This window comes from Brevundimonas sp., assembly GCF_041919755.1.
Taxonomy (GTDB): domain Bacteria; phylum Pseudomonadota; class Alphaproteobacteria; order Caulobacterales; family Caulobacteraceae; genus Brevundimonas.
Genome location: NZ_JAYRTD010000003.1, coordinates 1 through 225636 on the forward strand (window position 1 = coordinate 1; position 225636 = coordinate 225636).

Consider the following 225636-nt stretch of genomic DNA (forward strand, 5'->3'; position numbering starts at 1 on the left):
CGCAACAGGCCGACCCGCTGCGCAGGATGAAAGCTGCGCGGCCCGGCCTGTTGCTCACCCCACGCTGCGAGGCGTAACTAACCCAAGGACTCTGGTCGCCGCTGGATGAAAACTCAGGGGCACGTCATCGGCACCACATCGTCGGTGCGGTTGCGCATGACCGGCTCGCCCGTGACGATCACCTCGTCGAGGGCCGTGACCGGACCGTACTGCGGATCGACGGCAGGACCAGACTGGGCCAGCGCCGAACCGGCGAAGGCGAGCGGAGCCAGGGCGGCCCCCAGCAGAAGCGCGAATTTCATTGATGGCATCCCCGAAAGACCGGCGGCCATGGGGCCCCGGTGTTCGGAAATCGCAGCTAAGCGGTGCCGACGACGCCTCTAAGACGATTTTGCGAACCCGCCATGCCGGTTTTCGGAAGCAAGCGTGACGACTGTTCCCGATACGGAGCGGTTGTCATATCGCTGTTCCATAACCGTCACAGGGCCTTGCTTGACCCGGCGCGCGCGTGCGTGGTCTGCGCGGTCACGCTGGAATCCCCTGCTATCGAGAGGCCGCCATGTCGATCCGCACCCTGACCACACTGGTCGCGTCCGCCGCCCTGCTGGCCGCCTGCGCCACGGCCGAGCGGGAAATCCCCCAGGGCGTTCTGGCGGCGGGCGATCCGGCCAAGCCCGTCGTCGCGGCGGTCGAGACCGTGGTCACCACTGACCCGACCGTGGATGCAGACGATCCCGCCTTCTGGGCCGATCCGCGAGATCCGTCGCGGGCGGTGATGTTCGGGACCGACAAGTCCGACGGCCTGTATGTCCACAATCTGGACGGCACCGTGCGTCAGTTCTTCCCGGACGGCCCGATGAACAATGTCGATGTCCGCTCCGGCTTCATGGTCGACGGCAAGGCGATGGTGCTGATCGCCGCGGCCGAGCGCGACCGGTTCGGCATCATGACCTGGCTGATGGATCCGGCGACCCTGGAAGTCCGGCGCTGGGGCTTCATACCGACTAATATGGGCGAGCCGTACGGCTTCTGCATGGGCCAGCGAGGCGACGCCTATTATCTCGTGCCCAACAACAAGGCCGGCCTGATCCAGCAGATTCGCGTCACCGCCGGACCGAACGGCCCCGTCGGCGTGGTCGAAAAGTCGATGCAGTTGGGCAGCCAGACCGAGGGCTGCGTCGTGGATGACGCCGCCGACCTGCTGTACGTCGGCGAAGAGGATGTCGGCATCTGGCGTTTCGACTTCGACCCGGCCGGCTCCAACGCGCCGACCGAGATCCATCCCATCGACCGCATCCGCCTGACCGACGACGTCGAGGGCCTGACCATCATGCGCGACGGCGCGAACAAATATCTGATCGCCTCCAGCCAGGGCGACAGCACCTATCCGGTGTGGCGTGTCACCGGAACAGGAGCTCAGACGGCCTATGCCTACGTCGGGCGGTTCACCATCGTCGACGGTGTCGCCACCACCAGCGGGCAGGCTGTGGACGCCGTGACCTTCACGGATGGTCTGGACGCCTGGAGCGGCCCGATCGGTCCGTGGCCGCAGGGCGCGCTGGCCTTCCACGACCACGCCGACGCCCCCCATCGCGGCCAGCAGAACTACAAGATCGTCGACTGGCGCGAGATCAAGCGGGCGCTGGGCATCACCTAGTTACTGACGTCGGAATGATACTGAGAGGCCGCTCTCTCGCGGGGCGGCCTTTTCGTTGTCTGAACGCCAGATACGACAAAGGCCCGCCGTTTCCGACAGGCCTTGTGCGTTTCGACTGGAGCGGGCGAAGAGATTCGAACTCTCGACCCCAACCTTGGCAAGGTTACGCTGGCGCTCGCGCCATTCTGGCCTTATCGTGTCCATACTAGCCCATAAGGCCCGCGCTGCGGGACCATGGGGGTGACACGTTTAGGCCATTCGACCCCGATTTACCCGATACACGGACTCTCCGTGATGACCATCTGATGACCAGAGGGAGCCATGAGCACCGCCGACCGCAAGAAGTTGACCAAACGGGTGGTCGATGCCACGCTGCCGGACGCTGCTGGCGATGTGATCGTCTGGGACACTGAGGTGGCGGGTTTCAGGCTGCGAGTTCGGCCCAGCGGCAGGAAGGCCTATGAGCTGCGCTATCGGGCGCGAGGCTCCACCACACAGCGGCAGATCAGCATCGGCCGTCACGGGAGCCCTTGGACCGTTGAGGAAGCTCGAGAGCGGGCGAAGACGATCCTTCATGAGGCGGGAGGCGGGGTCGATCCGCTGGCGACCAGGCAGGAGGCCCGATTGGCGTTGACCGTCGCGGAGCTGGCGGATGCCTATCTGCTCCAAGGCCCGGCGCACAAGCCCAACAAGCGGGCGACGTCCTGGGCGGTCGATACCTACAACTTCTCGCACCACCTCAAGCCCCTGCTCGGGCAACGTGTCGCCCGCGACCTGACGTCCGCACATCTTGCCGAGTGGCAGTCGAAGGTTGCGGCCGGCGCGACGGCGAAGCGTGAAAAGTCCGGCAAACTGCGTGGTGTGACGCACGTGCGTGGCGGACCCGGAGCGGCAGCCAGAGCGATGCGGTCGGTGGCAGCTATGCTGGCCTGGGCCCGCACGCAGCAACTGATCCCTGCCAACCCAGCTGATAACGTCGAGAAGATTCCTGACGGTCAACGCGAGCGGTATCTCAGCGACGAGGAGGGTGCCAGCATCTGGGCAGCGATCGACACGCTGTCGGACATTGGCAAACTCACAGACCGCCAAGTGGCCTATTTCAGGCTGCTCATGCTGACCGGTGCCCGCCGCGGCGAAATCCTTGGCCTTCGGTGGGCCGAGATCGATTTCCGGCGCAGCATGCTTCTGCTTGCCCCATCAAGGCACAAGTCCGGTGGGCGAGCCCGGGCCAAGACGCTTCACCTATCAGCGGCCGCCCTCGACATTCTCACTCGCCTGAAAGCCACGCGCGACGGGTTCACCCATGTGTTTCCTGCCCTCGCGGCACCCGCCAAAGCTGGAAACAAGGACGGCGAAAAACGCCCGGCCATCTACAGGGACCAGCCGATGGCACCGCCCAAGGCCGCATGGGACAGAGTCCTGAAGGCTGCGGGCGTCAGCGACGCCAGCTTTCATGTGCTGCGGCACACGTTCGCCTCGCAGATCGTTGCTGACGGCACGGGGCTGTACACCCTCTCGCGCATGCTCGGTCACGCCAGGGCATCGACCACAGAGCGCTACGCACACCTTCGCGCCGATGCAGGCGCAGCAGCCGCGCAGACGGTTGCCGACCGCTATCGCAAGCCGAAGCCTGCCGAAACGCAGGACGTTGAGGAAGTGGCGTGAGCGCCGATCCTGACCTCCTGTCGCGGCAGGCCTATGCAGAGTATCGACGTCGCGGAAGCTTCGTCGCGCTTATGCTCAGCTCTTCGCTGCTATCGTGGCCTGAAGGCGAGGCATTGCCGCAGATCGGTGGGCCGCTCCGCAGCAATGACGACGCCGAGCGTGATAGGTTCATGGCATCGATCCTGGCCGACATGTCCGAAATCCTGCCTGACGACACCGGCCTGAGGGGACGCCTCCAGTTGGCCCAAGCGGTCGCTGGTCTGCCCAATGGTCACGAAGTGCTTGAGACAGCCAGGATCGCTTTCACCGTCGGCATGTCGTCTGGTGCAATGCCTGCCGAATATCAGGCGCGGGCGCATGTCGCTGAACGTGATCAGGCTCTTTCAACTGCGAACCTCCAGCGAGCCGGAGACGCTGCAGACCGGTATGCTGACCTGGCCGATTTCGCGAACGAGCGCAGGCAGAAAGACCCGACGATCTTCGCCTCTGAGATCGCCATCGCCTATGTGAAGGCACGCCAGCGTGCGGAAGTCACTGTGTCGGGCGTAGCGGCCACGTTGAAAGTGTTACGAGCCCTGGTCGCTTCTAACCGAGTTCTGCCCCGCGCAAAAAAAATGGAGGGCGGCACGGCGGTCCAGCTTTTCGACCCTTCAGATAGCTGACTAGTAGGGGGCGAATGGCCCACATTCGGGAGGAACTGACCCGAATGGAGCCCAGCCATGTCGTCCCAGGACGAAACCCTGACCCCCCGGCAACTCGCTGCCGAACTTCATCTATCCGTCTCGTACCTGGCAAAGCTGCGCATCAGGGGCGGAGGCCCCAAGTTTGAGCGCTATGGGCATCGGACGGTTCGCTATCCGCGCACCGAGGTTAATGCCTGGCGAGCGGCAAGGTCCGCCACTTCGACGTCTGCCGAGCAAGCAGCGTGACCCGCCTGCATGCCCTGGCGCTGGCTTTCCGCAAGGCTATCCTTTCGATCAGGCTCGGCGGTGGGTCGTGGCATCCTTACCGCTGAAGCCGCGCCACGTCCCCCTGTCCGGCAAGGGCATCCTCCCACAGATCGCCCGTTGCGATGGCGACATGCTGATCGCGATCCAGACCCACCTGATTGTGCGGGCGAAGCTTGCCGAAGCAGAGGCGACCGCCGCTGTTCGTGAAGCCATTGCCGACGCCAGCAGGGCAGGTCTATCCCCGCGAGTGATGGCGCGGGCCCTGCGGATGCTGGACCCCGCCGAACAGGCGCTGGACTTAGAGGCGGCTGAGGTCGTGCGGGCTTACAAATCAATCGCCATTGGTGAGGCGAGGACTGATCCGTGACCGGCCAAGCAAAGGCGGGCGCGACCAGTGCTCTAGCAGGTCCACCATCATGACGCGCTTCCAACAACGTCAGGCGCATTGATGGGCGCTGTACACGATGAGCGAGATCGAGACTTCGACTTCACGGCAAAACGCATGGCCTGGGTCGAGGCGACTCTTTTGCACCCCGACGTGAAGCACTTCGCGGCCAGGGTAGGCGTCTTGGTGGCAGCGCATCTGAGCCGAAAACACGGCTATGCTTATCCCAGCATCGCAGACATGGCGCGTCAGTTGGGAGCGACCGAGACTGGCGTGAGTGGCGCTATCAAGCAGTTGGTCGCCGCTGGCCGCCTTCGGGTTGTTGCGCCTACCGGTGCCTGGGGCCGGACGCATCACAACCGCTACTACCTGATTGGTTCAGACGGCAGTCAACCGCTCGCAGCTTGGTACAGGGTGCACAAAGCGAAAGAACCCCCAATGGCGGTTGCGGGTTTGGGCGATCTCGCAGCAAAACCCCCAATGGCTGTGGCGGAAACCCCCAATGGCCATTGCCAAAACCCCCAACAGCCGTTGAGCCATAACCCACTGAGTAAACCCATTGAAGAAAGTCAGCGCCAGAAGTCTGGCGCAACATGGCTTTCCGAGGGTTCGGTGATCCCTGATGGCTTCCCAGATGCTCTGGCAATGAAGGAGGCTCGGCTGATCGTGGCCAGTGAAAACTCCGACGCAGACATTGGCGAGGAACGCCATCGGTTCTTCACGCACGCCATGTTGAAAGATCGGCGCTGTCTGGATTGGCGAGCAGCGTGGAGGCGATGGATCGAGGCAGCGATCGATGGCCTAGAGCCGGATCTAGTTGCATGACTTGGGGCGCGTCACTTTCAGTGAAGACCCGGACCAAGCATGCCTCATCACCAGCGTATTTCCGGCAGCGCATATTCTTTCGCTGGCAGTTTTGCTTGTGCCAAACTCATCCAGCCATTCAATCCGTGCGCTCCTCGCTGCTTTGATCAAGCATGCCGACAGCGCAGGGCCCTGGCGAGTGAACGGTTCATCAGGATCACAGGACGACAGTTAGGTAAGGCTGCGGGCTTCCAGAGCCAGACTATTCGCGATTTTCCGAAGTCTTGGCTGAGCATCGTCATAAACGTAAGCAATGCTAGGCTGCACGCTCTCCCCCGACGTCATTGTCGCTAGCGAAAATAGTTCCTCAAAATCGTAAATCTCCACACTACTAGTCATCACCAGCCGCGATGTTATGGACACAATAAGATCGTCAATTTCGTCTTCAATATTTGAGGATTGATCTCCGACAACTATCAGATGCCAAACTCGATCTTCCGATATCAGTTTCGCTAACATGCTTTTTAGTTTAGCGAAAATGTCTTGGTCGAATATTAGACAGGTTAGATAATCCAAGCCTCCTTGGACTAGGTCTTGAATGGTCAGAAGTTTGATTTTCTCAAAGTCAGCCATATCACCACCTCAGCATTCGCTTGATAATCTCATTTTGAAAGCCTCGGATTTGACCCTGCAACAATTCGATCCGGCGCGCCTGCTGTGCTCGGATAGCTTCTTGCGGCATATTTCTCATCGCGGGGTGGACGGTAGGGTTAGCCCTAAAGTTGTCCAGCTTCCGATAGTGCAGCTGAAGTTGCTTGAACAGGCCAGTGATCGTTTTGTCACATGAGTTATGCACCCACAGCCCGCTCTCACCCACAAAATACGTGTGGAAACCCTCAACCTCGAAGTTGTAAGTTCGCTCGATCCTCTCCGTGCGCTCGACCGAAACGATAACCGAGCTTCGTCCATCGGCGGTGACGATTTCTGATCCGGGTTCGAGCTCTGCCGTCTCGGTCCATGTACCACCGACCAAACGCCAGGGGTGTTCGTCGGTGGTTCCTAAGGTTTCTCGACGAATGGCTCCGGTCGCGTCGACGGTTTCGACGGTTACCTCCCAGATTTGACGCTCCGCCCCTGGGATGAGGGCAACGACGGGTTTGTAGGCTGTTTCGCCTGTGGCTTCGCTGCGTGAAAGTACGAGGTCGCCGACGCGAATGTTTTCGATTTCGATTCGACCTGATGCTGTCGATACGGGTGTGCCAGCCTCGAAGCAGTTGCAAAGTCGAGAGGCCGCAGGAATGGCACCTGGCAACGCAACAGCTGCATAAGGCGCGATGATAGGGCCCAACATCCAACTGTTCTCAACAGACTCTTGCTGATAAGCTCCGTTCCAGGCTCGATATTCGGCGGTATTGCGAGAGTCGCCGCCTTCGCCCCATCCGGCTAATCCAGAGTAGATGCTGTCCCGGCGGTCACCCGAAAAGCCTGAAATGCCCCCTGTCGGAACACCAACATTTGTATAACGTACGGTAAATCTTCTGCACTGTCCGATGCCTGGAGCGTTGACCCCTCCTACGACTTGACCCGTCTCTGGATTCACGGCGGGGTCGTTACAAATGAACCACCGGCGGATTTGCTCAAGCCCCATCGGATCCACCCAGTTCACTGGATCCTGACCCACATACCCATACAGGTTCATCCCCGCCTGATACCCGATCGGGTCCGTCTGCAGGAATCGCCCCGTCTGCGGCAGGTAGGTCCGTGCCCGGTAGTGGTAGGCCTGGGCCTCGGCCAGCCAGGCCTGGCCGGTGTACTGGAACCGGCCCGCGTTACCGGGGGCTGGGACTCCATAGTCGTCGTAGCGGTTGATGGCGGTGGCGGTGCCTGAACCGTCGGTCAGGGCGATGACCGAGCCGCGCTCGTCGGCCATCAGCCAGCTGGGGGCCGTGGTGCCGGAGCCCATATAGCTGGCGACCACGCCGTCCAGGCCCAGGCCCGGGATGTGGCGGCGCGTCAGGGTGCCGGAGCCGTCGTATTCGGCGGCTAGCTGAACGCCCGCATACTGGAACCGGGTCGAGGCCGTGCCGGTCGTGGTGGTGGCCAGCCGGTTCAGCGGGTCGAAAGTGAAGCTGGAGGCTCCGGGTCCACCCGCCGCCGTCGCGCCGGTCAGGCGATTGGCGGGGTCGTAGGCATAGGTGCTGGTGCCGGTCGCCGTGGTTATTCCCGTGGTATTGCCGTCGGCATCGTATGAGACCGGAGCGCTGTTGATCGCCGTCAGCTGGTTCAGGCCGTTGCGGCCGTTGTCCTGACCGCCGGTCGAGGCATAGGCATAGGCCGGATTGCCGACCGTGCGTGTCGCGATCTGGCCCGCCGGATTGTAGCCGAAGCCCAGCGTCAGGTCGGCGGCGGTGCCGGCGGGGTTGTGGGCCAGCGATGTCAGTCGGGCATGGGCGTCATAGCCATAGACGCTGCCCGCCCCATTGCCGCGCGTAACCCCCGTCAGCTGACCCAGGTCGCTGTAGCCATAGGTGGCCAGCACGCCCGACCCGGCCGTCGCCCCATTGGCCCGCACCGCCGTCACCGCCCCCGTCAGGTCATGGTCATAGGCGACGTAGAAGGCATCCGCCCAGGTGATCCGCGTCATCCGACCGGCGGGGTCGTATTGATAGGTCATCGCCCCGATCCCGCTGGAACTCTCGCTGATCGGCTGGGACAGGGCATCATAAGCGGTGTTGACGGTGATGGAGGCGGGCGAGGACACCGGCGTCGAGGTGATCGAGACCGTGCGGCCCAGATTGTCATAGCCCGCCGTGGTGCCCGGCGAACTGCTGTCAGTCAGCCGGCCCAGCGCATCCCAGGTATAGCTGTGGATCGTGCCCGACCGGTCCCGTGCCGTCTGAGGCAGGCCTGCTACATCATAGGTCCAGGCCTCATAGTCCGTCGTCGAGGTACCGCCGCCCGTGGCGTTCGGATAGCGCAGCCGCGACAGCCGATCCAGGCCGTCATAGACCATGATGGACACATTGCCCCGACCGTCCGTCAGACTGGCCGGAAAGCCGTTGGGCGTATAGCTGACCGTCTCGGTGATGCCCTCCGGCAGGCCATAGGCCGAGGTGGTGGCAAACGGACGGCCCAAGGCATCGTACTGGATACGCGAGATGCGATCAGGGCCGAAGCCGCCGGTCGCGCCCAGGGTACACGCCGAAGCCGGCAGGGTGCCGAAGGTGGCCGGGTTCATTCGCGTGGCCACGCAGGACGCGCGACCGGCAGCGTCATAGGTGACCTGCTGTACGCCCGAGGCGGCTCCGGCCGCAGACAGCTGACGCCCCTCGGTCGGGCGACCGAAGTCGTCATAGACGGTCTGGCTTTTCAATATGGGGTTGAAGGCCGCCCAGGCGGGATCGGAATAGCCCGTCGTCGTGCCCGTCTCGGCCAGGGTGACCAGGCCACGGGCGTCGTAGGTCATCCGTTGGGCCCGGTTGGCCAGGGGGCCCGTGCCGTCAGGGTCCGGCCCGACCTCCCCGATCATGCGGCGCGAGGTGTCGTAGCGGTACATGACCCGGTCATCGGTGCCAGGCAGGGGCCCATCCATCGTCGCGAGGTCTCCGTCGGGGGTATAGGTGGCCTGAACCGTCCGCATGGCGGGATCGGTGCCTGACCCCTGGCTGACCGAGGTTGGCAGCAGGTTGTTAGCCACGCCTGAGGTGCCATAGACGACGGTGCTGAGCACCTCCTGGTCTGTGGCGTCGCAGGCGGTGCCGGTGGCGCAAGCCGAAACCTCGACCGGCAGGGTGACCGGCGGCTGGGTCACGAAGGCCCCGGTGCTATTCTTGATCCAGGCCGTTTGGGCGGCATAGGCATAGCGGGTCTGGGGCCGATCCGCGCCTGTCGCCGGCGCTGGGGCCGTGATGCTCAGCAAGCCGCCATGGCTCGCATCCCAGACATAGTCGGTGACGCCGCCGCGCGGGTCGGTGGTGGAACTGGGCCGGTTGCAGGTCACCGGATTGGTGCAGGTGGTAGGATAGGTGGTCGTGGTGGTGACCGCCGACAGAGGGGATGCGGGCTTGGGAATGGCCGTGGTGACAGTCGGATTACCTCGCGTGTCATAGGTGAAGGTGGTGTAGTCGCCCTCCGGCTGCGTCACCCGTATCAGCCGCAGGTCGGCATCGTACTGATACGACCAGCTGTTCGACAGCGCATCGGTGACCGAGGTGGCGCGACCGAGAGCCAAATCAGTCTGGACCGTCAGCCCCTGGCCCAGTGGCCCTTCGACAGTCGTGGTCTGGGTCGCGCCAGTGGCGGACCAACCGTACGTCCAGCTGCCGGAGGCGTCGGTGACAGCATTGACGCGGAAGTCGGGCGAGGGGTTGTACGCGACAACCACGTCATCCGAGGTCGCGCCCGGATAGCGGATTGATGCCAGGCCACCACCCGAGTAGCTATAGGTCGTCGCGTTCCCCGCCTGATCTGTGGCCGTCAGGGGCAATGCGCTGCTGGAGTCATAGGCCACGCTCGGCCAGACCCGGCTGAAGGTGGGGCAGGCGTCGGCCATCGGGTCGCAATAGTCGACGGCTAAATTGATCCCGGTGACCGACTTGGTCTTCAGCCAGTTGGCGTTTGCTGGATCATCGGACCAGTAAGCATACTTGATCATATAGCCGTAGTTGCTGGTCACCGATTGCAGGCGTACCGACCCGTCCAGACACGGCGTCTCTACGCAGCTCTGCTTCCAGTGGTAGGTGACGACTGCGCCGTCGGGCGTCGTGTAGCTCGTGCCCAGTCCTGAGTTGGCGCTGTAGCTATTGGTCATACCTCCGATAACAGCGTCGAAGGTCGCCTGATTGCCGACACTGTCTGTAAGCGTACCAGTCGATCCAGACCACACCAGTGTCGAGCCGTTGGCGTATTTGGAAACCCACTGGCTCCCGCTGAGCACGAACGGCTCGGACACCGGCCCGACGCTGATCATCATCTCGGACCCGGCAGCCGAGATCGACCCGACCAGACTGTCTCGCCACCCGTCATTGGTATAGACCCGGCCATAACTGAGCCCGCCCGCGCCAGGTTGGCCGATTGTCACCTCGGTAGCGCCGTAGTTGAAGGTGCCGCTGACCAAGTCCACGCCCCTCGGATCCAAGGTGTAGTGCTCCGGGGGGATCGGCTGGCTTTGTGCGAGGGCGGAGCTCGGAGCACAGGCCAGACCTAGCGCTCCGAGGGTGCAGGCCATTAGCGCGGCCCTTATCGTCTCAATGAGCCTCAGGCGCATGGGGTCACCGAGATCCACAGGCTGACGCCATCCGCGTCCTTAATTTCGGCCACACCGTCGTTGCGCAGGGTCAGGACCGCACCGGGATTCCCGCCCGTGTTGGTGCTCCAGATCGGCGCGAAGTCTGTGCCGTGCAAAACCAGATTGCCGTCGTTGAGAACGCGCAGGTAAGTGGCCCGTCCTTGGCCGGTGCAGCTGTTCCACAGAGGACCGCCGCTTCCCGACACGACAAGATTGCCGCTGGTCTCGAAGTTCAGGCTGTAAAGGCCATTCAAGGAAGTGAGCTTCTGCGATGGCAGCAGGGTATAGGGAAAGCTGAGAGCGTTTACAGTCGGAGGCGGACTGACGGTGACACCTGACATCCCCAGACGGTTGTCGGCCGCATCAAGCGCGTAGGCTGTCATGACTCCGTCGCCGGTCCGCGCCAGGGTGCTGGCGATCAATCGACCATTGCCGTCATAGCGATAGGTCTGTGCGTCCTGCGCATGTGCCGTACTGGCTGAGGCCAGACAGACGCCCAACGCCGCTAATAGTCTTCGCTTCATGATTGCCCCCGCATCTCAACGTTCGCCGGAAAGGCGAATGAGTCAAGCTAAGGGATTGTGACGTCAGAAACGGACGTATCCGTTCTCCATAAGACGATGCCAGCAGAAAACTCGTCCCGGCGAACCGGAGACAGGCCGGGCCACCCGATAGTTCAATAGGTCGGGATGCTTTTGTCACCACCGCGCGTTTGGCTCCGAAAGGAGCATTCAAATGCCCAGCAAAAAGCACGATCCCCACTACCCCAACCCATGGATGGGACGGATTATCGTAGGCTCACTCGCGTTTTTGGTCGTGGCTCTTCTGGCGTTCGCTTTTATCCGGCCCGACGAAACCGGGCGGCGCGCGACAGAAGCCGAAGTTGTCTTGACGCAGATGGACGCCGCTCAGGCCAAGGCAGACCAGACCCGTGAAGCCGACCGTTCGCGACCGTCAGTGCCCTGATAGCAATTTACGCGGTCCGAACCGACCGCGGGCTGTAAGGCCGCATTGACCCGCACGGACAGAGGTAGTGCTATCTAATTGGCCGTTCGTCGAGCGCGGTCAGGCGGCCCGGTCCGGCATAGCCCCCCTTTGCGCAAGCCGGGCCGCCGCTTCAGCAGAAAAGCCCGCAGCCCCAGTGAGGGAACGACGGGCTCAAACGCCTCACTGCGAACCACGTGGCGGGATGGGAAGCCACCCATCGTCATTCAGTTGGACGGCCACGCCCCGCTCAATTAGCAGCGCCATGAAGCGAGGATGCGACTGGGGCACGATGCCGTCCCAGTTGCTGTCCTCGCAGGGGCTGCAAATCATCACCTTGCCCCAGCTTGGAATAGGCCGGCCTCGGTAGATGTGGGGCCCGAATCGAAACGGCTGCCCGCACAGGTCGCAATCGTAGCGAAAGGCTGGACTCGACATGTCTTCTCCTTTGGTTGGAGGAGGATGCTCGCACGGCTTCACGACCGGCAACGCCAATCAATCCGAGGTGGGCCTGCCGGGCAAATCGCGACCCCAACTCGCTGCGTCGAGGTGAGTGCATTGTTGCTACAGGGCGGCGGTGAGAGCGTGTGAGCGACCGACGGGACGGAGCTCGCATGACCGAAGATCGCTATATGAACACGGCAGAAGCGGCCGCATTTACCGGCTTTTCCTCCCAGACCTTGCGCACATGGCGCAGCCGTCGGCGAGGCCCGATATTCTCTCGGATCAACGGTCGCGCCATCGCTTACCGCCTGTCTGATCTTCGCGCCTTTATGGACGCCGACCGCCAAGCCGCTGAACGGTGACGCGTGAGTCCGCCAAAGCAGAATGGATGGCGGTATGTCCAATGGGCCCGAACCCAGGAGGTCGGCGACGCGTCCGCAAAGGCAGTGCTGAACGCCTTGGCCACGTACGCGGACTGGACGACTGGTAGCTGCACAGTCGGCCAGGAAACGCTGGCTCGGCACACCGAGAAGGGCGTGTCCACAGTTCGCGCTGCTCTGGCCAGACTGGAGGCTTCCGGCTTCATCCAGCGGAAGGCACGTGGCGAACAGGGCCGACGTCTCGCCGACGAGATCAGGCTCACACCCCGCACAGACAATCCACTAGCGCCAGATGTCAGCGGTAGTGAGCCGTCCACTACCGCCAGATTTCAGCGCACTACCGCCAGCTTTCGGCCTTCACTACCGCCAGCATCTGGCGGGGTAACACTCCAATCCGAACACGCCATGCTTAACACCCCACGCGAAGGCGCTTCGCTTCAGGTTTCTGGAGGCAGACCGTCGGTCCTTGCGAACCTGCCGAGTGGAGAGCAGGTCCGCACGGCGTCGGAGTTGCTCCGCGAGTACAATCTCTATGGCAACGGCGGCCCGACTATCGAGGCGCTCTGGCTCGGCTTTGCCGAGCACGCCCAGCGAACCGGACGCCAGATCAAGAATGAGGATGGCGCTTGGGTGGCGTGGGTCATCAAGGCCATCGACCTCGAGCGCGCGAAGTTGGGCAAGCCACCCAGCGCGTCACGGATCGCGGGTATCAGGAGAAACGCATGACAGGCCGAATGCAGTGGAGCCGTGTCCAGAACAAAGGCCGGGCGAGAGAGCAGGCGTCACCACACAAGCCCCAGGTCGCCGGTCCGTGGTCACACATCAAGCGTGCGCCAATGAAGCGGCTCACCAAGGCTGAGATCGCGGCGCTGCTGGCCAATCGTCCAGACCTCCAGCCACCCGGTTCGCGCGTGCGAGGGGACGACGATGAGGCCTGAACCCGCATCAGCTCGCGCACGCACGCGCGCGACCCCCAATGCACTGACGGCAGAACCCACGTCCGGAGCCCATGATGACCACCGACACACCTGAACGGATGTTCGACCGCTCGACACTGATGATCCTGCGAGGACTGGCGCTCGTCGCTGGCGATAAGGCAGGCGTCGAGGACATTGACCGCAAGCTGGAAGCGCACGACGCACTGGAGCCGGAGCAATTTCAGACACTGAGCCTGGCCGACGAGATAGAGGCCATCAAGGCGGTGCAACGCCAGTCAGCAGCCGAAACGCGCCTGATCTTGGACTATGTCATCACCACGATGGGGGCAGCACTGGGGGCCAATCTGTCGCTGGAGCCAGATACGCTGCGTCTTGCTATCGACAACCTCGTGCATGCGGTGAAGCCGGAGCTGGAGCCCACGCCCGAGGACCAGGCCAGCGTGCTGTTCGTGCGGGACTGGACGGCTTCGCTATTGGAGCGCGTCGCCATCACTATCGAGACCGGCCGTGTCCGCGCAGCGTTGATGCACGGGGGAGGCACATGCTGACGCCGCCTATCCTCAGGGCCATGCGAGGGGCGCTGGGATGGTCCATGCGGGACTGTGCGGCCGCCGCCGGTGTCGCCCTGGCCACTGTGCTGAAGGCAGAGGCGGGCGAGCCGGTGTCGGCTGCCACGGCACTGCGTCTTCGCAAGGCGTTCGCGGGCCGCGGCGTCACCGTCCGCCCCTGCAACGGCGCAACCGACGTCAGGATCAGGGATAAGCCGAGGCGTGAGCAGCCGGGCGTGCCGGAGCCAGTGCGGAACCTTCCCTATGTCGTCTTGCGCCCCCGGGCCGACGGCACATGCCGGATTCTTTTCGAAGTTCCCAAGCGGCTGCGGCCAGAGGGGTGGCCTGCTGCTCGCCCACTGCCATGCAGTGGGACGCGACGTGGCGACTTGTCTGATGACGATGAAATGGCCGCTGTCAGGAAGGATGCAGCACGTCTTTTGAAGGAACTTGCGGCCGCGCGACGACGAGAAACCGACCTACGACCGTTTCTGACGTAACGAACCTTTATCACCATTTGACGTTGACACCGCCTGTCATTTGACGGAAGTTTGAGTAAGGGACGACCATGCATACCGCACAGCCACTGCCATTTCGGCGACTGCCTCCAGTCAGTCCGCAAACCTTTGCGGACGAAGCCGACCGTGCCCGCTTGAGCAGTGTCGCTCTGACGGCCTTCCGCTCGCTTGTAACTATATGGGGCCTGTCCGCCCCTCAGGCCGCCGCCTTGCTGGCTGTTTCGCCAAGCACGTGGGAGCGCATGCGCCGTGGAGAAGCCGGCACAAGAATGAACCAGGACCAGCTGACGCGGGTGTCTGCATTGGTGGGTATCTTGAAGGGTCTGCGACTCTTGTTTGCTGACGACCTCGCCGACCGTTGGCCGCAGATGGCCAATAAGGGGGCTATCTTCGGAGGGCTATCGCCAGTGGCCGCTATGGTAGACGGAGGGATTCCGAGGATGCTTGAAGTGCGTCGCCACGTAGATGCACTCCGAGGGGGCATGTGATGATCGACGGGCTCCCGATTGTACGTAAGGCATTCGAGAGAACCGTCAGGCTCGTGAGTAGCGCTCGTCTGCGTCCTCCTGTCCTGGAAGACTTGGTGCCTCCCGAAATGATGGATGCCCTTCACGAGTTGGAAGGAGCCACTAGCGGCCGCCTCAACGGTCAATGGCGCGGCACTGTTGGCATTGACAAGAACGAGTTCGTCTATGGCGTCCAGCATGCTGCATTTATCAATGCCAGCTTTGCGTATCCGCGCCCGAACCAGCTCAATCGTTTCAACGGTGACGCCCGCGGCGCTTGGTACGCTGCTCTCGACGTCCGGACCTGCCTCGAAGAGATCAAGTTCCACATCACCCAGGAACTGGAAAACATCAACGAGTTCAGGACGCGCATCGAATACGCTGAGATGCACGCAAGCTTTGCTGGCGACTTCCTTGATCTCACTGCTGCCAACGATCACGAGTGTCTGCATCCCGATCCAGCGATTGGCTACCCTGTAGGCAATGCCGTCGCGGATGCGGCGCGTGCGCACGGCTTGAACCTGATCATGTACCCTTCGATCCGTCACAAGGGGGGGACGTGCTTCGCTGCTCTGTCACCCCATGCCGTTCAGTCGGTTGCCCAAGGCGATGTCTGGGAAATGATCTGGACAGGAGACGCGGTTCCGATAGTCCAGCCGGTCGCAAAGGCTGCCTGATCGACGCTAGCCCAGTGCAAATCGCGCGTGAGCCTGTGCGTTTCGGTTTCCGGGGTCACGACACCCGAGGGGATGGAAGGCCGCTCAGCGGCGTTTATTTCGACTAGCCGCCTGTGCCGCTCGAATAGCATCCACCGGCACACGAGATTTCTGGAATGGGGTCGGCTCTGGCTCTCGGACCTCGAGCCGCAGCGCACGAACAACATCTTGGCGGGCATAAAGGTTCTCCACACCACGGTCGCATGGCTGCAGGTCGAGCTTCCCACTGGCGATACGCCTATGCAGCGTGCGGGCAGAGTAGCCAGCGAGTTCGACGACCTGGCTGGTCGTCAGCCGAAACGGCAATGCGTCGATAGAATCCGCCATGATCAGATGTCTCTGATCCAGGGAAGCCGCCCTTCAATCACCCCCAGTTTGATGAGGACGGCTTCGCCGAGGTCCGTGAGTCTCTCGGAGTCGGTCTTTTTGATCACGGCACCAGGGCCTGACAGAGTTCTCGATGTGTCGATGTAGTGCTGCTCGGGCCGTTCGATCAGCCCTAGACTGATCAGTCGCCGGCTTTGTACCGCGCGCTCAACCGACTGCTCGCGTCGTTTGGCGTCGTCTTCAAGCCGTTCCTCGATCGTAGCATCACTTGAAAGTCGTGGCTCTCGTATGCCAAGGGCGTCCGCGTTAGCCGCCCTCCATTCATGCTCCCAGCCGCGTCTGGTGTGTGACGTGAGCACGAGCACATCCAGGTCAGTCAGATGGCCTACAAGGTCTAGCAGGTGGCGGCTCTTCGCCGCTCGCAGTTCGTCTTCTGTCAGCCCCTCAGAGACTATCTTTGCTAGCTGATCGATCCGCTCCTGGCTGGTGGCTTTAACCGCTAGACGCGCGCCCTCTTCGAACAGTGCTTGCTTCTCAGCGTCCCACGCCCCGAATACGCCCGCGCCTAGGCGCTCCTCCAAGGCACGAAGACGGCGCGATAGGTCAGTCATGAACTGGGCAAAGCGTTCTTCGCGGCGAGGCAGCGCCTGGTCGATGAAGAAGTCCACTATCTTTGACGAACCTGGGAATAGTAGGTCGAGCGGTGAGGTGATGGCCGTCAGCGTCTCTGCTGCATAGTCAGATGCGTGCTTCTGGAGCCGAGGGTGGATGTCGTCAGTCAAGGCTCAGCGCGCCGCCTTCGCAGCATCCACGTCGCAGCCTGTCGTGTTCCGACAGGCGCGGATGCGCATCACGTAAAGTTCTAGATCTTCACGAACGAGCGCCTCTAGTGCTCCCAGAACTCGCTGCTGGCCTTCAGGACTGAGCGACGCCAGGCGCGTCCCGGGCCGAGCTTCGATCTCCAGCGCCCTGCATGCTGACAACGCGGCTTGCACGACCCCCGGCACAGGCTCACCAGAAGGCTCGAAGTCGCGGGCGTTGTCCCACAGGCAACGACCGTGCAAATCGCTGGTGTCCTCGGCTGGCGCGGCCTGCATCGCAAGCGCGGCCATGATGGTCATAAGCATGGCGGTCCCTCCCGGCCGCCACCCTGTGCCGATCACTCAGGTTCGGCAAGCGCCGGCGCTCGTTCGGGCAGTGGTTCGCCCTCGGGCCACCACTGGCTCTGGCCGTCCCGCTGCAGCCGTTTCGCCCGACGTTCGAAGTCTTCTTCGGCTTCCGGGTCGATAATGCGCTGCAGCTGATCCATCACAGCGCGGTTCCATGCGGCCCGCGCCCACCAGATATTCTGGCCGGGCGTCCAGCGCCTGACGACCTTGCTGGCGTCTCGGCCGATGTTCGCACCCTCGACTGCCTCCCCCATGTCATCGCCGGTGCGCATGCCCTCAGCAACCTCGCCGACATTGCCGAGCGTGGCATCATAGGCGTCCCCGACCATCTGGCCGCCTGGCCCGAATGCGTCTGCCTGAGAAGCCTTCCCGTTCCGCGCTTCGGCTGCGTAGATCGCATCTGTCAGCAGGCCCATGCCGCCGCCTTGCAGAAGGGCCGCCATCCAGAACCTATGATCGTCTGTCGGCTTGGGATCGTTGCCCATCGCCAGCATCCGCAACTGAATGGACATGGCACCGCCGATAGTCAGGGCGAACACTATTGGGGCGATGTAAGCGGCAGTGCCGACCAAGGGTGTCATGCCGGCACCTTGGCCTCGCAGAACTGCTTCCTCGCCCCACAGGTGCGAAGCCGTCAGATTGAAGGATCGGAACTGGGCCCAGGACCTGCGCAGCTCGCCCCATATCGTGCCCGGCCGGTTCTCACCGATCAGCTTTGCCCTAGTCCACAGCGTCGTTTGCGGCACGGCGAGCCGAGTTTCCATGTCGATGGCTTCAGCCAGCCGAAGGGCGAGAGCTTCGTCCGGAACATCCATTGGCCGGAGGAACGCCGCGCCGGGCTGGGGCTCCCAGACGGGGGCCGACCTGATCTTCGCCCAGTCGGACTCGGAGAACCCACGCGCCTTGATCCAGCGAGCGAAGGTTTGATCTTCCTTGTCGCCCGCCGCCAGGTTGGCAATCGATCGCTCACGGCGATCATGCAGGGCACCCAGGAACTCAAACTGAAAACTACGCTTCCGCCCAGCATCCCAAGCCGTCATCCCCTGGTCGAATCCAGTCTTCGTTTCGAACCGCTCGATCAGCCCGGCCATCATGGCATCTGACTGGCCGCGCAGGGCGCGGTACCGTCCTTCGATTGACGAGAACGGTGTGCTGTCAGTGTCCTGCGGAGGGCGGTGCTATGGGTTAGGGCAGCGGTGCCGGGTGGATGCGGGCACCGGGCGCACCGTCGCCCAGCAGCTCGACACCGTTCGCCTCGAAGGCGGCGATGATTGCCTGGGCGCTGGCATCCCAAGGATCGCGCTTACCAGTCTCGGCCTGATGGACCGTCGTCAGTGATAGGCCGGTGTGAGCAGCGAGGTCGCGCAGTGACCATTGCATGAGCGCTCGCCCGGCTCTGATTGCTTCGGGTGTGATCTTTTTCATTCCGACAGCGTAAGCTAATACAAGCGTGTTGACAATCCGCTTGAAGCTAATACGGTTGTGTTAGGTTAATCGCTTCGGTTAACCGATGACGGACCGGCCCCCACCACCCTTGGACAGGAACAGGGGGCCGATCCACAGCCACGGAACGAGCCCATGACCAGCACCACCAATATCACAGCGTCAGCGTTCAGCACAGCGATAGCCGACCTTCGGGCAGCGAGCGACGCCTTGGCGCGTGCAACAGACACCGGCCAGCCAGAGGAGACGCTGGAGGCGCTGACCAACGAGCGAGCCGACAAGGTGTTTGCCGTGCTGGCCGCTCCCGCCGTGACCCTGGCCGATCTGGAACAGAAGATCGCGGTTGCACTGATCGCTGCCCACGCGGAGACCGATGAAGAGCAGGACGACCATATGCTCATCGCCCGCCGGGTGATCGCAGGACGAACATTCGACGACGGCCGACCCCTCGGCCAGCTGCTGTTTGACGTCATCGCCATGCGTTCAACCACCAACTAAGGCCGCGCAACGGCTCGCCTCCGGTGTTTCGGCACTGGAGGCGACCGCCGGAAAACAGCTCGAAACGCTGCTTGGTGATGACCATCTGATGACCAGAGCCACAGCGAAGAAAAAGAAAGGCCCCAGCGTTTCCGCTAGGGCCTTGTCTTTGTTCAGTTCCAACTGGAGCGGGCGAAGAGATTCGAACTCTCGACCCCAACCTTGGCAAGGTTGTGCTCTACCACTGAGCTACGCCCGCAATCAGTCGGAGGCGGGCCTATAGCGGAGGGGCCGCACGTCTCGCAAGTCCCAAACGCAAAATTCTGCGCTCAAGCAGAGAGGGACCGCATCCCGACCATTAGTGCGCCAAGATGCGCCCTTCCCGCGTCTTAACGAGGCGCGAGGCGTATAGCCCCGTCCAGACGGATACACTCGCCGTTGATGTAGACGTTGCGGGCCAGTTCCAGCACCAGCGATGCATAGTCCGACGGCCTGCCCAAACGGCTGGGGAAGGGAATGGCGGCGGCCAGGCTGTCCTGAACCTTCTGGTCCATGCCGGCCATCATCGGCGTCCACATGATACCGGGCAGGATGGTGTTCACGCGGATGCCCTCCTGGGCCAGGTCGCGGGCCACCGGCAGGGTCATGGCATAGACGCCGCCCTTGGACGCCGAATAGGCTGCCTGGCCGATCTGGCCGTCCTGGGCCGCCACCGAGGCCGTATTGACGATCAGGCCGCGCTCACCGTCCTCCATGGGATCCAGGGCGACCATGCCCAGCGCCGACTGGCTCAGCACGCGGAAGGTGCCGAACAGGTTGATCCGGACGGTCCGTTCGAAGCTGGCCATGTCGTGGGCGCGTGTCTCGCCTGTGTCGCGCTTGCGGCTGACGGTCTTCTGGCCCGTGGCGATGCCGGCGCAGTTGACGGTCAGACGCTCCTGGCCGTGGGCGGCGCGGGCCTTGGCGAAGGCGGCGGCCACTTCTTCATCGGAGGTGACGTCGACCTGGCAGAAGACGCCGCCGATCTCGGCGGCGATGGCCTCGCCCTTTTCGGCGTTCATGTCGAACAGGGCGACCTTAGCCCCCGTGGAGGCGATGGCGCGAGCGGTGCCTTCGCCGAGGCCCGAGGCCCCACCCGTGACCACCGCTGCGATTGACCCGTCGAGTTTCATGGCCTCTGTTCCTATATGGGATTGAACGAATGACGATTGCGGGGCTTTAGCCGCCATGACCACGAATACCAAGCCGATGACGCCCGACGAGGCCCTGGACCCCAAACGCGCCTTGGTGCCCTCCGTGCTGGCGACCAACGAGGTCCGGGTCCAGAAGGGCTTCTGGCCCAAGATTCGGCGTACGGCAGCCCGCATTCCCTTTGCGGGGCAGGCCCTGAGCGTCTGGTTCGCGGCTCGCGATCCCGAGACGCCGCTGGCGGCCAAGGGGCTGATCATGGGTGGGCTGGCCTATTTCGTCCTGCCGGTGGATGCCATCCCTGACATATTCGCCGGTATCGGCTTCACCGACGACGCGGCCGTCATCGCCGCCCTGATCGCGACGCTGGGGGCCAATATCCGGCCGCGGCACAAGAAGCAGGCCGATGCGGCGCTGGAGCAGCTGAAGCGCGACTAGTTCGAGCGCAGCCAGCCTGTGATCGACAGGCGATTAGCCGCTGCGAAACTGGCGACCTGGGTCACGGCATGATCCATGGGCACGGCGAAGATATTCAGGGCGTTGAAGCGGGGCACGAAGCCCTGTTCGATCTGACCGTCGACACCTGGAAAGATCAGCGCCCCTCCCCAGTCCATGCACCAGTCGCGGGTTAGGTTCAGCACATAGGCATAGAGCCGGTTCTTGCCCTCGGCATCGTCGTTGTGGCCGGTCAGGACGTGGCCGGGCCGATAGCGGGTGGCCTGGGCATCGGCGAAGTCGATGCGGTCGTCGCCGGTCACGCCGCGCACGAAGGCGATAAAGGCCGAGCTGTTAAAAAAGGCGGGCACGGCCGCCACGGCATCCTGAACGTCGTCGCCGATACCCTCGACCGTGATGCGCCGGGTGTCGAAGATATATTGCATGCTGTCGTCGGCGGCGTTCAGCGCGGCCTGGTCGATCCAGCTCTGCTTGCCCGGCTCGGCGGCGCGACCGCCGGTCAGGGGGATCTCGAACCGCTCCCCGCCCGCATGGACGCTGACCCGCCAGCCATCGTAGGCCTCCATCGCGGCCGTCAGGGCCTCGGCGCTGTCGGGCGTCAACACATCCGGGATGTGCAGTCGCCTATGGACCTTAAAGGCCGCACTCAGGGCCGCGACATCCAGCGACGGTGACAGCGCCAACTCAGACATCAGGCGTCGACCGTCACCACGACCTTGCCCATGACCGAGCGGTCGCCCAGGGCCTGGATGGCCTCATGCGCGCGCTCCAACGGATAGGTGCGACTGATGCGCGGCCTGATCTTGCCCTCGCTCCAGAATTTGAACAGGTCGGTCATGTTGGCGGCGTGGCCGGCCGGGTCACGGGCCACGGCGGCCCCCCAAAACACCCCGATCACCGCTACCGACTTCAGCAGGGTCAGGTTCAGCGGCAGGGACGGAATGCCCGCCGGGAAGCCGACCACTAGATAGCGCCCGTTCCAGTCCATGGATCGCAGGGCCGGTTCGCAGTAGTCGCCGCCGACCCCGTCATAGACCACGTCTGGCCCGTCGCGACCCGAGGCCAGCTTCAGCTCGCCCGACAGCTCCTTCTGGGCCGCCTTATCCATCTTGCCCGACGGATAGATCAGGCCGTTGTCCGCTCCGGCCTCTAGGGCAAACTGGACCTTGTCGTTGGTGGAGGCGGTGGCGACGACGCGGGCACCCATGGCCTTGCCCAGTTCGACGGCGGCGATGCCGACACCCCCGGCCGCCCCCAGCACCAGCAGGCTCTCGCCCGCCTTCAGCTGGGCCCGGTCCTTCAAGGCATAATAGCTGGTGCCATAGGTCATGATCAGGGCGGCGGCGGTGGAAAAGTCCATGCCGTCGGGGATCTTGATGACGCTGGTCGCCGGGACCGCCAGTCGCTCGACCAGACCGCCCCAGCCGGGCACGGCGATGACGCGGTCGCCCTTGCGCACCGAGGTGACGCCCTCGCCTACAGCCTCGACGACACCGGCCACCTCGCCACCGGGCGAGAAGGGCCGCTGCGGCTTGAACTGATACTTGTCCTCGATGATCAGGGTGTCGGGGAAGTTGATGCCCACGGCCTTCACATCGATGACGACCTCGCCCTTCATCGGACGCGGATCCATGACTTCTTCGACGACCAGGGTTTCGGGGCCGCCGGGGGCCTTGGACAGGACTGCGCGCATCGATAGGTCTTTCAGCATGAAGGCTCGCGCCCCCGTGGCGCGCATCGTGACGAGAGGCTAATCAGCCGCACGCCCGTTTGAAAGAGGCGATCCGGAGACGACCCATGACGGCCCTCATTCTTCACGGTGGCGCAGGCGCGCGGCGCGAGCGGAACTATGACGCCGAGGTCGTGCATATGCGCCAGGTCGTGGAGGCGATGAAGGCACGGCTGGAGGCGGGGGCCAGTGCGCCGGACGTGGCGGTCGAGGCGGTGGTGATGCTGGAGGACTCCGGGCTCTATGTCGCCGGACGCGGGGCCTCGCCCAATCTGGCCGGGGCCTATGAGCTGGATGCCAGCCTGATGGACGGCGCGACCCGCAAGGCGGGTTCGGTGGCCGCGCTGCAAGGGTTCCGCAATCCGGTCTTAGCGGCGCGAGCAGTGATGGACCGGACCCCGCACGTCATGCTCGCCGGCGAAGGCGCGGCCCTGTTTGCACATGACCAGGGGCTGGAGCCGATCGGGGACGAGGCGGCCTGGTTCACTCAGGCCGGTCACGGCGAGGACAATCACCCGCCGGGCACGCTGAGCCATGGCACTGTCGGTTGCTGCGTGCTGGACAGTCAGGGCCGACTGGCGGCGGCGACCTCGACGGCGGGCGTGTTCGGCAAGATGCCGGGCCGGGTCGGCGACACCCCCCTTCCGGCGTCCGGGACCTGGGCCGACGAGCGGTCCGCCACCTCCTGCACCGGACAGGGCGAGTATTTCATTCGCGTCGCCGCCGCCGCCCAGGTCGGCTGGCGCGTCGGGGCCGGACAGCCGCTTGCCGAGGCGACGCAGGGCGTCATCGATCAGATCGGTGGCATGGGCGGCGACGGCGGGCTGATTGCCCTGGACGCGATGGCAACATCGCCGCGCCGTTCAACAGCCAGGGCATGAAAAGGGCCTGGCTGACGACCGGAGGTCAGATCGGGGTTGAGGTCTTCGGACGCTGATTACCCCGAATTCACTCGTCAATGAACAGGGTTCGACTAAGTCTTCAGCACGCACAGGAGACCGATATGAAATCCCTCATCACCGCCGTGACCCTTGCGGCGCTCAGCGCCACTGCGGCCTGCGCCCCAGTAATCGAAGGTGGCCCTCCATTAGCGTTGCCGATCGGGCTTCAGGAGACCGCGCAGATCGGCTCAATCGTCATGTCGTCTGACTGGCTCGAAGCTGAGGACGACTTCGCCGACACCTTCAATGAAGAAGTGCATGAAGAGCTCCGCCGCTGCATGTGGGGCACCTCGCCGGTCGATCTTCGGGTCCACATCAACGGATTGGACCGCGCCGGCCGCCTGGAAACCCTGCTGAACGGAGAGGGCGAGCACTACCTGTCCGGCACCGTGGAGTTCGTCGATCCGGCTCGCAACAATCGGGTTCTGGGCCGTTTCCCGATCCGGGTTTCGACCAGCGCTCAGGGCCGCGTCGGCGGTCTTCTCGGCGATCGCCAGATGATGGTGTCGGAAGCCTTCGGTCGGGCCGTCTGCGAGGAGGCCTTCGGCCGCAATCCGCGTAATCCGGGCCCGCACAACGCCACCCAGGGCTGAACCGCCCCAAAATGAAAAAGGCCGGCGGAACGCTCCGCCGGCCCTTTATTATCAACGCTAGCGCTCGAAGCCTATTCTGCGGCGATTACTGCACCTTCGTCATTGGCCGGGGTCGGCTGATCCCCGCCCGCCAGGTTGCGCAGTACATAGGGCATCACTCCGCCGGCCTTAAAGTAGTCCAGCTCGGTCTGGTTATCGATGCGGCACCGGACCGGGAAGCGGGCCATCTTGCCGTCCGAGGGGCGGAACAGCTCGACCCAGATGTCCTGGCGCGGACGCAGGCGGCCGGTGTTGACGTCGGACAGGCCGCGGATCGTCACGATCTCTTCGCCCGTCAGACCCAGCTTCTGCCAGCCGTCAGCCTTGAACTGCAGCGGCACCACGCCCATTCCGATCAGGTTGGAGCGGTGGATACGCTCGTAGCTTTCGGCCAGGACGGCGCGAACGCCCAGCAGGCGGGTTCCCTTGGCGGCCCAGTCACGCGATGAGCCGGTGCCGTATTCCTTGCCCGCGAAGACGACCAGCGGACGGCCCTCGGACTGGTAGCGCATGGCCGCGTCGTAGATCGACATGGTGTCGCCCGACGGGAAGTGTTTGGTGACGCCACCCTCGATGTCCGGCGTGATCTTGTTGCGGATGCGGATGTTGGCGAAGGTGCCGCGCATCATGACTTCATGGTGGCCCCGACGCGCGCCGTAGCTGTTGAAGTCCAGGGCATCGACGCCACGGTTGGTCAGATAGACTCCGGCGGGCGAGGTCTTCTTGATCGAACCGGCGGGGCTGATGTGGTCGGTGGTGATGCTGTCGCCGAAGATAGCCAGCACGCGACCTTCGACGATGTCGGTGACCGGCGTCGGCTCCATCGACAGGCCCTCGAAATACGGGGGGTTGGCGACGTAGGTGGAGCTGTCCTCCCACTCATAGGTCTGGCCGCCCTCGATCTTGATGGCCTGCCAGTGCTTGTCACCCTTGAACACGTCCTTGTAGCGCTTGGCGAACATGGCCGGGGTGACCGACTTTTTCTGGATGGCGGCGATCTCGGCCGAGGTCGGCCAGATGTCCTTCAGGAAGACGTCCTTGCCCTTCTTGTCCTGGCCGATCGGCTCCTTGGTGATGTCGATCCGCATCGAGCCGGCGATGGCATAGGCCACGACCAGCGGCGGCGAGGCCAGATAGTTGGCCTGAACGTCGGGGTTCACCCGGCCCTCGAAGTTGCGGTTGCCCGACAGGACGGAGGTCGCGACGATGCCGTTGTCGTTGATTGTCTTGGAGATCGCCGGATCCAGCGGGCCGGAGTTGCCGATGCAGGTGGTGCAGCCGTAGCCGACCAGATTGAAGCCCAGGGCGTCCAGGTCTTTCTGCAGGCCGGCGTCGGTCAGATAGTCGGTGACGACCTGCGATCCCGGAGCCAGCGAGGTCTTGACCCAGGGCTTGACCTTCAGGCCCAGGGCGTTGGCCTTGCGCGCCACCAGACCGGCGGCGATCAGGACCGACGGGTTGGAGGTGTTGGTGCACGACGTGATGGCCGCGATGACGACGTCGCCGTCACCGACCGTGAACTTTTCACCCTCGACGTCGTAGCGGGGCGCGTCGACCGCACGGCTAAACACGTCGGTCAGGGCCGTCTCGAACGACGGCGCGGCGACGTCCAGGGCGACCTTGTCCTGCGGGCGCTTGGGCCCGGCCAGCGACGGCACGACGGTGGAGATGTCCAGTTCCAGAACGTCGGTGAAGACGGGGTCTTCCGAGGTTTCGTCGATCCAGAGGCCTTGCGCCTTGGCATAGGCCTCGACCAAGGCGACGCGCGCCTTGTCGCGGCCCGTGGCGGTCAGATAGTCGATGGTGGCGCGCGACACAGGGAAGAAGCCGCAGGTGGCACCATACTCCGGGGCCATGTTGGCGATGGTCGCCTGATCTTCGATGGTCAGGCCGCTTACGGCCGGTCCGAAGAATTCCACGAACTTGCCGACCACGCCCTTCTTGCGCAGCATCTGGGTGACGGTCAGGACCAGATCGGTCGCCGTCGTGCCCTCGGTCATCGCGCCGGTGAGCTTGAAGCCGATCACCTCGGGGATCAGCATGGGGATCGGCTGGCCCAGCATGGCGGCCTCGGCCTCGATGCCGCCGACGCCCCAGCCCAGGACGGCCAAGCCGTTGATCATGGTCGTGTGGCTGTCGGTGCCGACGACGGTGTCGGGGTAGGCGACGGTCTTCTTGCCCTCTTCTAGCGTCCAGACGGTCTGGGCCAGGTTCTCCAGGTTCACCTGGTGGCAGATGCCGGTGCCCGGCGGCACGACGCGGAAGTTGTTGAAGGCAGACGAGCCCCAGCGCAGGAAGTTGTAGCGTTCGATATTGCGCTCATACTCACGCTCGACGTTCTGGTTGAACGCTCCGGCCGTGCCGAAATGATCGACCATCACCGAGTGGTCAATGACCAGGTCGACCGGCACCAGCGGATTGATCTTAGACGCATCGGCACCGAGCGCCGACATGGCATCGCGCATCGCGGCCAGATCGACCACGGCGGGCACGCCGGTGAAATCCTGCATCAGCACGCGGGCAGGGCGGAAGGCGATCTCGTGCTCGACTGAACCCTTGTTGTCGATCCAGGCAGCGACGGCCCTCAGGTCGTTTTCGGTGACGGAAACGCCGTCTTCGTTGCGCAGAAGGTTCTCCAGAAGCACCTTCATGGAGCGCGGCAGGCGGGAAATCCCGGTCAGACCGGCTTCCTCGGCGGCAGGAAGGCTGTAATAGGCGTATTTCTTGCGCCCGACGGAAAGGTCCTGACGGGTCTTGAGGCTGTCGTTCGACGGCATGGAGAGGTTTCCTCTGGTCAACGCCGCCCGACAATCCGGTTGCACGTTCGCGCGATCCACGCAGGGGCACACAGGTCCCCGGCGCGCGCGGCGAACGCCTGCTGCGGCGACGCTGGATATAGCGATGGCAGCCGCTTGCGTCCATGTATCCACGTTGGCCACAGGGACATTGAGAAGTGTTCGCAACTGGAGGGGTGGCAGATGATTTCTGTCTCTGCCTTGACCGTCTCCCGCGGAGAGAGGGTGCTGTTCCGCAACCTGTCCTTTACCGTCGCGCCCAAAGAGGTGCTGGCCCTGACCGGGGCGAACGGGGCGGGCAAAACCAGCCTGTTGCGCGCTATAGCAGGATTCATCCGCGTCGAGGCAGGTGAAATAGCCTTCGGGAGCATGGATGTGCACGAGGCTCGCCGACGGCATCTCCACTGGCAAGGACCGATGGACGGGCTGAAAACGGCCCGCAGCGCGCGTGATGAACTGGCATTCCAGGCGCGGTTCGCCGGGGCGGACCCGGATGGTGTCGCCGCAGCCACTGACCTTTTGGCCCTGACGCCCCTGCTGGATCTGGAGGTTCGCCAGTTGTCCGCGGGCCAGCGTCGCAGACTGGCCCTGGCTCGTCTGATCGCCGCACCACGACCGCTATGGCTGCTGGACGAGCCGTTTAGTCCGCTGGATTCCCGCTGGCGCGCCGTGTTCGGCACACTCATGCAGGCCCATGTCGACAGGGGTGGAGCCGTTATCGCCGCCGTGCATGACCCCCTGCCTGTGCCGGCCCGTACGCTTGATATTGGAGCTGGCCGGTGAGCGGACTGTCGATCCTGTTCCGTCGCGAACTGGCACTGGTCTGGTCCGGCGGTGGCGGGCCTCTCTTAGCCTGCGGATTTTTTCTGTGTCTAACCGTCCTGGTGCCGCTGGCGGCCGGTGGCGATCCGGCGGGCCTGAGATCCGTCGCGGGCAGCATGGCCTGGCTGGCCCTGGCCCTGTCGTCGATCCTGTCGCTGGAGCGACTGCTCGAGCGCGACCTGGAGGACGGTGCGCTGGACCTCATCGCGCTGGGTCCCGTCCCGCTGGAACTCGTGATCATGGCCAAGGCGAAGGCCCAGTGGCTGGCCGTCGGCTGGCCCCTGGCCCTGACCGCACCCGTTGCCGCCATCACCCTGGGCCTGTCGCCGGCCCTCGCCCCGCTGGTGGGACTGTCAGCCCTGATCGGCGGGCTAGGGTTTGCCCTGACCGGAGCCTTGGGCGCGGCCCTAGCGCTTGGGTCAAAGCGCGGGGGCCTGTTGATCGCCGTCGTCGTCCTGCCGCTGTTCATCCCGCCAGTGGTCTTTGGAGCCGGAGCCCTGGAGCGGGCGACCAACAGCCTGTCCCCAGTCCCGGCCCTGGCCTTGCTTACAGCCTATGTCCTGTTCGCCGCCGTCATTGCGCCGTTCGCAGGCGCAGCGGCAATCCGGAACGCTCAAGGATAATCGCGCTCACGCCGCGAGGGTACGTGTCACGAGCGTCAGCGCATCAGGCCTTCTTCACGAACTCCGTACGCAACACCAGGCCGCGCACCTTCTCCACATTGGCCTCGATTTCGTCCGTATCGCTGGTCAGGCGGATGTTTTTGACCAGCTGACCGCGCTTCAGCGTCACCCCGCCCGAGCCCTTGACCTTGAGGTCCTTGATCAAGGTCACGCTGTCGCCGTCGGCCAGGATATTGCCGTTGGCATCCTTGGTCACGTCGTCGGTCATGGTCGTCTCCGCGCATCAGGCGCGACGCTGTAGCACAGGGATGGGGGACGTATAGCGCGGCGCGGCCAAGCCCCTTAAAGGGAGGCGGATGTTCGGCCTCGCCAATCCCGATCGGTTCCTGCGCTTCACGCGCCCGCTCACGCCTATGCTGTGGGTCGGGGCAGCCGTGCTGCTGGCCATCGGCACCTGGCTGAGTTTCGTCGCACCCGAGGACTACCAGCAGGGCGATACGGTGCGGATCATGTTCGTGCATGTGCCCGCCGCCTCGGTGGGTCTGGGCATCTATCTGGCGCTGGGCATCTCCAGCTTCTTCGCCCTGGTCTTCCGCCATCCGCTGGCCGATGCGGCGGCGCGGGCGGCCGCCCTGCCCGGAGCGGCCTATACCTTCCTGGCCCTGATCACCGGCAGTCTTTGGGGCAAGCCGATGTGGGGGGCCTTTTGGGTCTGGGGCGATGCGCGGCTGATGTCGGAGCTGGTCCTGCTGCTGTTCTACATCGGCTATATGGCGCTGAGAGCGTCGATCGACGACGAGGCCAAGGCGGCACGAGCGGCTGCGGTTCTGGGACTGGTCGGTCTAATCAATCTGCCCATCGTGAAGTTCTCCGTCGACTGGTGGAATACCCTGCATCAGCCCGCCAGCCTGCTGAGGGAAGATGGGCCGTCGGTCGCCCCGGCGATGCTGACGCCGCTGCTGATCATGATGGCGGCGTTCGGAGTCTTCTTCCTGGCCTACTGGATCACCTCGATCCGCACCGAGATCGTGCGCCGCCGGGTGATGTCGCTGAGCGCCCGCCGCGCCATGGAGGCCGATCATGCCTGATCTGGATATGGGAGCCTACGGAGCCTACGTCTGGCCGTGCTGGGCGATCAGCGCAGTCGTGTTGACCGCCTTGACCATGCGGGCGTTGATGGCCTCGCGCCGCTGGAAGTCGGCTCTGAAGCGGCTGGAGGACGACAGGTTATGAACCGCTGGCTTGCCCTCATTCCGCTGGCACTGCTGGTGGGGCTGGTCGTGTTCGCGGCGCTGAAACTGGGCGATGTGGCGTCGAGGTCGCTGTCTCAGGGCCAGACCCTGGGCAGTGAATATCGCCCAGCCGCCCTCGTCGGCCAGACCATCCCAGAGACGGTTCTCCCCATCCTCACCGGCACAGAGGCGGGGCCAGGCCAGGTCGATCTGAAGACCGCCGGCGTCGGCAAGCCTATGCTGGTCAATGTATTTGCCAGCTGGTGCGCGCCCTGCCGCGTGGAACACCCTCGGCTGCTTGCCTTGCGTGAACAGGGTGTGGCTGTCGTCGGCGTGGCTTGGAAAGACGATCCCGTCGCCACACGCGCCTTTCTGGACGAACTGGGCGACCCCTATTCGATCGTGCTGGTGGACCGGGAGGGTCGCGCCGGGCTGGACCTGGGCATCACCGGTGCACCCGAAACCTTCGCCGTCGATGCCATGGGGAAGGTTGTAGCGAAATTCTCCGGCCCGCTGGTCAGCGATGCCGAGGTCGACCGGCTTGTGGAGGCCATGCAGGCGCCGGCCAGGCCCCTGCCGACCGCCACACCGCGCCCTGCAGAATAAGGCGTTAACCCTCTCCACACCGTTTTCGTTAACCTTGTCGGCATGAGCGCGATTCGGCCTGACCTGCCCTCCACCCTGTTCCCGACGGCCCCGCAGCCGGCGGCACAGGCGGCGCGCTCGTCCGACTTTTTCCGTGCCGCCCTGGCCGGAATTTCGCCAACGCCGGTGACGAAGACGGAGGTCGCCGTGCGGCCCTCAATCACCACAGCGTCGCGCTCCGACAGCACCGGCTCCGCCATGCAGCGCGACCTACGCCCCGGCTCGCTGGTCGATATCCGCGTCTGACTTCACGCGAAAATGAGCGGCGCATCTGGGCGCGCCGTGTTTATGGTCGCGCATGCGTAACCGGGGCTGGATCATACCCGCGGCGGCCCTCGGGCTCGCCCTCGTCGCGGCGACCTCGACCGCCCAAACGACAGGCGTGCCCGAAGTGCGCCATCAGGTCCCCGGTCCCAGCGATGCCGTCGTGGTCGAACTGTTCACCGCCCAGGGCTGCGGCGTCTGCGCCGAGGCCAACACCCGGCTGGAAGCCGTCGCCGATGAGCCTGGCGTGATCGCCCTGACCTATGCCGTCGATTACTGGGACTATCTAGGCTGGCGGGACACCTTCGCGCGGCCAGAGTTCGCCCAGCGGCAGAGAGCCTATCGCCGTCCCTTGCGCGTGCGCGACGTCTCCACGCCCCAGATCGTCATCAACGGCCGTCGTCAGGTGGCCCCGGCCCAACCGCCCGCTCTTCAGGCGGCCATCGACGAGGAGGCGACGCGTCCGGCCAATCCGCCCGAGATCGAGTTTCGCGAAACAGGCGACCGAGTTGGCGTGGGATCCGGCACATCTCCTGAAGGCGGGGCGGAGGTCGTAGCCGTGCGCTACATGCCCGGCGCACAGACCGTTGTGGTATCGTCGGGCGAGAACCGTGGCCGCCGCCTGCGTCACACCAATGTGGTCGTTGGGGTGGAGACCCTGGGGGAGTGGAGCGGTCGCCCGGTCCTTTATCCCCTGCCTGATGAAATGGCTCAGGGTGAGGCGGTCGCCGTGCTGATCCAGGCCAAGGGCAGTCGCCGTATTCTGGCCGGTGCCGTGCTGGCACCGCGCTGACGCTGTCCCGACGGAATCATCAGGTTTGGTCAGTGGCGCAGGTCGCGCGCCCTGGCAGACCCTGTAAAATCGACGGCTGAGGGCCCGAAGCGGCAAAGGCGACGCGATGAAACCCCTGCATTTCTCGGCAATGATCGTCCTGGCCGCAACGACCGCCTTGCCTGCCCAGGCCACCTATGCGCCGCATGCCTCTACTCAGCTTCCGGCAAGCGCAAACGAGACACCGGAGTCCCGGGGCGTCTCGAGAGCCCTGATGGTGGCCTATCTGGTCGACTGGTCCCGCGAGACTCGGGACGCCGAAGGTCTGCTGACGGCTGCGCGAATGTTGGACGACGTGCCGATGCGGACCGGACCAGATGGGGACGCAGGTCTCACGCCCGTTCTGACGCCTCAGGGCCTGCGTCAGGAGGCAGCCGCCTTGGGCCAAAACCAGAACGATGTGGAGGACATTGTGGTGACCGGGTCGCGCATTCGGCGTCAGCCCCCAAGCAGCGCAGAGGCCGCAGCGCCACCGCCGGCACCAGGACCGCTTCCTGCGGCTCCACCTCCACCGCCGCCCGCTGTGGTACCACCCCCCGCTCCAGCTGTGCCGATGCCCGCCGCACCCCCCGCGCCCATGCTGGGTGTCAGGGCTTCACCTTTCGGGGTGGGGCCGATCTCGACCGTCAAGCGACTGAACTCGCGCGAACGCTGGAGCTTCAATATCGATGCGCGTGGGGCCCAGCTGCTCAGGGTCGCAGCCATTGGCGACGGGGACACCAACATCGATCTGGTGGTGCGGAATGATCGGGGCCAGGTTCTCTGCGCCGACGGTCTGGACGACCACTACCCCAGCTGCACCCTGTCGCCGGCGACAGCGGCCCGCCTGAGGATCGACATCGTCAACCGGGGCGACGTCTGGACCAAGGTTCAGATCCTCAGCAACTAGGCCCCGGCCTTCTTCGCAAAGGCAAGCGCGCCGTCGGCCAGCATCGGCACCTGGGCGGCCATCGTTCGAGCATGGGCCGAGGCAGCCGTGCCGTCCCTCACCCGCCCCGCGATCCCTTGGCAGATGGCGGCCAGACGGAACAGGTTGTAGGCGAACAGCCAGTCCAGATTAGCGGGGATCTTGCCGCCCGTCTGCCGGGCGTACCGTTCTGCTGTTTCGGCCACCGACGGGATACCCAAGGCTTCGATGTCGATCCCGGCCAGGCCGTTCTTCTGGGTCGCCGGAATGACCCAGGCGATCAGCAGGTAGGAAAAGTCCGCCATCGGATCACCCAAGGTGGACAACTCCCAATCCAGCACGGCCCGCACCCGAGGCGCGTCCGGAGCCATGATCAGATTGTCGAGGCGGAAGTCGCCGTGCACGATCCGCGTCGGCCCCTGCGGCGGCAGGGTGGCAGGCAGAAATTCGATCAGTCGCTCCATCGCCGCGTTCGGTTCGATCTCGGACGCGCGATACTGTTTGGTCCAGCGCCCGACCTGCCGCTCGAAATAGTTGCCGGGCCGGCCGTAGTCGCCCAGTCCGATGGCGGCGGGATCGAACGCATGCAGGGCGGCCAGGGCATCGACCTGGGCGTCATAAATGCTGCGCCGATCAGCGGGGGACATGCCGGGCAGTTTGAGGTCCCACAGCACCCGACCCTCGACCTTGTCCATGACATAGAACATTGAGCCGATCACGCTATCGTCCGGACACAGAGTATACGGGCGTGCGACGGGGTAGCCCTGCGCGTGCAAGGCCGAGATGACCGTGAACTCACGGTCGACAGCATGGGCCGAGGGCAGCAGCGTGCCCGGCGGCTTGCGGCGCAACACATAGGTGTGACCCGGCGTGGTGAGTTCGTAGGTGGGATTGGACTGGCCGCCCTTAAACTGGCGGACCGTCAGCGGACCTGCATAGCCTTCAACATTCTGCGTCAGCCAGCGTTCGAGCGCCGGTTCGTCGAGCCGGTAGCGCGGGTCGACCTCGCGCGTGCCGGAAAAGGCCGCCTGGGCGTCGACGTTGATGTTGTCATCTTGGGTGGTGGCAGCGTCGGTCTGGGTCATGCGTCATCCGGGTTTGCGGCGATGATGGCCGCGCGCACCGCTCCGCGCCAGCCCTTCAGCAATGCTTCGCGCGTGGACGCACCCATGCGCGGCGTCCAGACCGCGGGAGCCTCGACCGGGTGGTCGTCCAGATCGTCGATCAGTCCCCCGCCGAGCGCCGCCAGCTTGGCCGCACCCAGCGACGTCATCTCTTGAAACGCCGGGCGCTCGACCGTGATGTCGCAGATGTCGGCCACGAACTGCATGGCAAAAGCATTGGCGGTCACACCACCGTCAACCTTCAGTACCTTCAGCCTGGGCGCACCGTCACGGGCCAGGGCGTCCAGCAGATCGCGCGTCTGATAGGCCAGGCTTTCCAGCGCCGCCCGTACCATATGGGCTGGACCAGTATCCCGCGTCAGGCCGACGATGGTGCCGCGCGCCTCAGGTTCCCACCAAGGCGCGCCCAGTCCGGTGAAGCCTGGTACCAGATAGACGCCGCCATTGTCGGGCAGGCTCTGCGCCATGGCCTCGGACTGGCGCGACTCGGAGATGACTTTCAGCCCGTCGCGCAGCCACTGGATCGCCGACCCTGCCGAGAAGATCGACCCCTCCAGCGCATAGGCGATCTGGCCATTGGCGTCGTAACCCAGCGTGCCCAGCAGCCGGCTGGTCGAGGCGACCGGCTCCGATCCCACATTGGCGACCAGAAAGGCTCCGGTCCCATAGGTGATCTTGGCGTCGCCGGGGTTCAGCGCGCCGTGCGCCACCAGCGCAGCCTGCTGATCGCCCGCCGCGCCATGGATAGGCAAGGCAGATCCGAACAGTGACGGCTCGGAGTCCCCCAGATGATCGGCACAGCCGCGTATTTGGGGCAGGGCTGAAAGGGGAACATCAAACAATGCGGCCAGATCGGGTCGCCAATGGCGGGATTTCAGGTCCATCAGCGAGGTACGGCTGGCATTCGTCGCGTCGGTGACGTGACTGGTGCCCACCGTCAGCTTCCAGATCAACCAGCTTTCGATCGTGCCCAGCTTCACCTGGCCCAAAGCCGCCCCGTCGCGCGCGCCCGGCACAGCGTCAAGGAGCCAGGCGAATTTGGAGGCTGAAAAATAAGGATCGAGAATCAGACCCGTCGCGGCCTGAACCTCCGGCTCATGCCCCGCCGCAACCAGATGTGCGGTCACATCGGTCGTCCGCCGATCCTGCCAGACGATGGCGCGATGCAGAGGCTCGGAAGTTTGCGCGTCCCACAGCACCGCCGTCTCGCGCTGGTTTGTGATGCCGATGGCCGCAAACCGTCCGACACCGCCCGCCTTGCGGATTACCTCACGACAGGTCTGCAGCGTGGCCGACCAGATCTCGGCCGCGTCATGCTCGACCCATCCGGACTTCGGAAAATGCTGCTGCAGTTCGATCTGGCTGACCGCCACCGGTTGGAGTCCGCCTTCCGGGGCCGATTCGAAGGCGATGGCGCGCGACGAAGTCGTGCCCTGGTCGATGGCGAGGATCAGGCTTTTCATCACGGCAGTCTTAATGCGCTATCGCTCTTTGGGCTACTTGAGCGCGGGGTTACGCAAAGCCCGCCCGCCGAGTTAAGAGGGGCCATGCACACCGCCTCCTTCGAGGGCGTCCGCGACGCCGCCCGCCAGATCGCCGGCCACGCGGTCCGCACCCCGTTAATCGAAAGTCCGGCCCTGAACGAACGGCTGGGCGGACGCGTATTGATGAAGGCCGAGAACCTGCAGGTGGCGGGGGCCTTCAAGTTCCGCGGGGCGTGGAACCGGATCAGCCGCCTGAGCGCCGACGAACTGGCCCGCGGCGTCGTCGCCTATTCTTCGGGTAATCATGCCCAGGCGGTGGCCGCCGCCGCACGCCGCATGGGTACTCACGCCATCATCGTCATGCCCGCCGACAGCCCGAAGGTGAAGGTCGAAGGTGTCATCGCCTTCGGCGGCGAGGTGCGGATGTACGATCGCTATTCCGAGAGCCGCGAGGCCATCGGCGAAGAGATCGCGGCCACCAGGGACAGCGTCCTGGTGCGCCCCTTCGACGACCCCTTCATCATCGAAGGACAGGGCACGACGGGACTGGAAATCGTCGAACAGGCCCGCGAGCAGGGTGTCGAGCGGATCGATCAACTGCTGTGTGGTGCGTCGGGCGGCGGGCTGATCGCCGGGATCAACCTGTCGATGGCGGCTCTCTCGCCAGCGACGCCCGTGATCGGCGTCGAGCCCGAAGCCTATAACGATACCCTGCTGTCACTCTCAACCGGCGAGCGGATGACGCACGCGCCAGTGGCGCATCCTTCGATCTGCGATGCCCTGATGACCGACCGGCCCGGCGAGCTGACCTTTCCGATCAACCGGCGCCTGGACCGCGTTGTCACCGTATCGGATGCGGAAGTCGCGGAGGCTGTCGCCTATTCTTTCCGGGCCCTGAAACAGGTGGTCGAGCCAGGCGGGGCCGTATCGCTGGCCGCCCTGCTGTCAGGCAAAGTCGAGGCGGCGGGCAAGACGACGGTCCTCGTACTATCCGGCGGCAATGTCGATCCGGGTCTGTTCTCGGACATTATCGAGGGCCGATTCGTCGCCCATTGATCGCGCCGGGCAACCCGGTCAGTCTGGTCCCGAAACCCAGACGAGGACCGCCATGCCCAAGCCCAGCGAACTGCAATCCCTGATCGGCACCGAGGTCGGGGTCTCCAGCTGGATCGAGATCGACCAGGCCCGCATCGACACCTTCGCCGAGGTCACCAACGATCACCAGTTCATCCATGTGAATCCCGAACTGGCCAAGCAGACCCCATTCGGCACCACCATCGCCCACGGCTTCCTGACGCTCAGCCTGGCGTCCGGCATGTCCTATGAAGCCGTCGCCCCGCTGGAGGGCGTGGTCATGGGCGTCAACTACGGCTTCGACAAGCTGCGCTTCCTTGCGCCGGTGCCGGTCAATTCGAGAGTGCGCGGCCGGTTCAAGCTGCTGTCCGCCGAGGACAAGGGCGGTGGCCGCTGGCTGATCAAGCACGAACTCACCGTCGAGATCGAGGGCGGGGACAAGCCCGCCCTGATCGCCGAGTGGCTGGGCATGCAGATGGTCGGCGGTTGAGCCTCAGCCCGCGACCACGACCAGCTTGCGGTTCACGAACTCCTTGATCCCCAGGTCGCCCAGCTCGCGACCATAGCCGGAGCGTTTGACGCCGCCGAACGGCAGCTCAGGCATGGAGGTGGTCGGAGTGTTGATGAAGACCATGCCGGCCTCGATCCGCGAGGCCAGCTTGCGGGCGCGGTCAGCGTCGCCCGAAAAGATCGAGCCGCCCAGACCGTAGGGAGAATCGTTGGCGAGGGCGACGACGGCATCGTCGTCATCGACGACATAGAGCTGGGCTACGGGTCCAAAGAACTCCTGATGGAAGGCAGGGTTGTCAGAGGTGATCCCGGTCAGGATGGTGGGTTCATAGAAGAAGCCCTTGCGATCCGCGCGCTTGCCGCCAAGCAGCAGCTCAGCTCCATGTTCGACAGCGGCATCGACCTGTGTCGTCAGGCCCTCCAGTGCGTCTTCGGACGACAGCGGGCCGAGAGTTGTTGAAGCGTCCTGCGGGTCACCCATGACGGCGGATTTCAAACCGTCCGTGAAGGCGGCGATGAAGGCGTCGGCGACCGCCTTTTGGACGATGAAACGCTTGGCACCCGTACAGACCTGGCCGGCGTTGGCCAGGCGCGCTTCGGCTCCAGCCTTGGCGGCGGCGGCCACATCGGCATCATCCAGCACGACGAATACATCGCTGCCGCCCAGTTCCAGGGTGGACTTCTTCAGCATCTCAGACGCGCGCGCCGCGACCTTGGAGCCTGCGCCCTCCGACCCGGTCAGGGCGACCCCTTGGATGCGGTCGTCACCGATCAGGTCGGACACCTGCTCCGAGGAGATGAAGAGCGTCGCCACCATTCCTTCGGGCGCACCGGCATCCTTGACCAACCCCTCGAACATCTCCGCACAGCCCGGCACGATGCCTGCGTGCTTGAACAGCACCGGATTGCCGACCGCGATGGCCGGGGCGATCACGCGGATCAGCTGATAGATCGGGAAATTCCACGGTTCGACGGCCAGCAGCACGCCGACAGGATGATGCTGCACCCAGGCCTCGCCCAACTGGCTGTCATAGGGCTGGGGCTTCAGAAGCTCGGGGGCCTTCTCGGCATAGTATTGCGCGATGCCGGCGCACAGCTCGATCTCCTGGCTGCCCTGGGTGACCGGCTTGCCCATCTCTTCGGCCATCTTGGCCGCGAAGTCGTCGCTGCGCTCCGTCAGCAGCTCGGCCATACGCGACAGGACTTTCAGACGCGGCGCGATATCGCCTTGGCACCAGTCGGATTTGAAGACGTCATCCGCCTTGGCCAGAGCGGCCTCGACCTGATCATCCGTATGCGGATCGTATGCCTTGACGACGGTTTCGGTGAAGGGGTTCAATGTGCGGTAGGCCATGATGTGTCCGATCGGCGAGGTGACGGGTCACAGCCAAACGCTGTCCGCTCCCACCCGTTGCCGCGACCTGACGCCACGCGCCCCCGGACGATCAGTCGAAGGTTTCCGCATAGAGGCCGGTCAGACTCTTCGGACGCCACGCCTGGGTCGCTGCCGCACCCGCCAGACCGGCGGCAGCGCCGACGAGCCCAAACATCACGATCAGCATCAGCGTGCGTGTCGCGGACTGCGTCGTCTGGAACAGAGCAGCGGCATTGGGCCCAGAGAAGAGCGCGAACAGCACACCCTCCAGCATGGTCACGACTGCACCAATCGCCGCCGCTTGGGCCAACCAGCCCTGTTGTCCCTTCCACACCCGCGAGGTGACGGCACCGGCCAAGCCTGCGATCAGCGACGGTAGAATCGTCAGGACCACACCGACCAGAACCATGCCCGCCAAGGCGAAACGGACGGTTTTCTCCGGCCAGATCAAGCGATCGATGACGACGACCAAAGGGAAGGTCAGCCCTCCCGCGATCGGTCCGACGACCAAAAACGTCGCCGCCAACCCAAGCCTGCGGCCGATCTGGCGGCTCGGCCGCGACATGGCCTTAGACCTCGCCGAGGCACCGCAGGGCGACTTCCAGGTTCCGCAGGCCGTCTTCGCCGGTCACCGCCGGCGTCTCGCCGGTACGGATGGCGTGGGCGAAGGCTTCAAGTTCCTTCTTCAGCGGCTCGCTGGGCCAGCTCATGACGCCGCGGGTCGAATAGCTGCCGTCGGGCTGCTGGCCGAAATACTCGGTGACCTGGCGGGTCATCAGGTCGGCGACGACGAACTTGTTCTGGGTGGCGACCTGCAGAGTGCGGGTCTTGTAGGGTGTGACCCAGTTAGTCGTGATGTGGGCGATCACACCATTCTCCAGCCGGAACTGCAGCAGGGCCGTGTCCTCGCGATCCGCCTTGGTCCGGGCCAGCTGCGGCTGGATCTCGACGATCTCACTGTCGGTCAGATGGCGGATGATGTCGATGTCGTGGACGGCTAGATCGATGACCACCCCGACCTCGCCCATGCGTGGCGGGAACGGACCGACGCGGGTGATCTGGATGGAGATGACCTTTTCGTCGGCGATGGCACGCTTGACGGCATCGACCGCCGGGTTGAACCGCTCGACCTGACCGACCATCAGGACGCGGTTATTGGCCTTGGCCGCATCGATCAGCCGCTGGGCATCGGCCACGGTCGCGGCGATCGGCTTTTCGACCAGCACATGCACCCCGCGCTCCAGCAGGGCCACACCCAGATCGGCATGGGTTCGGTTGGGGGTCGAGACCACCGCCGCCTCCAGCCCGGCCTCGACAAAGGCCTCGACCGAGGTCACCGGCGTCGCGCCATACAGCTCGGCCACGCCCTGAGCCGTCACCGCATCGGCGTCGAAGATGTGGGTCAGATCGAAGTCGCGGATGTCGCCCAGCACGCGGGCATGGTTGCGGCCCATGACGCCGACGCCGGCGACGCCAACCTTCAGGGGGGTCTGGTTCTGGTTCATGCGATCAACCCTTGAAGGACGCGACGGCGTCGATGATGCGGCCTTGCGTCGGCGCGTCGAGGTCCGAGTGCATGGGCAGGCTAACGACCCGCTCCTTCAGCCGCTCGGTCACCGGCAGACTACCCTCGCCCGCCGAGAAGCGCGCATAGGCCGGCTGCAGATGCATGGGTACGGGATAGTAGACAGCGGTGGGTACGCCCTGATCCTTCAGATGCGCGGCCAGGCCATCGCGGTTCTCATGCTCGACCGTGTACTGGGCCCAGATGGAGACGCCGCCATCGATGACCTGCGGCACGCTGGCGACGTGCGGAGCCAAGCCGATATTGTAACGGTCGGCGGCGGCGTTGCGCCATTCGATCTCCTGGCTGAAGACCTTCAGCTTCTCGATCAGGACGGCGGCCTGGATGGTGTCGAGGCGGCTGTTCATGCCGATGCGCATGGCCAGGTATTTGGGGTCGTGGGCGAACTCGGCGGCACCCGCCTGCATGTCCTTGGCCACGACCTTGCCGTGGACACGCAGGGAATCCATCTCCTGGGCCAGGTCCTCGTCGTCTGTCAGCACCGCCCCACCGTCGCCGTAGCAGCCCAGCGGCTTGGCCGGAAAGAAGCTGGTGGTCGTCACATCTGCCCATTTGATTGGATGATCGCCGTGCAGGGTGCAGCCGAACCCCTGGGCCGAGTCCGAGATCAGTTTCAGCCCGTACTTGTCGCAGATCGCGCGGATGGCGGGATAGTCGGCGGGCTGACCGAACAGATCGACGGCGACGACGACGCGGGGCTTCAGCCGCCCCTCCTTCAGCGTCGCCTCGATCATGGACTCAAGATGGGCCGGGTCCATGTTGAAGGTCTTCGCATCCACATCGACGAAGACCGGCGTCGCCCCCAGCCAGGGCACGACCTCGGCCGTCGCGGTGAAGGTGAAGCTGGGACAGAAGACGGCGTCGCCCGTGCGGATGCCCCAGGCGATCAGCGGCAGGATCAGGGCGTCAGTCCCGTTTGCGCAGCCCAGGGCGTGTTTCGCCTGTCCGAACGCGGCCAGATCGGCCTCGAACTGACGAACCTGTGGCCCCATGACCCAGGCCCCGCCGACGACCGCCTCCTGAATGGCGGCCTCGATCTTTCCGCCGAGGCGAAGGCGCTGTGCCTGAAGGTCGATGAAGGGGATGGTCATGCGGAATGGCTCCGAAGGCGCGACATAGTGGGTCGGGCAGGTGACGCCGCCAGCTTGCGGCGCGTCGGGAGGCTGGTCACTAGCAAAAAGCGTCCGCTCGCGCCAAATCGCGCAGGGTCACATCCGGTGACGGCTTGCAACGAAGCGGGCGCGACCGCTTGCCAGTCCGACCCGGCTTCGCCTAATCCCGGCACATGACCCCAGGCCGCCCCGCCGCCTTTCTCGATCGTGACGGCGTGCTGATCGAGGACGTCGGCTATCCTCACCGCGCCGATCACTTGCGCCTGATGCCCGGTGCCGCAGCGGCCGTCCGCATGCTGAACGCGGCGGGCTTCGTCTGCGTCATCGTGACCAATCAGTCGGGCGTAGCGCGCGGTATGTTCGGCCTGGAGCAGATGCAGGCCTTCAATGGCCTGCTGGTCCAGACCCTGGCCGACGACGATGCTCGCATCGATGCCGTCTATGCCTGCCCCTATCATTCCGAAGGTTCAGTCGCGTCCTTCATCCATCCCGATCATCCCGACCGAAAGCCCAATCCCGGGATGATCCTGAGGGCCGTGGTCGAGCATGGGCTGGACCCCGATCGTTCGCTGATGATCGGCGACCAGCCGTCGGATATGGAGGCGGCCCGGCGTGCCGGCGTATCGGGCTTTCACTTCGACGGTGGCGATCTGCACCGGTTCGTCGCCGACCTGCTGGGCGACTGAGCACATCCCCATGCAGCCGATCGGACGCATGGGATTTCTCCCGACCATGAATTACTGTGCCGGAAGCACACGGAGCCTGCCATGCCTGCCAACTTCGTCGAACGCCGCTGGAAAAGCGCCGACGGCCTGAATCTGTCGGCCCGGGACTATGCCGCCGTGGCCGGTCAGGCGAAGCTGCCGGTCATCGCCATCCATGGACTGACGCGCAATGCGGCCGACTTCGAGGTCATCGCGCCTCAGATTGCCTTGGCCGGGCGTCGTGTCCTGGCTGTCGATGTACGGGGCCGCGGCCAATCCGACCGCGCCACAGATCCCATGACCTATCAGCCCGCGACCTATGCCCAGGACGTGCTGGCCCTGATGTCGGCGCTGGGCATCGAACGGGCGGTCTTTATCGGCACCTCCATGGGCGGGCTAATCACCATGGCCATCGCGGCGATCCGCTCAAAGGTCGTGGCCGGGGCGATTCTGAATGACATCGGGCCCGAAGTCTCACCCGTGGGACTGGCCCGTATCGCCAGCTATGCCGGGCAGCCGACTATCATCAACGACTGGGCCGACGCCGCCGCTCATGCCAGACGTTTGAACGAGATCGCCTTCCCGCACTACACCGACGCGGACTGGGACGCCTTCGCCCGCCGAACTTTCCGCATCGGCACCGAAGGGGCACCGGTGCCAGACTACGATCCCGACATCGCCGTGCCGATCCGTGCCGCCGGAGCCAAGGCCCTGGTTCCCAATCTGTGGCCCATGTTCGGGCGGCTGACACGCGGGCGCCAGGTTCTGCTGGTTCGCGGCGAAACCTCAGACCTGCTCAGCCCCGAGATCGCGGCCAAGATGCGCAAGCGCGCGCCCAAGATGGACTATGTCGAAGTCCCTGGAGTGGGACATGCGCCCATGCTGGATGAGCCGGCGGTCAAGGAGGCCCTGTTCCCCTTCCTGAGCGAGCTGCCCTGACCTAGTCCGGGACGTTGGCGTCCAGTTCGTCGAGCCAGACCCGTGCTGTGGCATCGGACGGGGCCCGCCAGTCGCCGCGCGGCGATAGCGAGCCGCCCGTGACCACCTTGGGTCCGTTCGGGACGGTCGAGCGCTTGAACTGACTGGTCTGGAAGAAGCGGACCAGGAACTTGCGCAGCCAAGCCTTGATGGTGGCCAGATCGTATTCGACCTTTTCGTTGTCCGGAGAGTTCGCGGGCCAAAGTCCCGTCGCGGCATCCTTCCACGCCTGATGCGCCAAATACGCCACCTTGGACGGCTTCAGGCCGAAGCGGGTGATGTAGAAAAGGAAGAAATCGTTCAGCGCATACGGCCCGACCGTCGCCTCGGTCGACTGAATCTGGCCGTCCCTGGCCGGCACAAGCTCGGGCGAAATCTCGGTGTCCAGAATGGCCTGCAGGACTTCGCCCGCTGCGCCCTCGTGCTCGCGTGCCGCGACCCAGCGGATCAGGTGCCGGATCAGGGTCTTCGCCACGCCGCCATTGACGTTGTAGTGGCTCATATGGTCGCCGACGCCATAGGTGGCCCAGCCCAGAGCCAGCTCGGACAGGTCGCCGGTCCCCAGCACCAGACCGCCGTTCTGGTTGGCCAGACGGAACAGATAATCGGTACGCAGACCGGCCTGAACATTTTCGAAGGTGATGTCGTGAACCGGCTGGCCCTCGGCATAGGGGTGGCCGATGTCCTTCAGCATCCGCTCGGCGGCGGGCCGAATGTCGATCTCTGCACCGGTGATACCCAGCGCTTTCATCAGCGCCCAGGCGTTGGACTTGGTGCCCTCCGAGGTCGCGAACCCCGGCATGGTGAAGCCCAGAATGCCCGTGCGCGGCAGGCCCATGCGGTCGAAGGCGCGGCAGGCGACCAGCAGGGCCTGGGTCGAATCCAGACCGCCCGACACCCCGATGACTAGGCTCTGCGACCCGGTCGCCTTCAACCGGCGCATGAGGCCCTGGACCTGGATGTTGAAGGCCTCGAAACAGTCCTGATCCAGACGCGCCGGATCGTCCGGCACAAAGGGGAAGCGGTCCAGCGGCCGCATCAGATCGGTCGCCCCCTCGCGCTCGCCCGCTTCGAACGGCACGATGGTGGCGGGTTCACCCTCAAGTCGCGCGCAGTCGGCGAAGGTGCCGTTGCGCAGGCGGTCCAGACCGATCCGCTCCACATCTACGTCGGCGATGGTCAGATGGCTCTCCAGCGCGAACCGCTCTCCCTCGGCCAGTTTCGCGCCCAGTTCATGGATCGTCGCCTGACCATCCCAGGCCAGATCGGTGGTGCTTTCGCCCCAGCCGGAGGCGGTGAAGACATAGCCACACTGGGCCCGCATCGACTGGCTGGCACACAGCACGGCGCGTTCGTCCGCCTTGCCGATCACGATGTTGGAAGCCGACAGGTTCAGCAGGATGCGTGCCCCCGCCAGTGCCGCCCGCGTCGAGGGCGGCTGCGGGGCCCAGAAGTCCTCGCAGATTTCGGCGGCGAAGACGAAGCCGGGGCGATCGACTGCCTCGAAGATCAGGCCGGGCGCGAAATCGACCGTCTCACCGTTCAGCAGGACCGTATCCTCGGCACGGCTGGCGGCGGGCGCGAACCAGCGTTTCTCATAGTATTCCCGATAGTTGGGCAGATAGGTCTTGGGAACCACGCCCAGCACCGAGCCCGATCCCAGCACGACGGCACAGTTGAACAGGGCGTCGCCACTGCGGACCGGGGCTCCGATCACGGCGACCAGACCGGCCGCATCCGCAGCCTCGGCCAGGACGGCGATCTGACGTTCGACCTCGGCCAGAAGAGCGTCCTGCATCAGCAGGTCGTCGATGGCATAGCCGCTGAGGCTCAGTTCGGGAAAGACGATCAGGTCCACGCCCTGCTCGCCCGCCCGCCGGATCAGCGCGGCGTGCTCCCCGGCATTGGACACGGGATCGGCGGTGTGCACCACCGGCGTGGCGGCGGCGACGCGGACGAAGCCGTGTGTGCGTGCGGAATGGAAGGGGTGAGTTTGGGGCAAGGGCGGCATCCTGATCGCCGACACTGTAACGGTCCGGCCTGACAGCGTCATCCTCGGACTTGCGGGTCGATGCCGTGTGCGGATTGAGCTGATGACGCGCCCGTCCCGCCCCGCTAAACCCGACGGATGAACGATACGCCGAAAAAGGGCTGGCTCTCGCGGTTGAGCGAGGGGTTGAGCCGCTCCTCCAGACAGATGACCGACCAGGTCGTCGCCACCTTCGTGAAGGAGCCCCTGTCCGAGACCGCTCTGGAACAGCTGGAAGAGCATCTGCTGGAGAGCGACCTGGGCCCCGCCGCGACCGACCGGATCGTCGAGCGGTTCCGCGAGTTGCGCTTCGGCAAGGGGGCCGACGAGCGCGAGGTCAAGGAGGCCCTGGCCGAGGCCGTGGCCGCCGAACTGATCAACCATCAGGCCCGCTACGAACCGCTGAACGGAGCCAGGCCTTTCGTGACCCTGTTTGTCGGGGTCAACGGCTCGGGCAAGACGACGACCCTGGGCAAGATCGCCTCGGACCTGACCGGCCAAGGGGCCAAGGTCATGATCGTGGCCTGCGACACCTTCCGGGCCGCGGCGCGCGAGCAGCTGAAGGTCTGGGCCGATCGGGCGGGCGCGACTTTCGAGAGCCGTCGCGACGGAGCCGATCCCGCCGGGCTGGCCTTCGACGCCTACAGCCGAGCCAAGGCCGAGGGCTACGACGTGGTCCTGATCGACACCGCCGGGCGTTTGCAGAACAAGTCCGCCCTGATGGACGAACTGCTGAAGATCGTGCGGGTCATCAAGAAGATCGACCCTGAGGCCCCGCACGAGACGCTGCTGGTGCTGGACGCCACAGTCGGACGCAATGCGCTGGAGCAGGAGAAGATCTTCGGGCGGACGGCCTATGTCTCCGGCGTGGTCATGACCAAGCTGGACGGTACGGCGCGGGGCGGGGTTCTGGTGCCCGTGGCCCAGGCGTCGGATGCGCCGATCAAGCTGATCGGCGTCGGCGAGGGCGTCGACGACCTGCAACCCTTTGACGCCCGGGCCTTTTCAAGGTCGCTGGTGGGACTGGAAGATTGACCCGCATGACCGAGACCGACAACGCGCCCGAACTGGATCCGACTCCGCCCCAGGGCGAGAAGACCTCCGGCCTGCGTCAGGCAGTGGATTTCGGCGGCCTGCTGGCCTTCGGCCTGGCCTTTCTGGTGCTGCGCCTGCGCGGGATGAGCGGAGACGAAGCGCTGGTCAATGCGACCTGGGCCCTGGTCGCGGGTTCGGCCGTAGCGGTGGTCGTCGGTCTGGTGGTCGAGAAACGGCTGGCACTGATGCCGCTGCTGGTCGGCGGGTTCGCGCTGGTATTCGGCCTGCTGACCCTGCTGACCGGCGATGGCTTGTGGGTCAAGATCAAGATCACGGCCCTGAACGGCGGCCTGGCTGTGGCGCTGCTGGGGGGCTATCTGCTGCACAAGCAGCCTTTGAAGGCGCTGCTGGGCACCGTCATTCCGATCAACGACCGGGCCTGGCGGACGCTGACCCTGCGATACGGCCTGTACTTCCTGGCCGTAGCCATCGTGAACGAGGCGGTGCGCAGCGAGGCGCTGGTAGCGATGGTCACGCCGCGTATCGGCCTGGGTCATCTGGACCCGGCGGATGTCTGGGTCAGTTTCCGGGGCGTGCTGTGGATCGTGTCCTCCGTATTCGGCCTGTCGCAGTTGCCGCTGATCATGGGCAATCTGACATCGGCGGATAAGCCGGTCGACCCGATGGCTCCCGCAGGCCCGGACACGGCACCCTGAGAATCTTCGTCCGTCGTCAAACCGTAAAATGCGACTGCTAAGCCTTCCGGCAACCGCAGGGGATACGGTTTCATGGTCAAGTCCGGCAACAAGTCCAAACGCGGTGGCCTCTCGGCGTCGCCCAGCCATCTGATGCATCGTGCGCTGCAACTGGCGCTGGACATCTATGCCGAAGAGGCCGGGGCCGACGGCCTGACCCAGCGACAGTTCGCGGTGCTGGAGGCGGTGTCGCACAAGTCAGGCCTGACCCAGACCGATCTGGTGCGGGCCACGGGCATCGATCGCTCGACCCTGGCCGATCTCGTGTCGCGCATGACGGTCAAGGGCCTGCTGGACCGCGAGAAGTCCAGCATCGACGCCCGCGCCAAGGCCGTGCGCCTGTCGCCCAAGGGGCAGGAGGCCCTAGACGCCGCCCGCCCGCGGGTCGAGGCCGCCGACAAACGCATCCTGGCCCTGCTGCCCAAGGGCAAGCGAGACGGCTTCCTGGATCTGCTGAGCGAACTGGCCGGAGAGGCGGACGCCGCCCCCGACAAGGCCAAGGCCGAGGCGCGCGCCGCCAAGAAGGCCGCCCGCGAGGAGAAGAAGGCCGAGAAGCTGGCCCGCAAGGGCGAGAAGCCGGCCAAGGCCGACAAGCCCGCCAAGACCAAAAAGGCCAAGACCGCCGTCGCGGCCTGATCTGCCAGCGTGCCGCTCCATCCGTGGACGGAGCGGCGGCCCGGTTAGTCCATCAGCTGTTGGGCCAGATAGACGTAGTGGCGGGCCCAGCGGCGGGCGTTGGCGACGGGATCGGCGTCGTTGGAGTGGCCCCCTGCGGTATCTTCGAAATACAGGTGGTCATAGCCCATGTCGCCCAGACGCGCGGCCAGCTTGCGGGCATGGCCGGGGTGGACGCGGTCGTCGCGCGTGTTGGTGGTGATGTAGACGCGCGGATAGTTCGCCCCCTCGCGCAGGTTCTGATAGCCGGAATAGGCGGCGATCCAGGCGGCTTCTTCCGGGATGCGCGGGTCGCCGTATTCGCCGATCCAGGACGCGCCGGCGGGCAGTTCGTGATAGCGCAGCATGTCGACCAGCGGGCTTTCGATCACCGCCGCATTGATCAGCTCCGGATGCTGGGTCAGGGTCACCGAGGTCAGGACCCCGCCGTTGGATCGGCCATAGATGCCCAGGCGGCGCGCTGTGGTGATGCCCCGCGTTTCCAGATCGCGGGCGACGGCGGCGAAGTCGTCAAAGGCACGCTGGCGGTTCTCGTTCAGGGCCGCCTGGTGCCAGGCCGGGCCGAACTCGCCGCCGCCCCGGATATTGGCCTGAACGAAGACCCCGCCGTTCTCGAGCCACAGCTTGCCCATTTCGGGCTTGTAGGCGGGCGGGAAGCTGGCCTGGAAGCCGCCGTAACCGAACAGGATGGTCGGGGCCGGACCGGACTGGTCGCGCGGGCGGGTGACGAAATAAGGAATCTTGGTGCCGTCGGCGGAGGTGGCCTCGAACTGTTCGGTGACGTGGGTCGAGGCGTCGAACTTGGCGGGAGCTGATTTCAGAGGGATGATCGTGTTGGGCGACGGTCCGACCATAGGCTCACGCGCCGTGGCCAGATAATCGACTTCGAGTAGGCCCAGAGTCTGAGGCGTAAGGAAATTCTGCGACGATACAAACAATTCGTCTCGGCTCTTGGAGGCATCTCCCAATGACACGGCGCTGTTGTCGGGTACCTCCACCTGACGCTCGCTCCAACCCCATTCGCCCAGATTGGCAAAGGTCGACAGCCGCCCTCGAACGTTGTCGTTGATGACCACCACCACACGATCGGAAAAGACAGTTACGGCACTGATCGACTGGCGAGGGCCGGGCGTGAAAATCTCGCTTGCTTGGTTATCGAAATTTACTCTGCTGCCTTCGCGGAGCGTCGACAGCGAATAGGCCTGAAGGCTGCCGGCCTGTGCATCAGCACCTGCGAAGGACCAAGCCTCATCCGGCGAGAAAATCAGCAGGTCTCCCATTGTGCCGTAAACACTAACGCGATTAGGGACACGCAGCCTTACTGCCCGGCCATCGACCCATTGCCAGGTCTCGGAGCGGAACGTGTCGAGCGGGCGGCTAAACAGGACCGCTTCGACGGCACCATCCTTGTTGCGATAGACGGCGGGGCTGACGCCGTAGCCCCCGTCCGACTGTTCGCCGCGGTAGACTTCGGTCGCTTGGGCCAGGGTCTGGCCGCGCGTCAGCGACTTCACGATGTAAGGATAACCTGACTCGGTCAGGGTGCCGTCACCGAAATCGGTGGCGACCAGAAGCGTGTCCCGGTCAAGCCAGCTGATGCGGTGCTTGCCCTCGGGCAGGATGAAGCCGCCGTCGACGAAGGCCTTGGTGGTGGTGTCGAACTCCCGCACCACGACGGCGTCCTTGCCGCCGTCGGACAGGCTGATCAGGCAGCGGGTCTCGTCCGGGGCCAGACAGTTGGAGCCCTTCCACACCCAGTCCTTGCCCTCGGCGCGGGACAGGGCATCGAGATCGATCAGGGTTTCCCACGGCGTGTCGGCCGAGCGGTAGCCGTCCAGGGTCGTGCGCCGCCAGATGCCCTTGGGATTGGTCGCGTCCTGCCAGTAGTTGCCGATGCCGTCGCCGAGGAAGGACGGGGCCGGAATGCGGTCGGTGGCGGTCAGGATCGCCTCTGCCTGCTGGCGGAAAGGCTCATAGCGGGGATCGCCGGTCAGGGTGGCGAGCGCCCGTTCGTTCGACGCGCGGACGAAGGCCATGGCCTCGGCCCCATCCACCTGTTCCAGCGCCAGATGCTCGTCAGCCGCGCGGACCCCGGCGGGGGAGAGGTCGGCGGGCATGTGGCGGGGCGGCGTTTGCGCGTGGGCAACGCTGGCGATCACGGCGAAGGCCACGCCGGTCATGAGGTGTCTGATCATGGCACTCTACTCCGCTAATCTATTCCACCCCCATCGGGGGAGGGGAACCATCCGAAGGATGGTGGAGGGGGCTCAGACCGGAAGGCCGGTGGACGGGTTGGCCCCTCCACCGCTTCGCGGTCCCCCTCCCCGCACACGGGGAGGAGACGGGTCTCAATCCTCGGCCGGCGTGTCCATCAGGCGGCGGGACAGATAGGTGTATTCCAGCGCCAGACGCCGGGCCGTCTCGCGCAGGTTGGCTGCCGCGCCGTGGCCGCCGTCGACGTTTTCATAGAACAGGACCGGATAGCCCAGTTCCTCCAGACGGGCCGCGGCCTTTCGGGCGTGGCCGGGGTGAACGCGGTCATCCTTGGTCGAGGTGTGGATAAAGACTTCCGGATAGGGCTGACCGGCGGCGAGGCGCTGATACGGCGAATACTGTTCGATCCAGGCGCGTTCGGCCGGGATGTCCGGGTTGCCGTATTCCGCGATCCAGCTGGCCCCGGCCAGCAGCTTGTGGAAGCGCAGCATGTCGAAAAGGGGCACCTGTATGACGGCGGCGTTGATCAGGTCCGGGCGCTGGGTCAGCATCGCCCCCATGAAGAGCCCGCCCTGCGAGCCGCCCATGATGCCCAGGTGCGGCTGTGAGGTGATGTTACGGCTGATCAGGTCCTGGGCGACGGCCTGGAAATCCTCATGCGCGCGCTGGCGGTTTTCCTGCAGGGCCGCCTGGTGCCAGCGGGGGCCGAACTCGCCGCCGCCGCGCGTATTGGCGATGACATAGACCCCGCCCCGCTCCAGCCACAGCTTGCCCACCGTGGCTGAATAGCCGGGCAGAAGCGACGACTGGAAGCCGCCGTAGCCGTACAGGACCGTAGGGTTGGAGCCATCCATGGCCATGTCGCCCTTGTGGACGACGAAATAGGGAATCATCGTCCCGTCGGCTGAGCGAGCCTCGAACTGGTCCACCGTCATGCCGGTAGCGTCGAACTTGGCCGGCAGGGACTTGCTGACCACCGCCTGGCCGGTCGACGCATCGGCCAGATAGAGGCTGGAGGGGTTCAGATAGCCGGTCACGCTGACGAAGATCTTGTCGTCGCGTTCCGAGGCCGAGCCGACACCGACCGAGACGTTCTGGGGCAGGTCCATGCGGGTGCGCGACCACTCGCCCGTGGCGCTGGGCTCATAGACATAGACCCCGCCGCGCACGTTTTCGTACAGGGCCACGACCAGGCGGTTGCGGGTGGCGGTGATGCCCTCGATGGCCTCGCGCTCGGTCGGGCGGATGATCAGTTGCGCCGGGGTAGCCGGATCGGCCAGCCAGCGCTGCAGGTCCCAGGCGAAGACGTCGCCGGTCTTGAACTCCTGACCCGAGGGGGCGGTCCAGTCCTGATCGGTGGTGACCACCAGCTGGCCCTGGACCAGGGCGTTGATGCTGGACTTGGCGGGCAGTTCCAGCTTCGTCGTCGTGCCGTTGGCGTTCAGGCGGTGGGTCTCGCCCTCATAGAAGCTGACGCCGCGATTGATCAGGGTCGCCTGGATAACGCCACCCGCATCGCGCAGGGCGTAGCCCGAGACGGAGACGTCCGTCGGCTGGCCGGTGAAGACGGTCGTGGCCTGATCCATCGTCTGGCCGCGCTTCAGCACCTTGACGATCATCGGATAGCCCGAGGTGGTCAGGGAGCCGGGCCCGAAGTCACGGCTGACCAGAAGGGTGTCGGCATCGATCCAGGAGGCCCCGCCCTTGGATTCCGGCAGGTTGAAGCCGCCGTCCACGAAGGTGCGGGTCGCCCGATCGAACTCGCGCACCACCACCGCATCCTTGCCGCCGTCGGACAGGCTGATCAGGCAGCGGGTCTCTTCGGGCGGCAGGCAGGTCGCGCCCTTGTAGACCCAGTTCTTGCCCTCGGCCGTGGCCAGGGCGTCGATGTCGAGGACGGTCTCCCACTGCGGCTCGGCGGTCTGGTAGCTGTCCAGCGTCGTGGTGCGCCAGATGCCGCGCACATGGGTGGCGTCCTGCCAGAAGTTGTCGATCGTGCCGTCGTGGTTGAAGCCCGGGGCCGGGATGCGGTCGCGCGACTGGACGATCTCCAGCGCCTGATCGTGCAGGGTCTGATAGCGGGGGTCGTCCTGCAGCGTGCCCAGCGAGCGCTCGTTCTGGGCGCGGACCCATTCCATGGCGCGCTCGCCCTCGACCTCTTCCAGCCACAGATAGGGGTCGGTCGCGTCGGAGGTGGCGAAGCCGCCGCTCGCGGTCGCGCTCGGTGCGGCGGGTGCGGGAGTAGTCTGGGCCATGGCGGCGCTCGAAATAGCAGTGGAAGCGAGAAGGGCGGCGAGCGCGGCGGTGCGGATCATGTGGCAGGTCCCTGATCGATATGTCGGCACGATAAGTCGGCGGGGCACCTTAACGACGGTCCCCAGCGCGGCAAGGCGCAGGCAGCCGAGGTTACGGTTTTGTCATGAAGCCGTTCAGGAGTGACCTTCGTCAGGGATGCACAGCAGGTTGCCGCAGGCCTTGCAGTGGACGGCGTCGGGGTCGTGCACCTGAAGTCCGCAGCGGTCGCAGGGGAAGCGCACCTTGTGCGGGCGCAAGAGGGTCTGGCCAAGCCGCACGAACAGGGTCACCCCGGTCAGCATGATGACAATGGAGACAATCCGCCCCCAGTTGCCGGGCAGGAGGATGTCGCCATAGCCGGTCGTCGTCAGGCTGGTGACCGTGAAATACAGGGCGTCGATATAGCCGCTGATGCCTTCATAGGTGCCGACGAAGCTGGTGTAGACGAAGCCCGTGGCCACGAAGATGAAGGTGACCAGGGCGGTCAGGGCCTTGACCTGATCCTCGATGCGGGTGTCGTCGTAACGCCGTCCGATGGTCCTCCAGAAGAAGTCGGAATTGACCAGGGTCCACAGCCTGAGCACCCGCAGGAAGCCCAGGTTGAACAGCCAGGCGGGAAACAGCAGGGTCGCCAGGATGAACAGATCCATCCAGACGATCGGCTTCTTCAGCCAGTCCTTGATGTCCGAATAGCACAGGGCCCGAGCCGCCAGATCCAGCGCCAGGATGGCGGCGATGACATAGTCGATGACGTAGAAGACCAGCCCGCCTTCCTTCAGCAGCGGGGCAGCGATGAAGAAGCCGACGATGATCAGATCGATGATCAGGACGCCGAGCCGGAACCGCACCGCGGTCTGTGACGAGCCGTGATAGAGGGCGCGCAGACGGGCCCGCAGGCGCCATCCCTCCGATTTCTGTACGGGCGTGTCCGGGGCGGCGTCGGTCGTCATGGCCCGCAACCTAGGCACGGTCGCTGACGAACGCCATGATTTCTCCTATATGGCACTGATGGCCACCCTCCCCTTCGTGAAGATGAACGGCGCCGGCAACGACTTCGTCGTCGTCAATGCGCTGGAGACGCCGTTCGCCCCGACGGAGGCGCAGGTGCGCGCCATCGCTGACAGGGAGACCGGCGAAGGCTGCGACCAGCTGATCGCGCTGGAGCCCAGCGAGACGGCCGATGTCTTCATGCGGGTGTGGAACGCCGACGGCGGACAGGTCGAGACCTGCGGCAATGCCCTGCGCTGCGTCGGCTGGCTGATGATGCAGTCAACGGGTCAGGACAGGGTGACCATCGATACCCTCGGCGGGCCAACGACGGCTTGGCGGGCCGAGGGCGAAAACCAGATCCGCGTCGACATGGGGCCGCCGCGGCTGGACTGGACCCAGGTGCCGCTGGCCGAGGCGATGGACACCCGCAACATCGAGCTTCAGATCGGGCCGATCGACGATCCGGTGCTGCATACGCCGGGCGCGGTATCGATGGGCAATCCGCATGTGGTCTTTTTCATGGACCATGCACCGAACGACGGCTTCGTGCGCGGATCGGGCTCGCTGATCGAGCATCACCCGCTGTTCCCGGAAGGGGTCAATGTCGGCTTCGCCCATGTGATCGCGCCGGACCGCATCCGCCTGAGGGTCTGGGAGCGGGGGGCGGGCCTGACCAGGGCCTGCGGCACGGGGGCCTGTGCGGCCCTGGTGGCGACGGCGCGACGGCGGCTGACCGGACGGCACGCGGCGGTCGAGGTCGATGGCGGCCTGCTGCAGATCGACTGGGACGAGGCCTCGGACCACGTCTTCATGACGGGGCCGGTCGAGGTCGAGCGAACCGGCACCCTGACCCTGTGAGCGTCAGCCCCAGGGGCCTGGGCGGGCCTGTGGGCGAACCTGGGAGGTCGTCGGCACGCTGGTCGTGGCCGGTCGAACCGGTGACCACTCCGCTGGCGTGGCCCTGGCCACCGGGCGCGGACGCTGACCGGCCTTCGCCGCCAGTTCCATCAGCGCCCTGATGCGGTTGCCGGTCGCGGGGTGGGTCGAGAACAGATTGTCAGCTCCGCGTCCCGCCAGCGGATTGATGATGAACAGCTGTCCTGAGGCGGGATTGCGCTCGGCGGTCGGGTTGACGATGCCGCGAGCATGGTTCTCGATCTTCTGCAGCGCATCGGCCAGGGCGTAAGGGTCGCCCGCGATCTCGGCCCCGACGCGGTCGGCCTCGTATTCGCGCGAGCGGCTGATGGCCATCTGCACAAGACCCGCAGCCATGGGGGCCAGGATCATCAGGGCCAGGGTGCCGATGATGCCGCCAGGGCGTTCGCGGTCGTCCCCGCCGCCGAAGAAGAGGGCGAAATTGGCCAGGGCCGCGATGGCCCCCGCCAGGGTCGCCGTCACCGTCATGGTCAGGGTGTCGCGGTTTTTTACATGGGCCAGTTCGTGCGCCATCACGCCCCGGATCTCGTCGCGGGTCAGCCGGTCCAGAAGGCCGGTGGTGGCGCAGACGGCGGCGTTCGCCGGATTGCGCCCGGTGGCGAAGGCATTGGGCTGATCATTGGGAATGATGGCGATCATCGGCCGGGGCAGGCCCGCGTCACGCGCCATCTGGACCACATCGGCGACATAGGTGCGAACCACCGCATTGGGATGCTGCTCGTCGACCGGCTGGGCGCGATACATCTTCAGAACGATCTTGTCGGCGTTCCAGTAGCTGATCAGGTTCATGCCGCCAGCCAACAGCAAGGCAATCAGCATGCCGGTCGCGCCACCGATCATGTAGCCGATCGCGCCGAACAGGGCGGTCAGGACGGCCAGCAGGATGAAGGTCTTCAAATGGTTCATAAGGTTACGTCATGGGCACTGCGAATGCAGTCCTGTAAGGTGCGGCCATGAACGCCCCGTCTCAAGAGCCTGCGCTGTGACCGATCACCCCACCCCGGCCGCGCCGAACGACGTCGCAAACGACGACCAGCCGGCCCCCGCCTTCAATGCCGACGTGCCCCATGCGACGCCGGAGCGGCCCTTGAGCGAGGTCGCGCGACGCGCCCTGCTGGAAGCGGCGGATCGTCGCGCGGCAGAGGCCGGTGGCGATCTGGCTCCCGAACATGGGGGGCCGACCGGGCCTGAACCGACCCGCTATGGTGACTGGGAGAAGAAGGGCCTGGCCATCGATTTCTGAGGCCCTTTTGACCCGTCTCTGAACGGAAAAGGTTAAATTCAACGCCTCTGGGGGAAACCATAACGCGACCTTCCCCCGCTCGGTGCAAGCGCGAGAATCGTCTGTCGGACGTGTCTAGGACAGGCTCCTGAGTTGGAGCCCGTGCGATGCGAAACCTTTCTGTGGCGGCCGGTGCCGCTGTCCTGATGCTGATGGCGGCGACGCCCGTCCTGGCCGGAGGCCCGCGCGGTGGCGGCGGCCATCCCGGTGGTGGAGGCGGCTGCAACAGCTGCGGCGGCGGTGGGCACCCCGGCGGAGGTGGTGGTCACTACGGTGGTGGACACCGTGGCGGCAACTTCAACTACAACGTCAACATCAATGCGAACGCCAATGCGAACGCGAACGCCAATGCCAATTCGAACAGCTTCAGCAGCGCGCGCGGCTATCTGAACGCCCGCAGCTATGATGTCCGCAGCGTGCGCGGCGGCACCAACTATGGCGGCACAAGCATCGGTGGTGGCGGCGGCTATTCCGAGGGCGGCTACGGCGGCTATTTCGGCGGGCCGGTCTATGCCGAGGAGCCCTATCGCGGTTCGACCTGCCGCACCGGCCCCTATGGCTACGTCCTGGGCGGCTTCGGCCGTCGGCCGCAGCCCGGTTCGACCACCTGCTCGGGCGGCTATGGCTATGAGCAGCGCGGCGGCCGCTATGGCTACAGCGAGAGCCGCTACGAAGAGCGCTATGAGGAGCGGTCTTCCGGCAGCAGCCACTATGTCGAGCGTCCGCGTTATCGCGACGAGTACCGCGACGACTACCGCACGGACTATCGCCACCACTATCAGCCCGCGCCGGTCTATATCGAACAGCCGCCGGTCTATGTGCAATCGCCGCCGGTCTATGTTCAGGGACCGCCCGTCCACGTCCAGGCTCCGCCGGTCTATGTCCAGCCCGCCCAGGTCTATGTGGAGCCGTCGCAGGTCTACGTCGAACCCTCGCAGGTCCATGTCGCGCCGTCGGACGTCTATGTGGCCGCACCCGAGGTGCACGTGCCCCAGCCGCAGGTCCATCTGGCCCCGCCCGAGGTCCATATGGAGGCCCCGCGCGTCCACATGGAGCGTGAGGTCCGCATCCAGCAGCCCGATGTCTACGTTCGCCAGTCGGACGTCGAGGTCCGGCAGCCCGACGTCTATATCGAGCGCCAGGAGTATGAGGTCCCGCTGACGCCGAACCAGTATTACGGCCTGCAGGGCGAGGTGGCTCCGCCGCCACCGCCTCCGCCCCCGCCGCCTCCGGTGCGCCACGACTATCGTCAGGAGCCGGGCGAGCGCGGCTAGGACGGCAGACGATCAGAGAGAGAGACCGGGGTGCAGCGCGCATCCCGGCCTTTTTCATGCGCGGATCAGCGCATCAGGCCGTCGATGGATTCCACGACGGCCGATGCCGCCAGCAGGGGATTGTCCGCCCCCACAATGGGCCGCGCCACGACCAGATGGGTCGCGCCCGCCGTCAGCGCCTCGGCCGGCGTGGCCACCCGCTGCTGGTCGCCCTTGTCGGCTCCGGCGGGACGCACGCCGGGGGTAACGATCAGGAAGTCCCGACGTCCGGCCTCGATGGCGATCTCTCGCACACGCGCCGCCTCCAGCGGACTGGATACCACGCCGTCGACGCCGCAATCCAGCGCCTGACGCACGCGCCGCTCGACCAGGGCGGTGGCGTCGAAGCCATAACCGATCTCGGTCAAATCGGCGTCCGACAGGCTGGTCATGACGGTGACGGCGAGGATTTTCGTCGATGAGCCTGCCGCGTCACGTCCCTTGACCGCACCGCGCATAACCTGCGGCTCGGCGTGAACGGTCAGCAGATCGCAGCCACCCTCGGCCACGGCGCGGGCCGCGCCTTCGACCTGGGCCCCGATGTCGTGCAGCTTCCAGTCCTGAAAGACCGTCTTGCCCTGGCCGCGCAGATCGTGGGCAAACGCCACGCCGCCCGGGCGGGCCAGCAGGGTCAGGCCGACCTTGTAGGCTGTGATGGTCCCACCCAGCGTCCGGACCATGTCCCGCGCCGCTTCGACGGAGGGCAGGTCCAGGCCGACGATCAGTCTGTCGTCTGTCAGAAGGCGAGAGGTCATCGACGGGCTCCGGTTGACCGGCTATGGCTGACGAGCGCAAACGCGCGCGTCGGTCGGAGACCGGCGAGGGGATCAGCGAGTAAGGGCGAGGCCAGCACATGGACGCGGTCGATCTGGGCGTCAACCTGTTCGTGACGCTGTTCGCGCTTCTGGACCCCATCGGCAATCTGCCAATCTTCGCGGCGGCGACGGCGGGGGCGAGCCTGCGCCAACGGGTCTCGGTCTCGGCCCTGATCTGCGTTTTCGCGGCAGTGTTTCTGGGCTTCTTCTTCTTCAGCGGCCTGGGCCTGCTGCAGTTCTTCGGCATTTCGCTGGCGGCGTTCCGCATCGCGGGCGGCATCCTGCTGCTGTTCCTCGGGCTGGACATGGCGCGCGACGATTTTCTGGCGTCGTTCGTCGACAAGGATGCGGCCAGCGACCTGGCCGATGTGCGCGGCTATGCCAAGCGCCGGTTCCAGCGGCTGGTCGTGCCCTTCGCCATTCCGCTGATGATCGGGCCGGGGGCCATCTCGGCCATCATCATCCAGGCGGGCGAGGCCCAGAAGATCGGGCCGGCGGGGGCCGCCGCCTCCCTGATCGCCATCGCGGCGGCGGCGGGCGTGTCCTTCCTGTGCTTCTGCCTGACCGGGCCGATCAGCCGGCTGCTGGGCGAGGTCGGCCTGGCCATCATCGTGCGCGTGCTGGGCCTGATCCTGTGCGCGCTGGCGATCCAGTTCATCCTGATGGGTCTGGGCGAGGCTCTGCCGGGGATGTTCGCCGCCGGTGTGACCACGCCGTATCCGGATGGTGGGCACTAACCGTGCCTTCCTGTCGGCCTTGTCGATAGGAAGGTAATCAGAAGCGCTTCAGCCGTTTGGCGTGCCCGCCGACCATCTTCAGCGCCAGGGCGTCCGGCAGATGTTTGGCCAGCCCCGCCATGACATTGTTCATGACGCCCGGCGTGACCTTGGGCCGATTGGCCTCGCAGGCGGCATAGCCGACCCGGGCCACATGCTCGGCCGTCTGCCACAGCCAGGCGGGATAGGCGGACGACACCTCGGCCCGTGTACCGTTGACGTCATGGAACTCTGTCAGGGTATAGCCGGGGCACAGGGCGGTGACATGAACGCCGGTTCCGGCCAGTTCCAGATAAAGGCCCTGCGACGCCTTGATCAGGAAGCTCTTGATCGGCCCGTAGAGGGTGTCGCCGCCGGTCGCGGGCATCTGGCCGGCCAGGGAGGCGACGTTGAGGATACGGCCATACCCCCGCTCGACCATCGCCGGTGCAAAGAGGCGGGCCAGGGCGACAGGCGCGGTCAGCATGACGCGGATCATGGCGGCGTGATCGGCCTGATCGGTGTTCAGGAAGCCAGCGGTGCGCGAAAAGCCGGCGTTGTTGATCAGGCCGTCGATGATCAATCCACGCTCGGCCACCGCGTCGAACAGGCGGCGCGGAGCCTCGGCATCGGCCAGGTCCTCCACCAGGATGGTCGAGGCCGCGCCCAGGCGGGTCAGTTCCTGGGCCAAAGCTTGCAGTGGCCCCTGGCGGCGGGCCGTCAGGATCAGGTCCCAGCCCTTCTGGGCATAGACCCGCGCCAGGGCCGCGCCGATGCCTGCGGACGCCCCGGTGATCAGGACCACGGGGCGGCGTGCGGAGGGCAGGCTCATGAGGGTGTCAGGCCGCGACGGGGCAGGAGGAGTGCGGCGCATACCCCGCCAGCGACGGCGGGTCCTCGGCCAGCAGGTCGGCGATGGTGATCTTGGACAGGGCGTGACCTGCGGCCTCGTCGGCGGCGGTCAGGGCCTTGGCGACCTGGCGCGGGATATGTTCGCTGATCGGACAGCCCTTGGCCCCGGCTGGAGGCGAGCCCAGATGGGCACAGCCGTTCACGGCGCGCAGCACCGTATCCATCGAGATGTCCTCGGGCCGGTGCAGCAGCCAGGCCCCACCCGAGGCACCGGGACGGGTCGCAATCAGCCCGGCCTTGGCCAAGAGGGCGGTCACCCGGCGCACCACCACCGGATTGGTGGGCACCGAGGCGGCCAGAACGGCGCTGGGCGCGGCTTCGCCCGGCCCATACGCGCCCTTGTGAGCGAGATAGGCCAGGGTGTGGGCGGCGACCGGGAAACGTTGACTGTCGGACATGGTGTGGATCACAAGATAGTCACGAGCGGCGGCTTTCACAAATCGCCGGACCCTTCGCAGGTGCAGCACGATTGAACGGTCGTCGGAAAGCGCCTAAAGGCTCGCCGCTCTTGCAAGGGGAACCGCATCCTGCGGCGTCCCGGAGGATACTCATGGCCGGGACCTCTTCCCGTGGGTAACGACAGCGCGCCGAAAGACGCCAACGCACCCGCCACCCCCACATCCGCTCATCCCCAACCGGCCCACCCGCACCCTGCGGCGGCGGGCGAGGGCGGCCACGTCAAGGCCGGCAAGATGGGCCTGATCATCGGGGCCATCGGCGTCGTGTTCGGCGACATCGGCACCAGCCCGCTCTATGCGCTGCGCGAGGCGATCGACCATGCCCGGGGCGGTGTGGGGGGCGATCTGGCCGTGATCGGCGTCGTCTCGCTGGCCTTCTGGGCGCTGATGATCGTGGTGACCTTCAAATACGTCTTCTTCCTGATGCGGGCCGACAACAAGGGCGAGGGCGGCACCCTGGCACTGATGGCCCTGGCCCAGCACGCGGTCGGGCGGCGCAGCGCCTTCATCTTCATCCTGGGCGTCGTGGGCGCGGCCTTGTTCTATGGCGACGGCATCATCACGCCCGCCATCTCGGTCCTGTCAGCCATCGAGGGTGTCAAGGATGCGCCGGGCATCGGCGGACGGCTGGATCCCTTCATCGTGCCGGTCTCGGCCGGCATTCTGATCGCGCTGTTCCTGATCCAGTCGCGCGGCACGGCCAAGCTGGCGCGCTTTTTCGGTCCGATCACGGCGGTGTGGTTCCTGAGCCTGGGCCTGTTGGGCCTGTTTCACATCTTCGACGACATCTCGATCCTGCGGGCCCTGTCGCCGCATCACGGGGTGCAGCTGCTGATCAACGACGGGTTCCTGGGCTTCATCATCCTGGGCAGCGTCTTCCTGGCCGTGACCGGTGCCGAGGCCCTGTATGCGGACATGGGCCATTTCGGCAAAAGCCCGATCCGCATAGGCTGGCTGGCCTTCGTCCTGCCGTGCCTGACCCTGAACTATCTGGGTCAGGGGGCCCTGATCCTCGACAACCCCGAGGCGTCGGAGAACCCGTTCTGGAGCATGGTGCCGGAGATGATCTACTGGCCCATGCTGGGTCTGGCGACGGCGGCGACGGTGATCGCCTCCCAGGCTGTGATCACCGGAGCCTTCTCCGTGACACAGCAGGCGGTTCAGCTGGGCCTTCTGCCCCGCATCGACATCCGCAACACCTCCGAGACCCAGGCCGGCCAGATCTTCGTGCCCGCGGTCAACAGCCTACTGATGATGGGCGTTCTGGTGCTGCTGTTCACCTTCCAGAGTTCGCACAATCTGACGGCGGCTTACGGGGTGGCCGTCACCGGGACGATGCTGGTCAACACCCTGATGGCCTATTCGGTCATCACCAAGAAGTGGAAATGGCCGCTGTGGGCCGTGGCGGGGACGCTGATCCCGTTCGGCTTCATCGACACCGTCTTCCTGACGTCGAACCTGCTGAAGATTCCTGACGGGGCCTGGATGCCGCTGGTGCTGGGCGCGGCCCTGGTGCTGCTGATGTGGACCTGGGTGCGCGGGACGCAGATTCTTACCACCAAGACCCGCAAGGACAGCCTGCCGCTGGTTGATCTGATCGAGATGCTCAAAGCCCGTCCGCCGCATCGCGCCCCGGGCACGGCCATCTTCCTGACCAGCGACCCGGACGTGGCGCCCGTCGCCCTGATGCACAATCTCAAGCACAACAAGGTGCTGCACGAGAAGAACATCATCCTGACCGTCCGCACCGTCGAACGCCCGCGCGTGCCCGACGATCAGCGCATCGCGATGGAGCCCATCTCGGACGACTTCAAGAAGCTGACCATCTCCTATGGCTTCATGGAACAGCCGAATGTGCCCAAGGCGCTGGGCCTGTGCCGCAAGCAGGGGCTGAAGTTCGACATCATGTCGACCAGCTTCTTCCTGGGCCGGCGCTCGGTCATCGCGACGGCGACGCGCGGCATGCCCTTGTGGCAGGACAAGCTGTTCATCTTCCTGACGCGAAATGCGGCCAATCCGACCGACTTCTTCCACATTCCGCCCGGCCGCGTGGTTGAGTTGGGCGCGCAGGTGGCCGTATGAGCCGGGACGCCCCGACGGGCCGGAACTCTTCGGCCCGCGGCCGTCGCATGGCCGACAAGGCGCGCGGCTCCCGCACGCCTCGCGTGGAAGAGCGTGATGAGGCCGCCGACATCGGTGTGGAGGCGCGGGTTGCCGCCGGCATCCTGCTGAACGCTGCGCTCGACGGCCGCGCCGGCATGGATGCGGCCCAGGCCTTCCGCCAGGTCTCCTCCCTGCCCGCCCCCGACCGCGCCTTTGCCCGCGCCGTGGCCATGGCGGCCCTACGTCGCCTGGGCGAAATCGACCAGATCCTGGATCGCAAGCTGCAGAAGAGCCCGCCGCTGGCGGTGCGCACCATCCTGCGCGTCGCCCTGGCCCAGACCCTGGTGCTGGAGACGCCGGCTTTCGCGGCCGTGTCTACGGCGGTCAAACTGGCCGAGCGGGACACCAAGACCCGGCCCTACAAGAATCTGGTCAATGCCGTGCTGCGCGGGATCGACCGCGAGGGGCCAGGCCTGACCACGGCAGAGTCCAACCTGCCCGAATGGCTGATCGCCCGCTGGCGCGCCGCCTATGGCGAGGCGACCGTGGCCGGCCTGGCCTTGGCCGCGCGCGAGGAACCGGCGACGGACGTCAGCCTGAAGCCCGATCTGGACGCGGCAGCGGTGGCCGAGGCGCTGGAGGGAGAAATCCTCCAAGGCGGCACGGTTCGCACCGGAAGGCGCGGCGATCTGGCGACCTGGCCCGGCTTCGAGGACGGCGTCTGGTGGGTGCAGGATGCCGCCGCCGCCTTGCCCGTGCGCCTGCTGGCCCCCAAGACGGGTGAACAGGTCGTCGACTTCTGTGCCGCGCCTGGTGGCAAGACGCTGCAGATCGCGGCCAGCGGAGCCTCCGTCGTGGCGCTGGATCGTTCGGCCCAGCGACTGAAGCGGCTTCATGAAAACCTGGCCCGCACGGATCTGAAGGCCGAAGTCGTCGCCGTGCCCGCCGAGGACTGGGAAGACGACCGCACCTTCGACGCCGTTCTGCTGGACGCGCCCTGTACCGCCACCGGCACCTTCCGCCGCAACCCTGAGGTCCTGCGGGCCACCAAGCCCGCCGATGTCGCCAAGCTGGCTGACGTCCAGCACCGACTGCTGGATGCCGCCGCCGAACGGGTCAAGCCGGGCGGGCGTCTGGTCTATTGCGTCTGTTCGCTGGAACGTGAGGAGGGCGAGACCCAGATCATCGCCTTCCTGCGCCGCAACCCGGCCTTCCGCACCACGCCTGCCGTGCCGGCCGAGATCGGCGCGCCCGAAGAGGCCCTGACCCCCGAAGGCTGGCTGCGCATCCTTCCGTCCATGTGGGCGGAAAAGGGCGGGCTGGATGGCTTCTTTGTCGCACGGCTGGAGCGCGTCAACGCCGCTTGACGAATAAGTCTACCTATGTAGATTTAGCTCATGCCTCGTTCTCGCGCGCCGTCTCCTGCTGCCCGTCGCCTCTTTCAGGAGCTGGCGTCCCCGTGGTCCTGGCGTCATGGCTACGACCTGTCACGCGTCACCGGGCTGAAATCCGGAACCCTCTATCCGCTGCTGATCCGTTTGAACGCCGAAGGCTTGCTGGAGGCGGAATGGCGTGCATCGGAGGAGCCGGGTCGTCCACCCCGACACGTCTATCGACTGACCCAGAGCGGCCTGCAGCTGGCCCATGCCCTGGCGGCCGAGGGACAGGACGTCACAGAGTCTCCATCTCCGGAAATGACGCGGTGACGGCCTCACGGTGGCGGTCCATTGCCGGAGGTATCGCCCACCTCGCCCTGCGTCTCATGCCGCCCGGCCAACGCGATTGGGCCAGGGCGATGGTGCACGAGACCGCGTCAATCGATGAGTGGCCCCGCGCGGTCGCCTTTGCGTTGGGCTGCGTCTGGACCGCCTTGTGGGTTTCAGCCCGTGACAGGGCGGCCACCGTCCTTCACCCCCGATCTCAGCAACCGCGCGGTCATCCAGGAGACGCCAATATGAACCCGCAATCCTTCGCCACCGCGTCGCGTGACCCGATCATCGGCATCACCTGTGCGATCGCCGCCGTGGGTCTGGGCGCCGTCTACATGACGCTGGGCGGGGCACCGGATCGTCTGATCATCGTCAATCTGGCCGCGCTTCTTATCGGAATCGGTCTGTGCCTGTGGTTGTCTCAGTCGAAGAGATTGAAGCCAGAGGGGACCGCTCTGATCGCGCCGCTGCTGGGGGCGAGCCTGCTGGCAACAGCGCTTTTCGGCCTGCAGGCCGACGGTGCGTTTCGGTGGATCAACATCGCCGGTTTGATCATGCAGCCCAGCCTGCTTTTCGTGCCCTTGCTGATCATGCTGCACGCCCGACGCGGCAGCACGTGGACGACCGCGGGTCTGGCGCTGGCGATCGCGGGCACGGCGGCCCAGCCCGATCGCGCCATGGCCGGTGTCCTGGTCGGATCGCTGATCATTCTGGCGCTGATGCGACGTGAGCGCTGCGACCTATGGCTGGTGCTGGGCGCATTCGTCGGCTTCATGGTCACGGTCGTCCGTCCGGATCGGGGCGGCGTCTCACCGTTCGTCGACCAGATCCTGTTTTCGTCATTCGAGGTGAACCCGCTCATAGGTGCGGGCCTGGCGATCGGGGCCCTGCTGCTGGTCGCTCCGGCGGCGGTTCAGGCTATGCGAGCGGGCGACCGGACGACGGCGCTGATGTTCGGGACCACGTGGTCGCTGGTGGTCATCGCGGCGATGCTGGGCAACTATCCGACGCCGCTTGTCGGCTATGGCGGTAGCGCCATCATCGGCTATCTGCTGAGCGTCGCCTTCATGAGGCCCGCGTCAGAGACCACAGCGGGTCAGGCGACACCGATCGGGACAGCGTCCATCGATGCCGAGACTGATGCCCGCCGGATGATGCCCGCCGCCTGAGCGACCGGCGGCCTCACCCCCGCCAGAAGCCCACGATCCGCTTGACCTCGTCTACCACCGGATCGGCAATGGCCGAAGCGCGTTCGGCTCCGTCTTTCAGCACGCGATCGATCTCGGCGGGATCAGCCATCAGGCGGCGCATTTCGGCGGTGACGGGGGCCATGGCCTCGACGGCCAGCTCGGCCAGCGCGGGCTTGAAGGCTCCGAAGCCCTGACCGGCGTATTGGGACAGCACCTGTTCGCGGGTCAGGTCGGCCAGGGCGGCATAGATCGTCACCAGGTTCTTGGCCTCGGGCCGGTCGTTCAGCCCCTCCAGCGTATCCGGCAGGACGTCGGCATCGGAGCGGGCCTTGCGGATCTTGGCCACGATGGTGTCGGCGTCGTCGGTCAGGTTGATGCGTGACTGGTCCGAGGGGTCGGACTTGCTCATCTTGGCCGAGCCGTCGCGCAGGCTCATGACCCGCGGCGCAGGCCCCTGGGTCAGGGGCTCGGGCAGGGGGAAGAAGCCGGGCACGCCAAAGTCATTGTTGAACTTCTGAGCGATGTCGCGGGTCAGTTCCAGATGCTGTTTCTGGTCCTCGCCGGTCGGGACTTCGGTTGCCTTGTACAGCAGGATGTCGGCGGCCTGGAGCACGGGATAGGTATATAGGCCGACCGAGGATCGCTCCTTGTGCTTGCCCGACTTCTCCTTGAACTGGGTCATCCGGTCCAGCCAGCCCAGACGGGCGACGCAGTTGAACACCCAGGCCAGGTCGGCGTGAGCGCGCACGGCCGACTGCGGGAAGATGATCGAGCGGGCGGGATCGAGGCCGCTGGCCAGATAGGCGGCGGCGATCTCGCGCGTCTGGTCGGCCAGTTTGGCGGGGTCCTGCCAGACGGTGATCGCGTGCATGTCGGCCACGAACAGGAAACAGGGCGCGCCCTGGTCCTGAAGCTCGGTGAACCGCTTCAGAGCCCCCAGATAGTTGCCCAGATGCAGGGCTCCGGAGGCCTGGATGCCGGACAGGATGCGGCGGGGGCCCTGGTAAGCCGGGGGGGTCTGGGACGCGGTCGGGGTGGCGGTATCGGTCATGACGGTGGTCCGGGTACGAAAAGGCGGCAAACTGGGTGTGATCAGGCTCAGGCGTCGTTCAGCCGCGCCATCGTCCGTCGATCATCGGGTGTCTGTGCATCGTCACGGCTCGCGCTTATCGCCTCGCTACGGGTCAGTCCAGACTGGAGGAGACGGGCGCGCCCGGTTCGCGGCGCAAGACCGCCTTCAACTCCGCTAGCGTGACAGCGCGGAAGACGAAAAGGCTGACGGCATACAGCGCCATTCCGGCACCGCATACGACCAAGACCGCGATTTCCTTGGCCAGGAATATTCGGCTCAGAACCTCGTAGCCAATGCCCGCGGCGATCAGGGCGGCGGCCATGACGGCGCTGGCCAGCAGCACCCGAACGATCCGCGATACAAAAGCAGGCGACGGCCGCCAGGCGTTCTCGCGCACTAGGGTCCCCCCCAGCAGGGCGACATTGATCCAGGCTGACAGGCTGGTCGCGATGGCCAGGCCCAGAACGCCGTCGATTCCCTGGCTGGACAGCCAGAAGAACAGGCCCGAGCCGACCACGATGGTGAAGATTACGGCCGAGACGGCATAGATCATGGGGCGACGGGTATCCTCGCGCGCGAAGAAGGGCGGGGTCAGCACCTTGGCCAATACGAAGGCAGGCACGCCCCAGGCGAACTGACGCAGGACATCGGCCGTGCGGGCTGCATCGGCACTGGTGAAAGCCCCGCGCGTCACGGTGGCGTCGATGATGAAGAAGGGAATGACGAACAGGGCCACGGCGGCGGGCAGCGTAAAGGCCATGGCCAGGGTGATGCCGTCATCCAGCGTCTTGCGTCCGCCCTCATGATCGCCCGCGACAAAGGCCCGAGTCAGGCGCGGCACAAGGGCCAGGCCGATGGCGACGCCGATCAGACCCAGAGGCAGCTGATACAGACGATCCGCATTGTAGATCACCGAGCGCGCACCTTCGTCCGAACCGGCCAGAACCTGGCTGACCAGGGCGTTGATCTGCATGGCCCCGCCGGCCAGCGCGCCGGGAATGGCCAAGGCCAGAGCCCGCTTCACATTGGGGGTCAGGCGCGGCAAGGACAAACGCAACGTCACGCCCAGCCGCCGGACACCCCACCACAGCAGGCCCGCCTGGATCAGGCCGGACACGGTTACCGCCGCCGTCACCCACAGCAGGACGGTCGGCTGGCTGGCCGGAAGGACATAGGCCAGCAGAAGCGGGGCCAGGGTGCACAGGTTGAGAAAGATCGGCACAGCCGCCGACAGGGCGAACCGGCCCGCGGTGTTCAGCACGCCCGACAGCAGGGAGGCCACGGTCATACAGGCCAGATAGGGCATGGCCAACTGGGTCGCCGTCACGGCCACGCGCAGCACCACCTCGTCACCCCGATAGGCGGACAGCAGCCAGGGCATGATCCACGGCATCAGGACCTGCAGCAGAATGCAGAAGGCCGCGACCACCGCCAGCATGAAGGACATGGCCTCCGACGCCGTCACGGCCGCCGCCTCGTCGCCCTCGCGGGCGCGCACCCCGCCATAGACCGGCACGAAGGCCTGGGCGAAGGCTCCTTCGGCAAACAGGCGCCGGAACATGTTCGGCAGCATCAGGGCCGTGGTGAAGGCGTCCATCATCGGCCCTTGGCCGAAACGGGCCGACAGGGCCAGGTCGCGCGCAAAGCCTAGGATGCGGCTGCCCAGGGTCAGGGTCGCTTGCACCAGAGTGTTGCGGGCCAGGCTCATGCGAGAACTCGTGCGTATAGGAATGAGCCGCTTAGCGTGCTTCCGGCGGGCGCGATACGGGGATTACCCTGCGTCCAAGCCCCAGATCGGAGACGTCGCGCACACTGGCGCGGACAGGCGCGGACTGGCGCGGACCCGGCTCGGCCTGTCGATCCAGCACGACCTCCAGATCACGGCGCAGGGCGTCCAGCGACTTGCCGGGCTTTGGCGTCCTACCTTTGGCATCGGTGACGTAGAAGCTGTCGACCGCCCGCTCGCCGAAACCCGCGATATGGGCCGAGCGGATCGACAGGCGGTGGTCGGCCAGGGTGCGGGCCAGAGCGGCCAGCAGGCCGGGGCGGTCGGCCCCCGACACCTCAACCACCGCCGCGCCTGGCGTCTGGTCCAGGTCGATGATGACGGTGGGGCGCACGTCGAAGGCAGCCCGGCGGGGATTCGGCGCAGGACGAGGCAGGTTTGCGGCGCAGCCCTTGCCACTTGCGGCCGCTTCCAGCGAAGCAATCAGCCGCGTCAGACGGCGCGGCTCGGCCTGGCCATAGGGGGCACCGGCCCCGTCCTGAAGCTCGAACACATCCAGCGCCATGCCGTCCGCGGCGGTGGCCACCCGGGCCCCGACGACATCCGCCCCCGCCTCGGCCAAGGCCCGCGCCAGATCGACGAACAAGCCGGGCCGGTCGCGCGCGGCCACCGCCACCCGCGTCACGGCACTGGCGGTTTCGGGATCGGTCGTCGTCAGCGCTTGCGCCGATGCACCCTTCTCCAGAGCCTCGGCCACCAATTCGGGATAGTCGGCCAGAGGCTCCGCCCTCGTCACCGCCTCGCCCCGGAACACCGCCTCCGTGCGCTGATAAAGGTCGCGGATCAGCTGGCCCTTCCAGCCATTCCAGACGCCCGGTCCGACGGCGCGGATGTCCGCCACGGTCAGCACCAGCAGGGTGCGCAGCCGCTCGGGATCGCCGACCAGATCAGCAAAGGCGCGCACGGTCGCCGGATCGGACACATCGCGCTTCTGGGCATGGTCGCTGAGCGCCAGATGGTTCAGCACCAACCAGACCACGAACTCGGTCCGGCGCGGGTCGAGGCCCAGGCGGTCGCAGGCCCGGCGCGCGGCGATGGCTCCGTCTTCCAGCTGGCCCCGGTCGCCGCCCTTGCCCACGTCGTGCAGCAGCATGGCCAGCATCAGGGCCTCGAAGTCGTCGATCCGGTGCACGATTTCGGTCGCCGTCGGATGGTCACCCTTCAGCTTGCCGCGCCAGATGTCGTTGATGATGCCGATGGCCTGCAGCGTGTGCTCGTCGACCGTATAGGCGTGGTACATGTTGAACTGGGTCTGACCGACGATCCGCCCCCATTCGGGCAGGAACCGGCCCAGCAGCCCCGTCTCGTTCATCAGGGTCAGGACGCGATAGGGCCTCTGTCCCTGCGCCAGGATATCCAGAAAGGCCCGCGTCGCCTCCGGGTCGCGTCGCAGAGATGGCGTGACCAGCGACAGCGACCGGGTCACCGCCGAAAAGGCATCGGGATGCAGATCCAGATCGTGCTGGTCGGCCACCCGGAACAGATAAAGCAGCTTCTCCGGAGCCTGAGCGAAAACCTCCGCCCCCGTAACCGACAGCCGCCCCGCATCCTCGATGAAACCCTCGACGCCCAGCTTTCGCCGGCGGCCGGGAATCAGCCGCGACAGGCTCATCGTCCGCTTCTGGTGACGGGCCTCCAGCTTGGCCGACATGGCGCGGGTCAGGGCCCCGACGTCGCGCGCGACCAGGAAATAGCGGCGCATGAACCGTTCGACCGCCGGCTCGTCGCCCCGTCCGTGCCAGCCCATGCGCCGCGCCACCTCAGGCTGGAGATCGAAGGTCAGCTTCTCCTCGGCCCGGCCCGCGACGCGGTGCAGATGCGCGCGCGTGCGCCACAGGAAGTCGAAAGCTTCCTCGAAGGTGCGTCGCTCGCGCGCCGTCAGCAGGTCGTCGAGGACGCGTGCGCCCAGCGGGCTTTCGGGGGCCAGCGAGCGGGCGATCCAGAACAGGGTGTTGAGATCGCGCAGGCCGCCCTTGCCGTCCTTGACGTTCGGCTCGACGCGATAGCGGACGGCCCCGGTCTTCTGGTGGCGGACGTCGCGCTCCTCCAGCTTGGCCGCGATGAAGGCGCGAGGGTCGGCCTTTTCGACCAGGGCCCGGAACTTCTGCTCAAACTCCTCCGCAAGGGCCGCATCGCCGGCCAGATAGCGCGCTTCCAGCAGGGCTGTGCGGATGGTCATGTCGGTCCGGGCCAGCGCCAGGCATTCATCCAGCGACCGCGCGGACTGACCCACCTTCAGTCCGAGATCCCACAGGACATGGAGCATGAACTCGATAACCTGTTCGGTGCGCGGGCTGGACTTCCAAGGTCGCAGGAACAGCAGGTCCAGGTCCGAATAGGGAGCCAGCACTCCGCGTCCATAGCCGCCGACAGCGATCAGGCTCAGGCGCTCGGCCGCCGTCGGATTGTGCGCCGGATAAAGCGTCTCGGTCGTCACGCGCCATAGCGTCGTCAACAGGTCGTCGGCAGCGGCGCAATACAGCCGGGCCACCTCCACGCCATCGCCACCCGCCTCCAGTCGACGTCCGGCGCGAGCGCGGGCCGCTTCCCAGGTGTCACGCAGCACGGCGGCGACCCCGACAGGTCCATCCGAAGATGTCGCCGCCTCGACCAGGCGCACGTCGAGAGGCTCGGTCACCGCCCCGCCAGACCCTTCAGCCGATACAGGGCCTCCAGCGCCTCGCGCGGCGACAACTCGTCCGGCTCGATCCCCTTCAGCGCGTCCTCGACAACGGAGGGCGGCGGCGGGGCGGGCGGCTCGGCGACCGCAAACAGGGGCAGGTCCGACAGGTTGCTGACCGCAGCCTTCTCGCCTTCCAATCGGTCCAGCACCTCGCGCGCGCGGCTGACGACGGCGGTGGGTACGCCGGCCAGCCGAGCGACCTGCACGCCGTAGGAGCGGTCGGCGGCACCCGGCGCGGCCTCATGCAGGAAGACCAGCTCACCGTTCCACTCCCGTGCCTTCATGGACAGGTTGCAGACATGGGCCAGCCGCGTCTCCAGCCCGGCCAACTCGTGATAATGTGTGGCGAACAGCGTCCGGGCACGGTTGCGGTCGTGCAGGGCCTCGGCCACGGCCCAGGCGATGGCCAGGCCGTCATAGGTGGCGGTGCCGCGCCCGATCTCGTCCAGCACCACGAAGCTGCGTTCCGTCGCTTGGGTCAGGATGGCGGCGGTCTCGACCATCTCCATCATGAAGGTGGAGCGGCCCCGCGCCAGGTCGTCACCCGCTCCGACCCGGCTAAACAGCCGATCGACCACGCCCAGCCGCATGGCGCGCGCGGGCACGAAGGCCCCCGCCTGGGCCAGCACGACCAGCAGGGCATTCTGGCGCAGGAAAGTCGATTTACCCGCCATATTGGGCCCGGTGACGATGCTCAGACGGGCGCAGGCACTGCCTGAACCATCCAGTCGGCAGTCGTTGGGCGTGTAAGGTTCTCCTGACTTATTAACTGCCGCCTCGACCACTGGGTGGCGACCGGCGGTGACTTCGAAACAGGTGGTGTCGTCCACCATGGGCCGGACCGCCCCCACCTCTTCCGCCCACTCGGACAGGGCGGCATGGGCGTCCAGCTCGGCGAGGGCCTCGGCGACGTCCTGAAGCGGCAAGGCGAGCGCCTGGACCGTGCGCCGCCAGCCCTCGAAGGTCTCGCCCTCGATGGCCAGGGCACGGTGGCCGGCCTGGCTGATCTTCGCGTCCAGTTCCGACAGTTCTACGGTGGTGAACCGCACCTGATTGGCCAGGGTCTGGCGATGGATGAAGGGGCTGGCCTCGGAGGGACGCAGCAGCGGCTCGGCCGCCTTGGCGCTGGTCTCCAGGAAATAGCCGAGCACGGCATTGTGCCGGATCTTGAACGGCACGCCGCTGTCGGCCACGGCCCGGGACTCCAGATCGGCGACGACGCGTCGGCTGTCGTCGCGCAGGGTGCGGGCCGCCTCCAGTTCGGGGCGATAGCCGGGAGCGACGAAGCCGCCGTCGCGGGCCAGATGCGGCGGCTCGGCGACCAGGCCCTCCGACAGGTCGATCTGCAGCCGGGCCAGGTCGGGCGACAGGCTGAGCCGATCCAGACAGGCGGCGATGCGGGTGGGTGCCCCGGTCAGGGGATCGCGTTCGGGCGGAAACACGCCTGCAATCCGTTCGGCGGTTGCCAGGGCCGTGCGCACGGCGGCCAGATCGCGCGGGCCGCCCCGCCCCAGCACCAGCCGCGAGGTCGCCCGCGCCACATCGGCGGAGGCGCGCAGGGTGTCGCGCAGATCGCGCCGCAGATCGCGCCGCTCCAGCAGCCATTCGACCGCATCCAGACCGTGGTTGATGGCCACGGGATCGCGCAAAGGCCGGGCGATCCGCTCGGCCAGGGCTCGCGCCCCGCCGGACGTTACCGTCCGGTCGATGCAGGCCAGCAGCGAGCCCTCGCGCTCGCCGCGCTGGGTCCGGTCGATCTCCAGGCTCTGGCGGGTGGCTGGGTCGATGGCCAGAAAGCCCGTCTCCCCCGAGCGACGCGGCGGCGTCAGGGCCGGGATCCGGCCCGCCTGCGTCGTCTCCAGATAGGCGGCGATTAGGCCCAGGGCCGAAACCTCCGCCTCATCGAAGGCCCCGAACCCATCGAGCGAGGCGACGCCATACAGCCGCTCGATCCGCACCCGTGCCCCTACCGGCTCGGCCAGGGCCTGGGGCAGGGCCTGCACCACCCCGCCCGATCCATTCAGCGCATCCTTTGTGGCCTCGTCCGAAAACAGGCGGTCGGGCACCAGCACTTCGGACGGCCGGAACGAGGCCAGGGTCGCGCCCAGATCGTCCAGCGTACAGGCGACGGCATCGACGGTGCCGGCCGACAGCTCGACCACCGCCACCGCAGCCCGGCCTTTCCGCACCGCCACAGCCGCCAGCCGATTGGCCCCGCGGGCGTCCAGCAGGCTGTCCTCGGTCAGGGTGCCCGGCGTCACCACCCGCACGATGTCGCGGTGGACGACGGCCTTGGAGCCGCGCTTCCTGGCCTCGGACGGGGCCTCCATCTGTTCGCAGATAGCGGCCTTGAACCCCTGGCGGATCAGCCGCGCCAGATAGCCGTCCAGCGCATGCACCGGCACCCCGGCCATGGGGATGTCCTCGCCTTGATGCTTGCCCCGCTTGGTCAGGGTGATGCCGAGCGCCGCCGAGGCGATCTCCGCATCCTTGAAGAACAGCTCGTAGAAGTCGCCCATGCGGAAGAAGACGATGGCATCCGGCTGGCTGGCCTTGGCCGCCAGGAACTGCGCCATCACCGGCGTGGTGCCTTCTGCGGAGGGCACGGGGTCGGTCTTCGGGGGATGGACGAGCGGCGCGTTCATGGGAGGACCGCAGGGTGACGGATTGCGTGGATCGCCTCAAGCGTCTTGCGTGGTGAGCAAGACATGTGGTTGCTGTCGGCAGGGGGTTCACATGACATCAGCACCGTATCGCTTTCGTCCGATCAATATGTTGGGCGCAACCACCGCGCAGTGGCTGGTGTTCGTGGCGATCGGCGAGGGCGTCATGGCGGCCTGGTCGGTTGCCGACATCTTCGTACTGAGCAACCTCGATACCCTGTCCCAACGCACTCTGGACGCTTGGAGCCTGACGGGATTGATCGGGTTCGTGCACATCGCGCTTTATCTCACGACTGTCGTCATCGCGGCACGCTGGATCTATCGCGCCAATGCGAACACCCAGGCCAACCTTCGCAAGTTGGAAACACCGCCGTCCTGGGCCGTCGGCTGGTTCTTCATTCCATTTGCCAATCTGTGGAAGCCCTACAAGGCCATGGCTGAAATGGCTCGCGCCAATCGCCGGTCGGGTACAAATCTGCCGCTCGGTCCGTGGTGGGCAGCCTGGTTGATCTCGGGTATCGTCGGCAACATCAGTGCCCGCCTCGCCTTTTCCAGCAGCGATCCCTCCACTCTGATGACCTCTTCGGTGCTGGGAGTGATCGCCAGTCTCGCCGGAATCGCTGCAGCCCTGCTGTTCCGCCGGATCGTGACGACGGTCACCGAGGCCCAGACGGCAAAGCTGCAAGCCGAAGTCTTCTGAACTCTTGCGGCAGGCCATGACGCCTGCAATACGCAACGACAGGCGGTTAAGGGAACGCGGTCAGACACCGCGGCTGTGCCCGCAACTGTAGGCGGGGAGGTCCGTCGTTCGATCCGGGCGCAATCCCGGCACCACTGGGCGTCTTCGGACAACTGGGAAGGTGTGGACATGGACCGTCGATCCGCAAGCCAGGAGACCTGGCCGCCCCCGTCGCTCGTCCGCTGTCCGGGACCAGACAGAGGCGTGGGGCCTACCCCCTGCTGATACCTGCAGGGATGTTCCGTCGAAGCGACCCGATCTCTGCGCCGTGCTGGATACGTCCAGCGCGGGTTGGTCGCTTTCATCGTCCCGTCGCGCGCGACGCCGGGACCTACGGAGCCGCTTACATGAAGCGTCATCTCTTCCTCTCGACTGCCCTGGTGGCGGTCGGCCTGGCCGCGCCTGCCTGGTCCCAGGAGATTCCTGAACTCGAGGAGGTGGTCGTCACGGCCACCCGCATCCCCGCCATTGTATCCGAAACACCCGGGGCCCGCGTCATCGACCGCGCGACCATCGAACAGCGCGGCGCGATCTTTGCCGCCGACATCCTCGCCGATGTGCCAGGACTTTCCGTCGTCCGCAGCGGCGCCTTTGGCGGCGTGGCCCAGGTCCGCATGCGCGGGGCCGTGCCCGGCAAGACGCTGGTCCTGGTCGACGGCGTGCCGGTCAACGACCCGGCCGAGATCGCGGGGGCCTATGACTTCTCCGGCTTCGAGCTGGGCGACATCGATCGCATCGAGGTACTGTCGGGTCCGCAGTCGTCCCTGTGGGGGTCCGACGCCATCGGCGGGGTGATCGCCTTCACGACCCAGGAGGTGGACGGTCTGCGTGCCGAAGCGGAAGCCGGGTCGTTCGCCACCCTGCGCGGGCGACTGGCGGCGGGCGTGGCCAATGAGACCTGGGCCTTCGGGGCCTGGGTTTCGCGCTTCGACACGGACGGGATTAGCGCAGCGGACGAAGCCGACGGCAATCCGGAGACCGACGGCTTCGAGAACACCACTGTCGGTGCCAAGGGACGATACGCCTTTACCGACACGGTCGACATCGACGGTGCTGCGCGCTGGTCGAACAGCCGGGCCGACATCGATGGCTTCCCAAGCCCGAACTTCACCCTGGCCGACACGCTGGACACCACCGAGAGCGAGCAATGGTCCGGCTTTGGCCGGATACGCCTGAACGCCCTGGGCCTGGACCACCAGTTCAGCGTCTCGGCCTCCGACATTGTGCGCGACACCGTCTCCGACTTCTCCTCGCGCTTCGAGGCCGATCGCCAGGTCTATCGCTGGCAGGCGGACGGCCGGTCCGGAGAGGCTTTGAACTTTGCGTTTGGCGTGGAGCGCGAGGAGACATCCGGCACACTCTCCAGCGGGCTGGAAGACGATCTGGGCACCACCTCGATCTTCGGCGTCGCCCGCTATGACGCGACCGAGCGGCTGAACCTGTCCGGGGCCCTGCGCTGGGACGACACGGACGATTTCGGCTCGGAGACGACCGGCCGGATTTCGGCGGCCTACAGGCTGGACGGCGGCTTCATCGTCTCTGGGGCCTACGGTACCGGCTTCAAGGCTCCGTCGGTCAGCCAGGCGGTGTGCGACTTCTGCTTTGCACCCCTGCCCTATCCCGAACTGGTTCCGGAGACGGCCGACAGTATCGAACTGGCTGTGGGATGGGCATCGTCCGATGGCCGTATCGAGGGCCGGTCCACCGTCTATCGCCTCAATGTCGAGAACCAGATCAGCTACGTCGCCGGCCGTTATATCAACGTGGCCGAGACGCGGTCGGACGGGGTCGAGCTGGAGGGACGCGCCCTGCTGGGCGGCGGTTTCAACCTGACGCTCGCCTATGCCTGGACGGATGCCGAGGATCGCACGACCGGGGCCCGGTTGCTGCGGGTGCCGGAACATGCGGCCTCAGCCACTCTGGGCTGGAGCGGGGAGCGACTGTCGGGGGCTCTGACCGTGCGCGCCGAGGGCGATCAGGACGACTCGGGCGGATTCGCCACGGCCACCCGCGAAGGCTTCGTCACGGCCAATCTGAACGTGGCGTATGCCCTGACGGAGGCGGTCACCCTGGCCGCACGGATCGAGAACCTGGCGGACGAGCGGTATCAGCAGGTGTTGGGTTATGGCGAGCCGGGGCGCTCCGGCTACGTCGGGATCAGGCTGCGCTACTGATCCGGGCGGCGGGGCCGGTGGCGATGGTCGCCGGCTCCAGTTGCAGGGCTTCCCAGTCTAGGCCCGGCGCGGGCGCATGGGCGGCGGCGATCGTGGCGCGCAGCTCGGCGGCCGAGGCCACGCTGGCCACGACGGCGGATACTTCCGGCAATCCAAGCGCATAGGCCAGGGTGGCCTGCATGGGATCGACCCGCGCTTCGGCGAGGCGGCGGCGGATGCGCGACAGGGCGTGGCTGTGCCTCGCCATCTCGGGCGGCAGGGCCTCGCCGCTCATGAACAGCAAGCCATCGGCGAAGACCGATGAGGCATGGATGTCGACACCCAGCCCGGCCAGTTCACCAAGCACGCCGGTCCGGTGCGCGCGCTGGTCCAGCATGTTGACGGGCAGTTGCACGATGTCGGGCTGGAACCGCCGGGCCAGCAGGACCGGGCCATCCTCGACCGCGGCGCAGAAGCCGATGCGCTTGAACAAACCGCGATCCTTGAGCGCCGACAGGCGGTCCCACAGGGCGCGCCCCTCCGCCCCGGCCAGGTCGGCGGCGCTGGAGATCAGCAGGGCATCGCCGCGCGGCAGACCCAGTCGTTCCAGCGAGCGACGGGCGCGCGCCTCGATCCGGTCCACGCCCTCGGCGATGGGCACGGTCCGCACCGTGACCTGAAACGGCGAGGGGAACGGCCAGGCCTGACCCAGCCAGCGCTCGCTGTCTCCGTCGGGGCGGGTCGCGACCTTGGTGATCTTCGCATCGGCGGCGGTCTGGAGCAGGAACCGCAGGGCATCCTCGCGCGCACCCGAGGGCGCAGGCTGCGCACGCTCGGGCTGATGCACGACGGCGATCGCCAGCTTGTCGATCGGAGAGGGCGCACGATTCAGGATCACTGATGAACCCTGCACCTCAAAGCTTAAGGTGAGATTGGCAAAGCCTTGCCTGATGGTTACCAAGTGAACATCGGTTGCCAGCAAAAAGGCTGCAGGGCGAGCCTGCAGCCTCATTGTTACTGCCCTATCGCTCGCGTCGCGGACGCTCACTACATGAGGGCAATATCCTATCTCGCACTCAAACAGCGAGGCTTCGCGAGCCCAGCTGTAGCGCCCTAAGACAATGAAGAATCGATATCCTTGCAGGCCTGGATCAGGCCCTGGACCGACTCGACCGACTTCTTGAACATCGCCTTTTCGTCGTCGTTGGTGCTGAACTCGATGACCTTTTCGACGCCGCCGGCACCGATCAGGGCGGGCACGCCGACATAGAGGTCCGACAGGCCGTATTCACCCGACAGCCAGACGGCGCAGGGCAGGACGCGCTTCTGGTCCAGCAGGTAGGAACGGGCCATGGCGATGGCGCTTTCGGCTGGGGCATAGAAGGCCGAGCCGGTCTTCAGCAGGGCCACGATCTCGCCGCCGCCCTTGCGGGTGCGGTCCACGATGGCGTCCAGGTCGCCCTGGCTGAGCATGCCGGCGGCGACCGCGTCGGGCAGAGGCAGGCCGCCGACGGTCGAGTGGCGCACCATCGGCACCATGTCGTCGCCGTGACCGCCCAGGGTCCAGGCGTGGATGTCCTGGATCGACACACCCGTCTTTTCGGCCAGGAAATAGGCGAAGCGGGCGCTGTCCAGCACACCGGCCATGCCGATGACCTTCTCCTTGGGCAGGCCGGAGAATTTCTGCAGGGCCCACACCATGGCGTCCAGCGGGTTGGTGATGCAGATGACGAAGGCGTTCGGCGCGTGCTGCTTGATGCCCTCGCCGACGGCCTTCATGACCTTCAGGTTGATGCCGATCAGGTCGTCGCGGCTCATGCCCGGCTTGCGCGGCACCCCGGCGGTGACGATGCAGACGTCGGCACCGGCGATGTCGGCATAGTCATTGGCCCCCTTCAGAGCGACATCAGTGCCGATCACGGCGGTGGCCTCGGCGATGTCCAGCGCCTTGCCCTGGGGCGTGCCCTCGGCGATGTCGAACAGGATGACGTCGCCCAGCGCCTCGCGCGCGGCCACGTGAGCCAGGGTTCCGCCGATCATTCCGGCGCCGATGAGGGCGATCTTCGCACGAGCCATGAGTATCTCCGGGAGGAAGTGTGAGGCGGCGACTGCACCGCTGACGGGCGGCGGTCTAGACCCGACACGGGCACCCTGCAACCATCGCCAGGATTCCGGCGGGTGACGCAAGGCTCAGCTTATCCCGAACTCAAAACTTATTGATTTTGCCTGTTACGCGAGTGGGCATAGGCTCCTAGGCAACAATCAAACTAACGGGAGCTGAATGATGGACGGAAACGCTGGCGGACCCTCACCCCTGAGCGACCCCAAGAAGGAAAAGGCGGCGCGCCGCAGCCTGCTTGGCCGCACCAACCGCGACTGGTGGCCCAATCATCTGGCGGTCGATATCCTGCATCAGCAAGGCAAGACCGGCGACCCCATGGGCGACGGCTTCAGCTATGCCGAGGCGTTCAACTCTCTGGATTACGACGCGGTCAAGCGTGACCTTCATGCCCTGATGACCGACAGCCAGCCTTGGTGGCCAGCGGACTATGGCCACTATGGTCCCTTCTTCATCCGCATGGCCTGGCACTCGGCCGGTACTTACCGCACCGGCGACGGGCGCGGGGGTGCAGGTGCGGGCCAGCAGCGGTTCGCGCCGCTGAACTCCTGGCCGGATAACGGCAATCTGGACAAGGCGCGCCGCCTGCTGTGGCCGATCAAGCAGAAGTATGGTGCCAAGCTGAGCTGGGCCGACCTGTTCATTTTGGCCGGCAATGTCGCGATCGAATCCATGGGCGGGCCGGTCTTCGGGTTCGGCGGCGGCCGCGCTGACGTCTGGGAGCCGGAGAAGGACGTCTATTGGGGCACGGAAGAGAACTGGGTGGGCGAGGGTGCCGAAACCCGCATCCAGCCCGACAAGGACATGGCGCTGGAAGAGCCGCTGGCCGCCATCCAGATGGGCCTGATCTATGTGAATCCGGAAGGCCCGGGTGGCGTGCCCGAGGCCCTGCAATCGGCCCGCGACATCCGAGAGACCTTCGCCCGCATGGGCATGAACGACGTCGAGACGGCGGCCCTGACCGCCGGGGGTCACACCTTCGGCAAGGCGCATGGTGCGGGCGATGCGTCCAAGGTCGGTATCTCGCCCGAAGGCGCCGACATCGCCCAGCAGGGCCTGGGCTGGGTCTCCGGCCACGAGAGTGGCATGGGCGATCATACCATCACCTCGGGCATCGAGGGGGCATGGACGCCCACGCCGATCACCTGGGACATGACCTATTTCGACATGCTGCTGGACCATGAATACGAGCTGGTCCGCAGTCCTGCCGGGGCCAAGCAGTGGCAGCCTGTCGGCAATCCGGAAGACACCCTGGCTCCTGCCGCCCACACGCCGGGCAAGAAGGTGCCGACCATGATGACCACAGCCGACATGGCGTTCAAGGTCGACCCGGAATACCGCAAGATCATGGAGGCCTTCCGCGCCGACCCGGCCTATTTCGGCGACCAGTTCGCCCGCGCCTGGTTCAAGCTGTGCCACCGCGATATGGGGCCGAAGATCCGCTACCAGGGCCCCGAGGTTCCGGCCGAAGATCTGATCTGGCAGGACCCGATTCCCGCCCATACCGGACCGAAACTGACCGAGGCGGATGTCGAGACACTGAAGGGGCATATCGCCAACTCCGGCCTGTCGATCGCCGATCTGGTCCGCACGGCCTGGGCGTCTGCCGCCACCTGGCGCGGGTCCGACCACCGCGGCGGGGCCAACGGAGCGCGCATCCGTCTGGAACCGCAGCGCAGCTGGGACGTCAACGAGCCGCACAAGCTGGCCAAGGTTCTTCAAGTCTATGAGGGCATCAAGGCGTCGTCCGGCCTGAACGTCTCTATCGCCGACCTGATCGTGCTGGGCGGCTCCGTCGGGGTCGAGCAGGCCATCAAGGCCGCCGGTCACGACATCGCCGTGCCCTTCACGCCAGGCCGCACCGATGCCTCGGCCGAGCAGACCGATGCCGACAGCTTCAAGGTGCTGGAGCCCAAGGCCGACGGCTTCCGCAACTATCTTCAGGTCCAGTTCAACGTTCCGACCGAGGAACTACTGATCGACCGGGCCCAGCTTCTGGGTCTGACCGCGCCGCAGATGCTGGTGCTGGTCGGAGGGCTGCGGGTCCTGGGGGCCAATCATGGAGAGTCCAAGAACGGTGTCCTGACCGATCGCCCGGGCCAGCTGACGAACGACTTCTTCGTCAATCTGCTGGACATGCGCACGGCCTGGAAACAGGTCGACGACCACTCCGACGAGACCTTCGTCGGCACGGACCGCGACACGGGCGAGCAGCGCTGGACCGCCACGCGCACGGACCTGGTGTTCGGCTCCAACTCCCAGCTGCGCGCCCTGGCCGAAGTCTATGCGTCGGCCGACGCGGGCGAGAAGTTCGTGCGCGATTTCGTCAAGGCCTGGGTCCAGGTCATGGAGAATGACCGCTATGACCTGCCCAAGCGCGCCCTGCACGCCGAGAAGGTTGCGGCCTGATGGTATTATTGTCCCCTCTCGCTTGCGGGCGAGAGGGGACAAGCCCTTCCGATTGATTTTGCCATGTCGATAGCGACGGCCTATGTCGCGCGCATGCTCCCCACCCTGCGACAGCTCCAGTATCTGAAACTTCTGGCTGAACACGCCTCGTTCAGCCGGGCTGCAGAGGCTGCCCACGTCAGCCAGCCGGCGCTTTCGGCGGGCGTTCAGGAGCTGGAGAAGATTCTAGGGGCCGCCGTCGTCGAGCGCACACGCGGCAATGTCCAGCTGACGGCCGTCGGAGCCGAGGCCGTACGACGGGCCGAGGATGTGCTGGCGCGCACCGAGGATCTGGTCGAGGCGGCAAAGAATGCGGGCAAGCCGCTGTCGGGCCGGTTCCGTCTGGGCGTAATCCCGACAGTCGCACCGTTCCTTCTGCCCGCAAAACTGGCTGGACTGAAGACAGCCTATCCGGCCCTGCGCCTGTTCATCCGCGAGGATCTGACGCCCCGGCTGATCGGGGCGCTGAAGGCAGGACAGTTGGACGCCGCCGTCATTGCCCTGCCCTATACGGCCCCCGGCATCGACCATGCCCGGATCGGCGACGACGAGATCCTGGCCGCCGCCCCGGTTGGCCATGCGCTGGCGGGTACCGGCCCCATTCCGGCAGGCTCGTTGAAGGCCGAAGACCTGATCCTGCTGGAAGACGGCCACTGCCTGCGCGATCAGGCCCTGGCTGCCTTCGACATAGACCCGCCCAAGGGCGACGACGTGTTCGCCGCGACCAGCCTGCACACCCTTGTCCAGATGGTGTCCTCGGGCCTTGGCGTCAGCTTCCTGCCCGAGATGGCAGTGCGTGCCGGTCTGGCCGACATGCCCGGCGTGGTCGTGCGCCCGATCTCGGCCAAGGCCCCGCGCCGCGAGATTGTGGTCGCCTGGCGCAAGGGCTCCAGCCGGGCGTCCGAGGCCCGACTGCTGGCGGACGCCTTCAAACTGGACTGAGATTACAACTCCGTAAGGTGCGCAGGACTTGCGCCCTGATAGGGTCCGCCTCGCCCGCCGTCCGGGCGCTCGGAGCCACCCCCATGAAGTCCCGCCTGATCCTGACCGCCTGCGCCGCCGCCCTGATGCTGGGCCTGCCCGCCGCCTCGCCTGCGCTGGCGCAAAGTGCCGCCACAGCCGCCCCGGCACCCGCTGGCGTGACCGTCCCACCGCTGGGCTTTCAGGAACGGACCCTGCCCAATGGGCTGAAGGTCTATACCGCCCGCGACACCTCGACCTCCAATGTCACGGTCCAGGTCTGGTACCGCGTCGGCTCCAAGGATGATCCGGAAGGCCGCTCTGGCTTTGCCCACCTGTTCGAACACCTGATGTTCAAGGCGACCGAGAACTTTCCCGACGAGACCTTCGACCGCCTGACCGAGGATGTCGGGGGCAACAACAACGCCTTCACCTCCGATGACGTCACCGCCTATCACGAGACCATTCCGGCCAATCATCTGGAGCGACTGATCTTTGCCGAGGCTGACCGCCTGGGCTCGCTTGTGGTCAACGAAAGCGTGTTCGAAAGCGAGCGCGACGTGGTCAAGGAGGAGTATCGTCAGGGCGTCCTGGCCAGCCCCTATGGCCGCCTGTTCAGCCTGTTTGTGCCCGCCACCATCTATCAGGAGCACCCCTATCGCCGCTCGACCATCGGTTCGATCGAAGATCTGGACGCCGCGACCATCGAGGATGTGCGCCGGTTTCACTCCACCTTCTACCGGCCCGACAATGCCTATCTGATCGTGGCCGGAAACTTCGATCAGGCCCAGCTGGACGGCTGGATCGACCAGTATTTCGGACGTCTGAGCAATCCCGACCGCCCTCTGCCGGTGAACGATGTGCGCGAGCCCGAGCCGACCGGCCCACGCGACGTGACCTATTACGCCCCCAATGTACCGCTGCCCGCCGTGGTGCTGGCCTGGCCGACGGTGCGTTACGACAACCCGGACCGCGCGGCCCTGACGGTGCTGGACGGCATCCTGTCTACCGGCGAGTCCAGCCGACTTTATCGCTCGCTGGTCTACGATCAGCAGATCACCAGCCAGACCAGCTCCAGCCTGGATGCCAGCCAGCAGGCCGGGGCCCTGACCGCCTTCGCCATCATGGCCGAGGGCAAGACGCCGGAAGAGGGTCTGGCCGCGTTGCGGGCCGAGGCTGCGAAACTGCGGGACGCGCCTGTCACCGACGCCGAACTGGCCGAGGCCAAGAACGAGCTGATCGCCGGGGCCCTGCGCGAGCGCGAAACCGTCGAGGATCGCGCCAATGTCCTGGGCTGGTCGCTGATCAACACCGGTGACGCCGCCTCCGCCGACCGCGAGATCGCCAGCCTTCAGGCCGTGACCGCCGCCGACATCCAGCGTGTGGCCCGGCGCTATCTGACCGATCAGCGCAGCATCGCCATCCGCTATCTGATCGCCGACGAGGCCAATCCCGCGACGGTGCAGGACGTGGATGTCTCCGCCCCGATCAAGGTCGCCGACCTGGCCCCCGTCGGCCGCATCTTCGAACTGCTGCCCGAGGGTCAGCGCGCCGCCATGCCGACCCCGGGCGAACCGGTCGAGCCGGCCACGCCGCCGGTCGCCGACTTCCGCCTGGACAACGGCCTGCGCGTGCTGGTCGTCGAGAAGGAGGGCCTGCCCTTGGTCTCCGCGCGGCTAAACTTCGACGCCGGGTCCGGTGACGAGGCCGAGGGCCAGGCTGGGGTCGCCGCCATGACCGCCGCCCTGTTGACGCAGGGGACCACGACCCTGAGCGCGCCCCAGATCGCCACGGAGATCGAGCAGCTCGGTGCCAGTATCGGGGCGGGTTCCGGCCCGGACTTCACCAATGTCTACGCCAATGCCCCGGCCAACGTCTTTCCCCAGACCGTCACCCTGATGGCCGATCTGGTGCGCAATCCCGCCTTCGCCGCCGAGGAACTGGATCGACAGCGGTCCCAGACGCTGGACGGACTGCGGGTCGCCCTGGCGACGCCCGGCCCCGTGGCGTCGCAAGCCGCCGCCCGCGTCATCTATGGTGACGCTCCCTATGGCGCGCCTGGCAGCGGCACCCTGACCACCATACCCGCCATCACCCGCGAAGATGTCGTCGCCTTCCATCAGCGCCGCTATCGCCCGTCTGAGGCCACTCTGGTCTTCTCCGGCGACATCAACGAAGCGGAAGCCCGCGCCCTGGCGCAGTCGGCCTTTGGCGACTGGCGTGAGACCGGGCCGGTCGATGCGCGGGCTGCGCCTATCGGCGCGCACCTGCCCCCCCGGGTCGTCGTCATAGACCAGCCCGGTGCCGGTCAGGCCGCCGTCACCGTCGCCCTTCGTGGGATATCCCGAACGGACGAGGACTATTTCCCCCTGACCCTGGGCAACACCCTGCTGGGCGGAAGCTTCACCTCGCGGCTGAACCAGGAAATCCGCATCAAGCGCGGCCTCAGCTATGGCACCCGCTCGTCCCTGGGCGTGCGGCGCGAGGACGGGTTGTTCACCGCCTCAGCCCAGACCCGCAACGATGCCGCCGTCGAGGTCTCCGACCTGATCCTGGCCGAGCTGACCCGGCTCGCCACCACCCAACCGACCGACAGCGAGATGACCACCCGTCAGGCCATTCTGACCGGGGCCTTCGGCAGTTCGCTGGAAACCGTCGATGGCCTGGGCTCTCTGGTCGCCAATCTGGCGCTCTATGACCTGCCGATGAGCGAGCTTGCGACCTACGCCGGTCGCGTGCGCGCGCTGACGCCCGAACAGGTCCAGGCGGCATTCGCCGAACACCTGCCCACCGACCGCGCCAGCCTGGTCATCGTCGGCGACGCCTCGACCTTCATCGACGCCCTGCGCGCCAAACACCCGAACGTCGAGGTCATTCCGCTGACGGAGTTGAACCTGGATACAGCGGCGCTGAAATAGCGTCAGGCCGACAGACAGACGACCTGCGCCACCTTCAGATCACGGCGCAGGTCGTCGGCGACGGCACCATAGTTGTCGGTCGTGATGGCCCGTCCGCGCAGACGCTCGGTCGGGGTCTGGATGCCTCTCACGGCGGGGCCGAAGGTCTCGGGCGAGGTGGTGTAGATGCGGCCACGTCGTGGGCTTTCGGCGATCGTGACGCCTACTGCGCGCCCCTGCCGATCCAGAACGGGCGCGCCCGACAGGCCTGCCAGGGTGCCGCCCAATCCGTCGGTGCGTCCGACCTCGGCCCAGGCCAGGACCGGCTCGTCACGCTGGCCCCGCCCCCGCACGCGCAATGTCTCGCGGCCTAGCAGCCGCGATGTCGCCTCGCCCGGACGGGCCTGGGGATAGCCGGGATGAAAGCCCCGCTGACCAGCACGCAGGTGGCGATCCGGACTGACCGGAATGGCGGATGTGCCGCCGTCGGTGATCAGAAGCGCGATGTCGGCCCGCGGTGCCAGACGCACGTCTGCCGCCACGGCCCGGCTACCGCCCACCATGATGGCGGGCTGGCGACAGCCCTCGACCACATGTCGCGCCGTGATCCAGCGGCCCTGACGGGCCACCGAAAAGGCCGTGCCTGACGAGGGCTGGAAGGGGATGTCCGGCGCGTTGACGATCACTTCCGGATCGAAAGGGGTGACCGGACCCAGCAGGGGGCCTTCGGTATCGTCCGGCATCGTCGGCACAGGCGCATCGGCATTTTCACGCTTGCTCAGGGAAAACAGCAGCAAGGCCCCGGCGACGCCCAGATAGATCAGCCAGTCAGGGGGGCGCGACATAGTCCTGCCTCAGCCCGTCAGGGCCGCCGCGAGGATCAGCGCGGTCGACAGCTTGGCCCCGACCAGCAGGATGGCGGCGGCGATCTCGCCCTGTCGGATGCGCTGTGGCAAGCCGGTCAGCAGCATGTCGACCAGGCGGAAGGCCAGCAATTGCAGGGCCACCGTCGCCACGCCCCAGATCAGGATGTCGCGTATCGAGGTGGAAACGTTCAGACTGACCGCCAGTGGGATGGCCAGGCCGACCAGCACCCCGGCCAGGGCCAGGGCAGCGGCGGGATTGCCCTGACGGATCAGGGTGATCTCCCTCCAGGGCGTCATCCAGACATAGACCAGCGCCCCACCCAGCATCAGGCCCAGCGTGACCGCCAGATGCGCGATCATCGTCGGAAAGCCGGTGGCGAACGCCTGGAACTCGGCGCTGTCCAGCACGGGAGGGAGGGTAGAGGCGTCCATGGCGTCCGGTCGATCAGAGGTTGCAGACGCTTGCCCGCTTTTCGCCTCATTCTGCAAGCGCTGCCGAGACACACTCTCTCAGGAATCGTTGCGCGGAGGTTCTAGGGTTTAGGTTTCAGGGATGAGGGACGATGCGGAAGGAGGCTCTTACTGGCCCTTACTGACCCTGACCCCTAAGGCCAAACTCCTAGGCTGCGGTCTTCCGCAGCGTCGAAGCCCGCAGCTTCTCGCTCTCCGACTTCAACTGACCACACGCCGCCAGGATGTCGCGACCGCGCGGGGTGCGGATCGGGCTGGCGAAACCGGCTTTGTTCAGTATGGCGGCGAACCGTTCGATCGTGCCCCAGTCCGAACACTGATAATCGGTTCCGGGCCAGGGATTGAAGGGGATCAGATTGACCTTGGCCGGAATGCCCTCGATCAGCTTGACTAGGGCGCGCGCCTCGTCCGGGCTGTCGTTGACGCCCTTGAGCATGACGTATTCGAAGGTGACGCGCCGCGCGTTCGACAGGCCCGGATAGGCCCGGATGCCCGCCATCAGGGCCTCCAGATCGTACTTCTTGTTCAGCGGCACCAGCACGTCGCGCAGAGCATCGTTCGTGGCGTGCAGGCTGATGGCCAGCATGGCCTGGGTACGGTCGCCCAGCGGGCCAAGTTGCGGCACCACGCCACTGGTCGAAACCGTGATCCGGCGTCGCGACAGGGCGATGCCCTCGGGATCACTGATGATCTCGATCGCGTCGGCGACATGGTCCAGATTGTAGAGCGGCTCGCCCATGCCCATGAAGACGATGTTGGACAGGCGGCGGTCCTCCATCGGCGACGGCCACTCTCCCAGATCGTCACGGCAGACCTGCACCTGGGCCACGATCTCGGCGGCGGTCAGATTGCGCACCAGCTTCTGTGTCCCGGTATGGCAGAAGGTGCAGTTCAGGGTGCAACCCACCTGTGACGAGACGCACAAGGCGCCCGCGCGACCCACGTCTGGAATATAGACCGCCTCGACCTCGATGCCCGGGGCGGTCCTGATCAGGTATTTGCGGGTGCCGTCCTTCGACACCTGCCGCTCGACGATCTCGGGGCGGGCCAAGGTGAAGGTCTCGGCCAGTTTGACCTGCATATCCTTGGCGACATTGCTCATCAAAGCGAAGTCGGTGACGCCGTGATGATGGATCCAGCCCCAGATCTGCGACGCGCGCATCTTGGCCTTCTCGGGCGGACAGACGCCCGCATCGACCAATGCCTGACGCAGACCCGTACGCGTCAGTCCCGCCAGATTGACGGGTACGGGCGTGGCGGCGATCGTGCGCGTAAGGTCGAGCGAGAGGCTCAAAGGGCGACATCCTGAACGGGCGGGAGGCGGGCCTTATAGCACAGATCGGGCAGGATTTAAGGCGGAGGTCAGTCGCCCGCCTCCACCTCGTGAATTCGGTCGTCGTCCAGACCGAAATGATGCCCGATCTCATGGATCAGGACATGGGCGATGATCTCCGACAGGCCGACATCCCCGCGCTCGCACCATTCGTCCAGGATCGGGCGGCGATAGAGGAGTATCCGCGATGGCTCCGGCGCGGCCCCCATGCCGTCCCGCAGGCCGATATCGACACCATGATACAGGCCCGTCAGTTCGAACGGATCCTCCATGCCGAAGCTGGCCAGTGTTTCCTCATCGGCAAAGTCGTCGATGCGGATCACGACATCACCGGCCAAGGCTCCGAAGGGCGCTGGCAGGGCGTCGAACGCTTCGCGGGCCAGTCGGGCGAAGTCGTCCAGGGAGGGGGCGGCCTGATCGTTCCAGGTGAAAGGCGCAGTCTCGGTCATGGTCTCCATATCGGATGTCCGTCGCCCGCTCGCAAATCGCGCGACGCGGGTTATGGTTACCGAATCGAGGGGCGTGGGGCTCCGCTTGACGGATCAGGGATGGACGACGCCGACATCGCCTATGTCGCGACCGCGGGAGCTGCGGGTCTCGCGCTGGCGCTCAGCGCCTGGGCCGCACGGCTGCGTGGGCAACTAGCCAGGCGTGCGGCGAAGGCAGAGGCCGATCTGGCGGCGGCTCGCGTCGATCTGGCCGACCGTGACGGTGCCTTGGCCGCGTTCGAGGATGTGCGCTTGGCGCTGACACCCGACGGGCAGACGCGACGCCTGGGGTCGGAGGGGGCTTGGCGCACCATCGTCAGCGAACTGGCGTCGCAGCCACCTGCCCCCGACACCGATCCGGCGCTTGTGGTGCTGGATGCCGTGCGGCGCTTAGAGGCCGAGCGGCTCGACGCCCTGATCGAGCGGGGCGAGGCCCTCGATACGGTGCTGGAAGGATCGACTGCCGCCTGGACGGTCGAGGGCCGATCCTCCGCCGGGGCGGCCTGGTTGCGCCTGTCCCGACTGGCCCTGATGGGCACTGCGGCCGAGAGTGGACTGGGCCTGCTGGCCGAGGCCTATCCCGCCCCGACCTGGATCACCGACGCGTCGGGCAACCTGGCCTGGGCTAATAAGGCGTGGCTGGCGGAGTTGAAGGTCGACACGATCGAGGCGGCGCGGGAACAGGGCCTGAGCTTCGACCGTGGGGCCGACGCCATCGTGGCCGAGGCGGGTCGCCTTCGCCAGCATCAGGAAGGCTTTCGCTGGACCACCGGTGATGGTCGCAGGCGGGCCTGGCGCATCATGGCCGAGCCGGTACAGGGCGGAGCCGGCGCGGTGCTGGCCTTTGCGCTCGACATGACCGAGGCGGAGGAGACGCGCGATACCCTGCGCCGCCATGTCGAGGCCCATGACGAGACCCTGAACCACCTCGCCGACGCCGTGGCCATCTTTGGCCCCGGCAAGCGACTGGCCTTCCACAACACCGCCTTCCAGCAGCTGTTCAATATCGATCCGGCCTGGCTGGACGAGCGACCCACCCATGCCGAACTGCTGGACGCCCTGCGCCAGCGCCGACAGCTGCCGGAGGTTATCGACTACGCCGGGTGGAAGGCCAATGAGCTGGAGTTCTACGGGGCAACGGAGGCCGCACCCGACGACAGCTGGTCCCTGCCCGACGGGCGCACCCTGCGCATCGTGCGCCAGCCGCACCCGCTGGGCGGCGTGCTGCTGCTGTTCTCCGACATCACCGACGAGCTTCAGCTGCGCAGCCGGTTCAATGCCCAGCTGCAGGTCCAGACCGCCACCCTGGACAAGCTGAACGACGCCGTGGCCGTGTTCGGCTCCGACGGACGGCTGCGCCTGCACAACGAGGCGTTCGAGCGATTCTGGGCCCTGCGTCCTGATCAGCTGGAAACGGCCGGAGACTTCGATGCCCTCGCCGCCCTATGTCAGCAGACCATGCCCGATCCGGCCCTGTGGCTGGGGCTGAAGGCGCGCGTCGCCGATCCCGATCCGGAGAGCCGCGTGCCGATTTCCGGCGAGGGTCGAACCATCGATGGCCGCGTCGCAGCCTGGCAGACCCGTCCCCTGCCCGATGGCGCGACCCTGGTCGCCTTTTCCGACGTGACGGCGCGGCGCGATCTGGAACAGGCCTTGGCCGCCAAGGCCGCTGCCCTGGAGGAAAGCCAGGCGCTGAAGCGCGAGTTCGTGGGCAGCGTATCCTATGAACTGCGCACGCCGCTGACGACCATCGTCGGCTATTCCGAACTGCTGGAGACCCTGGGCGATCTGCCCGAGCGCAGCCGCCAGCATGCCGGGGCCATCCGCATCGCCGCCAGCCAGCTGGCCCGATCCATCGACGACGTTCTGGACATGAGCCAGATCGACGCAGGCGAGATGGAGCTGGCGCTCGGCGACATCCGCCTCAGTGATCTTCTGGACGACGCCGCGTCGAAGGTCCGTGCACGGATCGAGGGGCGCGGGGCCAAGCTCGTTGTCGACTGCCCCGCTGGCCTGAAGCCCATCCGTGCCGATGCCGGCCGCATCGCCCAGTGCCTGGATCATCTGCTGGACAATGCCACGCGCGCGGTGTCGGAAGGCGGCTCCGTCACCCTGGCTGCCGAGGCGACGACTTCGGAGGTCCGCATCCGGGTCGAGGATACAGGACGCGGCATCCCCTATCACCTGCAGGCCCACGTCTTCGACCGCTTCGTCCGGCGCGAGCGCGGTGGACCCGGCGTCGGCCTGGCGCTGGTCAAGGCCCTGGTCGAACTGCACGGCGGCTGGGCCGAGGTCGAGAGTGAGCCCGGCAAAGGCGCCGCCTTCATCCTGCACCTGCCGCTGGAAGCCACCGCCGCTGCGGTCGCGCCTGAACTGCGCCTCGGCTAGATTTTCGGTGTGTCTGCTATACAGCGGCGGAACACGCAGGACATCGCCATGGCCAAACCCCTAAAGACCGCCCTGATCTACGACTTCGACGGCACCCTCGCACGCGGGAATATGCAGGAGGTCAGCTTCATCCCGTCCATCGGCATGGACATCGGGGCCTTCTGGGCCGAGGCCGAGGCCCTGACCCAGGCCGCCGATGCCGACGGCATCCTGATGTACATGCAATTGATGCTGCGCCATGCCCGCGACAACGGCGCACCGATCACGCGCGAGACCCTGGCCGAACAGGGGCGCGAGGTGGCGCTGTTCGAGGGGCTGAAGGACCTGTCGTGGTTCGACCGGATGAATGCCTTCGGGGCGCAATACGGCCTGGACATCGAACACTACATCATCTCGGCGGGGCTGGAGGAGATGATCGAGGGCACGCCGATCCGGCCCGCCCTGACCCACGTCTTTGCCTCCCACTATGTCTATGACGAAAAGGGCGAGGCTGCCTGGCCCGCCGTGGGCGTCAACTACACGACCAAGACCCAGTACCTGTTCCGCATCAACAAGGGGGTCAACAATCACTGGGAAAACGAGCGCATCAACCACTTCATTCCTGACGAGGACCGCCGGGTGCCTTTCGACCGGATGATCTTCCTGGGCGACGGCGACACCGACGTGCCGACCATGAAGATGATGCACACCAAGGGCGGGTTCTCGATCGCCGTCTATGATCCCCGTTCCAACGAGCGCGATCAGAAGAAGGTCTATTCCCTGATCTCCGAGGACCGCGTGAACTTCGTCGCCGCCGCAGACTATCGCGAGGGCACGGCGCTGGACCTGATCGTCAAGGGGCTGATCGGACGCATCGCCATCAACGCCGGGACCATGCCCGCTGGAATCTGATCTGCCGCATTCGGAACATAGTTCGTCGGACAGCGTATTGCTCCGGTTGTCTTGACCAAGGAGCCGGAATGTCGGAGCCGCTGCCGATCCTGCGCTATTCGACAGAGGCGTTTCCGCCAGAAGAACGCTATGCGAGGTGGTACCTCAGGGACTGGCCGCGCCAACGCCCAATTTATCGGACCCAGCCGACCGAGCCGTTCGACACATCCTGGGAAACGACCCAGCTTGGCTCCATCATCTTTGCCGTTGCCACCATCACGGCGATGCGGTGGGAACGTCACATCCAGGATATCCGCGAGTCTGACTTTGACCCGATCATCCTGAATCTGATGGTGCGCGGCGAGGCGCAGGGTCAGATCGACGGCCTGCCCTTTGCGAGACGTCAGGCATGGGTCACTTCCACGACCTGTCCCTGCCGTCCCTGCACATGTCGACCGGCAGCTTCACCTATAGCTTCGTCATGCCGCGCCCTGTGGCCGAGGCCTGGTTTGCGCCGCTTCATGACCTGCGGGCTCTGGTCCTGACGGTCGACCAGGCGGCCCTGCTGATCGATTTCGCAGCGGCGATCCACAGGGCCATGCCGACCCTGACCCAGGCCCAGGCCGAGCCGCTGGGTCGCAGCGCCCTGGAACTTATCGCCAGCGTCCTGAAAGCCGCCCGCCCCTCGACGACACCCCTGATCAGTGCCGACGAATCCCTGCGCCTGCGCGCGTCGGAAGAGATCGAGCGACGGCTGGCGGAGGGGGATGTCAGCGTCGACGCCCTGTGCAAGGCCTTGGGCGTATCGCGCGCGCGGCTCTTTGCAGCCTTTCAGAAAGACGGCGGCGTCCAGGCCTTCGTTCTGACACGCCGGCTGGACAATGCGCGTGCCGCCCTTGCCGACATCTACCGGCATGAGACGATCGGCACCATCGCCCACAGGCTGGGGTTCAGCGATGCGGCCCACCTCAGTCGCTCCTTCCGGGCCCGCTACGGCATGACTCCCCGCGAGTACCGCCAGCTTGTAGCGACCAATCTACAGGTCATGCGCACCGGCACTGCCCCTGAACGCTGATACAAAATTCAGCGACGATGGTCCTAACGGGTCTCTGCCCACGGGTGTATCGCCCAGATGCGCTTCAGGATTGTATGGCGAGCCCGGGTCGGGGGACCGTAGCTTGCGCTGATCCAGGCGTTGGAGATCGAGGGGATTTCCATACGGACGGAGCAGACAACGCTTCACCGCGCGTTCGCTGACCGGATCGGGCGAGGCCCGATCCGACCGTCCGGGTTCAACAGGAAGGGAGGGCATGATGGCGACGACCAGGAAACCGGGCACGACACACACGGCCCCGCCCGCGAACCGTATCGGCGAAGACAAGAGTTTCGGGCGTGCCTCACTGATGTCGCAGACCGCGCACAAATCCGGCCTCAGCCCCCACAATACCAACGCAGAGGACGAACCGGTCGTAGAGCGCGACGCGACCCCTGTAAGCAGGACCGTCCAGCCTGTCGGCCACAAGGGTCATTGAGCCGCTAGCGGCCCCCGGCCCTCATCCACGCCGCCCGGGCCGCAGCCAATCGAGAGGGCACCAGCCCGCGCAGCGACGCGCGCGCACCCTCCTTGAGCCCCACCTCTGTACCCTTGCTCCACACAACCTCGGCCTCGATAGCGGCGGCCTGCTCCACATCGACGATGATCACACGTGCTGGCAGGGACAGGGCGCGGTCCATGCGGATCTTCATCCCACGAGGAGATCGGTCAACGATCAGACAGGCCAGCTCGACGGCCGGCGCGACGATCAGGGCGCGGCTGTGCGATGGCCTGCGCGGCTCGAACCGCCGCTCAGGCTGCTGTGTCAGTGCTGGTTCTCGGGCAGGCGCACGATCAGGCCGTCCAGCTCGTCCCTGACCCGGATCTGGCAGGACAGACGGCTGTTGGGCTGAACATTCTCGGCGAAGTCCAGCATGGACTCCTCCATCGCCGACGGTCGTCCCGTTTCGGCGGCAAAGGCCTCGTCGACATAGACGTGGCAGGTCGCGCAGGCGCAGGCCCCGCCGCAGTCGGCATCGATGCCGGGTACATTGTTCCGGATCGCGCCTTCCATGACCGACAGGCCCGTCTTGACCTCCACGACATGCTCGCGGCCGTCGTGTTCGATATAGGTGATCTTGGCCAACTCAGGCTGCCTGCTTCTTCCGGCCAGGGGCGACCATCAGCTTCTTGGTTTCGGCGATGGCCTTGGCGGGGTTCAGGCCTTTGGGGCAGACCTGGGCGCAGTTCATGATGGTGTGACAGCGGTAGAGCTTGAACGGGTCCTCAAGGTCATCCAGCCGCTTGTCGGTGGCGTCGTCGCGGCTGTCGGCGATCCAGCGGTAGGATTGAAGCAACGCCGCCGGGCCCAGGTATTCCGTCTGGTTCCACCAGTAGCTGGGGCAGGAGGTCGAGCAGCAGGCGCACAGGATGCATTCATACAGGCCGTCCAGCTTGGCGCGGTCCTCGGGCAGCTGGATACGCTCCTTCTCCGGGTCCGGCTCGTCGGACTGGAGATAGGGCTGGATGCTGTCGTACTGGGCGTAGAACAGGGTCAGGTCTGTCACCAGGTCCTTGACCACCGGCTGGTGCGGCAGGGGGGCGATGGAGATGTTGTGCGACGAGCATTCCTCCCAGCCCTTGGTGCAGGCCAGGGTGTTGCGCCCGTCGATGTTCATCGAGCACGAGCCGCAGATGCCCTCGCGGCACGACCGGCGGAAGGCCAGGGTCGGGTCGATCTCGTTCTTGATGTGGATCAGGGCGTCCAGAAGCATGGGGCCGTGGTCGTCAGACGACACTTCGAACGTGTCCCAGCGCGGATCGGCATCGACCTCGGGGTCGTAGCGATAGACCTTGTAGGTCTTGACGTTCTTGGCCCCGGCCGGGGCCTTGTGAACCTTGCCGGACGAGGGTTTGGACCCCCGGGGGAGAGCGAGCTGGACCATCTTCAGTACACCCTTGTCTTGGGCTCGATGTAGGCGATGTCGTCCGACATCGTGTAGTTGTGGACCGGACGGTAGTCGATCTTCACTGCCTCGCCCGGGACCTTCCAGGACAGGGTGTGCTTCATCCAGTTGGCGTCGTCGCGGTCCGGATAATCCTCGCGGGCATGGGCACCGCGCGATTCCGTGCGGTTCAGCGCGCTTTCGATCGTGACCAGCGCCTGGTCGATCAGATTGTCGTATTCCAGCGTCTCGACCAGGTCCGTGTTCCAGATCAGGCCACGATCGGTGGTCTTGATGTCAGCCCCCTGCGCATGGATGGCGCGCAGCTTGGCGGTGCCTTCCTCAAGCGTCTTGCCGGTGCGGAAGACGGCGGCGTCGGACTGCATGGCGCGCTGCATCTCGATGCGCAGCTTGGCGGTCGGGGTCGAACCATTGGCGTGGCGGAAGCGATCCAGGCGGGCCAGATGGGCGTCCGTCGTGGAGGCCGGGGCGTCGGGCACGCGAGCCGCCTTGTCCACGATCTCGCCGGCGCGCAGACCGGCCGCGCGGCCGAAGACAACCAGGTCGGTCAGGCTGTTGGAGCCCAGGCGGTTCGCGCCGTGCACGGACACGCAGGCCGCCTCGCCCACCGCCATCAGGCCGGGCACGACGGTATCGGCATTATCGCCGACCTTGGTCAGGACCTCGCCGTGATAGTTCGTGGGGATGCCGCCCATATTGTAGTGGACGGTCGGCAGGACCGGAATCGGGGCCTTGGTGACGTCGACACCGGCGAAGATCTTGGCGCTCTCGGAAATGCCGGGCAGGCGTTCGTGCAGGACCTTCGGATCGAGGTGATCGAGGTGCAGGAAGATGTGGTCCTTGTTGGGACCCACGCCGCGCCCCTCACGGATTTCGATGGTCATGGAGCGCGAAACCATGTCGCGCGGAGCCAGGTCCTTCACGGTTGGCGCATAGCGCTCCATGAAGCGCTCGCCCTCGGAGTTGGTCAGGTATCCGCCCTCGCCGCGCGCGCCCTCTGTGATCAAACAGCCGGCGCCATAGATGCCGGTGGGGTGGAACTGGACAAACTCCATGTCCTGCAACGGCAGGCCGGCGCGAAGCACCATGGCATTGCCGTCGCCGGTGCAGGTATGGGCGCTGGTGGCGCTGAAATAGGCACGGCCGTAGCCGCCGGTCGCCAGGATCACCAGCTTGGCGCGGAAGCGGTGCAGGGTGCCGTCGTCCAGCTTGAGCGCGGTCAGGCCGGTGCAGGCCCCGTCCTGCATGATCAGGTCCAGGCCAAAATATTCGACGAAGAACTCGACCTCGCGGCGGACCGACTGGCCATAGAGGGTGTGCAGGATGGCGTGGCCGGTGCGGTCGGCGGCGGCGCAGGTACGCTGCACCGGGCCTTCGCCGAAGTTGCGGGTCATGCCACCAAAGGCGCGCTGATAGATCTTGCCTTCATCGGTCCGGCTGAACGGCACACCCCAGTGCTCCAGCTCATAGACGGCCTTGGGCGCATTGCGGACCAGGTATTCGATGGCGTCCTGGTCGCCCAGCCAGTCCGACCCCTTGACGGTGTCGTACATGTGCCATTGCCAGCTGTCCTCGCCCATGTTGCCGAGGCTAGCGGAGATGCCCCCTTGCGCCGCCACGGTGTGCGAGCGGGTCGGGAAGACCTTGGTCACGCAGGCGACCTTCAGGCCCTGCTGGGCGGCACCCAACGCGGCGCGCAGGCCGGACCCCCCGGCCCCCAGGACGACGACGTCGTATTCATGGTCGACGAATTCGTATGCGGTCACGCGGTCAGACTCCGAAACCGGCCGGCAGCGGCGCTGAACCCAGCGCCAGCCGCACGATGAAGAAGACGCTGGCGGCGGCCAGCGCGAAACAGATCAGGTTCAGCAGGCCGATCAGCAAGGCCTTGGTGCCGGGTTTGTGGATGTAGTCCTCGATGATGACCTTCCACGCCAGGCTGGCGAAGCCGAAGAAGACCACGGCGGTCGCGGCGGCCAAGACCGCGTTCAGCGGACTGGCGAACCAGGCCATGACGGTGTCGTAGTCAGCACCCGCCAGGGTGAAGCCGCTCGACGCGACCCAGACGCCCAGCGGCATTAGCAGCAGCAGGGCCACGCGCTCGGTGGCCCATTCGCCTGCGCCGTGGCGCTCGGAGACCTTGACGCCGTTTCTGTATGTTGCGCGACCGCTCACAGCGACACCCTCCCGGTGGAGAACAGGACGACCCAGAACAGCACCGCCAGCGGCACCGGACCCCAGACCGCGATGTTGGACAAAAGGTCCGCGGGCTTGATCTGCAGGCCGTTGCCCGTGTCGTTGATCAGGTGGCGCCCCCCGTTCAGCAGCAGGGAGAACAGCACCACCGTCAGGCCGAAACCAACGATCAGACCAAGCGGCGAACCGGCGAAGGCGGCCGCGCCGTCGAAAGCCTCCGGCCCGAAGGCCACCGCCGCCAGCCAGGCCACAAGGAAGACCGCGCCGACGCTGGCAGCCCCGATGGTGAAGCGGAACAGGATGGAGGCGGTCATTGTCACGTGCCAGCGCCACACCTGCAGGTGCGGCGACAGCGGACGCGGCCGGCCATTGGGCTGGATCACCAGGCGGCCGGTCTGATCGTCAGAAGGGTCGTTGCTGGGGTCGCCCGTCAGGGGGGAGCTTGACATGCGAACGGTTCTCAAAAAAGCCGTGAAAATTCAGGCGCGGACGCCAGTGAACAGGCTTTAGTCAGCAGGGGACCGGGGGTCAACGCACCAGACCGTCGCGGGGTGATCAGTGATCGCTCAGCCGCGGCGGAGAGCCTCGATCAGATTGTCGAGTCGTTGGGGAGCCCATCGCTCTGCCACCCCACGCCCCCAGACCGGGTCGGGCCACACGGGATCGTCCGACCGACGCCCGACCACATGGACATGCAGCTGGGCCGTCACATTGCCCAAGGCCGCAACGTTCAACTTCTCGACCGGGCTGTCGATCATTCTGCCCAGCGCGCGCACAGTAGCGCCCGCGCGCAGGACCTCGGCCATAAGCAGGTTCAGATCGGACGGCTCCAGCTGATCCAGTTCGGTCAGACCTATCCGGCGCGGAATCAGGATCAGCCACGGAAACCGCGCGTCGTTCTGCAGCCGCACCTGACACAGGGGCCAGTCCGTGACGGCTACCGACCCCGGCTCGAAGGCCGGATCGGCCCTAAAACCTGCAGTCATGGACATCAGTTGAGGGCGTAGACGACGCAGGCCTGATCGGTCAGCTCTCGCAGCGGCGGCTGTAGAGCGAGACGCGCTGCCTCGATCTGAGCTTCGGTAGGTGGAGCCCCAGGCATAGGAGGCGGAGCCGGAGACGCTGGCGGAGGTGGCGGCGGGACGTAGGCGGCCTCCACGGCGGCATAGGCCACATCCGTCGCCTGCGACGCACCGGCACCATAAGATGGCCAGCCCGCCAGCACGTCGGTCTGGCAGGCGCGACCCGTCGGGTCGATCACACGGACCCCGCCCAGGGTCGCCCCGGCGTTGGAGGCCGCCTCACGCGCGCGGCGGGCAGCATCCTTGACCGCCTCGGCCTGCAACCAGGTCTTGGTCGCATTGTCAGGCTGGAGATTGAAGTTGACCGGACTGATCGACGTCGGCTGGGACGCCACGACCGTGGCATAAACCCGCTCAAGCACCCGCACGTCGCGCAGGGTCACGCTGACATTGGCCTGAGCTTCGTAGCGTTCGATCCGGTCGGCGCGGACATTGTCGCGCAGGTTCCCGGCCTCGTCGCGGTACTGGTCATACAGAGGGCGGGTGGACACGGTGGTCTCGACCCGCACGACATCGACCCCGTAAGACGCCAGGGCTTGGCTGAGGGCCCGAACCTGATCGGCGGCCTTGCGCGAGGCCTCGGCGGCGGTACGCTCGACCGACTGGAAACTGGCCCCGAACCCGGCGCGATTGGCGGCGACCTCGGTGCGGACATAGCCAACCGAGGCGATGACCGGATCGCGCATCCACCAAGGTGCGGGCACGTAGCGATCGCCGATGGTCGCGGGCGGCGTCTGGGCCTGGGCCGGGACAGCCGGGAGCCCCGTCGATACGGTGGCGGCGGCGACGGTCAGGGTTGTGAGCAGGCGGCGCATGAGACTTCTCCGGATGTGCCCGAACACTGTCCTCTGACGGTGCGGTCGTAAAGCACTTCGTCAAAGACGTCAGACTTGGTCAGGCTATGACGTCCATAGATATTATCGATCAACCGCGCCCGCCTGAACGATTGACTTTGTGCAGCGCAACGCCCATCTCGCACCTGCAAACGGCGCTTCCCGCCGTCCCCCATTACCCTCATCATTTCAGGAGCACACTCATGCTGGGCGTCGGTCAAAAACTGCCGGATTTCAAGATCACCGGCGTCAAGCCGGGCTTCAACAGCCACGAAGAGAATGGCGTGTCCGCCTTCCAAACGGTCACCCAGGGCAGCTTCGAGGGCAAGTGGAAGGTCATCTTCTTCTATCCCAAGGACTTCACCTTCGTCTGCCCCACCGAGATCGCCGAGTTCGCTTCACTGGCCCGCGACTTCGACGACCGCGACACCGTCGTCCTGGGCGGCTCGACCGACAATGAGTTCGTCAAGCTGGCCTGGCGCCGCGACCACGCCGACCTGAACAAGCTGCCGATCTGGCAGTTCGCCGACAACGGCGGCAAGTTCGCCCGCGATTTGGGCATCCTGGACGAGGCCGAGGGCGTCGCCCTGCGCGCCACCTTCGTGGTCGATCCGCACAATGTCGTGCAGCACGTCTATGTCACAAACCTGAACGTGGGCCGCGCGCCCGCCGACACCTTGCGCGTCGTCGATGCCCTTCAGACCGACGAGCTGTGCGCCTGCAACCGCCCTGTCGGCGGTGATGTGCTGGCGGCCTGAGCCGTCCGCGCCCTCTAGAACCGAGCAGGCGGCGGCTCCGGTCGCCGCCTGTTTTCCATCCCGCACCAAGTTTTCAGGATCTACCATGTCGATCGACGCTCTTCGCGACCTGATCCCCGCCTATGCCAAGGACATCTCCCTGAACCTCGGCTCGCTCGCGTCCGAGACGGTTCTGAACGAACAGCAGAAGTGGGGCTGTTTCCTCGCCTCGGCCCACGCCATCGGTGTCGCTCCCGTTGTGAAGGTGATCGAGGCGCAGGCGGCGACCGTCCTGTCGTCCGAGGCGATGAATGCGGCCAAGTCCGCCGCCGCCATCATGGGCATGAACAATGTCTACTATCGCGCCCTGCACCTGATGAAGAATCAGGAGTACACAACCATCCCGGCGCGCCTGCGGATGAACGTCCTGGCCAATCCTGGCGTCGAGAAGGTGGACTTTGAACTCTGGGCCACGGCGGTCAGCGCCATCAACGGCTGCGGCGGTTGCCTCGACGCCCACGAAGGCGTGCTGCGCAAGCACGGCGTGCCCGCCACCCAAGTCCAGGCCGCCCTGCGCATCGGGGCCGTGGTCCATGCCGCCAGCCGGATCGTGGCGTCGGAGACGGTGCTGGCCGGCTGACTAGGCGGCGGCGAAGCTCAGCGGGGCACCCCAGAACTGGCTGACGCGGTCGGACTGCGGGCCCGGCGTGCCGGTCGTCAGAAAATCGCGGCGACCCGTCTCGCCCAGACCGTATTCCGGATGGCGCGCGAAATAGCGATCCAGGGCATCGGCCACGGCCTGCGGCTGATGGATGATCGGTGTACCGGCGGGCAGGGCGGCGGCGAACAGGTCGGCCACGATCTCATAGTGGGTGCAGCCCAGGATGGCCTTGTCAGGATGCCGACCGATGCGGCGGCGCAGGGCGTCGACATGGTCGTTGACGACGACCCTTAGCTCTTCGGTCGGTGCCCCCAGTTCGATCAGACCGGCCAGACCGGGACAGGGCTCGGAAAAGACCGCCAGATCCTCGCGCCGCTTGTCGATCTCGATCTCATAGACCCGGCTCATGGCCGTGGCGGCGGTGGAGAAGACGCCGGTGATCTCGATCGCCTGCTTCTTCTCGCCCTCGGCCCGGTCGCGCTCGCCCTCATAGGTCCAGGGCAGGCCGGTCGCCGCCTCGATGGTGGGCACGATGATGCCCAGCACATTGATCGGGCGACCATGCCGCGCCCGCGCCTTGGGCACCCAGGTCTGTTGCAAACGTCGCAAGGCAATGGCGCTGGCGGTATTGCAGGCCAGGACGATGACATTGGCCCCGGCCTCGAAGAGTCGCTCGCAGCCCGCGCGTGTCAGATCGACGATCTCCTCGCCGCCGCGCCCGCCGTAAGGAGCATTCGCCTGGTCGGCCAGATAGACGAAGTCGCGGTCGGGGAACCGCCGCGTCAGTTCGCGGTGGACCGTCAGTCCGCCAACCCCGGAGTCGAATACGCCAATCGCCATGGCGCGGCTTTACCGTCGGGGCCGCTCGACGTCCACGTTCAAGATTTCGACGGCGTCATGTGACACAGCCGTCTCAAAGCGCTTATGTAGGCGTCAGACCCCATGAAGTACCGGAGCCTTCCATGCACAGACGCCAACTCCTCATCGCCGGAGGCAGCCTTCTGGCGCTGTCGGCCTGCGCCTCCAACGGCATGCCGATGAACGGGGCCGATGCCCCCAGCGCGGCCTCCCTGGCAGAGGAAGCGCGTATCGCCCGGGCTGTCCTACCAGCCCAGACTCCGCGCGCCGAACTGCTGCAGCCCTGGACCGGCCCGTATGATGGCGTACCGCCGTGGGACAAGGTCACCGCGCCCAAGCTGCGCGAGGCGATGATCGAGGCCATGGACCTGGCCCGCGCCGACGTGGCTGCCGTCGCCAACAATCCCGAGCCGCCGACCTTTGCCAACACCATGGTCGCCATGGAGCTGTGGGGCGCGCCGCTGGACCGGATCGTCAACATCTACAGCGTGATGACCGGCAACATCGGCGGCGAGGCCTATGACGCGGTCGACACCGAAATGTCGCCCCTGCTGTCGGCCTTCTTCGACGAGATCAACTTCAACGAACCACTGTTCCAGCGGGTCAAGACGGTCGCCGACAACGCCGACGCCATGGGCCTGAGCGCCCAGCAGAAGCGCCTGGCCGAGCGCAGCCGCGACAGCTTCATCCGCTCCGGTGCCAATCTGGACGCCGCCGGCAAGGCCGAGCTGGGCCGGATCAACACCGCCCTGTCCACCGCCTTCACCCGCTTCGGCCAGCGCGTCGTCGCCGACGAAAACACCTGGACGGTCATTCCGAACGAAGCCGGCGTCGCCGGCCTGCCCGCCTCGAACAAGGCCGCCGCAGCTGCGGCCGCTCGATCGCGCAATCTGCAGGGCTGGGTCATCGTCAACACCCGCTCGGACGTCGATCCCTTCCTGACCTTCGCCGATGACCGGGCCCTGCGCGAGCAGGTCTGGCGCAAGTTCGTCAACCGTGGCGACAACGGCGGGGCCAACGACACCAACGCGATCATCGCCGAGATCGTGGCCCTGCGTGACCAACGCGCCAAGCTGCTGGGTTATCGCAACCATGCCGAACTGCGTATGCAGGACACCATGGCCAAGACACCCGCTGCGGCCATGTCGCTGATGAACCGCGTCTGGGCACCGGCCAAGGCCCGCGTGGCCGAAGAGGTCGCCGACATGAAGGCCCTGGCCGGTTTCGACATCGAGCCTTGGGACTACCTCTACTTTGCCGAGAAGGTCCGCAAAGCCAAGTACGACCTCGATCAGAACGAGCTGAAGCCCTACTTCGAACTGAACGCCGTCCGCGCCGGGTCCTTCGCCATGGCCGAGCGTCTGTATGGTTTCGAGTTCCGCCCGCTGGCCAAAGGCACGGTGCCGACCTTCCATCCCGACGTGGAGGTCTATGAACTGTACGACAAGCCCACCGGTCGCCTGATCGGGCTGTATTACGTCGACGACTATGCCCGTCCGGGCAAGCGTTCGGGCGCGTGGATGACCACCTACCGGTCGTTCTCGACGCTGGACGGCTCCAAGGCGATCCTCGGCTCGAACAACAACAACTTCACCAAGGCCGAGCCGGGCCAGCCGGTGCTGATCTCGCTGGACGACGCAGAGACCTTGTTCCACGAATTCGGCCACACCCTGCACTATTACAGCTCGAACGTAACCTATCCGTCGTACGGCAACACGCCGCGCGACTTCGTGGAGTATCCGTCTCAGGTGCACGAGCACTGGGTGCTGTCGCGCCCGATCCTGGACGGTTTCCTGAAGCACAACGAAACGGGCCAACCGATGCCCCAGGCGCTGGTGGACAAGGTTCAGGCCGCCTCCACCTTCAACCAGGGTTATGCGACCGTCAGCTATCTGTCGTCGGCCCTGGTCGACATGGACCTGCACACGCAGGCCACGCCGCCGACTGACATCGACGCCTTCGAAAAGGCCTCGCTGGAACGCTATGGCATGCCCAAGGAGATCGTGATGCGGCACCGCCTGCCGCAGTTCAATCACCTGTTCACCTCGGACGCCTATTCGGCGGGCTACTACAGCTATCTGTGGTCCGAGACGATGGACGCCGACACCTGGGCCTATTTCGAGGAGTCGGGCGACGTGTTCAATCCGGACATCGCCGGCCGCTTCAAGTCGATCATGCTGGCCCCGGGCAACACCACGGACCGCGCCGAAGCCTACCGCGCCTTCCGCGGACGCGACCCAGACGTGGCGGCGCTGCTGAAGGTCCGAGGCTTCCCGACCAACTAGATTGGTCAAGCCGAGAGAAGAATGGGCCCGGTGGAGCGATCCGCCGGGCCATTTTCATAGCCATGGATCAGCCGCTGTTGCGTAATCCGGCGGCCACGCCGTTCAGGGCCAGCAGTATGCCCTCGCGAACGCGGGGGTCGTCGTCCCCGGCCCTCCGCCTACGGATCAGTTCGATCTGCACATGGTTCAGTGGCTCGACATAGGGCATGCGCAGGCGGATCAGACGGTCCAGCTCCGGCTGGCCGCCCAGCAAACGGTCCTGATCGGTGATGGCCAGAACGGCGGCATGGGTCCGCTCCCACTCCTGCAGCAGCGCCCCATAGATGCGGTCGGCCAGAGCCCGATCCGGCACCAGCGAGGCATAGCGGCGGGCGATGGTCATGTCCGCCTTGGCCATCACCATCTCCATGTTCTGGACCAGGGTGCGAAAGAAGGGCCAGTGGCGCGCCATGGCCTGAAGCTCGGCCATGTCCTCGCCCGCCGCCGCCGAGCCGAAGCCGAACCAGCCCGGCAGCATGACCCGCGACTGGCTCCAGCTGAAGACCCAGGGAATGGCACGCAGATCCTCGATGGCGGTGGACGTGCTGCGCGAGGCGGGGCGCGAGCCGATCTTCAGGTCCGCGATCTCGGCGATCGGCGTGGCCGCCCGGAAATAGTCGACGAAGCCGTCCGTCTCATAGACCAGGCCGCGATAGGCCGACATGGAGGCCATGGACAGCCGGGCCATCGTCGGTCCGTGCCGCCGTGTCAGGTCGGCATCCGGCGGCGGGGCCAGGGACGCCAGCAGCACGCCACACGTAAGCGCATCCAGATTGCGCCGCGCCACTTCTGGCTCGCCATATTTGTTGGCGATGACCTCGCCCTGTTCCGTCACGCGGATGCGACCGGCGACCGTGCCCTCCGGCTGGGCCAGTACGGCCGAGAAGCTGGATCCACCGCCGCGACCCACGGCCCCCCCGCGCCCGTGAAACAGCTGAAGTCGAAGCCCGGCCTTGTCGGTGACTTCCAGCAGCGCGCGTGACGCCTCGTGCAGTTCCCAGGTCGAGGTCAGGTAGGAGCCGTCCTTGTTGGAATCCGAATAGCCGATCATGACTTCCTGCACGCCGCGCGCCTGAGCGACGGCAAGAGCCGACGGGGCTTGCAACAGCCGGATCAGCGTCGGGTGCGCGGCCCGCAGGTCGTCGATGGTCTCGAACAGTGGCACGGCCTGGATCGGGCAGGCCTCGGGCGCACCCGGTCGGTACAGCCCGACCTCGCGCAGCAGCAGATAAACCTCCAGAAGATCGGACGCCGCATCGGTCTTGGACACCACATGGGTGCGGATCGCCTGTGGCCCGAAGTCGGTCAGCGCCTGGGCCGCCGCCACCAGGATCGCGCGCTCCTTGAGCGTCTCGGCCTGATACTCCGCATACGGATTGAATAGAGGCCGGGTCGATGCCAGTTCGGCCTCCAGCAGGGAGAGGCGCGCGTCCTCGTCGAGCGCTTCATAGTCGCCGCACACCCCGGCGACCTTCAGCAGGTCCGCGACCACCCGCGCATGGACGTCCGAGTTCTGACGCAGATCCAGCGTCGCCATGTGGAAGCCGAACACATCGACCGCAGCGATCAGCCCGGCCAGGCTGTCGTCGGCAAAGACGGCTCCATGATTGTCGACCAGGCTGTCGTGCAGCACCGCCAGATCGGCGCGGAGCACCTGCGGCCCGTCATAGGGCACGGCCTCGAAGGGCGCGGGACGTGGCGCGGGGCGACCGGTCAGCCTGACGTGCGTCGCCGAAAGCCGCGCATAGATCTGGCTCAGCGCCCGGCGATACGGCTCGTCGGCACGGTGTGGCGAAACATCTCCGGAGCCTTGCGCCAGCGCCGCCAGTGCGGGGGATACTGCCGCCAGCGATCCCGACAGGCTCAACTCGGCCCCCAGCGCATTCACCGCGTGGAGATAGAAGCGCAGTACGGCCCGCGCCGCCGTCGCAAAGGCTGCCTTGAGGGCTGCCGCATCGACATTGGGATTGCCGTCGCGATCGCCGCCGACCCAGGCCCCGATGCGTATGAAGGGGGCCAGTTCCGGGGCCTCGAGCCGCCTCCGCCAGTCGGCCAACTGGGCCGGAGCAATCCGTAGGAAGATGCGCTCCAGGAACGACACCACTGTGTCGATCTCGTCCTGCACCACCAGACCCGTCTGGCGGACCAGACGGGTGGTCCACAGGATGGTGGCCTGGCGTCGCAGCCGGCCGTTCAGAATCTGGGGCGAACAGGCGTCGCCGTCGCGATCGCAGGCATCCAGCAGGTCCGATACGGCCGCAATCCGGTCGATCACACTCTTGCGCCGCACCTCTGACGGGTGAGCGGTCAGAACCGGCGATATGAGCGCCGCTTCCAGCAGGCTCTTTGCGTCGGCCTGCGAACGCCCTGCCGCCTTCAGTCGCTCCAGCGCCCCCTCTGGCGTGTCGGCCCGCGCGCCGGCCGCGCTCTGATCCTTCGCCCGTCGCTTGCCCGCACGATCTTCCGCGACATTGGCCAGCAGGGAGAAGGCTGCGAACCCGTGCGCCAGTCCGACCGCCTGATCCAGCGACAGCTCGGCCAGCAGGGCCTCAAGGCGGGATGCATCCTGCGAGGCCGCATCGCGGTGATAGGCTACGGACGCCTGACGTACGGCCTCGATCCGGTCGTACAGTTCCTGCCCGCCCTCGTCGCGGATCACCTCGCCAAGCAGGCCTCCCAGCAGGCGCACCTCGTCACGCAGTTTGTCGTCGGCGGCTTGCATCATGGCTGGATCTCTCAGCGGGGAGGCTGGAACCCCACCGTATCAGCGGTTTTCAACCTGGCCACAGCAAAGGGTAACGCTGAAACCGAGTGTGTGATGCGGGCCTCGGCGGCCAGGAGTCGACAAACCGCCGCTTTTCCCTCATAAGCCGCCGCTTCCGACGCAAGTGAACCTCGCGTCTCCACCATCACGACCCCTGACGGTTCAGGACGAGGATGGCGAGAACCCTCCGCCGACGTGATCGTCGCCGGGGGCCGTTGTCGTATGGAGCCGTTTCGCCTGCGCCCAAAGAGGTAATGAATGTTCGAGGCTCTGAACGAGCGATTGTCAGGCGTTTTCGACCGGATCACCGGTCGCGGCGCCTTGTCCGAAAAGGACGTGACGGAGGCGATGCGCGAGGTGCGCGTGGCCCTGCTCGAGGCCGACGTCGCCCTGCCGGTCGTCAAGGACTTCATCGCCTTCGCCACCGAGCGCGCCACCGGCGAGGAGGTCATCCGTTCGGTCAAGCCGGCCGATCAGGTGATCAAGATCGTCTATGACGGCCTGGTCGAGATGCTGGGCGGCGAAGAGCCGACGCCGATCAATCTGAATGCCGCCCCGCCCGCGGTCATCCTGATGTCCGGCCTGCAGGGGTCGGGCAAGACAACGACTTCGGCGAAGCTGGCTCTGCGATTGACGAAGTTTGATCGCAAGAAGGTCATGATGGCCTCGCTGGACACGCGCCGTCCGGCCGCGATGGAACAGCTGGCCACCCTGGGCAAGCAGATCGAGGTCGCCACCCTGCCGATCGTGGCGGGTGAAAGCCCTGTCCAGATCACGCGCCGGGCGCTGCAGTCGGCCAAGCTTCAGGGCTTCGACGTCCTGATCCTCGACACTGCCGGCCGCATCACCCTGGACGAGGCCCTGATGGCCGAGGTGGCCGAGGTGGCCGCCATTGCCAAGCCGGTGGAGACCCTGCTGGTCGCCGACAGCCTGACCGGTCAGGACGCCGTTCGCACGGCCCGCGCCTTCCATGAGCGCCTGCCCCTGACGGGCCTCGTTCTGACCCGCGCCGATGGCGACGGGCGCGGCGGAGCCATGCTGTCGATGCGGGCCGTCACCGGGCTGCCGATCAAATACATCGGTGCGGGCGAGAAGGTCGATCAGCTCGAAGTCTTCGACGCCCGCCGCGTCGCCGGTCGCATCCTGGGTCAGGGGGACATCGTTGCCCTGGTCGAGAAGGCGGCCCAGGATCTGGACGCCTCCAAGGCCGAGGCCATGGCGCGCAAGCTGGCCAAGGGCCAGTTCGACCTGAACGACCTGGCCGCCCAGCTTCAGCAGATGAAGCGGATGGGGGGTCTGCAGGGCATCATGGGCATGCTGCCCGGCGTCGCCAAGATGAAGGCCCAAATGGCCGATGCGAACATCGACGATCGCATGATCGCCCGCCAGGAAGCCATCATCTCCTCGATGACCAAGATCGAGCGCAAGAAGCCCGACCTGCTGAATGCATCACGCAAGAAGCGGATCGCCGCCGGTGCGGGCGTCGAGGTGCAGGACGTCAACCGCCTGCTGAAACAGCACCGCCAGATGGCCGACATGGTCAAGTCCATGTCCAAGGGTGGCGGCAAGGGCCTGAAGCAGATGGCCGCCATGATGGGCGGTCTGGGCGGCGGCGCGCCCGGCGGGGCCGACATGGCCCGGCTGAAAGCCATGGGCGGCGGCAAGCTGCCCGACACCGACGCCGAACAGATGAAAGCTCTCCAGGACCGCTTTGCGGGTCTGGGCGGCGGACAACTCCCGGGGGGGCTGCCCGGCCTGCCTGGCCTACCCACCAAGAAGAACTGACTTTTATTTTCTAGAAAGAGACTGAAAATGCTGAAGATTCGTCTGGCCCGCGGCGGTGCCAAGAAGCGCCCGTACTACTACATCGTCGTTGCCGACAGCCACTCGCCGCGCGACGGCAAGTTCATCGAGCGCGTCGGCACCTACAACCCCATGCTGCCGCGTGACGGCGAGCAGAAGCGCGTCGTGCTGAAGGCCGACCGCATCGCCGAATGGCTGGGCAAGGGCGCACAGCCCACCGACCGCGTCGCCCGCTTCCTGAGCCAGGACGAGGCCCTGGCCGACAAGGTCAAGTGGACGCAAGGCAACAACCCGAACAAGGCCCAGCCCGGCAAGAAGGCCCAGGAACGCGCCGCCGAACGCGCCCAGCGTGAAGCCGACCGCGCCGAGGCTGAAGCCGCCGCCAAGGTCGAGGCTGCCGAAGCCGCCGCCCGCGCCAAGGAAGAAGCCGCCGCCGCTGCTGAAGCCGCCAAGAACGCCCCGCCGGCCGAAGAGCCTGCTGCCGAGGAGGCCCCTGCCGCCGAAGCCGCTGCCGAGGAAGCCCCGGCTGCTGAAGAGCCGGCCGCCGAAGAGAAGACCGAAGCCTGATCCGCTTCGATCCTGCTATATGAGACAAGGGCGGCGTCGAATGGCGCCGCCCTTTTGCTGTCGGAGCCCGTCATGACGGATCAGAAACTCATCCTCGTCGGCCAGGTCGCCGGCGGCTTCGGTGTCCGGGGCGAGGTGCGGGTGACCGCCTATACCGCCGACCCCATGTCGCTGCTGGCCTATGGCCCCCTGCTGCGCGCCGACGGCAGCGTCGGCCTGACCCTGACCAGCGCTAGGCCCGAGAAATCCGCCGTCGTCGGACGCGCCAAAGAGATCACCACCAAGGAACAGGCCGACGCCCTGCGCGGGCTGAAGCTGCATGTGCCGCGCAACCTGCTGCCCGAACCCGACGAAGACGAATTCTATCTGACCGATCTGGTCGGCCTTCAGGCCCGCGACCCGGACGACGTCGTCCTGGGCACCGTCAAATCCGTCCAGAATTTCGGGGCCGACGATATGCTGGAGATCGCGCCCGCCGAGGGTGGCCAGACCTGGTACCTGCCCTTCACCCGAGACTGCGTCCCCGACCTGCACATCGCCGACGGCTGGCTGAGGGTCGTGCGGCCGGTGGAAATCGGCGAGCGCGAGCCGGACTGACCGGCCTACGTCGAGGCTGGTTCTAAGCCTCTTCGTCCGCCGCCATGCCCATCATGTGGAAGCCCGCGTCGACGTGGACGACTTCGCCCGTAGTGGACAGGCCCAGGTCCGAGCACAGCCACAGGGCGGCCCCGGCGACGCCCTCCATGGAGGTGTCTTCCTTCATGGCCGACATGGCGCGGCCTTGAGCGATCATGCCGCGACCACCCGAGATGCCCGCCAGCGAGAGAGTGCGCATGGCACCGGCACTGATGGCATTGACGCGAATGCCCTTGGGCCCCAGGTCGCGCGCGATATAGCGGGTCGCAGCCTCCAGCGCGGCCTTGGCCACGCCCATGGTGTTGTAGTTCGGAATGGCCCGCTCCGACCCCAGATAGGTCAGGGTGACCAGGCTGCCACCGTTCGGCATCAGTTTGGCCGCGCGGCGCGACACATCCACGAAGCTGAAGGCCGAGATGTTCATGGCCAGAAGGAAGCTGTCGCGGCTGGTGTTGTCGACGAAGCTGCCCTTCAGCTCGTCCTTGTTGGCAAAGGCGATGGCGTGGACGACGAAGTCGATGGTGCCGAACTCGCGCTCCAGCTCCTCGAAGGCTTTGTCCATGGAAGCGTCGTCGGTGACGTCCGCCTGAATCAGCAGTTTCGCCCCGACGCTTTCGGCCAGCGGACGCACCCGGCGCTCCAGACCCTCGCCGAGGTAGGTAAAGGCCAGCTCGGCACCCTGCGCGGCCAGCTGCGAGGCGATGCCCCAGGCGATGGAGTTGGCGTTCGCCACCCCCATGATCAGGCCCTTCTTGCCCTTCATCAGTTCGCCGGTCGGCATGGTCCAGGCGGATTCGGTGGCCATCATCTGTCTCCTCGCAATCGAGCCGAAGCGTTAGCAGGGGCCGCGCACGGACGAAAGGCTCAGGCCGTTTTCGCGGTCCGCCACTTCGCCAGACGATCCAGAAGCGGCGTCGCCGTCACACCGTGGACGATGATGGACGCCAGAACGATGAAGCCGACCAGGGCCCACAGCCGCTCGCTGTCGCCGAACGCGCCATGATTAAGGCCATAGGCGACATAATAGATCGATCCGACGCCGCGTATGCCCAGAAAGGCCAGCAGCAGCTTCTCTCGGAAAGGCTGGGGGGCACCGATCAGCGACAGCAGGCCCGCCACCGGCCGCACGATCAGCAGGATGACCAGGGCCACGGCGACATCGATCCAGGTCAGGCTGGCCAGCAGGCCGTTTGCCAACGCTCCGCCGAACAGCACCAGCAGCAGCATCATCAGCAGACGCTCGATCTGATCGGACAGGTCGTGCATCTCTTCGTGGAAGTCGTGGTCCCGCTCCCAGTTGCGGATGGTCACCGCCGCCACAAACACCGCCAGAAAGCCGTAGCCATGCGCCAGCTCGGTCACCGCATAGGCCAGGAAGGTGGCGGCCAATGCGATCAGGCCATCACCCAGATGCGACAGCTGTCGACTGGAGTCCCGGAACAGCAGCCAGCCAAAAGCGGCCCCGACCAGCCAGCCCATGCCCAGCCCCGCGGCGATCTTCCATCCCACCTTGATCAGCCCCCAGTCGATCAAACCCTGGCTGGTCGCCAGCCCGCCCACCGACGCCAGAATGGCCAGATGCACGAACGGAAAGGCCAAGGCGTCGTTCAACCCCGCCTCTGACGTCAGGCCAAACCGCACCTCGTCCTCCTCGCCGGACCCGGGCGGGCCTACCTGCACGTCGGAAGCCAGTACGGGATCGGTCGGGGCCAGGGCCGCACCCAGCAGCAAGGCCACCGGCAAGGCCAGTCCCAGCCCCCAGATGCCCAGCAGCAGCACCGCCACGATCGTCAGCGGCATGGCGATGGCCAGCAACCGCCAGGTCACGTTCCACCGCTTCCATCCCAGCTTGCGATCCAGCTTCAGCCCGCAGCCCATCAGGCTGATGATGACGACCAGCTCGGTCAGCTTCTCCGTCACCGTGTCCCATGTCCGCGGATCCGGGTTGAAGGCCAGCAGCCCGCTGGAGAAGACAACCACACCCACGCCCACGCACAGGATCGCCAGGGTCAGCGGCAATTGCTTCAGCCCCACCGGGGCCCAGCTGACCAGCAGGATCACCAGACCGAGGCCCAGCAGGAAGAGGATGTAGGGATCGAAGGTCAGCGCAATTTCCCCTTGCGCTCAAGGCGAGCGCTGCGGTTCAGGGACGCGCCGATGACAGATCGGTTCCCGATCACACCTTCGACAGGATCAGCGTTCCGTTCGTGCCGCCGAAGCCGAAGCTGTTGGACATGACGTGTTTCAGCTCGCCGTCGTGGCGTTCACGCAGGATCGGCATGCCCTCGAACTCGGGGTCGAGATTTTCGATGTGGGCGCTTTCGGCGGCGAAGCCGTGCTTCATCATCAGCAGACAGTAGATGGCTTCCTGAGCGCCTGCGGCGCCCAGCGAATGCCCCGTCAGCGACTTGGTCGAGGAAATCATCGGCATGTCGTCGCCAAACACGTTACGGACGGCTCCCATCTCCTTGGAGTCGCCGACCGGCGTCGAGGTGCCGTGTGGATTCAGATAGTCGATCCTCGGATTGCCGGCCATCTCCAGCGCGATCTTCATGCAGCGCTCGGCCCCTTCGCCCGAGGGGGCGACCATGTCGTAGCCGTCGGAGTTGGCACCATATCCGGTGACCTCGGCATAGATGGTCGCGCCGCGGGCCACAGCCCGCTCATACTCTTCCAGCACGACGATGCCGGCACCGCCCGCGATGACGAAGCCGTCGCGGTCCTTGTCATAGGCGCGGGACGCCACAGACGGCGTGTCGTTGAAGTTCGACGACATAGCCCCCATCGCGTCGAACATGTTGGACATGGACCAGTCGATATCCTCGCAGCCGCCGGCGAAGACCACGTCCTGCTTGCCCCAGGCGATCTGTTCCGCCGCCGCCCCGATGCAGTGGGCGCTGGTCGCGCAGGCCGAGCTGATCGAATAGTTGATGCCCTTTAGCTGGAACCAGGTCGCCAGCACGGCCGACGGACCCGAGGCCATGGCCTTGGGCACGGCGAAGGGCCCGATGCGCTTGGGCGAGTTCTTTTCCACCGTCGTGGCCGCCGCCTGCAGGATGACCTGTGTCGAGGGACCACCCTCGCCGACGATCAGACCGATGCGGTCCGACTTGATCTCTTCGGCGGTCAGGCCGGAATCCTTCAGCGCCTCCTCGAAGGCGATGTGACCCCACGCGGTGCCGTTGGCCAGGAAGCGGGCAGCGCGGCGATCCACATGCGGAGCCCAGTCCTCGGCCGTGACGCCCAACGACGGCGGGGCCCAGACCTGGCTGCGAAAGCCGTGCTGGATGTGGTCCGGCGCGGCCTTGATGCCCGACTTCGCCTCGCGCAGGGAGGCCGCGACCTCGTCCTGGCCCTTGCCGATGGAGGAGACGATGCCCAGTCCGGTGACGACGACGCGACGCATGGTGGTTTCCTTCAGATCTTTTTCAGTCGCCGCGTTGCCCGCGGTCTGTCCGCAAATGGGGTTAGCCGGCCGCCGCGTCCACGGTGTCGCCGCCCCCAAACAGGCCGACGCGCATGTCATTGCAGGTGTAGATCACCTGTCCGTCGGCCTCCAGCACGCCATCGGCGATACCCATGACCAGGCGGCGGTTGATCACCCGCTTCAGGTCGATCTTGTAGACCACCTTCTTGATGTCAGGCTGAACCTGGCCCGTGAATTTGACCTCGCCGACACCCAGGGCACGACCCTTGCCGGGCCCACCGATCCAGCCGAGGTAGAAGCCGACGAGCTGCCACATCGCATCCAGGCCCAGACAGCCGGGCATGACCGGGTCGCCGATGAAGTGGCACTGGAAGAACCAGAGGTCTGGATGGATATCCAGCTCGGCCTCGACATAGCCCTTGCCGTGCGCGCCGCCGTCGGCGTTGATCTGGGTGATCCGGTCGAACATCAACATCGGCGGTGCGGGCAGCTGGGCATTGCCCGGCCCGAACAGCTCTCCCCGGCCCGAGGCCAGCAGGGCTTCGTAATCGAACGACGACGGATATTTCGAGAGGCTCAAGACGGCGGGCTCCGGACGGTGCGGTGTTGCCGTGGGGTTACACGACCCGTCCCTCCCGCTCAAATGATTTAGGAGGCGCGCCCTGTGCCGGCCGGGCGCGCCGCGTTGCACAGGGCGCGGTCCTGGGTGCCGAAGACGGCGGACTGACGTACCCAGCCACGCCTGCGCCCCGCCTGCACCTGACACCAGCCCTCCTCGCATTCATTGACTGACACCAAGGCGTTGGGCGACAGCCTGGCACGCAGGGGCGAGCTGTCGGTTCGCCGGGCGTGAATGCCGATCTCGGCGTCCGAGCGGTTCAGGACGCTGCGGCGGCTGGACACCACGCTGCGGTGGACCCAGGCGACGGCACCGTCGGGGTCGCAGATCTTGCGCCACTCCCGCGTCTCGGCGATCACCTGCACCGGCAGGCCGCGCGCGCGATATTCCCACAGTATACGATAATCCAGACCAGGACCGTACCGGGCACGCACTTCGTCCGACTTCAGCGACAGCCACCGCGGCACGGGCTGGCCAGACGGCGTGGGCCGACCATCGGGCATGGCCTGGCCCGCGCCTGCCATGACGGCGGCACCCATGATCGCCGTGACGACAGCCAGTCTTTGGAAGCGGGAGCGTGCTTTGCTAGACACCGGATACGCTCGTTGAATCGAAGGCTGCCAATGTCCGCGCCCAAACTTAAGGTCGTATTAACCAGACGCCTGCCGGACGCGGTCGAAACGCGGATGCGCGAACTGTTCGATACCGAACTGAATCTGACCGACCGCCCCATGGACCGCGCCACGCTGGAGGCTGCCGTCCAGCGGGCGGACGTGCTGGTCCCGACGATTACCGACACCATCGACGCCGGCCTGATCGCGAGTGCAGGCGAGCAACTCAAGATGATCGCCAACTTCGGCGCGGGCGTGGACCATATCGACATCGACGCCGCCGTCGGGCGGGGCCTGATCGTCACCAACACCCCCGGCGTCCTGACCGAGGACACTGCGGACCTGGCCATGGGCCTGATCCTGGCCGCCAGCCGCCGCATCGTCGAGGGCGCGCAGGTCGTCGCCGCCGGCAGGTTCGAGGGCTGGACCCCGACCTGGATGTGCGGGCGCAAGCTGTGGGGCAAGCGGCTGGGCATCGTGGGCATGGGTCGCATCGGCCAGGCCCTGGCCCGCCGGGCGAAGGCCTTCGGCATTCAGGTCCACTATCACAACCGAAAGGCCGTCAGCCCGCTGATCGCCGAGGAGTTAGGCGCCACCTATTGGGATGATCTGGATCAGATGCTGGCCCGGATGGACATCATCTCCCTGAACTGCCCGGCGACGAAGGACACCCATCATCTGCTGTCGGCCGAGCGGCTGGCCCGGCTTCAGCCCCATGCCATCCTGATCAACACCGCCCGCGGCGAACTGATCGACGAGGCCGCCCTGGCCGAGGCGGTGGCAGGGCGGCGCATCGCCGGCGTCGGGCTGGACGTCTATGAGAACGAGCCTGCCATCCATCCGGGCCTGCTGGGCCACGCCAATGTTGTGCTCCTGCCCCATCTGGGCTCCGCTACCCTGGAAGCTCGTCAGGACATGGGCGACCGCGTCATCGCCAACATCATGACCTTCCAGAACGGCCACCGCCCGCCGGACCGGGTGATCCCTGCGATGTTCTGATCCCGGACGTCTTGACGGGATGACCGACGTGAGTACCCCTGACTAACGGTATCTGGGGGATATTCATGACACTTGGATTGAGCAAGGCGGCGCAGATCGCGCTGTCGCGGCGTATGTTGCTGGGCGGAGCGGGGGCCCTGTCTCTGTCCGGGCTGGTCCAGCCGGCGCGCGCTCTGTCGGACCAGGCCGCCAGTGCCTCTACGCCCTATCCGATCGACGCCTTCTTCGCCGGCCCGCACACCCGATCCGCGTCCCTGTCGCCGTCCGGTCGGCGCATCGCTGTGCTTCAGGAGATCGGCACGGAAGACGAGCCTCACGGTGTCGTCGACCTGATTGCCGCCGACGATCCCGAGGGCGAAAGCAAGCGGGTGGACCTGGGTACTGTTCGCGCCGAGGCAATGCAGTGGGGCAATGACGATCGCCTTCTGATCCGCGTAGCGATCACGACCAAGACCGCCTCGAGATCACAGGCCGGCTCGAACTTGCGCCTGCCGGGTGTGGAGCTCACCTCGCGCCGCGTCATCTCGATCGGCGCGGATCGCGGCGACGTGGTGCTGTTGTTTCAGGATCAGCGCAATCGTCTGCGTCGCACCTTCGACATGGGCCGCGTCATCGACATGCTGCCCAATGACCCCGACCATGTTTTGATGACCGCCTGGGAGGCCGACGGTCGGATGGCCCTGCATCGCGTCAACATCAATACAGGCAGCGCCAGCATCATCGAGCGTGGCAACACCACAACCTATTTCTGGAACACCCAGGGTGGCGTGCCGGTCCTTCGGCACGACATCAATACGCGCGGCACGATGGAGACCGTCTTTGCGCGCATGCCAGGCGAAACGGAGTGGAAGCTGTTGCGCCGGTCACGCGTGCAGGACGCGCCCGATTTCTCCTGGATAGGCGAAACGGACAGACCCGGCACGGTCCTGGTCTCGGCCCGCGCGGAGGGCGAGGATACGGAAAGCATCCGCGAACTGGATCTGGGCAGTCTTGCGGTCGGGCCACCAATCAGCGCTCGTCCCGGTCGCGATGTGCTGTATGGACTGAAGGACACGGCGGGTCGCTACATGGGGGCGGCCTATTACAGTGCGCGTCTGGAATATGACTTCACCGACCCGACCCTGGTGCCGCTGCACGCCGGTCTGAACCGCTTTTTCGACAATGACTGCGATGTCCATCTGACCGACATCGACGCGGATCGAAACCGCTTCATGCTGCACGTGACGGGTCCCACCGAGCCGGGTGCCTGGTTCTTCTATGACAAGACGGCCCGTGCCGTCGTGAATGTCGGGGCGGCCATGCAGTTGGACATTGCCCGACTGGGCGTAACAGAGACCGTGACGGTGCGCACGCGCGACGGGGCAGAGATCGAGGCCTATCTGACCGCGCCGCCCGGGGGCCGGGCCGGACCGCTGGTCGTCCTGCCGCACGGCGGACCGGAAATCCGCGATACCCGTGCCTGGGACACACAGGTCCAGATACTGGCCGCCCAGGGCTGGTGGGTGCTGCGTCCCAATTTCAGGGGGTCCGGCGGCTATGGTCTGGACTTCGCCCGTCAGGGATGGACCCGCTGGGGCGAGCGCATGCAGGAGGACGTCGAGGATGCTGTGGCCCAGGTCATAGAGCCCAAAGGCCTGGACGCAGGTCGTGTGGCCATCATGGGCACCAGCTACGGCGGCTATGCCGCCCTTATGGGGGCGGTGCGCCGACCAGAGCTTTACAAGGCCTGCATCGCCATCTGCGGCGTGGCCGATCTGCCCGACATGCTGGCCTGGGAGAACCGCGAGGACGATACGCCAGGCAAGCAGATCTACGACTTCTGGACGAAGCGGATCGGCGATCCCGAGACGGCGGGTGCCAGTCTGAATCAGGCGTCACCGCGGCGCCGCGCGTCAGAGATCGCCTGCCCGGTGTTGCTGGTCCATGGCGAAGATGACGGTGTCGTGCCCGTAATCCAGTCCCGTCGGATGAGGGACGCCCTGCGCAGCGCAGGCAGGCCCGTCGAACTCATCGAGATCGAAAAGCATGGTCACGCAGACTGGCCTGACTCACAGGAAAGGGCGCTGATGTCCCGCTACGTCGCCTTGATCAAACAAGCCTTCGCCTGATCAGCCGACGGCGCAGGTCGGACAGTGCGGGTCGGCGGGGATCACGACCGCCCGGGTCGTCGCCATGAGCCCGTCGTAGATCAGCAACCGCCCCGTCAGCGGATCGCCCGCCTGTGTGATCAGCTTGATCGCCTCCATCGCCGCCATGGCTCCGATGACACCCGCCAGCGCCCCGACCACGCCGACGCGGGCGCAGGTTTCGGCGTCTGGCGGTATCTCCGGGACAAGGCACCGGTAGCAGGGCTGGCCGCTGAAGACGCTGACCTGTCCGCTCCACCGGCCCAGGGCGGCGGACACCAGAGGCAGGCCTGCATCCACACAGGCGGCATTGACGATGAAGCGGGTCTCGAAGTCGTCCGTACCGTCTATCACGACATCGCAATCGGCCAGAAGGTTGGCAGCGTTCTCGCCTGACAGCCTGACGGGTCGGGACTCGATCTGGACATGCGGATTCAGAGCCGTCAGACGCTCGCCCCCGACCTCGACTTTAGGGCGATCCAGGTCTGGGGTTTGAAACAGGATCTGCCGCTGCAGATTGGACAGGCTGACCGCGTCGTCGTCGATCAACCGCAAGGTTCCGGCACCTGCAGCCGCCAGATACAGGCTGGCTGGAGCGCCGATCCCGCCCAGACCGATCAAGGCTACGCGCGCGGCCTTCAACCTTTGCTGACCCGGCCCGCCGACCTCGGCCAGCATCAGATGCCGGGCATAGCGTTCGATTTCGTCGTCGGAAAAGGTCACGCGCTCTGCCTAACCCTATCGACCCCATCGGTCACGTGCGTTTGGAGGAGCTCACGCCCCATCAGGCGGCCAGGCGATACTCCAGCATGGCCTGCACATCCCCGGCGGTCAGTCGGCTGAGGGTCGTCAGGCCGGTACGGCGCATCATCGTCGCGGGATCGCGGCACAGGGCCATGGGCTCGTGCATCAGCCGCTCGGAAATCGGTGTATCCACGATGATCCGCATGCCGGTGTGGCGCGGATCGACCAGCAGGCGACGCACCAGGCGGTCGATGTCGGCCCGACCGCCTTCGATCGCCTGCACGATACGGCCCTCATGGAACAGGACGCAGCCGGTCAGATGGTCGCGTCGATTATTGCGATCGGATGCCCCCAGAATCTCGGCCAGCGACTGGGTCGACACAGCCGTGGCTCCGACAGACTCACTCACGTAGACTACGCGATGAAGCACGACGTTCTCTCAATTCCAGCATTTATGGGGTAATTACGTGCTCATGTAACCCGTTACAGTGGTTCAAATATGGCAGCAAAGAGACGTTGAAATCGTTTCGGTTTTGCCTTGCACGCCGCATTTCGGTCGCCATCTGAGCGCGATGAACCAGATACCTGACTCTCCCTCGCCCGGCTGGCACGGCACCACCATCCTGGCAGTCCGCAAGAACGGTCGCACCGTCATCGCCGGTGACGGCCAGGTCTCGATGGGCCCGACCATCGTCAAGGGTGCGGCCCGAAAGGTACGCGTCTTGGCAGGCGGCAAGGTCGTGGCCGGGTTCGCGGGGGCCACCGCCGACGCCTTCACCCTGATCGAGCGACTTGAGGCCAAGCTGGAGCAGTACCCGGACCAACTGGCCCGCGCCTGCGTGGATCTGGCCAAGGACTGGCGGACGGACCGCTATCTGCGCCGTCTGGAGGCGATGCTGCTGGTCGCGGACAAGACCTCGATCTTCACGGTCACAGGCGTGGGAGATGTGCTGGAGCCGGAATACGGCGTCGCCGCCGTCGGCTCCGGCGGCAACTATGCCCTGTCCGCCGCCCGCGCCCTGATCGAGGAGACCGATCTCGACGCCGAACAGGTCGCCCGCAAGGCAATGAAGATTGCCGCCGAAATCTGCGTCTACACCAATGGAAACCTGACGGTGGAAAGCCTCTGATGACCGACCTTTCCCCCCGCGAGATCGTCTCTGAACTGGACCGATTCATCGTCGGCCAGAACGATGCCAAGCGCGCCGTGGCCGTGGCCTTGCGCAATCGCTGGCGCCGCAAGCGCGTGCCCGACGATCTGCGCGACGAGGTGACGCCCAAGAACATCCTGATGATCGGGCCGACCGGCGTGGGCAAGACCGAGATTGCCCGGCGTCTGGCCAAGCTGGCCGGTGCGCCGTTCATCAAGGTGGAGGCGACCAAATTCACCGAGGTCGGCTATGTCGGTCGCGACGTGGATCAGATCATGCGCGACCTGGTCGAGGCCGCGCTGATCATGGTGCGCGACAGCCGCCGCATCGGCGTAAAGGCTAAGGCCGAGGCCGCCGCCGAGGAGCGCATCCTGGACGCTTTGGTCGGACCGGGATCGCAGCCCGCCACCCGCGACAGCTTCCGCAAGAAGCTGCGGGCCGGCGAACTGGACGAGAAGGAAGTTGAGCTGTCGCTGGCCGACACCGCCTCGCCCATGCAGGGGCTGGACCTGCCCGGCGGCGGAAATGTCGGCATGATCAACCTGTCCGAAATGCTGGGCAAGCTGGGCGGGCAACGCACCAAAACTGTCAAGCTGGCGGTTCGCGATGCCATGGAGCCCCTGATCACCGAGGAGAGCGACAAGCTGCTGGATCAGGACAGCCTGACCCGCGAAGCCCTGTCGCTGGCCGAGAACGAGGGCATCGTCTTCCTGGACGAAATCGACAAGGTCGCGGCTCGCCAGGGGGCGTCCGGGGCCGACGTCTCGCGCGAAGGGGTACAGCGCGACCTGCTGCCCCTGATCGAGGGGACTACGGTCTCGACCAAGTACGGCCCGGTGAAGTCGGACCATGTGCTGTTCATCGCCTCAGGCGCCTTCCACGTCGCCAAGCCCAGCGATCTGCTGCCCGAGCTTCAGGGACGGCTGCCGATCCGGGTCGAGCTGAAGGCTCTGACGCGTGACGACTTCGTGCGCATCCTGACCGAGCCCGAGGCCAATCTGATCCGCCAGAACCAGGCCCTGCTGGCGACGGAGAACGTCACTCTGACCTTCACCCCCGACGCGGTCGAGGCCATGGCTGACGCGGCGGTGGCGGCCAATACCACCATCGAGAACATCGGGGCGCGGCGACTTCAGACCGTGATGGAAAAGGTGCTGGAAGAGACCAGCTTTAAGGCCTCGGACCTGGCGGGCCAGACCGTCAGCTTCGACGGCGACCAGGTGCGCGACAAGGTCGGCGACCTGGCCCGCGATGCGGACCTGAGCCGCTTCATCCTCTAGCCGCCTGACTTGAATCCAGAACGAAGGCGGAACATAAGGGCGGGTGTCCGAGCTTCTGTCCATCGACCTGGTCTTCAGCCGCCCGCAGACGACCCTGGCCGTCACGCGCGGCGCGGCGCGGTTGATGATCGACCTGGGTTATGCGCCGCTGCTGGAGGTCGGCCTGCCCAACGGGCGGCGCGCCGATGTTATGGCCATCGGGCGGCGGGGCGACATCGTCATCTGCGAGGTCAAGTCAGGCATCGAGGACTATCGCGTCGACCGGAAATGGGGGGAATACGCCCCCTTCTGCGATGCCTTCTTCTTCGCCGTTGCGCCCGAGTTCCCGCAAGAGGTGCTGTCGGACACGCCCGGCCTGATCGTCGCCGACGGCTTTGGCGGGGCGGTGGTGCGCGAGGCCCCGGTGACGCCGCTGGCCCCGGCGCGGCGCAAGGCCCTGACGCTGGCCTTCGCCCGGCTGGGGGCGCTCCGAACCCTGCGCGATCAGCCGGCGGGCTGAGCCGGCGCGTCGACCGGACCGCTTTCGCCCGCGCTCATGATCGCCGCCGTCGAGGCCGCGCAGCCGGTCAGGGTCCGCTCGCCCAGTTCGACGATTGCGGTCAGGGGATAGGTCCGGTCGCTCATGCCGTCCGAGCATTCGGTGGCGGTCAGGGTGACCTTCATGGGCTGTCCATCGGTGGCCGCGGCCTCGAACATCGCCACCGTGCCTTGGACCACCGCGGCCGGTTGCGGGGCACGCAGCTCGCCCGGCTCGGGGCTGGTGTAGATCATGTCGGTGCCGTTCAGCTCCAGGCTCCAGAACGGCTCGGTGCCTAGGGCCCGGACCGGCTGGCTGAGATCGACGCCCGCCAGTGTCGGCGGCGGGGTCGCGACGCCGGCGGCCTTGATCTCCACGTCATCCGAGCGTGAACAGGCGGCGACAGCAAGACAGGACAAAGCGGCAACGACGAGCGAACGCATGGCGAATATCTCCTAGAGCCAGCCCTTGTGCCTGAACCAGGCCAGCGGGAGAAGGGCGGCCACCACCATGGCTATGAGCGCCGCCGGATAGCCCCAGCCCTGGGCCAGCTCGGGCATGTGCTGGAAGTTCATGCCATAGATCGAGGCGATCAGGGTCGGCGGCATAAAGGCCACGGCCGCCACCGAGAAGATCTTGATGATCGACGACTGTTCGATGTTGATCAGCCCCAGCGCCGCCGACAGCTGGAAATTGATCGAGGCGGCCACCGACTGATTGTGCGCGATCAGGCTTTGCGCATCGCGCGTCAGGGAACGGAGGTGCTCGCGCGAGTCCGGATGTTGCTCGATCCCGGGGTCCAGCGCGGCGAAGGCGAAGATGCGGGCCAGGCCCGACAGGCTTTGTTCGATGCGGGCATTGGCGATCTGGGCCCGGCCCAGCTTGCCGATCAGCCGGTCGAAGCCGACCGTGCGCCCGCCCGTGAAGATGTGATTGGCCACCGCCTCCACCCGCGCCCCGTTCTTGGACAGAACGTCCGACGCGCGATCCACGATCGCCTCCATCAGATTCAGGAAGACGTCGACGCCCGTATCGCAGGCCGAGGGCTCGCGCTGCAGCTTTTCGATCGTCATCTGGAACGGCTTGGGATCGAAATAGCGCACGGTCACCAGCGGCCCGCCGGTGAGGGCGAAGGTCACCGGGTCGGCGGCCGGTATGTCCTCGTCGCCGCGATGGATGATGTCGGCGGTGACATAGGTGGCCCCGTTCTCGCGGTACAGGCGGCTGGAGGCCTCCAGTTCGGCCATCTCAGCCTTGGTCGGTACCGACAGAGACAGAAACCGCTCGACGATGCGATCCTCCTCCGGCGTCGGGTCGATCAGGTCGATCCAGACGGCGTTGGCAGGCAGGGTCCAGCCTTCGCTGGCTACCTCCACCGGTTCGCAGCGTCGTCCGTCGGAGCAATAGATATGGATCATGGGCCTGGTTAGCCCGGCGGCGTCAGCCGATCAATTCAGACCGTTGGTCGAGGCGGATGCCATGATCACGCCGTTCCGCGACGGTGCCTGATACGGGGTCGGTCCCTCGGCAGGCGCATCCTTGTAGATGAAGCCATAGGTCGGATAGACCGAGGTGCCCAGATCGTTGATCGGATTGTACCAGACCTTGACGGCGGTCCAGTCGCCATTGGCCGAGACGTCCACGACGGTGACGTTTTCCTCGACCTGGCCGCGGCTGCCGCCCCAGTTGGCGTGGGTAACGCGGATCACGCGATCGGTAACGATTTCGGAGACAACGGCGACATGGCCCCGGCTCATGCGGCCGCTGGGGCGGAAGGCCAGGACCGATCCGGTCTGCGGGCGCTCGCCGGTAGCATATTTGCCTTGAGCCTGACCCCACCAGGTCAGGGCGTCGCCGTAGATGTTGATGCCCGAGAACATGCGGGCGAAAGTCACGCACTGCCAATAGGGCGCATCGGCCTGAACGGAGGGTGCGGCGACCAGGGCGGAAACACCAAGAGTCAATGCAACCAGGGCGGCCGAGAGGCGTTTCAGCATGCGGTTTAGTCCGGATTGTTACTGACTGTAACCAGACCTAACCGATCGTCTCCGAAGGTTGAAGACCCCTTTCGGCATTTTTCTTCTGTGTCTTCGCCGCAGCTACGCGCGCCGAACGCCGATCCGCCATGCCGCGCAAAGCCTTGCGGGCCGGGCGTTCGATCAGGTAATAGGTGCCCGCCGCCACCACCGGAATGAGGGCCACAACGCCCAGCCACACGATTACGTGAAGTCGATCCTCTGCGCCCGTCGCCTTGGCCGCCAGGTTGACCCCGACCAGCAGGACCGGTGCGTTGACCATGTAGATCGAATAGCTGATCTCGCCCAGATAGACGCCGGCCGCCGAGGCCATCAGCCCGCCCCTGGCGTTCTGGACCGAGCCCAGCGCAAGGATCAGCCCGCCCGCGAACAGCACGATAATCGGGTCCCAGGCGTTCAACGAGGCGGCGATCACCATGCCCGCCGCGCAGGCCCCCGCGATCCAGCCCGCATAGGGCAGCATCCAGCGCCGATGGATCAGATAGAGCGCGCACCCCAGCATGAAACACGGCACGATCCGCAGCGCGCCCCACAGGAAGGTCGCCTGGGTCAGGGAAAACCCGGCCAGCGGCTGGAAGACGGCATAGATGGCCAGGGCCAGACCTGCTGCCAGAACGGTCGCCAGCACCGGACGCTCGCGCAATCGCCAGGCGACGAAGGCGAAGGCGGGAAAACTCAGATAGGCGAACCACTCCGCCGAGATCGACCAGGACGGATGGTTGAAGGCCGCCGACGGGGCCAGACCCCAGGCCTGGGTCAGGGTCAGGTGGGCGAACAGCGAGCGCCAGTCCAGCAGGCTGTCGCTGACCGCGATCCCGGCCACGGTCGCGCCAAGACCCAGGGCGATCATGCCGAACAGGGTCGCCAGATGCAGCGGATAAACCCTCGCCAGCCGCGCCCACAGGAAGCCGCCGTAGGAGAAGCGCTTCGTTCCCGCTCCTTCCAGATAGACATGGCTGAGGATGAAGCCGGACAGGATGAAGAAGGTCTCGACGCCCAGATAGCCTTTGGCCACGACATTGGGCGTGAAAGCCACGTCCAGATGCGGCCAGGCGGCGAACAGCACGACCCACAGGGCCGCGAAGAACCGCAGAGTGGTCAGGGCGCGCAGGTCAGCCGGAGCCTCCTGACCGAGGGTCGGGATCGAAGTCATGCCAAAAGGCTACAACCTCAGGCTCTAGGAACCGTTAAACCTGCGCCGCTGGCCTCAGGCCGCGCATTCCGCCGGCTTGGTTTCGCCCGGCCCGTATTGGCCACAGGCGCGGTCGATCTCGCCCTGGATCATCGTGCAGGGATTGCCGGCATTGCAGGGCGGACGGGTTGCCGGGCTGACAGCAATGCACCGCTCGACCAGCCGGGCCGAAGCCTGGGCTCCGACCTCGGCCAGACAGGAACCGGGCGCGGCCGCAGCCTGATCGCCCGGCGTCGCGCCCTCGGAGGGAGAAACCTCTTCCTGAGGCGGCGCATCGACCGGCATTTCGGCGCTCGGGGCCGCGATGACCTCTTCACCGCCCTTGGCCTCGTCGATGTCCGGCGTGGAGGCATTCTGTCCGCAGGCAGACAGCGCCAGCGAAAGGCAGGCAACGGCGAGAAGAGGCAGACGCATCATGAGGCTCCATGCGATCGGGCGACCTGCCACCTTAGGCACGGTTCAGCCCGCGACGAAACCCGCGCCCTGCACCTGCCGACTGGTTAGACGCGGCCCAGAGCCTGTCTTTGCAAGGCAAACAGCTCGGCGCACCCGCCCTCGGCCAGCTGGAACAGCCGATCGAACTCGCCCCGGCTGAAGCCGCGCTTCTCGCCCGTGGCCTGGATTTCGACGATGGTGCCCGAGCCGGTCAGGACGAAGTTGCTGTCAGCCTCGGCATTGGAATCCTCTTCATAATCGAGGTCCAGCACCGGCTGGTCGCCGCAGACGCCACAGCTGATGGCTGCGACTTGGTCCAGAATCGGGTCGGTCTTCAGCACGCCCTCGGCCCGCAGGTAGTCGAAAGCCGATGCCATGGCGACCCAGGCCCCGGTAATCGCCGCCGTGCGCGTGCCCCCGTCAGCCTGGACCACGTCGCAGTCCAGCACCACCTGCCGCTCGCCCAGTGCCTTCAGATCGACGACAGCGCGAAGCGACCGCCCGATCAGACGCTGGATTTCCTGGGTCCGGCCCGATTGCTTGCCCGCAGCCGCCTCACGACGGCCGCGCGTGTGGGTAGCGCGGGGCAACATGCCGTACTCTGCCGTCACCCAGCCCTGGCCCGAATTGCGCATCCAGCCCGGCACCTTGTCCTCGACCGAGGCAGTGACCAGAACCTTGGTGTGGCCGAAGGTGACCAGGCACGAACCCTCCGCATAACGGTTGACGCCGGTCTCCAGCGTCACGGCACGAAGCTGTTCAGGGGTGCGGCCGGAGGGGCGGAGCGAGACGGTCATGAGAGGGTCCTTGGAGACGACAGGCGCGCTGCTTATCCTGAAACCATGACCGTGTCCCCCCCAGCCAGCCACGACGTAACCTTGCGCCCGGCGACGCTCGATGACGTGCCGATCCTGACCGCCTGGGACCGCGAGCCTCACGTCATCGCCTGTTCCAACGACGATCCGGATGCCGATGTCGCCTTCGGCAGCGACTGGGCCGACGAGGTCTCCAACTCGGCCTACGAACTGACTTATCTGATTGCCGAGGTGGATGGGCGGCCCGTCGGCGTGATGGCCGTCTGCGATCCACACACTGAACCCAGTCATTACTGGGGCGAGATCGAGCCTGGACTGCGCGCCATCGACATCTGGATCGGCCCGCCCAAATGGTTGGGGCGCGGCATCGGCACACAGATGATGACGATGATGATCGACCGCTGCTTCGCCGAGGCCGGGGTGACCGCGATCGTCATCGATCCCCTGAACAGCAATACCGCCGCCCAGCGCTTCTACCGGCGCCTCGGCTTCGTCGAGGTCGGTCGCCGCATGTTCGATCAGGACGATTGTCTGGTCATGCGGCTGGAGAAGGCGGACTGGCAATCCAGACAGGCGCTTCAAGCATGACCTTCATCGGCTCTCCTTCCGCCTCTTTGTCTGTGCTCGACAGCCGGGCCCGCGACATTTTCCGTCGCATCGTCGAGGGCTATCTGGAGACCGGAGAACCCGTGGGGTCGCGGACCCTGTCCCTGTCCGGCATCGCCCTGTCGCCCGCCTCAATCCGCAACACCATGCAGGACCTGACCTTGGCGGGCCTGCTGGCCTCGCCCCATACCTCGGCTGGACGAATTCCCACCCATGCGGGCCTGCGGCTGTTCGTCGACGGCCTGCTGGAAATCGGCGACATCGGCACCGAGGAGCGGCGCGAGATCGACGGGCGCCTCGCAGGCCGTGGGCGCGGGTTCGATGAGGCGCTGAACGAAGCCTCGGCCCTGCTGTCCGGGCTCGCCGGTGGCGCGGGCATCGTGGCCAGTCCGGTGCGCGATGCGGGCGTCAAACATGTGGAGTTCGTGGCCCTGGGTAACGATCAGGCCCTGGCGGTGCTGGTCGGCGACGACGGCACGGTCGAGAACCGGCTGATGCCGCTGAAGGCCGGGGTCACGCCCTCAACTCTCCAGGAGGCCTCCAACTTCCTCAACGCCCGGCTGAAGGGCCGCCCCCTGCACGAGGCGCGCACCGAGATGCGCACCGAGCTGGACGCCGCCCGGCGCGAGCTGGATGCCGCCGCCGCTCGCCTGGTCGAGGACGGTCTGGCCGCCTGGTCCGGCGGGGCCGAACGCGAGCGGGCCCTGATCGTGCGCGGCCGCGCCAACCTGTTGCAGGATCGCGAAACGGTCGAGGATCTGGAGCGGGTACGCGTCCTGTTCGACGATCTGGAGCAGAAGGAACAACTGATCGGCCTGCTGGACGGGGTGTCGACGGCCCAGGGCGTGCGCATCTTCATCGGGGCCGAAACCAGACTCTTTTCACTTTCGGGTTCCGCCGTGATCGCGGCGCCCTATATGTCGGGCCGCCAGCGGGTGCTGGGCGCCATCGGCGTCATCGGGCCCGCACGTTTGAACTATGCGCGCATCATCCCGTTGGTGGACTACACCGCCCGGGTGCTGGGCCGAATGCTGGACGGACAAGACACTTGAACGACACCCCCCATCAGGATCCCGAAAGCGGCTGGGACAACGATCCCGAGTTCGAAGCCGTGGACATCCCAGAGGCTCAGCAGGCTGCAGCCGCCGAGGACGATCGGGCCCTGGCCAATATCGACGCCCTGATCGCCGAGCGTGACGAGTGGAAGGACCGCGCGCTTCGCGCCGTCGCCGATGCCGAGAACACCAAGCGCCGCGCCGAGACCCAGAACAACGACGCCCGCGCCTATGCCATCCAGAAGTTCGCCCGCGACCTTCTGGGCGTGGCCGACAATCTGGAACGCGCCCTGATGGCCGCGCCCAAGAACGCCGACGCCGGCGAGGCCGGTCTGGTCACCGGGCTGGAGCTGACCCAGAAATCCCTGTTGTCGGCCTTCGAGGCCAACAACCTCAAGCGCGTGGCCCCCGCGGCGGGCGAGGTCTTCGACCCCCACCTGCACCAGGCCATGATGGAACAGCCGTCCGATACGGTGCCCGGCGGCAAGGTGCTGCAGACGCTCCAGGCCGGTTATGCCCTGTTCGGCCGTACCGTGCGCCCTGCCATGGTCGTGGTTGCCGCCAAGGGTTCAGGTGCTGCGGCCGGCAATGCCGCCTATGCCGCCGAAGGCACAGCCGACGGCGGGCATTTCGACGGCAAGGCCTAGCCCTTCAGCTTGGTTCCGAACAGCGCCAGCAGCTTGGCCCAGCCGTCGGCGGCGTCCGCCGCGCGATAACTGTCACGATAGTCGGCATGGAAGCCGTGCGGGGCGTCGTCATAGACGTCGATCCGGCTCTCGCTCTGCCCAGCCCGTTGCAGCGCCGCGCGCATGGCCTCCACACTGGCCAGGGGAATGCCGCGATCCTGCTCGCCGTACAGACCCAGGACCGGGGCCTTGAGATCCGCCGCCAGATCGACCGGCCAGGGCTGGCCCGACGCCACCTGTTCCGGCGTGGCATTGGCGGCGGGGGCCAGTCGGCCGTACCAGGCCACGCCCGCGTCGATCGCCGCGAACCGCGCCGCCGCCTGCCAGACGACCTTGCCGCCCCAGCAGAAGCCGGTGATGCCGACCTTGTCCGTATTGGCCCAGGCTTGCAGGCTGGCCCATTCCAGGGTGGCGGACAGATCGCCCATGACCTGCTCGTATCCCGCCGCTGCCACGATCTGCTGAATACGGGTCATGTCCGACAGGGGCGCCGGGTCTTCCACGCGAACGAAGAAGGCGGGCGCGATCGCCGCATAACCCGCCTTGGCCAGGCGACGGCAGACGTCACGGATGTATTCGTGCACGCCGAAGATTTCCGACACCACGATGACCACCGGATAGGGGCCGTCGCCTTCGGGCCGTGCGACATAGGCCGGCAGCTGAAAGCCGTCGGGCGCGGCATAGGTCACATCCGCGCTGACCAGCCCTGTGCTGTCCGTCACAACGGGCGCGGCCTGGGCGGCCAGGGCCGCAGGCGCATAGCCGGCGAAAAACAGACCGCCGACCGCGCCCACGCCCAGCGTCCTGCGGCTGAAAATGAGGTCGTCGGCTTCAGGCCCTTCAGGCCGAACCAGGGTGGGCATGGGCGATCTCCGGCGGGTTGGTCGATGACGAAGCCGGGACACTGACCCAAGCCCGACCAGTCGTCCACTCACGAAGGCCGTGACATCATCGTGCGCGGCGCAGGGTCAGGTTGATGCGCCCGCCCCCCGGCACCAGCGTCGACGACCCCGCGATCAGCCGGTCGATCCCGTGCCGCGCCAGTCGTGCCGGGCCCGTCAGGGCGCAAACGTCGCCGGACGCCAACCGCATCGACCGCGTCGGCCCGCCCCCGGCGGCCCCTATCCGGAACACCGCCGTATCCCCCAGCGATACCGACAGCACCGGCGCTGTCAGGTCCGCCTCGTCCCTGTCCTGATGCAGGCCCATCTTCGCCTGCTCCCTGTACAGATTGACCAGACAGGCGTCGGGCGGCTCGGGCCAGCCGGTCAGTTCCGACCACAGGTCCAGCAGCATCGACGGGATCGGCGGCCAGGGCTTTCCCGTCACCGGATGCGTCGCCTGATAGCGATAGCCGCCCCGATCGGAGACCCAGCCCAAGGTGCCCAGATTGGTCATCTGGACGGAGAAGGGCCGCCCGCCGGGCGTTTCCGGCCGATAGAACGGGGCCACCGCCTCGGCCGTCAGCACCACTGCCAGCAGCGTGGCCTGCGCCTGCACCGACAGAGCGCCCGGCCACAGCCGGAAACCTTCGAGACCCGTCTGGATTTCCCGCACAGCATTCACCCCCGAAACTCTATCACCACGCCCGGCCACAACACCCGCTGAATCGCACACAAGGGCTTGCAGGCGGGGGGGTGTTTCCCATATCGGCGACAACCGCTGGAAAACCCCGCATCTCGTGGGGCTATCCATCCGGGACCCTGTAACAGACCAAGACCCTTGAATCGGGGGCGGTCACGCGCGGCGCTTCGCTTGAAAAGGCCGCCGCATCGCCCGCTGAATGGAGTGAAAGACTAGATATGGCCAAGATCATCGGCATCGACCTGGGCACCACCAACTCGTGTGTCGCCGTCATGGACGGCAAGAATCCCAAGGTCATCGAAAACGCCGAGGGCAACCGCACCACGCCCTCCGTCATCGCGATCCAGGAAAGCGGCGAGACCCTGGTGGGTCAGCCCGCCCGTCGCCAGGCCGTGACCAACCCCGCCAACACCTTCTTCGCCATCAAGCGCCTGATCGGCCGCAACTTCGACGACCCCGTGGTCGCGAAGGACAAGGGCATGGTCCCCTATGAGATCGTCAAGGGCCCGAACGGCGACGCCTGGGTGCGCGCCAACGGCAAGGACTATTCGCCCCAGCAGATTTCGGCCTTCACCCTCGGCAAGATGAAGGAGGCCGCGGAGGCCTATCTGGGCGAAAAGGTCACCCAGGCCGTCATTACCGTGCCCGCCTATTTCAACGACGCCCAGCGTCAGGCTACCAAGGACGCCGGCAAGATCGCTGGGCTGGAAGTCCTGCGCATCATCAACGAGCCGACCGCGGCCGCGCTCGCTTATGGCCTGGACAAGAGCGACGGCCAGAAGATCGCCGTCTATGACTTGGGTGGCGGTACCTTCGACGTCTCGATCCTGGAGATCGGCGACGGCGTCTTCGAGGTGAAGTCGACCAACGGCGACACCTTCCTGGGCGGCGAGGACTTCGACCTGCGCCTGGTCGACTATCTGGCTGACGAGTTCAAAAAGGAGCAGGGCGTCGACCTGCGCCAGGACAAGCTGGCTTTGCAACGCCTGAAAGAAGAGGCCGAAAAGGCCAAGAAGGAACTGTCCTCGACGGCCCAGTACGAGGTCAACCTGCCGTTCATCACGATGAACGCCTCGGGCCCCTTGCACCTGAACATCAAGCTGAGCCGCGCCAAGTTGGAAGCCCTGGTCGACGACCTGATCCAGCGCACGATCGAGCCTTGCAAGAAGGCCCTCGCCGATGCGGGCCTGAAGGCGTCCGATATCGACGAGGTCGTGCTGGTCGGCGGCATGACCCGCATGCCCAAGGTCGTGGAAGCCGTGAAGGCCTTCTTCGGCAAGGAGCCGCACAAGGGTGTGAACCCTGACGAGGTCGTGGCCCTGGGCGCCGCCGTTCAGGCCGGCGTTCTGCAAGGCGACGTCAAGGACGTGCTTCTGCTGGACGTGACCCCGCTGACCCTGGGCATCGAGACCCTGGGCGGTGTGTTCACGCCCCTGATCGAGCGCAACACCACCATCCCGACCAAGAAGAGCCAGGTCTTCTCGACCGCCGACGACAATCAGTCGGCCGTGACGATCCGGGTCTTCCAGGGCGAGCGCCCGATGGCGGCCGACAACAAGATCCTGGGTCAGTTCGACCTGATGGGTATTCCGCCTGCACCACGCGGCATGCCCCAGATCGAGGTCGCCTTCGACATCGACGCCAACGGCATCGTGCACGTCACCGCCAAGGACAAGGCGACCAACAAGGAGCAGTCGATCCGCATCCAGGCCAATGGCGGCCTGTCGGATGCCGACATCGACAAGATGGTCAAGGAAGCCGAGGCCAATGCCGAGGCCGACAAGTCCCGCAAGGAACTGGTCGAGGCCCAGAATTCGGCCGACAGCCTGATCCACTCGACCGAAAAGGCCATGGCCGAACACGGCGACAAGATCGAGGGGGCCGACAAGACCGCCATCGAAACCGCCCTGACCGACCTCAAGGCCGCCCGCGACGGGTCCGATCCGGAAGCCATCCGGAGCGCGACCAACACCCTGGCCCAGGCCTCGATGAAGCTGGGCGAGGCCATGTATGCGGCCCAGGCCGGTGGTGAAGGCACCGACGGCGCGGCTCCCGCTGACGACGGCGTGGTCGATGCCGAGTTCGAGGAAGTCGCCCCCGAAGGCACCGCGGACGACGACAAGAAAAGCGCCTGATCGCGCCTGAACCGAAGGGCCCCGTCCGTCGATCGACGGGCGGGGTCTTCCATAAAACTTGCATCATTTCGCCGGACCCCCATGTCAGTCCGGTCAGCCCAGTCCGGTAGCAGAATCTCCAGAAGGAGACGGTCGGACAGGCAGGGGTAAGAGGACGAACGCCGCATGGCGACGCGTGACTATTACGAAATCCTGGAGGTCGAGCGGACCATTGATGCCGCCGGCCTGAAGTCGGCCTATCGCAAGCTGGCCATGACGCACCACCCGGACCGCAACGGCGGCTCGGAGGAGTCCATGGCGCGATTCAAGGAAATCTCCGAGGCCTATACTGTCCTGTCCGATCCCCAGAAACGGGCGGCCTATGACCGGTTCGGTCATGCGGGCGTCAATGGCGGTGGCGGCGGTCAGCAGCAGGGCTTCCACGACGTCAACGACATCTTTTCCCAGGTGTTCGGCGATGCTTTCGGCGACGTTTTCGGCGGTCGCAGCAGTAGCCGTCAGCAGGGGCCTCGCCGCGGTTCGGACCTGCGCTACGACCTCGAGATCACGCTGGAGCAGGCCTACAAGGGGGCTGACGTCGAGATCCGGGTTCCGACGACCGCCACATGCGACACCTGCGACGGGTCGGGGGCCAAGCCCGGCACCCAGCCGACCACCTGCGGCACCTGCGGCGGCGCGGGTCGCGTGCGCCAAGCCAACGGCTTCTTCCAGGTCGAGCGCACCTGCCCCACCTGCGGCGGCTCGGGCCAGATCGCCGATCCCTGCACGACCTGTCATGGCCACGGCCAAGTTCGCAAGAACCGCACCCTAAACCTGAAGGTGCCCGCCGGCGTCGACGACGGTTCCCGCATTCGCCTGTCGGGCGAGGGCGATGCCGGGACGCGCGGCGGCCCGCGCGGCGACCTGTATGTGTTCCTGTCGGTGACGCCGCACGAACTGTTCGAGCGCGACAATCTGGACCTGCTGGTCACTGTCCCCGTCTCCATGACCACCGCCGCCCTGGGCGGCCAGGTCGACGCGCCGTGTCTGGTGTCGGAGGCCTGCGACGGTCGCTGCCGCGCCAATGTGGACGTGCCCGCCGGATCCCAGACCGGCAAGACCGTCCGCATCAAGGGCAAGGGCATGCCCCACCTGAACGGTCGTCAGCGCGGCGATCTGGTGGTCGAACTGTTCGTCGAAACACCCACCGACCTGACCGCGCGTCAGAAGGAACTGCTGGAAGAACTGGCCGCCTCGCTGGGCGAGACCCAGACGCCCCGCAACTCCTCCTTTACCGGCAAGGCCAAGCGCTTCTGGGCCGACATCCTGGGTGACACCGGCAAGGAAACGACGCAGTAGCCGCCCACGGGGCTGGAGCCACGGCGTTTCCGATGCATAATCATCCGGTCCCGGATCGCCATTCGGGCCACCAGCGGGGGACTGTCTTTTGAGCGCCATCTTCCATGCCGGTATTTCCGGAGCCCGGGGCCGCATGGGTCGCGCCGTCTCCGCCGTGCTCGACGCGCGCGAGGATGTCGTGGTTGCCGCCCGCTTCGACCGGGGCGAGACGCCCGATCTGTCCCTGTGCGACGTGGTCATCGACTTCTCGACCGCCGACGCCTCGGTCGAACTGGCCCAGGCCTGCGCGGCCAGGGGCGGTCCTGCCCTGGTCATCGGCTCCACCGGCCTGACGCCAGAACAGGACGCGGAAATCCTCAAGGCCGCCGAACGGATCGCCATCGTCCGCAGCGGCAACTTCTCCCTGGGCGTCAACATCCTGATCGGTCTGGTCGAGCACGCGGCCCAGCGACTGGATGCCCGCGACTGGGACATCGAGATCCTGGAAACCCATCACCGCAAGAAGGTCGATGCGCCTTCGGGCACCGCCTTGATGCTGGGCGAGGCGGCGGCGTCCGGGCGCAACGTCGATCTGGCCGAGGTACGTAGTGCCCCCTACGACGGGGTCGGCGAACCGCGCGAGGCGGGCCGCATCGGCTTTGCCTCCTTGCGCGCCGGCGGGGTGATCGGCGAACACACCGTCCTGTTTGCCTCCGATGACGAGACCCTGACCCTCAGCCATTCGGCCATCGACCGCAGCCTGTTCGCCAAGGGGGCCGTCGCCGCCGCCGCCTGGGTCCGCAGCCGCCCGCCCGGCCTCTATGACATGCAGGACGTCCTCGGCTTCCGTCAGGCCTGACGGCGACGCGTGACACGCCAGGGTACCAGCTACGGCATGGCGCTGCGTGCCGCGGCAGCGTTCAGCTTTTCCCTGATGTACGCCCTGATGAAATGGGCCGCGTCCCTACAGCCGTTATCGGCCGGAGAGATGGTCTTCTATCGATCGCTCTTCGGCCTGCCGATCGTATTGCTGTGGGTGTTCGGCACCGGGGGCGGTCTGGCTGCGATCTCGACCCGCAGACCCACGGTCCATGTCTGGCGGGGGGCGCTCGGCGTGTCGGGCATCTTTCTGATCTTTCAGGGGCTGCGCCTGCTACCGCTGGCGGATGCCACGACAATCGGCTTCACGGCTCCGATCTTCGCGACCCTCCTGTCCATTCTGTTGCTGAAGGAGACGGTGGGACGGCATCGCTGGACCGCCGTCATCGTCGGCTTTCTGGGCGTATTGCTCATGGTCCGTCCCGGTGCGGTAGGCGCGCCGCCCCTGATCGGCGTGCTGTTTGCGCTGGGCGGAGCCTTCGTCGCCGCCTCCGTCACCGTCACCCTGCGCCAGCTGGGCAAGACCGAGACGGCGACCGCCATCGTTTTCTGGTTCTTCATGGCCTGCCTGATCGTCGGCGGAGCTTTGACCGTGATCGAGGGCCGAACCCTGGAATGGACGGTTCTGGCCATCCTCGCCGCAGGTGGTCTGGCTGGCGGGCTGGCGCAAATCCTGATGACGACCTCGCTGCGGCACGCGCCGGTGTCCGCGCTCGTGCCGCTGGACTATCTGCAACTGGTTGGAGCCGTGGTGCTGGGCTGGGCCCTGCTCAGCGACGCCCCCACACTGGCGACCCTGGCCGGGGCGTCTCTGATCGCCGGGAGCGGTCTCTATACCGCCTGGCGCGAGCGCGTGCTGAGGCGCGAGGTCACCCCCGCAGCGGGCTAGAGATCGGCCCTAACGTCCCGTGGAGCCAAAGCCGCCGGTGCCGCGAACCGTGTCATCCAGCGTCTCGACCTCGACCACCTCGGCCTGTTCGTGCCGGGCGATGACCAGCTGGGCGATGCGTTCGCCGCGGCGGATCACGAACGGCTCCTGGCCATGGTTGATCAGGATGACCCCGACCTCTCCGCGATAGTCGCTGTCGATCGTGCCGGGCGAGTTCAGACAGGTCAGGCCGTGTTTCAACGCCAGACCCGACCGGGGCCGTACCTGGGCCTCATAGCCCTGATCCAGCGCGATCTTCAGCCCCGTCGGCACCAGCGTCCGGGCGCCCGGCTCCAACGTCAGCGGCGCGTCCTCCGGCACGGCCGCCCGCAAGTCCATGCCCGCCGAACCGGTCGTCTCGTAAGCCGGGAGGGCCAGACCTTCGGCATGCGGCAGGCGCTGGATACGCAGGATCGTCATGGGCGGTGTCTCTCAGGCCTTGAAATGATCGGCGATGCGGGCGGCCAGCTTGCGGGCCACCTCGACCTTGCTCTGGCGCGGCCAGCGGTCGGGTGCCGCATCACAGGTAAACAGAGTCACGGCATTACCGTCGGCACCGAACACATCGTCGGACACGTCATTACCGACGATCCAGTCGCAGCCCTTGCGCGACAGCTTCGCCCGGGCGTTGGCCTCCAGCTCTGTGGTCTCCGCCGCAAACCCCACCACCAGTCTGGGCCTGTTCGGGCCGGGAGCGGACACGCCCGCCAGAATGTCCGGGTTTTCGATCAGGGCCAGCGACGGCGGTCCGCCCGGTGCCTTCTTGATCTTGCCCGACGCCACGCCATCCACCCGCCAGTCGGCCACGGCGGCACTCATCACCGCGATATCGGCGGGCAGGTTCGCCTCCACCGCCGCCTTCATGTCCTGCGCCGTCTCGACCCAGACCCGCGTCACCCCGACCGGTGCAGCCAGAGCCACCGGCCCCGATACCAACGTCACGGTCGCGCCCAGACCCGCGAGAGCCTCGGCGATCGCATAGCCCTGTTTGCCGCTGGAGCGATTGGTCAGACCGCGCACCGGATCGATCGGCTCGAACGTCGGCCCCGCCGTCACCACCGCCGTGCGACCGACCAGGGGCCTGCCGTCCGGCCCCGCCAGCAACCCTTCGATGGCAGACAGGATCGCGGCCGGCTCGGCCATGCGCCCGGGCCCGAACTCGCCACAGGCCATCTCGCCCTCGTCCGGCCCAACGACTGTCACGCCGTGAAAGCCATCGAAGCCCTTCAGCCGCACGACATTGGCCTGAACTGCGGGATGCAGCCACATCCGTACATTCATGGCCGGGGCCAGCAGGACCTTCTTGTTCGTCGCCAGCAGTGTGGTCGAGGCCAGGTCGTCGGCCATACCATTCGCCGCCTTGGCGATCAGGCCCGCCGTCGCTGGCGCGACCACCACCAGATCGGCCCAGCGCGACAGTTCGATATGGCCCATGGCCGTCTCGTCTTCGGGCATGAATAGCGCCTGGCGCACAGGATGGCCGGTCAGGGCCGCCAGCGACATGGGCGTGACGAACTCGGCCCCGGCGGACGTCAGGACGCTCATGACCTCGACCCCGGCCTTCTTCAGCAGGCGCACCAGCTCAAGCGCCTTGTAGGCCGCGATGCCGCCGCCGACGATCAGCAGGACCTTGCGGCCAGTCAGGGAGGGCTGAGTCATGGTTCCCCTCTAGCGAGGCTGGGCGACAGCGTCGAGTGACGGTTGCGCAAAATAGAACATTGCAAGAACACAGAACCTGTGATTACCCTCGTGGCGGTGGGTTCAACCGGGAGGGTTTCATGAGTATCACCGAAAAGACATTGATTGGCGCACTGGCACTCACAGCCATCATGGCTCTTGGGGCGTGTGGCAATGGCGACTCCGCAGTCGAAACCCGCGATCGATCTGCCGATATCCCACAAGCCGTCATGACCAGTGGTCCCGCCCCGGATGACCAGGCAACGACCGCGTCGGCGGAACCAAAGCCGGTCCTGACTGCCAATCGGCGTGAAACGGTGGATGCCAAGACGGCGCGTCTGTTTCAGACCAATGGAGCCGATTTCGGGGCGGCTACGCCCGAAGCCTATCTGGCCAAGGTCGAGCAATTCACGCGCAATCCACCGACGGGCACAGAGCGTGTCGAACGGCCCAATGGCGACGTCCTGCTGTATCAAGCGTCCACCAACACCTTCGCGGTTGTCTCGCGCGACGGCGTGCCCAAAACGATGTTCAAGCCGCGTGATGGGGCCAGCTACTGGGCCGAGCAGAAAGAGCGCGCCCCGACCTTCGGACAGCGCCGAGCCTCTGGATCGTCAGACTAGGTTACAGATTGACCCGCCGGGCGCGTCAGCTCTCGGCGGGTTCCGGTCGGTCGGCCATGTCCCGGATCAGGTCCAGCGCAAGTTTCTGCTGGCGCGTCGACAACTGCGGGGCCAGGCGTCCGATCTCAATGGTATAACGGGTGGCGGGGTGATCGTGCTCGAAGCTCGCCGACTCTTCCGCTACGCCCGTGGCCGGTGACCCGGTCAGGCCTTCGAAGAAATAGCCGATATCGACCTTGAAGAAGCGGGCGATGTCCCAGAGCTTGGACGCGGAGACCCGGTTGGTCCCTTTTTCGTATTTCTGGATTTGCTGGAACGTCAATCCAAGCGCGCGACCCAAGTCACTTTGATTATAGCCGAGCGCCAGACGTTTCTCGCAGACCCTGCGACCGACATGCCGGTCCACCGGATGGGGTCCGTCTTCTCCAGTTCCTCTCGCCATCGCTGATGCATCCTTGCGTCCGACTCACGCCTGAATGCGCTCAGCCAATCTGTCTGTCACCATGGAAATTGCGGTTGAGAACGCAGATTCTCAACCCGGATTGCAAAAAAACCATCGGTTTTCACCTACGACGCGAATAGCGCTGCCGTTCGCGTCTTTCAGACCTGCCTGCGTCTGTCTTGGGCACGACCGAAGATGGCGGCAACGAACCCGGTTCCTATCAGGAGCCAGAACGTCAAATCGCCCAAACGACCATAGGCAGTGATGGTCGTGGGACGAGGCAGGACAGCATCTATCAGGCCACTTTCACCACTGCCCAACGCCTTGCCATCGATCACCCGTCCCCAAGGATCGATCATGGCCGAGGTGCCCGTCGGCGTGGAACGCACGACCGGCAAACCCGTCTCGATCGCGCGATAGCTGGCGAGGTTGAGGTGCTGCAGCGGCCCCGATGTCGCCCCGAACCAGGCGTCGTTTGAGATGTTCAGAATCCAGTCCGGCCTGTTCGACCCCGCCGTGGTGAAGCCGGGATAAAGGCTCTCGTAACAGATCAGGGGCTGGGCGCGCGGGGCACCCGGAATGTCGATCGGGGCGGGACGGGGACCGGCGCTGAAATCCGTCGGCATGTGGGTCAGGGCTCGCACGCCCAGCGCGCCCATCAACCGCCCGGCCGGCAGATACTCGCCGAACGGCACCAGCCGGTATTTGTCATAGGCCGCCGACACCGCCGGTGAAGGACCGCCCAGATTCTGAACGACCAGCAGGCTGTTGTAATAGCGCCCGCCCTCCGGCACCGACGGATCGGGCTCGCCGATGCCCAGGCCCATCAACAGCGTTTGCCCAGGCTTGAGCGCGCTCTGGATGGAGGCAGCCTCCCACGCCCCGGCAGCGAAGACGTCGTTGCCGGACGCAGGCAGCGAGCCCTCCGGCCAGATGACAAGGTCAGGTGTCACGGCGCCGGGCTGGGCGGTCAAATCGACATAGCGCCGAACGATTCCTTCGTAGGCTTCCGGCGTCCATTTGGAGGCCTGGGCCACATTGGCCTGGACGATGCGAACCGTGGTGTCGGTCAGCTCCAGCCGCGCCTGCCACAGCCGGATCGAGCCGCCCACCACCAGAGCTGCGATGACCAGCGTGCCCAGGGCCGCCGTCACGATCCGTCCGCGTCGCGGTCCGGCACTGAACAGAGGACCGAAGGCAGCAGCCGCCCCGACCGTCAGTACGCTGAGGCCATAGACGCCGCCGATGGCCGCGAACTGCGACGCTGCCGACCCCGCCTTCCAGCTGGCCCCCGCCGGGTTCCACGGAAATCCCGTCAGCACATGGCCGCGCAGCCACTCCAACAGGCAGAACAGGGCCGTGAACACCAGCACCCGCTGCAGACCCTTTGGGCCGAACCGGCGATACAACGCCGTCGCCGTCCCCCAGAACAGGCCCAGCCCCGCAGGCAGGGCCGAGGCCGCGAACGGTGCCATCCAGGCCTGGGCAGGATTGACCAGAAACGCCTCGGCCACCCACCAGCAACTGATCAGGAAATAGGCGAACCCCGCCAGCCAGCCCATCCAGAAGGCCCCGCGCGTCGTGGCCGATCGCTCGGACAGGATCATCAGCAGGGCATATCCGAACAGACCGGGCAGGATGCCAAACGGCGGATGTGCCAGCGCTGCGCCGGCACCGGCCAGCATGGCCAGGGCAATCCGCACCCAGCGCAGACCCCGGCCACTCGACCGAGCAGCGGCGGGCGGTGTCGTCATCGGTGCGGTATCAGGCGCGGTCTGGCTCATTGACGCTGTATGGGTCGGCGATGCCCAGGCTGGCAAGCAGGCGACGCTCTTCGGCCTCCATGGCCTCCGCCTCGTCGTCGATCTCGTGGTCGTAGCCCAGCAGATGCAGAACGCCGTGGATGGTCAGATGACTGAGATGATCCGAGAGGGACTTGCCCTGCTCCATCGCCTCGGCCGCGCAAACGCCGTACGCGAGGATCAGATCGCCCAGATGCGGGCGGGCGCTGTCCGGAGCCGGAAAGGACAGGACATTTGTGGGCCGATCCTTGTCACGGAATTGTCCATTGATGTGCTGCACATGAGCATCGTCGGCCAGCAGGACGACCACGTCACCGGCCGTGTCGCGCAATGCCACGGATGCCGCGCGCTCGACCACGGCGACAACGTCAGCCACGGCCTTGGACCAGGCCTCGTCGTCGATCTCGACCTCGATCATGCAGGGCCGGTGTCTTCGAGGTCGGCGGGCAGGCGTTTGCCCGCAGCGTCGGCGTCATAGGCCCGCACGATCCGCTCGACCATGGCATGGCGCACCACGTCGGTGGCCTCGAACTCCAGCACGCCGACGCCCTTTACGTCCCGCAAGATGCGCAGAGCATGAGCCAGACCGCTGTCACGCGGGTTCAGCAGATCGACCTGCGACGGGTCGCCCGTGACAACCATCCGGGCCCCCTCCCCCAGCCGGGTCAGGACCATCTTCATCTGCAGGCGCGAGGTGTTCTGGGCCTCGTCGACGATGACGAAGGCATGGCTGAGCGTGCGGCCGCGCATGAAGGCGATGGGCGCGGCCTCGATCTCGCCCTTGTCGCGTCTGCGCTGGACGTCCTCGGCCCCCAGAATATCGTTCAGCGCCTCCCAGATTGGGGCCAGATAGGGATCGACCTTCTCGTTCAGGTCGCCGGGCAGAAAGCCCAGCTTCTCGCCCGCCTCCACCGCCGGACGGGTGATGACCAGCCGGTCCACCTGACCTCGTCGCAACAGATTGGCTCCGTAGGCGGCCGCCAGAAACGTCTTGCCGGTGCCCGCCGGACCCACGCCGAACGACAGCTCGCACCGCGCCAGGGTTTCCAGATAGCGCGCCTGGGCATTGGTCTTGGGCACGATGGCCCCGCGCTTGCCGATGGGCAGGGCCATCAAATCGCCGGTCGAGCGCCCGCCGCCGCGCACCTCGCCCAAGGCGGCGCGCACGTCAGCCTCGGTCACGGTGGCCCCCTTGGCCGCCCTTTCCGCCAGGGTCTGGATCACCTGTTTCGCATTGGCGCGATCCCGGGCCCCGCCGTTGATCGACACGCCCCCGCCCGGAGCCTCGACCAGCACCTTGAACGCATCCTCGATCAGGGCGACATAGCGACTGTTGGGGCCCGTCACGGCACGAACAGCTGCATCATCCAGCGCCAGAAACTCCGTTTCCCGAGCCATCAATATCCTTTGTAATCACCGGGCAGCTGCCCGGTCAGACTGTTCTGCTCGCCGCTGGCGATGAAAACCGGAACGATCTGGCCGATCAGATGATCCGCGTCCTCGACATGGACCGACTGCAGATAGGGCGAGCGGCCGATGGCCTGATTGCGCCGACGACCCTTCTTCTCGAACAGGACGTCGAAGGTGCGCCCACCCTGCGCCGCGTTGAAGGCCGCCTGCTGTTCCAGCAATAATGCCTGAAGCGCATGAAGCCGCGGCCGGGCCACGGCATCGGGTACCTGGGCTCCCATCGTCGCGGCGGGCGTTCCGGGACGGGGCGAATACAGGAAGGAGAAGGCGCTGGCGTAGCGGACGCGCCGGACCAGATCCATCGTGTCCTCGAAATCGCGATCCGTCTCGCCGGGAAAGCCGACGATGAAGTCGCCGGACAGGGCGATGTCAGGCCGCGCTTCGCGGATGCGGTCGATCAGGTCGAAATATTTCTGACGCCCGTGCTTGCGGTTCATGAGCCGCAACAGCCGGTCCGAGCCCGACTGCACTGGCAGGTGCAGATAGGGCATCAGCTGCGGCAGCTCGCCATGTGCGGCGATCAGATCGTCGGACATGTCATTGGGATGGCTGGTCGTATAGCGGATACGGTCCAGGCCGGGTATCTCGGCCAGGGCATGTACCAGCCGCGCCAGGCTCGACGGCTTGCCGTCTATCCCCTCCCCATCATAGGCATTGACGTTCTGACCCAGCAGGGTGACCTCGCGCACGCCCCGAGCCGCCAGTTCGCGCGCTTCGGCCAGGACCGCCGCTACCGGACGCGACCATTCGGCCCCGCGCGTATAGGGCACCACGCAAAAGGTGCAGAACTTGTCGCACCCCTCCTGCACCGTCAGGAAGGCGGTCACGCCCGTGCCGCCTCGCCCCGTCGGTAGGGCGTCGAACTTGTCGTTCGGCGCAAAGTCGGCCCCGATCCGCTCGCCTCGTGCCCGCGCCGTCCGGGTCAGCAGTTCCGGCAGCTGATGATAGGCCTGGGGGCCAACAACCAGATCGACAGCAGGTTGACGGCGCATGATCTCCTCGCCCTCGGCCTGGGCGACACAGCCCGCGACGGCGATGGTCATGCCGCGACCGGAGGCGGCACGGTCGCCCTTCATCTCGCGCAGCTTGCCGAGCTCGGAATAGACCTTCTCGGCCGCCTTCTCGCGGATGTGGCAGGTGTTCAATATGACGAAATCCGCGCCCTCGGCGGTATCGGTCGTGGCATAGCCCAGCGGGCGCAGCACATCGGCCATGCGCTCGCTGTCATAGACATTCATCTGGCAGCCATAGGTCTTGATGAACAGGCGCTTGGGCGCAGCGTCCGTCGTATCGGCCGCAGGCGGGACGAGGGTATCGGTCATGGGCGACTATCTAGTCGCAGACGACGCCGGACGCCATGCGTGGCTGAAGCGGGCGTGGCTCAGCTGTCGATTGTGGCGGGATCGACCCGGGCGGCGTGACGCGTGAAGATCAGCCCCTCGCGCCCCGACGGCTCGGCTCCTTCGATGGCCTTGCCATAAAGCTCCAGCTTGTGGCCGACCAGTTCGAAGCCCAGCCGCTGGGCGATCTCGGATTTCAGACGCTCGATTTCGGCGTCGAAGAATTCGATCACCTCGCCGGTCTTGGTGTCGATCAGATGATCGTGGTGGTCGTCGCCAGCCTCTTCATAGCGGCTGCGACCGTCGCCGAAGTCGTGCTTCTCGACCACGCCCGCCTCTTCGAACAGGCGCACGGTGCGATAGACGGTGGCGATGGAGATGTGCGGGTCGATCGCCGAGGCGCGACGGTATAGTTCCTCGACGTCTGGATGATCCTCGGCGTTCGACAGCACCCGCGCGATGACGCGCCGCTGTTCGGTCATGCGCATGCCGCGCTCGGCGCAGAGTTTCTCGATCCGGTCCATGGAGACGCAGGATAGTGGGCCAGGGCCGTCTAGGGAAGCGGTTGCGTCAGTGTCTTCGTCAGCACCAAGGCGTCGACGCGCGACCCGCCCCGACGCCCATAATATCCGGCCCGGCGACCGGCCTCCGCGAAGCCTGCCCTGGCGTAGAGCGCACGCGCGGCGACATTGTCCTCTGCGACCTCCAGAAACAGGCGTGTGGCCCCCCGGTTCATCGCATCGACGGACGCCTGTTCGACCAGACGCAGGCCCAGTCCCGCCTGCCGCGCCGCCGGGCGCACGGCCAGGGTCAGGATTTCCGCCTCATCGGCGACGGCCCGCATCAGGATGAAGCCGTCGGCGGCTTCCAGCGCAAAGACGCCGGATTGATCCAGCAGATCGTCGAAAGCCTTTGCATCCCAGGGCGACTCGAAAGCCTGGGCATGCAGATCAGCCAGACGCGCCGCGGTCGTGGGCCCTCGCACAACTGGCGCGATGGAAGTCGTCACGAGCGGGCGACCCTGGCCTGACCGGGAAGGCGCGTCGGCGGTGTCGCGTCCGGTGCGCGGAGATAGAGAGGAAGGGGCGGATGAGCCTGCGGATCGACCGCCGCCGTCAGCCGCGCCATAGCCGCAGGATCGGGTCCCTCAAGCGGATGGATCATCACATGGCCCGAGCCCTCGCCGACAAGAGCAGCCCCGGAGCCGACCAGATGGACGCGATCGTCCGCCGCTAGAGGCGCACTCGTTTCCAACTCGGCGACAAAGGCGCGCGCGTCATCGACCGCCCAGGCTTCTGCAGGGCCGACCGCGACACCCGCTCTCCACGCCCGACCATAGACCTGCCCGCGCCGCGCATCGATCAGGGCGACCACTGTCTGCGCCTGTTCGACCGAGGCCTTCAGGGCGTCGAGTGACGACACTCCCACCACAGGAATACCGAGCGCCGCGCCCAGACCCTGCGCAAAGGCCAAGCCGACCCGCAGGCCCGTGAACGACCCCGGACCGACGGTGACGCCGATCCGATCCAGCGCCTGAAAGCCCCCGCCCGCCTCGGCCACGGCATCTCGCGCCATGCCCGCCATCCGTTCGGAATGGCCGCGCGTCATGCCTTCCGAGCGCAGGCCGAACACCTTCACGTCAGAGCCGTCCGTCTCGAACACCGCTGCGGTGCACAGTCCCAATGCCGTGTCTAGGACCAGTACCCTCATGCTGGACGATCTCCAGACGGGAGGTATCTCGCCGTCATAGAACCTGTTCGACCCGCGTCACCTCGGGCACGTAATGCTTCATCATCTGCTCGACGCCGGACTTCAGGGTGGCGGAGGATGAGGGACAGCCCGAACAAGCGCCCCGCAGTCGCAGCGACAGTACCCCCGTCTCTTCGTCGAAACTGTCGAACAGGATGTCGCCACCGTCCTGGGCTACGGCGGGGCGAATGCGGCTGTCGAGCAGTTGCTTGATCTCGGCCACGACCTCGGTGTCGTCGCCATCGGGGCTGGAACTGTCGAAATCGCCGCCGCGCATCAGGGGGGCACCCGAGACGAAGTGATCCATGATGGCCGCCAGGATAGGGGCCTTCATCTGGGTCCACTCCAGACCCTGCGGCTCGCGTGTCACCGAGATGTAGTCCTGTCCGTAGAAGACGCCGGTCACGCCCTCCAGCGCGAACAGCGCCTCGGCCAGCGGCGAGACCGATGCCTCATTCGACGTCAGGAACTCGTGCGGCTCGGCCGAGACGTCGCGCCCCGGCAGAAACTTCAGGACGTTTGGGTTCGGGGTGGGTTCGGTCTGGATGAACATGGCTGCTAAGTGCGCCCGGCACACTCGGTGTTCAAGGCCTTGGAGCAACAAGCCAACGCGCGCTAGGAGCGAGCGACCGCGTCGCGCGCGTTAGCGCTCTCTTGGCATCAAGCCAGATCTTCGATGTCCCGTTCGGTCAGCTCGCCGGGGACGATCGTCACCGGCAGCTTGCGGCCCGTGAACGCAGCACCGTGCTTCAGCACAGCCGTGACCAGCGGCCCGGCACCGCGAGAGCCTTCGCCCGAGGCCAGGACCAGGATTTTGATCTCATTGTCCTCGCCGACGACCTTGCGGATGGCGGCCTGGGGTTCGCCGCGCTCGATCAGAAGGACCGGCATTTCTCCCGACCGCTGATGCGCCTGCTCGGCCCAGCCATTGAGCAAGGTCTCGGCCTCCGCCCGCGTCTGACGCTCGATTTCCTCACGCACGCCCGCCCAGTGCGCGTCTGACGCCGCCGGCGGAATGACCCGCAGCAGGGCCACCCGCCCCCCCGTCGAGCGGGCCCGTCGCGAGGCATAACGCAGCGCCGCCTCGAACTCGGGACTGTCGTCCACCACCACCAGAAACTTGCGCGGCATCGAAATGGCCTCCCGTCAGATCGGCGACGCTATCACAGTCCTAAACCGAGCTCGCAATTTCCCGGAGGACCGAATTAGCGATCGTCAGCTTGGCGAAGCTCCAGCCGGTGCCCGAGGCCTCGATCTCGTCGACCGAGGCGCGGACGCCTTCCACCGTCTTCAGGCGCGGGCCGATCCAGGCGTCGACGGCTGCTTCCGCGGAAGCCTCGCTGGCCCCCACGCCCACACCCGAAGCCTTGGCCACAGCGCGCGTCAGGACCAGCTGCTCGGCCATCAGGTCCTCGATCAGGCGACGCACGGCCAGGCGGTCGAAATGGTCCATGGACGGCACATTGCCCGCTGCGGCCCGCAGACGGTCAAAGTCGAAGGCGGCCCCGACCTGGTGATACAGCATGGCCATGGCCGGTTCCGGCCAGCCCGCCTCGCGCGCCAGATCGCCGATGTCGGCGGTGGCGACCAGTGGCCTCAGCATCGCGAAGTCGCGCGCCATGGCCTCGCTGGCACCCAGGGCCACAAAGGCCTGGACCCGGCTGTCCAGTCGGCCTTGTTCGAAGCGCGACAGTACTGACCCGCCAGCGGCACGCAGCGCGTCAGCGGCGGGGCGATAGGCGGCAATCAGGCTGTCGACGCTCGCGCCCGGCTGCATGGCCCGGCGCGCCAACCAGGAGGTCTGGCGCCGCAGGACGGTGGAAATTTCAGCATACAGCGCCGTCTGGGCCTCGGCCGGGATCTTGCCGTCCAGGGCCGAGACCTGCGCCCAGGCTTCATCGAGGCGGAACACCTGACGCGCGGCCTCGAACGCCAGAACCATGGCCCCGGTGTCGCACTGGGCCGAAATGCGCAGCCGTTCGGGGAAGGTCGCCCCGGCCATGTTGACGATCTCGTTGGACAACACCGTCGAGATGATCTCGCGCCGCAGCCGGTGGCGCTGCATATCCGCCTCGTACTTCGCCAGCGGAGCCGGGAAATAGTCGACCAAGGTCTTCTTGAAAAAGGCATCGTCCGGAGCCTTGGAGGCCACGATGTCGTCGAACAGTTCCAGCTTGGAATAGGCCGTGAGCACCGCCAGTTCAGGCCGGGTCAGGGCCTGACCCGTCGTCTTCATCTCGGCCAGGCGCAGGTCGTCGGGCAGGCCCTCGACCTTGCGATCCAGTTTGCCCTTGGATTCCAGCCACTGCATGAACCGCTGCTGGGCATCCAAGGCACCCGCGCCCTCGGCCTGCTGTAGCGAAACGGCCAAGGTCTGGTCGTAGTTGTGGGCCAACACCTTCAGGCCCACCTCGTCGGTCATGGAGGCCAGCAACGCATTGCGATCCTCGGCTTTCAACGCGCCGGACGCGATGGCCGCCCCGGTCAGGATCTTGATGTTGACCTCGTGGTCGGAGCTGTCCACGCCAGCAGAATTGTCGATGGCGTCGGTGTTGATGCGACCGCCCGCTCCGTCGGCACCGAAACGCGCATAGGCGATGCGGCCCGCCTGGGTCAGGCCCAGGTTCGCACCCTCGCCGATGACCTTGGCCCGCACCTCGGCGCCGTCGATGCGGATGGCGTCATTGGCCTTGTCTCCTGCCTGGGCGTGGGTTTCGTTCGGGGCCTTCACGTATGTACCGATGCCGCCGAAATAGAGCAGCTCGACCGGCGCCTTCAGAATGGCCTGCATCAGGGTGGCCGGATCGACGGCATCCGCATCGATCTCCAGCAGCGCCTTGATCTCGGGCGACAGTTCGATCGACTTGGCCGAGCGCGGGAACACGCCGCCGCCCCTGGAGATCAGGCTCTTGTCGTAATCCTGCCAGGACGACCGCGGCAGTTTGAACATTCGTTCCCGCTCGACCCAGCTGGTCGCCGGATCCGGGTTCGGATCGATGAAGATGTCGCGGTGATCGAAGGCGGCGACCAGCTTGATCGCTTTGGACAGCAGCATGCCGTTGCCGAAGACGTCGCCGGACATGTCGCCCACGCCCGCCACCGTGAAGGGTTCGGTCTGGATGTCTTTGCCCATCTCGCGGAAGTGGCGCTTGACCGCCTCCCATGCGCCGCGGGCGGTGATACCCATGACCTTGTGGTCGTAGCCGACAGACCCGCCCGAGGCGAAGGCGTCGTCCAGCCAGAAGCCGTAGTTCGCCGAGACGCCATTAGCGATGTCGGAGAAGGTGGCCGTGCCCTTGTCGGCCGCCACGACCAAATAGGGATCGTCGCCCTCGAACCGCACCACATCCCTGGGCGGCACGACCGAACCGTCGGCGGCGATATTGTCGGTGATGTCCAGGAGTCCGGACAGGAAGGTCTTGTAGGCGCGGATCGCCTCCGCCTGTTGCGCGTCGCGGTCGCCCCCGGCGCGGACGATGTCAGCCAGCTTCTTGGGGAAGAAGCCGCCCTTGGAGCCGACCGGCACGATGACGGCGTTCTTGACCTGCTGAGCCTTGACCAGACCCAGCACCTCGGTGCGGAAGTCGTCGCGGCGGTCCGACCACCGCAGGCCCCCGCGCGCCACGGGACCGAAGCGCAGATGCACGCCCTCGATCCACGGGGCCCAGACGAAGATTTCCCTGAACGGTTTGGGCAGGGGCGAATCTTCCAGCTCGCGCGAGGCGATCTTGATCGAGATATAAGGCTTGGGCCGCCCGTCCTCACCGACCTCGAAATAGTTGGTGCGCTTGGTCGCCTGGACAAGCAGGGCCAGGCGACGCAGGGCGCGGTCGTGGTCCAGGCTCTTCACCGCCTGAAGCTGGTCGATGATCTGGTCGAAGACCGCCTTCACCTCGGCCTCGCGCGATGCGGCGTCGCCGCCCGCCGCCGGATTGAACTTGGTGTCGAACAGCTTCAGCAGGCTGCGCGCCACGGCCGGATAGTCGCGCAGGGCCTCTTCCTGCACGGCCTGGCTGGGGTCCATGCCTGTCTGCTGGCGATAGCGGGCGAGGGTGCGGATCAGGGCCGCCTCTCGCCAGTCGACGCCCAGTTCGATCACCAACCGGTTGAAGCCGTCGCTTTCGGTCTGACCGCGCCAGACGGCGGCGAAGGCATCCTCGAAGGGCTTACAAACATCCTCGAACTTCAGATCGCCGCCGCGCGGGTCTTCCATCAAGAATTCGTCCACGTGGATGACCTCTCCGCCAGCCGGACGCAGGGTATGGCCCCACTCCTCCAGCGTCTTCAGGCCCATGTCCGTCAGGATCGGCAGGACGTCCGACAGGGCTGCGGCGGCCCCTCGGCGGTAGATCTTGAAGCGGAAGTTCAGCGGCCCGTCCTCGGCCGTACGGAAGGCGCGAATGGCCACTGCATCGCTGTGGTCGCCGCCATCGGCGTCGGGGATGCCGGACGCACTCAGCCGGTCGATCTGCTGGAAGTCCAGCACGGCCTCGGCGGCGGTATAGCGGTCGCGATAGCCGGCGCCGTAGGCCTCGGCCCAGCGGGCGCTGGTCGGGCCGACGGAGACGTCGTCCACGCCCGCCTCGCGCAGGGCGCTCTCGAAACGATCGACCCAGCCGCGCCCCGCCTCCTGGACCATGGCGTCAATTTCGGCGGGGTCAGGGCAGGGATGATCGCCGGGCGTGATGCCGATGATGTAATGGATGCGCACCAGCGGCTGGTCCGACAACTGCGGATACCAGGCCGAAATGCGCCCGCCCCAGGCCTGGGCCAGCAGCCGTCCGATCCGCTCACGCACCGAGGCGTGGAACCGCTCGCGCGGGATGAAGACCAGGATGGAGACGAACCGGTCGAACGGGTCCTTGCGCGTGAAGGCCTTGATCCGCGGGCGGTCGTAGAGGTGCAGGATGCCCAGGGCGCTGTCCAGCAGCTCGTCCTCGCCGATCTGGAAAAGCTCGTCGCGCGGGTAGTTTTCGAGGATGTTCTTCAGCCGCTTGTGGCTGTGGCTGCCCTCGATCTTGCCGCCGCGCTTCAGGGCATTGGCGACCTTGGCGCGGATCAGGGGCACCTCGGCGGCGGCGCGGTCATAGGCTTCGGCTGTGAACAGACCCACAAAGCGGGTCTCGCCCGACGGACGCCCGTCCGGGCCGAACCGCTTGACCCCGACATAGTCCATATAGGCGCGGCGATGCACGCGGGACCGGGCATTGGCCTTGGCCACGGTGACCGGCTCGGACAGGTCCAGCTGGCGCTTCATCTGACGCGTCAGGACGGCGGGCTCGTTGGCGCGGCGCAGGACGGTGCGCTCCGGATCGGCCAGGACGCCCAGGCCTTCGCCTGACTGAGACAACGGCGCCTCGGCCTCGTAACCACCGTCGGCCGTCCGCGGATAGTCGTAGTCGCGGGCCCCCAGGAACACGAAATGGTCCTGCTGCAGCCACCGCAGGAAGGCGATGTTCTCGGCCAGAATGGCGGGGTCGACGCCCTTGGGTCCTGCCTCCAGATGGGCGATGGCCCGTCCCATCAGATCGGCCATGGCGGCATGGTCGTCCACGGCACCTGCCACATCCGCCAGGGTTTGGGCCATGGCCTCGCCCAGCGCGTCGCGGCGCTCCTGCGGCAGAGGGTCCAGAACCACGATGATGGTGGATTCGCGCCCGCCGTCCTCGTCCGTCACCGGGTGGAACATGCAGCGGACGCTGACGCCCGCCTCGGCCAGTTCGCCCATGACGCTGTCGACCAGGAAGGGTCGGTCGTCCTGAATGACGATCAAGACGTCATATCCCAGCGGCCGCCCATCGACCCCGTTTAGCCGTGATAGGGTAATGCGAGCCGGCTCGCCGTGCGTGCGGCCTTCCGCTGCTGTCCATGCCTGCGCAAGAAGGGCGGCGAGATCTTCGCCACCCAGCTCAGGCGCTTCGTCTGCCGCATAGTCCTCATGCGCCTGGATCAGGAACGACTTGGCCGCCGGACCAGGGGGGCCGCCCACCGCGATCGCAAAGCTCGCCTCCAGCGCCTCCAGGGTCAGAACCTGAGGAAGCACGGCTGCGGTTTCGCCTGACATGGCATATCTCGTAAGGACGCGATCCGCTCCGGATCGCCGGTGGTGAACACACACTAGGCCGGTTCGCACTTTCGGCAAGCCGACCCTGTACCGGCCCGTCCGTAGGCCATGACAGCGGCGACCGGAACCCCAAAAACCGAAACGCCGGCTTCCTTTCGGAAGCCGGCGCCCGGTCGTCATGTCTGGGAGTCGAGAAGACCCTAGAAGCGGACGTTCATGCCGATGCGGAAGGCATGGGTGTCGTAGGAATCGAAGTTGGTGCCGATATCCGTGCCGACCGTGTTCGGGGCCAGGATGAACGGATTGGTCCCCGGCGTCGTGCCGCTGTTCCCGGCGCGAACCACCTGACCGTCACCGTCCAGCGAGGTATACAGATACTCGCCAGTCACCGACAGGTTGGGGGCCAGGCGCCATTCCAGACCGGCACCTGCCTGCCAACCGTCCATGTTGTCGTCGTTCGATTGCTCGACGAAGCTGTTGGCCGTGTTGGTCGTCGAGAAGCGGTTTTCCACATTGGCATAGGCCGCACCGCCCGTGGCGTAGATCAAAGCCGGGCCGGCTGCATAGCCAAGACGGGCGCGAATAGCGGCCATTTCCTGGATTTCTTGGGTAAAGACGTAGTTGGCCGGGGTGGTGCTGAACCCCGTCACGCTACGCTGGCTGTCCAAAGCGCTGACGTCGGCGACAGCGCCCACGACAAAATTGCCGAACTGCATGTCGTATCCCGCCAGCAGACCGGCCTGAACGCCTCCCGACCGATCATTACATCCACCGGGAGCAGCCTGTGTCCTAGCGCGACCTTCGCAATAGCCAGGGCTGAAGGCGTCGTTGGTCGTGCCGTTCAGCACGACCGTGTCGTCGAACTGGCCGTCGAAGTCGCGGTCAAACACCAGACGCTGGTCGTCCTCGCTCTTGTTTTCGGCCCATCCGCCGTAGATGCCGACATAGGGTCCGCTCCAGTCCGGTGCGGACTGGGCCAGGGCGGGCGCGGCAACGCCGGTCATCAGCAGGGCCGTCGAGGCCATGAACAGGGTCTTGATCATTACAAACACATCCAAATCTGGGGCGCGAACGCCGGGGAAGCCCCCTTCCGAGGCACTGAATGCAATGATTTTGCTGGCGTTCCCGCGGGACGCAGACAGACGTCACAGTGTGTCTTAGCGGTCGCACAAAGCATGAGCGGGGTCCCAGATACGACTAGACCGCCGAACGTGAGTCCGGCGGTCTGTCGGACCGGTCCCGGGAGGGGGGAGGGGAGGGACCGATCTCTAACGCCGCGGCTTCGGGGGGAGGGTGGGCCGCGGCGACAGGTGGGAGATAGGCGGCGGTTGTGGCCAATCAAGGGCAGAACTGGCCCGCAAAAGACCATCAGGCGCGGCAGGTTGACGCGGGGTCAGGCCTCGCTGACCGCCGCCTGACGCCGGGTGCGAGCCACGGACTTTTCCTCGCCTTCATGGGCATAGGGAGCCCCGTCGCCCGACAAAAGGATGGCCATCCAGCGCGAGCCCTTGAACTCGGCCAGGATCGCCATGGCCATGACGGCGAGCGGCGTGGAGAGGAACATCCCGGTCACGCCCCACAACTGGCCCCAGAAGGCGAGCGCCAGCAGCACCACGATCGGGTCGATGTTCTGGTTGTCGCCCTGCATGCGTGGCTGGATCAGATTTCCGCTCACGAACAATATCGTTTGTAGCCCGACCAGCAGGATCAGCGCGGGCCAGTAGCTCTGGAACTGCACCAGGGCGAACAGCGGCGGCACCAGACCGGCAACGGCCCCGCCCAGGACCGGAATAAAGCCGACGACGAAGATGACGAACGTCCAGAACTCCGCGTTCTGAAGGCCCACGGCCCGCATCAGGATCCAGGCCACCAGACAGATCAGAGCGCCGGTCACCGTCTGGACCCAGAGATAACCTTCGACCCCCCCCCGGATACGGTTAAACACCTCCAGCGCCTCGGCCCGGTCGGAGCGCTTTGGGAACAGGCCAGCCATCTTGCGACCAAATCCCTTCTGGGCGGCCAACAGAAAGCCGAGGTAAACCAGAACGAAGAAGGCTCCCGAGGCGACACCCTGCGCCTGGATGGCGGCCTGGGTCAGATAGGATCGTACGTCCAGCTGGGCGATCAGATCGGTCGCGGTCGGCGGCTCGTTTGCGCCCGCCAGCGACCAGACGTCCCGAAGGATCTGGTCTAGACGCGGGCCGATGCTGGCCGAGACGCCACTGGCCTGGCCGAAGAACCCCGCCGCTCCATCGACAATGATGGCGATGGAGATGAAGAAGCCGACGGTCACCAGCGCCAGGGCTGCGATGCCCGCCCAGCGGCTGGATAGAGGGGTGCGCTTGTCGATGAACCGCTTCACCCCGTCGATCATGATCATCAGGAAGATGGCCATGGCCAAAGGAGTCAGTATGCCCCTCAGCCAGTACAGCGCGGCCCCCACGGCCACCACGGCGATGACCACCAGGGCATTGCGCGACACGGCCGAGGTCGGAAAGGTGATGGGCAGTTTCATGGGCATATGGTCAAGGTCCGGACAGACGTCGTCAACGGCCTTGAACCTTGTGGCCCGCCGGTAGACGATGAAGTGCGCAACCCCCGTTCGGAGTTCCCATGACCGAAGCCGCCCCCAGCCTTTTCCTCGGCCAGTCGTTGGACGACGACAAGCTTGCCCAGACCCTGCTGTTGGGCCGGGCCAACCGGCACGGCGTGGTGGCCGGCGCGACCGGCACGGGCAAGACGGTGACGCTCCAGATCATGGCCCAGGGGTTTTCCGACGCCGGGGTTCCCGTCTTCTGCGCGGATGTGAAGGGCGACCTGTCCGGCATCTGCATGTCCGGCTCGCCCAATGAGAAGCTGCTGGCCCGCGCCGCCGGCATGGGGCTGACGCTGACGCCCAAGGCCGCCCCCGTCGTCTTCTGGGATCTGTATGGCCAGAAGGGGCATCCGATCCGCACGACGGTCAGCGAGATCGGCCCGGTTATGCTGGCCCGCATGCTGAACCTGTCGGAGGTGCAGGAGGGCGTGCTGTCGGTGGTCTTCCATGTCGCGGACAAGGAGGGGCTGCTGCTGCTCGACCTCGACGACCTGCGCGCCATGCTGGCCCATGTCGGAGAGAATGCCGAGCGCATCGGACGCGAGGTCGGCAATGTCGCGCCCGTCTCCATCGCCGCCATCCAGCGGGCGATCCTGCAGCTGGAACAGGAGGGCGGGGCCGCCTTCTTCGGCGAACCGGCGCTGAGGCTGGAGGACATGCTGCGCACCAGCCTGGACGGCCGGGGCCAGGTCAATGTTCTGGACGCCACCCGCCTGATGAACAGCCCGCGCCTGTATGCGGCGTTTCTGCTGTGGCTGCTGTCGGAGCTGTTCGAACAGCTGCCGGAGGTGGGCGATCCGGACAAGCCACGCCTGGTCTTCTTCTTCGACGAGGCCCATCTGCTGTTCACTGACGCGCCGGACGCCCTGCGCCAGAAGGTCGAGCAGGTGGTGCGCCTGATCCGCTCCAAGGGCGTCGGCGTCTATTTCGTGACCCAGAACCCGGCCGACATCCCTGACAGCGTCCTGGCCCAGCTGGGCAACCGCATCCAGCATGCCCTGCGCGCCTATACGCCTGCAGAGCAGAAGGGGCTGAAGGCCGCGTCGCAGAGTTTCCGCGTCAACGCCGCCTTCGACACCGCCGAGGCCATTCAGGGTCTGGGTGTCGGCGAGGCCCTGGTCTCGACCCTGGACGAAAGGGGCGCCCCCCGCATCGTCGCCCGCACCGCCATCCGCCCGCCCGACAGCCGCCTGGGCCCTGCCACCGACGCCGAGCGCGCCGCGGTCATGGCCGCCAGCCCCGTGCGTGGAGCCTATGACACCCCCATCGACCGCGAATCCGCCGAGGAAGTCCTGGCCGCCCGCCGGGGTGAGGCCGACAAGTCGCTGGCCGAAGCCAAGCTGGCCGAAGCCCAGGCCAAGGCCGATGCAGCCGCCGCCAAGGAAGCCGACAAGGCCGAGGCCGCCCGTCTGAAGGAACAGGCTCGCCAGCAGGCCCAGTACGAACGCGACGCTGCCCGCGCGCGAACGCAAGCCCGCGCCCCCGCCCGCCGCTCCACCCGCGAAACGCCTATCGAGGCCGCGACAAAATCTGTGCTGCGGACGGCCGGCAGCACGATCACGAGAGAACTGCTGCGCGGTCTGCTGGGCGGACTGAAGCGGCGGTGAGTGAGCCGCAGCTGACAACTCTTCAGAAGGTCTCAAGTGACCGACTAGGCCGTCTGTCTTGGCTCAAAGCCTTGGCTGACGACATACGGCAAGGTGCCTTGCCGGCTTTTATCCTTATTGCGCTGTTGGTGATTGCCGGATTGGCCGAGTGGCAAACAGGCGGCCCCTTGGCTTGGGGCCTGTCGCGACAAGCATTATCCGATGGTCGATGGATAACAGTGCTGACGCACGCGGTTGCGCACGCTAGCCCCTGGCATCTATTAATGAACTGTAGCGCGCTGATCGGCTTGACCGTCTACCTGCGCCCGTTTCTCGGCTTCAGTCTGGTTGGTTGGGCGCGGTATGGGCTGGTGCTCGCCGGGTCCGCTGGCGCGAGCGCACTCGCCTATATCCTTCTGCATCCCTCGGATGGCTTACCAATGGTTGGCGCTTCCGGGGCTATCTGTGGCCTCTGGGGCTTGGCGGTCCGTTGCGATACCGAAACACGCTTCGTCAAATCTCTCCGCTCCAGAAACGTGCTTGGCGGAATTCGAGAATTTGCCATCAGCAACCTTGTGCTTTTCGGAGCTTTGTTCCTGCTCGTTCGACTTGAAGGAAAGGCTGGCGGATTGGCTTGGGAAGCTCATCTCGGAGGATTTCTATTCGGTCTCCTCGCTGCACCTTGGCTGATCACGCCAGCCGAGACGACTACGGTCGAGGCACCAGCCGCCACATCCTGAGGGGATGGCGTACGGCCCCCGCCTCTTCGCCCGCCGCCTCGCCTCGGCCCATGTAGAGGTCGGCGCGGACGGGGCCGCGGATGGCGGAGCCGGTGTCCAGCGCCATGACCAGTCCCTGATAGCTGGCGCGGGCTCCAGCCAGATTGCCGCCGTCGGCGCTGATCCAGACCACGTCGCCATAACGCCAGTGGGCCGGATCGACGGCGATGGCCCGATGCGCGGGCAGAGGCACACCCGCTGCGCCATTCGGGTCGCCGCCGTCGTCGTCGGCCATGGCAAAGAAGATGTAGCGGGGGTTCAGGGCCATGACGCGCCGCGCCTCAGGTCCCCGATGCGCCGCCAGCCAGGCACGGATCGCCTCGCCGGAGGTTCCGTTGGCGGGCAACAGACCCTGCTGGGCCATCGGGCGGGCGATGCCGACGAAGGTGCGGCCGTTGTCGGCGGCGTAGGAGGCCCTCGCCTTGGACCCATCCTCGAACGTCAGATAGCCCGAGCCCTGGATCTGCATGAAGAACAAATCCTCGGCCCGCATCCAGGCCAGCGGGGCCTGTCCCGACACCGCCTGCGGCGCGGCCTCGATGGCGGCGCGGTCGGGCAGGGTCTGGCCGCGTGACCACCCGGCAGGACGAGCCAGGACGGGGGCGTCGAAGGTCGCATCGGGCCGTCGCCGCGCCTGATACTCCGGCGCGAAATAGGCGGTCAGCAGGCCGGGCTCACCGTCGTCAGTCCGCGCTGGTACGACGACGAAGCCGGTCTCGAAGAAGGCCCGCGCCATCGACGGCGTGACCGGGCGCGATGTCTGGCGGATCTGCATGGCCCGATCACACTGTGCACGAGCGGCGGCATCGCGGGCGACGCTGCATCCGTCGGTCCAGGCGTTGAAGGCCGCCAGATGATCCTCATAGGCCCACCCCGCCAGACTGGCCGGGCCGTCGGCGGGGGGCGACGCGTCGGGCGTCGGTGGCGGCGAGACCGGACCGGCAGGCGGCGGAAAGACGGGCTGGGACGTGACCGGCACCATCGGCCCGCTAGAGCAGGCGGCCAGAACAAGCGTGGCCATAAAGACCAGTCCTGCCCGTATTTGACCCCGCGACTTGCGCGCGGGGCGACCAAACATCATGCCGAGGCGGATTCGGTGCGGGCCAGAACCCAGTTCGGATCGCTGGCCCCCAGGGTCCGCTCGAAGGTCCACAGTTCGGCCACGCGGCGCTCCTCGACCTGCTCTTCGGCGGCCTCGTCGGCGGATTTGATGCGGTTGCGTAGCTCGGCCAGGAACCGGACCTTGGTGATGGCGCGGTTCTCATTGACCGTGGCCAGTTCCAGATCGGCACGGGCGGGATGCAGGAACTCGACTGTCTCGCGCTCGCCCCGCGCCTCGCGTGCCGCGATCCCGGCCTCGAAGCTTTCCATCACCACCGGCGACAGGAGGGGCTTCAGCGTCTCGCGGTCACCCTCGGCATAGGCGCGCACGATGGTCTCATGCGCCTGACGCGCGCCGTCCAGAAAACGGGTCGGGTCAAAGTTCGGATCACGCGCCTTCAACCCCGCGATCGACGCCAGGGTCACGGCATCCAGCACGTTCGGGCGAGCAGCATTCGCCGGCTCGGGCACAGCACCGACTCCGGCCGGCACCGGCGGTTTGGCGCGGGCGTCCTCCTCGGGCTGGCGACCGACCTTCTTGCCCAGCACATTATAGAGCATGAACAGGACGACGGCGGCGATGGCGGCGTAGATGACGATCTGGATCTGGGCCGGCACAGGTATTCCTTGGGCTTTCGCCCTCTGACGGGCGGCACGATTGATGAGGATTAGGGACTGATATGGGGCGACGCAAGGCGAACGCCACGCCGTGCGGCACCCTGGCGCTTCAGGAAACCGTCGCGCCCATGCTCCAGATTGCCGTGTTCGCCCCCCCGTGTTAGTCGCCGCGCCTCTTGGACGCCCGCCGGCGTCGCCCCACCTTTCAGACAGATCGCGCCTCACGATGACCGACGTAACGCCCGCCCCGACTGACACGCCGACCGAAAGCCAGAACGGTGCGCCCACCGAAGGCCAGCCCACCGGCCCCGGTTTCCGCATCGTCGCCCAGTACGCCAAGGACCTGTCCTTCGAGAACCCGCGCGCTCCCGACAGCCTGCGTATCGAGGGCAAGCCCGCCATCGACCTGGGTGTAGAGATGAATGCCCAGGGCCGCCCCGACGGCCTGTTCGAGGTCGAGCTGCGTCTGACCGTCAAGGCGACCACCGACACCATGACCGTCTTTGCGGTCGAGCTGGTCTATGGCGGCCTGTTCGCCCTGTCCGGCGTGGCCGAGCAGGACATCGAGCCGATGCTGCTGATCGAATGCCCGCGCTATCTGTTCCCGTTCGCTCGCGAGATCATCGCCGGCGCGACCTCGGACGGCGGCTTCTACCCGCCCTTCATGCTGGACCCGATCGACTTCGCCGGCATCTATGTCGCGCGCCAGCAGCAGATCGCGCGCGGTCCGGTCGATAGCGGCCAGGCTTAAGAGGTTCGAGGGACGAGGGATCAGGGACGATCGGAAAAGGCAGCAGCAACCGCGCCCTGTTCCATCCCTCTTCCCTAATCCCTAGTCCCTAATCCCTCGACCCGACCTCCACTCCATATCCCGCCCACAATGAGTGGTCCTTCAGTGTCGTCTTGAGGAAGGCGATATGGAGCGCACGTTCGTCCTCGGTCGAGCGGGCAGCCAGCGGGCGCGGACGCGGTGCATAGCCCTGGGCCCGGTCGGCGGCGACGGCGGCGGCCACGGCCTTGGCGGACGACAGGTCCAGGCTGCGCTCCTTGCCGCCGCGCAGTTCCAGATAGACTTCGGCCAGCAGACGCGCATCGATCAAGGCCCCGTGCAGGGTACGGTCGACCAGGCTGATCTTGTAGCGCTTGCAAAGGGCATCCAGCGAGTTGGGCATGCCCGGAAACCGGCTCTGGGCCAGTTTCAGGGTGTCGATCCAGCGGTCGGCGTCCAGCAGGGGATGGCTGCACAGGCCGCATTCGTGATCGATGAAGCTGCGGTCGAAGGCGGCGTTGTGGGCGATCACCGGCGCATCGCCGATGAAATCCATCAGGTCGCGCACGATGTCCCGGAACTTGGGGGCATCCTTGACCTGTTCGTCTGTGATGCCGTGAACAGCGATCGCTCCGGCGGGGATCAGCCGCTCCGGATTCACAAAGCGATGAAACGTCCGGCCTGTCGGCAGCAGATCCTGGATTTCGATACAGCCGACCTCGACCAGCCGATCGCCGGTGCGCGGATCAAAGCCGGTGGTTTCCGTATCGAGAACGATTTCGCGTGACATGGCGTCTTAATGGGGCGCTTCGTCTGCGGGCGAAAGAGTCCCGCGCGGCGGTGTCCACCCCGGCGACAGAACCGTCCCCACGATTTCGGCGACCTGAACTCGCGCGGCCTCCAGCCCGTGGCCGGTATCGACGATGAAATCGGCCTGGCGGCGCTTCTCCGCATCGGGCATCTGGCGTTCCAGGATGGCGTCGAACCGCTCGCGGGTCATGCCAGGACGGGCCAGAACACGGGCAGCCTGGGTGTCCGCATCCGCAGTCACCACAACCACGGCATCCACGGCGGCGTCGCCTCCTGTCTCGAACAGCAGGGGGATATCCAGAACCGCCAGTCTCACCCCGCGTCGTTCCGCCTCCACCAAATCGTCGGTCCGGCCCCTCGCCACGAGTGGATGCACGATTTGCTCCAGTCGCCTGAACGCCTGATCGTCCCGCCCCAGGGCCTCGGCCAGGCGGGTACGATCGATGGCCCCATCGACGACCACGCCGGGGAAAGCCGCGCCGACCGGCCCCACCGCCGCCCCGCCTATGGCATAGAGCGCATGCACAGCGTCATCCGCGTTCCAGACGATCGCTCCTGCGTCGGCGAACATCCGGGCCGTCGTGGATTTCCCCATGCCGATGGAGCCGGTCAGGCCGAGCACGATCATGCCGTCTCCCCCAAGGCGTCCAGAACCACCCGACGGATATCCACCGGCGGCACCGGCACGCCAAAGATCGCCTCGAACGAGGGCCGCGCCTGGCCGATCAGCATGGCCAGACCGTCGACTTTGCGCAGGCTCCGCGCACGACCGGCCGCCAGGAATGGCGTCGTCAGCGGACGGTACGTCATGTCCATCAGAACCGCATCATCGGCGAACCGGGCGACATCCAGGTCCGGCTGAACCGAGAGGGCATTCACGATCAGGACGGCGTTCTCCAGAGCTTCCGGCTCGACCACCGACACACCCAGTTCGTCGGCCAGCGCCTCGGCTCTCGCCCGCGTCCTGTTCAACAGCCCGACCTCGGCCTCCGCCGACTTCAGGGCCACCGCTGCTGCCCGTGTCGCCCCGCCCGCCCCCAGAATGACGACGGGGCGTCCGGCGACATCGAGATCGGGTGCCTGTTCCGCCAGGGCCTGCATAAAGCCCAACCCATCGGTGCTGTCGGCGAATGCACGCCCCTCACGAAAAACCAGAAGGTTGGCGGACCCGCAGGCTTTGGCCGTAGGGGTGGCTTCGTCGGCCAAACTCAGGGCCAGGGCCTTGTAGGGCGCTGTGACGTTCAGACCTGCCAGACGACCGTCGCGACCCTGTACGACCAGAGACCTGAAAGCCGCCTCGTCCTCTGGTCCGAAAGCCTCATAGCTCGCCTCCAGCCCGGCCCCCTCAATCCAGGTCGAATGGATCAGTGGACTGAGCGAATGGGCGATGGGCCAGCCCGCGACCCCGGCCGGGATCATGCGACCAGGACTCCGGCCCGCCTCAATTCCGCGAGCACAGGCCACAGTGGCAGGCCCAAGACGGTGAAATAGTCGCCCTCGACTCGCTCGAACAGCTGCGACCCCATACCCTCCAGCCGATAGGAGCCGACGCAGGACAGCAGGCCCTCGCCTTCCGTCTGCAGATAACTTTCCAGAAAGCCGTCGGAAAACTCGCGCATCGTCAGGGTCGCCGTATCCGCGCCCGACCATACGATCTGGCCGTTACGAGCCAGGGCCGCGCCGGAATGCAACTGATGCGACCGGCCACACATCTGCATCAACCGCGCCCGCGCCGCCTCCAGCGACTTCGCCTTGGAGACCAGACCGCCGTCGAAGGCCAGGGTCTGGTCCGCCCCTAGCACCCAGGCGTCCTCATGATGCCGCGACACCGCAAGGGCCTTGGCCCGCGCCAGCTCGACGGCCAGGTCGGCGGCGTCGTGATCGGCCAGCCGCGCCTTGATCGCGTCCTCGTCTACATCCGCGACGTGGACGGTGAAGGGCACCGCCGCCCCCTCCAGCATGGCGCGCCGGGCGGCGCTTTTGGAAGCCAGGATCAGGCGTTCGCTGTTCTGGATCACCAGCTGGCTCCCGCGCGCTGGGTGCGGCGCTCATTCAAGACGTTGATGATGGCTGCCGCCGTTTCCTCGACCGACCGCCGGGTCACGTCGATGACGGGCCAGCCGCGACGCTCGAAGGCCCGGCGCGCCTTGACGGTCTCGTCACGTACAGCCTCCTGATCCGTATAGGCGCTGGTGTGGGACGCATTCAGCCCGTCGATCCGGTTGCGCCGGATCTGCACCAGCCGGTCGGGCGACACGGTCAGCCCTATGACCAATGGATTCTTCAGCCCGACCAACCGCTCTCCATCCTCCTGATTGGGCACCAGCGGCACATTGGCCGCGCGGATGCCCCGGTGCGCCAGATAGATGCAGGTCGGGGTCTTGGACGTGCGCGATACTCCGCACAGGACCACATCGGCGCCTTCCAGCTGTTCCGTCGTGCCCTGACCATCGTCATGGGCCATGGCGAAATCCAGGGCCGAGATGCGGTTGAAATAGTCGGTGTCCAGCGCGTGCTGCGCCCCGACCCGCGTCGACAGGGCCGCACCCAGATAGCGGGACAGGGCCCCGACCAGCGGATCCAGCGCGGCGATCTGGGGCATGTCCAGCAACCGGCACCCTTCCTCCAGCTGATCACGCAGCTCGCGGTCCACCAGGGTGTGGAGAACCACGCCGGGGGCCGAGGCGATCTCGGCCAGCACGCGCTCCATCTGCCGGTCCGAGCGCACCAGGGCATAGATGTGCTCGATCGGAATGACGCCATCGAACCGCGCCACCACCGCTTTGGCCATCGCGTTCAGGGTCTCGCCAGTCGAATCCGAGACCAGATGCACATGGAAATAGGTCGCCAGGCGCGACCGGCCGGCGGTGCGGGCCGCATTCATGCCTGCTCGCCTTTGAAACAGGCTGGCGACTGCAGATGGGGATGATCGCTCAAGATGACGCGGACTCCTGTGGACGAGCCGGGGCGCCAAAGCGGGGCGACCGGTGTCCCATCCCTATAGCGCCCGCAACTTCCTGCGGCGAGCGGGGACGGGGGTGGACCTCTGCCGGCGATCGGAGCGCTTCTGTCCAGAAGTCTCGTCCTGTCCCCCGATGGATTGTGGACTTCATTAACAAGGTCTTAACGGCCCCCAGACGCGGCGACGACCAGATAGCCTCTGGAGCCCGCCCGTTAAGGTCTCGTTAGAACTTATCCCCGCTTCCCCCAGCCTGTCCGCACGTCGGCCATCGGGACATGACATCCTTGGGACAAACGCTCCGGAAGGGCAGCGATGCTGAAGATTATCCCCGCTGTCCCCGGCCCTACCTTCCTCCTCAATTCAATCTTTGATTCTTTTATTGAGAAGGAAGAAGGGTGCGACATGGGCGGGCTTGAGCGGGACGAGGCCGAAGGCTAAGCCCCAATCCGATGACCACGCACCCTGACACGCCCCTGTTGCTCCGCGTCCTGGCGGGAGAAACGACCGATAGGCCTCCGGTCTGGTTCATGCGTCAGGCCGGGCGCTACCTGCCGGAATACCGGGCTCTGCGGGCACAGGCTCCCGACTTCATCGCCTTCTGCCTGAACCCGCAGATGGCGGCCGAGGCGACGCTGCAGCCGATGAAGCGCCTGGGCTTTGACGCGGCCATCGTCTTTGCCGACATCCTCTTGATCCCCCAGGCCCTCGGCCAGGACGTCTGGTTCGAGACCGGTGAGGGACCGCGGCTGGGCGAAATGCCGACGGTCGGTCATATGCGTGAAAAGGCCGAGGGTGCAGGGCGCTATCTGCATCAGGTCGGTCAGACCCTGTCCCTGGTCCGGGCCGAGCTGGAGCCGGAACGGGCCCTGATCGGTTTTGCGGGCGCGCCCTGGACCGTTGCGACCTATATGCTGGACGGCCATCACAATACGATCGGCAAGGGCGAGCGGGCGACGGCGCGTAGATATGCCTACGAGGACCCGGCCCGCGTCGACGGTACCCTGGAGGTCGTGGTCGAGGCCACGGCCCACTATCTGAAGATGCAGGCCGATGCCGGGGCCCAGGTTCTGAAGATCTTCGAGAGCTGGGCCGAGGGCCTGCCGGACGATCTGTTCGAGCGCCTGGTTTTGCGCCCGCATCAGTCTTTGGTTCGGCGGGTGCGCGAACTTGGGGTTACCGTGCCGCTGATCGGCTTCCCGCGCGGGTCCGCCGCCCACGCCGAACGCTACGCCGCCGAGGTCAATGTTCAGGCCGTGGCGCTGGATACGGCTTGCCCTCTGGAGATTGGCAAGCGGGTTCAGACCATCAAGCCTATTCAGGGCGCGCTTGATCCCCTGTTGCTGAGGGCTGGAGGCGAGGCACTGGATCGCCGCGTCGACCAGCTGATGGCCGCCTGGGGCGAAGGGCCGTGGATATTCAACCTGGGTCACGGAATCATGCCGGATGTCCCGGTCGCCCACGTCGAACAGGTTTTGCGCCGGATCGGGGCTCAATGACGGACGCCAGCCCAACACACACCGGACGGCGTATCGCCATTGTCCTATTCAACCTGGGCGGGCCGGACGATCAGGCCTCGGTCAAGCCGTTCCTCTTCAACCTGTTCAACGATCCGGCCATCATTGGATTGCCCGGACTGTTCCGCACGCCATTGGCCCGGCTGATTTCCAGCCGGCGAGAAACCAGCGCCCAGGCCAACTATGCGCTGATGGGCGGCGGTTCGCCCCTGCTGCCCGAGACGCGGCGTCAGGCCGAAGAGCTGCGTGTCGTCCTGGCCGACCGTCTGCCGGGTGATGAGGTGCGGGCCTTCATCGCCATGCGCTATTGGCATCCTCTGACTGAGCAGACTGCGGCCGATGTCGCCGTCTTCGCTCCCGACGAAATCGTCCTGCTGCCGCTTTATCCGCAGTTTTCGACGACGACGACTGAGTCCTCTCTGAAGCGCTGGTACGAGGTCTATGCGGGATCGGGCCAGAGCCGCACCGTCTGCTGCTATCCGCAAGGGACCGGCTGGATCCAGGCCCAGGCCGAAGCTGTACGCCAGAAACTGGCCGAGGCCGGTGACGCCGCCGTGCGGGTGCTGTTCTCGGCGCACGGCATCCCCGAAATGCTGGTGACGAAAAAGGGCGATCCCTATCAGGAACAGGTCGAGGCGACCTGTGCCGCCATCGCCGCCGCCGCAGGGCTGGCCCCGGATGCCTGGACCCTGTGCTATCAGAGCCGGGTCGGACCGATGAAATGGCTGGGCCCTGCGACGCCGGATGCCATCAAACAGGCCGCCCAGGATGGGGTGGGGGCGATCGTCGTGCCCGTCGCCTTTGTCTCCGAACATATCGAGACCCTGGTCGAACTGGACATTGAATACGGCGAGCTGGCGCACGAGCTGGGCGTCTCGCCCTATCTGCGGACGCCGGCGGTGGGCGTATCGGCCCTGTTCATCGACACCCTGGCCGATGCCGTGATCGAGGCCCTGCCACGACAGGGCGTGGCCCCGCATGGGCCGGGCTGCCAGGGGCGCTGGAAGGCCTGTCCCTATCAGTGCCAGCGCAAGGCGGCGTGATGGACGTCGCCTCCGTCTTCGAGATCGTCCGTGGGCTGCATATCCTGGCTGTGATCGCCTGGATGGCGGGTCTGCTGTTCCTGCCGCGCCTCTATGCCTATGACGCCGAACAGTCAGACAAGCCCGAGCTGCTGCGGTCCGAGATGCGGGCCTTGCTGCGTCCGTGGCAGCGCCGCCTGCTCAAGATCATCCTCAACCCGGCCATGATCGCGTCGTGGATCTTCGGCGTCTGGATGATCGAGATTCATGTCGTTCAGTTCGGTCAGGGCTGGAGCTTCCTGGCGCAGCCTTGGATGGCGACCAAGCTGTTAGGCGTGGTCCTGCTCAGCGGCTGGCACGGCTATCTGGCGGGTCAGTTCAAACGCATTCAGGCCGGAACCTCGACCCGCACCGGCCGCTTCTGGCGCATGACGAACGAGATTCCTTTTTTGCTGGCCATCGTGATGGTGTTGTCGGTGACGACGCAGTGGGTGTTCTGAAACGCGGCGACGCTTGACCTGAGCGGCGTGGCGTGGTTTCGCTGGCCGCGAACCGTCCTCCGGCTTGGGGCGGTCCCTCTCTCTCTTTGCGACGCCCGCCGGTTCGACCGCGGGAGCTCGTCGTGCTCCCCTGACCCTCGGGTCCGACATTTCCAGATTTTCCCGCCCGCCCGACACCCTGTCCGGTGGCGATGACGCTGATGGCCCTATCATGACCGACCAGACCGACACTCCCACCGAAGCCAACACCTCCGTCGACGACGCTGCGACCGAGGTCGAGCACGGCGCACCCGCTGCTGCCGATCTGCCCATGGTCGATCAGGAGGCGGCCGAGGACGAGGATGAAGAGGGCGGTGAATCCAGCGTGCCCAACGGCCGGATCACGCTCCAGGAACTGAACGACAAGACGCCCGCCGACCTGGTCGCCTTCGCCGAAGGCCTGGAGATCGAGAACGCCGGCAATCTGCGCAAGCAGGACCTGCTGTTCGCCATCCTGAAGACCCTGGCCGATGACGAGGTGGAGATCATCGCCTCGGGTGTGCTGGAAATCCTGCCCGACGGCTTCGGCTTCCTGCGTAGCCCGGACGTGAATTATCTTCCGGGGCCGGACGATGTCTATGTTTCGCCGTCGCAGATCCGCCGCTTTGGCCTGCGTAACGGCGACACGGTGCATGGAGCCGTTCGTGGCCCGCGTGAAGGCGAGCGCTATTTCGCCCTGCTGAAGGTCGACACCATCAACTTCGCAGACCCGGAAATGGTCTCGACCAAAGTGCTGTTCGACAACCTGACGCCGCTCTATCCCGACGAGCGTCTGATCATGGAAATCCAGGATCCGACCCTGAAGGATCGCTCGGGCCGGGTCATCGACATCGTCGCTCCCCTGGGCAAGGGCCAGCGCTGCTTGATCGTCGCCCCGCCGCGGGTCGGCAAGACAGTCATGCTGCAGAACATCGCCAAGTCGATCGAGCGCAATCACCCCGAGGTCTTCCTGATCGTCCTCTTGATCGACGAACGACCGGAAGAAGTCACCGACATGCAGCGCACGGTGAAGGGCGAGGTCGTGGCCTCCACCTTCGACGAGCCCGCCAGCCGCCACGTTGCCGTCGCCGAGATGGTGATCGAAAAGGCCAAGCGTCTGGTCGAGCACAAACGTGACGTCGTCATCCTGCTGGACTCGGTCACGCGCCTGGGCCGGGCCTATAACGCGACCGTTCCGTCGTCGGGCAAGGTGCTGACCGGTGGTGTCGACGCCAATGCGCTGCAGCGGCCCAAGCGCTTCTTCGGTGCCGCACGCAACGTGGAGCAGGGCGGGTCTCTGACCATCATCGCGACGGCCCTTATCGACACCGGCTCGCGGATGGACGAGGTGATCTTCGAAGAGTTCAAGGGTACCGGCAACTCGGAAATCGTTCTGGACCGCAAGGTCGCCGACAAGCGCATCTTCCCCGCCATCGACGTCCTTAAGTCCGGCACCCGCAAAGAAGAGCTGATCACGCCCAAGGATCAGCTGGCCAAGACCTATGTCCTGCGCCGCATCCTGAACCCCATGGGTCCGCAGGACGCGATCGAGTTCCTGCTCGACAAGTTGCGCCAGTCCAAGAACAACGCGGACTTCTTCCAGTCCATGAATACATGATGTTGCCCTAGCGCCTCGCACGCGATGCGAGGCTGCTTGAGGGCAGTTTCCTCAAGTAGCCTGACGCCGCGCGTCAGGCGTTAGGAAAAAGAGTATGCCATGTTTCACGTGAAACGGATGGAGCGGAGCCATGAAGGTCACGGTAGAGGTGGACTGCACCCCGGCGGAAGCGCGCGCCTTTCTGGGTTTGCCCGACGTCGCGCCGCTAAACGATCATCTGGTCGCCGAGATGCAGCGCCGCATGGACGAGAACATCACCGCCATGCAGCCCGAAGAGCTGATGAAAACCTGGACCAGCTTTGGCCTTCAGGCCCAGGACCAGTTCCGCAAACTGATGGAAGCGGCGGTGCCGAAAGGGTGAGCCATCATTCATCCCCCATCGGGGGAGGGGGACCATCCGAAGGATGGTGGAGGGGGAAGCCCCTCAAGGCGTCTGAGGTTGGCCCCCGCCACCGCTTCGCGGTCGTCCTCCCCCGATGGGGAAGGAGACTTTGACTATATCCCGCACCATCTTTGCTCTCGCCACTCCACCCGGTCGCGGGGCCATCGCCATTCTGCGTCTGTCCGGGCCCGGCACCGATAACGCCTTGGCCGCGCTCGGAGCCGGGGACCTGACCCCACGCGTGGCCAGTCTGCGAACCCTTCGCCACGATGACGCTGTCCTAGACCAAGCCCTCGTCCTGCGCTTTCCCGGCCCCAAATCTTACACCGGCGAGGACTGCGCAGAGCTACATCTTCACGGCGGACGAGCTGTGGTCGAGGCGGTCAGCGCCACCCTGATCGCGCTCGGCCTGAGCCCGGCCGAGCCCGGTGAGTTCACCCGCCGCGCCTTCGAGAACGGCCGCATGGACCTGGCCCAGGCCGAGGCGGTGGCCGACCTGATCGATGCCGAGACCACGGCCCAGGCGGCTCAAGCCCTGGGTCAACTGGACGGGGCCCTGTCCCAGACCTATGCCGGCTTTCGCCGCGACCTGTTAAAGGCCCTGTCTCTGGTCGAGGCGGAGATCGACTTTCCGGATGAAGAGGTACCCGACAATCTGGCCCAAACAGCCGGTCCGGTGCTGGACGCCCTGATCGCCGATCTGAAGACGGCTCTGGCCGATGCCCGGCGCGGACAACGGGTCCGCGACGGCTACCGCATCGTTCTGATCGGGGAGACCAATGCGGGTAAGTCGTCGCTGTTCAACGCCCTGGCCGCGCGCGAGGCGGCGATCGTTACGCCGATCGCCGGCACGACCCGCGATGTCCTTGATGCTGAACTGGTCATCGGTGGCTATGCGGTGACCTTGTCCGACACCGCCGGTCTGCGAGAGAGCGATGATCCCATCGAGGCCGAGGGCGTCCGGCGGGCGCGGGCGCGGGCAGAGGCAGCTGACCTGCGTCTGTGGGTGCGAGCGCCGGGTGATCCCGAGGGCGTCGCGGCGACATTCGTCAAGCCCAGTGATCTGACCGTCCTCACCAAGGCAGACCTGGGGCCGATACCGCATGCGAACGCGTCTTCGGTCAGCGTCAGCACCAAAACCGGCGAAGGGCTCCAGTCCCTTCACGATTGGCTCGCCGCCCGGCTGCAGGACGATCTATCGGGGGCCGATTTTCCTGCCGTGACGCGTGAGCGTCACCGATTGCGTCTGGCCGAGGCCCTTGCAGCGGTTGAAGCTGGCCGGCGTGCGCTGGATGTGGCGCCGGAAATGTCGGGGGACGACTTGCGGCGCGCCGCCGACGCACTGTCCCGCGTCACGGGCGCGATCGGGGTCGAGGATGTACTCGGCGAGGTCTTTTCCACCTTCTGCATCGGCAAGTAACGCCGGTCTGTTTCACGTGAAACACGGTACGACTTTACCGGCATCACCCTGCGCCATCTGGCTTTACGAGCCCTTCTGTCCTATGTCCCCACCCATGAACTCCACCCGTCTCGACGTCATTGTTATCGGCGGTGGCCACGCGGGATGCGAGGCTGCTGCGGCGTCTGCTCGCGCCGGGGCCGCCACGCTTCTGCTGACCCAGAAGCTCGAAACCATCGGGGAGATGAGCTGCAACCCCGCCATCGGGGGTCTGGGCAAAGGTCATCTCGTCCGCGAGATCGACGCCATGGATGGCCTGATGGGCCGCCTGGGCGACCGTGCGGGCATCCAGTTTCGATTGTTGAACCGCTCCAAGGGAGCTGCAGTCCAGGGGCCGCGCAGCCAGATCGACCGCCGCCTCTACCGCGAGGCCATGCAGGCCGAATTGGCCGAGACGCCCAATCTGACCTTGATGGCCGGGACCGCCGAAGCGCTGATCATCGATGGTGCCCGCGTCATAGGGGTGATGACAGGCGAGGGGCTGGAACTTCGCGCTCCCGCCGTTGTGCTGACGACCGGCACCTTCCTGAACGGCGTGATCCACAAAGGCGATCAGCGTATCCCCGCCGGCCGTCACGGCGAAGCCCCATCGACCGGGATGGCGGCAGATCTCTATGGCGCAGGCCTGATGATGGGCCGGTTGAAGACAGGCACGCCAGCGCGTCTGGACGGACGCACCATCGCTTGGGACCGGCTGGAGATGCAGGCCGCCGATGACGAGCCCGTGCCGTTCAGCTTCCTGACCGACCGGATTGACGTCCCTCAGATCGCCTGCGGCATAACCCATACCAATGCCGAAACCCACCGGATCATTGCCGAAAACTTGGGCGAGAGCGCCGTCTATGGCGGCCATCTGTCCGGTCGCGGACCGCGCTACTGCCCGTCGATCGAGGACAAGGTCGTTCGGTTTGCCGACAAGACTTCACACCAGATTTTTCTGGAACCAGAGGGTCTGGATGACCCGACTGTCTATCCCAACGGCATCTCGACTTCCGTGTCTGACGCGACCCAGTCTGCCTTCCTCCGCACCATTCCGGGGCTGGAAACGGTCGAAGTGTTCCGCTTCGGCTACGCCATCGAATACGACTACGTCGATCCGCGTGAATTGACCCCTGCGCTGGAGGTCAAGAAGCGGCCGGGCCTCTATCTGGCGGGCCAGATCAACGGCACGACCGGCTACGAAGAAGCGGGGGCGCAAGGATTGATCGCCGGACTGAATGCGGCGCGTGCCGCCTCCGGTTCCGACCCTGTCATCCTTGGCCGTGACCAAGCCTATATCGGCGTGATGATCGACGACCTGGTGACGCGCGGCGTGACGGAGCCCTATCGCATGTTCACCAGCCGGGCCGAGTATCGCCTGACCCTCCGCGCCGACAATGCCGACCAGCGCCTGACACCTCTGGCCATTCAGGCAGGCATCGTCGGTGCGGCGCGGCGGGGGGCATTTGAAATCAAGGCTGCCGAACTCACCGAAGCGGCTATTGTTTCACGTGAAACACGCTTTACGCCGAAGGAGGCCGTCGCGCTCGGCATCCCCGTCAACGCTGACGGTCAGCGCCGGACCATGCGCGATCTTCTTGCCTATCCCGGCGTGACGCTGTCGGCTTTTGAGGTCGCCTATCCGCAAATCGCAACCTGGTCGAAAGCGGTTCGCGACCAGGTCGAAATAGACGCCGGCTATGCCACCTATCTGGATCGCCAAGCCGCCGACGCCGAGGCGCTGCGACGGGAAGAGGCGCTCGCCCTTCCCGTAGACCTCGATTACGCGGCGATAGGCGGCCTGTCCAATGAGGCCCGGGAGAAGCTGTCGCTCGTTCAGCCCCGTACTCTTGGCCAGGCTGGCCGGATCGAAGGGATGACGCCGGGGGCGCTGACAGCCCTGCTGTCGCACGTGAAGCGTCGGGTGGCGGCTTGACCCCGGCAGAGTTTCAGGCGCTCACCCAAGCCACTCCGGCCCAGATGGGTGATCTCGAACGGTTCATCGCCCGCCTGACCGAGGCCAATGCGGTGATGAACCTCATCGGACCCGATACTTTGCCGGACATCTGGAACCGGCATATTTGGGATTCGGCGCAGTTGCTTGGCCACGCCCCCAACGCGCAGACGTGGGCGGATCTTGGAGCGGGCGCGGGCTTTCCGGGCGTGGTTCTGGCCATCATGCTGAAGGCGCAACCCCGGAGTCACGTCTGGCTGATCGACAGCCTGGGCAAGCGCTGCCGCTTTCTTCAGGAAGTGATTCACGGGCTGTCGCTGCGGGCCACAGTGATCAACGGTCGGGCAGAGGACAATGCTGTCACCGTCGACGTCGTAACCGCTCGAGCCGTAGCGCCGATGGAAAAGCTTCTGGGCTATGCACAGCCTTATCTACAGCGCGGTGCTACGGGTCTGTTCCTGAAGGGGGAAAAGGCCGAGACGGAGCTAGCCGAGGCCCGTAAGGTCTGGCAATTTCAGAGTGAACTCTCCGTTTCACGCAGTGATCCGCGTGGCCGTATCGTATCCGTCCGGAGCCTGCGCCGTGTCAAAACCTGGTAAGACCCGCGTTCTGGCTGTCTCCAACCAGAAGGGCGGGGTGGGCAAGACGACGACGGCCATCAACCTCGGCACTGCCCTGGCCGCGATCGGGGAAAAGGTGCTGATCGTCGACATGGACCCTCAAGGCAATGCCTCCACGGGTCTGGGTGTTCCACGTGAAACACGACGCGTCACCATCTATGACGTCGTGGTGGAGAGGCGATCCGTCGATGACGCCGCAGTACAGACGACCGTGCCGGGCCTCTGGATCATTCCAGCCGATGCGGACATGTCGGGTGTCGAGATCGAACTCAGCCAGGCGGACCGTCGGTCGTTCCGACTAAAAGATGCGTTGGCGGGGCAGGGTGCTGATGGCCATACGAAGTATGACTATGTCCTGATCGACTGCCCACCGTCACTCAACCTGCTGACGCTGAATGCCATGGCCGCCGCCGATGCGGTTCTGGTGCCGCTGCAGTGCGAATTCTTTGCGCTGGAGGGGCTGACCCAGTTGATGAAGACCATCGACATGGTGCGTCAGAGCCTGAATCCGTCGCTGGACATCCAGGGACTGGTCCTGACTATGTACGATCGTCGCAGCGCCCTGTCGGGCCAGGTCGCCAACGATGTGAGGGCGCATTTCGGCGACAAGGTCTATGACGCCATCATCCCGCGCAATGTGCGCGTGGCCGAGGCGCCATCCTTCGGTAAGCCGGCCCTGATCTACGACCTGAAATGCGCGGGTAGCCAGGCCTATTTGCGCCTCGCCCGTGAAGTCGTGTCCCGCGAACGCAAGCGCCGCCTGATGGCGGCCTGACCTTAAAACAGAACGGAATCAGCATCTTGAGCGACGCCAAACGTGCGACCCAGCGGGGTCTGGGCCGGGGCCTTTCGGCCCTTCTGGGCGAACAGGTCACGGAAGCCCCCGTCGATGGCTCGCCGGTGCCGACCGGTGTTCAGATGGCCCCGATCGAAAGTCTGAAGCCCAATCCGGACCAGCCCCGCAAGGTCTTCGATGCCGGCGATCTGGAGGAACTTTCGGTTTCGATCCGCGACAAGGGCGTTCTCCAACCCATTCTGGTGCGGTCGCAACCCGGCGAGGATGGCGTCTGGCAGATCATCGCCGGTGAACGCCGCTGGCGTGCCTCGCAAATGGCCCGACTGACCCAGGTCCCGATCGTGGTGCGCGAAATGGACGACGTCGAGGTCTTCGAGGTTGCCATCATCGAGAACGTTCAGCGCGCCGATCTGAACCCGCTGGAAGAGGCCGATGCCTATACCCAACTGATGCAGCGCTTCGGCCGCACCCAGGACGCGGTCGCCGGCGTTGTCGGGAAGAGCCGCAGCCATGTGGCCAACACCCTGCGCCTGCTGCAACTGCCCGACGACGTCCTGCAGTATGTCCGCAGCGGCCAGATGAGCGCAGGCCACGCTAGAGCCTTGATCACGGCACCCAATCCCGGGGCACTGGCCGAGCAGATCGTTCGGGATGGACTGAATGTCCGTCAGGCCGAAGCCTTGGCCCGCCGCGCCGCTGAAGGTCCCAAGCCGAAGAAGACCCGTCCCGGCGAAATCGACATGACCGGCAATGCCGACATCGCGGCGCTGGAACAGGACTTGGCCGACGCCTTGGGCCTGAAGGTCAGCCTGGCCGACAGGGGCGGCAAGGGCGAGCTGACCCTGCGCTACGGCTCGCTGGAGCAGTTGGACGACCTGTGTCGCCGTTTGATGCGTCTGTGAAATGACATTGGCGGCGGATGGGGTCGTCGATCTTTACAGCCGTCGCGCGTCTGATTTCGACGCCGACCGCACCAAGACCTTGTTCGAGAGAGCCTGGCTTGATGCCTTTCTTGCGCACGTGCCCTTAAGTGGCAGCATTCTGGATCTGGGCTGCGGGTCGGGGCAACCGATCGCGCGCTATCTGATCCAGAGCGGTCGTTCAGTGACCGGCGTGGATGCCTCGCCGGGTCTGATCGCCCTGTGCCGCGAACGCTTTGAGGATCAGTCGTGGATCGTGGCGGATATGCGAGGCCTCGATCTGGCGCAGGAATTCGATGGACTGGTCGTCTGGCACAGCGCGATCCATCTGACACCTGAAGATCAGAACGGGATGTTCGCTGTCTATCGAAGCCATCTGAAGCCGGGCGGCGTCCTGATGTTCACAAGCTCATCCCAGGCGGGCGAACACGTCGGTGAATGGCGTGGCGAACCCCTCTACCATGGCAGCCTGTCTCCCGACGCTTACCGAGATCATCTGACACGCACCGGTTTCGAGCTTCTCAAGCATCGCACCAGCGACCCGGACTGCTGTGGCGCGACTGTTTGGCTGACACGACGACGCGTGTCAGACTGAGTGCATGACCGAAAAGCCCTCGAACCCGACCGCCGAAGCGATGAAGAAGGCCCTCGCAGCCAAGAGGGCAGGGAGTGTCACGCCCTCGACCGGCGGCTTCAAGCCCGGCCAGCATGCGGAGAAGAAAGTCGCCCAGCAGAATGCGGCGGCGAACAAGCCTGCGTTCCGCAAGGCGTCCAAGCGAGGCTAGGGGCCTCGGGTCGCGCGAGGCGCGTTGGGCCTAGCGTCAGAGACCCAGTCGCCTCGCGCGGGCGGAAATCTCCAGAATCAGACGCTCGGCGATCAACTGGTCGGGCGAGCCGGTGGTCTTGGTGGCGACGTCGGCGGCATTGACGCTGTCCAGCACGCGGTCGAGATCTTCCGGCCGCCAGCTGCGGGCCTGACGCAGCATTTCGGTCTCCTGTTTCCAGAAGACGCCCGCCGCCTTGGCCGCTTCTTTCGATCCTGCACCATTGGATTGCAGCACATTGATGCGGCGCAGCTTGGCCAGATGAATTGAGGCCTGGCGGACAGCCATGACCGGCGATTCACCCTCGGCAAAGGCGCGTCGTAGACCAGCCTGGGCCGGGGCAGGGCGTCCGCCGAAGGCCTGAAGGGCCGCATCCTGGAGCGAGGCATCGGGCTCGACGCCCAGATGCGTCTCAAGCTCTTCGACATCGATGGTGCGGCCAGAGCCCGGACCAATGTAGAGGGCCAGTCGCTCGATCTCCTGGCGCATCAGGCCGCGCTCGCGGGGCAGCCGCGAGACGAACCGGTCCAGCGCATCGCCAGTCAAGCCGACCTTGTCCGCCGCCAGGGCCTCGCGCGTCATGCGGGCCACGTCGCCGGTCTCGTCCTCATAGCAGGCGATGCCGACGGCTCCATTGGAGGCCTCCGCCGCCTTGCGCAGGGCCGAGTCGCGGCCCAGAGCCCCGGCCTCGACGACCAACATGGCCTCGGGATTGTAGCCGCCGTCCGCGTGGGTCTTGAGGGTCGCCGCTAGCATCTTGTCGATCGACGCCTTTTCACCGCCCAGACGTACGCGAACCAGGCGGCGCCCACCGATCATGCTCAAGGCGGTCAGGGCCTCTTCCAGTCGCGCCTCGTCGCCGTCGATGTCGCTGTCTGTCAGCAGGGTGACGTTAAACGGATCGTTCAGATCCGGCGTGATGGCCTTGCACAGAGTCTCGGCGCGTTCGGCTACGCCTGACCGGTCCTTGCCGTGGATGACGGCGGCGCGGACGGCCTTGTCAGGCGACTTCAGAAAGCGATCGACCTCGGGCCGTTTGGCCAGGATCACGGGGTAGCTCCCCTCACGGCTGCGCCGACATGGTCCGCATCAGGTCCAGACGGATCAGGCGGGCCAGTTCGGCGGCGGCGCGTTCCTCGCCGTCCTGCTGGGCGGCGATGGCGGCATAGGGCTGGTCCGCCGCGGCATAGGTGGTGGTGACTGTCTCGACCCCGGTCACGGGCGCGCCGCCGTTGAGGGGTGTCAGGGTCCAGGCCCCGCGCACGGTTAGCTCATAGCGGGTGGCTGTGTCGTCGATACGGCGACCCAAGGGGCGGCGGGATTGCTCGATGGCCGTCTCCAGACGGTACAGGGGCGCGACCGCACCATTGCGGCCCAGGGCGTCTTCCAGCTGTTCGCGGACGCGATAGCCCAGGCGATCGTCCTGCGTCGTCACGGCGATGCGAGACAGGCTCGAGACGACGGCACCGCCGTCGCTATAGATCGGCGTAAAGCCGCAGGCGGAGACCAGAAGTCCCGCAACCGCGACAACCGTCAGGACAAGCCCGCGCATTAGCCGACCACCAGATTGACGATGCGATCCTTGACCACCACGATCTTCCTCACCGTCTGACCCTCCAGCCGCGCCTGCACCTCCGGATCGGCCATGACGATCGCCTCCACCTCGGCTGGTTCCAGCCCGCGGGCGAGGCGGATTTCGCCGCGACGCTTGCCGTTGACCTGGATGGGCAGGGTTACCTCGTCGTCGGCCGCCAGCGCCGGATCATAGACCGGCCAGGGCGCGTCCAGGATCATCCCCTCTTCGCCCAGCCGCGTCCAGCCTTCCTCGGCCAGATGCGGTGTGAACGGCGCGACGAGACCCAGCAGGGCTTTCACCGCCTCGCGTTTGGCCTCGCCGCCCGCTTTGGCGCTGTCGCGGATGGTGGCGACAAAGGCGTACAGCTTGGCGATGGCGGAGTTGAAGCGGAAACCGGTGATCCCTTCGGACACGGCCTTGATGGCCTTGTGCGTCTCGCGGACCAGGGCGGCATTGGCTTCGGCCTCTCCGGCAAAGGCGGGATCGTAGCCATCGACTTCGGCCCAGACGCGCTGGACGAAACGGCTGGCGCCCTCGACGCCGCCGGGCGTCCATTGCACGTCGCGCTCCGGCGGGCTGTCGGACAGGACGAACAGCCGGCCCGCATCGACCCCATAGGTGTCGACGATTTCCTGCGGCGCGACGACATTCTTTTTGGACTTCGACATCTTCTCAATGTCGCCGATGGTCAGGGCCTCGCCGGTCGAGAGCTGGCGGGCCGAGCGCTTGCCGGCGTCATTGGTCAGCTCAACATCCGTGGGCTCGACCCAGGCCCCGTCGGCCCGGCGATAGGTTTCGTGAACCACCATGCCTTGGGTGAACAGCCCCGCGAACGGCTCCCGGACCGTCATCAGCCCGGCGTCGCTTAGGGCGCGGCTGATGAAGCGGGCATAGAGCAGGTGAAGCACCGCATGCTCGACCCCACCGATGTACTGATCGACTGGCAGCCAGTGATCGGCAGCGCTGGGCGAGATCGGCTCGGATGCCTTGGGATCGGTGAAGCGGGCGAAGTACCAACTGGAATCGACGAAGGTATCCAGAGTATCGGTCTCGCGCGTCGCATCGGTCCCGCAGCTGGGACATTTTACATGCTTCCAGGTCGGGTGGCGATCCAGCGGATTGCCGGGCGTATCGAAGGTGACGTCCTTCGGCAGTTCGACCGGCAGATCCGCTGCGGGCACCGCGCCGCACTTAGGGCAGTGGACGATCGGGATGGGGCAACCCCAGTAGCGCTGACGGCTGACGCCCCAGTCGCGCAGGCGATAAAGGGTCGCGCCCTTGCCCTGTCTCTGCGCCTCCAGCCTGGCGATGGCCTCAGCCTTGGCGGCATTGACGTCCAGTCCGTCCAGAAAGCCTGAGCGGAAAATCGTGCCGGGACCCGTATAGGCCTCGTCCGTGACCCCGAAGTCGTCACCCGCCCCGTCGGGCCTGACCACCGGCAGGATCGGCAGGCCGTATTTGGTCGCAAACTCGAAATCACGCTGGTCGTGCGCCGGGCAGCCGAAGATGGCCCCGGAGCCATAGGTCGACAGCACGAAATTGGCCGCCCAGACACCGACGGTCCGCTCGGGATCGAGCGGATGCCGCACGCGAATGCCAAGATCGACGCCCACCTTCTCGGCCTTCTCGATGTCGGCTTCCGACGTCCCGGTCTGTGCGCAGGCCTTGATGAAGGCCGCCACATCCGGGCGGTGCTCGGCGATGGCCTTGGTCAGCGGATGGTCGGGGGCAAGGGCGACGAAGCTGGCTCCGAACAGGGTGTCGGGCCGGGTCGTATAGACCTCGATCGGATCGCGGGCGTGATTGGGCTGGCCGGCGTCTGATGCGGGCAGGAACTCAGGGGCCTGATCAATGGGCCACCACACGGTCGCGCCTTGGCTCTTGCCGATCCAATTCTCCTGCATCAGCCGGACCTTGTCGGGCCAGCGACCCTCAAGCTCCTTCAGCCCCTCGATCAGGTCGTCGGCATAGTCGGTGATGCGCAGGAACCACTGGCTCAGGGTGCGCTTCTCGACGACCGCGCCGGAGCGCCAGCCGCGTCCGTCCACCACCTGCTCATTGGCCAGGACGGTATTGTCGACCGGATCCCAGTTGACCACCGCCTCCTTGCGATAGACCAGGCCGCGCTTGAACAGCTCCAGGAACCAGGCCTGCTGCTTTCCGTAATAGGCCGGGTCGCAAGTCGCGAATTCCCTGGACCAGTCCAGCGACAGGCCCAGCAGCTTCAGCTGGTCGCGCATGGTGGCGATGTTGGACCAGGTCCAGTCGCCGGGATGGATGCCCCGCTCGATGGCCGCATTCTCGGCCGGCAGTCCGAAGGCGTCCCAGCCCATGGGATGCAGGACGTCGAACCCCTGCGCCCTCTTGGAGCGCGCGACGACATCGCCCATCACATAGTTGCGGGCGTGGCCCATATGGATGTTGCCCGACGGATAGGGAAACATCTCCAGAACATAGTATTTCGGCTTCCCCGTGCCTTCGGTTGGCGTCGAAAAGGCATCGGCCGCCGCCCAGCGGGCCTGCTGGCGGGGTTCGGCGGTCTTGGGGTCGTAGCGAGTGGCGGCCACGGGTATCCTTCAGGCAGTCGCTCCTAGAGGGCGAGCCTGAAGGAGGCAGGTCTTGGCAAAGCGGGTTTAGCGGGTGTTGGACAGGTTGAGCTGACGCGCCTTGGTCAGGATCGCATTTTCCAGGTCCGTCTCGGTCTGGGCGGCGACGGGTGCGGCAGTCCACTGACCGGCGGCGTCGCGGACTTCCTTGTTGACCGTGACGTTCAGGGCGTCGGCGCGCAGGCGGGTATCGAGAATGAAGACCGTCGCCTTGAACCGCTCGTTCGGCGTCTGGGGATCGCTGTACCAGTCATAGTTCACGACACCGCCCCAGGGGTCGGCACCAGCCAGCGGCATGAAGCTGAGCGTATCGAGCGTGGCGCGCCACAGGAAGGCGTTCACGCCGATGCCGGGCTGGGCATTCGCCGCGGCCCGGGTCGCGTTGCCGCCCCCGAAGACGTCGCCAACCGTGGGACCAAAGGGGCGATCCGCCGAACAGCCGCTCAGCACGATGCCGGAAGCGATCAAGGCAATCGTTGCGCCGCGAACCAGCACCATCAGACACTCCATCCCAATCAAAGGCATGCGGCGGACCCATCCGCGCACGAGCTGGACACGATCCGTTCGGGATCGAGGCCTATCGCTGTGCTCTATAACACGGCGAAAAGGGGCGATGACAAGGCGAAGTCGCATCCTGCGCACGGATCGTGTCGGACCAGGGCGTGACGCCAGCGCCACAGCGCCGCAGCGAGTCTTGTGGAACACGCTGTCACGCGCCACGTTCGGTTGACCGCGAGGGCCACAGGCGCCTAATCGCTGCAAGGACCGCGCGGAAAATTCGGCGCGGAGTCTAGGGAAGATCATGCGTGCAGGTGCCGTCATCGCTGGACTGGTCGGGGGGCTGATGCTCCTGACGGTCGCTGACGTGGCCGCCGCGCAATCCAGCCGTCCCAGCGTCAACCTGACCGAGGCCCAGCGTGCCGCCGCGGCAACGCCTTCAGGCCAGTCTCGCCTGCGGTTCACGGAGCGCGGTCGCTGGGGTCTGGATCTCAATCTGAACCAGCCCGTCGGTCGTGAGCGTAATCTCGGCGATGTCGAGGCCGGGGCCTACTACCGCGTCAACCCGCGCCTGCGCGTTGGGGCCGCCGCCGGCCTGGCCGAGCCCGATGTCGATCCGGCCCGCCAGCGCGACCCGGATCAGCGCGCCGCGCCGCGTTTCCGGCTGGAATCGATCTTCCGCTTCTAGGCCGTTTCAGTCCGGACCAAAGGCCGACTGTATCGACGCAACCCCTGCCAGACCGCAGGCACCGGACCCGATCAGCGATCGGGCATTACTGCTGTCGATCCCGCCCAGGGCATAGACCGGAACTCCGCTCGTGCGAACGAATTTGGTCAGGCCCGGCAGGTCGAGCGGTGTCTTGCCGGACGATGTTCCGCCCGCCTGAAAAACCGGTGAGACGACGACGGCGTCCAGGTCTGAGGCCGCTTCCAGCCCTTGCAGACGATGCACAGCCCCGGTGATGCGCCAGTCGGGTCGTGCCCTCGACATGGCTTTGGCCTGGTCCAGCGCCCGCTCCGGCAGATGGATGCCATCGGCTCCGACCCGCTCGGCCAGTTCCGCATCCAGACCGATCAGCAAAAGACCATCGCGACCCGCCGTCGCCTCGCGCAGCCGCCGAGCGGTGTCATAGGCGTCATCCCGACCGAAATGCCGGAACACCACGCCGCTGCCCGCAGGCAGTCGTGCCGCCGTTTCCCAGGGGCGAGGCGTCCGGTCCGGGTCTGTGAAGAACAGCAGAGGCGGCAGGTTCAGAGTGGTCCGACCTTCGGCACGGCTGACTTTGGCCGCCTCGCGCGCTAGGACGCTGGCGACATCCCACAGGGTTTCGGCGTCCACGCAGTTCATGGCCAACTCTTCCTCCCTTCCCGCAACGTCGTCCAGCGCGATCGCGACCCGGTTCGCCAACGTGCGAGCCGACATCGCGGCGGCCTGTCGGGCGGCGGGCCGAGACCCTGCCGACGTCGCCTTGACCGCCGTGACCAAGACCCAGCCGCCTGAGGCCATCGACGCGGCCCTCTCGACCGGCCAGCGCGTGTTCGGTGAGAACCGGGTGCAGGAGGCGATGGCGCGCTGGACAGAGCGTCGCACGCTGCATTCCGACCTGCACCTGCGCCTGATCGGACCGCTACAGACCAACAAGGTGCGCGAGGCCCTGTCCCTGTTCGACGTGATCGAGACCCTGGACCGGCCCAGGCTGGCCCAGGCGCTGGCGACGGCGGGACAGGCGATGGGCGTGGCTCCTCGCGTGCTGGTGCAGGTCAATACCGGTGCCGAACCACAGAAGGCCGGTGTGGCGATAGCGGAAGCTCCGGCCCTGATCGAACAGGCCCGAGCCCTCGGGCTGAGCGTCGAAGGTCTGATGTGCATCCCGCCGGCCGAAGAAGACCCCGCACCGCATTTCGCCCTGCTGGCCCGGATGGCGCGCGACCACGGCCTGGACGTCCTGTCGATGGGCATGAGCGGCGACTATCCGGTCGCCATCGCCGCTGGGGCGACCCATGTGCGGGTCGGATCGGCGCTTTTTGGCCAGAGAGACGCCTGAAACCGCGTCTAATCGCGCCCTGCCCTTGGCGAAAGCCGCGACGCTCGCCATTGTTGCAGTCATGGCAGCCCCCAAGACGATCCTGATCATCGATGACGACGACGACCTGCGCGAGGCGCTGGCGGAGCAACTGGCCCTGCATGAGGCGTTCCGCCCGATCCAGGCCTCGACCGCCACGGACGGGGTTCGCATGGGCCGCGAGGTGCGGGCTGACCTGATCCTGCTGGATCTCGACCTGCCCGATATGGACGGGCGCGAGGCGTGTCGCCTGCTGCGCTCGGGCGGGGTGACGACGCCGATCATCATGCTGACGGCCCAATCTTCGGATTCTGATACGGTTCTGGGCCTCGAGTCCGGGGCCAATGATTATGTGACCAAGCCTTTCCGGTTCGCGGTCCTCTTGGCCCGCATCCGCGCCCATCTGCGTAGCCACGAACAATCGGAAGACGCCGTCTTCCGCATCGGCCCCTATGAGTTCCGCCCCGCCGCCAAGGTGCTGGTCGACGACAAGGGCAAGAAGGTCCGGTTGACGGAGAAGGAAACCAACATCCTGAAGTACCTCTATCGCGCCGGCGGCAAGCCGGTCATGCGCGAGGAGCTGCTGACCGAGGTCTGGGGCTACAACGCCGGGGTCACGACCCACACGCTGGAAACCCACATCTACCGACTGCGACAGAAGATCGAGCCCGAGCCGGGTCAGGCGCGGCTGCTGCTGACGGATGCAGGCGGCTACCGGCTGCAGCCCTAGACGTCGAGATCCATCGTCACCGGCGCATGGTCGCTGGGCTGGGTCCATTCGCGCACGGTGTCGTGGATGCGGGCGGTGCCTGGCAGGACGGCGGGCGTCAGGCCGGGCGAGGTCCACAGATGGTCCAGCCGCAGCCCCCGGTTCGACTTGCGGAAATCGGCGGCGCGATAGCTCCACCAGCTGGCCAGCTTGGTCGGCTCCGGGATCTGGTCACGCACCACATCACAGAAGCCGCCTGCGGCCTGAAGCCGACGCAGGGTTTCGACCTCGATCGGGGTGTGGCTGACGATCTTGGACATGTAGCGGTGGTTCCAGACGTCGTTCTCGCCCGGCGCGATGTTGAAGTCCCCGGCCAGGACCAGCGGTCGCTGCTTGTCGCGGCCCGCCATCTCGCGGGTCAGGCGCTCGTAATAGTCCATCTTGTGATCGAATTTGGGGTTCAGCGCCCGGTCCGGCACGTCGCCTCCAGCGGGGATGTAGAAGTTCTGAACCTCCACGCCCTCGACCATCACCCCGACGCAGCGCGCGTGCTTCTCGCGGCAGACGTCCAGGACGGGAGCCTCGGTGATCGGCTTGCGGCTGGCGATGGCGACGCCGTGCCAGCCCTTCTGACCGCCGATCTTGAGGTAAGGCATGCCCATGGCCTCGAAGGCGGCGCGGGGAAACTGGTCCTCTAGGCATTTGATCTCCTGCAGGCACAGCACGTCGGTGCCGCTCTCGGCGACGAAGCGCGCGACCTGCTCGATGCGCAGGCGGACGGAGTTTATGTTCCAGGTGGCGATACGAAGCATGCGCCGGTCTTAGCCGGGCGAGGCTTCACGCGGTAGCGGCTGAAACGCGCTCAAGCAGAGAGGCGCCGCGTGCCGAGCGGTAGCGCCCAAAAAAATGCCCGGTCGTCTCCAACCGGGCATTTCAGGTGTCTCTCTCGCCGCAGGGAAGGGGATGACAATCCCGAACGGTCAGATCGGCTCTCGCCGTTCTGTGTCCAGAAAGACACAGAGCGCAGAAAACGTCAAGTTGGCTACACCAACCCTAGTTGCGGCGCGGACGCTGGGTCGGGTCGCGCAGCTGGAACAGGCTGGCGGCCAGGTTGGGCGCGGCGGTGACGCGGGTCAGCTGGGTCCGGGTCATGGTCCCCTGCGCATCACGGATGGTCCATTCCAGCAGACGCTCGGGCGAACCGCCGAACATCAGGACCACGGCTCCATCGTTGGGGCGGCGGGCGTCGAGCGCGGTGATCGAGTATCCGCCGTCCTGCATGCGCACGACGCGATCGATGCGGACGCCCTGATCCAGGCGGACCGTGCGGGCGAGGAAGGTCGATAGCGGCGTCTGGCTGAGCGGGACCTGACGGAAGACGTTCAGGCGGGGATCATAGCGTTTGACGTTGTTGCCGTCAGACACGACCAGCAGGCCGGCCGGGTTGCTGTATTCGAAGCGCATCTTGCCGGGACGCTGCAGCCAGAAGCGGCCCTCGCGGCGCTGCGCGCCCGAGGTCTCGACGAAGCTGCCCTGGGCGGATGCCAGGTTTTGAAGTGTCGCTTGTGCGCGGGCCAGAATGGCGCGCTCATCGGCCGACAGATTGGCCTGGGCCTGCACCGGCAAGGCGGCGACACCGGCGATGGCAGCGGTTCCCAGCGCAAAGGCGCGGCGAGTGAAGGTCATGGGTCGTCTCCCGTTCGGGATGGTTGTTGAAGCGTCAGGTCATGACCGGTCGGCGCGGCGGTGTGATGACACAAGCCTGACCATATTCCGGCCTTGCGATGAAGCCTCGTTCATCGCGCGGAGACAAACGCCGTGCTTACCGACCGGTTGCGACGCCGATTGACAGCGTCGCCCTTGGTCCGCAGCTTGATGATGGGTGGAGGCTAGGGCCATGACCAGGCTTCTAATCATTTTTGCGGTGGCCCTAGTGATAACGTCCGCGGCCATCGGCTGGATGCTGCGGGCCTATCAGCTCGATGCGACGATAGCAGACATCTTTGTTTTCTGGGTGTCGCCAGTCCCGCAGTTTCTATCGGTCGCGATCGTGGTCTTGTCGGGCGTTGGAGCAGTCGCAGGACTAAAGCGTAACGCCGACCGTGTTCGTATGGCGGCAATCACGGCAGTCGCCGTCGGACTACTGGGTGCCGCTTACCAGGAACTGAATACACATTTCGGGACGCTCTACGACAGCGAGATAACCTACGCGACCATGGCTCCAGGGAGGCTCGCAAGTCTGGCGATATTGGCACTAGGCTTGTTCGGTGCCGTCCTCGGACTGGGTATCCTGCAACTGAGGGGTAACGCTCGCCGAAGCTGACATCCCCTCACCCCATGGGCGGTGGCCCCGCCAGCACCTCGCGTTTGCCGGCATGGTTGGCGGGGCTGACCACGCCTTCCTGTTCCATGCGCTCGATCAGGGAGGCGGCGCGGTTGTAGCCGATCTGCAGGCGGCGCTGGACGTAGCTGGTCGAGGCCTTGCGATCGCGGGTGACCACGGCGACGGCGCGGTCGTACAGGTCGTCGCCGGATGAGCCGCCGCCGTCGTCGAACCCGCTTGCATCCCCGTCGCCGTCGGGATCGTCGGTGATCAGGTCCAGATAGTCGGGCTCCGCCTGGGCCTTCAGATGGTTGCAGACGGCCTCGACTTCCTTGTCGTCCACGAACGGGCCGTGCAGGCGGGTGATGCGGCCGCCGCCGGCCATGTACAGCATGTCGCCCTGGCCCAGCAGCTGCTCGCCGCCCTGTTCGCCCAGGATGGTGCGGCTGTCGATCTTGGACGTGACCTGGAAACTGATGCGGGTCGGGAAGTTGGCCTTGATGGTGCCGGTGATGACGTCCACCGACGGGCGCTGGGTGGCCATGATCAGGTGGATGCCGGCGGCGCGGGCCATCTGGGCCAGGCGCTGGACGGCGCCCTCCACGTCCTTGCCGGCGACCAGCATCAGGTCCGCCATCTCGTCCATGACCACGACCAGATAGGGCATGGGCTCGGGCCGGATCTTCTCGGATTCGTAGATCGGGCGGCCCTGTTCGTCGAAGCCGGTCTGGACCGTGCGTTCGAAATGCTCGCCCTTGGCCTGGGCCTCCAGCGCGCGCTCGTTGTAGCTGGCGACGTTGCGGACCCCCAGCTTGGACATGCGGCGATAGCGGTCCTCCATCTCGCGCACCGTCCACTTCAGGGCGACGACGGCCTTCTTCGGATCGGTCACGACCGGCGCGAGCAGGTGCGGAATGCCGTCATAGACCGACAGCTCCAGCATCTTGGGATCAATCATGATGAAGCGGCATTCGGCGGGCGAATGGCGATACAGGATCGACAGGATCATGGCGTTGACCCCGACCGACTTACCTGAACCGGTGGTGCCCGCGATCAGCAGGTGCGGCATTCGCGCCAGGTCGGCGACATAGGGCTCACCCCCGATGGTCTCGCCCAGGGCCAGCGGTAGCAGATGGGATGGCTTGTCGTATTCGGTCGAGGCCAGAAGGTCGCGCAGATAGACCGTCTCGCGCTTGGCATTGGGCAGCTCGATGCCGATGGCGTTACGGCCGGCCACCACGCTGATGCGGCAGGCGCGGGCCGACATGGAGCGGGCGATGTCGTCCGACAGGGCCACGACCCGGCCATGCTTCACGCCGGGCGCGGGGACCAGTTCGTACAGGGTGACGACGGGGCCGGGGCGGATCTGGTCGATGACGCCGCGCACGCCGAACTCCTGCAGCACGCCCTCCAGCATCTTGGCATTGGCCTTCAGCGCCTCTTCGTCGACGGTACCGACGCGCTTCTCGGGCTTGGTCAGCATGGTCAGCGGCGGTAGGTCGAAGCCGGTCGAGGGGCGGGCGAAGTCGAAGGCGACCTGGGCGTCGTCGGCCTCGCGCTTGGACGCCTTGGGGGCCTTGACGGCGGCGACCTTGGGCTCGGGCGCTGACTGCGCGGGAAGCGGTGCATAGGCCGGCGCAGGCTCGGCCCACGGGGGGGGCTCGGCGGCCTCCGACGCGACACGTCCGGTCGGGACGGCATCGAGCTCAGGCTCGGGCGCGGGGCGCTGACGCTTGGGCGCGGGCGGTGTCGTCTCGCGGGCGACCTTGGCGGCGGGGACGTTGCGCCGCATGCCGCCGATCCAGCTCAGCCCGTCGGTCAGGTCCGAGACCCGCAGGCCGATGGCGTAGCCGACGCCCCAAAGGCCCAGCGGCAGGAAGATCACGCCCGCCCAGATCGGCGCGCCCGGTACGCGAATGGCGGCGCACAGGCTGCGAACCAGCCCGACGATGCCATCACCCCACAGGCCGCCCAGGCTGGAGGCCAGCGGCCAGGCGGCGGGCGCGGCCAGGGCCGACAAGGCGGCGGATAGGCACAGAACGCCAAGTGTCGCCGACAGCGCCTTCAGCGGCGTGGGCTTGAGCCGTTGCTGGACGATGTCGCCGATAGCGCGGGACAGGCCGAAGGCGATCAGCAAAAGGGTCGCGGGCCAGGCGGTCAGGCCCAGGGACTGCATGAACAGGTCGGCGAACAGGGCTCCATTGGCTCCCAACCAGTTCGTAGGGGCCGCACCCGAGGCGGCATTCAGGCTGGGGTCGGACGGATTCCACGAGATCAGGGCGACCAGAAGCAGGCTGGCCAGCAGGGCCTGCAAGACGCCACGAAACCGCACGGCGATCGGCGCGTCCCACAGGATGCGCGCACCGCTCCAGGCCTGCATTCCAATGGCGAGGGCGGCGGACATGCGGGGGCGAACTCCGGAGCGGGTGACGTGACGCCTCTTGTCGCCCGCACAGGGTTAAGGGGGCATTTACTCTGTCATCAGGACGCTATCGCTTGCTACGCGGTCGCTCGCTGCTTGAGCGCATCTTGGCAGCACTATCGTCCGCCGCGCGGCGGCTCTCTGCTTGAGCGCCGCGACCTCTCGGCACTGGACGGCGCGCGGCGCTGGCGCGACAAGGCAGCATGACACAGGCTGATCGCTACGACGTCGTTATCGCCGGGGCCGGAATGGCGGGGGCGACCTTTGCCCTGGCCGCGGCGCAGGGTGGGCTGAAGGTCGTGCTGGTCGATCCCCAGCCGTTCAGCGCCCAGCTGGCCCCCACGTTCGATGGGCGGTCGACCGCCATCGCCTTTTCGACCTTTCGCATGCTGGATGCCCTGGGTGTCGGCGAAGCGTTACGGCCGCATGCCTGCCGGATGGAGCACATCCTGGTCACCGACGGGCGGCGGCCCGGAGCCGCGTCCAGGGCGGCGTCGGCGGCCTGGCTGCGGTTCGATGCCGATGAGATCGGGGACCGAAACGGCGGCGAGCCTCTGGGCTATATGGTCGAAAACCGGCGTATCCGCTCAGCTTTGGCCGAGGCCATTACCGACGCCGGGATCGAGGTCCGTTCGCCTGCTGCGGTAAGCGCCGTCGAGGCCGGGTTGGGGTTCAGCACCGTCACCCTGGCCGACGGGTCGGTTCTAACCGCCAGCGTCGTGGTCGGGGCGGAGGGGCGCGGGTCACTGGTGCGGCAGGCTGCGGGTATCGACACCACCGGCTGGTCCTATGGCCAGAGCGGCGTGGTGGCGACGGTCGATCTGGAGCGTGACCACGGCAATGTGGCGCATGAATATTTCCTGCCCGCCGGGCCCTTCGCCATCCTGCCCCTGACGGAACGACGGGCTAGTCTGGTCTGGACCGAGACGACGCGGCGGGCCGAGGCCTTGCGCGATGCGTCGGATGAGGCCTTCTATTCGCATCTGCGTCGCCGTTTCGGGGACTTTCTGGGTCGTGTCACGGTGTCGGGCCCGCGCTTCGTCTACCCGTTATCGCTCCAGTTGGCCGAGGGGCTGACGGCTCCGCGCACGGCCCTGATCGGCGATGCGGCGCATGCCGTGCATCCTGTGGCCGGACAGGGTCTGAATATGGGGCTGAAGGATGCCGCCGCCCTAGCCGAGGTGCTGATAGAAGCGATGCGGCTGGGCGAGGACATCGGCGCGGAGACGACGCTGGACCGCTATGCCCGCTGGCGCCGGTTCGACAATGCGGCTCTGGCGGCAGGGTTCGACGCTTTCGTGCGGCTGTTCTCCAACGACGTCGCGCCAATCCGGCTGGCCCGTGACCTGGGCATCGCCGCCGTCAACCGTATAGCCCCCTTGCGCCGCTCCTTCATGCACGAGGCGGGTGGCGCGACGGGCGATCTGCCCAGGCTGTTGCGGGGCGAGGCGGTTTAAAGGCCCCAGCGAAGATACATGGCCAGCATAAGCAGGCCACCAGTGACGAATCCGAAAAAGGTCTCTCGCAGAACGCCGAGAAAGGATCCTTTGGCAGACCACTGGTGGTGGAAGGTCCTTGCGAATGACCGGAAAAAACCGATCGCTGCAATTGCCAGCAGGACGTTGAGAACGACTTGGCCCACACCGGTCGTCCGCCATACGTCTACGCCTCTCAGACCGATGAACATCGCCGAGGTCGCAGCCGCCACGAAGACGAGGCCAGATGTGAGTATGGACCGGTAGAGTCGTCGCGCCTCGCTCAGATTCTCGTCCGGACCGCCCACGCCAACCCGCAGACTCGACAGGAAGCGGGATCGGCTGAAAAACGCAGCCACTCCGGCGACCAGAAGCAACCCCGTGAAAATCCATAGATCAAGCATCCGGACTCCCAGGCGCGAAGTTTAGTCCAAATGCCGCGCTTCTTCGGTCAGCATAATCGGCACGCCGTCGCGGATGGGGAAGGCCAGTTTGGCTCCCCTGGACACCAGTTCCTGGCGCTCGCGATCATAGGACAGGGTGCCACGCGTGACGGGGCAGACCAGCATTTCGAGAAGTCGCGGGTCGACGGCGGTCGGGGTGTGGAAGGTGTCGCTCATCGGGGCTCCGTATGTCTCGGATGCGCTTATTGCATGGATGGCGTTTCGCCGTCTCCGGCCTCGGCGGCATCGATGGTCAGAAGGGCGGTCAAGACTGCTGCGCGATCAGGCAAGGTGAAGGCTTCAAGCAGAGCCTGTTTCTCGGCTCCGTCAAACGGCAGGGCCATCGACAGACTGTTGATCAGGGCCTCGGGGGGAGCGGTTTCGGCGGTGTCCCAGTCGATATCGAGCCCGCGCGTCTCCATATAGGCGCGCAGGGCATCCAGCAGCCGGTCGCGATCCAGCCCTTCGTCCTCGCGCGGCGGGGCGCTCAGATCGGCCTCATAGACCCCGAAATCCGCCCGGATCTGCCGGTAAGGTGTCTGGGCCGGGATTTCGCTGGCCAGGCGGAAGCGCGCACAGCCGGTCAGGGTGATCAGATAGCGTCCGTCCGAGGTCTCGGCGAAACTGGTGATCCGGCCCGCGCACCCGACCGACGACAGGCTGGGCAGGCGGCGGGGGCCCGCCGTCGGCTGGACCATGCCGATGATGCGGTCGCCGGCCATCGCATCGTCGATCATGTTCAGATAGCGCGGCTCGAAGATGTTCAGCGGCAGCTGACCGCGCGGCAGAAGGATGGTCCCGGGCAACGGAAACACCGGAATCACCTGCGGCAGGTCGCTGGCCTTGACGTAACCCTGAGCCACGCGGCGCTCCCTCAGGCGAACAGAATGGAGGACAGGCGTCGGCGACCATCGCGGGCGACATCCGAGCCAGCACCCGCGGCTTCGAACACCGTCAGCAGCTGTTTGCGCGCGGCCTGATCGTTCCATTCGCGGTCGGCCGCGACGATGGCCAGCAGGCTGTCCACAGCCCCCTTGAAGTCGCCGCCGGCCGCCTGGGCCAGCGATAGATCGTAGCGGGCCTGATGATCGGACGGGTCGGCGGCGACGCGGGCCGCTAGGGCGTCGGCCTCACCCGTCGAGGCCGCGGACACCAGCGACAGCTGGGCGCGCAGGCTGACGACCTCGGCGTTCTTCGAGTCCGGTGCGGCCATGGCCAGGGTCTGACGCGCCTGATCGGCGTCGCCGTCGGCCAGATAGACCCGTGCCATGCCGGCGATGGCGCTCTCGTTCTCCGGCTCCAGCGTCAGGACCTGGGCATAGGCCTGGGCCGCGCCGCCGAGGTCGTTTAGCGACAGGGATTCCGCGCCCAGCGACAACAGCTGTTCGACATCCGAGTTGATGCCCGGTCCACCCGCCAGCTTGTCGATGAATGCTTTCAGCTGGCTTTCCGGCACCGCGCCCTGAAATCCATCGACAGGCTTGCCGTCGACGAAGGCATAGACCGTCGGGATGGACTGGACCCGCAGCTGGCCCGCATAGGCCGGGTTGGCGTCGACGTCGATCTTGACCAGCTTGACCTTGCCGCCGGCGGCCCGGACAGCCTTTTCCAGCATGGGTGTCAGGGTCCGGCACGGCCCGCACCAGGTCGCCCAAAAATCCACGATCACGGGCTGGACCTTGGAGGCCTCGACGATATCGGCCATGAAGCCGGCGTCTGAGCCGTCCTTGATCAGGTCATCGGACGCAGCTTTGGGGTCGGCGAAACTCATGAAACGATCCTGTGCAGACAAGCGGTAACGCGGCAACGGTCAGATGGTCGCGGCGGTGCCGAACCTCAAGAGCTCAGGACGGATCGGACCCCGCCCCGGCGGGGCTGAGCTTCCAGCGTATCTTGGTCTCGGCATCCGTGCGGGCCGAGCCGCGCACCACGATCTGGAGCGAGCGACGGGTCAGGCCCTCATCGACATGGACCGAAGGCTCGATAGCCACATCAGGCCCGTCGGTGCGGAACCACCAGCCCCGGCCCGAATGCCCGCGCAGCAGGATGGAGCGCCGGTCGCGCGCCAGCGAGGCCTGAACACCCGGCTCCAGCTGGAACCGCACGGCATAGGGGGCGGCGATGGGCCGGGCCGCCTCGCGGTGGCCGGGCGAGGGGTGCAGCCGCTCTTCGGCTCGCAGCTCGTCCAGCTTCTGATCCAGATACAGGCGACGCTGATGCAGCAGGCCGAACCGTGCGGCCCAGCCGTCGTGCTCGGCCTCCAGCCAGACGGCCGCCTCGCCGTCGCGGTGATTGACCTCGACATGCAGGGGCGGACCGATCAGGCGCGGCCCCATGACCTCGGCCTTCCAGCCGCCCAGCGGTTCGGCGATGGTGCTTTCGCCCAGCGTCAGGGTCGAATGACCGGGCGGCAGGCGCAGGCCCTGACGATCCAGCGCCTGGGGCGTCCAGCCGCAACCGGTGACCAGCCGATCCTTGCCGCACAGGATCTCCAGAGCCATGGGCTGGGCGCAGGCTGCGCCAGACCAGGGGCCACGCGCGGGCCCGGCCGTGTCGGCGATGACGGTCAGAAGGGGGCTCTGGATGCGGACGATGCCGCCCGCACTGCCGGATAGCGACGACGGGTGCACAGCGTCGTCATGCGCCCGCGCGGCGGCGACCCGCGCCGCCGTGGACGGCCCGCCGCCTTGCAGCGTGGCCAGTCGGCCATCGGGCAGGGCATGGATTCGAAGCGCGCGTGTCAGGCGCTGGATGGCGCGGCGTACAGGTTCAGGCGTCGGCTCGGATACCTGGCCCAGCACATCGCTCAGGGTCAGCAGGTCCAGCAGCAGCTCCATCCCCGCCTCGGGGCTGCGCGAGGCATGGGAGCCGTCGCTCAGGACCGTGCGACCGAGGGCGGCGGTCAGGCGATGCAGGGCGGTCCGGCGCAGGCCGACACCCGATTTTCCGGCCAGAGTGCAGCCCGCGACGGCCACGGCCGTCAGGCTGGTGGCCTGCTCGGCCAGGCTCGAGGGCGGACGCAGCAGTTGGCGGGCCTGACGGGCCAGCAGGTCGGCCAGTTTCAGCCGCTCGGCCTCGGTCGCGACCTGACCCATCCGCCGGGCGGCACAGGCCAGGTTGAAGGTGCGCCGCGCCAGAATGGCCGGGCTCCAGGCGAAGGGCGACCAGCGGGAAAAGGTGGTGGCCCAGGCCAGGGTCAGCCGAAGGGCCTCGCGCGCGCCGCGCTCCTCCTGCAGCATAACGGACGGCAGCCACTGGAAGCCGTGCAGTTCGACGGCAAAGGCGCGGTTGGGACTAGGCCGGTTCCACGGATCGTCGGGCGCGACGGCCTCCAGACTATGCCCTGCCAAGGTGAAGCGACCGCCCAGAACCAGACGCCCGGCCTCCGGGTCAACGGGGCGCGGATCACGCGGGCTGGCCGCAAATCCCTGCGCCGACTGGCCGCCCAGTGTCAGTGAATAGCCGGGCAGGCCGTACAGTTCGATCCAGAGCTGGCGGCTGAGCAGCCGTCCGGCGAGGGCAGGCCATTGGCTGAGGTCGCCGCTGGTCTGGCTTGCGCGGACCGGCGTACGAACCGGGGCCCCGCGCAAGCCGGGGATGGCGTCAGCGACCGCAGGCGGGGCCGCGTCCTGATTGTTCTGGCCCGGAATATTCACGCGGCTTTCAAAGCCGCGATGTTGGCGGCGTAAGCCGAAGGCCCGCCTTTGAACACGAACGAACCGGCGACCAGGGCATCGGCACCGGCGGACACGCAGGCCGCGGCATTGGCCGAGGTCACCCCGCCGTCGACCTGCAAATGTGCCTTTGAGCCTGCGTTATCCAGCAGGGCGCGGGTCCTTTCGATCTTCTTCAGCGTGCTGTCGATGAAGGACTGGCCGCCAAAGCCCGGATTGACCGACATCAGCAGGACCAGATCGACCAGGTCCACGACCTCGGCCACCACATCGAGGGGGGTGCCGGGATTCAGGACGACGCCCGCCTTGGCTCCCAGCTGGCGGATGCGCCCCAATGTCCGGTGCAGGTGCGGACCGCTCTCGGGATGCACGGTCAGGATGTCGGCCCCGGCCTCGCGATAGGCCTCCAGCCACGGATCGACCGGCGCGACCATCAGATGCACGTCGAACGGCAGGGTGGTGTGCGGCCGGATGGCCTTCACGATGTCGGGGCCCAGGGTGATGTTGGGCACGAAATGGCCGTCCATCACATCGACATGGATCCAGTCGGCACCTGCGGCCTCCAGGGCGGCGACCTCCTCGCCCAGGCGGGCGAAATCGCTGGCGAGGATCGACGGGCAGATCAGGGGCGCGGTCATGACGGGGGGATAGGACGGGACGCCCGCAGGGGCAAGCGCGGGCTTATACTGGAGGTGCCACAGCCGTATCGGCCAGCAGTGCCGAGAAGCGGCGGATGGCCTCGGCAGTCAAGTCAGGGTCATGGCGCATGGGCGGGGCCGAGGTCGGCTCGTCGAACGCATGCGTGCCCTCCGCGATCCAGGTCTCGACCTCGGCTCCGCAGTTGCGGACCATGGCATGGACCCGCTCGGCATTGCTGACGCTGGTCAGGTGATCGGTGCGCGAGATGACGGCCAGGGTTCTGGGACAGTGCGTCCAAGGCCGCATCCGGTTGAGGGCCGCGATGCCGATGTAGGGGTAGCAGAGGTAGACGGATTTCACGCCGGTCAAGGCGACCTCATCGGGGTTCTGAACGCCCAGCGTGCCGGGCGTTCGTGGCGCGCTCATCGCCTCCATGATGCCCCAGCCGCCGTGGCTCCAGCCCGCCAGGACGATGCTTGAGGCGTTCACATCCGGTCGCAGCGACACACCTTGCAGCGCGGCCAGCACATCTCCTGCCCGCTTGTCGCCACGCAGCTGCAGGCCTGAGCAGACGGTGGCCAGGGCATAAGCCCGGCTCCAGCCGCGTGGCGCGTAGGAATCGACGATGAATGCCCGCCAGCCTCCGGCCTTGGCGGCCTCGGCGTAGAGCGGCAGATGCGGTCGCATTCCGCCGCAACCATGGAACAGGATGACGGCCGGACGCGGACGGTCGTCATCAGGCCCGACCTCGATCGTATGCGGCTCAAGCCGGGTCCAGCGGGCGGAGAGGGTGTCCATGAGCGCACCTTAGCCTTTGCCAAGCCGAACGAAAGCCACGCTCAAGCAGCGAGCCGCCGCGCGGCGAGCGATAGCGCCCCAGAGATCAGTGTCTGAAAACCCGCACGCCTGTGAAGGCCATCGCGATCCCTGCTTCGTCCGCCGCGGCGATGACCTCGGCGTCGCGCATCGAGCCACCGGGCTGGATCACCGCCGTGGCTCCGGCGGCGACGGCTTCCAGCAGGCCGTCGGCGAAGGGGAAGAAGGCTTCGGAAGCGCAGGCGGACCCATGCGCGAGCGAGTAGGCCAGGCCCTTGGCCTCACCCGCTTCCTTGGCGCGTATGGCGGCGATGCGGGCGCTGTCGCGGCGGTTCATCTGGCCGGCGCCGATGCCGGCGGTCTGGCCGTCCTTGGCATAGACGATGGCGTTGGACTTGACGTGTTTGGCGACGGTGAAGGCGAACAGCATGTCCTCGACCTCCTGCGGCGTCGGCTGGCGACGGGTGACGATCTTCAGGTCTTCGGGCTTGATCAGGCTGCGATCACGCGACTGGACCAGGAACCCCCCGGCCACGCTGCGGAACACCTCGCCCGGACCGTGCGGGTCGGGCAGGCCATCGGTGAGCAACAGGCGCAGGTTCTTCTTGGCGGCGAAGACGGCGCGAGCCTCCTCGTCGGCCCCCGGCGCGATGACGACCTCGGTGAAGATGTCGGTGATGGCACGGGCATCGGCTCCGTTCAGTGGGCGGTTGACGGCGATGACGCCGCCGAAGGCCGAGACGGCGTCGCATTCCAGCGCCCGGGCATAGGCCTCGCTCAGGTCGTTGCCGACGGCCACGCCACAAGGGTTGGCGTGTTTGACGATGACGCAGGCGGGCGCTTCGAACTCGGCAACCAATTCATAAGCCGCGTCGGCGTCGGCGATGTTGTTGTAGCCCAGTTCCTTGCCCTGAACCTGCTGGGCATGGGCGACGCCGGGGCGGGTCTCGCCGGTGCGATAGAAGGCACCGGTCTGATGCGGGTTTTCGCCGTAGCGCAAGGTCTGCGCCAGCGATCCGGCAATGGATTTGCGCGCCGGGGCGACGTCTTCAAGCTGACCGGCAAACCAGCCCGACACGGCGGCGTCATAGGCGGCGGTGCGGGCAAAGGCGCAAGCGGCCAGTCGCTTGCGCAGGGCCAGGGACGTCGTGCCGTCGGCCCTCAATGCTTCCAGCAGCTCGGCCACCGACGCCTGATCGACGCAGACGGCGACATAGCCGTGGTTCTTGGAGCCGGAGCGGATCATGGCCGGGCCGCCGATGTCGATATTCTCGACCACCGCATCGAAACCACCGCCTGATGCCACGGTCGCCTCGAACGGATACAGATCGACCCAGACGATATCGATCGGCCCGATGCCATGGGTCGTCATCGCCTCCGCATGATCCGCCGCATCGCGCACGCCCAACAGGCCACCATGGACGACGGGATGCAGCGTCTTGACCCGCCCGTCCATCATCTCGGGAAACCCGGTCAGATCGGCCACGTCCTTCACCGGCAGGCCGAACCCCGCGATGGCCGCGCGCGTGCCCCCGGTCGAAACCAGCTCGACGCCCAGATCGTGAAGGGTGCGCGCCGCCTCCTCCAGCCCCGTCTTGTCGGACAGAGAGATCAGAGCACGAGCAGGCTTCACCTTATCGGGCGCAGGCGGAAAATCGGGAGCGGCAGGCATGGCGGCATCCGTATCTGGAATGGGGTCGGGGAGACGCGCGGGGCTCTAGCACTGTCCGGGGCAGGGGAGAACCGCAGTCGATTAATGGGCGGGCAAAATCGGCAAGCGCCGCAATATCCGCCCGGCCACTAAAGCTTGCTCAACCTCTTGCGTGTCAGATGGTCGCTTGGGGTTGGGGTTTTTGCGATGTCGAACCGCGTCTTTCTGGCGGTCCTGAGTATTTTCTTTGCGTCCGTGGTGGCTGCGTCGGCTTCGGCGATGGCCCCGGAACCTGTGTTGCCGCCTGCCGCAGAGGCCGAGGCGCTGGCCCGGTTCGTGGAGCGTCGCGCCGCCTCGACCAGCTTCGCCGAACTGGAAACCTTTGGTCGCCGCGCCGCGACCCGACAGGATCGAGAGGGGCTGAACCGGCTGTATCACGTCACCTGGACGATCCTGAACCAGGGCGAGTTTGAGCGCGCCACCCGGTGGAACAACCGTCTGGCCGCCGCCGCCCAAGCCCAGGATGACAGACGCTATATCGAAATCGCGGCGCTGAACGCGTTGACCATTCGCTACGACCAGGGCGAGGCGGAAGCCGCCAACGCGATGAGCGCCTATGTAGAGGGCGGTCACGACTGGTTCGTTCGGGCACATGCGGCGCGACTGGTCGCGCTGAATCTGGTCGATCAGGGCCGGATCGGCGAGGGTCTGCAACTGCTCACCCGCGCCCAGGCCGAGATTCCCGCGCGCGACCCTTATGCCGACACGGCTCGCGCCGGCATCTGGGAGGTGGTCGGCATGGGGTTGAAGGATATCGACGACGTCGAGGGCGCGACCGCGGCCTTTCGCAAGTTCGAGATCGACTATTCCAATCCCGCCTATCCACGCCCCGATTTCGACAGCCTGTACAATCTGACGAAGATGGCCGTGCGCATGGGGGACCTGGAGCGGGGTCAAGCCTTTGCGGCCGCCCACAGTGCGGTGGCGTCCCGGTCGGACCTGCCTGCCTTGGCCATCTACGACGCCGCCCTGTGTGCCCTCGTCGCCGATGCCGGTGGACAGCCGAGAGGCGTACTAGGCTGTCTGGATCCGTACGGCGAAAATCTCGGAGACGCCGCCTTTCTGGCGCTGGACGTTCTTCCCTTGCGGGCGATCGCCAGGGCCAGGACGGGCGATGTGGTCGGGGCCACGCGCGATCTGGAGGTTCTGCGCGGGCTGGAGACCTCGGCGGGCGACGGATCGCGGCTGAGCGAGGTGCAGGCGGAAATCCTGTTCGCCCAGGGACGATCGGCCGAGGCCTTTGCCCTTCTGCGGCGTTTCACGGCCGAGCAGAACGTTGCGGATGCGCGCGCCTTTTCGGCCGGCGTCCATCAGGTGACCGGCGACATGCAGCAGCAGCTGGATGATCGCCGCACCCAGCTTGAAACGGCCCGGACCAAGACGCGCCTGCAATGGCTGGTCATCGCCGTCGGCGTCATCTTTCTGATTTGCGTCGGCGCGGGGCTGGTCTGGCAGATGCATCAGGGGCGACGCCTGAAGGCGGCCCAGGAGCGAGCCGAAGCCGCCAATCGCGCCAAGTCGGAATTCTTGGCCAATATGAGTCACGAAATCCGCACGCCGCTGAATGGTGTCGTGTCCATGGCGGACGCCCTGTCGCGTAAAAACCTGGACCGGAGTGCCCATGAGATGGTCGACCTGATCCGGTCTTCCGGGGCCACGCTGGAACGCCTGCTGACCGACATCCTCGACAGCGCCAAGATCGAGGCCGGTCAGGTGGCGCTGGAAGAGACAACGTTCGATCTGAAGCACACCGTCAACGACATCGCGCTGCTGTGGCGGGCCAAGGCGGAGGACCGGGGGGTCGCTCTCGTCTTCGAGCTTGATCCCGGTGCGCCGAAGTACGTGTCCGGCGATGCTGTGCGGCTTCGTCAGGTCCTGACCAATCTGGTGTCCAATGCGCTGAAGTTCACAGAGCAGGGCACGGTGACGATAAAGGTCACGGCGACGAACGCCGGCCGCATCGGATTCGAGGTGCGCGATACAGGCATCGGCTTCGACGCCGACCAGAAGGCCCGCATTTTCGGCCGTTTCCAGCAGGCTGACGGATCTATCACGCGACGCTTCGGCGGAACGGGTCTGGGCCTGGCCATCTCCGCCGCGCTGGTGGAACTGATGGGCGGCACCTTGGTGTGCGAAAGCACGCCTGGTCAGGGCTCGGTTTTCACTTTCGAGATCGACCTGCCAGAGGCGGCGGCACCGGTCGCGGCCTCCTCGTCCATCACGCCGGCGACCGACATCACCGGACTGCCCTTGCGCATCCTTCTGGCCGACGACCATCCGGCCAACCGGAAGGTGATCGAGATCATGCTGGGGGTCACGGCCATGGAGCTGGTGACGGTCGAGAATGGCCAGCAGGCGCTGGAGCGGTTCAAGTCCGACACCTTCGACATCGTGCTGATGGACATGCAGATGCCGGTCATGGACGGGTTGACCGCGACACGGGCCATCCGCGACGTCGAGACCGATCAAGGCAAAGATCGCACAGCCATTCTGATGCTGACGGCCAACGCCATGGCCGAACATGTCACCCAGAGCCTGACGGCCGGGGCGGACGGACATCTGACGAAGCCCATCACCATGAACGCCCTTCTGGCCGCCATGAGCGATGTTCTGGTCGGCAAGACCTGGCGCGAGGCAGCGTGAGGCCGGGCTTCACAGCGCGCTGAAATCCATCACCAACGGCTTCCGGCCCATCAGCATCAGCGTCTTGCGGAATGCTTCCTGCTCCAGCGCCGTCGTCGCCGTATTGGTCAGGGGGTGGAAGTTGACGATGTCCGCATCCCACAGAGCCTGATCCAGCACGAAGGTCACGCGGTGGTCGGTGTCGTTGATCAGGCCGAGCGCCGTGACCGACCCGGGGCGGACGCCCAGTGTTTCCCACATCAAGGCCTCATTGCCGAAGGACAGGCGGTCCGAGCCGATCAGGGCGGGCGCGCGCTTCAGGTCGATGACCGTGTCCTGCCGCGCCGAAATCAGCCACAGCCGCCCCTTCTTGTCCTTGAGGAACAGGTTCTTGGTGTGGGCCCCAGGCATGGCGGCCTTTAGTTCAAGTCCCTCCTCGACGCGGAAGACGGCGGGGTGGTCGTGGGTGGTCTGGGCGATGTCGTGCTCGGCCATCCAGGCCAGCAGGCGGTCGCGGTCATAGGCGGGCACATGGGTGGCATGGGGCGTCGGCTTGTCTTGGGTCATCATCGGTCGCTAGGAATGGTCCTGTCCTCGATACCCGCCGGAGATCGCCCGTGGAACTGGAATGCTATCCGATGTCGCAGCGGCCGCCGGACCTGGTGCCGGGCCGTCAGTCACGTGACTGGATGGACGCCTTCGCCAGTCGGCACCCCTATCGCTGCCTGCCGCTGAACATGGCCAATACGACGGGATGGGAAATCCTCTGCCCCTTCGGCTTCTCGGCAGAGTGGAACGGCGGCCCGGCCCAGTCCGACATCGTCGTGACGCCTGACCGGCCCGAGCCGGACGTGAAGCATTTCGTCACCTCGCACTTCACGCGCGGGGTCCTGACCATGCATCCGCAGTATCTGTTCCGCACGCCTCCGGGCTGGAGCATGACGTGCCAGGGCAGCCCGAACCATATCAAGGACGGCATCCAGGCTCTGGTCGGGGTGGTGGAGACGGACTGGCTGCCGTTCCCGTTCACGATGAACTGGATTTTCACCCGCCCTGGCAAAATCCGCTTCGACAAGGGCGAGCCCTTCTGTTTCATCACCATCGCCCAGCACAAAAAAGCGGAAGAGGCTCAGCCGGTGATCCGTTCGCTGGGCTCCAACCCGACCATGCAGGGCCAGTACGAGGCCTGGCTGAAACAGCGCAGCGACTTCAACAGCCGGCTGGCTTCGGGCGATCCCGAAGCGGCCAAGGAGGCGTGGCAGCGGTTCTATTTCAAGGGCGAACTGCCCGACCAGCTGGGCAAGGCCCCCGCGAGCCACACCAACAAGCGCCGGATGAAGATGCCGCGCATCGGCTGAAGAAAAAAGGCGGCCCCTTCGCAGGAGCCGCCCTTTCCGGTCTGATTTGTCGTCTGGCCTACATCGCCCGGGCGACGCGCGGACCGAGGTTGTCGATCACCTCGCGCGCATCGAAGGCGTTCGGATCGTTGGCGGGCTTGCGACCGCGCCCGATCACGATCTCGGACGTGGCTTCGTAGCGATCGATCTGACGGACATCGAAGTCGGGGCCGAACGGGTCGCGCCACGGGCTCCACAGACCCCGACGCGAATAGCGCCATGAGGGACCCCAGAACGGCGAGTACCGGTCGTAATAGAAGGGGTCTGTGCCGCCGGTCAGGCGCGTGTCGCGGTCGGTCGCGCGATTGACCGTGGTGAACCAGTCGCCGCCGTTTTCGACGGTGACTTCAGCCGCACGCAGCAGCAGCGACATCTCGACCTGATCGCGCGAGGTCACGGAGTTGCCGGCGAAGTTGACCCGGAAGCGGTCGCCTTCGATCCGCTGCTGGGAATAGCCGTATCGGCTGTCGGGGCTGGCGGGACCATAGGGCGTGGCCGTGGCGCAGGCCGAGAGGGCGAGCGCGGCCGTCGCCGCGAGCAGTACGGGCTTGATAAGACGCGTCTTCATGAAATTTCTCCTTGGCGAACCACGAAACGCCACGACAGTTGAACGACGGATGAACAGGCCGGTTCCTGCGGCCCTTCGTCCCCTACAGTCGCGTCAGGATAAGTACGCAGGCCGCCAGCAACAGCATGCCGGTCAAGACGCCGAATCCACGCCGGAATCGAGGCTCGGACATGCGCCGGGCCAGAGCGGCCCCGCCCAGACCGTAGGCTGACATGGACAGTATATCCATGCCGATGGTGGCGACAGCGAACAGGGCCAGCTGCGGCGCGGCGGGGCGGTTCACGTCCAGAAACGGCGGCAGGACGGCGGTGAAGAACAGCACGGCCTTGGGATTGGCGATCTGCACCATGAAGCCGTCGACCAGGGCGCTGCGACCGGGCCGTACCGTCGTGTCCTCGGGATCGGCAGCCGTGCTAAAGGCCCCGCGAAGGGACTTGATGCCGAGCCAGGCAACATAAAGGGCGCCGGCGATCGAGATCAGGCGAAAGGCCTCGGGGAAGGCCACGACCAGTGCGCCCAGGCCTAGCGCCGCCGCCCCGAACCAGACCAGGGTCGCGGCATTCATGCCGACGACGCCCAGCATGGCTCCGGCTTTGCCCCGCGCCACGCCATTGGCCACCGAGAACAGATTGGCCGGCCCCGGCGTGACGGCCATGACGGCCATCACCCCCAGAAAGGTGAGATACAGGTGCGGATCGACGGGCAGGCTGGCCATCAGGCCCTGTCGGGCCGTCCGATCGCGCGGTCAAGAGGGGGATCAGTCTTCGTCGGCAGCGGCGACCTCAGCCGCCGCATCAGCCATCTCGGCGTTTGCCTCGGCTGTGGCGGCGGCGATTTCGGCGGATGCCTCGTCCAGCGAATCCATCGCCTCGCCGACGGCATAGTCGGCCATCAGGCCATAGGTCGCCAGATGCTCGGGATCGTTGGACGCCCAGGCACCGTTGCTGGCCACACCCTGGGCCGTGGCGAGAGCACTGGCCACATCGGCCTGGCTCATGGCGTCCGAGACAAGCGCCTCGACGTCGATGTCGGCTAGGGCTTCGGCGGCGATGGCGGGGGCGACCTGGCTGGCCAGGGTTGTGAAGGCGGCGATGTCCGGCTGATATTCGGTCCAGAGGGCGGCGATCCGCTGGCCCTTCTGTTCCTCGGTCAGGCTGGCATCTTCGGAAATGGCCTCGGCGCGTTCGCCGAAGGTCTCCATCCGGGCTTCGAAGGCCTCGGCGGCGGCTTCCAGCGCTTCTTCGGAGGGGCCGCGCACGTCACCGGCGACGGCGGCGGAAATCGGCAGCAGGGCCAGGGCGGCGGCGAGGGACAGGGCCTTGATCATGGTGGCGCTCCTTGTGGATGCGCTCAAGCTCTGCCCATAGCGGTGCGATCTCAAGTGAAATCGCGGTAAGGCGGCGGGGCGAGGCCCCACCGCCCTGATTATGCGAGATTTACTGAGCCGTCGCGGGGGCTGCAGGTGCAGCCGCAGCCGCGAGGATGTCGTCCTTGACCTTGGCCGGAGCGCCTTTGACCTCGGCGGTGATCATGGGGATCATTTGCGCCATCTGGGCCTGCTGCTCGGCAGGGGCCGAGGCGGACTGCGCTGTGATGAAGGCGGCGACTTCGTCGGCGAAGGTGTCGGCGTCCGGTTGATAGCGAGCGGCGATGGCGTCCAGATCAGTATTGGCCCTGGCCGTATCTCCGGCCGCGGCGGTCACGGCCGCCTGCATCTCTCCGCCCATCTGCTGCATGCGCGCGCCGAACGCTTCAGCCTTCGCTTCGAATGCCGCCTCTTCGGCGGACGGGGCGGGAGCGGCCGGAGCGGCGGGCGCGGGCGGCGGCGTTTGCGCCATGGCGGGCGCGGCGAAGGCGAATACGGCCGAGGCGGCCAGAACAGCGCGGAATGACATAGAGAAGGGTCCTGAAATCATTGGGCGGAGCCCATGCTCCTGAGCCCAAGGTGGCGCCATTTCACGGCGAGGGCGAGATCATTTGTGGCAGGCGTCAATCCTGATTGCGCTTTGTCCGCTTGCCGAGCACCCGCAGACGCAAGGCGTTCAGCTTGATGAAGCCCTCGGCGTCATGGTGGTCATAGGCCTGAACGCCCTCCTCGAAGGTGACCAGGTCCTGATCATAGAGGCTCTGCTCGCTCTCGCGGCCGATGATGGTGACATTGCCCTTGTAAAGCTTGACGCGAACGGTGCCGGAGACGTTCGCCTGAGAGTGATCGATGGCGGCCTGCAGCATCTCGCGCTCGGGGCTGAACCAGAAGCCGTTGTAGATCAGGTGGGCGTATTTGATCGCCAGCTCGTCCTTCAGGTGCATGGCCCCGCGATCCAGGGTGATCGACTCGATGCCCCGGTGCGCGGCCAGCAGGATGGTGCCGCCGGGCGTTTCATAGACGCCGCGCGACTTCATGCCGACGAAGCGGTTCTCGACCAGATCGAGCCGACCGACGCCATTGTCGTGCCCCAGCTGGTTCAGCTTCGTCAGGATCGTGGCGGGCGACATGGCCTCGCCGTCGATGGAGACGGCGTCACCCTTCTCGAAACCCAGGGTGAAGACGGTCGGCTTATCGGGCGCATCCTCGGGCGCGATGGTGCGCTGGTGCACGAACTCGGGGGCTTCGACCGCCGGGTCTTCCAGAACCTTGCCTTCTGAAGATGAGTGCAGAAGGTTGGCGTCTACGCTGAAGGGCGCCTCGCCGCGCTTGTCCTTCGAGATCGGGATCTGGTGCTTTTCGGCGAAGTCCAGCAGGGCCTCGCGGCTGCGGAATTCCCACTCGCGCCACGGGGCGATGACGTGGATGTCCGGATCGAGGGCATAATAGCCCAGCTCGAACCGGACCTGGTCGTTGCCCTTGCCGGTCGCGCCGTGACAGACGGCGTCGGCCCCGACCATCTTCGCGATCTCGATCTGGCGCTTGGCGATCAGGGGCCGAGCGATGGAGGTGCCCAGCAGATACTGGCCCTCATAGACGGTGTTGGCGCGGAACATCGGAAAGACGAAGTCGCGCACGAACTCCTCGCGCAGGTCGTCGACGAAGATGTTCTCGGGCTTGATGCCCAGCTTCAGGGCCTTCTCGCGGGCGGGAGCCAGTTCCTCGCCCTGGCCCAGGTCGGCGGTGAAGGTGATGACCTCGGCCTGATATTCGGTCTGCAGCCATTTCAGGATGATCGAGGTGTCCAGACCGCCGGAATAGGCGAGGACGACCTTCTTGACGGGCTTCTTGGCGGCTGCGGACATGGCGTGATCCCTGGAAAAACGCGGGGAGGCGTCTCTGGCCGCGCTTAAACGGCCAGATCGTGGTCAATGCAAGTCCGCGTCTCTGCCGAAGGTTGTCCCCACGTCAGCCGGGCTTTAGGACAGACGGGTTACCGCGACCGAAAGCCGACCATGCCCGACCAGACCGACAAACAGACCTTCTCCGATCAGGACGCCCTGGATTTCCACCGCGTCCCGACGCCGGGCAAGATCTCGATGGCCCCCACCAAGCCGATGGCGACGCAGCGCGACCTGAGCCTCGCCTATTCGCCCGGCGTGGCCATTCCGGTTCTGGCTATCGCCCAGGATGCGGACCTGGCCTATGACTATACGGCAAAGGGCAATCTGGTCGCCGTCATCTCCAACGGCACGGCCATCCTGGGGCTGGGCAACCTGGGTCACATGGCTTCCAAGCCGGTGATGGAGGGCAAGTCGGTCCTGTTCAAACGGTTCGCCGATGTCGATAGCTTCGACGTCGAGGTGAAGACCACCGATCCGGACGAGTTCATCACCGTCGTCAAGAACATCGGCGACACCTGGGGCGGGATCAATCTGGAGGACATCAAGTCCCCGGAATGTTTCGTGATCGAAAGCGAGCTGCAGGACCTGCTGGACATCCCCGTTTTCCACGACGACCAGCACGGCACCGCCATCATCTCGACCGCCGGCCTGATCAACGCCGCCCATATCGCGGGCAAGAAGCTGGAAGACCTGAAGGTCGTTCTGGTCGGGGCGGGCGCGGCTGGTCTGTCGTCCATCGCCCTGATGAAGGCGGTCGGGGTGCGGGCCGAAAACACCGTCATTCTGGACCGCGACGGCGTGATTTACAAAGGCCGCGACAACGTCGATCAGTGGAAGGCGGCCCACGCCACCGACACGCCGCACCGCACGCTGGCCGAGGCCATGGTCGGGGCCGACGTCGTCCTAGGCCTGGCCGCAAAGGGCGCGATCACCAAGGAGATGGTGGCCTCCATGGCCCCCAATCCGATCATCTTCGCCATGGCCAATCCGGATCCGGAAATCACGCCCGAAGACGTGGCCTCGGTGCGCTCCGATGCCATCATGGCCACGGGCCGGTCGGACTATGTGAACCAGGTCAACAATGTCCTGGGCTTTCCCTACATCTTCCGCGGCGCGCTGGATGTGCGGGCGCGGCAGGTCAATCACGAGATGAAGGTGGCCTGCGCCCAGGCCCTGGCCGCTTTGGCCCGCGAGGACGTGCCGGACGAGGTCGCCGCCGCCTACTCCGGCCGCAAGCTGAAGTTCGGGCCGGACTACATCATCCCCACACCCTTCGACCCGCGCCTGATCTGGTACATCCCACCCTTCGTGGCCCAGGCGGCGATGGATACGGGTGTGGCGCGTCGCCCGATCCCCGACATGGACGCCTATCGCGCCCAGCTGCGCGAGCGGGTCGACCCGTCCGCTGCGCTGATGCAGAAGATTTCCTCCGCCGTCCGGGCCGCCCCGAACAAGCGCGTGGTCTTTGCCGAGGGCGAGGAGGCGACGGTCATCCGCGCCGCCTGGGGCTTCAAACAGGCCGAGCTGGGCACGCCGATCCTGGTGGGGCGCGAGGATCTGATCCGTCAGAATGCCGCCGAGGCCGGGTTGGATTTCGACGCCTTGGGCATCGAGATCGTCAACGCCCGCGTGTCCCACAAGAACACCGAGTACACCGACTTCCTGTACGACAAGCTGCAACGCCGGGGCTATCTGCGCCGCGATGTGCAGCGGATGATCAATCAGGACCGCAACTATTTCGCGGCCTCCATGGTGGCGCGCGGCGATGCCGATGCGGTGGTCACCGGCTCGACCCGCAATTTCAACATGGTGCTGAAGGAGGTCCGGCGCGTTCTGGACGTCAAGGAACGGATGATCGGCCTGTCGATCATGCTGGCCAGGGGCCGGACCCTGTTCGTGGCTGACACCTCCATCCATGAACTGCCCGATGCCGAAGAGCTAGCCGAGATCGCCATCCAGGCGGCGGCGACCGTGCGTCGCCTGGGCCGTACGCCGCGTGTGGCCTTCCTGTCCTACTCGACCTTCGGCAATCCGCCCGGCGACCGGGGCGAAAAAGTGCGCGAGGCGATCCGCATCCTGGATCGCAAGGGCGTCGATTTCGAGTACGAGGGCGAGATGCCGCCCGAGCTGGCGCTCGATCCAGAGGCGCGCGCCAACTACCCCTTCATGCGGTTGAGCGCGGACGCCAACGTCCTGGTCATGCCGGCCATTCACTCCGCCTCGATTTCGACGCGGCTGGTCCAGGCTCTGGGCGGGGCGACGGTGATCGGTCCTCTGCTTGTCGGGCTGGAGAAGTCGGTCCAGATCGTCAGCCTGGGAGCCTCGGTGTCGGAAATCATCACCGCCGCCACTTTTGCCGCCTACGACGGCGTGGAGGTCAACGAGGGCTAGCGCCTGCCTCCGGCTGGCGGGCCAGGCTGCGACGCTCGGCCGCCAGCCGGATCCATTCCAGAAGGCAGAAGACGACGGCGATACCGCCCAGCGCGGCGGCGAACAGGAAGACCGGGGCGAACCCTTGGTTCTCGATCATCTCGCCCAGAGCGCCACGCCCCAGGGTCCCGATCAGCAGGGCCAGCGACGTGAAGACCGCGAACTGCACCGCGCCGAACATCCGGCTGGACAGGGCCGACAGATAAGCGACGAAGGCTGCGCCCGCAAAACCGCCCGCGATGTTCTCCCCCGCGATGGCCAGCATCAGCCGCGCCATTGGTTCGCCCGCGCCGAAGGCTCCGAAAAGGGCGTACAGGCCGGTCGCCTCCATGAAGCGGCCGATCATTGGCGCGCCCATCGCCAGGTCCACGAACAGAAGATTGGTCGCCGCGGCCAGGATCGCCCCGATCAGCAGGGACGCCATCCGCCCTATGGCCAAGAGCGCCCAGCCGCCCAGGCCGATGCCGATGATGGTCATGATAACGCCGAAGGTCTTGGAGGCCAGCGCCACCTCGCTCTTGGTGTGGCCCAGCGCCCCGCCGGTGTCGCCCATGTAGAAGGGAAAGGCGAAGGGACCCCATACGCCGTCGGTGATGCGATAGGTCAGGATCAGGCCCAGCACGATCAGCGAGCCCCAGCCCAGCCGCCCCATCAACTCGACCAGCGGGGCGAGGATTGCGTCATAGAGCTTCGTCAACACCGGCCGATCGCCTGGCGCCGGCGTGGCCACCTTGCCGCGCCAGACCACCACCCCGGCCAGGGCGCAGGGCAGCAGGACGGCCGCGGCGATGATCCAAGGCCCCCAGGTGCCGGTGAACTCGCCCGCGCTGGGGGCTGGTGTCGTGGTCAGGGCCGTGACCATGAAGCTGACCAGCATATAGGCCGCCCAGGCCCAGGCGGCGAGCGTGGCGATCAGGGCGATCTGGCGCAGACGGGGTGATCCCAGCCGCTCCCTGGCGATGGCCTGGGGCGGTGCAGGCGCGGGCTCGGGCGCGATCAGGGTGCCCAGCACCCCGAGACCCATCAGGATGCCGCTCAGCATATAGGTGACGGGCCAGCCGACCGCGTCGGCCAGCAGCAGGCTGCCTGCGCCGCCGACCAGCGCCGCGCTGCGCGATCCGAATTGATAGATGGTGGACAGCAGGTCCAGCGGGGCACCCGGTCCTGCCACCTCGATCCGCCAGGTGTCGATGACGATATCCTGGGTCGCCGATGCAAAGGCAGCGAGCGCCGCTGCGCTGGCGAGGGGCACAAGGGCACCGCCCTCGGGGTTAGAGAAGGCGATCACGAACAGGGCTCCGATCACCACGATCTGACAGCCGATCAGCCAGCTGCGTCGACGGCCCAGTCGCTTTCCGATCAGGGGGGGACGGAGGCCGACCAGGGGCGACCACAGGAACTTGAAGGCCGCGAAAAGCCCGACCCAGGACAGGATGCCGATCGTCGAGATTGCGACGTCGGCCTCGGTCAGCCAGGCGTTCAGCGTGCCCAGCACCATGGTGATGGGCAGCCCGGCCGAAAAACCGAGCAACAGCATGGCCAGGGTGCGCCGATCGCGAAAGGCGACCTTGATGACGCTCAGACCCTTGGGCGTGGTGTCGGTGGCGGCGACAGGCTGGGTTGTCACGCTAGCAGGGGTGTCGTTCATTCGGTCGGCGTCTCCGGCAGACGCCCCCCGCGTCCTCAAGTCAGACGGCGACCTTGGCGCGGACGTCCCGGTTCGTCCAGCGGGCAAGTGTGGATCGCAGCGCTTCCAGCTCCAGCGGCTTGACCAGATGGTCGTCCATCCCGGCTTCCAGACAGGCCCGGCGGTCCTCGGCAAAGGCATTGGCGGTCAGGGCGATGATCGGTGTCCGGTCACCGGTCGCACGGATGGCGCGCGCGGCCGTGGGGCCATCCACACCGGGCATGCGCATGTCCATCAGCACCAGATCGTAGCGGGCGCGTTTCAGGGCCGCGATGGCCTCGGCCCCGTTGGCGGCGGTCTCCACCGCGCAACCCTCGCGCTTCAGCAGGGTGCTGGCCAGCAGGGCCCCGACCGGATTGTCCTCGACCAGAAGCACACGGGTTCCCAAAAAGCGCGAGGGGACGACCCGGTCGTCCTCCGACGGGGTCTGGCGCAGGCCGGTCGTGCCGCTGCTCTGGCCGATAGCCGCCAGCACGCGTTCGGCCAGGGAGGCGCGGCGCAGAGGCTTGATCAGATAGCCGTGGAAGCCGGCCGAGCGGTAGGCGGCGATCCGCTCCCGCTCCTCGGGTTTCAGCAGGACGATGGCGCGAACACCTGCGGGATGTGGCACCAGGACATGGCCCTCGGGACGGGCGGCATGATCGATCAGGACGACCGGCGCGTCGGCGCGCACCTGACCGCCGGACGCCTCGATCTGGGCTGTGGCGGCGGCGCGGACAAAGGGGTCGGGGCTGACGATGCCGACCGCGCGGCCTTCAAGCTCGCGCAGTCGCTGTGGGCCCTTGGCGGCAGGAAAGTCGGCGGTGAAGCGGAAGCGGGCACCCGGGCCGTCGGGGCGATCGGACACCTCCACCTGACCGCCCATCGCATCAGCGAGACGACGCACAACCGCCAGACCCAGACCGGCCCCACCGAAGCGCGAGGCGTCGGAGGCATCGACGTGGCCGAATTCCTCGAAGATGCGGGTGCGGGCCTCCGGCGGCACGCCTGGGCCCGTGTCGTCGATGACGAACGACAGCCGGGGTTTCGAGGCCGGTCCGCCCGCGCGTTCGACGCTGATGCGGACGCCGCCCGTCTCGGTGAACTTCACGGCATTGCCGGCCAGGTTGAAGAGCACCTGTCGCAGCCGCCCCTCGTCACCGACGATGTCGGCCGCGTCCGCGGCGACCGACCAGGCGATCTCCAGTCCGCGCTCATGGGCACGCGGGCTGAGCAGTTCGGCCACACCGCGCACCAGGGCTTCCAGATCGACGGGTGCGGAATCGAACTCCAGCTTGCCCGCCTCGAGCCGGGCGTAGTCGAGCAGGTCGTTGACCAGCCCCAGCAGATGTTCGGCCGACGACCGCGCAGCCTCGGCATAGGCGCGCTGGGCCCCGTCCAGCTTGGTCCGCGACAGCAGACCCAGCATGCCGATCACCCCGTTCAGAGGCGTGCGCATCTCATGGCTCATCAGGCGCAGGAACTGGTGCTCGGGCGCGGTTGCGCCATCGGTATCTGATTGGGACCCGGTCTGCCGCGCCATCGTGATCTCCTCAATCCGACAATGCGCGCAAACCTCTTATATTTCGTTCAGGGGTTTGGCGCGGCGGCGCAGACCTGTCCGCAAGATGATTTCGATGCGTCCGGAAGCGGATCAAATGCGATCGTCAATCGTTGGCGTTCGAGAGGGGCTTGCCGCGTATGACTGAGCGTAACAATGTGTGCTCGTCGCGGATCTAGCACACGTACTGTGTGCAGAGGGTGTTGAATGCTCACGCCGAAGGAAATGCTCTGCTTGTCAGGCGTTGCGAGGCATCTTCAAGCCGACGAGATCGCTCGCGAACTCGGCCTTTCCCCCAAAACCGTCGAAACCCACTTGGCGAACATTCGTAAGAAGCTGGGTGTTTCAAGCAGTCGTGGTGCCGTCAGGCGGGTGTTTGGCGATAGCCTACAGACTGAACCCGTAGAGGGTTTTTCCTCGATAGCGCCTGAGAATGGCGATCTTCATTCTGACCGCCTCAACGGCGGAGGTTGGTATGCCGAGGACCATCAGACGAGTGCCGGAATGGTATACGCGGGACTGGTCGCCCGCGACGGCGCGCAACGAAATGAGCGCCATGCGGTGGGAGGATCTGGAGACTGCGATCGACACACTGATCTCAAACCCAGACAGGAGGCACAAGCCCAAGCACATCGTCCGGACGCTCTGGCTGGCAAGTTCGGACATGCCGGCGATGGACCTGCTCCAGCGTCTGCTGGTGACCTTGGCGCAAGGCTTGGATCCGACGCGACCGTACGGCGCGAGTACGGACGAAGCGATGATCCCGACAATGGCCAGCGGCCACCTGCCAAGATGGAGCTACACCGACCTGGAGGTCGCCCTGTCCTACACCTGGTCGGGCATGGCGCTGGAGATAGCGATAGCCCGTCATCACGACTGCCTGATGTTTCGGGACGACCGCTTGTCGGGCGCGGCGACAGCGCGCCAGCTGATGCTGCTCGTCAACGGTTTGCCCACCCCGAGGATCGACCACAGCCAGAGGCTGGTATCAGCCGGAGTGAGCACGGCGCGGGCGGCCTGACACCCGAGCTATTATTCAGGCTTCTTGTCCTCATGGGCACCATCCTCGGGTTGACGATTCTCGCCCTAGGCCTCTTAACAATGCAGCATTTCTCGCTTAGGTTGCAGGACCTGCTATTTCAGTAGGCGAGGAGCTAGCTATGAAACGCATTGAAATGGCCCGCGGCACAGCAGCCGGCGTGGCAGACACCTTGTTCCAGACTGAAGACGCCATAGACCGCGCCATGAGCCAGATTGCCGTTTTCGCTCAGGTCCTGCCTGTTGCAGGAAAGGAAGCGGGTTTTGCCGCCACGCGCGGACAGGCCGTTTACGAGCGGCTGGCAGAGGCCATGGTTGCTCAATCTCAAGCTCGCGCCAAGATTGTGCAGGTCCACGAGCTTCTTGCTGAACTGAAGGCGGATTCGCACATGCGTACCGTTGCCATAGGCGGGGGATCGAAAGACACGCCGGTCGGCGGCACGATCCCGCCCGGAAACCATCTTGCCGTGGTGCACGCCGTCGGGTGATGCTGTCGGGGCGAGGGCCCCGTGATTCATGTAACGCTTGTCGAATGGTACGGTCTCGGAGCGCTTCTGCTCGTCTGCCTAATTGCGGTTTGGCGAGGAGGAGTGCCTGAGCGGCGTACCGCGATGATCGTGGCTGCATGCTGGGTGGCTTCAGTAATAGTCGACAACGACGGCTCACGTGGCGTGCAGTGGGCAATCCTGGGGGTGGACGTATTTCTGGGGGCATGGCTTGTGGTGCAAGCCCTGAGATGCAATCGCGCCTGGCTGTTCTGCGCCGCAGGAGCTCAGATATTGATACTGCTCACACATGTGGGCTTCGCACTGACGCCTGCGATGATGCAGGAGGGCTTCTTCAGCGCCTACTACGTCTGGAGCTATGTCGTGCTAGCGGCGGTGGCGGTCGGCAGCCTTTCACGACGGCGCATGGATACGACACCAAGTCAGTTGTAGCGGCCTGTCAATAGACCGGCGTGTTGTGACGGGCGGTCTGGCGTTCGAAGTCACCTTGGGCCCCGACCGTGGTGCGGCGATAGATCAGGGCCTCGGCGATGTGGCGGCGCAGCACGCCTTCGCAGCCGTCCAGATCGGCGATGGTGCGGGCCAGCCTCAGTGTCCTGGTCCAGCCGCGCGCCGTTAGCCCCCCGGCCTCTCCCGCCCGCATCAATAGCGCGCGCCCCGCCTCGTCCGGCCGGGCGAAGCGGTCCAGCGTCTCGCCCGAGGCGCGGGCGTTGATGGCCTGATCGCGGGCGATGTCCGGATCGATCCCGGCGGCGCGCAACCGATCTTCCTGCATGGCGCGGGCGGTCTGGACCCGGGCCGAGGCCTCGGCCGTGCCCTCGGACGGCGGCGGCAGGGCCATGTCGGCGGCGGTCACGGGCGGAGTCTCCACTGTCAGGTCGATGCGGTCGAACATCGGGCCGGAAATGCGGTTCTGATAGTCCCGCTGGCAGCGTGGAGCCTTGCCGCACGCCCCGCGTCCGCCGCCGCCCAAGCCGCAGCGGCAGGGATTCATGGCGGCGATCAGCTGGAACCGCGCCGGATAGCGGACATGCGCATTGGCCCGAGCCACCACGATCTCGCCTGTCTCCAGCGGCTGGCGAAGACTGTCGAGCGCCTGGGCCGAATACTCCGGCAGTTCATCAAGGAACAGCACGCCGTTGTGGGCCAGCGACGCCTCGCCCGGCTTGGCCTTGTGCCCGCCACCCGTCAGCGCGGCCATGGAGGCGGAATGGTGCGGCGCGCGGAACGGCCGTTCGCGGGTCAGGGAGCCGCGCTCAATCATCCCGGCCACCGACCAGACCATGGAGGTCTCCAGCAACTCCTTGGGCGTCAGCGGCGGCAGAAGACCGGGCAGGCGCGCCGCCATCATGGACTTGCCCGATCCGGGCGGGCCGACAAACAGCAGATTGTGGCCTCCGGCGGCGGCGATCTCCAGCGCCCGTTTGGCGCTTTCCTGACCCTTGACCTCGCGCAGGTCGGGCACGCGTACACCGTCGCGCATGGCCCCCGGCTCGGGCCGCCGCAGGACCTGGGCGCCCTTGAAGTGGTTGACCAGCCCGATCAGGGATCGCGGGGCCAGCACGGCGACATCGCCGGCCCAGGCCGCCTCCGGCCCGTTGAACTCCGGACAGATCAGGCCCAGTCCCATGGCGTCGGCGGCCACTGCGGCGGGCAGCGCCCCGCCCACCGGCGCGATCTGCCCGTCCAGCCCCAACTCGCCGATGGCGGCCCAGCCGTTCAGAGCATCGGGCGGAATGACCCCCATGGAGGCCAGCAGGGCTAGGGCGATGGGCAGGTCGAAATGGCTGCCCTCCTTGGGCAGGTCGGCGGGGGCCAGGTTGGCGATGATCCGCTTGGACGGCAATGCCAGTCCTATGCCCGCGAACGCCCCGCGCACCCGCTCCCGGCTCTCGGCCACCGCCTTGTCGGCCAGGCCGACGATGGTGAAGGACGGCTGATCGCTGGACAGCTGCTGAACCTGGACGTCCACGCGTCGGGCATCCACCCCCTCGAAGGCAACCGTGACGACACTGGCGACCATGACCCGCTCCCGCTATCCGCGAGAGAACGAACCATGAACTCAACCTGATTGCAAGAGCGCGGTTATGCCGACGGGATGCGCCGTGTCTCTACGGCGTCCCACATCAGGGCGGCGGCATCGACGCCGCTGAATTGCTTCAACTGCTGCGCCCCTGTTGGAGAGGTGACGTTGATCTCGGTCATCCAGTCGCCGATCACATCGATGCCGACGAAGATCAGGCCGCGCTCTCTGAGAGTCGGGCCGATGGCGGCGCAGATTTCCAGATCGCGCGGGGTCAGTTCGACAGGCGCGGCCGTGCCGCCGACACGCAGGTTGGAGCGGACCTGATCCTTCAGCGGCACGCGGTTGATGGCCCCGACGGGTTCGCCGTCGACCAGCAGGATGCGCTTGTCGCCCGCTGACACCGCCGGCAGGAATTTCTGGATCACCACTGGGTCGCGCGATCCGGTGGCGTGAATCTCGATCAGGGCCTCTAGATTGGGGTCGTCCGCCTTCAGCCGCACGACGCCAGAACCGGCCGCGCCGTGCAGGGGTTTCAGCACCACATCGCCGTGCCGTTTGTGGAAGTCGACCAGGGCGACCGGGTCCGAGCTGATCAGGGTCGGCGGGGTCAGGTCTGGGAAGTGGGTGACCAGCAGCTTTTCGGGCGCGCTGCGGACCTGGGCCGGATCGTTGACGACCAAGGTCTGGGGGTGAACCGTCTCCAGCAGATAGGTGGCCGTGACATAGGCCATGTCGAAGGGCGGATCCTGACGCATCAGGATGACGTCGACGTCACGGCCGAGGTCCAGCTTGACCTCCTCGCCGAAGGTGACGTGGTCGCCCTGAACCTGCCTCAGCGTCACCGGGCGGGCGCGGCAGTACAGGCGGCCTTCGTCCAGGGCCAGGGTACGGAAGTCATAGACCCAGAGCGAATAGCCCCGGTTCTGCGCCTCCATCGCCATCAGCCAGGTGGTGTCCGAGGCGATGTTGACCCCTTCGATGGGGTCCATCTGGATGGCGACTTTCATGAGCTCGGTCCTCGACTGCGCAGCCCAGACTAATGGGCAGGCGGGGCGGGCGGCGCAAGGCGGATCGACCTAGTTCAGCCGCATCCGGACCCGGTCGAGGGTGATCTGGCGGCGTGCAGCCAGAGGGTCGTCCAGGGTGCGGGCCTGGGCCAGGGCGGCCAGCGCGCCTGTCAGGGCTCCCTGTTTCTCGCGCGCGGTGGCGACGTCCAGCCACGGGCGGTGATCCTCGGGATCCAGCAGAGCGCAACGAAGGGCGGACCGCTCGGCCCCTTCGTAATCATGGGCGTGGATGGCGCGGACGAAGACCATGTTCTGCAGCCGGATCAGGGCCTCGCGGTCGCTGACCGGGGCCATCAGCAGATCCAGCCGGTCGGCGACGTGGGGCGTGAGGCCCGCCCGCAGCGCGCGACGGCTGAGCTCGGACGGCAGGACCAGCCGACCCTGGCTGAAGGGATCCAGGGCGACCGGCCCCTCGGAGGTTTCGACCCGCAACAGGAAGTGGCCGGGAAAGTCCACGCCATCGGCCCGCAGGTCGTTGCGCCGGGCGGCATCCAGATAGAAGACGCTGAGCGCCGCCGACAGCCCGCGCCTGCGCTCGGCGATGTCGATGACGTCGGTATTGGCCGGGTCCTCGTGATGGAGCAGATCGCCGTTCAGGCGGAAGTCGCCGCACATCGTCTCGGACAGGGCGTCGTCCGGGCCGTCCTCGATGAGCCGCTCGGCCAGGCGTTCGGCGGCGCGGTCGGCCAGGGCGCGAACGGGGGCGGGATCGCGCAGCGGGGCGTCGTGGATAGCGCAGGCGATGGCGGCGTCCAGAAGCGGAAAGGCGTCGTCCTCGGCCTGACCGGCCTGGGTCAGTACTTCGATGGCCTCGTCGCGTGTCATGCCCCGGCCCCTCCCGGCCCTTGCGTTTCAGCCCCTCCCCATGGGCTCTATGCCGCGACGATGAACCGGAAACCTTCCGGGTGCCAGCGCCACAATATCGATCCGCAGCAGATGACCGGCCAAGCTGGGTCTTTGGCGCAACACCGCGCGACCGGCGGATAGCAGGCGGTCGTACTGGTCCGGGCCTATGGCGAGCAGCGCCCGATCGACCGTGGCGCGGCGCTTGACCTCGACGACCGCCAGCGTCTTGCCCCGGCGGGCCAGGATGTCGATTTCGCCGGCGCGGGTCTTCAGGCGAAAGCCGAGCAACTGATAGCCCTTCATCATCAACCAGACCGCCGCCAGCCATTCGGAGCGGTGACCCTGGCGGTGGGCGTCGCGGCCCAGGGTCATGCGCCAGCCCTGCTTGGCCCGCGCGACGGGGGCGGGTTTCAGCCGGGGGGCTTTGCGGCTCACCGGCCCTGCATCTCCAGCGCCCGCTTGTAGAGCGGCTTGCGGGGCAGGTTGAGCGCGCGGGACACCTCGGCGGCGGCCTCGCCCGGCGGCAGGCGGGTCATGGCCTCGGCCAGGGCGGCATCGGTATCAGCCTCGCTGGCGACCTCGACCTCGCCCGGGCCGATGACGATGACGATCTCGCCCTTGGGCGACTGGCAGCGGGGGTCGGTGGCCAGCTCATCCAGCGTCCCGCGCACGCACTCTTCATAGAGTTTGGTCAGTTCGCGGGCGACGGCGGCGGGGCGGGGGCCGAGGACGGCGGCCATGTCGGCCAGACTGTCGGCCAGGCGCGGCCCGCTCTCGAAAAAGACCAGGGTCTGGCGTGTGGTGCGCAGCTCTTCCAGCGCCGCCCGGCGGGCACCGGATTTGGGCGGCAGGAAACCCGCGAAGGTCACGCGGTCTGCGGGCAGGCCCGCGATGCACAGGGCGGCCAGCAGGCTGGAGGCGCCGGGGATGGGGTGGACCGGCAGGCCCTCGGCGATCACCGCCCGGGCCACGACGAAGCCGGGGTCGCTGACCAGGGGCGTGCCCGCATCCGACACCAGGGCCACCACCGCGCCTTCGCGCAGCTTTTCGATGGCCAGTTCCGCCGCCCGGGCCGAGGCATGGTCGTCGCAGCGTTCGAGTTTAGCCTTGAGGCCATAGGCCGACAGCAGCTTGCCGGTAACGCGCGTATCCTCGGCCAGGACCAGATCGGCGGCGGCAAGCACGTCCAGCGCCCGCAGCGTCATGTCGCGCAGATTCCCGATCGGCGTGGCCACCAGATACAGGCCGGGCGAAACCAGGCGCGGCGGCGGAGCGGTAGGCGGAAAGGTGGAGGGCTCGGTCATCTGCCTCGAACCTGCCAGCGTGGGCGGTCAGGGTCGAGAGTCTTCATGGCGCTCGAGAAAAGTGCGGACGCGTGTTTCGGGTGAAACTGAGCTTAGCCGCGCGAAGGTTCTACCTGTGGGCGCAGGTGAAGCCGTAAGAGATCGAAGCGTGGAAGACCTGCTGAGCGCGGCGTGGACGGGGTTCGGCGGGTTCAGACGGGGATTATACCCCGGCCAGGGTGTGTGGTGAGGAGAATGCGGCCCTTGCGCCAGACTTGTGGGTCCAATGTCTCCCTTCACGGGCGCGAAGGGACGGGATCAGGGTTCGGATTACACGCCTGGAGCTAAGTCAGGAGCTTGCCCAGGACACTGTCCAGCACCGGCCGCCCCGTCGCCGTCGCGCGGACCCGTTCCGCCTCCACCTCCAGAAACCCGTCGGCGATCAGGTCTGCCAACGGCCCCGCCGCGACTGTTCGCTCCAGCGTCGCGAGTTCGGCCAGCGCCACGCCCTCGACCGTGCGTAGGCCGAGCAGGACCTTTTCCTCGGCGGCGTCGGTGGGGGTGAGGGGCTGCTGTTCGGTCCAGGGCGTTCCGGCCGCGACGCCGGTGACATAGTCGGCGATGCCCCGGTGGGCGACGGTGGCGGTGCGGGTGCCGTCCAGGGTCAGGCGACCGTGGGCACCGGGGCCGAGGCCCAGATAGTCGCCGCCGCGCCAGACATGCAGGTTGTGGTTGGAGCGGGCCGCGATACCGCGCGCATGGTTAGAGACCTCATAGGCTTCGAACCCGGCGGCCTGGAGCACGGTCTGCGTCGTCTCATAGAGGTCGGCCGCCAGATCCTCGTCCGGCGGCGACCAGGCCCCGCGCGCGACGGCGCGGCCAAAGGCGGTCGTGGGCTCGATGGTCAGCTGATAGGGCGAGACGTGCTCGAACCCCAGATCGAGCGCCTGGGTCAGGTCCTCGGTCCAGGTCGCGACTGTCTGGCCGGGGCGGGCATAGATCAGGTCGATCGACAGCCGGTCGAAGGCGCGGGCGGCGACGGCGACAGCACGCCGGGCCTCATCCGCCGAATGGTTGCGGCCCAGAAACTTCAGCGCCTCGTCGTCCAGCGCCTGGACCCCCATGGACAGGCGGTTGATGCCGGCGTCTCTCAGCGCCGCGAACCGGTCGGCCTCGGCATCCGTAGGATTGGCCTCCAGCGTGATCTCGATCGGGCCTTCGGGATCGAACCGGGCCGTGGCGGCGGCGGTGATGCGGGCCACGGCGTCGGGGTCCAGCAAGGAGGGCGTACCGCCGCCGAAGAAGATGGAGGCCAGACGGCGTGGTCCGGTCAGGACGGCCTGCGCCTCCAGATCGGCGAGGATAGCCTCGATCAGACCCGCCTGCTCCTGCTCCCGCCCCCGGTCGCGCACGACGTTGAAGTCGCAATAGGGGCAGATGCGCGCGCAATAGGGCCAGTGGACATAGAGGGCGACATGCTCTTCGGGCTTGAGAAACATGCCCGGGGTCTTACCACTCTTCTGCGGTGGCGAGGGAAAGCGGACTGGGTCACACCTCGGGCTGAGGCGGGGCGGTGATGACTTCGACGTTGTCGTTGAGCAGATAAACCAGTTCGTCCAGTGCGACGCGGCGCTCGGCAGCGGTGGTGGCAGTTTCGACGGCGGCGACCTTTTTCGGCATGTCCTCGGAGATGCCCCGCAGGATGCATTTCAAGTCGCCGTCGGTGCCGCGCTCTTTCAGGACCAGGTGGCCCTGCATGTCCATTTCGGCCAGCGCCGTGGCCTGGACCTTGAAGTCGGCGAAGGCAGCACCGGTCAGGAAGCCGTCCTGCTCGATCAGGCCGGAGGTGCCCCAGCCCTCGGCCATGGTCTTCAGCGTGGTCGAGCGGGTGACGATGTCGACGAACAGAGGCTCGCCTGCCACCGACACCGGCGCAGAGGCCACGACGGGCGGCTGGGCCGCGGCCAGGGCCACATTCGGATCGCTGAGCAGGAGGGAAACGGCCAGGGCGACACCGCAGGACATGGCGAACCTCATCTCTATTCGGGCCGAATCACAAATCGGCGGTTGAACCCCTCTACGCCTGACCCGTAAACGAGGGTTTACCCGCCCCGTAACAGAGTGATGCCCATGCCCCCTCGCACCCAGGCCCTGGACATGCTGCGTGCCGTCGCGCGCAAGGACGAGGGCACCCGCATCGTGCACCAGTTCGCCACCGATCCGGGCCGCGTTCAGCGCATGGGCATCGAAGCGGCGGGGCTGTATCTCGACGTCTCCAAACAGTCATGGAGCCTGGAAGGCTTCGAGGCGGCGCTGGACCTGGCGCGGACCTGCGACATCGAGGGACGCAGGGATGACCTGTTCGCGGGCAAGGCGGTCAATGTGACCGAGGGCCGAGCCGTCTTGCACCCTGCGCTGCGCGCCGCCGATGACGCCGACTTCCACGCCCTGGGCGAACCGGTCTCCAGGGAAGTAGCCGAGACCCGTAACCAGATCGCCGCCTATGCCCAGGCGATCGGCTCGGGCGCGGAGGTCGGCGGCACACGCCAGCCGTTCAATGCGATCGTCCACATCGGCATCGGCGGATCGGATCTGGGCCCGCGTTTGCTGTGGGAGGCGCTGAAGCCGCTGGAGCCGACGATCCAGTTGCGCTTCGTGGCCAATATCGATCCCCGCGACATGGCCGAGGCCCTGGCGGGACTGGACCCGGAGACGACGCTGATCGTGGTGGTGTCCAAGACCTTTACGACCCAGGAGACGTTGGCCAATGCCGAACTGGCCAAGGCGTGGTTGGCCGAGAGCCTGTCGCCGCGCCGCATGGTCAAGCATCTGGTCGGGGTCACCGCCGCGCCGGAGAAAGCCGAAGCCTGGGGATGTGGCCGCACCTTCGGTTTCCGCGACTGGGTCGGCGGGCGTTATTCGCTGTGGTCGTCGGTCAGCCTGTCGGTCGCCGTGGCCCTGGGCTGGGACGTGTTCCAGCGGGTGCTGGACGGCGCGCGGGCCATGGACCAGCATTTCCTGGAGGCCTCGCCCGAGGTGAATGCGCCGATCGTGCTGGCGCTCGCCCAAATCTACAATGTCGAGGGCCGCGCCAGGCATGCCCGTACCGTCGCCCCCTACGCCCACGGCCTGCGTCGTCTGCCCGCCTTCCTGCAGCAGCTTGAGATGGAGTCGAACGGCAAGCGGGTGAAGCGCGACGGCACCCCCGTCGATACGGCCACAGGTCCCATCGTCTTCGGCGAACCAGGAACGAATGGCCAGCACGCCTTTTTCCAACAGATCCATCAGGGGCCGATGGTGGTCCCGGCCGAACTCGTGGTGGTCGGCCATACGTCCGAGGCCGCCGTGGACGCTCGCGAAGGCGATGCGCCCCTGTGGTCCAATGCCCTGGCCCAGGCCCAGGCTCTGATGATCGGCAAGACGGAGGCCCAGGCGCGGGCCGAACTGATTGCGGCGGGCGCGGACGAGGCGGAAGCCGACCGCCTGGCCCCACACAAGACTTTCCCGGGCGACCGGCCCTCGACCACCATCCTGATGGACTCTCTGAGCCCCGAGGCGGTCGGCGCTCTTCTGGCGCTTTATGAGCACAAGACCTTCGTCGAGGGTGTGATCTGGGACATCAACAGCTTCGACCAATGGGGCGTCGAACTGGGCAAACAACTGGCAAAGGCTGTGCTGACGGACGTTCAGAACGGCGAACCGTCGGAAGGACTGGACGCCTCGACGGCAGAACTGATGAAGCGGCTGATGGTCTGAATCCGGATGCAGAAAGGGCGGGGACCCGAAGATCCCCGCCCCATCCTCGCCTTCGACGGCCGGTCCTACTCACGCGACCGGCAGGAGGCTGTTACCAGCGACGGTCGTAACGGTAGTCGCGGTTGTAGCGGCGCTCGTCGCGGCGATCGCGACGGTATTCGCGGTAATCACGACGCTGCTCCCAGCGCGGGTCGCGGCTGTTGATGCCGTGCTCGCGCTCCCAATGGCCCTGGTTCCGGTAGCAGCGGCCCCCGCGGTAGTAGCCGCAGTCCGAACTGTTGTTGGACGATACGGCCCCCAGGGCAGCGCCGGCCAGTGCACCACCGGCGATATAGCTGCCATCACCCTGGCCGATCAGGGCTCCGGCCAGACCGCCGACAACGGCACCAACCACGGCGTCGCGGCCCGTATTGTTGTCGCGATCGCGGTAGCTCTGGGCGTCGGCGGGGCTGGCCGACATCAGGGTGAGCGCCGCCGCACCGATGACGGCCGGCGAAGCAAGGGCGATCTTGGAAAACATGGTCATGATCATTCCTTCCGGACTGTTTCGTGCGGCACCATGCCGAACATGACCCAGATTCTAGACGGCTCAGCCTGAACGGCCTGCGAGGCGGTCGTTCATTGCGCGTTCATCGCAAAGTCACGGATCGGAGGCGGCCTGATCAGCGAATGCGGGCAAGAATGCCCCGCGGCGCTTGACGCGCGCGGGTGCCCCCCCTACTTCCCCGGCGCGTTAGCACTCTCGGGTGGCGGCTGCCAAAACGGCCGATCCGGGGGAACTGACGAAGAATCCTTAGAAGACTTCATCGGAGAACACACAGATGGCGTTTCGTCCCCTCGGCGATCGCGTGCTGGTCAAGCGCGTGGAAGAAGAATCCAAGACCAAGGGCGGGATCATCATCCCCGACACCGCCAAGGAAAAGCCCCAGGAAGGCGAAGTCGTCGCCGTCGGACCCGGCGTCCGTGACGAGCGCGGCACCGTCAATGCCCTGGAGCTGAAGGCCGGCGACCGCATCCTGTTCGGCAAGTGGTCGGGCACCGAGGTCAAGCTGGAAGGCGAAGATCTGATCATCATGAAGGAATCCGACGTCCTGGGCGTGCTGTCCTAAGCCCCCCGCGTCGATCCTCTTTTCCCTGACAATCCAAGCTTAGGAGCTGCCTGATGGCTGCCAAACAAGTTCAATTCTCTACCGACGCGCGCGAGAAGATGCTGCGCGGCGTCAACGTCCTGGCCAATGCGGTCAAGGTCACCCTGGGTCCCAAGGGCCGCAACGTCGTCATCCAGAAGTCCTTCGGTGCCCCGCGCTCGACCAAGGACGGTGTCTCGGTCGCCAAGGAAATCGAGCTGGAAGACGCCTTCGAGAACATGGGCGCCCAGATGATCCGCGAAGTCGCTTCGAAGACGAACGACAAGGCGGGTGACGGCACCACCACCGCGACCGTTCTGGCACAGTCCATCGTGCAGGAAGGCCTGAAGTCCGTCGCCGCCGGCATGAACCCGATGGACCTGAAGCGCGGCATCGACAAAGCCGTGGCCGCCGTCATCGCCGACATCAAGACCTCTTCCAAGAAGGTCTCGGCCAACTCCGAAATCGCCCAGGTCGGCACCATCTCGGCCAACGGTGACTCCGAGGTCGGCGAGATGATCGCCAAGGCCATGGAAAAGGTCGGCAACGAAGGCGTCATCACGGTTGAAGAGGCCAAGACCGCCGAGACCGAGCTGGACGTCGTCGAAGGCATGCAGTTCGACCGCGGCTACCTGTCGCCCTACTTCATCACCAACGCCGACAAAATGCAGGTCGAGCTCGAAGAGCCGATGATTCTGCTGCACGAGAAGAAGCTGTCGTCGCTGCAGGCCATGCTGCCGATCCTGGAAGCCGTGGTCCAGTCGGGTCGCCCGCTGGTCATCATCGCCGAGGACATCGAAGGCGAGGCTCTGGCCACCCTGGTGGTCAACAAGCTGCGCGGCGGCCTGCGCGTCGCCGCCGTCAAGGCTCCGGGCTTCGGTGACCGCCGCAAGGCCATGCTGGAAGACATCGCCGTCCTGACGGGCGGCCAGGTCATTTCGGAAGACCTGGGCATCAAGCTGGAAAACGTCACCCTCGACATGCTGGGCAAGGCCAAGAAGGTCACGATCACCAAGGACGACACCACCATCGTGGACGGCGTCGGCGGCAAGGACGAGATCGAGGCCCGCATCGGCCAGATCAAGCGCCAGATCGAGGACACCACTTCGGACTACGACAAGGAAAAGCTGCAGGAACGTCTGGCCAAGCTGGCCGGCGGCGTTGCGGTCATCCGCGTCGGTGGCTCGACCGAGGTCGAGGTCAAGGAGAAGAAGGACCGCGTCGACGACGCGCTGAACGCCACGCGTGCAGCCGTTGAAGAAGGCATCGTCCCCGGCGGTGGTATCGCCCTGCTTAAGGCGACCAAGGCCCTGGAAGGCATGACCGGCGACAACGCCGATCAGACCGCCGGCATCGCCATCATCCGCCGCGCTATCCAGGCCCCGATCCGTCAGATCTCGGAAAACGCCGGGGTCGAAGGCTCGATCGTGGTCGGCAAGGTGTTGGAGAACGCCGACAAGTCGTTCGGCTTCAATGCCCAGACCGAGCAGTACGGCGACCTAGTGCAGATGGGCGTGATCGACCCTGCCAAGGTGGTCCGCACCGCGCTGCAGGACGCCGCCTCCGTGGCCGGCATCCTGATCACGACCGAAGCCGCTGTCGCCGACGCGCCCAAGAAGGCGTCCGGCGGCGGTGCCCCCGACATGGGCGGCATGGGCGGCGGCATGGGCGGCATGGACTTCTGATCCACGCCTGCTCACGCTGAACCAACAGGAGGGCGGGTCCGGAAACGGGCCCGCCTCTTTGCTGTCCGACGGATTCACTCGTCAGGCGCGTTGATGGATCGGGGGCGGCAAGGAGACGGCGGATGTCACAGAGTGCCAGCCTGAACGCAGCCATTGCCCTGACCCGGTTCGGTCTGGGGGCGCGAGCCGGAGAGATAGAGGCCGTCGGCGACGACGCGCATGGCTGGCTGACGGCGCAGATCAGGCCGGGCGGTGCGCCGCTGCCGCAGGGCGACCTGCCGACCACTGATGAGCGGGTGCAGGACTGGCTCGCCTATCAGCAGACGGGCCAGCAGAGGAGACAGATTCGTCGTCAGGAAAGCGCGGTCTCCGGAACTGTCACGCCCGATGGTGCCATGGCTGAGCCTATGGCCGAGGGTGCGGCGATGTCGGCTATGGCGCAACAGGGACAGAGCCCGGCTCAGACCGCGCCTATGTCGGACGAGGCTCAGGCCGCCTTCGATGCACGGCGCGAGAGCCGGCGCGATCTGGCGCAGGAGACGGCGCGGGAGTTTGTGGCCCGGGCCGATCTGGGGGCGACGACGCCCGACGGATTCGCAGAACGCTGGGCCCTGTTCTGGGCCAATGCCTTCACGGTATCCGCGACCAAATTCCAGTCCGGCGTCTTCATCGGCCCCTATGAGCGCGAGGCCATCCGGCCGCATGTGTTTGGTCGGTTCGAGGACCTGGTGCTGGCGGCCGAGAGTCATCCGGCCATGCTGACCTATCTGGATCAGGCCCAATCCGTGGGCCCTAACAGCGTCGCGGGCCAGAGGCGCAATGCCGGGCTGAACGAGAATCTGGCGCGGGAAATCCTGGAGTTGCACACTTTGGGTTCTGACGGCGGCTACACCCAGGCCGACGTGACCGAACTGGCGCGGGCGCTGACCGGCTGGTCGATTCCCACCGGTCGCGGCGGTAGCGGACAGGGTCGAGGCCAAGGCAGGGGTCAGGGCGGGGGTCAGGGGCGCGGCAGACGCGCCGCCGCCATGGCCGAGGCACCCGCCGGGAACGGCTTTGTCTTTCGTGCGGTCGTCCACGAACCCGGCACGCGGACGGTTCTGGGCAAAACCTATGCGGAAGGCGGTGCCGAACAGGGTCGGGCGATCCTGCGTGACCTCGCCAATACGCCGCAGACGGCCCGCAGGTTGAGCCACAACCTGGCCCGCCATTTCGTGGCCGATGAGCCGCCGCCGACCCTGGTGCAGAAGCTGGAGGCGGCCTGGACGTCGTCACGCGGCGACCTGGCGCAGGTAGCGCGCGCCTTGATCGAGGCCCCGGAGGCATGGGAGCCGCAGGCCTCCAAGATCAAGACGCCCTATGAGTTCATCGTCTCTACCCACCGTGCGCTCGGCACCCGGCCACAGCGGCCGCAACCCTTGCAGCAGGCCCTGGTCCAGATGGGGCAACCGGCCTTTTCCGCCCCCTCGCCCGAAGGCTGGCCCGACACGGCGGCGGACTGGGCGGGTCCGGATGCCCTGGTCAAGCGGCTGAACTGGGCCAAAACCGTCGGCGATCGCGCCACCGACACCGACGCCGAGGCCGTGGCTGCGGCCGCCCTGGGTCCGCGTCTGGGCGAGCGCAGTCGACTGGCCATCGCCCGCGCGGAGAGCCGTGCCGAAGCCCTGACCCTGTTCCTGATGTCGCCGGAGTTCCAACGTCGATGACCCAGATGATCCAGATGAACCGCCGCCTGCTGCTGGGCGGCCTTGGGGCCGCCGGTGTCGGCCTGGCCTATGCCGGACGGGTGGCGGCGCAATCGGCCTCGACCCGGCCCAAGCTGGTCGTCGTCATCGCACGCGGAGCCATGGACGGGCTGTCGGTGACGGTCCCCTATGGCGATGCCCACTATCGCGCCTTGCGCGGAGCGCTGGCCATCGGCGCGCCCGGAGAGGCGGACGGGGCGTTGGCCCTGTCCGAGGGCTTTGGCCTGCACCCGGCCCTTACGACCCTGCATCAGATTTATGGCGAGGGGCAGATGCGGTTCGCGCCTGCCGTCGCCATCCCAGTCCGCATCCGCTCGCATTTTGATGCCCAAGACGTTCTGGAGAACGGCGGCGAGGGTTTGAGAGCGCAATCCGACGGCTGGCTGAACCGTGCGCTGGTTTCGTCAGGCGGTCAGGGGGCGCTGAAAGGCCTGTCGATCGGCGCGCAGACGCCGCTGATCCTGCGCGGTCGGGCCGAGACCTCCAGCTGGGCCCCCGGCGGTCAGGTCAAGGGCGAGGACCGCATAGCCTCCCTGCTGCAGGACCTCTATGTCGAGGATCCGATGCTAGGCACGAGCTTGGCGCGCGGGCTGGAGACCGAGGCGCTGGCCTCGGCCATGAGCGATGGCACGCCCCTGCGCCGGGCCGATGTCGCCGGTCTGGGTCAGGCGGTCGCAAGGCTGATGACCGGCGATCAGGGGGCCGATGTCGTGGCCCTGTCGGTCGACGGTTGGGACACCCATGCACGCCAGAATGCGCAGCTGCAGACCCGGCTGGACGGGCTGGACGCCCTGATCGGAGGCATCCGTACCGGCCTGGGGCCGCAATGGAGCCAGACCGTGCTGGTGGTCGCCACCGAATTCGGGCGTACCGCGCGCGTCAACGGCACCCAAGGCACCGATCACGGCACGGCCTCATCCCTGCTGCTGGCGGGTGGAGCGCTCAAGCCCGGCGGGCCCATCGACGACTGGCCGACCCTGGCCGACAACCGCCTGTTCGAGAACCGCGACCTGGCCCCGACACTGGATGTGCGGTCTGTGTTCAAGGGGGTGCTGCGCGACCACCTGGGTGTGGACCGGGCCGCACTGGATGCCCGCGTCTTCCCCGACAGCGCGGCCGAGGCTCCGGCCCTCACAGGGTTGGTCTAGGCCTCAGTCCTCCAGCGGGGGCAGGCCGGCTTCCTTGCGGGCGGCGGCGGCGGCCTTCTTTTCGGCCTTGGCGGCGGCTTTCTCGGCGGCCTTCTTGGCCTCGGCGCGCTCGCGTTCCTGACGCTCGAAACTGTAGTTGGGCTTACGGGCCATGAAGGAAGGTCTTTCACTTTTTGGCGCTGGCAGCGCGACGTTCCTGACAAGGTGGGGCAAGCGGGCGTGGGGGACAACCTCTACCGTGGGCGGACGGTCAATCGACGGCAACGATCTCCACCGTCTGGCCCGCAACAACCGCCTCGTCGCCGACGCGCTTTCCCATCAGGGCGACCGACAGGGGCGAGACGTGGCTGACGGAGCCGCTGGCGGGATCGGCCTCGTCCTCGCCGGTGATGCGCCACGTCTGGGTGCGGCCGTCGTCGCGTTCGATGGTGACGGAGCCGCCAAAGCGGACGCGGCCATCGGGCTGGGTCTCCACCAGCTGGGCCGAGGCGCGGCGGGCGGACCAGTAGCGCAGGTCGCGCGTGGCGCGCGCCATGGCGGTGCGGTCGACCTCGATGTCCCCGTGCGCCTGGGCCGCGGAATAGGCGGCGCGCGCGGAGGCCAGGGCGTCGTCGATCGCGGCCAGGCCCGAGGGGGTGACCAGATTGGGGTGGGGCGAAATGGGACGGTCGGGAAGGTCGGCGGCCGTGGCCTCCAGATCCTCCTCGCGGGTGAAGGCGACACTCATGCGACAGAAGATAGGCGTTGATGACGCTTGCCGCTAGGAAGACGCCATGACCGACCGCGCCGCCTCACCAACCGTCCACGTCATCGGGGCAGGACCCGCAGGGTTGATGGCGGCCGAGCGGCTGGCACGGGCCGGGGTGGCGGTCGTGTCGCATGACGCCATGCCGTCGGTCGGGCGCAAGCTGCTGATGGCCGGACGCGGCGGGCTGAACCTGACCCATTCCGAAGGGATCGAGGCCTTCACGGCGCGGTACCGCGAGGCGTCAGCAACGGCGGCCTCGTGGCTGGAGCAGTTTTCGCCGACACATCTGATTGGCTGGGCCGAGGGGCTGGGCCAGCCGGTGTTCACGGGGTCGTCGGGGCGGGTCTTTCCGCGCGCGATGAAGGCCTCGCCGTTGCTGAGGGCCTGGCTGGGACGACTGGCGGAGCTGGGGGTCGAGGTGCGGACGCGCTCGCGCTGGATCGGGCGGCGCGACGGCGGCTTTGTCTTTGCCACACCCGACGGCGAGCGGATCGAGCGGCCTGATGCGGTGGTGCTGGCGCTGGGCGGCGCCAGTTGGCCGAGACTGGGGTCGGACGGAGCCTGGCGCGAGGGTTTGATGGCGGACGGGGTCGAGGTCGCGCCGTTCCGCCCCTCCAACGTCGGCTTCGACCTGGCCTGGACCGAGATTTTCGCCGAGCGTTTCGCGGGCCAGCCGCTGAAGCCCATCGCCCTGACCCACGATGGCGAGACGGTGCGCGGCGAGGCCATGATCACCCGCTACGGTCTGGAAGGCGGCGCGGTCTATGCCCTGTCGGCAGGCCTGCGCGATGCGATCGAGCGCGACGGCACCACCACCGTCGTCGTCGACCTGCGGCCCGACCTCAGCGAGGAAGCGCTGGCCCAGCGGCTGGCTAGGCCGCGCGGCAAGGACAGCGTCACAAACTGGCTGAGAAAGGCCGGCGGCCTGTCACCGGTGGCGGTCGGCCTGCTGCGCGAAATTCCCGGCGAGCTGCCGCTGGGTACCGAAAAGCTGGCCAAGCGGATCAAGGCGGTGCGCCTGACCCTGACCGGGGTTCAGGGACTGGATCGGGCCATATCCTCGGCGGGCGGCATTCGTCTGGATCAGGTCGACGAGGGCCTGATGCTGAAGGCCCTGCCTGGTGTCTTCGTGGCCGGAGAAATGCTGGACTGGGAGGCCCCGACCGGTGGCTATCTGTTGCAGGCGACGATGGCCTCGGGTGTCGTGGCGGCGGACGGGGTGCTGGCCTGGCTGGCGCGTGACGCAGACGACGCCGCTCGCTAGAACCCTTGCATGACCGACCTGCCTGACATCCAGGGCCTGTGCCCGCCGCGCTTCGCCGCCGTGAAGGACGCCTTCGCCGCCAACTTCACCGATGCGCCCGAGGGGCTGAACGAACAGGGCGCGCGGTTCAGCGTCTGTATCGACGGCGAGGTGGTCATCGATCTGATGGGCGGTTGGGCCGATGCGGCGCGGACCGTGGCCTATGGTCCCGAGACCCTGACCCCCGTCTTCTCGACCGGCAAGGCGGTGATGGCGACCCTGATCGCCACCTGCGTGGAGCGCGGCCTGCTGGACTATGACGCGCCGGTCTCTCGCTACTGGCCCGCCTTTGGTCAGAACGGCAAGGAGGCCATCACCGTCGCCCAGATGATGAGCCATCAGTCGGGCCTGCCCGGTTTTTCGGAGGCGGTCGATCCGACCATCTGGTTCGACCGGCCGGCGGTGCTGGACCAGCTGTGCGCCCAGGCTCCCATGTGGCCGCCGGGCACGGCCAGCGGCTATCACCCCATCACCATCGGCTATCTGGCGGGTGAGCTGTTCCGCATCGTGGACGGGCGAACGATGGGCACGGCCCTGCGTCAGGATTTTCCGGGCCTGGACCTGTGGATCGGCCTGCCCGAGGCCGAGCATGGGCGGGTGGCCCAGATGCGCAAGCCCGCCTCGGCTCCTGATCTGGGCGTCATCGATGCGGTCAAGCGCGCGGCGTTTCTGGACAAGGGCTCGGCCCCCGGCGGGCGGGGCTCGACCGAATGGCGGACCATGGAGATTCCATCGGCCAATATGCACGCCACCGCCGCCGATCTGGCGCGGTTCATGAGCGTGCTGACAACGGGCGCGCTGGACGGGCGGACGGTTCTGTCACCCGATACGCTGAACCAGATGCGCCGTGAGCGGATCGCGGGGCTGGACCGGGTCGTGCCCTTCGATGTCAGCTGGGCGGCGGGAGTGATGCGCAACGAGCGGCTGAACATCTTCGGTCCCAAGCCGGAGACGCTGGGACACTGTGGCTGGGGCGGCAGCTGCGCCCTGGCTGATCCGGGCGCGCGGGTGTCGGCGGCCTATGTCATGACCCGCCAGTCGCCGCACCTGCTGGGCGACCCGCGCGCGACGCGCCTGATCGAAGCGCTTACGCTTCCCGCTGACGGCTGCGGTCCTCGGCGGGATCGTCCAGCAGGCCGGGCTCCGGGGCGACGACAGCCTTGCGCCGCGACCGGACGGCTCCGATGGCGAAGACGACGGCCCCGGCCCAGATGAAGGCGAACGATATGGCCCGCAGCAGGCCGAAGGGTTCGCCCTGACTGACTCCGATGACGAAAACGATGGTAGGGGCCAGGAACTGCAGGAAACCCATGGTCGACAGCGGCATGCGGCGCGCGGCCCAGGCGAACAGCACCATCGGCACCACGGTGATCGGCCCGGCCGCCAGGAGCCACAGGGTCGCCGCCGTCGACTGGCCGAAATGGCCCTGACTCTGGGACGCGATCCAAAGCACCCAGGCCAGGCCGGGCCCGGCCAGCAGCAGGCATTCCAGGAACAGGCCGCTCTGGGCGTCCACGGACACCCGCTTGCGGATCACCCCATAGGCACAGAACGTCGTGGCCAGCAGCAGAGACACCCAGGGCAGATGCCCCAGGGCCACGGCCTGAAGCACCACCCCGCAGCCGGCCAGGGCGATGGCGATCATGCCCGTGCGCGTGATCTTCTCGCGGAACAGCCAGGCCCCCGCCGCCATGTTGAGCAGGGGGTTGAGGTAATAGCCCAGGCTGGCGTCCAGCGTCCGGCCGTTGTTCACGGCGATGACATAGGTGGTCCAGTTCACCGCGATCAGCGTCGTCGATAGAGCGATCCAGCCCATGACGCGTGGCGAACGCAGGGCCTGCATCACCTGCCCGCCCTGACGGACCACCAGCACCAGCGCCCCGGCCCACAGCACGGCCCAGGCGGTGCGGTGGGCCATGATCTCGAACGCGTCGGCCCCGGCCCGGTCCATCGCCTGGAACACCAGCGGGATGAAGCCCCAGATGGCGTAGCAGGCGACGCCCGCGATCAGGGCCTTGCGATCCTCCCCGGCCGGGGCGGTGGTCACGACCTCAGACCGTCAGGGTGCGATAGCCCGACGACGGCTTGATCGTCCCGGTCTCGTCCAGCAGCTGAGCAATCTGGACGGCGTTCAGGGCCGCGCCCTTGCGCAGGTTGTCCCCCACGATCCACAGCATCAGGCCGTTCTCGACCGAGGGGTCCTTGCGGATGCGGCTGACGTAGACGTCGTGTTCGCCGGCGGCATCGACGGGGGTGATGTAGCCGTCGTGCTCCTGCTTATCGATGACCTGGATGCCGGGCGCATCGCGCAGGATGGCGCGGGCCTCGTCCGGAGTGATCGGCTTGTCGAACTCCAGCGCCACCGCCTCGGAGTGTCCGACGAAGACTGGCACGCGCACGCAGGTGACCGTCAGCTTGATCGACGGGTCCAGCATCTTGTGGGTCTCATTCCACATCTTGGCCTCTTCATCGGTGAAGCCGTCGTCGCGGAAGGAGCCGATGAAGGGAATGACGTTGAAGGCGATCTGTTTGGGGAACAGCTTGGGCTTGGCGTCGCCCAGGCCATAGATGGCCTTGGTCTGGTTCCACAGCTCGTCCATGCCCGCCTTGCCCGCGCCCGACACCGATTGATAGGTCGAGACCACCGCGCGCTTGATCTTCGCCGCGTCGTGCAGCGGCT

At 66.3% G+C, this 225636-nt stretch carries 218 protein-coding genes, 1 tRNA gene, 4 pseudogenes and 1 riboswitch (1 of these 224 only partly in view); of the genes and pseudogenes, 102 read left to right on the forward strand and 121 right to left on the reverse strand.

From position 1 onward, the window contains the following. Nucleotides 1–113: 113 nt before the first annotated feature. Nucleotides 114–302, reverse strand: a complete 189-nt coding sequence (locus ACE3TH_RS04990; RefSeq protein WP_374597954.1) for a hypothetical protein — start codon at nt 300–302, stop codon at nt 114–116. A gap of 257 nt (nt 303–559) precedes the next feature. On the opposite strand from ACE3TH_RS04990, the gene ACE3TH_RS04995 reads away from it, so the two are divergent. The 6 genes from ACE3TH_RS04995 (at nt 560) to ACE3TH_RS05020 (ending at nt 5482) form a co-directional block, all read left to right on the forward strand. Next, nucleotides 560–1657, forward strand: a complete 1098-nt coding sequence (locus ACE3TH_RS04995) for a phytase (protein WP_374597956.1) — start codon at nt 560–562, stop codon at nt 1655–1657. A gap of 321 nt (nt 1658–1978) precedes the next feature. Then, complete coding sequence (locus tag ACE3TH_RS05000; RefSeq protein ID WP_374597958.1) at nt 1979–3322, forward strand: tyrosine-type recombinase/integrase; 1344 nt, start codon at nt 1979–1981, stop codon at nt 3320–3322. Continuing rightward, the gene (locus ACE3TH_RS05005; protein ID WP_374597960.1) at nt 3319–3984 is read left to right on the forward strand and encodes a hypothetical protein; all 666 of its coding nucleotides are present in this window, start codon (nt 3319–3321) and stop codon (nt 3982–3984) included. The genes ACE3TH_RS05000 and ACE3TH_RS05005 overlap by 4 nt, the downstream gene beginning before the upstream one ends. A 57-nt stretch (nt 3985–4041) precedes the next feature. Then, on the forward strand, nt 4042–4251 hold the full coding sequence (locus ACE3TH_RS05010) for a helix-turn-helix transcriptional regulator (protein ID WP_374597962.1): 210 nt from the start codon (nt 4042–4044) through the stop codon (nt 4249–4251). A 151-nt stretch (nt 4252–4402) separates the two neighbouring features. Continuing rightward, entirely contained in the window at nt 4403–4639 is a 237-nt protein-coding gene (locus ACE3TH_RS05015) for a hypothetical protein (RefSeq protein WP_374597964.1), read from the forward strand. Nucleotides 4640–4720: 81 nt separating this feature from the next. Then, complete coding sequence (locus tag ACE3TH_RS05020; RefSeq protein ID WP_374597966.1) at nt 4721–5482, forward strand: hypothetical protein; 762 nt, start codon at nt 4721–4723, stop codon at nt 5480–5482. A 613-nt stretch (nt 5483–6095) separates the two neighbouring features. Here ACE3TH_RS05020 and ACE3TH_RS05025 read toward each other — a convergent pair. Both ACE3TH_RS05025 and ACE3TH_RS05030 read right to left on the reverse strand, forming a co-directional pair. Beyond that, entirely contained in the window at nt 6096–10583 is a 4488-nt protein-coding gene (locus ACE3TH_RS05025; protein ID WP_374597967.1) for a polymorphic toxin-type HINT domain-containing protein, read from the reverse strand. Nucleotides 10584–10717: 134 nt separating this feature from the next. Next, on the reverse strand, nt 10718–11170 hold the full coding sequence (locus ACE3TH_RS05030) for a hypothetical protein (RefSeq protein ID WP_374597969.1): 453 nt from the start codon (nt 11168–11170) through the stop codon (nt 10718–10720). A gap of 313 nt (nt 11171–11483) precedes the next feature. On the opposite strand from ACE3TH_RS05030, the gene ACE3TH_RS05035 reads away from it, so the two are divergent. From ACE3TH_RS05035 to ACE3TH_RS05065, 7 genes and pseudogenes are all read left to right on the forward strand, one after another. Further along, nucleotides 11484–11714 carry a hypothetical protein gene (locus ACE3TH_RS05035; protein WP_374597971.1) on the forward strand — a complete coding sequence of 77 codons (231 nt, stop codon included), beginning with the start codon at nt 11484–11486 and terminating at the stop codon, nt 11712–11714. A gap of 632 nt (nt 11715–12346) precedes the next feature. Then, nucleotides 12347–12538, forward strand: coding sequence for a helix-turn-helix transcriptional regulator (locus tag ACE3TH_RS05040; RefSeq protein ID WP_374597973.1), 192 nt, complete (start codon nt 12347–12349; stop codon nt 12536–12538). Between the two features lie 84 nt (nt 12539–12622). Next, nucleotides 12623–12751: pseudogene (locus ACE3TH_RS05045) on the forward strand (helix-turn-helix domain-containing protein); the annotation flags it as partial. 210 nt (nt 12752–12961) lie between these two features. Then, entirely contained in the window at nt 12962–13282 is a 321-nt protein-coding gene (locus ACE3TH_RS05050) for a hypothetical protein (protein ID WP_374598588.1), read from the forward strand. A gap of 283 nt (nt 13283–13565) precedes the next feature. Continuing rightward, on the forward strand, nt 13566–14042 hold the full coding sequence (locus ACE3TH_RS05055) for a hypothetical protein (protein WP_374597975.1): 477 nt from the start codon (nt 13566–13568) through the stop codon (nt 14040–14042). 568 nt (nt 14043–14610) lie between these two features. Continuing rightward, nucleotides 14611–15048 (forward strand): antitoxin Xre-like helix-turn-helix domain-containing protein, encoded by a 438-nt coding sequence (locus ACE3TH_RS05060; protein WP_374597977.1) that lies wholly within the window; start codon nt 14611–14613, stop codon nt 15046–15048. Then, nucleotides 15048–15743 carry an RES family NAD+ phosphorylase gene (locus ACE3TH_RS05065; RefSeq protein ID WP_374597979.1) on the forward strand — a complete coding sequence of 232 codons (696 nt, stop codon included), beginning with the start codon at nt 15048–15050 and terminating at the stop codon, nt 15741–15743. The genes ACE3TH_RS05060 and ACE3TH_RS05065 overlap by 1 nt, the downstream gene beginning before the upstream one ends. Nucleotides 15744–15827: 84 nt before the next feature. On the opposite strand, the gene ACE3TH_RS05070 is transcribed toward ACE3TH_RS05065, so the two are convergent. The 5 genes from ACE3TH_RS05070 to ACE3TH_RS05090 form a co-directional block, all read right to left on the reverse strand. Next, the gene (locus ACE3TH_RS05070) at nt 15828–16109 is read right to left on the reverse strand and encodes a hypothetical protein (protein WP_374597981.1); all 282 of its coding nucleotides are present in this window, start codon (nt 16107–16109) and stop codon (nt 15828–15830) included. A 2-nt stretch (nt 16110–16111) separates the two neighbouring features. Next, entirely contained in the window at nt 16112–16891 is a 780-nt protein-coding gene (locus ACE3TH_RS05075; RefSeq protein WP_374597983.1) for a hypothetical protein, read from the reverse strand. A gap of 3 nt (nt 16892–16894) precedes the next feature. Further along, nucleotides 16895–17236 (reverse strand): hypothetical protein, encoded by a 342-nt coding sequence (locus tag ACE3TH_RS05080; protein WP_374597985.1) that lies wholly within the window; start codon nt 17234–17236, stop codon nt 16895–16897. A gap of 32 nt (nt 17237–17268) precedes the next feature. Next, nucleotides 17269–18369 carry a hypothetical protein gene (locus ACE3TH_RS05085; protein WP_374597987.1) on the reverse strand — a complete coding sequence of 367 codons (1101 nt, stop codon included), beginning with the start codon at nt 18367–18369 and terminating at the stop codon, nt 17269–17271. 94 nt (nt 18370–18463) lie between these two features. Beyond that, the gene (locus ACE3TH_RS05090; RefSeq protein ID WP_374597989.1) at nt 18464–18658 is read right to left on the reverse strand and encodes a helix-turn-helix domain-containing protein; all 195 of its coding nucleotides are present in this window, start codon (nt 18656–18658) and stop codon (nt 18464–18466) included. A 198-nt stretch (nt 18659–18856) separates the two neighbouring features. Between ACE3TH_RS05090 and ACE3TH_RS05095 the strand changes: the two genes are divergently transcribed. Next, nucleotides 18857–19219, forward strand: coding sequence for a hypothetical protein (locus ACE3TH_RS05095; RefSeq protein WP_374597991.1), 363 nt, complete (start codon nt 18857–18859; stop codon nt 19217–19219). 163 nt (nt 19220–19382) lie between these two features. On the opposite strand, the gene ACE3TH_RS05100 is transcribed toward ACE3TH_RS05095, so the two are convergent. After that, nucleotides 19383–19457 (reverse strand) — tRNA-Gly (locus ACE3TH_RS05100). 130 nt (nt 19458–19587) lie between these two features. Beyond that, nucleotides 19588–20370: an SDR family NAD(P)-dependent oxidoreductase gene (locus ACE3TH_RS05105; RefSeq protein WP_374597993.1), complete on the reverse strand. Its 783-nt coding sequence runs from the start codon at nt 20368–20370 to the stop codon at nt 19588–19590. A gap of 55 nt (nt 20371–20425) precedes the next feature. Here ACE3TH_RS05105 and ACE3TH_RS05110 point away from each other — a divergent pair, with 55 nt between their 5' ends. Further along, the gene (locus ACE3TH_RS05110) at nt 20426–20824 is read left to right on the forward strand and encodes a YkvA family protein (RefSeq protein WP_296167115.1); all 399 of its coding nucleotides are present in this window, start codon (nt 20426–20428) and stop codon (nt 20822–20824) included. Here ACE3TH_RS05110 and ACE3TH_RS05115 read toward each other — a convergent pair. Both ACE3TH_RS05115 and ACE3TH_RS05120 read right to left on the reverse strand, forming a co-directional pair. Further along, a complete protein-coding gene (locus ACE3TH_RS05115; RefSeq protein WP_374597995.1) occupies nt 20821–21534 on the reverse strand; it encodes a 2OG-Fe(II) oxygenase family protein in 714 nt (237 codons plus the stop codon). The genes ACE3TH_RS05110 and ACE3TH_RS05115 overlap by 4 nt on opposite strands. After that, nucleotides 21534–22535 (reverse strand): NADPH:quinone oxidoreductase family protein, encoded by a 1002-nt coding sequence (locus tag ACE3TH_RS05120; RefSeq protein ID WP_374597997.1) that lies wholly within the window; start codon nt 22533–22535, stop codon nt 21534–21536. Before ACE3TH_RS05120 ends, ACE3TH_RS05115 begins: the two co-directional genes overlap by 1 nt. Nucleotides 22536–22639: 104 nt before the next feature. Here ACE3TH_RS05120 and ACE3TH_RS05125 point away from each other — a divergent pair. Both ACE3TH_RS05125 and ACE3TH_RS05130 read left to right on the forward strand, forming a co-directional pair. Further along, nucleotides 22640–23508: pseudogene (locus tag ACE3TH_RS05125) on the forward strand (isoaspartyl peptidase/L-asparaginase family protein). Between the two features lie 66 nt (nt 23509–23574). Continuing rightward, nucleotides 23575–24105 carry a hypothetical protein gene (locus tag ACE3TH_RS05130; protein ID WP_374597999.1) on the forward strand — a complete coding sequence of 177 codons (531 nt, stop codon included), beginning with the start codon at nt 23575–23577 and terminating at the stop codon, nt 24103–24105. Between the two features lie 71 nt (nt 24106–24176). On the opposite strand, the gene acnA is transcribed toward ACE3TH_RS05130, so the two are convergent. After that, on the reverse strand, nt 24177–26921 hold the full coding sequence (gene acnA / locus ACE3TH_RS05135) for an aconitate hydratase AcnA (protein ID WP_374598001.1): 2745 nt from the start codon (nt 26919–26921) through the stop codon (nt 24177–24179). Between the two features lie 201 nt (nt 26922–27122). Between acnA and ccmA the strand changes: the two genes are divergently transcribed. Then, complete coding sequence (ccmA, locus tag ACE3TH_RS05140; protein ID WP_374598003.1) at nt 27123–27722, forward strand: heme ABC exporter ATP-binding protein CcmA; 600 nt, start codon at nt 27123–27125, stop codon at nt 27720–27722. After that, nucleotides 27719–28384 carry a heme exporter protein CcmB gene (gene ccmB, locus ACE3TH_RS05145; RefSeq protein WP_374598005.1) on the forward strand — a complete coding sequence of 222 codons (666 nt, stop codon included), beginning with the start codon at nt 27719–27721 and terminating at the stop codon, nt 28382–28384. The genes ccmA and ccmB overlap by 4 nt, the downstream gene beginning before the upstream one ends. Nucleotides 28385–28427: 43 nt before the next feature. Here ccmB and ACE3TH_RS05150 read toward each other — a convergent pair whose 3' ends face one another. Next, on the reverse strand, nt 28428–28652 hold the full coding sequence (locus ACE3TH_RS05150) for an alkylphosphonate utilization protein (RefSeq protein ID WP_374598007.1): 225 nt from the start codon (nt 28650–28652) through the stop codon (nt 28428–28430). Nucleotides 28653–28740: 88 nt separating this feature from the next. Between ACE3TH_RS05150 and ccmC the strand changes: the two genes are divergently transcribed. The 6 genes from ccmC (at nt 28741) to ACE3TH_RS05180 (ending at nt 32246) form a co-directional block, all read left to right on the forward strand. Then, nucleotides 28741–29472: a heme ABC transporter permease CcmC gene (gene ccmC / locus ACE3TH_RS05155; RefSeq protein ID WP_374598009.1), complete on the forward strand. Its 732-nt coding sequence runs from the start codon at nt 28741–28743 to the stop codon at nt 29470–29472. Then, nucleotides 29465–29617 (forward strand): heme exporter protein CcmD, encoded by a 153-nt coding sequence (ccmD, locus tag ACE3TH_RS05160; protein WP_374598011.1) that lies wholly within the window; start codon nt 29465–29467, stop codon nt 29615–29617. The genes ccmC and ccmD overlap by 8 nt, the downstream gene beginning before the upstream one ends. Next, nucleotides 29614–30222: a DsbE family thiol:disulfide interchange protein gene (locus ACE3TH_RS05165; protein WP_374598013.1), complete on the forward strand. Its 609-nt coding sequence runs from the start codon at nt 29614–29616 to the stop codon at nt 30220–30222. The genes ccmD and ACE3TH_RS05165 overlap by 4 nt, the downstream gene beginning before the upstream one ends. 42 nt (nt 30223–30264) lie before the next feature. Then, on the forward strand, nt 30265–30507 hold the full coding sequence (locus ACE3TH_RS05170) for a hypothetical protein (RefSeq protein WP_374598015.1): 243 nt from the start codon (nt 30265–30267) through the stop codon (nt 30505–30507). A gap of 52 nt (nt 30508–30559) precedes the next feature. Next, nucleotides 30560–31318 (forward strand): DUF1223 domain-containing protein, encoded by a 759-nt coding sequence (locus ACE3TH_RS05175; protein WP_374598017.1) that lies wholly within the window; start codon nt 30560–30562, stop codon nt 31316–31318. A 106-nt stretch (nt 31319–31424) separates the two neighbouring features. After that, nucleotides 31425–32246 (forward strand): hypothetical protein, encoded by an 822-nt coding sequence (locus tag ACE3TH_RS05180; RefSeq protein WP_374598019.1) that lies wholly within the window; start codon nt 31425–31427, stop codon nt 32244–32246. Here ACE3TH_RS05180 and ACE3TH_RS05185 read toward each other — a convergent pair. Beyond that, nucleotides 32243–33349, reverse strand: coding sequence for a phosphotransferase family protein (locus ACE3TH_RS05185; protein WP_374598021.1), 1107 nt, complete (start codon nt 33347–33349; stop codon nt 32243–32245). The two genes, ACE3TH_RS05180 and ACE3TH_RS05185, sit on opposite strands and share 4 nt — an antisense overlap. Continuing rightward, a complete protein-coding gene (gene glpK, locus ACE3TH_RS05190; protein WP_374598023.1) occupies nt 33346–34851 on the reverse strand; it encodes a glycerol kinase GlpK in 1506 nt (501 codons plus the stop codon). Before glpK ends, ACE3TH_RS05185 begins: the two co-directional genes overlap by 4 nt. A gap of 84 nt (nt 34852–34935) precedes the next feature. Between glpK and ACE3TH_RS05195 the strand changes: the two genes are divergently transcribed. Together ACE3TH_RS05195 and ACE3TH_RS05200 are read left to right on the forward strand one after the other, a co-directional pair. Further along, nucleotides 34936–35928, forward strand: coding sequence for a threonine/serine dehydratase (locus ACE3TH_RS05195; RefSeq protein ID WP_374598025.1), 993 nt, complete (start codon nt 34936–34938; stop codon nt 35926–35928). 52 nt (nt 35929–35980) lie between these two features. Further along, nucleotides 35981–36436, forward strand: coding sequence for a MaoC family dehydratase (locus tag ACE3TH_RS05200; RefSeq protein WP_374598027.1), 456 nt, complete (start codon nt 35981–35983; stop codon nt 36434–36436). A 3-nt stretch (nt 36437–36439) separates the two neighbouring features. Here the strand turns inward: ACE3TH_RS05200 and ACE3TH_RS05205 are convergent, their stop codons facing one another. The 4 genes from ACE3TH_RS05205 to ACE3TH_RS05220 form a co-directional block, all read right to left on the reverse strand. Continuing rightward, nucleotides 36440–37810 carry an NAD-dependent succinate-semialdehyde dehydrogenase gene (locus tag ACE3TH_RS05205; RefSeq protein ID WP_374598029.1) on the reverse strand — a complete coding sequence of 457 codons (1371 nt, stop codon included), beginning with the start codon at nt 37808–37810 and terminating at the stop codon, nt 36440–36442. A gap of 91 nt (nt 37811–37901) precedes the next feature. Next, on the reverse strand, nt 37902–38396 hold the full coding sequence (locus ACE3TH_RS05210) for a hypothetical protein (RefSeq protein ID WP_374598031.1): 495 nt from the start codon (nt 38394–38396) through the stop codon (nt 37902–37904). 4 nt (nt 38397–38400) lie between these two features. Then, nucleotides 38401–39336, reverse strand: coding sequence for a Gfo/Idh/MocA family protein (locus ACE3TH_RS05215; protein WP_374598033.1), 936 nt, complete (start codon nt 39334–39336; stop codon nt 38401–38403). A 4-nt stretch (nt 39337–39340) separates the two neighbouring features. Continuing rightward, nucleotides 39341–40507 carry a DegT/DnrJ/EryC1/StrS family aminotransferase gene (locus ACE3TH_RS05220; RefSeq protein ID WP_374598035.1) on the reverse strand — a complete coding sequence of 389 codons (1167 nt, stop codon included), beginning with the start codon at nt 40505–40507 and terminating at the stop codon, nt 39341–39343. Nucleotides 40508–40701: 194 nt separating this feature from the next. Between ACE3TH_RS05220 and ACE3TH_RS05225 the strand changes: the two genes are divergently transcribed. Both ACE3TH_RS05225 and ACE3TH_RS05230 read left to right on the forward strand, forming a co-directional pair. Further along, the gene (locus ACE3TH_RS05225) at nt 40702–41214 is read left to right on the forward strand and encodes a D-glycero-alpha-D-manno-heptose-1,7-bisphosphate 7-phosphatase (protein ID WP_374598037.1); all 513 of its coding nucleotides are present in this window, start codon (nt 40702–40704) and stop codon (nt 41212–41214) included. A gap of 81 nt (nt 41215–41295) precedes the next feature. After that, nucleotides 41296–42171, forward strand: a complete 876-nt coding sequence (locus ACE3TH_RS05230) for an alpha/beta fold hydrolase (RefSeq protein ID WP_374598039.1) — start codon at nt 41296–41298, stop codon at nt 42169–42171. A gap of 1 nt (nt 42172) precedes the next feature. Here the strand turns inward: ACE3TH_RS05230 and ACE3TH_RS05235 are convergent, their stop codons facing one another. Continuing rightward, complete coding sequence (locus ACE3TH_RS05235; RefSeq protein WP_374598041.1) at nt 42173–44212, reverse strand: NAD(+) synthase; 2040 nt, start codon at nt 44210–44212, stop codon at nt 42173–42175. Between the two features lie 126 nt (nt 44213–44338). Between ACE3TH_RS05235 and ftsY the strand changes: the two genes are divergently transcribed. From ftsY to ACE3TH_RS05250, 3 genes are all read left to right on the forward strand, one after another. Further along, on the forward strand, nt 44339–45274 hold the full coding sequence (gene ftsY, locus ACE3TH_RS05240; protein WP_374598043.1) for a signal recognition particle-docking protein FtsY: 936 nt from the start codon (nt 44339–44341) through the stop codon (nt 45272–45274). Between the two features lie 5 nt (nt 45275–45279). Beyond that, nucleotides 45280–45990, forward strand: a complete 711-nt coding sequence (locus tag ACE3TH_RS05245) for a septation protein IspZ (RefSeq protein WP_374598045.1) — start codon at nt 45280–45282, stop codon at nt 45988–45990. A 72-nt stretch (nt 45991–46062) separates the two neighbouring features. Then, nucleotides 46063–46665: a MarR family winged helix-turn-helix transcriptional regulator gene (locus ACE3TH_RS05250; RefSeq protein ID WP_374598047.1), complete on the forward strand. Its 603-nt coding sequence runs from the start codon at nt 46063–46065 to the stop codon at nt 46663–46665. Between the two features lie 44 nt (nt 46666–46709). Here the strand turns inward: ACE3TH_RS05250 and ACE3TH_RS05255 are convergent, their stop codons facing one another. The 3 genes from ACE3TH_RS05255 to ACE3TH_RS05265 all read right to left on the reverse strand — a co-directional run bounded on the left by ACE3TH_RS05255 (nt 46710) and on the right by ACE3TH_RS05265 (nt 52163). Next, a complete protein-coding gene (locus tag ACE3TH_RS05255) occupies nt 46710–48899 on the reverse strand; it encodes a prolyl oligopeptidase family protein (RefSeq protein WP_374598049.1) in 2190 nt (729 codons plus the stop codon). 153 nt (nt 48900–49052) lie between these two features. Beyond that, entirely contained in the window at nt 49053–51233 is a 2181-nt protein-coding gene (locus tag ACE3TH_RS05260; RefSeq protein WP_374598051.1) for a prolyl oligopeptidase family protein, read from the reverse strand. Nucleotides 51234–51347: 114 nt separating this feature from the next. After that, nucleotides 51348–52163: a potassium channel family protein gene (locus ACE3TH_RS05265; protein WP_374598053.1), complete on the reverse strand. Its 816-nt coding sequence runs from the start codon at nt 52161–52163 to the stop codon at nt 51348–51350. A gap of 49 nt (nt 52164–52212) precedes the next feature. Between ACE3TH_RS05265 and dapF the strand changes: the two genes are divergently transcribed. After that, complete coding sequence (gene dapF, locus ACE3TH_RS05270; protein ID WP_374598541.1) at nt 52213–53061, forward strand: diaminopimelate epimerase; 849 nt, start codon at nt 52213–52215, stop codon at nt 53059–53061. Nucleotides 53062–53064: 3 nt separating this feature from the next. Here the strand turns inward: dapF and htpX are convergent, their stop codons facing one another. Then, the gene (gene htpX / locus ACE3TH_RS05275; RefSeq protein ID WP_374598055.1) at nt 53065–54045 is read right to left on the reverse strand and encodes a zinc metalloprotease HtpX; all 981 of its coding nucleotides are present in this window, start codon (nt 54043–54045) and stop codon (nt 53065–53067) included. A gap of 76 nt (nt 54046–54121) precedes the next feature. Between htpX and ACE3TH_RS05280 the strand changes: the two genes are divergently transcribed. Together ACE3TH_RS05280 and ACE3TH_RS05285 are read left to right on the forward strand one after the other, a co-directional pair. Continuing rightward, the gene (locus ACE3TH_RS05280; RefSeq protein ID WP_374598057.1) at nt 54122–54382 is read left to right on the forward strand and encodes a DUF1674 domain-containing protein; all 261 of its coding nucleotides are present in this window, start codon (nt 54122–54124) and stop codon (nt 54380–54382) included. Between the two features lie 146 nt (nt 54383–54528). Beyond that, on the forward strand, nt 54529–55695 hold the full coding sequence (locus ACE3TH_RS05285; RefSeq protein ID WP_374598059.1) for a hypothetical protein: 1167 nt from the start codon (nt 54529–54531) through the stop codon (nt 55693–55695). A gap of 65 nt (nt 55696–55760) precedes the next feature. Here the strand turns inward: ACE3TH_RS05285 and pyrF are convergent, their stop codons facing one another. Then, nucleotides 55761–56489: an orotidine-5'-phosphate decarboxylase gene (pyrF, locus tag ACE3TH_RS05290; RefSeq protein ID WP_374598061.1), complete on the reverse strand. Its 729-nt coding sequence runs from the start codon at nt 56487–56489 to the stop codon at nt 55761–55763. A gap of 98 nt (nt 56490–56587) precedes the next feature. Here pyrF and ACE3TH_RS05295 point away from each other — a divergent pair, with 98 nt between their 5' ends. Next, nucleotides 56588–57286, forward strand: coding sequence for a MarC family protein (locus ACE3TH_RS05295; RefSeq protein WP_296168978.1), 699 nt, complete (start codon nt 56588–56590; stop codon nt 57284–57286). A gap of 37 nt (nt 57287–57323) precedes the next feature. Here ACE3TH_RS05295 and ACE3TH_RS05300 read toward each other — a convergent pair whose 3' ends face one another. Continuing rightward, nucleotides 57324–58136 (reverse strand): SDR family NAD(P)-dependent oxidoreductase, encoded by an 813-nt coding sequence (locus ACE3TH_RS05300; RefSeq protein WP_374598064.1) that lies wholly within the window; start codon nt 58134–58136, stop codon nt 57324–57326. Between the two features lie 7 nt (nt 58137–58143). Next, a complete protein-coding gene (locus ACE3TH_RS05305; protein WP_296168971.1) occupies nt 58144–58614 on the reverse strand; it encodes an Rrf2 family transcriptional regulator in 471 nt (156 codons plus the stop codon). Nucleotides 58615–58908: 294 nt separating this feature from the next. Here ACE3TH_RS05305 and ACE3TH_RS05310 point away from each other — a divergent pair, with 294 nt between their 5' ends. The 4 genes from ACE3TH_RS05310 (at nt 58909) to ACE3TH_RS05325 (ending at nt 63655) form a co-directional block, all read left to right on the forward strand. After that, nucleotides 58909–60756 carry a potassium transporter Kup gene (locus tag ACE3TH_RS05310; protein ID WP_374598543.1) on the forward strand — a complete coding sequence of 616 codons (1848 nt, stop codon included), beginning with the start codon at nt 58909–58911 and terminating at the stop codon, nt 60754–60756. Continuing rightward, nucleotides 60753–62144, forward strand: a complete 1392-nt coding sequence (locus tag ACE3TH_RS05315) for an RsmB/NOP family class I SAM-dependent RNA methyltransferase (RefSeq protein ID WP_374598066.1) — start codon at nt 60753–60755, stop codon at nt 62142–62144. The genes ACE3TH_RS05310 and ACE3TH_RS05315 overlap by 4 nt, the downstream gene beginning before the upstream one ends. 30 nt (nt 62145–62174) lie before the next feature. Beyond that, nucleotides 62175–62483, forward strand: a complete 309-nt coding sequence (locus ACE3TH_RS05320; protein ID WP_374598068.1) for a PadR family transcriptional regulator — start codon at nt 62175–62177, stop codon at nt 62481–62483. Nucleotides 62484–62731: 248 nt separating this feature from the next. Beyond that, on the forward strand, nt 62732–63655 hold the full coding sequence (locus ACE3TH_RS05325; protein WP_374598070.1) for a hypothetical protein: 924 nt from the start codon (nt 62732–62734) through the stop codon (nt 63653–63655). A gap of 13 nt (nt 63656–63668) precedes the next feature. Here ACE3TH_RS05325 and trpS read toward each other — a convergent pair whose 3' ends face one another. From trpS to mutS, 4 genes are all read right to left on the reverse strand, one after another. Then, complete coding sequence (gene trpS / locus ACE3TH_RS05330; protein WP_374598072.1) at nt 63669–64727, reverse strand: tryptophan--tRNA ligase; 1059 nt, start codon at nt 64725–64727, stop codon at nt 63669–63671. 133 nt (nt 64728–64860) lie between these two features. Then, the gene (gene murJ, locus ACE3TH_RS05335; protein ID WP_374598074.1) at nt 64861–66456 is read right to left on the reverse strand and encodes a murein biosynthesis integral membrane protein MurJ; all 1596 of its coding nucleotides are present in this window, start codon (nt 66454–66456) and stop codon (nt 64861–64863) included. A gap of 31 nt (nt 66457–66487) precedes the next feature. Continuing rightward, the gene (gene glnD, locus ACE3TH_RS05340; RefSeq protein ID WP_374598076.1) at nt 66488–69172 is read right to left on the reverse strand and encodes a [protein-PII] uridylyltransferase; all 2685 of its coding nucleotides are present in this window, start codon (nt 69170–69172) and stop codon (nt 66488–66490) included. After that, nucleotides 69169–71862: a DNA mismatch repair protein MutS gene (gene mutS, locus ACE3TH_RS05345; protein WP_374598078.1), complete on the reverse strand. Its 2694-nt coding sequence runs from the start codon at nt 71860–71862 to the stop codon at nt 69169–69171. The genes glnD and mutS overlap by 4 nt, the downstream gene beginning before the upstream one ends. A gap of 91 nt (nt 71863–71953) precedes the next feature. On the opposite strand from mutS, the gene ACE3TH_RS05350 reads away from it, so the two are divergent. Both ACE3TH_RS05350 and ACE3TH_RS05355 read left to right on the forward strand, forming a co-directional pair. Next, the gene (locus ACE3TH_RS05350) at nt 71954–72580 is read left to right on the forward strand and encodes a DUF4328 domain-containing protein (RefSeq protein WP_374598080.1); all 627 of its coding nucleotides are present in this window, start codon (nt 71954–71956) and stop codon (nt 72578–72580) included. Beyond that, nucleotides 72572–72800, forward strand: a riboswitch (cobalamin riboswitch). (Overlaps the previous gene by 9 nt.) A gap of 166 nt (nt 72801–72966) precedes the next feature. Continuing rightward, nucleotides 72967–74793, forward strand: coding sequence for a TonB-dependent receptor plug domain-containing protein (locus ACE3TH_RS05355; protein WP_374598082.1), 1827 nt, complete (start codon nt 72967–72969; stop codon nt 74791–74793). Here ACE3TH_RS05355 and ACE3TH_RS05360 read toward each other — a convergent pair. After that, nucleotides 74777–75670: an aldo/keto reductase gene (locus ACE3TH_RS05360; protein WP_374598084.1), complete on the reverse strand. Its 894-nt coding sequence runs from the start codon at nt 75668–75670 to the stop codon at nt 74777–74779. The genes ACE3TH_RS05355 and ACE3TH_RS05360 overlap by 17 nt on opposite strands. Nucleotides 75671–75885: 215 nt before the next feature. Beyond that, a complete protein-coding gene (mdh, locus tag ACE3TH_RS05365) occupies nt 75886–76848 on the reverse strand; it encodes a malate dehydrogenase (RefSeq protein WP_374598086.1) in 963 nt (320 codons plus the stop codon). A 205-nt stretch (nt 76849–77053) separates the two neighbouring features. Between mdh and katG the strand changes: the two genes are divergently transcribed. From katG to ACE3TH_RS05380, 3 genes are all read left to right on the forward strand, one after another. Beyond that, a complete protein-coding gene (katG, locus tag ACE3TH_RS05370) occupies nt 77054–79300 on the forward strand; it encodes a catalase/peroxidase HPI (RefSeq protein WP_374598088.1) in 2247 nt (748 codons plus the stop codon). A 93-nt stretch (nt 79301–79393) separates the two neighbouring features. Beyond that, nucleotides 79394–80281 carry a hydrogen peroxide-inducible genes activator gene (locus ACE3TH_RS05375; protein WP_374598545.1) on the forward strand — a complete coding sequence of 296 codons (888 nt, stop codon included), beginning with the start codon at nt 79394–79396 and terminating at the stop codon, nt 80279–80281. Between the two features lie 83 nt (nt 80282–80364). Next, nucleotides 80365–83217 (forward strand): M16 family metallopeptidase, encoded by a 2853-nt coding sequence (locus tag ACE3TH_RS05380; protein ID WP_374598090.1) that lies wholly within the window; start codon nt 80365–80367, stop codon nt 83215–83217. A 2-nt stretch (nt 83218–83219) separates the two neighbouring features. On the opposite strand, the gene ACE3TH_RS05385 is transcribed toward ACE3TH_RS05380, so the two are convergent. The 4 genes from ACE3TH_RS05385 to ACE3TH_RS05400 all read right to left on the reverse strand — a co-directional run bounded on the left by ACE3TH_RS05385 (nt 83220) and on the right by ACE3TH_RS05400 (nt 86315). Continuing rightward, a complete protein-coding gene (locus ACE3TH_RS05385; protein WP_374598092.1) occupies nt 83220–84041 on the reverse strand; it encodes a serine protease in 822 nt (273 codons plus the stop codon). A 9-nt stretch (nt 84042–84050) separates the two neighbouring features. After that, the gene (locus ACE3TH_RS05390; protein WP_374598094.1) at nt 84051–84494 is read right to left on the reverse strand and encodes a DUF350 domain-containing protein; all 444 of its coding nucleotides are present in this window, start codon (nt 84492–84494) and stop codon (nt 84051–84053) included. Between the two features lie 187 nt (nt 84495–84681). Next, nucleotides 84682–85827 carry a 23S rRNA (adenine(2503)-C(2))-methyltransferase RlmN gene (rlmN, locus tag ACE3TH_RS05395; RefSeq protein WP_374598096.1) on the reverse strand — a complete coding sequence of 382 codons (1146 nt, stop codon included), beginning with the start codon at nt 85825–85827 and terminating at the stop codon, nt 84682–84684. A 68-nt stretch (nt 85828–85895) separates the two neighbouring features. Further along, nucleotides 85896–86315 carry a metallopeptidase family protein gene (locus ACE3TH_RS05400; protein WP_374598098.1) on the reverse strand — a complete coding sequence of 140 codons (420 nt, stop codon included), beginning with the start codon at nt 86313–86315 and terminating at the stop codon, nt 85896–85898. A 99-nt stretch (nt 86316–86414) separates the two neighbouring features. Here ACE3TH_RS05400 and ACE3TH_RS05405 point away from each other — a divergent pair, with 99 nt between their 5' ends. The 3 genes from ACE3TH_RS05405 to ACE3TH_RS05415 all read left to right on the forward strand — a co-directional run bounded on the left by ACE3TH_RS05405 (nt 86415) and on the right by ACE3TH_RS05415 (nt 90687). Next, the gene (locus ACE3TH_RS05405; protein WP_374598100.1) at nt 86415–88742 is read left to right on the forward strand and encodes an ATP-binding protein; all 2328 of its coding nucleotides are present in this window, start codon (nt 86415–86417) and stop codon (nt 88740–88742) included. A 48-nt stretch (nt 88743–88790) separates the two neighbouring features. Further along, nucleotides 88791–89633, forward strand: a complete 843-nt coding sequence (locus tag ACE3TH_RS05410) for an HAD family hydrolase (RefSeq protein WP_374598102.1) — start codon at nt 88791–88793, stop codon at nt 89631–89633. Nucleotides 89634–90021: 388 nt separating this feature from the next. Then, nucleotides 90022–90687, forward strand: a complete 666-nt coding sequence (locus ACE3TH_RS05415; protein ID WP_374598104.1) for a helix-turn-helix transcriptional regulator — start codon at nt 90022–90024, stop codon at nt 90685–90687. A gap of 461 nt (nt 90688–91148) precedes the next feature. On the opposite strand, the gene ACE3TH_RS05420 is transcribed toward ACE3TH_RS05415, so the two are convergent. The 8 genes from ACE3TH_RS05420 to ACE3TH_RS05455 all read right to left on the reverse strand — a co-directional run bounded on the left by ACE3TH_RS05420 (nt 91149) and on the right by ACE3TH_RS05455 (nt 96705). Then, the gene (locus tag ACE3TH_RS05420; protein WP_374598547.1) at nt 91149–91538 is read right to left on the reverse strand and encodes a PilZ domain-containing protein; all 390 of its coding nucleotides are present in this window, start codon (nt 91536–91538) and stop codon (nt 91149–91151) included. Then, nucleotides 91472–91792, reverse strand: coding sequence for a 2Fe-2S iron-sulfur cluster-binding protein (locus tag ACE3TH_RS05425; RefSeq protein WP_374598106.1), 321 nt, complete (start codon nt 91790–91792; stop codon nt 91472–91474). The genes ACE3TH_RS05420 and ACE3TH_RS05425 overlap by 67 nt, the downstream gene beginning before the upstream one ends. Nucleotide 91793: 1 nt before the next feature. Continuing rightward, complete coding sequence (locus ACE3TH_RS05430) at nt 91794–92591, reverse strand: succinate dehydrogenase iron-sulfur subunit (protein ID WP_374598108.1); 798 nt, start codon at nt 92589–92591, stop codon at nt 91794–91796. Nucleotides 92592–92593: 2 nt separating this feature from the next. After that, nucleotides 92594–94378 carry a succinate dehydrogenase flavoprotein subunit gene (gene sdhA, locus ACE3TH_RS05435; RefSeq protein WP_374598110.1) on the reverse strand — a complete coding sequence of 595 codons (1785 nt, stop codon included), beginning with the start codon at nt 94376–94378 and terminating at the stop codon, nt 92594–92596. A 4-nt stretch (nt 94379–94382) separates the two neighbouring features. Beyond that, nucleotides 94383–94787, reverse strand: coding sequence for a succinate dehydrogenase, hydrophobic membrane anchor protein (gene sdhD, locus ACE3TH_RS05440; protein WP_374598112.1), 405 nt, complete (start codon nt 94785–94787; stop codon nt 94383–94385). Next, nucleotides 94784–95257 (reverse strand): succinate dehydrogenase, cytochrome b556 subunit, encoded by a 474-nt coding sequence (gene sdhC / locus ACE3TH_RS05445; RefSeq protein ID WP_374598114.1) that lies wholly within the window; start codon nt 95255–95257, stop codon nt 94784–94786. The genes sdhD and sdhC overlap by 4 nt, the downstream gene beginning before the upstream one ends. A gap of 117 nt (nt 95258–95374) precedes the next feature. Beyond that, complete coding sequence (locus ACE3TH_RS05450) at nt 95375–95794, reverse strand: HIT domain-containing protein (protein ID WP_374598116.1); 420 nt, start codon at nt 95792–95794, stop codon at nt 95375–95377. A gap of 5 nt (nt 95795–95799) precedes the next feature. Beyond that, nucleotides 95800–96705 (reverse strand): SIMPL domain-containing protein, encoded by a 906-nt coding sequence (locus tag ACE3TH_RS05455; protein ID WP_374598118.1) that lies wholly within the window; start codon nt 96703–96705, stop codon nt 95800–95802. Nucleotides 96706–96926: 221 nt separating this feature from the next. Between ACE3TH_RS05455 and ACE3TH_RS05460 the strand changes: the two genes are divergently transcribed. Further along, complete coding sequence (locus ACE3TH_RS05460; protein WP_374598120.1) at nt 96927–97481, forward strand: peroxiredoxin; 555 nt, start codon at nt 96927–96929, stop codon at nt 97479–97481. A gap of 85 nt (nt 97482–97566) precedes the next feature. Continuing rightward, nucleotides 97567–98100 (forward strand): carboxymuconolactone decarboxylase family protein, encoded by a 534-nt coding sequence (locus ACE3TH_RS05465; protein WP_374598122.1) that lies wholly within the window; start codon nt 97567–97569, stop codon nt 98098–98100. Here the strand turns inward: ACE3TH_RS05465 and ACE3TH_RS05470 are convergent, their stop codons facing one another. Beyond that, complete coding sequence (locus ACE3TH_RS05470; RefSeq protein ID WP_374598124.1) at nt 98101–98961, reverse strand: glutamate racemase; 861 nt, start codon at nt 98959–98961, stop codon at nt 98101–98103. 122 nt (nt 98962–99083) lie between these two features. Between ACE3TH_RS05470 and ACE3TH_RS05475 the strand changes: the two genes are divergently transcribed. After that, complete coding sequence (locus ACE3TH_RS05475; protein ID WP_374598126.1) at nt 99084–101264, forward strand: M3 family metallopeptidase; 2181 nt, start codon at nt 99084–99086, stop codon at nt 101262–101264. Nucleotides 101265–101331: 67 nt separating this feature from the next. Here ACE3TH_RS05475 and ppc read toward each other — a convergent pair whose 3' ends face one another. Further along, a complete protein-coding gene (gene ppc, locus ACE3TH_RS05480; protein ID WP_374598128.1) occupies nt 101332–104028 on the reverse strand; it encodes a phosphoenolpyruvate carboxylase in 2697 nt (898 codons plus the stop codon). A gap of 297 nt (nt 104029–104325) precedes the next feature. Between ppc and ffh the strand changes: the two genes are divergently transcribed. The 3 genes from ffh to rimM all read left to right on the forward strand — a co-directional run bounded on the left by ffh (nt 104326) and on the right by rimM (nt 107034). Continuing rightward, nucleotides 104326–105852 carry a signal recognition particle protein gene (gene ffh / locus ACE3TH_RS05485; RefSeq protein ID WP_374598130.1) on the forward strand — a complete coding sequence of 509 codons (1527 nt, stop codon included), beginning with the start codon at nt 104326–104328 and terminating at the stop codon, nt 105850–105852. 27 nt (nt 105853–105879) lie between these two features. After that, the gene (gene rpsP, locus ACE3TH_RS05490) at nt 105880–106437 is read left to right on the forward strand and encodes a 30S ribosomal protein S16 (RefSeq protein ID WP_374598132.1); all 558 of its coding nucleotides are present in this window, start codon (nt 105880–105882) and stop codon (nt 106435–106437) included. Nucleotides 106438–106509: 72 nt separating this feature from the next. Then, nucleotides 106510–107034: a ribosome maturation factor RimM gene (gene rimM / locus ACE3TH_RS05495; RefSeq protein ID WP_374598134.1), complete on the forward strand. Its 525-nt coding sequence runs from the start codon at nt 106510–106512 to the stop codon at nt 107032–107034. A gap of 22 nt (nt 107035–107056) precedes the next feature. Here the strand turns inward: rimM and ACE3TH_RS05500 are convergent, their stop codons facing one another. The 5 genes from ACE3TH_RS05500 to ACE3TH_RS05520 form a co-directional block, all read right to left on the reverse strand. Next, entirely contained in the window at nt 107057–107878 is an 822-nt protein-coding gene (locus ACE3TH_RS05500) for an enoyl-ACP reductase (protein WP_374598136.1), read from the reverse strand. 59 nt (nt 107879–107937) lie between these two features. Beyond that, a complete protein-coding gene (locus tag ACE3TH_RS05505) occupies nt 107938–109134 on the reverse strand; it encodes a cation:proton antiporter (RefSeq protein ID WP_374598138.1) in 1197 nt (398 codons plus the stop codon). 115 nt (nt 109135–109249) lie between these two features. Beyond that, on the reverse strand, nt 109250–110479 hold the full coding sequence (gene fabB / locus ACE3TH_RS05510; protein ID WP_374598141.1) for a beta-ketoacyl-ACP synthase I: 1230 nt from the start codon (nt 110477–110479) through the stop codon (nt 109250–109252). A 61-nt stretch (nt 110480–110540) separates the two neighbouring features. After that, nucleotides 110541–111080: a 3-hydroxyacyl-[acyl-carrier-protein] dehydratase FabA gene (gene fabA / locus ACE3TH_RS05515; protein WP_374598143.1), complete on the reverse strand. Its 540-nt coding sequence runs from the start codon at nt 111078–111080 to the stop codon at nt 110541–110543. A 68-nt stretch (nt 111081–111148) separates the two neighbouring features. Next, nucleotides 111149–111712: an SH3 domain-containing protein gene (locus tag ACE3TH_RS05520; RefSeq protein WP_374598145.1), complete on the reverse strand. Its 564-nt coding sequence runs from the start codon at nt 111710–111712 to the stop codon at nt 111149–111151. A 30-nt stretch (nt 111713–111742) separates the two neighbouring features. Here ACE3TH_RS05520 and ACE3TH_RS05525 point away from each other — a divergent pair, with 30 nt between their 5' ends. Then, nucleotides 111743–112729: a 2-hydroxyacid dehydrogenase gene (locus ACE3TH_RS05525; protein ID WP_374598147.1), complete on the forward strand. Its 987-nt coding sequence runs from the start codon at nt 111743–111745 to the stop codon at nt 112727–112729. 65 nt (nt 112730–112794) lie between these two features. Beyond that, nucleotides 112795–114837: an alpha/beta hydrolase family protein gene (locus ACE3TH_RS05530; RefSeq protein WP_374598149.1), complete on the forward strand. Its 2043-nt coding sequence runs from the start codon at nt 112795–112797 to the stop codon at nt 114835–114837. On the opposite strand, the gene ACE3TH_RS05535 is transcribed toward ACE3TH_RS05530, so the two are convergent. Then, nucleotides 114838–115578 (reverse strand): ThiF family adenylyltransferase, encoded by a 741-nt coding sequence (locus ACE3TH_RS05535; RefSeq protein WP_374598151.1) that lies wholly within the window; start codon nt 115576–115578, stop codon nt 114838–114840. 61 nt (nt 115579–115639) lie between these two features. Next, nucleotides 115640–116029, reverse strand: a complete 390-nt coding sequence (locus tag ACE3TH_RS05540; RefSeq protein ID WP_374598153.1) for a BLUF domain-containing protein — start codon at nt 116027–116029, stop codon at nt 115640–115642. 142 nt (nt 116030–116171) lie between these two features. Between ACE3TH_RS05540 and hslV the strand changes: the two genes are divergently transcribed. Genes hslV through mmcB form a run of 3 tightly spaced genes read left to right on the forward strand, consistent with a single transcriptional unit; the run spans nt 116172 to nt 118529 of the window. Further along, complete coding sequence (gene hslV / locus ACE3TH_RS05545; RefSeq protein WP_374598155.1) at nt 116172–116729, forward strand: ATP-dependent protease subunit HslV; 558 nt, start codon at nt 116172–116174, stop codon at nt 116727–116729. Then, a complete protein-coding gene (gene hslU, locus ACE3TH_RS05550) occupies nt 116729–118030 on the forward strand; it encodes an ATP-dependent protease ATPase subunit HslU (RefSeq protein WP_374598157.1) in 1302 nt (433 codons plus the stop codon). The genes hslV and hslU overlap by 1 nt, the downstream gene beginning before the upstream one ends. A gap of 55 nt (nt 118031–118085) precedes the next feature. Beyond that, on the forward strand, nt 118086–118529 hold the full coding sequence (gene mmcB, locus ACE3TH_RS05555; protein ID WP_374598549.1) for a DNA repair putative endonuclease MmcB: 444 nt from the start codon (nt 118086–118088) through the stop codon (nt 118527–118529). Here the strand turns inward: mmcB and ACE3TH_RS05560 are convergent. From ACE3TH_RS05560 to rph, 6 genes are all read right to left on the reverse strand, one after another. Next, on the reverse strand, nt 118514–118990 hold the full coding sequence (locus tag ACE3TH_RS05560; protein WP_374598159.1) for a COG3650 family protein: 477 nt from the start codon (nt 118988–118990) through the stop codon (nt 118514–118516). The two genes, mmcB and ACE3TH_RS05560, sit on opposite strands and share 16 nt — an antisense overlap. Before the next feature lie 12 nt (nt 118991–119002). Next, nucleotides 119003–119965: a magnesium transporter CorA family protein gene (locus tag ACE3TH_RS05565; protein WP_374598161.1), complete on the reverse strand. Its 963-nt coding sequence runs from the start codon at nt 119963–119965 to the stop codon at nt 119003–119005. A gap of 30 nt (nt 119966–119995) precedes the next feature. After that, nucleotides 119996–120544 (reverse strand): CHAP domain-containing protein, encoded by a 549-nt coding sequence (locus ACE3TH_RS05570; protein WP_374598163.1) that lies wholly within the window; start codon nt 120542–120544, stop codon nt 119996–119998. A gap of 37 nt (nt 120545–120581) precedes the next feature. After that, nucleotides 120582–121736 (reverse strand): acyltransferase family protein, encoded by a 1155-nt coding sequence (locus ACE3TH_RS05575; RefSeq protein ID WP_374598165.1) that lies wholly within the window; start codon nt 121734–121736, stop codon nt 120582–120584. A 54-nt stretch (nt 121737–121790) separates the two neighbouring features. Further along, nucleotides 121791–122189 carry a hypothetical protein gene (locus tag ACE3TH_RS05580; protein ID WP_374598167.1) on the reverse strand — a complete coding sequence of 133 codons (399 nt, stop codon included), beginning with the start codon at nt 122187–122189 and terminating at the stop codon, nt 121791–121793. Between the two features lie 86 nt (nt 122190–122275). Beyond that, nucleotides 122276–123007: a ribonuclease PH gene (gene rph, locus ACE3TH_RS05585; RefSeq protein ID WP_374598169.1), complete on the reverse strand. Its 732-nt coding sequence runs from the start codon at nt 123005–123007 to the stop codon at nt 122276–122278. Nucleotides 123008–123052: 45 nt separating this feature from the next. On the opposite strand from rph, the gene ACE3TH_RS05590 reads away from it, so the two are divergent. Genes ACE3TH_RS05590 through grpE form a run of 3 tightly spaced genes read left to right on the forward strand, consistent with a single transcriptional unit; the run spans nt 123053 to nt 125333 of the window. Next, nucleotides 123053–123613, forward strand: a complete 561-nt coding sequence (locus ACE3TH_RS05590) for a GNAT family N-acetyltransferase (RefSeq protein ID WP_374598171.1) — start codon at nt 123053–123055, stop codon at nt 123611–123613. Beyond that, nucleotides 123610–124683, forward strand: coding sequence for a heat-inducible transcriptional repressor HrcA (hrcA, locus tag ACE3TH_RS05595; RefSeq protein WP_374598173.1), 1074 nt, complete (start codon nt 123610–123612; stop codon nt 124681–124683). Before ACE3TH_RS05590 ends, hrcA begins: the two co-directional genes overlap by 4 nt. Before the next feature lie 59 nt (nt 124684–124742). Then, nucleotides 124743–125333, forward strand: coding sequence for a nucleotide exchange factor GrpE (gene grpE / locus ACE3TH_RS05600; RefSeq protein WP_374598551.1), 591 nt, complete (start codon nt 124743–124745; stop codon nt 125331–125333). On the opposite strand, the gene ACE3TH_RS05605 is transcribed toward grpE, so the two are convergent. Together ACE3TH_RS05605 and ACE3TH_RS05610 are read right to left on the reverse strand one after the other, a co-directional pair. After that, on the reverse strand, nt 125330–126235 hold the full coding sequence (locus tag ACE3TH_RS05605) for a dienelactone hydrolase family protein (protein WP_374598175.1): 906 nt from the start codon (nt 126233–126235) through the stop codon (nt 125330–125332). The two genes, grpE and ACE3TH_RS05605, sit on opposite strands and share 4 nt — an antisense overlap. A gap of 85 nt (nt 126236–126320) precedes the next feature. Then, the gene (locus ACE3TH_RS05610; protein WP_374598177.1) at nt 126321–126938 is read right to left on the reverse strand and encodes an alpha-ketoglutarate-dependent dioxygenase AlkB; all 618 of its coding nucleotides are present in this window, start codon (nt 126936–126938) and stop codon (nt 126321–126323) included. A gap of 236 nt (nt 126939–127174) precedes the next feature. On the opposite strand from ACE3TH_RS05610, the gene dnaK reads away from it, so the two are divergent. The 4 genes from dnaK to ACE3TH_RS05630 all read left to right on the forward strand — a co-directional run bounded on the left by dnaK (nt 127175) and on the right by ACE3TH_RS05630 (nt 132176). Then, on the forward strand, nt 127175–129091 hold the full coding sequence (gene dnaK, locus ACE3TH_RS05615) for a molecular chaperone DnaK (RefSeq protein WP_374598179.1): 1917 nt from the start codon (nt 127175–127177) through the stop codon (nt 129089–129091). A gap of 165 nt (nt 129092–129256) precedes the next feature. Further along, nucleotides 129257–130429: a molecular chaperone DnaJ gene (dnaJ, locus tag ACE3TH_RS05620; RefSeq protein ID WP_374598181.1), complete on the forward strand. Its 1173-nt coding sequence runs from the start codon at nt 129257–129259 to the stop codon at nt 130427–130429. 88 nt (nt 130430–130517) lie between these two features. Then, nucleotides 130518–131267 carry a 4-hydroxy-tetrahydrodipicolinate reductase gene (gene dapB, locus ACE3TH_RS05625; protein WP_374598183.1) on the forward strand — a complete coding sequence of 250 codons (750 nt, stop codon included), beginning with the start codon at nt 130518–130520 and terminating at the stop codon, nt 131265–131267. Between the two features lie 9 nt (nt 131268–131276). Continuing rightward, nucleotides 131277–132176 carry a DMT family transporter gene (locus ACE3TH_RS05630; RefSeq protein WP_374598185.1) on the forward strand — a complete coding sequence of 300 codons (900 nt, stop codon included), beginning with the start codon at nt 131277–131279 and terminating at the stop codon, nt 132174–132176. Between the two features lie 9 nt (nt 132177–132185). On the opposite strand, the gene dut is transcribed toward ACE3TH_RS05630, so the two are convergent. Both dut and coaBC read right to left on the reverse strand, forming a co-directional pair. Next, nucleotides 132186–132635: a dUTP diphosphatase gene (dut, locus tag ACE3TH_RS05635; RefSeq protein ID WP_374598187.1), complete on the reverse strand. Its 450-nt coding sequence runs from the start codon at nt 132633–132635 to the stop codon at nt 132186–132188. A 12-nt stretch (nt 132636–132647) separates the two neighbouring features. Next, complete coding sequence (gene coaBC, locus ACE3TH_RS05640) at nt 132648–133874, reverse strand: bifunctional phosphopantothenoylcysteine decarboxylase/phosphopantothenate--cysteine ligase CoaBC (protein WP_374598189.1); 1227 nt, start codon at nt 133872–133874, stop codon at nt 132648–132650. Nucleotides 133875–133993: 119 nt separating this feature from the next. Between coaBC and ACE3TH_RS05645 the strand changes: the two genes are divergently transcribed. Then, nucleotides 133994–134515, forward strand: a complete 522-nt coding sequence (locus ACE3TH_RS05645; protein ID WP_374598191.1) for an S-type pyocin family protein — start codon at nt 133994–133996, stop codon at nt 134513–134515. A gap of 25 nt (nt 134516–134540) precedes the next feature. Here ACE3TH_RS05645 and ACE3TH_RS05650 read toward each other — a convergent pair whose 3' ends face one another. The 13 genes from ACE3TH_RS05650 to ACE3TH_RS05710 all read right to left on the reverse strand — a co-directional run bounded on the left by ACE3TH_RS05650 (nt 134541) and on the right by ACE3TH_RS05710 (nt 149897). Next, a complete protein-coding gene (locus ACE3TH_RS05650) occupies nt 134541–134921 on the reverse strand; it encodes a helix-turn-helix domain-containing protein (RefSeq protein WP_374598193.1) in 381 nt (126 codons plus the stop codon). A gap of 194 nt (nt 134922–135115) precedes the next feature. After that, on the reverse strand, nt 135116–136741 hold the full coding sequence (gene lnt / locus ACE3TH_RS05655) for an apolipoprotein N-acyltransferase (RefSeq protein WP_374598195.1): 1626 nt from the start codon (nt 136739–136741) through the stop codon (nt 135116–135118). Beyond that, complete coding sequence (gene ybeY / locus ACE3TH_RS05660) at nt 136722–137177, reverse strand: rRNA maturation RNase YbeY (protein ID WP_374598196.1); 456 nt, start codon at nt 137175–137177, stop codon at nt 136722–136724. The genes lnt and ybeY overlap by 20 nt, the downstream gene beginning before the upstream one ends. Then, complete coding sequence (locus ACE3TH_RS05665; protein WP_374598198.1) at nt 137174–138157, reverse strand: PhoH family protein; 984 nt, start codon at nt 138155–138157, stop codon at nt 137174–137176. Before ACE3TH_RS05665 ends, ybeY begins: the two co-directional genes overlap by 4 nt. After that, complete coding sequence (gene miaB / locus ACE3TH_RS05670; protein ID WP_374598200.1) at nt 138157–139551, reverse strand: tRNA (N6-isopentenyl adenosine(37)-C2)-methylthiotransferase MiaB; 1395 nt, start codon at nt 139549–139551, stop codon at nt 138157–138159. The genes ACE3TH_RS05665 and miaB overlap by 1 nt, the downstream gene beginning before the upstream one ends. 59 nt (nt 139552–139610) lie before the next feature. Further along, complete coding sequence (locus ACE3TH_RS05675; protein WP_296167627.1) at nt 139611–140093, reverse strand: Fur family transcriptional regulator; 483 nt, start codon at nt 140091–140093, stop codon at nt 139611–139613. 29 nt (nt 140094–140122) lie between these two features. After that, nucleotides 140123–140578, reverse strand: coding sequence for a ribosomal protein S18-alanine N-acetyltransferase (rimI, locus tag ACE3TH_RS05680; protein WP_374598203.1), 456 nt, complete (start codon nt 140576–140578; stop codon nt 140123–140125). Next, nucleotides 140575–141279: a tRNA (adenosine(37)-N6)-threonylcarbamoyltransferase complex dimerization subunit type 1 TsaB gene (tsaB, locus tag ACE3TH_RS05685; protein WP_374598205.1), complete on the reverse strand. Its 705-nt coding sequence runs from the start codon at nt 141277–141279 to the stop codon at nt 140575–140577. Before tsaB ends, rimI begins: the two co-directional genes overlap by 4 nt. 34 nt (nt 141280–141313) lie before the next feature. Then, nucleotides 141314–141871 (reverse strand): NifU family protein, encoded by a 558-nt coding sequence (locus ACE3TH_RS05690; RefSeq protein WP_374598207.1) that lies wholly within the window; start codon nt 141869–141871, stop codon nt 141314–141316. 107 nt (nt 141872–141978) lie between these two features. Further along, complete coding sequence (locus tag ACE3TH_RS05695; RefSeq protein WP_374598209.1) at nt 141979–142449, reverse strand: universal stress protein; 471 nt, start codon at nt 142447–142449, stop codon at nt 141979–141981. A gap of 40 nt (nt 142450–142489) precedes the next feature. Beyond that, a complete protein-coding gene (locus ACE3TH_RS05700; RefSeq protein ID WP_374598211.1) occupies nt 142490–147382 on the reverse strand; it encodes an NAD-glutamate dehydrogenase in 4893 nt (1630 codons plus the stop codon). Between the two features lie 200 nt (nt 147383–147582). Continuing rightward, nucleotides 147583–148425, reverse strand: a complete 843-nt coding sequence (locus ACE3TH_RS05705; RefSeq protein WP_374598213.1) for an outer membrane protein — start codon at nt 148423–148425, stop codon at nt 147583–147585. A 350-nt stretch (nt 148426–148775) separates the two neighbouring features. Beyond that, nucleotides 148776–149897 carry an AI-2E family transporter gene (locus ACE3TH_RS05710; RefSeq protein ID WP_374598215.1) on the reverse strand — a complete coding sequence of 374 codons (1122 nt, stop codon included), beginning with the start codon at nt 149895–149897 and terminating at the stop codon, nt 148776–148778. A gap of 98 nt (nt 149898–149995) precedes the next feature. On the opposite strand from ACE3TH_RS05710, the gene ACE3TH_RS05715 reads away from it, so the two are divergent. Together ACE3TH_RS05715 and ACE3TH_RS05720 are read left to right on the forward strand one after the other, a co-directional pair. Beyond that, entirely contained in the window at nt 149996–151585 is a 1590-nt protein-coding gene (locus ACE3TH_RS05715) for a helicase HerA-like domain-containing protein (protein ID WP_374598217.1), read from the forward strand. Between the two features lie 71 nt (nt 151586–151656). Beyond that, complete coding sequence (locus ACE3TH_RS05720) at nt 151657–152304, forward strand: rhomboid family intramembrane serine protease (RefSeq protein ID WP_374598219.1); 648 nt, start codon at nt 151657–151659, stop codon at nt 152302–152304. Here ACE3TH_RS05720 and ACE3TH_RS05725 read toward each other — a convergent pair. Further along, a complete protein-coding gene (locus tag ACE3TH_RS05725; protein ID WP_374598221.1) occupies nt 152273–153364 on the reverse strand; it encodes an MltA domain-containing protein in 1092 nt (363 codons plus the stop codon). The two genes, ACE3TH_RS05720 and ACE3TH_RS05725, sit on opposite strands and share 32 nt — an antisense overlap. Nucleotides 153365–153420: 56 nt before the next feature. Next, nucleotides 153421–154062: a TIM44-related membrane protein TimA gene (timA, locus tag ACE3TH_RS05730; RefSeq protein WP_374598223.1), complete on the reverse strand. Its 642-nt coding sequence runs from the start codon at nt 154060–154062 to the stop codon at nt 153421–153423. Nucleotides 154063–154288: 226 nt separating this feature from the next. Between timA and secB the strand changes: the two genes are divergently transcribed. Beyond that, entirely contained in the window at nt 154289–154813 is a 525-nt protein-coding gene (gene secB, locus ACE3TH_RS05735; protein ID WP_374598225.1) for a protein-export chaperone SecB, read from the forward strand. A gap of 88 nt (nt 154814–154901) precedes the next feature. On the opposite strand, the gene dnaQ is transcribed toward secB, so the two are convergent. Genes dnaQ through ACE3TH_RS05760 form a run of 5 tightly spaced genes read right to left on the reverse strand, consistent with a single transcriptional unit; the run spans nt 154902 to nt 158525 of the window. Continuing rightward, nucleotides 154902–155621, reverse strand: a complete 720-nt coding sequence (gene dnaQ / locus ACE3TH_RS05740; protein WP_374598227.1) for a DNA polymerase III subunit epsilon — start codon at nt 155619–155621, stop codon at nt 154902–154904. Between the two features lie 6 nt (nt 155622–155627). After that, nucleotides 155628–156269 carry a dephospho-CoA kinase gene (gene coaE / locus ACE3TH_RS05745; protein ID WP_374598229.1) on the reverse strand — a complete coding sequence of 214 codons (642 nt, stop codon included), beginning with the start codon at nt 156267–156269 and terminating at the stop codon, nt 155628–155630. After that, the gene (locus tag ACE3TH_RS05750) at nt 156266–157060 is read right to left on the reverse strand and encodes a shikimate dehydrogenase (RefSeq protein ID WP_374598231.1); all 795 of its coding nucleotides are present in this window, start codon (nt 157058–157060) and stop codon (nt 156266–156268) included. Before ACE3TH_RS05750 ends, coaE begins: the two co-directional genes overlap by 4 nt. Beyond that, nucleotides 157057–157659, reverse strand: a complete 603-nt coding sequence (locus tag ACE3TH_RS05755; RefSeq protein ID WP_374598233.1) for a nucleoside triphosphate pyrophosphatase — start codon at nt 157657–157659, stop codon at nt 157057–157059. Before ACE3TH_RS05755 ends, ACE3TH_RS05750 begins: the two co-directional genes overlap by 4 nt. Then, a complete protein-coding gene (locus ACE3TH_RS05760) occupies nt 157656–158525 on the reverse strand; it encodes a pyruvate, water dikinase regulatory protein (RefSeq protein ID WP_374598235.1) in 870 nt (289 codons plus the stop codon). Before ACE3TH_RS05760 ends, ACE3TH_RS05755 begins: the two co-directional genes overlap by 4 nt. A 390-nt stretch (nt 158526–158915) precedes the next feature. Here ACE3TH_RS05760 and ACE3TH_RS05765 point away from each other — a divergent pair, with 390 nt between their 5' ends. The 13 genes from ACE3TH_RS05765 to ACE3TH_RS05825 all read left to right on the forward strand — a co-directional run bounded on the left by ACE3TH_RS05765 (nt 158916) and on the right by ACE3TH_RS05825 (nt 170170). Further along, nucleotides 158916–159041 carry a hypothetical protein gene (locus ACE3TH_RS05765; protein WP_374598237.1) on the forward strand — a complete coding sequence of 42 codons (126 nt, stop codon included), beginning with the start codon at nt 158916–158918 and terminating at the stop codon, nt 159039–159041. An 11-nt stretch (nt 159042–159052) separates the two neighbouring features. Continuing rightward, nucleotides 159053–160099 carry a uroporphyrinogen decarboxylase gene (hemE, locus tag ACE3TH_RS05770; protein ID WP_374598239.1) on the forward strand — a complete coding sequence of 349 codons (1047 nt, stop codon included), beginning with the start codon at nt 159053–159055 and terminating at the stop codon, nt 160097–160099. Then, on the forward strand, nt 160096–161160 hold the full coding sequence (gene hemH, locus ACE3TH_RS05775; RefSeq protein WP_374598241.1) for a ferrochelatase: 1065 nt from the start codon (nt 160096–160098) through the stop codon (nt 161158–161160). The genes hemE and hemH overlap by 4 nt, the downstream gene beginning before the upstream one ends. Next, on the forward strand, nt 161160–161639 hold the full coding sequence (locus ACE3TH_RS05780) for a CopD family protein (protein ID WP_374598243.1): 480 nt from the start codon (nt 161160–161162) through the stop codon (nt 161637–161639). Before hemH ends, ACE3TH_RS05780 begins: the two co-directional genes overlap by 1 nt. Nucleotides 161640–161850: 211 nt before the next feature. Then, a complete protein-coding gene (gene rho, locus ACE3TH_RS05785; protein ID WP_374598245.1) occupies nt 161851–163275 on the forward strand; it encodes a transcription termination factor Rho in 1425 nt (474 codons plus the stop codon). Nucleotides 163276–163405: 130 nt separating this feature from the next. Next, nucleotides 163406–163636: a DUF6489 family protein gene (locus ACE3TH_RS05790; protein WP_292173400.1), complete on the forward strand. Its 231-nt coding sequence runs from the start codon at nt 163406–163408 to the stop codon at nt 163634–163636. Between the two features lie 136 nt (nt 163637–163772). After that, the gene (gene mnmE, locus ACE3TH_RS05795; protein ID WP_374598553.1) at nt 163773–165077 is read left to right on the forward strand and encodes a tRNA uridine-5-carboxymethylaminomethyl(34) synthesis GTPase MnmE; all 1305 of its coding nucleotides are present in this window, start codon (nt 163773–163775) and stop codon (nt 165075–165077) included. A 94-nt stretch (nt 165078–165171) separates the two neighbouring features. Next, a complete protein-coding gene (mnmG, locus tag ACE3TH_RS05800; protein WP_374598247.1) occupies nt 165172–167031 on the forward strand; it encodes a tRNA uridine-5-carboxymethylaminomethyl(34) synthesis enzyme MnmG in 1860 nt (619 codons plus the stop codon). Between the two features lie 44 nt (nt 167032–167075). Beyond that, on the forward strand, nt 167076–167648 hold the full coding sequence (rsmG, locus tag ACE3TH_RS05805; protein ID WP_374598555.1) for a 16S rRNA (guanine(527)-N(7))-methyltransferase RsmG: 573 nt from the start codon (nt 167076–167078) through the stop codon (nt 167646–167648). Then, a complete protein-coding gene (locus ACE3TH_RS05810; protein WP_374598249.1) occupies nt 167632–168444 on the forward strand; it encodes a ParA family protein in 813 nt (270 codons plus the stop codon). Before rsmG ends, ACE3TH_RS05810 begins: the two co-directional genes overlap by 17 nt. Nucleotides 168445–168527: 83 nt before the next feature. Then, entirely contained in the window at nt 168528–169367 is an 840-nt protein-coding gene (locus ACE3TH_RS05815; RefSeq protein WP_374598557.1) for a ParB/RepB/Spo0J family partition protein, read from the forward strand. A gap of 1 nt (nt 169368) precedes the next feature. Continuing rightward, a complete protein-coding gene (locus ACE3TH_RS05820; RefSeq protein ID WP_374598251.1) occupies nt 169369–169980 on the forward strand; it encodes a class I SAM-dependent methyltransferase in 612 nt (203 codons plus the stop codon). Between the two features lie 4 nt (nt 169981–169984). After that, nucleotides 169985–170170, forward strand: a complete 186-nt coding sequence (locus ACE3TH_RS05825) for a hypothetical protein (RefSeq protein ID WP_374598253.1) — start codon at nt 169985–169987, stop codon at nt 170168–170170. A 36-nt stretch (nt 170171–170206) separates the two neighbouring features. Here the strand turns inward: ACE3TH_RS05825 and holA are convergent, their stop codons facing one another. From holA to ACE3TH_RS05845, 4 genes are all read right to left on the reverse strand, one after another. Beyond that, nucleotides 170207–171259 (reverse strand): DNA polymerase III subunit delta, encoded by a 1053-nt coding sequence (holA, locus tag ACE3TH_RS05830; RefSeq protein ID WP_374598255.1) that lies wholly within the window; start codon nt 171257–171259, stop codon nt 170207–170209. Nucleotides 171260–171272: 13 nt separating this feature from the next. Further along, nucleotides 171273–171761 (reverse strand): LPS assembly lipoprotein LptE, encoded by a 489-nt coding sequence (lptE, locus tag ACE3TH_RS05835; RefSeq protein WP_374598257.1) that lies wholly within the window; start codon nt 171759–171761, stop codon nt 171273–171275. Then, on the reverse strand, nt 171761–174352 hold the full coding sequence (gene leuS, locus ACE3TH_RS05840) for a leucine--tRNA ligase (RefSeq protein WP_374598259.1): 2592 nt from the start codon (nt 174350–174352) through the stop codon (nt 171761–171763). Before leuS ends, lptE begins: the two co-directional genes overlap by 1 nt. Nucleotides 174353–174418: 66 nt before the next feature. Then, nucleotides 174419–174889, reverse strand: coding sequence for a DUF3576 domain-containing protein (locus ACE3TH_RS05845; RefSeq protein WP_374598261.1), 471 nt, complete (start codon nt 174887–174889; stop codon nt 174419–174421). A gap of 304 nt (nt 174890–175193) precedes the next feature. Between ACE3TH_RS05845 and ACE3TH_RS05850 the strand changes: the two genes are divergently transcribed. Continuing rightward, the gene (locus tag ACE3TH_RS05850; protein WP_296169192.1) at nt 175194–175577 is read left to right on the forward strand and encodes an NtrZ family periplasmic regulatory protein; all 384 of its coding nucleotides are present in this window, start codon (nt 175194–175196) and stop codon (nt 175575–175577) included. 6 nt (nt 175578–175583) lie between these two features. Here the strand turns inward: ACE3TH_RS05850 and ACE3TH_RS05855 are convergent, their stop codons facing one another. After that, entirely contained in the window at nt 175584–176237 is a 654-nt protein-coding gene (locus ACE3TH_RS05855; RefSeq protein WP_374598263.1) for a thiamine phosphate synthase, read from the reverse strand. Between ACE3TH_RS05855 and ACE3TH_RS05860 the strand changes: the two genes are divergently transcribed. Beyond that, nucleotides 176236–176934 carry a YggS family pyridoxal phosphate-dependent enzyme gene (locus tag ACE3TH_RS05860; protein WP_374598265.1) on the forward strand — a complete coding sequence of 233 codons (699 nt, stop codon included), beginning with the start codon at nt 176236–176238 and terminating at the stop codon, nt 176932–176934. The genes ACE3TH_RS05855 and ACE3TH_RS05860 overlap by 2 nt on opposite strands. Before the next feature lie 61 nt (nt 176935–176995). Continuing rightward, nucleotides 176996–177682, forward strand: a complete 687-nt coding sequence (locus ACE3TH_RS05865) for a response regulator (RefSeq protein ID WP_374598267.1) — start codon at nt 176996–176998, stop codon at nt 177680–177682. Here ACE3TH_RS05865 and ACE3TH_RS05870 read toward each other — a convergent pair. Both ACE3TH_RS05870 and ACE3TH_RS05875 read right to left on the reverse strand, forming a co-directional pair. After that, nucleotides 177679–178473, reverse strand: a complete 795-nt coding sequence (locus tag ACE3TH_RS05870; protein WP_374598269.1) for an exodeoxyribonuclease III — start codon at nt 178471–178473, stop codon at nt 177679–177681. The two genes, ACE3TH_RS05865 and ACE3TH_RS05870, sit on opposite strands and share 4 nt — an antisense overlap. A gap of 241 nt (nt 178474–178714) precedes the next feature. Then, on the reverse strand, nt 178715–179347 hold the full coding sequence (locus tag ACE3TH_RS05875) for an outer membrane lipoprotein carrier protein LolA (RefSeq protein WP_374598271.1): 633 nt from the start codon (nt 179345–179347) through the stop codon (nt 178715–178717). 211 nt (nt 179348–179558) lie between these two features. On the opposite strand from ACE3TH_RS05875, the gene ACE3TH_RS05880 reads away from it, so the two are divergent. Beyond that, entirely contained in the window at nt 179559–179984 is a 426-nt protein-coding gene (locus ACE3TH_RS05880; RefSeq protein ID WP_374598273.1) for a hypothetical protein, read from the forward strand. A gap of 7 nt (nt 179985–179991) precedes the next feature. Here ACE3TH_RS05880 and ACE3TH_RS05885 read toward each other — a convergent pair whose 3' ends face one another. Further along, nucleotides 179992–182388, reverse strand: coding sequence for a DNA translocase FtsK 4TM domain-containing protein (locus tag ACE3TH_RS05885; protein ID WP_374598275.1), 2397 nt, complete (start codon nt 182386–182388; stop codon nt 179992–179994). A gap of 221 nt (nt 182389–182609) precedes the next feature. Between ACE3TH_RS05885 and ACE3TH_RS05890 the strand changes: the two genes are divergently transcribed. Beyond that, the gene (locus tag ACE3TH_RS05890) at nt 182610–183863 is read left to right on the forward strand and encodes a UbiH/UbiF/VisC/COQ6 family ubiquinone biosynthesis hydroxylase (RefSeq protein WP_374598277.1); all 1254 of its coding nucleotides are present in this window, start codon (nt 182610–182612) and stop codon (nt 183861–183863) included. Here ACE3TH_RS05890 and ACE3TH_RS05895 read toward each other — a convergent pair. The 8 genes from ACE3TH_RS05895 to purH form a co-directional block, all read right to left on the reverse strand. Continuing rightward, on the reverse strand, nt 183860–184285 hold the full coding sequence (locus ACE3TH_RS05895; protein WP_374598279.1) for a hypothetical protein: 426 nt from the start codon (nt 184283–184285) through the stop codon (nt 183860–183862). The genes ACE3TH_RS05890 and ACE3TH_RS05895 overlap by 4 nt on opposite strands. A gap of 21 nt (nt 184286–184306) precedes the next feature. Next, nucleotides 184307–184501, reverse strand: a complete 195-nt coding sequence (locus ACE3TH_RS05900) for a Trm112 family protein (RefSeq protein ID WP_374598281.1) — start codon at nt 184499–184501, stop codon at nt 184307–184309. 26 nt (nt 184502–184527) lie between these two features. After that, nucleotides 184528–185187, reverse strand: coding sequence for an LON peptidase substrate-binding domain-containing protein (locus tag ACE3TH_RS05905; RefSeq protein ID WP_374598283.1), 660 nt, complete (start codon nt 185185–185187; stop codon nt 184528–184530). A gap of 11 nt (nt 185188–185198) precedes the next feature. Then, nucleotides 185199–186095 carry a thioredoxin gene (trxA, locus tag ACE3TH_RS05910; RefSeq protein ID WP_374598285.1) on the reverse strand — a complete coding sequence of 299 codons (897 nt, stop codon included), beginning with the start codon at nt 186093–186095 and terminating at the stop codon, nt 185199–185201. 73 nt (nt 186096–186168) lie between these two features. Continuing rightward, complete coding sequence (locus tag ACE3TH_RS05915) at nt 186169–187980, reverse strand: heparinase II/III family protein (protein WP_374598287.1); 1812 nt, start codon at nt 187978–187980, stop codon at nt 186169–186171. After that, on the reverse strand, nt 187977–188636 hold the full coding sequence (gene rpe, locus ACE3TH_RS05920) for a ribulose-phosphate 3-epimerase (RefSeq protein WP_374598289.1): 660 nt from the start codon (nt 188634–188636) through the stop codon (nt 187977–187979). Before rpe ends, ACE3TH_RS05915 begins: the two co-directional genes overlap by 4 nt. Before the next feature lie 43 nt (nt 188637–188679). Further along, the gene (locus ACE3TH_RS05925) at nt 188680–189435 is read right to left on the reverse strand and encodes a dienelactone hydrolase family protein (protein WP_374598291.1); all 756 of its coding nucleotides are present in this window, start codon (nt 189433–189435) and stop codon (nt 188680–188682) included. Nucleotides 189436–189520: 85 nt separating this feature from the next. Continuing rightward, on the reverse strand, nt 189521–191125 hold the full coding sequence (purH, locus tag ACE3TH_RS05930; RefSeq protein WP_374598293.1) for a bifunctional phosphoribosylaminoimidazolecarboxamide formyltransferase/IMP cyclohydrolase: 1605 nt from the start codon (nt 191123–191125) through the stop codon (nt 189521–189523). Nucleotides 191126–191311: 186 nt separating this feature from the next. On the opposite strand from purH, the gene ACE3TH_RS05935 reads away from it, so the two are divergent. Next, nucleotides 191312–193807: an ATP-binding protein gene (locus tag ACE3TH_RS05935; protein ID WP_374598295.1), complete on the forward strand. Its 2496-nt coding sequence runs from the start codon at nt 191312–191314 to the stop codon at nt 193805–193807. A 9-nt stretch (nt 193808–193816) separates the two neighbouring features. Here ACE3TH_RS05935 and ACE3TH_RS05940 read toward each other — a convergent pair whose 3' ends face one another. Further along, on the reverse strand, nt 193817–194353 hold the full coding sequence (locus ACE3TH_RS05940; protein ID WP_374598297.1) for a prolyl-tRNA synthetase associated domain-containing protein: 537 nt from the start codon (nt 194351–194353) through the stop codon (nt 193817–193819). 50 nt (nt 194354–194403) lie between these two features. Here ACE3TH_RS05940 and ACE3TH_RS05945 point away from each other — a divergent pair, with 50 nt between their 5' ends. Next, nucleotides 194404–195144 carry a DUF6065 family protein gene (locus ACE3TH_RS05945; RefSeq protein ID WP_374598299.1) on the forward strand — a complete coding sequence of 247 codons (741 nt, stop codon included), beginning with the start codon at nt 194404–194406 and terminating at the stop codon, nt 195142–195144. A gap of 58 nt (nt 195145–195202) precedes the next feature. Here ACE3TH_RS05945 and ACE3TH_RS05950 read toward each other — a convergent pair whose 3' ends face one another. From ACE3TH_RS05950 to ACE3TH_RS05970, 5 genes are all read right to left on the reverse strand, one after another. After that, complete coding sequence (locus ACE3TH_RS05950; protein WP_374598301.1) at nt 195203–195751, reverse strand: hypothetical protein; 549 nt, start codon at nt 195749–195751, stop codon at nt 195203–195205. Nucleotides 195752–195833: 82 nt separating this feature from the next. Next, nucleotides 195834–196466: a LysE family translocator gene (locus ACE3TH_RS05955; protein WP_374598303.1), complete on the reverse strand. Its 633-nt coding sequence runs from the start codon at nt 196464–196466 to the stop codon at nt 195834–195836. 42 nt (nt 196467–196508) lie between these two features. Then, nucleotides 196509–197078: a hypothetical protein gene (locus ACE3TH_RS05960; protein ID WP_374598305.1), complete on the reverse strand. Its 570-nt coding sequence runs from the start codon at nt 197076–197078 to the stop codon at nt 196509–196511. 109 nt (nt 197079–197187) lie between these two features. Beyond that, on the reverse strand, nt 197188–197646 hold the full coding sequence (locus ACE3TH_RS05965; RefSeq protein ID WP_374598307.1) for a translation initiation factor IF-2: 459 nt from the start codon (nt 197644–197646) through the stop codon (nt 197188–197190). A gap of 94 nt (nt 197647–197740) precedes the next feature. Then, a complete protein-coding gene (locus tag ACE3TH_RS05970) occupies nt 197741–198982 on the reverse strand; it encodes an argininosuccinate synthase (RefSeq protein ID WP_374598309.1) in 1242 nt (413 codons plus the stop codon). A 150-nt stretch (nt 198983–199132) separates the two neighbouring features. On the opposite strand from ACE3TH_RS05970, the gene ACE3TH_RS05975 reads away from it, so the two are divergent. Next, nucleotides 199133–201412 carry an NADP-dependent malic enzyme gene (locus tag ACE3TH_RS05975; RefSeq protein ID WP_374598311.1) on the forward strand — a complete coding sequence of 760 codons (2280 nt, stop codon included), beginning with the start codon at nt 199133–199135 and terminating at the stop codon, nt 201410–201412. Here ACE3TH_RS05975 and ACE3TH_RS05980 read toward each other — a convergent pair. Next, nucleotides 201399–203099 carry a beta-lactamase induction signal transducer gene (locus tag ACE3TH_RS05980; protein WP_374598313.1) on the reverse strand — a complete coding sequence of 567 codons (1701 nt, stop codon included), beginning with the start codon at nt 203097–203099 and terminating at the stop codon, nt 201399–201401. The two genes, ACE3TH_RS05975 and ACE3TH_RS05980, sit on opposite strands and share 14 nt — an antisense overlap. Nucleotides 203100–203139: 40 nt before the next feature. Beyond that, nucleotides 203140–204660, reverse strand: a complete 1521-nt coding sequence (locus ACE3TH_RS05985; protein ID WP_374598315.1) for a response regulator — start codon at nt 204658–204660, stop codon at nt 203140–203142. A gap of 225 nt (nt 204661–204885) precedes the next feature. On the opposite strand from ACE3TH_RS05985, the pseudogene ACE3TH_RS05990 reads away from it, so the two are divergent. From ACE3TH_RS05990 to ACE3TH_RS06005, 4 genes and pseudogenes are all read left to right on the forward strand, one after another. Continuing rightward, nucleotides 204886–205035 (forward strand): annotated as a pseudogene (locus ACE3TH_RS05990) (helix-turn-helix transcriptional regulator); the annotation flags it as partial. Nucleotides 205036–205111: 76 nt separating this feature from the next. After that, the gene (locus tag ACE3TH_RS05995) at nt 205112–205699 is read left to right on the forward strand and encodes a hypothetical protein (protein ID WP_374598590.1); all 588 of its coding nucleotides are present in this window, start codon (nt 205112–205114) and stop codon (nt 205697–205699) included. Nucleotides 205700–205838: 139 nt separating this feature from the next. Then, nucleotides 205839–206204, forward strand: coding sequence for a hypothetical protein (locus tag ACE3TH_RS06000; RefSeq protein WP_374598317.1), 366 nt, complete (start codon nt 205839–205841; stop codon nt 206202–206204). Between the two features lie 291 nt (nt 206205–206495). Then, a complete protein-coding gene (locus ACE3TH_RS06005) occupies nt 206496–206654 on the forward strand; it encodes a hypothetical protein (RefSeq protein WP_374598319.1) in 159 nt (52 codons plus the stop codon). Between the two features lie 7 nt (nt 206655–206661). Here the strand turns inward: ACE3TH_RS06005 and ACE3TH_RS06010 are convergent, their stop codons facing one another. The 7 genes from ACE3TH_RS06010 to ACE3TH_RS06040 form a co-directional block, all read right to left on the reverse strand. Next, on the reverse strand, nt 206662–208245 hold the full coding sequence (locus ACE3TH_RS06010) for a YifB family Mg chelatase-like AAA ATPase (protein ID WP_374598321.1): 1584 nt from the start codon (nt 208243–208245) through the stop codon (nt 206662–206664). A 62-nt stretch (nt 208246–208307) separates the two neighbouring features. Further along, nucleotides 208308–209255, reverse strand: a complete 948-nt coding sequence (gshB, locus tag ACE3TH_RS06015; protein ID WP_374598323.1) for a glutathione synthase — start codon at nt 209253–209255, stop codon at nt 208308–208310. 69 nt (nt 209256–209324) lie between these two features. Beyond that, complete coding sequence (locus ACE3TH_RS06020; protein ID WP_374598325.1) at nt 209325–210140, reverse strand: transglutaminase family protein; 816 nt, start codon at nt 210138–210140, stop codon at nt 209325–209327. A gap of 27 nt (nt 210141–210167) precedes the next feature. After that, a complete protein-coding gene (locus tag ACE3TH_RS06025; RefSeq protein ID WP_374598327.1) occupies nt 210168–210596 on the reverse strand; it encodes a YraN family protein in 429 nt (142 codons plus the stop codon). Beyond that, nucleotides 210593–211465, reverse strand: a complete 873-nt coding sequence (gene rsmI, locus ACE3TH_RS06030) for a 16S rRNA (cytidine(1402)-2'-O)-methyltransferase (RefSeq protein WP_374598329.1) — start codon at nt 211463–211465, stop codon at nt 210593–210595. Before rsmI ends, ACE3TH_RS06025 begins: the two co-directional genes overlap by 4 nt. A gap of 323 nt (nt 211466–211788) precedes the next feature. Then, the gene (gene hemW, locus ACE3TH_RS06035) at nt 211789–212943 is read right to left on the reverse strand and encodes a radical SAM family heme chaperone HemW (protein ID WP_374598331.1); all 1155 of its coding nucleotides are present in this window, start codon (nt 212941–212943) and stop codon (nt 211789–211791) included. Nucleotides 212944–212992: 49 nt separating this feature from the next. Next, nucleotides 212993–213469: a hypothetical protein gene (locus ACE3TH_RS06040; RefSeq protein WP_374598333.1), complete on the reverse strand. Its 477-nt coding sequence runs from the start codon at nt 213467–213469 to the stop codon at nt 212993–212995. Between the two features lie 105 nt (nt 213470–213574). Between ACE3TH_RS06040 and pgi the strand changes: the two genes are divergently transcribed. Then, complete coding sequence (pgi, locus tag ACE3TH_RS06045) at nt 213575–215200, forward strand: glucose-6-phosphate isomerase (protein WP_374598335.1); 1626 nt, start codon at nt 213575–213577, stop codon at nt 215198–215200. Nucleotides 215201–215291: 91 nt separating this feature from the next. Here the strand turns inward: pgi and ACE3TH_RS06050 are convergent, their stop codons facing one another. Then, complete coding sequence (locus tag ACE3TH_RS06050) at nt 215292–215726, reverse strand: hypothetical protein (RefSeq protein WP_374598337.1); 435 nt, start codon at nt 215724–215726, stop codon at nt 215292–215294. Nucleotides 215727–216021: 295 nt separating this feature from the next. Between ACE3TH_RS06050 and groES the strand changes: the two genes are divergently transcribed. From groES to ACE3TH_RS06070, 4 genes are all read left to right on the forward strand, one after another. Then, the gene (gene groES / locus ACE3TH_RS06055; protein ID WP_292170086.1) at nt 216022–216309 is read left to right on the forward strand and encodes a co-chaperone GroES; all 288 of its coding nucleotides are present in this window, start codon (nt 216022–216024) and stop codon (nt 216307–216309) included. 53 nt (nt 216310–216362) lie between these two features. After that, nucleotides 216363–218012: a chaperonin GroEL gene (gene groL / locus ACE3TH_RS06060; protein ID WP_374598339.1), complete on the forward strand. Its 1650-nt coding sequence runs from the start codon at nt 216363–216365 to the stop codon at nt 218010–218012. A 122-nt stretch (nt 218013–218134) separates the two neighbouring features. Further along, nucleotides 218135–219718 carry a DUF1800 family protein gene (locus ACE3TH_RS06065; protein WP_374598341.1) on the forward strand — a complete coding sequence of 528 codons (1584 nt, stop codon included), beginning with the start codon at nt 218135–218137 and terminating at the stop codon, nt 219716–219718. After that, the gene (locus ACE3TH_RS06070; RefSeq protein ID WP_374598343.1) at nt 219715–220905 is read left to right on the forward strand and encodes a DUF1501 domain-containing protein; all 1191 of its coding nucleotides are present in this window, start codon (nt 219715–219717) and stop codon (nt 220903–220905) included. The genes ACE3TH_RS06065 and ACE3TH_RS06070 overlap by 4 nt, the downstream gene beginning before the upstream one ends. A gap of 3 nt (nt 220906–220908) precedes the next feature. Here the strand turns inward: ACE3TH_RS06070 and ACE3TH_RS06075 are convergent, their stop codons facing one another. Both ACE3TH_RS06075 and greA read right to left on the reverse strand, forming a co-directional pair. Further along, nucleotides 220909–221058: a hypothetical protein gene (locus ACE3TH_RS06075; protein WP_296165284.1), complete on the reverse strand. Its 150-nt coding sequence runs from the start codon at nt 221056–221058 to the stop codon at nt 220909–220911. A gap of 97 nt (nt 221059–221155) precedes the next feature. Continuing rightward, nucleotides 221156–221632 (reverse strand): transcription elongation factor GreA, encoded by a 477-nt coding sequence (gene greA / locus ACE3TH_RS06080; RefSeq protein WP_374598345.1) that lies wholly within the window; start codon nt 221630–221632, stop codon nt 221156–221158. Nucleotides 221633–221678: 46 nt separating this feature from the next. On the opposite strand from greA, the gene ACE3TH_RS06085 reads away from it, so the two are divergent. Together ACE3TH_RS06085 and ACE3TH_RS06090 are read left to right on the forward strand one after the other, a co-directional pair. After that, entirely contained in the window at nt 221679–222917 is a 1239-nt protein-coding gene (locus ACE3TH_RS06085; protein ID WP_374598347.1) for an NAD(P)/FAD-dependent oxidoreductase, read from the forward strand. Between the two features lie 9 nt (nt 222918–222926). Beyond that, the gene (locus ACE3TH_RS06090) at nt 222927–224171 is read left to right on the forward strand and encodes a serine hydrolase domain-containing protein (RefSeq protein WP_374598349.1); all 1245 of its coding nucleotides are present in this window, start codon (nt 222927–222929) and stop codon (nt 224169–224171) included. On the opposite strand, the pseudogene rarD reads toward ACE3TH_RS06090, so the two are convergent. Together rarD and ACE3TH_RS06100 are read right to left on the reverse strand one after the other, a co-directional pair. Beyond that, a pseudogene (gene rarD, locus ACE3TH_RS06095) lies at nt 224065–225003 on the reverse strand (EamA family transporter RarD); the annotation flags it as partial. The gene ACE3TH_RS06090 and the pseudogene rarD sit on opposite strands and share 107 nt — an antisense overlap. Nucleotides 225004–225007: 4 nt before the next feature. Next, nucleotides 225008–225636, reverse strand: partial view of an aspartate-semialdehyde dehydrogenase gene (locus tag ACE3TH_RS06100; RefSeq protein ID WP_374598351.1) — the 3' portion only. The gene runs 418 nt beyond the window's last position; 629 of the gene's 1047 nt are visible here — the last part of the coding sequence; its start codon lies beyond the right edge, outside the window; the stop codon is at nt 225008–225010.

Coding starts and splice junctions, on each gene's coding strand:
- ACE3TH_RS04990 (WP_374597954.1), bottom strand. CDS start 302: ATGAAATTCGCGCTTCTGCTGGGGGCCGCCCTGGCTCCGCTCGCCTTC.
- ACE3TH_RS04995 (WP_374597956.1), top strand. CDS start 560: ATGTCGATCCGCACCCTGACCACACTGGTCGCGTCCGCCGCCCTGCTG.
- ACE3TH_RS05000 (WP_374597958.1), top strand. CDS start 1,979: ATGAGCACCGCCGACCGCAAGAAGTTGACCAAACGGGTGGTCGATGCC.
- ACE3TH_RS05010 (WP_374597962.1), top strand. CDS start 4,042: ATGTCGTCCCAGGACGAAACCCTGACCCCCCGGCAACTCGCTGCCGAA.
- ACE3TH_RS05015 (WP_374597964.1), top strand. CDS start 4,403: ATGCTGATCGCGATCCAGACCCACCTGATTGTGCGGGCGAAGCTTGCC.
- ACE3TH_RS05020 (WP_374597966.1), top strand. CDS start 4,721: ATGGGCGCTGTACACGATGAGCGAGATCGAGACTTCGACTTCACGGCA.
- ACE3TH_RS05035 (WP_374597971.1), top strand. CDS start 11,484: ATGCCCAGCAAAAAGCACGATCCCCACTACCCCAACCCATGGATGGGA.
- ACE3TH_RS05040 (WP_374597973.1), top strand. CDS start 12,347: ATGACCGAAGATCGCTATATGAACACGGCAGAAGCGGCCGCATTTACC.
- ACE3TH_RS05050 (WP_374598588.1), top strand. CDS start 12,962: ATGCTTAACACCCCACGCGAAGGCGCTTCGCTTCAGGTTTCTGGAGGC.
- ACE3TH_RS05055 (WP_374597975.1), top strand. CDS start 13,566: ATGATGACCACCGACACACCTGAACGGATGTTCGACCGCTCGACACTG.
- ACE3TH_RS05060 (WP_374597977.1), top strand. CDS start 14,611: ATGCATACCGCACAGCCACTGCCATTTCGGCGACTGCCTCCAGTCAGT.
- ACE3TH_RS05065 (WP_374597979.1), top strand. CDS start 15,048: ATGATCGACGGGCTCCCGATTGTACGTAAGGCATTCGAGAGAACCGTC.
- ACE3TH_RS05070 (WP_374597981.1), bottom strand. CDS start 16,109: ATGGCGGATTCTATCGACGCATTGCCGTTTCGGCTGACGACCAGCCAG.
- ACE3TH_RS05080 (WP_374597985.1), bottom strand. CDS start 17,236: ATGCTTATGACCATCATGGCCGCGCTTGCGATGCAGGCCGCGCCAGCC.
- ACE3TH_RS05085 (WP_374597987.1), bottom strand. CDS start 18,369: ATGGCCGGGCTGATCGAGCGGTTCGAAACGAAGACTGGATTCGACCAG.
- ACE3TH_RS05090 (WP_374597989.1), bottom strand. CDS start 18,658: ATGCAATGGTCACTGCGCGACCTCGCTGCTCACACCGGCCTATCACTG.
- ACE3TH_RS05095 (WP_374597991.1), top strand. CDS start 18,857: ATGACCAGCACCACCAATATCACAGCGTCAGCGTTCAGCACAGCGATA.
- ACE3TH_RS05105 (WP_374597993.1), bottom strand. CDS start 20,370: ATGAAACTCGACGGGTCAATCGCAGCGGTGGTCACGGGTGGGGCCTCG.
- ACE3TH_RS05110 (WP_296167115.1), top strand. CDS start 20,426: ATGACCACGAATACCAAGCCGATGACGCCCGACGAGGCCCTGGACCCC.
- ACE3TH_RS05115 (WP_374597995.1), bottom strand. CDS start 21,534: ATGTCTGAGTTGGCGCTGTCACCGTCGCTGGATGTCGCGGCCCTGAGT.
- ACE3TH_RS05120 (WP_374597997.1), bottom strand. CDS start 22,535: ATGCGCGCAGTCCTGTCCAAGGCCCCCGGCGGCCCCGAAACCCTGGTC.
- ACE3TH_RS05130 (WP_374597999.1), top strand. CDS start 23,575: ATGAAATCCCTCATCACCGCCGTGACCCTTGCGGCGCTCAGCGCCACT.
- acnA (WP_374598001.1), bottom strand. CDS start 26,921: ATGCCGTCGAACGACAGCCTCAAGACCCGTCAGGACCTTTCCGTCGGG.
- ccmA (WP_374598003.1), top strand. CDS start 27,123: ATGATTTCTGTCTCTGCCTTGACCGTCTCCCGCGGAGAGAGGGTGCTG.
- ACE3TH_RS05150 (WP_374598007.1), bottom strand. CDS start 28,652: ATGACCGACGACGTGACCAAGGATGCCAACGGCAATATCCTGGCCGAC.
- ccmC (WP_374598009.1), top strand. CDS start 28,741: ATGTTCGGCCTCGCCAATCCCGATCGGTTCCTGCGCTTCACGCGCCCG.
- ccmD (WP_374598011.1), top strand. CDS start 29,465: ATGCCTGATCTGGATATGGGAGCCTACGGAGCCTACGTCTGGCCGTGC.
- ACE3TH_RS05165 (WP_374598013.1), top strand. CDS start 29,614: ATGAACCGCTGGCTTGCCCTCATTCCGCTGGCACTGCTGGTGGGGCTG.
- ACE3TH_RS05170 (WP_374598015.1), top strand. CDS start 30,265: ATGAGCGCGATTCGGCCTGACCTGCCCTCCACCCTGTTCCCGACGGCC.
- ACE3TH_RS05175 (WP_374598017.1), top strand. CDS start 30,560: ATGCGTAACCGGGGCTGGATCATACCCGCGGCGGCCCTCGGGCTCGCC.
- ACE3TH_RS05180 (WP_374598019.1), top strand. CDS start 31,425: ATGAAACCCCTGCATTTCTCGGCAATGATCGTCCTGGCCGCAACGACC.
- ACE3TH_RS05185 (WP_374598021.1), bottom strand. CDS start 33,349: ATGACCCAGACCGACGCTGCCACCACCCAAGATGACAACATCAACGTC.
- glpK (WP_374598023.1), bottom strand. CDS start 34,851: ATGAAAAGCCTGATCCTCGCCATCGACCAGGGCACGACTTCGTCGCGC.
- ACE3TH_RS05195 (WP_374598025.1), top strand. CDS start 34,936: ATGCACACCGCCTCCTTCGAGGGCGTCCGCGACGCCGCCCGCCAGATC.
- ACE3TH_RS05200 (WP_374598027.1), top strand. CDS start 35,981: ATGCCCAAGCCCAGCGAACTGCAATCCCTGATCGGCACCGAGGTCGGG.
- ACE3TH_RS05205 (WP_374598029.1), bottom strand. CDS start 37,810: ATGGCCTACCGCACATTGAACCCCTTCACCGAAACCGTCGTCAAGGCA.
- ACE3TH_RS05210 (WP_374598031.1), bottom strand. CDS start 38,396: ATGTCGCGGCCGAGCCGCCAGATCGGCCGCAGGCTTGGGTTGGCGGCG.
- ACE3TH_RS05215 (WP_374598033.1), bottom strand. CDS start 39,336: ATGAACCAGAACCAGACCCCCCTGAAGGTTGGCGTCGCCGGCGTCGGC.
- ACE3TH_RS05220 (WP_374598035.1), bottom strand. CDS start 40,507: ATGACCATCCCCTTCATCGACCTTCAGGCACAGCGCCTTCGCCTCGGC.
- ACE3TH_RS05225 (WP_374598037.1), top strand. CDS start 40,702: ATGACCCCAGGCCGCCCCGCCGCCTTTCTCGATCGTGACGGCGTGCTG.
- ACE3TH_RS05230 (WP_374598039.1), top strand. CDS start 41,296: ATGCCTGCCAACTTCGTCGAACGCCGCTGGAAAAGCGCCGACGGCCTG.
- ftsY (WP_374598043.1), top strand. CDS start 44,339: ATGAACGATACGCCGAAAAAGGGCTGGCTCTCGCGGTTGAGCGAGGGG.
- ACE3TH_RS05245 (WP_374598045.1), top strand. CDS start 45,280: ATGACCGAGACCGACAACGCGCCCGAACTGGATCCGACTCCGCCCCAG.
- ACE3TH_RS05250 (WP_374598047.1), top strand. CDS start 46,063: ATGGTCAAGTCCGGCAACAAGTCCAAACGCGGTGGCCTCTCGGCGTCG.
- ACE3TH_RS05255 (WP_374598049.1), bottom strand. CDS start 48,899: ATGATCAGACACCTCATGACCGGCGTGGCCTTCGCCGTGATCGCCAGC.
- ACE3TH_RS05260 (WP_374598051.1), bottom strand. CDS start 51,233: ATGATCCGCACCGCCGCGCTCGCCGCCCTTCTCGCTTCCACTGCTATT.
- ACE3TH_RS05265 (WP_374598053.1), bottom strand. CDS start 52,163: ATGACGACCGACGCCGCCCCGGACACGCCCGTACAGAAATCGGAGGGA.
- dapF (WP_374598541.1), top strand. CDS start 52,213: ATGGCACTGATGGCCACCCTCCCCTTCGTGAAGATGAACGGCGCCGGC.
- htpX (WP_374598055.1), bottom strand. CDS start 54,045: ATGAACCATTTGAAGACCTTCATCCTGCTGGCCGTCCTGACCGCCCTG.
- ACE3TH_RS05285 (WP_374598059.1), top strand. CDS start 54,529: ATGCGAAACCTTTCTGTGGCGGCCGGTGCCGCTGTCCTGATGCTGATG.
- pyrF (WP_374598061.1), bottom strand. CDS start 56,489: ATGACCTCTCGCCTTCTGACAGACGACAGACTGATCGTCGGCCTGGAC.
- ACE3TH_RS05295 (WP_296168978.1), top strand. CDS start 56,588: ATGGACGCGGTCGATCTGGGCGTCAACCTGTTCGTGACGCTGTTCGCG.
- ACE3TH_RS05300 (WP_374598064.1), bottom strand. CDS start 58,136: ATGAGCCTGCCCTCCGCACGCCGCCCCGTGGTCCTGATCACCGGGGCG.
- ACE3TH_RS05305 (WP_296168971.1), bottom strand. CDS start 58,614: ATGTCCGACAGTCAACGTTTCCCGGTCGCCGCCCACACCCTGGCCTAT.
- ACE3TH_RS05310 (WP_374598543.1), top strand. CDS start 58,909: ATGGGCCTGATCATCGGGGCCATCGGCGTCGTGTTCGGCGACATCGGC.
- ACE3TH_RS05315 (WP_374598066.1), top strand. CDS start 60,753: ATGAGCCGGGACGCCCCGACGGGCCGGAACTCTTCGGCCCGCGGCCGT.
- ACE3TH_RS05320 (WP_374598068.1), top strand. CDS start 62,175: ATGCCTCGTTCTCGCGCGCCGTCTCCTGCTGCCCGTCGCCTCTTTCAG.
- ACE3TH_RS05325 (WP_374598070.1), top strand. CDS start 62,732: ATGAACCCGCAATCCTTCGCCACCGCGTCGCGTGACCCGATCATCGGC.
- trpS (WP_374598072.1), bottom strand. CDS start 64,727: ATGACCGATACCGCCACCCCGACCGCGTCCCAGACCCCCCCGGCTTAC.
- murJ (WP_374598074.1), bottom strand. CDS start 66,456: ATGAGCCTGGCCCGCAACACTCTGGTGCAAGCGACCCTGACCCTGGGC.
- mutS (WP_374598078.1), bottom strand. CDS start 71,862: ATGAACGCGCCGCTCGTCCATCCCCCGAAGACCGACCCCGTGCCCTCC.
- ACE3TH_RS05350 (WP_374598080.1), top strand. CDS start 71,954: ATGACATCAGCACCGTATCGCTTTCGTCCGATCAATATGTTGGGCGCA.
- ACE3TH_RS05355 (WP_374598082.1), top strand. CDS start 72,967: ATGAAGCGTCATCTCTTCCTCTCGACTGCCCTGGTGGCGGTCGGCCTG.
- mdh (WP_374598086.1), bottom strand. CDS start 76,848: ATGGCTCGTGCGAAGATCGCCCTCATCGGCGCCGGAATGATCGGCGGA.
- katG (WP_374598088.1), top strand. CDS start 77,054: ATGATGGACGGAAACGCTGGCGGACCCTCACCCCTGAGCGACCCCAAG.
- ACE3TH_RS05375 (WP_374598545.1), top strand. CDS start 79,394: ATGCTCCCCACCCTGCGACAGCTCCAGTATCTGAAACTTCTGGCTGAA.
- ACE3TH_RS05380 (WP_374598090.1), top strand. CDS start 80,365: ATGAAGTCCCGCCTGATCCTGACCGCCTGCGCCGCCGCCCTGATGCTG.
- ACE3TH_RS05385 (WP_374598092.1), bottom strand. CDS start 84,041: ATGTCGCGCCCCCCTGACTGGCTGATCTATCTGGGCGTCGCCGGGGCC.
- ACE3TH_RS05390 (WP_374598094.1), bottom strand. CDS start 84,494: ATGGACGCCTCTACCCTCCCTCCCGTGCTGGACAGCGCCGAGTTCCAG.
- ACE3TH_RS05400 (WP_374598098.1), bottom strand. CDS start 86,315: ATGACCGAGACTGCGCCTTTCACCTGGAACGATCAGGCCGCCCCCTCC.
- ACE3TH_RS05405 (WP_374598100.1), top strand. CDS start 86,415: ATGGACGACGCCGACATCGCCTATGTCGCGACCGCGGGAGCTGCGGGT.
- ACE3TH_RS05410 (WP_374598102.1), top strand. CDS start 88,791: ATGGCCAAACCCCTAAAGACCGCCCTGATCTACGACTTCGACGGCACC.
- ACE3TH_RS05415 (WP_374598104.1), top strand. CDS start 90,022: ATGGGTCACTTCCACGACCTGTCCCTGCCGTCCCTGCACATGTCGACC.
- ACE3TH_RS05430 (WP_374598108.1), bottom strand. CDS start 92,591: ATGGTCCAGCTCGCTCTCCCCCGGGGGTCCAAACCCTCGTCCGGCAAG.
- sdhC (WP_374598114.1), bottom strand. CDS start 95,257: ATGTCAAGCTCCCCCCTGACGGGCGACCCCAGCAACGACCCTTCTGAC.
- ACE3TH_RS05450 (WP_374598116.1), bottom strand. CDS start 95,794: ATGACTGCAGGTTTTAGGGCCGATCCGGCCTTCGAGCCGGGGTCGGTA.
- ACE3TH_RS05455 (WP_374598118.1), bottom strand. CDS start 96,705: ATGCGCCGCCTGCTCACAACCCTGACCGTCGCCGCCGCCACCGTATCG.
- ACE3TH_RS05460 (WP_374598120.1), top strand. CDS start 96,927: ATGCTGGGCGTCGGTCAAAAACTGCCGGATTTCAAGATCACCGGCGTC.
- ACE3TH_RS05465 (WP_374598122.1), top strand. CDS start 97,567: ATGTCGATCGACGCTCTTCGCGACCTGATCCCCGCCTATGCCAAGGAC.
- ACE3TH_RS05470 (WP_374598124.1), bottom strand. CDS start 98,961: ATGGCGATTGGCGTATTCGACTCCGGGGTTGGCGGACTGACGGTCCAC.
- ACE3TH_RS05475 (WP_374598126.1), top strand. CDS start 99,084: ATGCACAGACGCCAACTCCTCATCGCCGGAGGCAGCCTTCTGGCGCTG.
- ppc (WP_374598128.1), bottom strand. CDS start 104,028: ATGATGCAAGCCGCCGACGACAAACTGCGTGACGAGGTGCGCCTGCTG.
- ffh (WP_374598130.1), top strand. CDS start 104,326: ATGTTCGAGGCTCTGAACGAGCGATTGTCAGGCGTTTTCGACCGGATC.
- rpsP (WP_374598132.1), top strand. CDS start 105,880: ATGCTGAAGATTCGTCTGGCCCGCGGCGGTGCCAAGAAGCGCCCGTAC.
- rimM (WP_374598134.1), top strand. CDS start 106,510: ATGACGGATCAGAAACTCATCCTCGTCGGCCAGGTCGCCGGCGGCTTC.
- ACE3TH_RS05500 (WP_374598136.1), bottom strand. CDS start 107,878: ATGGCCACCGAATCCGCCTGGACCATGCCGACCGGCGAACTGATGAAG.
- fabB (WP_374598141.1), bottom strand. CDS start 110,479: ATGCGTCGCGTCGTCGTCACCGGACTGGGCATCGTCTCCTCCATCGGC.
- ACE3TH_RS05525 (WP_374598147.1), top strand. CDS start 111,743: ATGTCCGCGCCCAAACTTAAGGTCGTATTAACCAGACGCCTGCCGGAC.
- ACE3TH_RS05530 (WP_374598149.1), top strand. CDS start 112,795: ATGACACTTGGATTGAGCAAGGCGGCGCAGATCGCGCTGTCGCGGCGT.
- hslV (WP_374598155.1), top strand. CDS start 116,172: ATGAACCAGATACCTGACTCTCCCTCGCCCGGCTGGCACGGCACCACC.
- hslU (WP_374598157.1), top strand. CDS start 116,729: ATGACCGACCTTTCCCCCCGCGAGATCGTCTCTGAACTGGACCGATTC.
- ACE3TH_RS05560 (WP_374598159.1), bottom strand. CDS start 118,990: ATGCGTTCGCTCGTCGTTGCCGCTTTGTCCTGTCTTGCTGTCGCCGCC.
- ACE3TH_RS05565 (WP_374598161.1), bottom strand. CDS start 119,965: ATGATCCATATCTATTGCTCCGACGGACGACGCTGCGAACCGGTGGAG.
- ACE3TH_RS05570 (WP_374598163.1), bottom strand. CDS start 120,544: ATGCTGAAACGCCTCTCGGCCGCCCTGGTTGCATTGACTCTTGGTGTT.
- ACE3TH_RS05575 (WP_374598165.1), bottom strand. CDS start 121,736: ATGACTTCGATCCCGACCCTCGGTCAGGAGGCTCCGGCTGACCTGCGC.
- ACE3TH_RS05580 (WP_374598167.1), bottom strand. CDS start 122,189: ATGCGTCTGCCTCTTCTCGCCGTTGCCTGCCTTTCGCTGGCGCTGTCT.
- rph (WP_374598169.1), bottom strand. CDS start 123,007: ATGACCGTCTCGCTCCGCCCCTCCGGCCGCACCCCTGAACAGCTTCGT.
- ACE3TH_RS05590 (WP_374598171.1), top strand. CDS start 123,053: ATGACCGTGTCCCCCCCAGCCAGCCACGACGTAACCTTGCGCCCGGCG.
- hrcA (WP_374598173.1), top strand. CDS start 123,610: ATGACCTTCATCGGCTCTCCTTCCGCCTCTTTGTCTGTGCTCGACAGC.
- ACE3TH_RS05605 (WP_374598175.1), bottom strand. CDS start 126,235: ATGCCCACCCTGGTTCGGCCTGAAGGGCCTGAAGCCGACGACCTCATT.
- dnaK (WP_374598179.1), top strand. CDS start 127,175: ATGGCCAAGATCATCGGCATCGACCTGGGCACCACCAACTCGTGTGTC.
- dnaJ (WP_374598181.1), top strand. CDS start 129,257: ATGGCGACGCGTGACTATTACGAAATCCTGGAGGTCGAGCGGACCATT.
- dut (WP_374598187.1), bottom strand. CDS start 132,635: ATGACGATCCTGCGTATCCAGCGCCTGCCGCATGCCGAAGGTCTGGCC.
- coaBC (WP_374598189.1), bottom strand. CDS start 133,874: ATGACTCAGCCCTCCCTGACTGGCCGCAAGGTCCTGCTGATCGTCGGC.
- ACE3TH_RS05645 (WP_374598191.1), top strand. CDS start 133,994: ATGAGTATCACCGAAAAGACATTGATTGGCGCACTGGCACTCACAGCC.
- lnt (WP_374598195.1), bottom strand. CDS start 136,741: ATGAGCCAGACCGCGCCTGATACCGCACCGATGACGACACCGCCCGCC.
- ybeY (WP_374598196.1), bottom strand. CDS start 137,177: ATGATCGAGGTCGAGATCGACGACGAGGCCTGGTCCAAGGCCGTGGCT.
- ACE3TH_RS05665 (WP_374598198.1), bottom strand. CDS start 138,157: ATGGCTCGGGAAACGGAGTTTCTGGCGCTGGATGATGCAGCTGTTCGT.
- miaB (WP_374598200.1), bottom strand. CDS start 139,551: ATGACCGATACCCTCGTCCCGCCTGCGGCCGATACGACGGACGCTGCG.
- ACE3TH_RS05675 (WP_296167627.1), bottom strand. CDS start 140,093: ATGGACCGGATCGAGAAACTCTGCGCCGAGCGCGGCATGCGCATGACC.
- tsaB (WP_374598205.1), bottom strand. CDS start 141,279: ATGAGGGTACTGGTCCTAGACACGGCATTGGGACTGTGCACCGCAGCG.
- ACE3TH_RS05690 (WP_374598207.1), bottom strand. CDS start 141,871: ATGTTCATCCAGACCGAACCCACCCCGAACCCAAACGTCCTGAAGTTT.
- ACE3TH_RS05695 (WP_374598209.1), bottom strand. CDS start 142,449: ATGCCGCGCAAGTTTCTGGTGGTGGTGGACGACAGTCCCGAGTTCGAG.
- ACE3TH_RS05700 (WP_374598211.1), bottom strand. CDS start 147,382: ATGTCAGGCGAAACCGCAGCCGTGCTTCCTCAGGTTCTGACCCTGGAG.
- ACE3TH_RS05705 (WP_374598213.1), bottom strand. CDS start 148,425: ATGATCAAGACCCTGTTCATGGCCTCGACGGCCCTGCTGATGACCGGC.
- ACE3TH_RS05710 (WP_374598215.1), bottom strand. CDS start 149,897: ATGAAACTGCCCATCACCTTTCCGACCTCGGCCGTGTCGCGCAATGCC.
- ACE3TH_RS05715 (WP_374598217.1), top strand. CDS start 149,996: ATGACCGAAGCCGCCCCCAGCCTTTTCCTCGGCCAGTCGTTGGACGAC.
- ACE3TH_RS05725 (WP_374598221.1), bottom strand. CDS start 153,364: ATGGCCACGCTTGTTCTGGCCGCCTGCTCTAGCGGGCCGATGGTGCCG.
- secB (WP_374598225.1), top strand. CDS start 154,289: ATGACCGACGTAACGCCCGCCCCGACTGACACGCCGACCGAAAGCCAG.
- dnaQ (WP_374598227.1), bottom strand. CDS start 155,621: ATGTCACGCGAAATCGTTCTCGATACGGAAACCACCGGCTTTGATCCG.
- coaE (WP_374598229.1), bottom strand. CDS start 156,269: ATGATCGTGCTCGGCCTGACCGGCTCCATCGGCATGGGGAAATCCACG.
- ACE3TH_RS05750 (WP_374598231.1), bottom strand. CDS start 157,060: ATGATCCCGGCCGGGGTCGCGGGCTGGCCCATCGCCCATTCGCTCAGT.
- ACE3TH_RS05760 (WP_374598235.1), bottom strand. CDS start 158,525: ATGAATGCGGCCCGCACCGCCGGCCGGTCGCGCCTGGCGACCTATTTC.
- ACE3TH_RS05765 (WP_374598237.1), top strand. CDS start 158,916: ATGCTGAAGATTATCCCCGCTGTCCCCGGCCCTACCTTCCTCCTCAAT.
- hemE (WP_374598239.1), top strand. CDS start 159,053: ATGACCACGCACCCTGACACGCCCCTGTTGCTCCGCGTCCTGGCGGGA.
- hemH (WP_374598241.1), top strand. CDS start 160,096: ATGACGGACGCCAGCCCAACACACACCGGACGGCGTATCGCCATTGTC.
- ACE3TH_RS05780 (WP_374598243.1), top strand. CDS start 161,160: ATGGACGTCGCCTCCGTCTTCGAGATCGTCCGTGGGCTGCATATCCTG.
- rho (WP_374598245.1), top strand. CDS start 161,851: ATGACCGACCAGACCGACACTCCCACCGAAGCCAACACCTCCGTCGAC.
- ACE3TH_RS05790 (WP_292173400.1), top strand. CDS start 163,406: ATGAAGGTCACGGTAGAGGTGGACTGCACCCCGGCGGAAGCGCGCGCC.
- mnmG (WP_374598247.1), top strand. CDS start 165,172: ATGAACTCCACCCGTCTCGACGTCATTGTTATCGGCGGTGGCCACGCG.
- rsmG (WP_374598555.1), top strand. CDS start 167,076: ATGGGTGATCTCGAACGGTTCATCGCCCGCCTGACCGAGGCCAATGCG.
- ACE3TH_RS05820 (WP_374598251.1), top strand. CDS start 169,369: ATGACATTGGCGGCGGATGGGGTCGTCGATCTTTACAGCCGTCGCGCG.
- ACE3TH_RS05825 (WP_374598253.1), top strand. CDS start 169,985: ATGACCGAAAAGCCCTCGAACCCGACCGCCGAAGCGATGAAGAAGGCC.
- lptE (WP_374598257.1), bottom strand. CDS start 171,761: ATGCGCGGGCTTGTCCTGACGGTTGTCGCGGTTGCGGGACTTCTGGTC.
- ACE3TH_RS05845 (WP_374598261.1), bottom strand. CDS start 174,889: ATGGTGCTGGTTCGCGGCGCAACGATTGCCTTGATCGCTTCCGGCATC.
- ACE3TH_RS05850 (WP_296169192.1), top strand. CDS start 175,194: ATGCGTGCAGGTGCCGTCATCGCTGGACTGGTCGGGGGGCTGATGCTC.
- ACE3TH_RS05860 (WP_374598265.1), top strand. CDS start 176,236: ATGGCCAACTCTTCCTCCCTTCCCGCAACGTCGTCCAGCGCGATCGCG.
- ACE3TH_RS05855 (WP_374598263.1), bottom strand. CDS start 176,237: ATGAACTGCGTGGACGCCGAAACCCTGTGGGATGTCGCCAGCGTCCTA.
- ACE3TH_RS05865 (WP_374598267.1), top strand. CDS start 176,996: ATGGCAGCCCCCAAGACGATCCTGATCATCGATGACGACGACGACCTG.
- ACE3TH_RS05870 (WP_374598269.1), bottom strand. CDS start 178,473: ATGCTTCGTATCGCCACCTGGAACATAAACTCCGTCCGCCTGCGCATC.
- ACE3TH_RS05875 (WP_374598271.1), bottom strand. CDS start 179,347: ATGACCTTCACTCGCCGCGCCTTTGCGCTGGGAACCGCTGCCATCGCC.
- ACE3TH_RS05880 (WP_374598273.1), top strand. CDS start 179,559: ATGACCAGGCTTCTAATCATTTTTGCGGTGGCCCTAGTGATAACGTCC.
- ACE3TH_RS05885 (WP_374598275.1), bottom strand. CDS start 182,388: ATGTCCGCCGCCCTCGCCATTGGAATGCAGGCCTGGAGCGGTGCGCGC.
- ACE3TH_RS05890 (WP_374598277.1), top strand. CDS start 182,610: ATGACACAGGCTGATCGCTACGACGTCGTTATCGCCGGGGCCGGAATG.
- ACE3TH_RS05895 (WP_374598279.1), bottom strand. CDS start 184,285: ATGCTTGATCTATGGATTTTCACGGGGTTGCTTCTGGTCGCCGGAGTG.
- ACE3TH_RS05900 (WP_374598281.1), bottom strand. CDS start 184,501: ATGAGCGACACCTTCCACACCCCGACCGCCGTCGACCCGCGACTTCTC.
- trxA (WP_374598285.1), bottom strand. CDS start 186,095: ATGAGTTTCGCCGACCCCAAAGCTGCGTCCGATGACCTGATCAAGGAC.
- rpe (WP_374598289.1), bottom strand. CDS start 188,636: ATGACCGCGCCCCTGATCTGCCCGTCGATCCTCGCCAGCGATTTCGCC.
- ACE3TH_RS05925 (WP_374598291.1), bottom strand. CDS start 189,435: ATGGACACCCTCTCCGCCCGCTGGACCCGGCTTGAGCCGCATACGATC.
- purH (WP_374598293.1), bottom strand. CDS start 191,125: ATGCCTGCCGCTCCCGATTTTCCGCCTGCGCCCGATAAGGTGAAGCCT.
- ACE3TH_RS05935 (WP_374598295.1), top strand. CDS start 191,312: ATGTCGAACCGCGTCTTTCTGGCGGTCCTGAGTATTTTCTTTGCGTCC.
- ACE3TH_RS05940 (WP_374598297.1), bottom strand. CDS start 194,353: ATGACCCAAGACAAGCCGACGCCCCATGCCACCCATGTGCCCGCCTAT.
- ACE3TH_RS05950 (WP_374598301.1), bottom strand. CDS start 195,751: ATGAAGACGCGTCTTATCAAGCCCGTACTGCTCGCGGCGACGGCCGCG.
- ACE3TH_RS05955 (WP_374598303.1), bottom strand. CDS start 196,466: ATGGCCAGCCTGCCCGTCGATCCGCACCTGTATCTCACCTTTCTGGGG.
- ACE3TH_RS05960 (WP_374598305.1), bottom strand. CDS start 197,078: ATGATCAAGGCCCTGTCCCTCGCCGCCGCCCTGGCCCTGCTGCCGATT.
- ACE3TH_RS05965 (WP_374598307.1), bottom strand. CDS start 197,646: ATGTCATTCCGCGCTGTTCTGGCCGCCTCGGCCGTATTCGCCTTCGCC.
- ACE3TH_RS05970 (WP_374598309.1), bottom strand. CDS start 198,982: ATGTCCGCAGCCGCCAAGAAGCCCGTCAAGAAGGTCGTCCTCGCCTAT.
- ACE3TH_RS05975 (WP_374598311.1), top strand. CDS start 199,133: ATGCCCGACCAGACCGACAAACAGACCTTCTCCGATCAGGACGCCCTG.
- ACE3TH_RS05980 (WP_374598313.1), bottom strand. CDS start 203,099: ATGAACGACACCCCTGCTAGCGTGACAACCCAGCCTGTCGCCGCCACC.
- ACE3TH_RS05985 (WP_374598315.1), bottom strand. CDS start 204,660: ATGGCGCGGCAGACCGGGTCCCAATCAGATACCGATGGCGCAACCGCG.
- ACE3TH_RS05995 (WP_374598590.1), top strand. CDS start 205,112: ATGGCGATCTTCATTCTGACCGCCTCAACGGCGGAGGTTGGTATGCCG.
- ACE3TH_RS06000 (WP_374598317.1), top strand. CDS start 205,839: ATGAAACGCATTGAAATGGCCCGCGGCACAGCAGCCGGCGTGGCAGAC.
- ACE3TH_RS06010 (WP_374598321.1), bottom strand. CDS start 208,245: ATGGTCGCCAGTGTCGTCACGGTTGCCTTCGAGGGGGTGGATGCCCGA.
- gshB (WP_374598323.1), bottom strand. CDS start 209,255: ATGAAAGTCGCCATCCAGATGGACCCCATCGAAGGGGTCAACATCGCC.
- ACE3TH_RS06020 (WP_374598325.1), bottom strand. CDS start 210,140: ATGACACGCGACGAGGCCATCGAAGTACTGACCCAGGCCGGTCAGGCC.
- rsmI (WP_374598329.1), bottom strand. CDS start 211,465: ATGACCGAGCCCTCCACCTTTCCGCCTACCGCTCCGCCGCCGCGCCTG.
- hemW (WP_374598331.1), bottom strand. CDS start 212,943: ATGTTTCTCAAGCCCGAAGAGCATGTCGCCCTCTATGTCCACTGGCCC.
- ACE3TH_RS06040 (WP_374598333.1), bottom strand. CDS start 213,469: ATGTCCTGCGGTGTCGCCCTGGCCGTTTCCCTCCTGCTCAGCGATCCG.
- pgi (WP_374598335.1), top strand. CDS start 213,575: ATGCCCCCTCGCACCCAGGCCCTGGACATGCTGCGTGCCGTCGCGCGC.
- ACE3TH_RS06050 (WP_374598337.1), bottom strand. CDS start 215,726: ATGACCATGTTTTCCAAGATCGCCCTTGCTTCGCCGGCCGTCATCGGT.
- groES (WP_292170086.1), top strand. CDS start 216,022: ATGGCGTTTCGTCCCCTCGGCGATCGCGTGCTGGTCAAGCGCGTGGAA.
- groL (WP_374598339.1), top strand. CDS start 216,363: ATGGCTGCCAAACAAGTTCAATTCTCTACCGACGCGCGCGAGAAGATG.
- ACE3TH_RS06065 (WP_374598341.1), top strand. CDS start 218,135: ATGTCACAGAGTGCCAGCCTGAACGCAGCCATTGCCCTGACCCGGTTC.
- ACE3TH_RS06070 (WP_374598343.1), top strand. CDS start 219,715: ATGACCCAGATGATCCAGATGAACCGCCGCCTGCTGCTGGGCGGCCTT.
- ACE3TH_RS06075 (WP_296165284.1), bottom strand. CDS start 221,058: ATGGCCCGTAAGCCCAACTACAGTTTCGAGCGTCAGGAACGCGAGCGC.
- greA (WP_374598345.1), bottom strand. CDS start 221,632: ATGAGTGTCGCCTTCACCCGCGAGGAGGATCTGGAGGCCACGGCCGCC.
- ACE3TH_RS06085 (WP_374598347.1), top strand. CDS start 221,679: ATGACCGACCGCGCCGCCTCACCAACCGTCCACGTCATCGGGGCAGGA.
- ACE3TH_RS06090 (WP_374598349.1), top strand. CDS start 222,927: ATGACCGACCTGCCTGACATCCAGGGCCTGTGCCCGCCGCGCTTCGCC.